Consider the following 223106-nt stretch of genomic DNA (forward strand, 5'->3'; position numbering starts at 1 on the left):
GATGAAAAGGACAGGACGCTTTCGGAGTTGATCCGCGCCGTCGCGGTTGCCGGGTTCGCGGCGGGCAATATCATGCTGCTTTCGGTCTCTGTCTGGTCCGGGGCCGAAGGGGCTACCCGCGACCTGTTTCACTGGGTCTCCGCATTGATCGCCATCCCAGCGCTCGCCTTCGCCGGCGGCATCTTCTTCCGCTCGGCCTGGAATGCACTGCGCCACGGCCGCATGAACATGGACGTGCCGATCGCGGTCGGAGTGTCGCTCGCTTACGCCATGAGCCTCTATGAGACGATCAACCATGGCGACCACGCCTATTTCGACGCGTCGGTTTCGCTGCTTTTTTTCCTTTTGATCGGCAGGACGCTGGATCACGTGATGCGCGAACGTGCCCGCACCGCGGTGAAAGGCCTGTCGCAGCTGGCCGCACGCGGCGCCATGGTGCTGCGCGGCGATGGCGCGCGCGACTATCTGCCGGTTGGCGAGATCGAACCGGGGATGCAGCTGCTGATCGCGGCCGGTGAAAGGATCCCCGTCGACGGCAAGATCATCCACGGAGCGTCTGATCTCGACTGCTCGCTGGCCTCAGGCGAAAGCGCGCCGAAAAACGTGGCGCCGGGCGAAGCCGTGCAGGCCGGCGTGCTCAATCTTACCGGCCCGCTGACGATCGAGGCGACCGCCGCCGCGAAGGATTCGTTCCTCGCCGAAATGGTTCGGCTGATGGAAGCCGCAGAGGGCGGTCGCGCGCACTATCGCCGCATCGCTGATCGCGTGTCGGCACTCTACGCGCCCGTGGTTCATCTCACCGCCTTCGTGACATTCCTGGGTTGGATGGCGGCGACGGGCGACTGGCACCGGGCGATGACGATCGCCATTGCCGTTCTGATCATCACCTGCCCGTGCGCGCTCGGCCTCGCCGTACCGATCGTTCAGGTGGTCGCCGCGCGGCGTCTGTTCGAGAACGGCATCATGGTCAAGGACGGTTCGGCCATGGAGCGCCTGGCGACGATTGATAACGCAGTGTTCGACAAGACCGGAACGCTCACGCTCGGACAACCCCGGCTCCTCAATGCATCGTCGATCGATCCGGCCATGCTGGCAATCGCGGCAGACATGGCCGCGCACTCGCGTCACCCGTTTTCAAAGGCCATAACCGGCTTTGCCGCTCCTGGCGGGCAACACAAATTCGATGCCGTCACAGAGCATCCGGGGTTCGGGATCGAAGCCACTGTCGCCGGAAGCATCTGGCGGCTGGGTCGACGCGGATGGGCTGGATGGAAGGCCCGGACCGGTGGTGAAGGCAACCATGGCTATGGCGGAACGGTGCTGACAAAAGACGGGTTCATTGTCGCGACCTTCGATTTCGAGGATGCGCTGCGCGCCGACGCGGCGGCGGCGATCAAGCGATTGAACGATACTGGGGTGTCGATGCAAATGCTGTCGGGCGATACCGCAGGTGCCTGCGGTGAAGTTGCAAGAATGCTGGGTGTCGAGGACTTCGTTCCGTGCCTGCTGCCGTCGGGCAAGGTCGAGCGCATCGAGACCCTGGCGAAAGACGGACACAAGGTTCTGATGGTTGGCGACGGCCTCAACGACACGCCGGCGCTGAGCGCGGCGCATGTCTCGATCGCTCCGGCCACCGCCGCCGACATTGGCCGCAATGCCGCCGACTTCGTATTCCTGCGCGAAAGCCTTCTGGCAGTGCCTCTCGCGCTGGACGTCTCGCGCAAGGCGGGACACCTGATCCGCCAGAACATCGCGATTGCGATCGTCTACAATGCCGTCGCCGTGCCGATCGCCATCCTGGGCCACGCCACGCCTTTGTTAGCGGCGATTGCCATGTCTGCCTCATCGGTGCTTGTTATTGGAAACGCATTGCGCTTGCACGGCTTCGGGGCGAATGCGACGCTGCAAGTTATTCAAAAAGTCGGACGCTCCGCAGTCAGCTATTCGGCATAATCCTCGTGACGACGTTGCTCTATCTCATACCAGTGGCCCTTTTTCTGGGTGCACTGGGTGTGTCCGGCTTCGTCTGGGCATTGCGAAGCGGTCAATACGAAGATCTCGACGGAGCCGCCGAGCGGATACTAATTGATCGGGACGACAAACCGGAACGCTGATTTCAATCCGCTGTGCATAAGATGCGCGGATCGCGCTCGTCAGTCGAGCCGGCTCGGTCGGGAACAAGCTGTCCATGCTCCATGCTCCATGCTCCATGCTCCATGCTCCATGACCATCTTGACCTAAGCTGCACACTACATTTGTGAAAAGCCTCTGTCGTGCGAAGGACTGCCTCCCATTGCACCCAGTATGAGGCGTGTGATGCCACGAGAGTACCTCGCGTGGCCGGACGAGAGCTTGGCAATGTGCGCACGGGTTCCAAAGTGGAACGTCACGGTCGATCACCTGACCGTGAACCGCCAGTGCCGATTGGTCATGTCTGGCTGATCCAGATCAGGGTCATACTCATCGGCGTGGTCTATTGACCAGTCTTCGACGGAGAAATGCATGACTTACGGAAAGATTGGTCGTCATTATCAGCACCTTCACGGTTCTGGGTTTTCTGTCGTGTGGTCGGCCATGCCTTGTGCTTACGGCGCAGCCATTAGCTGACCGGCGTCGTGTGTATCTCGCTTGCTGGCTGACCATCCGCGTGGCTGCGCGGACAGGGGGCCGATCAACAGCTTTCGCCTTTGATGGGTTGTGTGCGTCGTTGCCGATCCATCCCGATTCCCGGCCCGCGCCTTGAGGCTATGCGACGGTACCGGAACCCAGCGCACGTCACGCGGTTCCGCGCGCGTGGTGTCCGCTCGTCACGACGATGAACGAACAAGCGGCTGGAGTACCATGAACACCGTACACATCATCGACTGCCACAATGCAAATGACTACTTCGCCGACAGGCAAGAGGGACCGATCGTGCAGCACTTGTTAAAGGCTGTCAACATCCGCGCGGAGCTCCACATGGCGTTGAACCGAACGAAATTTGGTGAGGCTGTAGTACGAGCGATGGAGGCGGAGTGCGACGTGCTTCACATCGCCGGGCACGGCAATGGTGACGGGATCGCTTCGTCCAGTGGGCGAAGTGGCCTTCTTTGGGCTGACTTCGTAAAAATGTTCCAGGGCTCGCATCCAGCGCCGAAGATCCTCGTGATGTCAACGTGCTGCGGAGCATCATCGGGGTTGGGACGTGCGTTTTCGAAATCGATCAACCGTCCGAAGTTGATCATTGGTTCGAGTGACGCGCGCTATTTCGACGACTATGTCGCCGCGTGGGCTTTGCTCTATCGGCGACTGAATTGCAAGGACATCGACATCGAAGCCATGCAGCAGGTTCTTGATGAGATATGCGCGGTCGTGGATAAAAGTTTCCGCTACCTTGGCTGGGATGACGAGAGAGAGCGCTACGTTCGATACCCTCACCCTCGCAAGAGAGCCCGCTTCGACGTCGTGGAGCGTGAGTAGTATGCGCAAGGGTTCCAGGTGGAATGTGGCGATCGATGCGGCGCGGCCGTCGCTGACCAGCGTCGCGAGTGTCTCGCTTGCTGGCGGCGATCTGCGCGGCTGCGCGGCGAAAGGGCGGGATCGGTTAGCCGCATCCACCTCTGAGCGCTTTGAGTGCTTCGTTGCCGATCGATGCGAATCTCCCGGCCCAGCGCCTTTAGGCAATGCGGCGGGCACGGAGCTCATGTCACTCGGCTCAGTTCCACCGTTACACGAGGATAGGCGACCGGATGGCGGCACGCTGATGGGCTCTGACGATAATTTTGACATCGTTGTCGTTGGAGCCGGCCCGGTCGGCCTTTCGTTCGCTGCGTCGCTTGCCCAAAGCGAACTCAAGGTGGCAGTTGTTGAACAGAACACATTCGATAGTCTGGCGAATCCGGCTTTCGATGGTCGCGAAATCGCGCTGACCAACGCTTCGATCAGAACCCTTCGCGAGCTCGGCGCCTGGGATGTCATCCCGGCTTCGGACAAATCAGCACTTCAAGGCGCGCGCGTGCTCAACGGCTCGAGCGCATTCGCTCTTCGTTTCGATCCTCCCAGCAACTCTGGAGAACCGCTGGGGGTTTTGGTTCCAAATTGCCGGATCCGCGAGGCGCTGTTCAAAATCGTCCGCTTGCAGGATCGCGCCCGGCTGTTGTGCGGCCACTCGGTCGTCGATGCAACAAACAGCCAAGAAGGAGCAGTCGTAACGCTCTCTAATGGCGCGCGTTTAACTGCTCGGCTGGTTGTTGCCGCGGATTCGCGTTTGTCCGCCACGCGTGATCTGCTAGGCATCGGCGCCGATATCAACCGGCTTGGCCACTCGATGCTGATTTGCCGAGTGAGGCACGAGCGCGCCCACCACCAGATCGCCATCGAATGGTTCGATCACCATCAGACGATAGCGATATTGCCCCTCGCGGAGGGCATGTCGTCGCTGCTGCTCACATTGCGCTCAAACGAGGCCTATAGACTGCTTGCCTTCGATGATGATTTGTTCCTGTCGGAGTTGACGAAACGGTGTCGAGGGCGCCTTGGAAAAATGACCTTGGCAAGCAAGCGCCACACCTATCCGCTGGTCACGACCTGGGCGCACAAATTCCGGGCGCCGAGCGCCGCACTCATCGGCGACGCTGCCATCGGCATGCACCCGGTGACCGCTCACGGATTCAACATCGGTCTCAGCAGCCAGAAGCAACTCGCCCGTGGAATCATGACTGCGTGCCGCGACGGCCGCAATGTTGGCGACCCCGACATGCTGCATATATACGAAAGGCGGCTGCGCCTGTCGGCGGCGCCGCTCTACCATGCAACGAACATATTGGTTGGACTCTACTCCAGAGACCACCTGGCGGCACGGCTTGCAAGGCATCTGGGGCTTCGCTTTGCCCAACATGTTCCCCTTGTCCGGCATGGGATTTCGGCGGAGCTCCAGCGGTGATACTGCACCAGCAGTCGCATTTTTGCGCGTGCTGGGCGAGCGATGAGAGAGTGCATGATGCACCGGAGTAATCCTGCTCCCCGACGCTGATCTCCGATTGAAGAATTAACCCGTCCTTCAGGGGGGCTGCATAGGCTGCGGACAAGCAGGAGTAAGCAAGCTGACCCGTCCAGCCTTGGAAAAAGAAGATCCGCTGGAGGCGAGAATCCTTCAGGACCAGCTCGCTGATCTGAGGGCAGGCCTTTTCGTCTCAATGCCGATAAGCATTGTGCTGTCCGGGCTGATTTTGACCGTGCAGGCCCTTTCCGGGAACGGTCTTGCTGGCGCGGCCTGGTTTTCGGTCGTTAATGCGATAAATGCCGCCCGCCTTGCACTCGCCCGTCATCAGCTGAAGGAACCCGGAGTCCAGGATGATCTGACACGGGTTTGGCTGCGGCTTCGCTGGTTTGGCAGGCTTGCTCTTCTGGCGGGATTCACCTGGTCATTCCTTGCCGTCCTAACGGCTGGATACACGACGTCTCAAGCATCGCTGCATCTAATAATTCTGGCGGGCATTTCAGCTGGCGCGGTCACGTACGGCAGCTCATATGCTGCGGCAGCGATATGCTTCATCACACCGCCACTCCTCATTGCCGCCGCATGTTTGCTGACGAAGGGAGCCCCGGAAAACTACATTCTGGCTTTTGCCGTCCTGCTTTTCGAGGGCGGCCTGGTTCGATCCTCGTTCGTTGGACAAGCGCGCTTCCGTGACGCGAGCCGCCTGAGACATCAAGCCGAGCGGCTTGCCGCGGAAATGGAGCGCAATTCCAGGGAGGACCATCTTACCGCGCTCCTCAACAGGCGGGGCCTCGAACATGCAATCGATCAGTTTGAGAACACCGATGGACCCTTTGTGGCCATGCTGATTGATCTGGACGGGTTCAAATCTGTCAACGATACCTACGGTCACAGAACGGGTGACGAGCTGCTTGCCAGGATCGCCCGCCGAATAGAGGAAGAAGCACCGGAGGGCTCAACGCTCGCCCGCATCGGTGGGGATGAATTCGTGCTGGTTTTTTCTTCGCGAAAGAATTCTCCTTCTCCCACCAATCTCGCGTCCAATCTCATAGCCAAGCTTGCTCGCCCCTATCCTGGGATCGCATCAGTCCGCATTGGAGCGTCTATAGGAATCTACTTGGCTGAAAACCCCGGACTAACGGAAATGTTGTTGCGGGCCGACATCGCCCTTTACACAGCTAAGCGCCGCGGCAGGAATGAATTTTGTCTGTTCGATGCCGAGCTAGCCCGGGAGTTGCAACGCCGCCAGTCAATCGAACGCGATCTTCATTCGGCGATAACGATGAGAAGCTTGGTCGCTTGGTTTCAGCCAATCGTAAGACTCGAAACTGAAGCCGTCGTCAGTTTTGAAGCCTTGCTAAGATGGTCTCACCCGCTTCACGGTCCCATTTCTCCGCCCGAGATCATGACAGCGGCACGCGAAACTGGAATGCTTCAGCTGCTAACTCAAACGGTATTCGCCGACTGTTGCGCTCTTATCGAGGGCTTGGTCAAAGCTGACCGTCGTGATGTTCGTGTGGCGATGAATGTTTCACCGTGCGAGTTGGAAGCTGGCGATATTGACGAGATGATTCTTAATGGTCTGGCGGCAAAAGACCTCCCTGCAACGATGTTCGACATCGAGATTACCGAAGAAGCCCCAGTGGATCCGGACAGAGTGGATGAAAAGCTCGCCCGGCTTTCACATGCTGGCATTTCTATCGCGCTCGATGACTTCGGCACCGGTTTTTCGACGTTGGCATCGCTCAAGGACAGTCGGATCAGGAAGGTGAAAATAGATCAGGGCTTCGTTCGCGGCTTAGCCAAGTCCCGGGAGAATCGGCTGCTTGTCAAAGCGGTGATTGATCTTGGTAGGACGCTCGGGATCGAGGTCATGGCCGAGGGCGTTGAAACAGAGGCAGATCGGCAAACTCTGTACAAGCTTGGCTGCAGAACCGCGCAGGGCTTCCTGTTCTCTAAGGCAGTGCCTCTCCATTTGGCACTTGATTCGGTAGTAAAAGAGCACGCGAAGGAGTTGTGACCGGCCTCTCCGTCCGTGCTGCTCGCGGAACTTTCATGTGGGGTGGACCTGACGCGCGAAAGCCGTTTCGGACGGTAGAGTTATTACGGGGGCGAAACTGAGCACGTGGTTTGGATAGCAGCAATCCGGTCCACCGGCGCACATGCAGCGGCTTCATACAAGCGTTCAAGTTGCGAGATGAGCTTGAGTGAACGACGTCGGAGAATTGCGTCCTTTGGACGCTGGTTTCGCGGTTCCCGTAGGATTCGATTACGGGAAGCGTTCTTGGCTGCTTCTCGGCTCAGCGCTCATCGGGATGAACAACGTACCCGCGGTCAAGGTCTTCGCGACCTCAACCCAGTCACCATCCCGCAACAGCAGCGGTCGGGTCCTGATCAAGCGCTCAGCCTCAGCACAGGTGCTGGAGCAACGGTAGAGCGCGGAAAACGTGTATCGGAATGCGCTGGCTCACCATAGGAAGCTGCCACGGCATGTCGAATGTCCCCAGGGGGCGGACCGTTCCCTTGCATTTGTCTCGATGACGGGCTCTCAAAGCTAAAGCCAAGAGAGCTTTATAAAAATCGCACCCGATCGGCTGCGCAACGACGACCAGCTGAGGCCCGATCGGGTGCTAAGGTCGTGCCAAAAAAGGCGCGTCACTGTCGCATTTCTAGCCGGCTTGCGATCGGACGTCATCTCTTGGCGATCGCTGCCCCTTCTCTCAAATGCGCTTAGCGGCGCCGATGGCGAATAGCGCAAGCTTTTCCACCCGTTTCTACTCCACTACCGAGACTCGTCACCAACCTCCTTTTATTCGCTTCCATATGGCCCATCCTGTCTCCAATCGAGGAGGAGCGCGAACATGGGCCAAGCCGTAGAACGTCTCAGTCTCGGGAATTCTTCTGCTCGCCAAACTGCCGTTGTCGCCGGCACCATATTTGGCAGGGTGACAGTGCACGACAAGATATCAGGCGTTCTTGTCTGGGCTGAACTATGCTTGCAAGCCATAACCCAAAAATCGCCGATCCCTTTGAATTCGAGCCGGATGAATGGGTGTTTCAAAATTTTTGGCGGTTTTAGGCAGAACCCTCCGATGGCCCGCGTACCGGTCAAGCTTCGTGAGCACTTTAGGTTCGTCGATCAGGCATAGGTTTCTTTCCCATGCCACATGCTGGCCGTTTGCCTAGTTCGGAAGCCCTCGAGAGGCGTTGCTCGTCTTGGTATGGCGTCGCCCCTTTTTCCGATCCATCGGCCACGGAGCTAGAATGGTGTCTAGCTGTTGCCGCCTACTTGGTCATCCGGCATGGAGATGCCTATATACCGACCTTCGAAAGGCTGGAATACGAGGTCGAACAAATGCGGCGGAAGCTCGGAAATCGCGAGCGAGCGCAGCGCGTGCTGGCCACGCTCAACCTAAATGGCTCGGACAGCTGGAGCCGTGAGGTTGGTTCTCAAGGCCTGGATGGCGCCGCAATCACATTCGCCCGGGCGGGGTAAAAGCGATTTTTTGGAGCCACTCGCGCTTTTGCGCTAACGAAGGTCCCGCGCCGTATTTGGGCCGGATCCATTTGTGGCCCATCAGAGAAGCAATTACCTTCTCCGGCGCCTCAACTGCCGTCAGCCGGTCCTCGAAAGTGTGTCGCAGGCTATAAAGACTATGCTCGGAAGTCGGCAGAAGTTCCTTGCTGGCGAGCACCTTGTTGACGAGCGCTGAAAGTGACGCGGCCTTGTCGCGATAACGAGGAAAGCCGTCCGGATGGAGCTTGATGGCTGCAAGTGCGCCGCCAACCAAGGGAATGTCACGGGCTGAATGACCGGTCTTCAAGCGACGGCCATTGGGGCGCACCCGCACATGCGGGATTTCTCGATCGAGGTGGATTGTTTCGGTGGTGAGGTTTGCCGCTTCAGAAAGCCTGAGTCCGGTATCGGCAATCACATAGATTAGATGGCGGGCTTCGTCATTGAGTCCGTCGAGCGCGCCTTCAGCGAGTATCTTCTCCTGAATGAACTCCGCTGTGAACGCAGCGCGTTGCCCGGGGACGGCGCCGGAAAGACGCAGGTTTCGAAAAACCGGCTCCAGCTTGAGCTGGTGAGTCAGATCGACGACGCGCAGCATTTTCGAAACATGGCCGATGTCCTTGTTGGCCGTACCGATATCAAGTCCATCCTCAACGATCCGCTTTTGCCACCACTCGCGGAACGCGATTGCGTCGTCCCGAGTGAGGCTTGCGATCTCCTTGTCGCCAATGACTCCAACCAGATTGGCAACTGCGCGCTTTTTGGGGTTACGCCATTTCTTGATTTGGTTGGGCGACATGGTCAGCAAGTTCTGTTGCTCGATCGTCTCGAATTCCTTGATAAGACCGCTCAGGCGGACCGCTGGCCGCTTCTCCCCACCCATGACGGCCGAGACGTCCTGCGCGTCCTCGATCGATTTTTTGTCGAGGAGCAGCTTGATACGGGCCATGAGTTCGTCGAGCGGCCCCGCTGCTAGTTCCTCGTTAGTGCGATAGGCCAATCCAAATGACCGCGCGCGCTTCCTCGCGGCTTCGAAACGCAGCCCCGCCTCGGCGGATTGGCCTTCCCGCAGTCTACGCCAATACGCCTCCAGCCCCGCGCCGAGGCTTTGCACTGCATCTCGCGCCCGTACACCGCGGGGATCGTCAGCCACGGCGACGCCCGTGGAAATGCGTACTAGGCAGCGGCGATCAAACGCCGCGAATTCCTTCGGCACCCTGCGGACGAGATACCAGATGCCTTCACGTTTATGCGGCTTTGGCGCTGCGGAACGTCGCATTATCTTTCTCTAATGTTACACAGTTTGTTACACAGTCTAAGATATGTTTCGCTTCGTGCTGGTCAAGCGCAACAAGGAAGCTTTTGAAAGGAAAGGATTTTTATGGAAGCTAAATGGCGGAGAGGGAGGGATTCGAACCCCCGATGGGCTTGCACCCATGCCGCATTTCGAGTGCGGTGCATTCGACCACTCTGCCACCTCTCCGCGGTCATGGTCGGCCGTTGCCGGCGCGGCGCACTAGATAACGGCTGAACGGGCAGGTTACAAGGCCAATCCGTCAGTTATTTGGCTTGCCGGGCAAGCAGCGGATTCGCGACGGTTCAGCGGCGGCGAGGCCTGGGTAGGTTGGTAACCAGTCACGCGTGCTTGCCTCGATGACGGTCACGTCGTGCAGTCGTGCTGACACGCTCGATCCTTCGGCCGCCAACAACAGTCCCGACAACAGCTGTTTGCCTTGACTCGCACTCAACCTTCGGTTAGGGACAGCGCGCAATCGGCGTGGAGGGTTCTTCTGCGCCGCTTGTTTTTTGAACCCGCAGACTGACAAAAAGACGGCTGAACCGCCAGAGGCGGCTCATCAAGGCCGACCGAACAGCGAAAGGCAAAAAATGTTCGCAGTCATTAAAACGGGTGGCAAGCAGTATCGCGTTGCCGCCAACGATCTCCTGAAGATCGAAAAACTCGAAGCCGCTGTCGGCGATATGGTCGAGATCGGCCACGTCCTCGCACATGGCGAAGGCGAGAATGTCACGTTCGGCGCGCCGTTCGTCGACGGCGCGGTGGTCACCGCCGAAGTCGTCGAGCAGGGCAAGAACCGCACCGTCATCGCCTTCAAGAAGCGCCGCCGGCAGAATTCGCGCCGCAAGATCGGCCATCGCCAGCTTTTGACCACCGTGCGGATCTCCGAGATCCTGCTGGGTGGCGCCAAGCCGACGAAGACGGCAGCGGTCAAGGCGCCGAAGAAGGTGAAGGCCGAGGCCGCCACCGAGGTGCAGGCGGAAGCCGCGCCGAAGAAGGAGCCCAAGGCCAAGGCAGCCGAGACAAAGGCAGCCGAGACCGCGGCAGCGCCGCTGTTCAAGGCGCCCAAGGGTGAGCCGGACGATCTGACCGTGATCAAGGGCATCGGCCCGGTCGCGGCCAAGGATCTCAACGAGCAGGGCATCATCACCTTCGCGCAGCTCGCCAAGCTGACCGACAAGGATGTCGCCAAGATCGACGAGCACATGCCCTTCAGCGCCGACCAGATCAAGGACTGGCGCGAGCAGGCCAAGGAATTGGCGGCGAAGTAATTTTCTGGCGACCAGGTCGCCGGATCGGACTTGAAACGGAACGCGAACGCGTTCATAAGGCCTTTTAGGCGCCTTGCGGCGCAACGGAGTTAGTTAGATGGCACACAAGAAAGCTGGCGGCTCGTCGCGCAACGGTCGCGACTCGCATTCCAAGCGTCTGGGCGTGAAGAAGTTCGGCGGCGAAGCCGTCATCCCGGGCAACATCATCATTCGTCAACGCGGCACCACGTGGCATCCCGGCGTCAATGTCGGCATGGGCACGGACCATACGCTTTTTGCGCTCGAGACTGGCGCCGTGACGTTCAACAAAAAAGCCAACGGCCGAACCTACGTATCGGTCAACCCGATTGCCAAAGCCGCGGAGTAGCCGGTTCCGCACTAGAACACCGGCGCCCATCTCGGGAACCGGTGTCTGGCAAAGCCAGGAAAAGGATCAGGGGAGATGGGTTTCCATCTCCCCTTTTTCTTGTGCCTGGAGGACTTTCAAATGGTTGCCGAAGCGGAAGACTCAGAAGACGAAAGTTACGCGATAGACTGCCCGGTGCTGGTCACCGAGCGGCTGGTGATGCGGGCGCCACAGGAGGGCGATATCGCGCAACTGGTCGAGCTTGCCGACAACCGCCATGTCGCCGAAATGCTGGCACGCATGCCGCACCCCTATGGCGAGGCCGAGGCGCGCTCTTTCCTTGCCATGACCAAATCGCGCCGGGCCGGCATTGCTTATGCCCTGACGCTGGCCGGCACCGACACGTTCGTCGGTTGCGCCGGCCTCAACACCACCGATCGCGGGCTGGAGCTCGGTTACTGGATCGGCGAGCCGCACTGGAAGAAGGGCTATGCGACGGAAGCAGCGCACGCGCTGGTCGATCTCGCCTTCCAGAGGACGTCGATCCAGGTCCTGCATGCCTCGACGCGGGTCATCAATCCGGCCTCGCGCCGCGTCATCCACAAATGCGGGTTCCAGTATGCCGGCCAGGGCATGCTGAACTCGATCGTCGCCGGCCAGGTTCCCGTCGAGCGCTACCGGCTCGATCGCAAGACCTGGACCAGCCTGCGGAACTGGGTGCATTTCTGATGGATGACGGCGGTCAAGCCAATGGTCGACAGCAGCGATATTGAAACGGCCGCGATCGCGCCGATGACGCCTGGGGATATCGAAAGCTTTCATCGCGCGCTCGATGTCGTAGCGCGTGAGCGAAAGTACTTGTCCTTCCTTGAGGCGCCACCGCTGGATCAAGTCAGAAGTTTCGCAATGGACCGTATCGGGAGAGGCGATCCGGGGTTCGTGGCCGTTGTTCGTGGCGAGGTCGTCGGCTGGTGCGACATCTCACGCCATGATCGGCTCATCCATGCCCATCGCGGCTCCCTCGGGATGGGGATTGTTCCTCCCTATCGGGGGCGAGGGCTTGGACTGCGGCTCATCAATGCAACCTTGGCGCAAGCGCGCAGGGCCGGTTTCGTCCGCATCGAACTCTCCGTGCATTCCGACAATGCTCGCGCCATCTCTCTCTACGACAAGGTCGGGTTTGTCAGGGAGGGCGTGCAGAGCGATGCCGTCCATGTCGACGGGGAATACCGCGATACGATCATGATGGCGATCGTCGAACGCGAAAACGCCGCCAGATGAATGGCCATCAGCCCAGCTCGACCCACACCGGCAGATGGTCCGAGCCGACTGCCTTTCGGTCGACCCATAGACGCTGCAGGGATCTGGCAAGCGAAGCGCTGGTGAAGATATAATCGATGCGCTTGTGCCGGCTGGGATCGGTGGGTTGCTTGGGATCGACCCAACTGATGAGATCGTCGCCGGTGGCGTTCAGCCGCAAGGCGGCATCGACGGCGAAGTCGGCGGTCAGCGGCATGCCGAATTCATGGTCCGGCCGGCCGGCGAGTTCGACATATTCGGGTGAGCCGGCCAGCATGTTGAAATCGCCCATGCCGACAAAGGCTTCGGGATGCGGCAGTTCCGGCAGGCCGATCTCGGCGACGCCGGACAGTGCTCCGCCTTCGAGCGCATAGTTCAGCATGCGTTGGCGCAGGAACTGGATCTGGCTGGCGCGTTCGAGGGGGCTGCGGTGATCGAGATGGATGGAATAGAAGCGGATGAAACCAAGCGGCGTCTCGATCAGCGCTTCCAGCCCGCCGCGCTGGAAGTTCATCATCTCGAAGCTGCGGCTGCGCGGCAAAAGCAGGTTGCGCGACAGATGAATGGGCGTCCTAGACAGCACCATGTTGCCGAGCTGGAAGGTTTTCGTCACGGCACGGCCGTTGTCGATGTGCGAACCGATATTGGCCTCGAAATTGCTGCCATAGACGGCGAAATAGTCGGGCAGCGCCTCGCCGATCTCGGCGACCATGTCGCGGCCGCCATTCCGAGGATTGTTGCGGGTCACCTCCTGCAAAGCGATCACGTCGGCGCCGCGCACGGCATCGGCGATGCGCCCGACATCGTACTGCCCGTCGAGGCCGATGCCGTACTGGATGTTGTAGGTTACAAGCTTCATTCCGACGGCTCTCCGGCCAACCCCACATGGCCATTGTCACAAAACGGCCTCGCCCTTCGCCGCGCCTTGGTTTAGAGCAAGGGCCAAGGTTTAGAGCAATGCCGCAAAGCCACTAGTAGAAACTGTACAATCTCATGAAATTTCTCGATCAAGCCAAGGTATACATCCGCTCCGGTGACGGCGGCGCCGGTTCGGTGTCGTTCCGGCGTGAAAAATTCATCGAGTTCGGCGGGCCGGATGGCGGCGACGGCGGCCGCGGCGGCGATGTCTGGCTGGAGGCGGTCGACGGGCTGAACACGCTGATCGACTACCGGTATCAGCAGCATTTCAAGGCCAAGACCGGCGTCCACGGCATGGGGCGCAACATGACCGGAGCCAAGGGCGCCGACGTCACGCTGAAAGTGCCGGCCGGAACGCAGGTGTTCGAAGAAGACAACGAGACGCTGATCTGCGACCTGACCGTGGTCGGACAGCGCTTTCTGCTGGCCAAGGGCGGCAATGGCGGTTTCGGCAACCAGCATTTCAAGACCTCGACGAACCAGGCGCCGCGCCGCGCCAATCCCGGCTTGCCGGGGCAAGAGCTCAACATCTGGCTGCGGCTGAAGCTGATCGCCGATGCCGGGCTGGTCGGGCTGCCCAATGCCGGCAAGTCGACATTCCTGGCGGCGGTCACCGCAGCCAAGCCGAAGATCGCCGACTATCCGTTCACGACGCTGCATCCCGGCCTCGGCGTTGCCCGCATCGACGCGCGCGAATTCGTCATCGCCGACATTCCGGGCCTCATCGAAGGCGCGCATGAGGGCGTCGGCATCGGCGATCGCTTCCTTGGCCACGTCGAGCGCACGCGTGTGCTGCTGCATCTGGTTTCGGCGCAGGAGGAAAATCCGGGCAAGGCCTACAAGACCGTGCGAGCCGAGCTCGACGCCTATGGCCATGGCCTCACCGACAAGGTCGAGATCCTGGCGCTTTCCCAGGTCGACACGCTCGACGCCGATGCGCGCAAGAAGAAGGTCGCCTCGCTGAAACGCGCTGCCGGCCGCGCGCCGATGCTGTTGTCGGCGGTCACCGGCGAGGGCGTCGAGGCGGTGCAGCGGGCGCTGATGGCGGTGATTGCTGAGGCGCGCGCGCAGATCGCGGCGCCGGTCGAGACGCGCTGGGACAAATAGGGTCATGCAGTCGCTGAGAAAATATCGGCGCATCACCGTCAAGATCGGCTCGGCGCTGCTCGTCGACCGCGCGACGGGCCTGAAGCGCGACTGGCTGGCTTCGCTCGCCGACGACATTGCCGGGCTGGCCCAGGGCGGCGCTGAAATCCTCGTCGTCTCGTCCGGCGCTATCGCGCTTGGCCGCACCATCCTTGGCCTCGGCAAGCGAGCCCTGAAACTGGAGGAGAGCCAGGCGGCGGCCGCCGTGGGACAGATCGCGCTGGCCGGCGCCTGGTCGGACGCGCTCGGCAAGGGCAGCCTGAAATCGGGCCAGATCCTGCTGACGCTCGGCGACACCGAGGAGCGCCGCCGCTATCTCAACGCGCGGGCGACGATCTCGACACTCTTGAAGATGAAGGCAGTGCCGGTCATCAACGAGAACGACACGGTGGCGACTTCCGAAATCCGCTACGGCGACAATGACCGGCTGGCGGCCCGCGTCGCCACCATGATGGGCGCCGATCTTTTGGTGCTGCTTTCCGACATCGACGGGCTCTACACCGCGCCGCCGGCGCGCGACCCCAACGCCAAATTCATTCCGGTGGTCGACCGCATCACGCCTGATATCGAGGCGATGGCGGGTGCGGCCGCTTCCGAGCTGTCGCGCGGCGGCATGCGCACGAAGCTCGATGCCGGCAAGATCGCGACCGCTGCCGGCACCGCGATGATCATCACGTCGGGCACTCGGCTGTCGCCGCTGATGGCGATCGAACGCGGCGAGCGCGCTACTTTCTTTCGGCCGAGCAGCAACCCGGTCAAGGGCTACAAAACCTGGATCGCCGGCCAGCTCGAGCCGGCCGGCCGGCTTACGGTCGATGCCGGCGCCATCGGCGCGCTGCTGTCGGGCAAATCGTTGCTGCCGGCCGGCGTCAAGCTGGTCAGCGGCAATTTCTCGCGCGGCGACACGGTGGCGATCCTGTCGCCCGAGGGCCGCGAGATCGCGCGCGGGCTGGTTGCCTATGATGCCGCCGATGCCGTAAGGATCGCGGGCCTGAAGACGGCCGAGATCGAAACCGTGCTCGGCTACGAGGCGCGTTCGGCGATGATCCACCGCGACGACCTTGTGGTGAGCCATTCGGGTGACCAAGTACGGGCCGGCGACCAAAAAGGGGCCGGTGACCAAGTCACGGTTGGTGGCGATGTAAGCGGAGGATGAGCCATGCTGAAACTGCATGAAAAATCCGGGGATGACACTGTCGCGCTGATGGCCGATATCGGCCGGCGCGCCCGCGCTGCCGCCCGGCCGCTGGCCATTGCCACGACCGCCGCCAAGAACGCCGCACTGCTGGCCATGGCCGAGGCGATCGTGGCCCGTGAGCAGGACATTCTCGACGCCAATGCCATCGATGTTTCGAATGGTCATGAATCCGGGCTTTCCACCTCCTTCATGGACCGGCTGAAGCTCGATCCGGCGCGCATCCGCGCCATGGCCGACGGCATCCGCGAAATCGCCGCGCTGCGGGATCCGGTTGGCGACGTGATCGCGCAGTGGGACCGGCCGAACGGTTTGCATATCGAGCGCGTGCGCACGCCGCTCGGCGTCGTCGGCGTCATCTATGAGAGCCGCCCGAACGTCACCGCCGATGCCGGCGCGCTGTGCCTCAAAGCCGGCAATCCGGTGATCCTGCGCGGCGGTTCGGATTCGCTCAATTCTTCCGCCGCCATCCACGCCTGCCTGGTCGAAGGGCTGAAGCAAGCGGGCCTGCCGGAGGATGCCATCCAGCTGGTGCCGACCACCGACCGCGCCGCCGTCGGCGAGATGCTGAAGGGGTTGGGCGGCAACCTCGACGTCATTATCCCGCGCGGCGGCAAAAGCCTGGTCGGACGGGTGCAGGCCGAGGCGCGGGTCCCGGTCTTCGCGCATCTCGAAGGCATCTGCCATCTCTACATCGACCGTTCCGCCAAGCTCGATATGGCTGTCAGGATCGCCGTCAACGCCAAGATGCGACGCACCGGCGTCTGCGGTGCCGCAGAGACGCTGCTGGTCGACCGGGCGGTTGCCTCCACGCATCTGGTGCCGATCCTTGATGCACTTCGCGCCGCCGGCTGCGAAATCCATGCCGACGCCGAGGTGCTGAAAGTGTTTTTCGACGCCAAGCCGGCGACCGATGCCGATTGGGTGACAGAATATCTCGATGCCATCATCGCGGTAAAACTGGTCGACGGTATCGGTGGTGCGATCGAGCATATCGAGACGTTTTCCTCGCATCACACCGAGGCGATCGTCGCCGAGGATGCGCAAGCCGTCGAGCGGTTTTTCAACGAGATCGATTCGGCGATCCTGCTGCACAACGCATCGACGCAGTTCGCCGACGGCGGCGAATTCGGCATGGGCGCCGAGATCGGCATCGCCACCGGCAAGATGCATGCGCGCGGACCGGTGGGCGTCGAACAGCTGACGTCGTTCAAATACCGTGTGCGCGGCTCGGGACAGGTGAGACCTTGAGCGCTGGTCTTACCCTTCCCCTTGTGGGGAGGGTGGCGAGCATAGCGAGCCGGGTGGGGGGACGACGCTGAATTCCGCGATACCCCCACCCCGCTCCGCTTCGCGGATCGACCCTCCCCACAAGGGGGAGGGTAAGGAGGCTATCACCTCCCACTATTTCAAAATGCCGCACGCCGAGAAAGGCCTTGCCGTCGGCCTGTTCGGCGGTTCGTTCAATCCGCCGCATGCCGGCCATGCGCTGGTCGCCGAGATCGCGCTCAGACGCCTGGCGCTCGACCAGTTGTGGTGGATGGTGACGCCGGGCAATCCGCTGAAGAACACCAGGGAGTTGGCGCCGCTGGGCGAACGGCTGCAGCTGTCGGAACAGATCGCCAAGAACCCGAAGATCAAGGTCACCGCTTTCGAAGCCGCCCATCACGTCCGCTACACCGCCGATACGCTGGCGCTGGTCAAGGCGCGCAACCCCGGTGTCGATTTCGTCTGGATCATGGGTGCCGACAGCCTGCGCGATTTCCATCGCTGGCAGCGCTGGCGCGAGATCGTCATGACCTTCCCGATCGCCGTCATCGACCGCCCGGGCGCGACGCTGTCGTTCCTGTCCTCGGTCGTCGCCAAGACCTTCGACTATGCCCGCATCGACGAGGGCGATGCGCCGCGGCTTGCCCGCATGAAGGCGCCGGCCTGGACCTTCATTCACGGCCCGCGCTCGTCGCTGTCATCGAGCGCGATCCGCAAGCTGGCGAAGGGGTGAGCCCGGCCGCCCGGCCATGTCGCTTTTATCGCTTCCTTTGCCCGTTCCATGGGCAATCCTGAGCAGGCATGTCGATTCCCAGGAAAAACCGCAGCGAAGCCGAGCAGGGCGCCGAGCCCACGCCGCTGATCGCGATTGCCAGCGTCATCGTGTCGATGGCGCTGATTGCCGTCGGCAACGGGCTGATGTTTGCCTACATCCCGGTCCGGCTTGGCGCAGAAGGTTTCGATCCGACCTGGGCCGGGCTGATCATCACCGGGCTTTCGGCCGGCGGGCTCGCCGGCTGCATCTTGACCGGACCGCTGGTGCGAAGGGTCGGCCATGCCCGCGCCTTCATGGTGCTGTCGGCGCTGATCGCGCTGGCCAACGCCGCTGTCGGCGCCGGGGTCCTTCCGCTGCTGTGGATAGCCGCCCGCGCGCTCTACGGCTTTGCCATATGCGGCCTGTTCATCGTCGCGCAGAGCTGGCTGAACGATGCCGTTGCCAACGCCATCCGCGGCCGGGTGATGGCTTTCTTCTACGTTGCCTATGTCGCCGGGCTCGGCGTCGGCTACGCGACGCTAGCGCTGGTCGATATCAGGACAGCGGATGCGCCGCTGATCGGCATCGTCTTCACCGCGCTGTCGATCCTCCCTGTCGGGATGACCAAACTTGCCCAGCCGCCGGCGCCGCAGGCGGCCTCGGTGGCGCTGCGCCGTGCCTGGCGGGTTTCACCGGTCGGCGTCGCCGGCATGCTTGCCGTCGGCGGCCTGTCGATGTCCATTGCTGGCTTCGCACCGATCCACGCCACGGCCAAGGGCTACAGCCAGGCCGACGTGGCGCTGCTGCTTTCGGCGATGCCTCTCGGCACGCTGATCCTGCAGATCCCGCTTGGCTGGATTTCCGACCGAACCGACCGCCGCTATGTGCTGATCGCCGCATCCGCGCTCGCCATGGTCGCCGGCCTGTTTGCACTCGGGTTCGATGGCGGCGCGCTGGCCGCGTTGGTTGTGATCTACATCGTGTGGGACGGCGCTTCGGAATCGATCTATTCGCTGGCCAGCGCGCACGCCGCCGACCGCGCCGGCAAGGACGACATGGTGGCGCTGTCCAGTTCGCTTTTGTTTGCCTGGTCGCTGTCGGGCTTCGTCGTGCCCGGCATCGTGACGGCGCTGTCGGCCGTCTTCGGAACGCAGGCTTTCATCTATGTGGCTGTTCTCATCGCCGCAGCCTTCTGCCTGTTCGTGCTTTTGCGTGTGTTCACGACGCGTGCGGTCCCGGTCGGCGAAACCGGCAGTTTCGCACCGATGACGGCGCAGGCGCCGTTGCCGGTCGAACTCGCCTTCGCACCGGACGATGAGGGCCGGCACTGAGCCACCCGACTATTGTCGACGGGCTTCCGGCGACGGGGCTTCCGGTGGCGGCAGCGGGATCGATATGCCTTCGCTATCGAATTCCTGCTTGGCGCGCTTGGTGAGATCGGTCTGGGTGGCGAAGAAGTCCGCCGACGATGTCCAGTAGCGCAAGGCAATCGAAACGGTGCTATCGCCCAATGTCGCGACGAAAGCGATCGGTGCCGGCTCACGCTTGACCCGCCGTTCGGCGGCGGCAATGGCAAGCAATGTCTTTTGAGCGCGGTCGATGTCGTTCCAGGAGCCGATGCTCAGCGTGATGTCGCTGCGGCGCACCCCATTGCGCGAAAAGTTGCGCACCGGCTGGTTCCACAGCGTCGAGTTGGGCGCCAATATGTAGACCCCGTCGGCCGTCCTGAGCTTGGTTGCGAACAGGCCGATCTCCTCGATCGTACCGGCAATCGAACCGACCTCGACGGACTCGCCGATGCGAAACGGCCGCAGTGCCAGAAGCATGATGCCGGCCGCGATGTTCTGCAGCGTGCCTTGCAACGCCAGGCCGATGGCGAGGCCAATGGCACCGATCGCGGCAATGATCGAGGCCGTCTGCACGCCGAACTGGCCGAGCACCATGATGGTGACGAGGATCAGGATGGCATAGCGGACGATCTTCGAGAAGAAATGCCGCAACGTCGCGTCGAAACCATGGATATGGCCGAGACCGGCGAAGATCGAACGTTCGGCAAGGCCGGCGACGATATAACCGACGATCAAGAGGATAACGGCACCGATGGCCGAGAAGGAGTAGGAAACAATCAGCGTGCTCAGTTGGGCGAGGCCAGCCTGGACGCTGAGGAAGGCGTTTTGCGGGTCGATCGGCATGGGGGAAATCCGGTTGGTCGGTGAGCCGATAACCCATGCCGACGGCGAGGGTTCCGATCTTTTCCGGTGTGCGGCGGAACCACAGGAGCGACAATACGTTCGTGCGAGGCAGGGTCCCGTCTTGAAACTGTCAGGGAACTCTGCCTATCTAAGTGGTGTCACCTGCTTCAAGGGGTGATTTGGTTGTTCTTGCTGCGAAAGGAAATACACTGAGAACAGCACTGCGGAAGAAGGCCGATATCATGCCTTCGCCGGCCAGGATCAGCGTAGACGACGCCGTGTCCCGCGCCATCAAGACAGTCCTTGCCAGTCTGGAAGACTCCAAGGCCGAAAATATTGTCTCCATCGACATCCAGGGGAAATCGAGCCTCGGCGACTATATGGTCGTCGCTTCGGGCCGATCGCACCGTCATGTCGCGGCTGTCGCCGATCATCTTCTCAAAGCGATCAAGGATGCCGGTCTCGGCACCGCGCGCGTCGAGGGGCTGTCCGGCGCCGACTGGGTCCTGATCGATTCTGGCGACATCATCGTCCATGTCTTCCGCCCCGAAGTCCGCGAATTCTACAATCTCGAAAAGATGTGGCAGGCGCCGGACCTCGAGGAAGAAACGCTCCACTAAGTCGTTCGCGCGGCTTACAAGGCAAGGATGAAGATATCAGTTCATGCCGTGGGCCGGATGAAAGCCGGCCCCGAGAAGCTGCTGGCCGACCGCTATTTCGAGCGCTTCGCCAAGAGCGGCCCGGCGGTGGGGCTTGAATTTGGCGGCATTGCCGAAATAGCCGAGGGGCGCGGCCAGACTGCCAACGAGCGCCGGCGTGAGGAAGGCCAGAAACTGCAGACGCAGTTGCAGCCCGGCACCGCCCTGATCCTGCTCGACGAACGCGGCAAAAGCTTTTCCTCGGAAGATTTCGCCGGGCGCCTCGGCCTGTTGCGTGACGGTGGCCGCAAGGCGCTGATCATCGCCATCGGCGGCGCCGACGGCCACGATCAGTCGCTGCGCGACCAGGCCGAACTGGTGATGTCGTTCGGATTGCTGACATGGCCGCATCAACTGGTGCGCGTGATGCTGGGAGAGCAGCTTTATCGTGTGGCCACTATCCTTTCGGGACATCCCTACCATCGCTCGTAAGCCGGTGAATTGGTGCGACACACCCGGATTTCCGCCCCAATGCCAACGTAACATTGCATCGAGTGGGCGGTTTCGAACATGGTTGATTGTTCGTTAACGAAGCCACGCATAGAGTCGGGCTTCAATGTCTGAAGACAGAAAATCAAGAACGGGCTCATGGCGCGCGCGCTGCGGCATCGCGGCGGCGGTGCTTGTGCTGTCGCTGCATGCGGGGCGGGCGGAAAACACGCTCGACCTGGCTCCCGATCCGGACCAGAGCCGGGCCGAATATGAACGGGTCTCGAAGGAGATCACGCTGTCGTCCGAACGATTGGCCAAGCTCTCCGCCGACATCGCGACGATCAAGAAGGATCACGCCTCGATCACCGCCGCATTGATCCAGTCGGCGATGACCGAGCAGAAGCTCGGCCAGGACATCGAGGACATCGGCGCCAGGCTGGAAGGGTTGAAGGGCCAGGAACAGAAGATCCGCGCCTCGCTGATGGCGCGGCGCGACGTTCTGGCCGAAGTGCTGGGCGCGCTGCAGCGCATGGGCCTCAACCCGCCGCCGGCGATCCTGGTCAAGCCCGAGGACGCGCTGTCGTCGGTGCGCAGCGCCATCCTGCTCGGCGCGGTTGTGCCGGAACTGCGCCAGCAGACCGATAGCCTGCTTGCCGATCTCAAGGAACAGACCAGGATTACGGCGTCGATCGAGGCCGAACGGGCGCGGCTGACGGCGGCGGTCGGCGACCAGACGGCGGAAAAGAAGCGGCTCGGCATGCTGCTGGAGGCCAAGCAGAAGCTCGAAGCCGACACGCAAACGCAAATGGCCGCGGAAAAGCAGCGATCCGAGGCGCTGGCGGCCAAGGCCGGCAGCCTGAAAGAGTTGATCGCCTCGCTCGAAGCGCAGGCCGACAAGAGCCGCAAGGCCGCCGATGCCGCCAAGGCCGCTGAGCAGAAGACGGCGGATGGCGACAAGACATCCGCGCCGGCGGAACTGGCGTCGCTGCCCGTTCCGGAAAGCAACCAACTTGCCGCCGCGGTGCCCTTTTCGGCGCTGCAGGGACAGATCGCACTGCCGGTGACCGGCCGCATCAAGCGGCGATTCGGCGCCGACGACGGTAACGGCGCGGTGATGCTAGGCGACATGGTTGCGACACAATCGGGAGCCATCGTTACCGCGCCGGCGGATGGAAATGTGCTTTATGCGGGGCCGTTTCGCTCTTATGGTCAACTCTTGATCCTGAACGCAGGCGACGGCTATCATGTCGTTTTGGCGGGGATGAGCAGAATCAGCGTCGCGACCGGTCAATCAGTGCTTGCAGGAGAGCCGATCGGTGCGATGGGAGAGGCCCGGGTGGCGAGCACCTCGGTTTCGAAGAATGGAAATGCCACGCCGGAACTCTATGTCGAGTTCCGCAAGGATGGAAAACCCGTCGATCCGGCCCCATGGTGGGCGGACCGTTTTTCTGGAAGGACGTGAATAATGCGGAAACTGTCGCTTCTGTTTGCCGGTGCGCTGATGGGCGCGTCCGCCATGAGCCTGGTCTATGGCGCACCCGGCTCGGCGGCGAACGCTGCAGGGTCGGAGACCTACAAGCAACTGGCGATCTTCGGCGATATCTTCGAGCGCGTGCGGGCACAGTATGTGACGCCGCCCGACGACAAGTCGCTGGTCGAGAATGCCATCAACGGCATGCTGGCTTCGCTTGACCCGCACTCCTCCTACATGAATGCCGAGCAGGCGCAGGATATGCGCGTCCAGACCAAGGGCGAGTTCGGCGGCCTCGGCATCGAAGTCACCATGGAGAACGATCTGGTCAAGGTGATCACGCCGATCGACGACACGCCGGCCGCCAAGGCAGGCGTGCTGGCCGGCGACTACATCGCCAAGATCGACGGCGAAGAGGTTCGCGGCCTGACCCTCAACGATGCGGTCGACAAGATGCGCGGCCTGGTCAACACGCCGATCAAGCTGACCATCCTGCGCCAGGGCGCCGACAAGCCGATCGAACTGACGGTCGTGCGCGACATCATCAAGGTCAAGGCGGTCAAGTTCCGGGTCGAGAACGACATCGGCTACATGAAGATCACCTCCTTCACCGAAAAGACCTATGACGACCTCGAGAACGCCATCGACACCATCAAGAAGCAGATTCCCGACGACAAGCTGAAGGGCTACGTTCTGGATCTCCGCCTCAATCCGGGTGGCCTGCTCGACCAGGCGGTGAGCGTGTCCGATGCCTTCCTCAACCGCGGCGAGATCGTCTCGACGCGCGGCCGCGACCCCAAGGACGTCACCCGCTTCGACGCCAAACCCAAGCAAGTCGACGACATCAACGGCAAGCCGATGATCGTCCTGGTCAATGGCGGTTCGGCCAGTGCCTCGGAAATCGTCGCCGGCGCGCTGCAGGACCTGCGCCGCGTCACGGTGGTCGGCACGCAGTCCTTCGGCAAGGGTTCGGTGCAGACCATCATTCCGCTCGGCGAGAATGGTGCGCTCAGGCTGACGACGGCGCTCTATTACACGCCGTCCGGCAAGTCGATCCAGGGCAAGGGCATCACGCCCGACATCAAGGTCGAACAGCCACTGCCGCCGGAACTGCAGGGCAGGGATCTGACGCGTGGCGAATCCGATCTCAAGGGCCATATCAAGGGCGCCGACGAGAGCACGACGGGTTCGGGCTCTGCGGCCTATGTGCCACCGGATCCGAAGGACGATCTGCAGCTCATCTATGCCGAGCAGCTGCTGCGCGGCCAGAAGACCGATCCGTCCTTCCCGCCCAATCCGCAAAAGGCGGTTCTCAACCAGTAAGCATCTGGAGCGGCGCACGCGCCGCTCCATCTTTCTGTTTGAGCATGATGGAAGCAATGCGATGCTGCCGGGACCGAAAGGTTCCGGCAGTTTGATTCGGGGGCGAGGCAAAGCTCCCAAGGCATGGCGCGGGGGTGCGCCGGGATTGATGAATTCGCGCATGCCGTTTCGAAGTGGCTTCGCCTTCGGAGCCATGCGCCCGGGGATTACGCTTGACTGATATCGGCAAGGACATCGAACGCCCGCTCGGACAGGCAGTCCGGCCGCCGCGCGCCGCCGGCAAGCTCAGCGGCGGTGCGATCATGGCGACAGTGGCCGTGCTGGTGGTGGCAGGCATCTCCGGCGCGATCGCGCTCAGGGAAAAGCCGTTTCGTAAGCCGCAAGAGGTTGCCGTTTCAACGCCGAAAGTGACCGCGGCGGCCGAACCTGCCGCCGCGCCGCCTGCATTGGTCCCGGCGGCACCGAAGCCGGAGGCGACGGTCAAATCAGGTGGGCCGCAGATCATCCATGTGCAGACGGAGGAGGGCGATGGGCCGCCCAAGGCAGCGATCGTCATTCGCGACCCGTCGACCGTCGGCCAGAACCTGAAGATCGCGCATATTCCCGACAAGGCGCTGATCGAGGCCAGCGAGACCGGGCCTTTGCCGGTGCGCGCCGCCGATGGCAGGCGGCCGTTCGACGTCTATGCGCGGCCCTGGTCGGGCGGGCGCGGCGCACGGGTGGCGATCGTCATCGGCGGGCTTTCGGTTTCGCAGACCGGCACCCAGGCGGCCATCGCCAAGCTGCCGGCGGAAGTGACGCTGGCCTTCGCGCCGCAAGGCAACAGCATCGGCCGCTGGATGCAGGCAGCCAGGCAGAGCGGCCACGAGATCGTCATGCAGGTGCCGCTCGAACCGTTCGATTATCCCAAGGTCAATCCGGGACGCAACACGCTGACGGTGGCGGCGAGCGCGGACGAGAACCTGAAGAGCCTGCACTGGGCGCTGTCGCGGACGACCAACTATACCGGCGTCATGAACTATATGGGCGCCCGCTTTTCCGCTGACGCGGCGGCGATGGAGCCGTTCATCGCCGAGCTCGGCAAACGCGGCCTCGCCTATATCGATGACGGCTCGTCGGCGCGCAGTCTGGCGCCGGATCTGGCGCTGAAGGACGGCGTGCCCTTCGTCGCCGGCGACATGGCGATTGATGCCGTGCAGGATCGCGGCGAAATCCTGAAGAAGCTCGACAGCCTGGAGGCGACCGCGCGGGCCAAAGGCACTGCCGTCGGCATCGGTTCGGCCTTCGACCTGACGGTCGATACCGTGTCATCCTGGGTGGTCGAGGCCAAGAAGCGCGGCATCGAGATCGTGCCGATTTCAGCGGTGGCTATCGATCCGCAAAAAGGCTAGCCCTCGGAAGACGGCTGGAAAGAGTGACTGATGCCAAAGACGAACAAAATCGACCGCGAAACGCTGCCTTACCGACCCTGCGTCGGGCTGATGATCCTCAATGCCGAGGGCCTGGTCTGGGTCGGGCACCGCATTGCCGAACCGGACAGCGAATTTGCCGGCACGACGCAGCTCTGGCAGATGCCACAAGGCGGCATCGACGAGGGCGAGGAGCCCCTGCAGGCGGCCGAGCGCGAGCTCTATGAGGAGACCGGCATGCGCGGCGTCTCGCTACTGGCCGAGGCGCCGGACTGGATCAACTATGATTTGCCGGAGCATCTCGTCGGCATCGCCTTCAAGGGCCGGTATCGCGGCCAGACGCAGAAATGGTTCGCCTTTCGCTTCCACGGCGATGTCAGCGAGATCCAGATCAATCCGCCGCCGGGTGGCCACACCGCCGAGTTCGACAAATGGGCATGGCGGCCGATGCAGGATCTTCCTGACCTGATCGTGCCGTTCAAGCGCCATGTCTATGAGGATGTGGTGGCGGCGTTCCGGCATCTGGTGCGACAGTAGGGGAGTAGGGGAGTAGGGGAGTAGGGGAGTAGGGGAGTAGGGTTGAATGTTCTGTTGCGGTCCGCGCCAATTACTACTGACTACTGACTACTGATTAACCCATCCACCACAAGAACGGTCGCCATGAACGACGCCCTCCAAAAATCGCCGCCAGAAGAGGTCACCGCCACAAGCGAAGTGGCGGCTGGGGCCATCCTCACCATCGACCTCGGTGCAATCCGTGAAAACTACCGGCGGCTGAAGGCGCGGTTGGGCGATGTTGCCTGCGCTGGTGTGCTCAAGGCGGACGGCTACGGCCTTGGCGCCGGCCAGGTCGGGGCGGCACTGCTGCGCGAAGGCTGCGATATCTTCTTCGTTGCGCTTCTGGGCGAAGGCGTCGCCCTGCGCCGCTCGCTTGGGGCCGGCCCTGCCATTTTCGTGTTGAACGGCATTCCGCCCGGTGCCGAGACGGACGCCGTGGCAGCAAACCTTTGCGCTGTTATCAACAGCCCCGAGCAACTGGCAGCCTGGCGTGCTGCGGCCCGCCGCGCCGGCCGAAAACTGCCGGCCGCGATCCAGGTCGACAGCGGCATGTCGCGGCTCGGCATGGCGCCTCGGGATGTGGATCGCATCGCCGCCGATCCGCAGGCTTTCGACGGCATCGACATCCGTTACGTGATGAGCCATCTGGCCTGCGCCGACGAGCCGGAGCACCCGGCCAATGAGCTGCAGCGACTGGCATTCGAGCAGCTGCGCAAGATGCTGCCGGCGGCACCGGCCTCGCTGACCAATTCCTCCGGCATCTTTCTTGGGGAGCGCTTTCACTACGATCTCGCCCGCCCCGGTGCCGCGCTCTACGGCATCAATCCGACGCCGGCAAAGCCCAATCCGATGCTGCCGGTGGTGCGGTTGCAGGCAAAGGTGGCACAGACGCGAAGCGTCGAAAAAGGCGCCGGCGTCGGCTATGGCCACACCTATCATGCGCAAGGCCCGCTCAGGCTGGCGACGATTTCGTTCGGCTACGCTGATGGCTGGCAACGCCGCGCCGCGTCCGCCGCCTGGTTCGAGGGTGTGCGGCTACCTTTCGTCGGGCGGGTGTCGATGGATTCGATCATTCTCGACATTTCCGCCCTGCCGGGCGGCAGGCTGCGCGAGGGTGATCTGGTCGAACTGCTCGGTCCCTCGCAAAGTGTCGATGACGCTGCCGGCCATGCCGGCACCATCGGCTACGAGATCCTGACCAGCCTCGGCCCGCGCTTCCATCGGCGCTATGTCGGCGGTTGAGCGGTTTGGCCGCGCTTGACAAGCGGACGCCTGTCGGCAAGGCTCCATGCATGAGCAACCCAGCTTATATCAGAACCTTGTTCAGGGTCTGCCCGATCGCGGGATCGTAGCCCCGGCGCGTTCGCCTTTTGGCGTCCGTCCGAACCGGGGCATTTCTACCTGACATTATCATTCCCGAGCCAGACAGCTTCGCGGCTGCCGGTTTTTCATCAAGCCACCGTTTGCGCGGCGGCAGGCGCGCGTCTGTTCGATGCGCCAAGTCATGAGGTTTGCCATGCAACATGCAACAGGATTGCGTCCACCGAGCCGGCTTCTGGTAACCGATGCCGACCATCATAGGCTGACGGGCCTAGCGCGGGCGTCGCTCGACCGCGTGCCCGAGACGGCCGAAGAATTGCTTTCGGAGATGGACCGTGCCGTTGTCACGGCAGCGGCTTCCATGCCGGCCAATGTCGTGCGGATGGGTTCGGCGGTGACAATCCGCAACGATGGCGGCAACATCCAGCGCGTCACGCTGGTCTATCCCGGCGAAGCAGACATCAGTGAAAACAGGATCTCGGTGCTGACGCCGATGGGGACGGCGCTCATCGGCGCGACCGCTGGGCAGACGGTGTGCTGGAGCAGCCGTGGCGGCCGGGAACTGTCGGCGACCATCGAAGTGGTCGATACGCCGGCCTGCGGGCGGGAGGGGTCTTGATCATGGAGACGGCGATGACAGGCGCGAATTTCCAGCTGACGACAAAGGACTTCGCCGTCCTCGAAATCATGTTGGAGCGTCGGCGGGCTTTCGCGGATCCGATTGTTCCAATGCTTGAAGACAAGCTTTCCAAGGCCGAGGTCGTCGCGATCGATTCGGTCGGATCCGATATCGTGACGCTGAACAGCAGGCTGGTATTCCGTGTCGATGCCGGCCCCGCCCAGACCCGGACCCTGGTGCAGAACGAGGTGCGCGGCCCGGTCGGCTCCAGCCTGTCGATCATGACAAGGCGGGGGCTTTGCATGCTCGGCATGGCCGAGGGCCAGACTGCATGGATCGAACAGGCCGACGGCAGGCGGGAGTCGGTCCTGATCGCGACCGTGCTCTACCAGCCGGAGGCCGCGCGGCGTGCCGTTAGGGAGAAATCCCAGGCCGAGGCGCGACGGCCGCATGGGCTCACCCTCGTCTACAGCGCCGCAGCCGATTGGCGGCCCCTTGGCGAAAGGGCCGGAATGCGGCAGACAGGGGATGACGACCCCGGTCCTGCGGCGGCGTGAACAGGCAACACTGCATGATCTCGAAAATCGGCATCGATTTTCGCCGGGGATCATGCGCAAATCGGAATGCGCCGCGTCCAGGCGTCCTCAAGGGCGTGCGACGCGGCAAGGAGTAAACGATGAAGATCATGGTGCTGGGCGGCGGCGTCATCGGAGTGACCACGGCGTACTTTCTCGCCGAGGCCGGTCACGAGGTGACGGTTCTCGACCGCCAGAAAGGCCCGGCGCTGGAAACCAGCTTCGCCAATGCCGGCGAAATTTCGCCCGGCTACGCCTCGCCCTGGGCCGGACCCGGCATTCCGCTGAAGGCGATCAAATGGCTGCTGATGAAGCATGGCCCGCTGGTGGTGCGGCCGGCCTTCGATCCGCATATGTGGACATGGCTCATCAAGATGCTGCGCAACTGCACGGCCGAGCGCTATGCGATCAACAAGGCGCGCATGGTGCCGCTGGCCGAATACAGCCGCGATACGATCAAGGCGCTGCGCGAAGCGACCGGCATCGCCTATGACGAGCGGACCCAGGGCACGCTGCAGCTGTTCCGGACGCAAAAGCAGCTTGACGGCACCGGCGGCGATGTCGAGGTGCTGAAGAAGTATGGCGTGCCTTACGAGATCCTCGACCAGGACGGTTGCATCGCGGCTGAGCCTGGCCTTGCCGGGGTGCGCGAAAAGTTCGTCGGCGGCCTCAGGCTGCCGCACGACGAGACCGGCGACTGCAAGATGTTCACCGACAGGCTGGCCGAACTCTGTGTGGCCCGTGGCGTCAAGTTCGAGTACGACGTGACGATCTGGCGCGTCATCCGCAGCCGCAACCGCATTGCCAATCTCAGCACCAGCAAGGGCTGGAAGACCGCCGACGCCTATGTGATGGCGCTGGGCAGTTATTCGGCGGGTTTCATGCGCCGAGTGAAGCGGCCGATCCCGGTCTATCCGGTCAAGGGCTATTCGATCACCGTGCCGATCAAGGACGCGGCGGCGGCGCCGGTCTCGACGGTGATGGACGAGACCTACAAGGTGGCGATCACCCGGCTTGGCGACCGCATCCGGGTTGGCGGTACGGCCGAGATTTCCGGCTTCGACCTCAGGCTGCACGAATCGCGGCGGCGCACGCTGGAACACTCGGTCGGCGATCTCTTTCCCGGCGCCGGCGCCATGCGGGACGCGACGTTCTGGTGCGGGCTGCGGCCGATGACGCCGGATGGTCCGCCGCTGATCGGCCGCACCGAGCTCTCCAATCTCTATCTCAACACCGGCCACGGCACGCTCGGCTGGACCATGGCTTGCGGCTCGGGCAAGGTGCTGGCCGACATCATCTCTAGCCGGGTGCCTGACATCGACGTCCGCGACCTCGCGCAGGAGCGTTATCTGCGGTAGAGAGTCAGAACGCCTGCCGGACCCAGTCCTCGTCGAACAGCAGCCGGTAGGCCCACGGGATCGTCACATTGGTGGCGACCGGATTGGAGTGGGCGACATAGTCGTCATAGATCGGCTTCATCCTGGTGTAGAAGGCCGGATCGAGCACCATCATGCCGTTCTCACTGTCGTGGAAGAAGCTGCGGTTGTTGAGGTTGACCGACGAGATGGCGACCAGCCTTTCGTCGATCATCATGATCTTGGAATGCAGCACCACGTCAGGCGCCTTGAACTCGCGGATGTTGATGCGGTCGCCATATTTCTCGACGAACAGCTTGTTGAGCGCGGTGAGGAACTTGCCGCCGATATCGCCCTTGAGATCGATGCGGCCGACAATGTCGATCCTGACGCCGCGGGCGAGCGCCCGGTCAACAGCCTGGGCAAGCTTGGGCGTCAGGTTGAGGTAGGGATTAACGATCTGGATATGGTGCTGGGCGGCGTCGACCAACTCGACGAAATAGTCCTCCAGCGCATGGCCATCCTCGTAAGGCACCGAAATGAAGTGTCGTGCCGTCCCTGAAGGACGGGCGCCGTCGGACCGGACCGGAATGGAGAAGGGGCGCGCCAGATTGGTGTCGGCGTCGCGCAGCCACACTGTCGAAAGATGCGCGGCAAGGGTCTCGACCGTGGCCGGATCGGCGAACTCGATGTCGAAGTCGCTCCAGTTCGAATAGTAGTTCAGCGAGAACCCGTCGGTCTTGCCGTATTGCTCAAGGTCTGGATAGCGCGACAGATCGATCGGCTGGTGGAACAGGAAGCCGTCATGGATGTTGCGGCCGCCGATGATGGCGCGCGACCGCCGTGGATCGTCGGCAAGCGTCGCCAGCATCTTGACGTGATGGACCTTGTGCAATTGTGAAATCTGCTCGTCGATCGGCGCGCCCCGGTCCGCCCGCCAGCGATATTCCTGCAGCCCGACATTGGGGAATTCGGCCGCCAGCCGATGCAGCATGGCGTCGTCCTTGTCGCGCTCCAGCACGTCGGTGACCAGGATGCGCACCTTGGTGCCGAGGGCTGCATGATGACGGATCAGCCGTTCGATGATGCGGCCGGAGAAGTCGGCCTTGAACTCCAGGGATGACAGATAGATCAGCTTCAGTTTTGGGGCCCTGGAGAAGTCGAGCGGCAGCTCCGGGTCGCCCTTGTCGATGGCGCTGTCGGACAGCGGCGCTCCCATCAGCGCCTCGACCTTGGCGTTGAAGCCATCGCGCGATTTGCGCAGCAGGCGCGGCTTTCCGATCGGCAAGGCACAGGTCTGCGACAACCAACGGCTGGCATAGAAGGCGCGGCTGAGAGGATCGAGGCCGGTTGGGTCTGGCGTCGGGCAACGCTCGTAGCGACTGTCGAAAGCGGCAAGCGCCGGATCGGCGGTCTCTTCGCGTCGGATGGTGAGCGGCGCGCCGGCCGGAGCAAGGCTGGAGCGGATTCTTGTCGCGCAGCGGTTCAGGCCGTCACTTGGAAACAGGCTGACCGTATCGTCCTCGCCGGACAGGCGAAAGCGAAATGCCGTGCCGGTGGCGATGGTGCGTGAAGCGCCGCCGGCACGGATCGCCAGCGTGCCGTCGCATGTGCCCTCGATGGCGGCCGGTTGCTTGCCGGCCTGGCGCAGCACGATCTCGACGCCGCGCGCTTGCAGGCCGGAGAAATCGAAGGTCTTGGGCGCCGAAGGCCGCGCCGCTGCATCGATGTAGAGCGTCTGTCGCGACACCCGCCAGCGTCCGTCAAAATGACCCTCGCCGCTGTTGGCGTCGGCCGGCGGCAGATGCGTTTCGGCAACCGGCCCGGCCAGTTTTTGCAGCGTCCGGTAGGTCGCCTGGAAATCGCTGTTGGCGATCTCATGGCGGTCGTGGCCGAAAGGGCCGGTGCCGTTGGCGCGGTCCATGGCGCCAAGCTGATGGCGGGCGAGCAGCGCCAGGAAGCGTTTTTCGTAGTCGCTGGTGCCGGCGTCGCCGAAAAACTGCGCGGCGGCGATCCGCGGCCCAGCTGTCTCCGCGGAGAGCGCGGGTCGCGCGCAAGCGCTCTGGCCTTGCAGGAGATCGCAGGCATTGCGACCAGTACCGGCACAGCCGGCAAGGACAGCCAGCCCGAACAGAACGACGGCGATGAATGCGCGACCCTTCACCCGGCCGCTCCGGTCTTCAGGGCGCTCAATTGCGCCGGATCGCGCGGCGGCATGAAGCCCTGCGGGAAGACCTTGCAGACGGGAATGGCGAAGGTGGCGATCAGCAGTTCGGCCTCGCCGCGCATCTTGCGCGGCGTTGCGTTGTCGTCACGGATCGCTTTCGCCGAGGCGACCAGGGCGCCGTCGCAGTCGCAATGGTTGTGGCGGGCGATGTAGCAGGCATCATGCGTCTGGCAGGCCGCATCGAGGCGGTCGGCCGGCCGGGCCGATAGATCGCCGGTGCGGGTGCCGGGGCCGCAATAATTGCCGAAGACGAAAGGCGAAGGCCGCGCCATGGCGTAGCGGATCGGTTTGGGCAGTTCGGCCTCCGGAACCTTCGTCCACGGATTGGCGCAAGCGGAAACGAAAAGCAGCGGCAGGATGGCAAGAACGGCTCGCATGTCTATCCGCGCCAGCTTTCTGAAAGGTTCCCCACCCGGCGACCTGCCCGTGGCCGGCGACCGCACGCCTGATGCCACACTGGCCGTTTTTGTGGCAAGGAAAAGGCGGCACGGCCAAAGCGTATCGCGTTTGATCGGATTTATGCGATGCGCTTTAGCGTCTTAATTTATGCATGTCGTTCGCCCAAAACCGAGATCAGTTTTGGGCGACATGCCTCAGACGAACAGGTTCCGCTCCCGCTCCACCATCTTGGTGATGAAGCTGGCGACGATCTGAACGCGGCGCAGCGGCCTGACCGATTCGTGATAGACCAGCCAGTAGGCGCGGCGGATCGGCGCGACTACATCGACCGGCACCAATTCCGGCATCCAGCGGGCGACGAAGGTGTGCAGGATGCCGATGCCGGCGCCCGAGCGCACTGCTTCGGCCTGGCCGAGCGCCGAGGAGATGGCGAAACTGGTGCGCCAGTCCGCGCTGAATTCGGCCGCGTAGTCGAGCGAAGGGCTGACAATGAGATCCGGCACATAGCCGATAAGGGTGTGCTGGCCGAGTTCGGCCGCTGTTTTGGGCAGACCATTGGCATCGACATAAGCGCGCGAGGCAAACAGGCCGAGCGAATAGTCGACCAGCTTTCCCGCCACCAGCCGGCCTTCGGTCGGCCGCTCGACAGTGATGGCGATGTCCGCCTCGCGGCGCGACAGGGAGAAGGAGCGCGGCACCGGCACCAGCTGGATCGTCAGCTCGCGGTGCAGGGCGGTCAGCGCGCCAAGGCGCTTGGCCAGGAAGGCAACGCCAAAACCGTCCGGGGCGCCGATGCGCACCGTGCCGGAAACATCGTCGCCTTCGCCTGATATGGTCGAGCGCGCGGCGATCATGTCGCCCTCCATGCGCTCGGCAATGTCGAGGAAGCGCTCGCCGGCGGGAGTCAGCTCGCTGCCGGTGGTCAGCCGGCGAAACAGCTTTGTCCGCAGCGCATCCTCGAGTGCGGCGATGCGGCGTGAGACGGTGGCGTGGTTGAGCTCCAGCCGTTTGGCGGCGCCAAGGATCTGGCCGGCACGCGCCACGGCAAGGAAGATGCGGACGTCATCCCAGTTCATGGGGATGGTCCAGATGACAATCGCTGACGCCGCGTCCTGTGGTGGGAACTCAATCTCTCAATCCCTGCTGCTATCAGACGGGGTCTCCGCATTTGCGAGAATTGATGCTCGTCCGTCAACCGCTATCTACTTTCCGCACAACGGTTGCGTTCTCCGTCGCGTTGCCATCCGCCGGCCAAAGGCGGACAATGCAGCATCACAAACAAGGGAGAGAAATCATGATCGACTATGGTCATTTCATCGGCGGCAAGCATGTCGCCGGGACCAGCGGCCGCAAGCAGGATGTCATGCAGCCGATGGATGGCTCCGTGCGCGGCACGGTGGCGCTGGCATCACAGGCGGAACTGCGCGCTGCGGTGGAGAACGCCAAGGCTGCGCAGCCGAAATGGGCCGCAACCAACCCGCAGCGTCGCGTGCGCGTGCTGATGAAGTTTCTCGAACTGGTCGCCCGCGACTATGACGAACTGGCCGACATCCTGGCGCGCGAGCACGGCAAGACGATCGCCGACGCCAAGGGCGACATCCAGCGCGGCCTCGAAGTGGTCGAAGTCTGCATCGGCGCGCCGCACATGATGAAGGGTGAATTCACCGACGGCGCCGGCCCCGGCATCGACGTCTATTCGATGCGCCAGCCGCTCGGCGTCGTCGCCGGCATCACGCCGTTCAACTTCCCGGCAATGATCCCGCTGTGGAAGATCGCGCCGGCCATCGCCTGCGGCAACGCCTTCATCCTGAAGCCTTCGGAGCGCGATCCGGGCGTGCCGATGCGCATCGCCGAACTGTTCCTCGAAGCTGGCCTGCCGGCGGGCATCCTCAATGTCGTCAATGGCGACAAGGACGTGGTCGACGCCATCCTCGACGATCCCGACATCAAGGCCATCGGCTTTGTCGGCTCGACGCCGATCGCCCACTACATCTATTCGCGCGGCACGGCCGCCGGCAAGCGCGTGCAGTGCTTCGGCGGCGCCAAGAACCACATGATCATCATGCCCGATGCCGACATGGACCAGACGGTCGACGCGCTGATCGGCGCCGGCTACGGCTCGGCCGGCGAACGCTGCATGGCGATCTCGGTTGCCGTCCCGGTCGGCAACGACACCGCCAACCGGCTGATGGAAAAGCTGATCCCGCGCGTCGAAAGCCTGAAGGTCGGTCCTTCGACCGACTCTTCCGCCGATTTCGGTCCGCTGGTGACGCGCCAAGCCCTGGAGCGGGTCAAGGGCTATGTCGACACCGGCGTCAAGGAAGGCGCCAAGCTGGTCGTCGACGGCCGCGGCTTCTCCATGCAGGGCTATGAAGACGGCTACTATATGGGCGGCTGCCTGTTCGACAACGTCACCGCGGACATGCGCATCTACAAGGAAGAGATCTTTGGGCCGGTGCTGTCGGTTGTGCGCGCGCCGACCTATGAGAGCGCGATCAAGCTCGCCAACGACCACGAGATGGGCAATGGCGTCGCCATCTTCACCCGTGACGGCGATGCCGCGCGCGACTTCGCAAGCCGTGTCCAGGTCGGCATGGTCGGCATCAATGTGCCGATCCCGGTGCCGATCGCCTACTACACCTTCGGCGGTTGGAAGGCATCTTCCTTCGGCGACCTCAACCAGCACGGCCCGGACGCGTTCCGTTTCTACACCAAGACCAAGACGGTGACCTCGCGCTGGCCGTCCGGGATCAAGGACGGTGCCGAATTCGTCATCCCGACGATGAACTGACCGGACGATTTCCTGGTTGCGCGTCCTCGCCTTCGGCTGCGGTCGCGCGGGCAGGCATCAAGGACGGTGCCGAATTCGTCATCCCGACGATGAACTGACCGGACAACAGATTGATTTTGAATTTGAGGCCCGGGCGCTCGCGCCCGGGCTTTTTTGCAGGTCGGCGACGACCCTATCTGCGTGAACGCTAATGTGATGGAACCAAGTGGGCATCTGCCGTCTTGGTTTGCAGTCCTGCCGCAAGGAGGTACGGCAGATCAAGCAACGGCGCTGGCGACAGCTTCGGGGACATCGTCTGGCGCAAGGAGGTGTCAGATGACCCGTCTTGTGGCAACGCTATTTTTCGCGGCGGTTTCCGCGTTTGCCGCCGTCCCGGCGATGGCGGAGCAATGCGCAGCCCGTGCGGATATGATCAAAGCGCTCGGGGAAAAATTCCACGAAAGCGAGGCTGCGCGCGGCCTGGTCAACCCGAGCGTCATTCTTGAGATATTCGTCTCCGACCAGGGCACCTGGACGATCCTTGCCACCGACACGCATGGTCAGAGCTGCGTCATCACGGCGGGCGAAGGCTGGGACGGTTCGGTGATGGCGGCGGCTGCCTTGCCAGGGACCTGATCCGAGTTTCGAGGAAGCACCGGCGGCGAAAGCGCATCGGATTAAAAGACGTTCAGCGCGTCGCAGCCGTTTCGGCGTGGCCGCGCAGCAGCGCCATCAGGCGTTTGGCATCCTTGGCCGCGGCCTCCTCGTCGCCGGCAAGGATCGAGCGGATCAGCGCGACATGGTGCTCGGCGGATTCGGCAAGACCGGTCTCGGCCTTGTAGCGGAACCAGAAGCGGCGGCTGTGGGTCTGCAACGGGGCGGCCAAACGGACGGCGAAGGGATTGTCGGCAGCCAGCGCCAACGCTTCGTCAAGTGCCTTGTCGGCCTGAATGAAGGCAAGCACGTTGCCCGAGATCACCGCTTTCTGCATGGCAAGCGCTGCTTCGTGAAACAGGTCGGCGGCCTCGCGGGTGACGAAGCGGGCGGCCGAGCGGGCCAGCACCACCTCGACGCCGCGACGCGCGTCGAGCACGCGCAGCCAGTCGCCGGGATGCAGCGGGGCGATGGCGATGCCTGCGCGCGGCCTGATGTCGAGCAGCCCTTCCCAGGCCAGCCGCTGGATCGCCTCGCGCACCGGTGTCCTGCCAAGCCCGAGCCTGTCGATCAGGGCGCCCTCGGTGACGAAGCTTGCCGGGGCCAGTTCGAGCGTGACGATCATGTGCTCGAGCACATGGTAGGCCCTGGTCGCGGCCGGCTCCGCCGAGGTGCTTGCTGCCGTGGATATCAAATGCGCTCTCCTGATATATCTTGAATATATCATAACGGATTCCGCATTGACAGCGGGTTTGTTAATAGATATACCAGTGATATATCAGATGGAGAGATGATCATGTGGACCGGAGTTTTTCCTGCCGTCACGACCAAATTCACCGCGGATGATCGCCTCGATCATGCCGAGATGGAGCGCTGCTTCAACCTGCAGATGGAAGCTGGCTGCGACGGCATCATCGTTTGCGGATCGCTCGGCGAGGGGCCGATGCTGTCGCCCGATGAGAAGATCGAGGTGCTGAAGACCGCACAAAAGGTCGCCGGCAAGAAGCCGGTGCTGCTGACGGTCAACGAGGCCGGCACACGCGAGGCCGCCAGCATTGCCAAGCGCGCGAGCCGGGAAGGCGCCAACGGCCTGATGGTCGTGCCGAGCCCGATCTACCACACCAATGCGGAAGAGACGGTCGCGGCGCTGCGCGCGGTCGCGCAGGCTGGCGACCTGCCGGTCATGATCTACTCCAACCGGCTTGCCTACCGCGTCGACGTCAGCGTCGACCAGATGGAGGAGCTGGCGTCGGACGAGCGCTTTGTCGCGATCAAGGAATCCTCCGACGACATCCGTCGTTCGACCGAGATCATCAATCGCCTGGGCACTCGCTACGACCTGTTCACCGGCGTCGACAATCTGGCCTTCGAGGCGCTGTCGGTCGGCGCCATCGGTTGGGTGGCCGGACTGGTCACCGCCTTCCCGCGCGAGACGGTCGCCATCTACCAGCTGATGAAGCAGGGTCGCCGCGAAGAGGCGCTCGGCATCTACCGCTGGTTCCGGCCGCTGCTCGACCTCGACGTCTCGACCTATCTGGTCCAAAACATCAAGCTTGCCGAAGTGTTCGCGATCAACACAAATGACCGCGTTCGCATGCCGCGACAGCCGCTGTCTGGCGATCGCCGCAAGTCCGTCGAAAAGATCGTCAAGGATGCGCTCGCGGTGCGGCCGACACTGCCGCAGTTCTGAGGCTTCTTCTTCCTGTTCGCAGGGAGAAGATGGTGGCAGCCAGATAAGGGGCAGCGCCCACGTGCAAGGAAATTCCAGGTCGACAGAAGCGGGGCGCAGCCCCTCATCCGCCCTTCGGGCGCCTTCTCCCCGTGAACGGGGAGAAGGGTTGGACATAGCCATCGTCGGTGGCGGCATCATCGGTGTCTGTGCCGCTGCTTCTCTCGCTGAGGCGGGACGCAGGGTCACCGTCTTCGATCGCACAGGCATTTGCGAGGAGACGAGCTCCGGCAATGCCGCCGCCTTCGCCTTCTCCGACGTGCTGCCGCTGGCGCACAAGGGCATGATGCGGCAGCTGCCGAAATGGCTGGCCGATCCGCTCGGCCCGCTCAGCATCCCGCCCGCCTACCTGCCGACGCTTCTGCCCTGGCTGATCCGCTTCTGGCGCGCCGGTGCGCCGGGGAAATACGAGGCGAGCCTTGCCGCTCAAGCAGGCATGATGAAGCTTGCCGAGGCGGAGTGGATGGGCTTGCTCGATCGCTCCGGCACGCGGTCGATGCTGCGCGAGGATGGCTCGCTCGAGCTTTACGAAAGCGAAGCCGAATTTCAGGCCGGGCTGCCCGGCTGGGCAGCGCGTAAGCGTTTCGGCATCGGTTTCCGCCACGTCGAGGGCGAGGAACTGGCCGCCTTGCAGCCGGGCCTGTCGCCGCGCTTCATCAAAGGCACGTTCGTGCCGGGATGGAAGACGGTCGCCGACCCGAAACTGCTGGGCAAAGCGGTGTGGACCTATGCGCAGGCCAAGGGCGCTCGCTTTGAGCTGGTCCGGATCAGCCAAGTCGCGGCGGATCAGGATGGAGCGACGCTGACGTTGGCAGACGGCACGACCAGACAGGCCCGGCACCTCGTCGTCGCCGCCGGCGCCTGGTCGCATCTGCTGGCCAAGCAACTCGGCGATCGCATTCCGCTGGAGACCGAGCGCGGCTACAACACCACCTTGCCCACGAGTGCCTTCGACGTGAAGCGGATGCTGATCTTCTCCGGCCATGGTTTCGTCGTCACGCCGCTCGAAACGGGCCTGCGCGTCGGCGGCGCCGTCGAACTCGGCGGCATCGAGCGGCCGCCCAATTATGCCAGGTCGAAGGCGCTGCTGCAGAAGGCACAGAAATTCCTGCCGGGGCTCGATCCCTCGGGTGGGCGCGAATGGATGGGGTTCCGCCCCTCGCTGCCGGATTCAGTGCCCGTCATCGGCGGCGCGCCGGGAAAGCGGTCGGTGGTCTATGCCTTCGGCCATGGCCATCTCGGCCTGACCCAGGCGGCGGCCACCGGACGGTTGATCAGGGATCTTGTCCTGGGGCAGACTCCGCCGATCGATCTGGCCCCCTTCAGTCCGCAACGATTTTGATTTTTCGGGTTTTTGATTTTCGAGGAGCGTCATGGCCAAGAAATCCTTCTTCTGCATAGACGGCCACACCTGCGGCAATCCTGTGCGGCTGGTCGCCGGCGGCGGCCCGCTGTTGCAGGGCGCGACGATGATGGAGCGGCGTGCGCATTTTCTGGCCGAATATGACTGGATCCGCACCGGGTTGATGTTCGAGCCGCGCGGCCACGACGTGATGTCCGGTTCGATTCTCTATCCGCCGACGCGCGAGGATTGCGACATCGCCATCCTGTTCATCGAAACCTCCGGCTGCCTGCCGATGTGCGGCCATGGCACGATCGGTACGGTGACGATGGCCATCGAGCACGGACTGATCAAACCAAAGACGCCGGGCGTGCTCAGGCTCGACACGCCGGCCGGGCTGGTCGTCGCCGAATACAAGCAGGTCGGCGACTATGTCGAGGAGGTGCGCATCACCAATGTGCCATCCTTCCTCCATGCCGAGGGGCTGACGGTCGAATGCCCCGGGCTCGGTGAAATCACCGTCGACGTCGCCTATGGCGGCAACTTCTACGCCATCGTCGAACCGCAGGAGAACTATCGCGACATGGCCGATCATTCGGCGGGCGACTTCATCGCCTGGAGCCCGGTGGTGCGGCAGCGGCTCAACGAGAAATATTCCTTCGTGCATCCGGAAAATCCTGGCATCAACCGGCTGTCGCACATGCTGTGGACCGGTGCGCCGACGGTGGATGGGGCGGATGCCCGCAATGCCGTGTTCTACGGCGACAAGGCGATCGACCGCTCGCCCTGCGGCACCGGCACCTCGGCGCGCATGGCGCAGCTTCATGCCAAGGGCAAACTCAAGGCCGGAGACAGCTTCGTGCATGAATCGATCATCGGTTCGCTGTTCAAGGGCAAGGTCGAAAAGGATGTCAGCGTGGCCGGCAAGCCGGCCATCATTCCCTCGATCGGCGGCTGGGCGCGCATGACCGGACTGAACACCATCTTCATCGACGACCGCGACCCGTTCGCGCACGGGTTTGTTGTCAAGTGATGGGAATCCTGACCTTGCGGAAAGCAACGACCTGAAAAATGGATCGTGCCAAAAACGCAAGGATTCCTTTCATCACCTAATTTTGACGGCGATTTCTTCGAAACGGAGCGCATGATGCGGTCGAATCGTCAAAGACATTGCGTTATGCCAATGGTAGGGTCCGCGATAGTCCAGGGGTCGGATGATGGAAAACGGGCAATCGGACGGCGTGCTTCGAAAACACGCATGACGATTGAAAAATGACGTTGCAATCCGGGCTCGAAACTTTACGACTAGGGGAAATACGAAAAGGAATGCGTCTGCATGGGCGACATTCCAGGGGAGCCATGTACACATGCAGTACTTTGTCCAGCAGCTTATCAACGGGCTGACGCTGGGATCGATCTATGGGCTGATCGCGATCGGCTACACGATGGTCTACGGCATCATCGGTATGATCAATTTCGCCCATGGCGACATCTTCATGGTGGGTGCCTTCACGGCACTGATCGTCTTCCTCGCCCTTGGCGCGCTGTTCTATTCCGTGCCGGTTGTGCTGGCGCTGCTGATCATGATGATCGTGGCGATGCTGCTCACCAGCCTCTACAACTGGACGATCGAAAAGGTGGCCTACCGGCCGCTGCGCGGTTCGTTCCGACTGGCCCCGCTGATCACTGCCATCGGCATGTCGATCGCGCTGTCGAACTTCGTCCAGGTGACGCAGGGTCCCCGCAACAAGCCGATCCCGCCGATGGTCAGCCAGGTTTACAACATCAACGGCATCAGCGTGTCGCTGAAGCAGATCATCATCGTCGTCGTCACGGCGCTGCTGCTGGCGCTGTTCTGGTATCTGGTCAACAAGACCTCGCTTGGACGAGCGCAACGGGCCTGTGAGCAGGACCGCAAGATGGCGGCGCTGCTCGGCATCGATGTCGACCGTACCATCTCGATCACCTTCATCATGGGTGCGGCCCTTGCCGCGGTCGCCGGCACTTTGTTCCTGATGTATTACGGCGTCATTGCCTTCTCGGATGGTTTCACGCCGGGCGTGAAAGCCTTCACGGCGGCGGTGCTGGGCGGCATCGGTTCGCTGCCGGGCGCGGTGGTCGGCGGGCTGATGATCGGCTTCATCGAGAGCATGTGGTCGGCCTATTTCTCGATCGACTACAAGGATGTCGCGGCGTTCTCGATCCTGGCCATCGTGCTGATCTTCCTGCCTTCCGGCATATTGGGCCGGCCAGAAGTCGAAAAGGTCTGAGACTATGGCCGTCACCGTATCTCCGGAGCGCGACACCGTCGCCACCCCCATGCAGCGCGCATTGCGTGAGGCGCTCTATGCCGCTGCCATATCGTTTGGCCTGTTCGTGCTGTTCATCGGCCTGAAGACCGGCCAGAACATTTCCAATGAACTGGTCCTGACGACACGCTGGGGCCTGCTTGCCGCCGTGGTTATCGCCACGGCTGTCGGGCGCTTCCTCTATGTCGCCTATGGACAGCCCTTCCTGGCCAACCAGAAGATCACCGACGTCGCCACCGGCCTGCTGCCGGCCAGCGTGGCGTCACGCTTCTTCCAGTTGCCGGCCTTCATCGTGGCCTTGGTCGCGGCGGTGGTGTTGTTTGCGGTCAACAGCTCTCTCGTCGGATGGGTGGGAGCGGAGCCGGCGGGCTATCTGCAGTTCCTGCGCGCCTTGTCGGTCATCTATGTGCTGGCCTGCGTGATCTATTATTTCCGCGGCTTCATTCATGCCAACTTCACCAAACTCGGCATTGCAGCGCTGATCCTCTATCCGATCCTGGTGGTGGCGATCCTGTCGCTGATGTCCTGGTCGTTCGTCGGCGGACTGCAAGGCTCGCTGAAATGGGTCGACAATTTCGGCATCCAGATCCTGATCTATGTGATGCTGGCCTGGGGCCTGAACATTGTCGTTGGCCTCGCCGGCCTGCTCGACCTCGGTTATGTCGCCTTCTACGCGGTCGGCGCTTATGCCTATGCGCTGCTCGGCACGCAGTACGGCCTGTCGTTCTGGATCCTTTTGCCGGCCGCCGGCGCCATGGCCGCCTTCTGGGGCGTGCTGCTCGGTTTCCCGGTGCTGCGCCTGCGCGGCGATTACCTGGCGATCGTCACCTTGGCTTTCGGTGAGATCATCCGCCTGGTGCTGATCAACTGGCGGGAGGTCACCAACGGTTCAGCCGGTATTTCCGGCATCCCGAAGGTCACCTTCTTCGGCCTGATGACCTTCAACGTGTCGGACCCCAATTACGTCGCCAAGGTGCTGCATCTGGCGACATCGAGCGCCTACTACAAGATCTTCCTCTATTACCTGATCCTGGCGCTGGCGCTGCTGACAGCCTTCGTCACCATCCGGCTGCGGCGCATGCCGGTCGGCCGTGCCTGGGAAGCGTTGCGCGAGGACGAGATCGCCTGCCGCTCGCTCGGCATCAACACCACCACCACGAAGCTTACGGCCTTTGCCACGGGTGCGATGTTCGGCGGCTTCGCCGGCGCATTCTTCGCCGCACGGCAGGGCTTCGTCAGCCCGGAATCCTTCGTCTTCCTGGAATCGGCCATCATCCTGGCCATCGTGGTTCTCGGTGGCATGGGCTCGCTGGTCGGCATAGCGGTCGCCGCAATGGTGATGATCGGCGGCACCGAGGCGTTGCGCGAACTCGACTTCCTCAAGCAGGTCTTCGGACCGGACTTCACACCGGAACTCTACCGCATGCTGCTGTTCGGCATGGCCATGGTCATCGTCATGCTGTGGAAGCCGCGCGGCTTCGTCGGCAGTCGTGAACCAACCGCCTTCCTGAAGGAGCGAAAGGCCGTCTCAAGCTCCTTCACCAAGGAAGGACACGGCTGATGAATGCGAACCCTGTTCAGAAAGCCGCTTCGGGCATGAACGACGCTATCCTTCAGGTCGATCATCTGTCGATGAAGTTCGGTGGCCTGGTGGCCATCGGGGATCTGTCTTTCGCCGCCAAGCGCGGCGAGATCACCGCGCTGATCGGCCCCAACGGCGCCGGCAAGACCACGGTGTTCAATTGCATCACCGGCTTCTACAAGCCCTCGGAAGGCATGATCACGCTCAACCGGAACGATGGTTCGACCTTCCTGCTCGAGCGGCTGCCCAACCATGAAATCCCGGCGCGCGCCAAGGTGGCGCGCACCTTCCAGAACATCCGCCTGTTCTCCGGCATGACCCTGCTGGAGAACCTGCTGGTCGCCCAGCACAACAAACTGATGAAGGCATCGGGCTACACGGTGCTTGGCCTGTTCGGCTTCAGCGGCTATCGCAAGGCCTCGGCCGAATCGGTGGAGCTCGCCAAGCATTGGCTGGAAAAGGCCGATCTTGTCGACCGTGCCGACGACCCGGCCGGCGACCTGCCCTATGGCGCGCAGCGCCGTCTCGAGATCGCTCGCGCCATGTGCACGGGACCCGAGCTTCTGTGCCTCGACGAGCCGGCGGCCGGCCTCAATCCGAAGGAATCGGCGGCGCTCAACGAGCTGCTGATCGACATCAAGAACACATCCGGCGCCTCGATCCTGTTGATCGAGCACGACATGTCGGTGGTCATGCAGATCTCCGACCATGTCGTGGTGCTGGAGTATGGCCGCAAGATCTCCGACGGCAGTCCGCAGTCGGTGCGCACCGATCCGCGCGTCATCGCCGCCTATCTCGGCGTCGACGACGAGGAAGTCGAAGCGGTCCTTACCGAAGTCGGCGACGAAGATGTCATCGAACAGCTCGATACGGGGCCGGATGCCGCGCACGGTCCGGGAACATCGTCGTCCTATCTCGCCGGGCCGGTGACCGACACGGTCGGCCATAGTTCGGGCGAGCGGGTTACGGTGGCCAAGGGAGCGTCAAAGGCCGGTCAGGTCGACGCCAGGTCGCTCGCCGCGGCAAACAAGGCAGCCTCGCAGGCAGCCGTGCCGCCGGCGAAGGCAAAGCCTGCTCCGAAAGCGACGTCGAAGGCGGCAACCGGCACGGCGGCGAAGTCGACCGCATCCGCCAAGCCTGCGGCGAAGACTGGAGAGATCTCCAACCGGCTGGCTGCGCCTCGCGGCGGCAAGGCCGACAATTTGACCCGCATAAAGGGCATCGGTACGGTCAACGAGAAGAAGCTCAACGACCACGGCATCTTCCACTTCGACCAGATCGGCGCCTGGAAAAAGGCCGACGTCGAGGCCGCCGAAGCCTATCTTGCTTTTGACGGACGGATCGCGCGCGAGGAATGGGTCAAACAGGCCAGGCTGCTCGGCCAGGGCAGGGACACGGAATTTTCGCGCCGCGTCGATGCGGGCAAGGTGGCGACGAGCCATGCTTCCGCAAAGACTGCAAAGGCAGCCTCCGGAAAGACCGCGAGCAAGACCGCTGCCAAGCCCGTGGCGGGCAAGCGTGGAGGGGGCAAGTGATGGCCGCGACAACGCTGCTCGATATCAAGGGCGTGCAGACCTATTACGGCAACATCCGGGCGCTGAACGGCGTCGATGTCACCGTCAAGCAGGGTGAGATCGTGGCGCTGATCGGTGCCAATGGCGCCGGCAAGTCGACGCTGATGATGACTATTTTCGGTGCGCCGCGGGCTCGCGCCGGGACTATCACCTTTGCCGGCACCGACATAACCCAGATGCCGACGCACGTGATCGCGCGCATGCGCATTGCCCAATCGCCCGAGGGCCGGCGGATCTTTCCGCGCATGACGGTGATGGAAAACCTGCAGATGGGCGCCAGCCTCGACAACCTCAAGCACTATGACGAGGACGTCGAGAAGGTGTTCACGCTGTTCCCGCGTTTGAAGGAGCGCATCACCCAGCGCGGTGGCACGCTGTCGGGCGGTGAGCAGCAGATGCTGTCGATCGGACGCGCGCTGATGGCACGGCCGAAGCTGCTTTTGCTCGACGAGCCGTCGCTGGGTCTCGCGCCGCTGATCGTCAAGCAGATCTTCGACGCCATCCGCGAACTGAACCGCACCCAGGGGCTGACCGTGTTCCTGGTCGAGCAGAACGCCTTCGGCGCGCTCAAGCTCGCCACGCGCGGCTACGTCATGGTCAACGGCAATGTGACGATGAGCGGCACCGGCAAGGAACTGCTCGCCAATCCGGAAGTGCGCGCCGCCTATCTCGAGGGCGGACACCACTGAGTTCGAAGCGGAATGCGTGCACCGCTATTCCGCTCCAGATTGTTTGTTTGTCGCATGATCTTTGTCCGGAAAGTCCGCAACTTTCGGGATCATGCTAAGGAGACTTCACCATGCAGGGCATTCTTTACGAGGAACCCTCGATCTGGCAGTTCTTCTTCGTCACCTGTCTGCTCGGCGGCTGGGCGGCGTGGATGACGGGCAAGGCCAGTGCCCAGACGTGGCGCAGCTTCATCCAGCTGTTCGCCTATGTGCTGGGCCTCGGCATCGCGATCCGCTTCATCCATCACGCGCTGTTCGGTGGCACCATGTTCTCGCTGCATTATTATGTCGTCGACACCATCGTGCTGATGATCCTCGGCTTTGTCGGCTATCAATACACGCGCACCAACCAGATGGTGACACAGTATAATTGGCTCTACGAAAGAGCTTCACTCTTGAGCTGGAAACCGAAAGGTTGACGTTCATCATTAACGCCGCCTCGAAATTGAATCGGCGTGACAAGTGCCTGAAAATCGGCAAACTATGCTTTCTGCGATAAGGGTGGGCATCGCATGAAAGCTTCATCCACGCCCACTCCGTTAATGGGAGCGTTTAAATGAAAAAGTCACTTTTGTCCGCCGTCGCCCTGACCGCGCTTGTCGCGTTCGGCGGCAGCGCGTGGGCTGACGTAATGATGGGCGTCGCGGGCCCGATCACCGGTCCGAACGCCGCCTTCGGCGCGCAGCTGCAGAAGGGGGCGGAAGCTGCTGTCGCCGACATCAATGCCAAGGGCGGCATCAACGGCGAGCAGATCAAGCTCGAAGTCGGCGACGACGTCTCCGATCCGAAGCAGGGTATCTCGGTCGCCAACAAGTTCGTCGGCGACGGCGTCAAGTTCGTGGTCGGCCACTTCAACTCCGGCGTCTCTATCCCGGCATCTGAAGTCTATGCGGAAAACGGCATCGTCGAAGTGACGCCGGCCGCGACCAACCCGCAATTCACCGAGCGCGGTCTGTGGAACGTGTTCCGCACCTGCGGACGCGACGACCAGCAGGGCAGCATTGCCGGCGCGTATCTCGCCGCCAACTTCAAGGACGCCAAGATCGCTGTCGTTCACGACAAGACCACCTACGGTCAGGGCCTTGCCGACGAGACCAAGAAGGCGATGAACGCCAAGGGCGTGACGGAAGTCATGTATGAAGGCATCAATGTCGGCGACAAGGACTTCTCGGCGCTGATCGCCAAGATGAAGGAAGCCGGCGTTTCCATCATCTATTGGGGCGGCCTGCACACCGAAGCCGGCCTGATCATCCGTCAGGCGGCCGACCAGGGCCTCAAGGCGACGCTGGTTTCCGGCGATGGCATCGTGTCGAACGAACTGGCTTCGATCGCTGGCGACGCAGTTGCGGGCACGCTCAACACGTTCGGCCCGGATCCGCGCCTGATCCCCGCCAACAAGGAACTCGTCGAGAAGTTCCGCGCGCAGGGTTTCGAGCCGGAAGCCTACACGCTCTACTCCTACGCCGCCGTGCAGGCGATCGCGGAAGCAGCGACCGCTGCCAAGTCGAACGACCCGCAGGCAGTTGCCAAGGCGCTGCATGAAAACGGCCCCTTCAAGACCGTTCTCGGCGACCTGTCCTATGACGCCAAGGGCGACCCGACGCTGCCCGGCTACGTCATGTACGAATGGAAGAAGGGCGACGACGGCAAGTACACCTACGTCCAGAAGATGTAAGCTCGTCAGTCTCCTGACCATTTACGGATGCCCGGCGCCTCGCGCCGGGCATTTTCTTTTGCCATCGTCATGTTCAGGGGCGGCCGGTGGAGCCGATGCTTAGCCGGGCAATGATCGTGCATTAACCGGAAAGCCGGCTCTTTTTTGGCTGTTCGGAGGAATGGGGAGGGTCCTTGGCGCAATGATTCCATTTCAATCGGTTTAAATGCGCGTCAATTTCGTTTGCACTGCAGCATTTTCACGCTAATCATTGCGCCGATTTCTCTTCCTTCCGTCGCTGGAGCCCAGTCCTTGGCCATCACGAAGATCCTCGTCGCCAACCGGTCCGAAATCGCCATTCGCGTCTTCCGCGCGGCCAACGAACTCGGGCTCAAAACCGTGGCGATCTGGGCGGAGGAAGACAAATACTCCCTGCATCGCTTCAAGGCCGACGAGAGCTACCAGGTCGGACGCGGGCCGCATCTGACCAGGGACATGGGGCCGATCGAAAGCTATCTGTCGATCGAGGAGGTGATCCGCGTCGCCAGGCTGTCGGGCGCCGATGCTATCCATCCCGGCTACGGATTGTTGTCGGAAAGTCCCGAATTCGCCGACGCCTGTGCCGAAGCCGGCATTACCTTCATCGGGCCGAGGCCGGACACAATGCGGCGGCTCGGCAACAAGGTCGCGGCGCGCAATCTCGCCATCGAGGTCGGCGTGCCGGTGATCCCCGCCACCGATCCGTTGCCGGATGACATGGAGACGGTCAAGACACTGGCCAAGGAAATCGGCTATCCGGTGATGCTGAAGGCATCATGGGGCGGCGGCGGCCGCGGCATGCGGGCCATCCGCGCCGAAGCCGACCTTGCCCGTGAAGTCACCGAAGGCAAGCGCGAGGCGAAAGCCGCCTTCGGCAAGGACGAGGTCTATCTCGAAAAGCTGATCGAGCGCGCCCGCCATGTCGAGGTGCAGGTGCTGGGCGATACCCATGGCAATGCCGTGCACCTGTTCGAGCGCGACTGTTCGATCCAGCGCCGCAACCAGAAGGTCGTCGAGCGGGCGCCGGCGCCCTATCTCGAAATGTCGCAGCGCGAGGTGCTTTGCGGCCATGCGCTCAAGATCGCCCGCGAGACCAGCTATATCGGCGCCGGCACGGTCGAGTTCCTGCAGGACGCCGACACCGGCAAATTCTATTTCATCGAGGTCAACCCGCGCATCCAGGTCGAGCACACCGTCACCGAGCAGGTGACGGGCATCGATATCGTCAAGGCGCAGATCCATATCCTCGACGGCTTTGCAATCGGCACACCGGAATCAGGCGTGCCGGCGCAGAAGGACATAAGGCTGAACGGCCACGCGCTGCAGTGCCGTATCACCACGGAAGATCCCGAGCACAATTTCATCCCCGATTACGGCCGCATCACCGCCTATCGCGGCGCGACGGGCTTCGGCATCCGCCTCGACGGCGGCACCGCTTATTCGGGCGCGGTCATCACCCGCTTCTACGATCCGCTGCTGGAGAAGGTGACGGCGTGGGCGCCGACGCCGGCCGAGACGATCGCCCGCATGAATCGGGCGCTGCGCGAGTTCCGCATCCGCGGCGTCGCCACCAATTTGACCTTCCTCGAAGCGATCATCAACCATCCGAGCTTCGCCGACAATTCCTACACGACCAAGTTCATCGACACGACGCCGGAACTGTTCCAGCAGGTCAAGCGCCAGGACCGCGCCACCAAGCTCATCAACTATCTCGCCGACGTCAGCGTCAACGGCCATCCTGAGACGCGCGGCCGACCGCAGCCGAAGGCCGACGCCGCGGCACCCGTGGTGCCTTACCTCAACGGCAATGTGCCCGGCGGCAGCAAGCAGAAGCTGGATGTGCTGGGCCCGCAGAAGTTCGCGGCCTGGATGCGCGATCAGAAGGAGGTTCTGGTCACCGACACGACGATGCGTGATGGCCATCAATCGCTGCTGGCGACGCGCATGCGCACGCATGACATTGCCGGCATCGCCGGTACCTATGCGCGTGCCTTGCCGCAGCTTCTATCGCTGGAATGCTGGGGTGGCGCCACCTTCGACGTCGCCATGCGCTTCCTCACCGAGGATCCGTGGGAGCGGCTGTCGCTGGTGCGCGAGGCGGCGCCCAATCTGCTGTTGCAGATGCTGCTGCGCGGTGCCAATGGCGTCGGCTACACCAACTATCCCGACAATGTCGTGCAGCATTTCGTCAAGCAGGCAGCAAGCGGTGGCATCGACCTGTTCCGGGTCTTCGATTGCCTGAACTGGGTCGACAACATGCGCGTCGCCATGGATGCGGTCGGAGCCGAGGGCAAGCTGATCGAAGCGGCGATCTGCTACACCGGCGATATCCTCGATCCGGCGCGGGCGAAATACGACCTCAAATACTATGTCGGCCTAGCCAGGGAATTGCAGGCGGCCGGCGCCCACATCATCGCCGTCAAGGACATGGCCGGCCTGCTGAAGCCTTCCGCAGCACGCGTGCTGTTCAAGGCGCTGCGCGAGGCGACCGACCTGCCGATCCATTTCCACACCCACGACACGTCGGGCCTGTCGGCGGCGACGGTGCTGGCGGCGGTGGAAAGCGGCGTCGACGCCATAGACGCGGCGATGGATGCCTTCTCCGGCAACACCTCGCAGCCATGCCTTGGCTCACTCGTCGAGGCGCTGAAGGGCACCGAACGCGACCCCGGTCTCGACCCGCAATGGATCAGGAAGATCTCGTTCTACTGGGAAGCGGTGCGCAACCAGTACGCCGCATTCGAAAGCGACCTCAAGGGGCCGGCCTCGGAAGTCTATCTGCACGAGATGCCGGGCGGGCAGTTCACCAATCTGAAGGAACAGGCTCGCTCGCTCGGATTGGAGACGCGCTGGCACGAGGTGGCGCAGACCTATCACGACGTCAATCTGATGTTCGGCGACATCGTCAAGGTGACGCCGTCGTCCAAGGTCGTCGGCGACATGGCATTGATGATGGTCAGCCAGGACCTGACCGTTGCCGATGTCGAAAACCCGGATAGGGATATCGCCTTCCCGGATTCGGTCGTCTCGATGCTGCGCGGCGATCTCGGCCAGTCGCCAGGCGGGTGGCCGGCGGCGCTGCAGAGGAAGGCGCTCAAGGGCGACAAGCCGATCACGGTGCGGCCCGGCTCGCTGCTCAAGCCAGCCGACCTCAAGGCCAACCGCAAGGAAATCGAGGAGAAGCTCGAGCGCAAGCTGTCGGAGTTCGAATTCGCCTCGTGGCTGATGTATCCGAAGGTGTTTACGGATTTCGCCGGCGCGCAGGAAACCTATGGGCCGGTCAGCGTGCTGCCGACGCCGACGTATTTCTACGGCATGAAGCCGGAAGACGAGATTTTCGTCGACATCGAGAAGGGCAAGACGCTGGTGGTGCGGTGCCTTGCCATCGGCGATGTCGACGAGAAGGGCATGGTCACCGTGTTCTTCGAGCTCAACGGCCAGCCGCGCCGTGTCAAGGTGCCCGACCGGGCGCATGGCGCGTCCGCCGCCAAGGCCCGCCGCAAGGCCGAACCCGGCAACGAGGCGCATGTCGGCGCACCGATGCCGGGCGTCGTTTCTGCGCTTTCGGTGGCTGCCGGCCAGGCTGTGAAGGCCGGTGACGTGCTGCTTTCCATCGAAGCGATGAAGATGGAGACGGCGCTGCATGCCGAGCGCGACGGCACGGTCGCCGAGGTGCTGGTTAAGGCAGGCGACCAGATCGATGCCAAGGATCTGCTGATCGCTTTCAGCTAATTGATACCTTCCTGGGGGTCGCTGTCCGCATCGTGGCGGCAGCGTCAGTTCGATCATCGATAACAGCTTGACCCGCCGCCGCCGGTCGGGCATCGAGCCCGCTCAATTCGCCGCTGCATGCATCCCGAGTCGCGGCGCAGAAACGATGTGGAGAAAAATATGGCCGACGATATCACCGATACCAGCCAGACTGTTGCCGCCGGCCAGCTGCGTGCCTTCATCGAGCGCATAGAGCGGCTCGAGGAAGAGAAGAAGACCATTTCCGACGACATCAAGGAAGTGTTCGCCGAGGCCAAGGGCACAGGCTTCGACACCAAGGCGATGCGCACGATCATCCGGCTGCGCAAGAAGGACCAGGCCGAGCGTCAGGAAGAGGAAACCATCCTCGATCTGTATAAGGCCGCACTCGGCATGGTGTAGAGACCGTCTGGAAATTCTACTCCGGCGGCCATCTGGTGGCGTTTTCTGCGCTTCCCTAGTTCTACTGCAATGCAGTAGAACTGAGCTCACGTACTTTAAGTACGCTCCGCTCCGGTTCTCGAAACCACCACCATATGACTCGCCGGAGCGAATTTCGAAACAGTCTCCGGCCGAGCATGATGCCGGAGCGAGCATCGAGCCATGAGCGAATTCGACTTCGGCGCCCGCCGCGCCTCTGAATTCCGCCAGCGCGGCTTCTGGACGCTGTTCGCCGAGCGGCATCCGGAAGAAAGGGCTCTGATGGCGAGGCGCGGACCCTGGTTCTGGCAGCGCGGGCTGCCCGATTTCGCCTTGGTCCTTTCCATGTATGTCGCGCCGGCGCAGAGCCAGGTCGGCGTCTTCTTCGGCCGCAACGAGAAGTTCGGCGCCACGCAAGCGTGGTCGCGGTTGAAACCGTTCCAGCCTGATATCGAAGCCAGGCTGAAGCTCAGGCCGGAACAGAGTTGCGAGGATCTCGGCATCAATTCGATGTGGCGGGTGAACTGCTATGCCGAGGACAACTGGCCAGCCATGGCCGACTGGCTGGTGACCGAATGTTCGCGTTTCGAGCGCGCGGTAACCGAAGTCCTGAGGCAGGGATAGACATCCGGTGTTGCCAGAGGGTATCGGCTCCTTTTTCCGCTCACGCTGGCAAGGCCAGGTGCCGCTCGACCGGCTGTTCTGGCGCGACCTTGTTCTTGTCGGCACGGCGCTCAACGTAGCATCTCTGGTGGCCGCGATCGTCCTGCTCGGACTGAAGCTGCCGCTCGCGCTGGTTCTGGCGGCGCATTTCGCACCGGTGCCCTACAACCTCTTTCTGACCTTTTCCGTATGGCGAACCACGGAAAAGGCCGGCGCCAAGGCCTCACTGATGACGCTCGGCGCCACATTATGGCTGATCCTGACGGTCGTGGTCTGAGAGCGGACACGGGCGCCCACCGCGTTCGCCGGGTTCGGCCGGGGGGCAATGAAAAGGGCGGCCGCAGCCGCCCTTTTCATTCATTCAATCGAATTTCGGTTCAGGCCGCCGGCTCGAATTTCAGCGCCACGCCGTTGATGCAATAGCGCAGGCCGGTCGGCGGCGGGCCGTCCTCGAAAACATGGCCGAGATGGCTGCCGCAGCGGGCGCAATGGCATTCGGTGCGAACCATGCCGTAGCTGCGGTCGACGGTGTTTTCGACCGAACCCGGCACCGGATCGTTGAAGCTCGGCCAGCCGGTGCCGCTCTCGAACTTCAGCTTGGATTCAAACAAAGGCTGGTCGCAGCCGACGCAGGAAAAGGTGCCGGCGCGCTTCTCGTAGAGCAAAGCGCAACTTCCCGGCCGCTCGGTGCCGTGGCCGCGCATGACGGCATACTGCTCCGGCGTCAGCCGGGCGCGCCATTCGGCGTCGGTGCGGGTTACAGGGTAGGTGTGGGTGTCCATGTGATCTCCTCAGCCTTGCCGGCTCGCCACTACAGCGCCGCGCGCCCATCGGACGCGCAAAGGGACGCTGTAGTACTTTGGTTTTGCGCATAATCCTTTCCGAACCGGAGGTTCGGGATCATGCGCGGATTGCAACCTCATATTCGCACCAAGATAGGCATTTGTTACGCGATTTGCCCGCATTTTCGATCGGGATCTTTATGCGATCGCCCTGAGATAGCGATCGACCGAAGCAGCCAACGCCGCTTTTGCGCCCCCGATGACATTCTGGTTCCACCATGCACCATAGATATGGTCGAACGCGAATGGCTCCAGTGCCGCCGCGATGCGGCGCACGGCCGCTGCATTGAGCGGAATGTAGTTCGGATAGCTGTACATGAAGCTGACATGGCGGCGCGTCGGCGTCACCTGCAAGATATCGCCGGCCAGCAAGACGTCGCCGACATCGTGTTTCCAGTGCAGCACCTGACCGCCGGCAAAGTGGCCGCCGCAGCGGATGAGCGTCAGCGAAGGGTTTATGGCCAGCGTCTCGCCTTCCCAACTGACGATCGCCTTGTGCGGTCGCATGATCCATTGGCGGTCGTCGGCATGGAGATAAATCGGCACGCCGCCAAACGCCTCGCTCCAACTGGCCATCACCGAATAATAGTGGCAGTGCGAGATGGCGATCGCCGCCAGGCCACCGCGGCGGTTGATCTCGGCCACCGCCTCGTCGCTGACCATCGAAACGCAGTCCCACAGCACGTTGCCGTGCGGCGTCTGCGCCAGCAGCGCCCGTTGGCCGATGGCGAAGCGCGGCTCGATGCCGAAGGCGAGAACGCCGGCATCGTCCTTCATAACAAGCCGGTGTCCTTCGGCAAGTTCCTCCGGCGTGATCCACGCTTGGCCCTCCCAGCGCACATATTGGCGCTCGTCCTCGCAGATCGGGCAATGTTCTGGCGGCGTCTCTGTCGCCGCGAACTGGACGCCGCATTGCAGGCAGAGGAAGCAGGTCATCGGATCTCCTGTCGGTCTTTCAGTGCTTTCTTGAAAGCTGCTTGGTCGCGCCCTCAAGCCCGGCCAGCGTCAGCGGGAACATGCGGCCGCCGAAGATGTCGCGGATCATCGCAATCGAGTGGGTGTAGCCCCAGTTCTTGGGGTCTTCGGGGTTCAGCCATACCGCGTTCGGCCATTGCTGCAGCAGACGGCCGAGCCAGACGCTGCCCGCCTCCGGATTCCAGTGCTCGACCGAACCGCCGGGGTGAGCGATCTCGTAAGGGCTCATCGAGGCGTCGCCGACGACGATCACCTTGTAGTCCGGACCGTATTTGTGAAGCAGGTCGAAGGTCGGAATCACCTCGGCATGCCTGCGGCGATTGTCCTTCCACACGCCCTCATAGAGGCAGTTGTGGAAATAGAAATATTCGAGCTGGCGGAATTCGGCGCGGGCGGCAGAGAACAGCTCCTCGACGCTTTTGATGTGGTCGTCCATCGAGCCGCCGACATCGAAGAACATCAACAGCTTCACCGCGTTGCGCCGCTCTGGCCGCGTCTGCACGTCGAGATAGCCGTGTTCGGCCGTGGCGTGGATGGTTCCGGGCAGGTCGAACTCTTCCTCGGCGCCCTCACGCACCCAGCGACGCAGGCGTTTCAGCGCGATCTTGATGTTGCGGGTGCCGAGTTCGACGGCATCGTCGAAATTCCTGAACTCGCGTTTGTCCCAGACCTTCACCGCGCGGCGGCTGCGGCTTTCATGCTGGCCGATGCGCACGCCTTCGGGATTGTAGCCATAGGCGCCGAAAGGCGAGGTGCCGCCGGTGCCGATCCATTTCGAGCCGCCTTGGTGACGGCCTTTTTGCTCCTGCAGCCGCTGTTTCAATGTCTCCATCAGTTTCTCGAAACCGCCGAGCGCTTCGACCAGTTTTTTCTCCTCGTCGGTCAGGTGCTTTTCGGCGAGGCGGCGCAACCATTCCTCGGGGATGTTGGCGATATCGACTGCATCCGGCCCGCCCAGTGCTTCGATGCCCTTGAAGACATGCGCGAACACCTGGTCGAAGCGGTCGATATGGCGCTCGTCCTTCACCAGCGCCGCACGGGCGAGGTAGTAAAAACCTTCGACGTCGTAGTCGACCAGCCCGGCTTCCAGCCCTTCCAGCAGCGACAGATATTCCCTGAGCGAGACGGGAACGCGTGCAGCCTTCAGTTCAAGGAAGAAGGGGATGAACATGGCCGGTTACAGCAAATCATACTCGATGAAGCCCGTGCGGCGGGCGACGTGGTCGTAAAGCTTGCGCGCGGTGGCGTTGGTCTCGTGCGTCATCCAGTAGACATTCTTGACGCCGATCTTTGCCGCCTCTTCCTTCACTGCGTTGATAAGGGCGGCGCCGATCCCCTTGCCGCGCACATCCGGGTCGGCGAACAAATCCTGCAGATAGCAGTTGTTTTTCTCCGACCAGCCGGAGCGGTGGTACAGGTAGTGCGTGAGACCGACCGCCTTGCCGTCCAGTGTGGCGATGAAGCCTTTTGGCTCGAATTCGCCCGGAGTGAACAGCCGCTTCCAGGTGACGGCGTAGACCTCTTCCGGCAGCTTCGTCTCATAGAAGGTGAGATAGTCGGTCCACAGGCGCCGCCAATCGGCGTGGTCGGACTGCGCGAGCGGGCGGACGATTATCTCGGACATTTCGTTCCCTCTGAAGTCTGGAACCCGATCCATACCAATAGAATCGGGATCAGGAACACCCTTGCCTATTCGGCAGGCGAACTATATTCGCGAAAAGCGGTCGCGAGCATGTGCAGCGCCTCCCGCGCCCGCGGCGGCAGAGCGTGCGACTGCAAAACGATCTCGGACGGGGGAATTGGTGGCAGGCCGAGTTTGCGGCCCACCTCGATCAAGCCCGGGGGCACAACCCGGTAAGCGAGGGCGGAAAGGGCAAAGCCCGCCGATACCGCGATGTTGACGGCAGCGCCGCCGCCGCCGACGAAAGCCTCATTCCAGGCGATGCCTGCCCGGTCCAGCGCCTCGACCGCTCTCATACGGTCCGGGCAATTGCATCTGGTGCTTAAAAGAGCCAGGCGCAGGGGCGTGCCTTGTCGCCATTCGAAGCCAGGTGCCGCGAACCAGCCATAGTGGGTGCGCGACAAAGCTTCACCGCGTCGACTGTCATCTTCCTGGTGCACAATCACCGCATCGAGTTCGCCGCGATCGAAAGCTTCTTCCAGCATGGAGCTGGTATCGATCCGTATGTTGAGCGCGAGCGACGGATCGTGGGCATGAAGCTGGGCGATCAGCGTGGAAAGCTCAGGCCCCGCGACATGATCGACGAAGCCGAGCGCAAGCCGACATGGCGCCGCGGAAAATTCCGCGACGGCGCGTTCATGGGCGGCAAGGAATTCGCGGGCCACGGGCAGGAAGACAGCCCCCCTTTCCGACAGTGCCACGCGGCGCGGGGTTCGTTCGATCAAACGTGCGCCGAGCTTTTCCTCGAGCCGCCGCAACTTGACGCTGATCGTCGCCTGGGTGCTGCCAAGTGCTGCAGCCGCCCGGGTGAAGCTCTGCAGGTCGGCCACCATGACGAAAGTGCGCACGGCATCGACATCGAGACTGGCCATCTCCGGCATTCCATTTTGTTATCTCTGAAATAGAAATGCATAGTCTTTTTTCATGGTCAAGCCTCGTCTATGTAATCTCGACCGCAGTTTGAAGAGCCAGCCCGGTTCCAGAATGCTTCGACAGAAAGTGATTGACATGACGTTTCAAATCGACCGAAACACCGTTGCGCTTGCCGGGGCCTGCCTTGCCTCGCTGCTGTTCGGCCTCGAAATCTCCAGCGTCCCGGTGATCCTTCCGAAACTGGAAAGCGTGCTCGCCGCCGACTTCAAGGATCTGCAATGGATCATGAACGCCTACACCATTGCCTGCACCACGGTGCTGATGGCGACAGGAACGCTGGCCGACCGCTTCGGCCGCAAACGGGTGATGGTGATCGCCACCATCGCCTTCGGCCTGGCCTCACTGCTGTGCGGCCTCGCGCCGAGCGCTTCGCTCCTCATCATTGCACGCTTCCTGCAAGGCCTGGCGGGAGGGGCGATGTTCACTTGCAGCGTGGCCGTCTTGTCCCACCAGTTTCAGGACGGCAGCGAACGCGGCAAGGCTTTTGTGGCCTGGAGCGTCGTCTCGGGGATCGGGCTTGGCTTTGGTCCCGCCATCGGTGGATTGATCGTCGCGTTCTCGAGCTGGCAGTGGGTGTTCCTCATCCATGTGCCGCTTGCCATCCTTGCGCTGGTCTTCATCGGTGCCGGTGTCACCGAATCACGCGACCACAATGCCCAGAAGCTTGACCGTGCCGGTATCCTGACGCTCTCGTTCGCGGTGTTCGGCTTCTCCTATCTGATCACGCAAGGGGCCGATCTCGGCTCTGGCGCCCGCATCGGCGTAGCAAGTGCTGCCGTGCTGGCCTTCGCCGCGTTCCTCGTTGCCGAGAAGATCAGCCCCTACCCGATGTTCGATTTCTCGGTGTTCCGGATCCGTCAATTTTCGGGAGCGATCATGGGCGGCATCGGCATGAATTTCAGCTATTGGCCGTTCATCATCTATCTGCCGATCTATTTTTCGGGTGTGCTCGGCTACGACAGCACCACGACCGGCCTGCTGCTGCTCGTCTACACGCTTCCCTTGATGCTGATGTCCTCGACCGCCGAGCGCCTGCGCGCCCGCTATCAGGCGCGGGTGGCGATCCCGCTCGGGTTGCTGACATTGGGGGTCGGCTTTATCGCCATGAGGATAGGTTCGAGCCTTGAGGGAGCCAGCTGGCTGACCATGCTGCCCGGTACGCTGATCGCCGGTATCGGTATCGGCCTCACCAACTCACCGACCACCAACACCACGACGGGTTCGGTGTCGCCGGATCGCGCCGGCATGGCTTCGGGCATCGATATCAGCGCGCGGCTGATCACGCTCGCCATCAACATCGCGGTGCTGGGCCTGCTGTTGACGCAGGGAATTGCTTCCTATCTCAAAACCGCATTGGGCACGGCCCTTGACCCGGACGAATTGCGCGCGTTGGCGGAAAAGATCGCCACCGGAAATCTCGATGGCCTCTCGCAATATTCGCCCAGGCTGGCGACCCTCGACCCGTCCGGCGCGCTTGCGCATGCTGCCTTGGTCAACGGTTTTGGCTGGGTCATGCTCTATAGCGGGATCGGCGTTCTTGCCCTTGCCGTCATCAGCTTCGTCGTCTTCGGCCCCAGAAACGTCGCGCCGCAAGAGGCAAGGGACCGTCATCTTGCTCAGGGCGCAAGCGAAGCTCGATCGTAGCCAGTGCCCGGCGCCTCACCCTTGCCTGCGCGCCATGAAGGCAAGCCGCTCGAACAGATGGACATCCTGTTCGTTCTTCAGCAATGCGCCATGCAGCTTGGGCAACGCGTTCTTCGGGTCGGCGCGCAGATCCTCGGGCGCGATGTCGTCGGCGACCAGCAGCCTTATCCAGTCGAGCGCCTCGGAGGTCGACGGTTTTTTCTTCAGCCCCGGCACTTCGCGGATCTCGTAGAACTGGGTGAGGGCTGCCCGAACCAGGTTCTGCTTGATGCCGGGATAGTGGACGTCGACGATTCTGTGCAGCGTGTCGACGTCGGGAAAGCGGATGTAATGGAAGAAGCAGCGGCGCAGGAACGCGTCCGGCAACTCCTTCTCGTTGTTGGAGGTGATGATGACGATCGGCCTGACGGCGGCGCGGATGGTTTCGCCGGTCTCGTAGACGAAGAACTCCATCCGATCGAGTTCCTGCAGGAGATCGTTTGGGAATTCGATGTCGGCCTTGTCGATCTCGTCGATCAAGAGCACGACCTTCCTGCCGGCGGCGAAAGCCTCCCAGAGTTTGCCGCGCTTGATGTAATTCCTGATGTCGTTGAAGCGCTCGTCGCCCAACTGGCTGTCGCGCAGGCGCGAGACGGCATCATATTCGTACAGGCCCTGCTGCGCCCGCGTCGTCGACTTGACGTGCCATTCGATGAGGTCGAGGCCGAGTGCAGCCGCCACCTGGCGGGCCAGTTCCGTCTTGCCGGTGCCGGGCTCGCCCTTGACCAGCAAGGGCCGCTCCAGCGCGATCGCCGCATTGACGGCCACCATCAGATCCTTGTCGGCGACATAGGCCGCCGTGCCTTCGAAACGCATTCTTGCTCCTCGGTTGGTCATCGCGACCGTAAGGACGAGGCCGTGCCTGTGCAAGGGTGAGGTGTTGGCGGCGCGAGGGCCTGAACCCAACACGGAAAGAGTGCCCGTCTCACTGGCGCTTAGCCGGCCGGCAGCCTATATTGGGCGGGACGGTCTGTGCTTCCCGGCAGGAGAACATTTTCCCCGGGGCCTTAACGATCCTTAGGGAGCTGTCCCTGGGAAGACCCGTGGGTTTTCTCACACGGCGCCCACCTACTTTGTAGGTTCCCGGGATCGCTCTCTCCACCGGTTGTGTGGATCGTCACTTATTGCCACGCGTCCCGCATTTCGGTGGATGATTGCGGTGGAAAACGTCGCTCCCAACACTCCATCCAGATCTGACCTTTTCTACCCTGACTGCATGACCTCTCTCAAAGACCTCAAAAAGCAGCTTCGCCGCGAGGCCCTCGGACGCCGCGATGCGCTCGACGAATTCTGGCGGGTGGAGGTCGCGCTTGAAATGGCAGAGACGGCACGCGATCACCTCCACATTGAGCCGGGCCAGATCGTTTCCGGCTTCTGGCCGATGCGCTCGGAAGTCGACGTCAGGCCGCTGATGTTTGCCTTGCGCGAAAGGGGCGCGCGGCTTTGCCTGCCGGCCATTCTCGACAAAACCACGATCGTCTTTCGCGAACTGGTGCGCGGCGCGCCGATGGTCGAGATGGGTTTCGGCACGGTCGGCCCGCATGAAGAAGCAGAAGTGCTCGACCCCTCGGTGATGCTGGTGCCGCTCGCCGCCTTCGATGCGCGCGGCCATCGCATCGGCTATGGTGCCGGCTATTACGACCGCGCCATCGCCAAGCTGATCGACAAGGGACAGCCGCCGCGGCTGGTCGGCATCGCCTTCGACTGCCAGGAGGTGGCAGTGGTGCCGGATGAGGAACATGACGTCGTCATTCCGGAAATACTGACCGAGAGCGGGTTGCGCCGCTTCGCGTCAAAATTGTAGATAAAAGGACGCATGATCTTTCACAGACGTCATGCAGCTTTTGCTTCGCTGACCTTCGGTGCGGGATCATATGAGACTTCTCTTCCTCGGTGACATGGTTGGAAAGACGGGACGGACGGCGGTGTGGGAACAGCTGCCCGGCTTGATCTCCGACTTCAAACTCGATTTCGTCATCGTCAACGGTGAGAACGCCGCCGGCGGCTTCGGCATCACCGAAGATATCTTTCGCGAGACGATCGCGGCCGGTGCGGATGTCGTCACAACCGGCAACCATGTCTGGGACCAGCGCGACGCACTCGCCTTCGCGCCGCGCGAAGAGCGCTTCCTGCGCCCCTCGAACTTTCCCAAGGGCACGCCCGGGCGCGGCTCCGGCGTCTACATCGCCAGGAGCGGCGCGCGCGTGCTGGTCGCCAACATCATGGGCCGGGTGTTCATGCATCCCGAACTCGACGATCCCTTCCAGGCCGGCGAACGCGAGCTTGCCGCCTGTCCGCTCGGCGAGCAGGCGGATGCCGTGATCATCGACTTCCACGCCGAGGCGACCTCGGAAAAGATGTGCTTCGCGCATTTCGTCGACGGCCGTGCCAGCCTCGTCGTCGGCACCCATACCCACCAGCCGACCGGCGATCACCAGATCCTCAATGGCGGCACCGGTTATATGTCCGACGCCGGCATGTGCGGCGACTATGATTCCTCGCTCGGCATGGACAAGGAGGAGCCGCTCAATCGGTTCCTGTCGAAAGTGCCGAAAGGCCGCTTCGAAGCGGCGACCGGACCGGCGACATTGTGCGGCGTCGGCGTCGATATTTCCGACCGCACCGGGCTGACCGAGCGGATCGCGCCGTTTCGTCGCGGCCCGCGGCTGGAGGAAACCGCACCGTCCTTCTGGTCATGACATTGATATAGGCACGCTTAGTACCTAACTGCCGGCGACACTGCTCTAGATCGTTAAAAGAGGGGACGACCTCCATGCAGCTCATCGAATTCCTGGCGCCGCATTTTCAATTTGTGTCCGATCCAACCGCCTGGGTCGCGCTGCTGACGCTGATTGTGCTCGAGGTCGTGCTCGGCATCGACAATCTGATCTTCATCTCGATCCTGACCAACAAGCTGCCGGAAGCACAACGGGCCCGTGCCCGCCGGCTCGGCATCTCGGCGGCGCTGATCATGCGGCTGGTGCTGCTGGCCACCATTTCGATCATCGTCCAACTGACCACACCGGTGTTCACGGCCTTCGGCCACGGTTTTTCCTGGCGCGACCTGATCCTGATCGCCGGCGGCCTGTTCCTGGTCTGGAAGGCGACCAAGGAGATCCATCACACGGTCGATCCCGACGACCACAAGGATACGATGATGGGCGAGACGCTGCAGATCAGCCTCGCCGGCGCGATCTTCCAGATCCTGCTGCTCGACCTGGTCTTCTCGATCGATTCGATCATCACCGCCGTCGGCATGACCGACGAGATCGCCATCATGTACATCGCCGTGATAGTGGCGGTCAGCGTGATGATGCTGGCGGCCGGGCCGCTGGCCAACTTCATCGCCAAGAACCCGAGCATTGTCATGCTGGCGCTGGGCTTCCTTTTGATGATCGGCATGACACTGATCGCCGACGGCATGGGCTACCATGTGCCCAAGGGCTACATCTATGCGGCGATGGGCTTTTCGGCATTGGTCGAGGGGCTCAACATGCTGGCGCGGCGGCGCAAGAAGCCGGGCGGCGGGCATTGAGGCATGAGCAGCAGGGACCTTAGCCAGGATCAGCGCGATCAGTTGGCCAAGCTGGCTGAATTGCCTGACAGCGAGATCGATATCTTGGACATTCCGGAAGCTCCGGCCGAGAATTGGATTCAAGCTCGTCGTGAGCAGGAAAAGCGGCGATCCCAAGCCCGCCGGTTCAGTTAGCCGGCACGCCCTTCGGGTGACGGTCGCCGATCAGGCCGAGCGTCAGGCCTTGTTCCAGCCACGCCTTGGCACCGGCCAGCACCAGCGTGAAGCCGCCGGTTGAGCCGACGGCCTCTTTCACCTGCCCGTCGCCATCGCCGGCGAAGCCAAAATTGCGAACCTCGAGAAAAGTTGTCTCGCCAGGCATTTCGGTGAAAGTCCAGACCACGGTGGTCGGTGGATCGCTCCACTGCATGACGATCTTTTCGTTCGGAACGATCTCGCTGACGTCGACCGTCGTCGAGACGCCGTACATGCGCCATTCCCAGTGGATCTGCTCGCCGCTGTCCAGCCGGCCGCTGCTATGGGTAAACCAGAATTTTGTGGTGATGGCCGGGTCGACGAAGGCCTCGAACACTTCGGCGACAGGCCGCCGGATCAGCATGCCGGCTTCGGCGGTCGGTTTTTCGTGGATGTCCATGGAATGCTCCTAATGGTCAGATATTGGTCTCGTTGGCGGGTTCGCCTTTCATCTCGCTGCGGTAGTAACCGTCGCGCAAATTGATGCCGTACTCGACATAGGCCTTCATGCAGGCCAGCATCTGCGACCAGCCCTCGCAATTGAGGTAGGACTTCTTCAGGCCGACCGCGCCTTCCTGCCAGCCGCTCTCGGCGATGGTGACGAAGGTGCCGCCATCGTCCAGCGGTTCGAAGTTCATCTCGATGCGGGTTTTGTAGGCCGGCTTGCCGTCCTCATCGGTGGCATCCCAGCGCAGCACGATGCGGCGGTCCTTGACCACTTCGTCGACCTCAACCGGCACCTTGCCCCACCAGACGACGCCGGCGCCGGCTTCCAGCGGGGCGCTGGCGCCGCCGATCGTGGTGAAATAGCCGCTCAGTTTCTTCGGATTGACGACTGCGTCGAAGACGTCGGCGACCGGCTTGCCGATGCGTCCGGAAACACTGAATCCAAGTGACATATCCACAGCTCCTTCCCTTGATCGGTCCAAAGATATGTTATATAAACATAACATGTCAAGCAGATCGCAAGACGACAATGTTTTCAAGGCGCTGGCCCATCCGCGCCGGCGCGAAATGCTGGATCAGCTGAAGGACGCGCCGAAGACGACCGGCATGCTGTGCGAGGCCTTTCCCGATATCGATCGCTGCACGGTCATGCTGCATCTGAAGGTGCTGGAGGAGGCCGACCTAATCGTTGCGCGGCGCGACGGCCGCGAGCGCTGGAACCATCTCAACGCGCTGCCGATCAAGCAGATCCACGACCGCTGGATCAGCCAGTATGCCGGCCATGCGCTCAGCATCATCGACCGACTGAAGTCGGACCTCGAGGCGTGAGCGGCCGCAGCAGGTCACGTCTTGCGCCGCATGCGCGGTGCGGCTGGACGAATTGAGCCGATTTATCTATAAGCCGGCCATTCCGACAGAGAACGCCGTGCTTCCAAGAGGTGCACCTGGGACGCTCTGAAATTTTGAATTCGGGCATTGCGGAAGACGAGGTCAGATCACTTCGCTTCGCGATGCTCTAGCCGAGAAGACGACAGGGGTGCCATGGCTGGCCATTCACAGTTCAAGAACATCATGCACCGCAAGGGCCGCCAGGATGCGGTGCGGTCTAAAATGTTTTCCAAGCTGGCGCGCGAAATCACCGTCGCCGCTAAAAGCGGGACGCCCGATCCATCGATGAACCCGCGCTTGCGCCTGGCGATCCAGAACGCCAAGGCGGTGTCGATGCCGAAGGACAACATCCAGCGCGCCGTCAACAAGGCCTCGATGGGCGATGCCGAGAATTACGAAGCCGTGCGCTATGAGGGCTATGGCCCGGGCGGCGTCGCTGTCATTGTCGAGGCGCTGACCGACAACCGCAACCGCTCGGCGTCCAATGTGCGTGCTGCCTTCACCAAGGCCGGCGGCGCGATGGGCGAAACGGGCTCGGTTTCCTTCATGTGGGACCGCGTCGGCGAGATCTATTATCCGGCATCGGCCGGCAGCGCCGACAAGGTCATGGAAGCGGCAATCGAAGCCGGCGCCGACGACGTGGAAACCGACGAGGAAGGCCACACCATCTATTGCGCCTTCGAGAATCTCGGTGAGGTGTCGAAGGCTCTGGAAACCTCGCTCGGCGAGGCAGAATCGGTGAAGCTGATTTGGCGGCCTCAGAACAACGTTCCGGTCGACGAGGAGCGGGCACAGTCGCTGATGAAACTGGTCGCCACGCTCGAGGACGACGAAGACGTGCAGAGCGTCTACGCCAACTTCGAAGTCGACGACGAGACCATGGCCAAGCTCAGCGCGGCATGAGCGGAGCTCAGCCCGGCATGAGCGAGCAGATCCTCCCCGCCATCCGCATCACCTATTGCACGCAGTGCCAGTGGCTGCTGCGCGCCGGCTGGATGGCGCAGGAGCTGCTGTCGACCTTCGGCACGGACCTTGGCGAGGTGACGCTGGTGCCGGGCACCGGCGGCATCTTCACCATTTCCTGCAATGACGTGCTTGTCTGGGATCGCAAGCGCGACGGCGGTTTTCCGGACGCGGCCAAGCTGAAGCAACTGGTCCGCGATGTCATTGATCCGGACCGCGACCTCGGTCATTCCGATCGGAAGACAAAGGCGTAGAGGCCGCCGGCGCTGCCGTCACTTGCGTCGCCACGCTCCGAAGGCGGCGCCAATCGCAATACCCACGGCGACGCCCATCGGAAGGTCATCCAGAGCGGTGCCGACCGCGGCACCGACACCAACTCCGATTGCCATGCCGAAGGCCATATTCGAATATTGATCCTTCATCGGTGGCTCCACCCATCCTTTTCAACGCGCGGCGAACCAGAAGGATGCCAGCGCGGCTATGCCGCTGATGGTGCGGACATGGTTCCACATCACCCACTCGTTGAGGTAGCGCGACCACAGGCTTGCGCCATTGCTGCTGGCCGGATCGAGGGCGGCGAGCGCATCGTTGAGCGGGACGTTGAAGATCATCGTCACCACCACGATGCCGATGAGATAGAGCAGGCTGCCGGCAACCAGCCAGAGCGAGCCTGGCTGGTTCCAGCCGATCACCGCACCGATGGCGACAACGATGCAGACGAGAGCCGTGCCGAACAGTGCTGTCATGAACAGCGGCGTCACCGCTGTGACGTTGATGGAATTCATCGCGGCAATGCCGCTTGCGGCTGGCATGCGGGCGAGGCCCGGCATGACGAAGCTGGAGAAAGCAAAGAAGACGCCGCCGACGACGCCTGAGCCAAGTGCGGCAATGAAGATGAGAGTGGGAAGAAGTTTCGCGATCATGTCAGTTGCTCCAGATGCCCATTGTGCTTTCCTCCGCATAAACGTGATTAATCCTCATATTTGCAAAACGTGATAAACCCTCGTATTTTTCGAGTCAAATGATTTTGGCGGCATTTGGAGTCAGGTATGGAAGACGCGGCAACCCCCGTTTCCGCACAGCAGCAGGCTGCTTCACCGCGTCGGGCGCCGAGCCAGCAGCGCAGCCGCGAGCGGGTCGAGCGCATGCTGGCGGCTGCCTCGGCGCTGATCGCCGAGCAAGGCAGCGATGCCATGCGCATGGGTGAGGTGGCGGAGCGCGCTGGGGTGTCGATCGGGTCGCTCTATCAGTTCTTTCCGGACAAGCGGGCGATCATCTGGGCGCTGGCCGAGCGCTACACCGCCGAAAGCCAGTCCTGCATTTCGGCAGCACTGGCTGGCATCAGCGACGCCGAAGGCCTGCAGTCCGCGTTTTCAGAGTTGGTCGACATCTATTACCGGCTGTTCCTGGCCGAGCCGGTGATCCGCGACATCTGGTCGGGCACGCAGGCCGACAAGGCGCTGCGCCAGCTCGAACTCGCCGACAGCCGTGCCAACGCCGAATTCCTCAGCGCGGTGCTGAAACGGCTGCGGCCGGCAGCCGATCCGGCGACACTGGAAACCACGGCGTTTCTGGTCTGGCAGATGGGCGAGGCCGCCATGCGGCTGGCGATCTCGGTTGAGCGGCAGGAGGGCGACAGGCTGGTCGCCGCCTACAAGCGCATGGCGTTAAGGGAATTGCTGGCCGAGTAGGACCGCGCCGCAACAAAAAACCCGCCACAAGGGCGGGTTTTCGATCTGTGAAAGCTCGTTTGGCTTAAGTTCTTACTTGAGGCAAGTCGTTATCCCAAAACCGCTTCGCACTTTTGGGCGACATACAATTAGATGCCGAAACCTTCGAAACGCTTCTTGAACTTCGACAGGCGGCCGCCGCGGTCGAGCAGGGTCTGCTGGCCGCCGGTCCAGGCCGGGTGGGTGGTCGGGTCGATATCGAGGTTCATCGTATCGCCTTCCTTGCCCCAGGTCGAACGGGTCGTGTATTCGGTGCCGTCGGTCATGACGACCTTGATGGTGTGGTAATCGGGATGGATGTCGGTCTTCATGGTTCGGTTCCTGGCTTGCCGGCGCTGCCGACGGGCATAAGCCTGCGTCGATGCGCCCCTTTTTTAAACTCGAAGCCGCAGCTATTGAGGAGCCACGGCTTCTAAAACGGTCGGCGAGCCTATACATCAGCCGGAATTGAATCACAAGGCCGCGGCAAGCGCATATTGAGGCGCAGACCCCAAGGACGGCTGGAGGAAACATCGGGATGGCGCAAATCACCAGCGCAGACGAGCGCCGGCGTTCGCTCAAGCCGCTCAAGCGCCTGTTCCCCTACATCACGCACTACCGCACGCTGGTCGTCGGCGCCATTATCTCGCTGGTCATCGCGGCGGCAACCACGCTGGCGCTGCCGCTGGCGGTGCGACGCATGATCGATCATGGCTTCTCGTCGTCCAGCACGACCTTCATTGCCGAATATTTCGCAGCGCTGGTGGCTATGGCCGCCCTGCTGGCGGCGGCATCGGCCGGCCGCTACTATTTCGTCATCACGCTGGGCGAGCGCGTCGTCGCCGATATCAGGCGCGATGTGTTTGCCCATGTGACGACGCTGTCGCCTGCCTTCTTCGACACCGCCCAGTCGGGCGAGATCGTGTCGCGGCTTGCCGCCGACACGACGCAGGTCAAGTCGGCGGTCGGAGCGACGGCCTCGGTGGCGCTGCGCAATGTCATCCTCGGCCTTGGCGCGGTGGGGATGATGGTCATCACCAGCCCGAAACTGTCCGGCCTGGTCATCGCGGCAATACCCGTGATCGTCCTGCCGCTGGTCGCCTTCGGCCGTTCGGTGCGGCGCAAATCACGCCAGGCGCAGGATACGCTGGCCGATGCCACCGCCTATGCCAGCGAGCAGATCGGCGCGGTGCGCACGCTGCAGGCCTTCACCAATGAGAAGCTGGTCACCGGGCATTTCTCGGCTGCGGTGGAAGCTGCTTTCGAGGCCGCACGCTCCTCGATCTTCGCGCGCTCCTTCTTAACCTTCTTCGCCATTTTCACCATCTTCTCGTCCGTCGTGGCGGTGCTGTGGTTCGGCTCGCGCGACGTGCTCGAAGGCTCGATATCGCCAGGCACGCTCGGCCAGTTCCTGCTCTATTCGGTGTTCGCCGCCGGCGCGCTGGGCGCGCTGTCGGAAGTGTGGGGCGAACTTGCGCAAGCGGCGGGTGCTGCCGAACGGCTGACCGAGATCCTGGCCGAGAAGCCGGCGATCCAGGCTCCCGCCGATCCGAAGCCGCTGCCGGCCGTCGCCAAGGGCGCGATCGTCTTCGACAATATCTCCTTCTCCTACCCGGCAAGGCCCGACCGCGCCGCCGTGCACGGCTTAAGCTTTCAGGTCATGCCGGGCGAGACGGTGGCGATCGTCGGGCCGTCAGGGGCCGGCAAGAGCACGGTGTTTTCGCTGATCCTGCGTTTTTACGATCCCGAAACAGGCAAGATCCTGATCGACGGCGTCGATGTGCGCGAGGCCGATCCCGTTTCGGTCCGCCAGCGCATCGCCATCGTGCCGCAGGACGTCACCATTTTCGCGGCAAGCGCGCGTGACAATATCGGTTTCGGTCGGCCGGGAGCCAGCAAGGCCGAAATCGAGACGGCGGCGAAGGATGCACTTGCCGATGAATTCATCCTCAAGCTGGAAAAAGGCTATGACAGCCAAGTCGGCGAGCGCGGCGTGACGCTGTCAGGCGGTCAGCGCCAGCGGGTTGCGATCGCCCGTGCCATCTTGCGCGACGCGCCGATCCTGTTGCTCGACGAGGCCACCTCGGCACTCGACGCCGAAAGCGAAACGCTGGTGCAGACGGCATTGGAACGGCTGATGCAGGGCCGCACCACGATCGTCATCGCCCACCGCCTGGCAACGGTGCTGAAGGCCGACAGGATCCTGGTCATGGATGGCGGCTCGATCGTCGAGGAAGGCACGCATCAAAGCCTTGTCGCCAAGGGCGGCATCTATGCACGGCTGGCCAAGCTGCAGTTCGAAACCGGCGCCAGTGCTTTCAGGGGCGCGGCGGAGTAGGCAGATCTGCCGCTGTGGCGACAGCCGCTATGCGGCTCCATAGCGCTGCTTCAGATGGTTCACGAAATAGGTAGCATTGAGCTTTTCGCCGGTGGCGCGTTCGAGCAGGTCCGGCGTCGACCAGCGTGACCCCTGTGACCAGATTTTTTGGCGGCGCCAGTCGTTGATCGCCTCGAAATTGCCTTTGGCGAGATCCTCGTCGGCGGCAGGATGCTCCCGCGTCAGCGCCGCCCATTGCTGTGCCGCCATCATCGCGCCCAGCGTGTAGGAGGGGAAGTAGCCGAAAGCTGCCCCTGGCCAATGCACGTCCTGCATTGGCCCGTCGGCTGGGTTGTCGATGGTGGAAAGGCCGAGGTAGTCGCGCATCTTGGCGTCCCAGGCTTCGGGCAGATCGGCTACCTCCAGCCGGCCCGAGACGAGTTCCTGTTCCAGTTCGTAGCGCAGGATGACATGCAGGGGATAGGTCACCTCGTCGGCATCGACCCGGATCAGGCCGCGTCCGACGCGATGCACGTGCGGCAGGATGTCGTCGAGCGACCAGGCTTCGCCGAGATGCTTTTCAACCACTGGCAGCGCCCAGCGCCAGAAGGCCGGGTTGCGGCCTAGCTGCTTCTCGACGAACAGGCTCTGGCTTTCATGCACGGCCATGCCGCGCGCTTTGCCGAGCGGCCAGTGCGACCATGCCTTGGGCAGGTTCTGTTCGTAGAGCGCATGGCCGGTCTCGTGCAGCACGCCCATCAGCGCCGACAGGAAGTCGGACGTCTTGTAGCGGGTGGTGATACGCACGTCGCTCGGCACGCCGCCGCAGAAAGGGTGGTGCGACACCGACAGCGACCCATGCGTCAGGTCGAAGCCGACTGCCGACATCATGGCAAGGCCGAGCTCGCGCTGCCGATCGATCGCATAGGTGCCCGAAAGCGGCTTCAGCGGGCGCTTGCGCTGCCGTGCATCCTGGATCGCCAGCGCCTCCGGCACGAAACTTTTCAGAAAAGCCTTCAGGTCGGTGAACACAGGCGTGATGTCGGCGGTGCGGTTGCCGGGGTCGTACTGCTCCATCAGCGCGTCATAGGGGGCCAGGCCGAGCACATCGGCACGCAGCGCCGCCTCCTCGCGCACCAGCGCCACGACGCCCTCCAGCGCCGGCTGGAAGCCTGCCCAGTCGTTCTTGGCGCGCAGGCCGCGCCACAGCTGCTCGCAACGCATGCGCGCGGTCGTCTGGCGTTCGACGAATTCGACCGGCAGGCAGGTCAGGTTGGTGTATTGCCGCCGCAGTTCCGAGACGGCGGCGCGCTGCTCCTCGCCCAGCGCTTCCTGTTCGGCCGCTGCGATCCAGTCTGCTATCTCCGGCGCCGTTGCCCTGGTGTGATACATGCCGGCCAGTGCCGACATCGCCTCGGCACGCTTCTCGCCGCCGCCGACGGCCATGTGCGTGGCCTCATCGGCACCGAGGATGGCCAGCGCATGCTCGAGCGCTTCGAGCTTGTGACCGAGGTCGTCGAGTTTCTGAAAGGACATGGCGACTTCCGTGATTGGGACGGCGCGAAAAGACACCAACGCAAAAGCGTTGGCAACCCTCGGATGCCGTCCGGCAAATGCACCTTGCGCAGGCAAGGCCGCGCATGAAATGCTGCCGGCAACACATCAAGGGGGGAAAAATGATCGGCAACATCCTGGTCGGGCTGGTGGCCTTGATCCATGCCTACATCGTCTATCTGGAGATGGTGCTGTGGGACACGCCGCGCGGGCACAAGGCTTTCAACCTGACCCCGGAATTCGCCAGTGCCTCGAAAGTGCTCGCGGCCAATCAGGGACTCTATAACGGGTTCCTCGCCGCCGGGCTGATCTGGGGGCTATACCTTGGTGCGGCCGGTTTCCAGGTCAAGGTCTTCTTTCTGGCTTGCGTGGCCATTGCCGGCCTCTATGGCGCGGCAACGGTCGGGCGCAAGATCCTGTTCATCCAGACCGTGCCGGCGGTGATCGCCCTGATCGCGGTGTGGCTCGGCTGGTAAAAAAGGGCGCCCGCGGGATCGCTTTCGAAGGCGCCAGGCAGTTCCTTCCTCTTGGACCGTTTCGGGCGCTATGGCCTCAGCCGTTCGGGTAATTGCCGCCGTCGGCGCCGTCGCCGATCATGAAGCCGCTGCCGGTGTCGATCATCAGCCGCTGGTCGACATTGTCGAGACGGCGCAGCAGATCATGGTATTGCGCGGCCGGTATCCTGCCGTGATCGGAGGCGGCGACTTTCTCGGCCGCCTGACTGATGTGGGCCGTGCGCATTTCCAGGCGTTCCGCCACAGCCGGGGTGATGTTGTTGGCCTGTCTTGCGTCCACGATGCCCTGCCGGACGCCCTGCACCTGTTGGATAAGCGCCTCGACACGCGGGCCAGTCATATCGGTTGGATCGGTCGCGTCGAGAGCGCCCTTGTGATGGCCCGCGGCACAGGCGCCGGCAAGCGGAACGGCGATGAGGAGCGCCGTGAGTGTTGCAGTTCTAAGCGAGGTCTTGGGAGTGAAAGAGCGCATCACGCGTCTCCTCTTGTAGAGGGAGGCGGCGGTTGTCCGCCTGCCTTCCAGCCTTGGGCCGTCCGGTTCCGTCGCGTCGCGATGAGGGGGGATTCATCGCCGGCGGTTCTCGGCCCGGGCGGCAGGCTAGGACCGCCCTGCGACAATGTGTAATTAAAAAAAGATAATCTTTTCAGGCCTTGCCGGCCGCCATCTGCGCCCTAGGGTTGAACCGGCGAACAAGTTCGCGTGATTTTGGATCAACGTTCGGTGAGCTTCAGTTCAATACGGCGGTTCTTGTTGCGCGCCTCTTCGGTGTCGGCGGGATCGAGGGGCTGGAACTCACCGAAGCCTGCCGCGACCAGGCGGTTGGCCGGCACGCCGTTCTCGATCAGAAATTTCACCACCGAGGTCGAACGCGCCGTCGACAGTTCCCAATTGTCGCGGTAGCGGCCGGTGCCGGAGAGCGGCTTGTTGTCGGTATGGCCGTCGACGCGCAGCACCCAATTGATCTCGGGCGGGATTTCCTTCTGCAACTCGATGATGGCGTCGGCGAGTTTCTTCATCTCGACCTTGCCGGCATCGTTGATCACCTCAGAGCCGGTCGGGAACAGCACTTCCGACTGGAAGACGAAGCGGTCGCCGACGATGCGGATGTTCTCGCGGTCGGCGAGGATTTCGCGCAAACGGCCGAAGAAGTCGGAGCGGTAGCGGTTCAACTCCTGCACGCGCTGCGCCAGCGCGACGTTGAGGCGGCGGCCGAGATCGGCGATCTTGGTGTTGGAATCGCGGTCGCGGATTTCGGAGACGTTGAGCGCATCCTCAAGCGCGCCGATCTGCTTGCGCAGCGCCGCGATCTGCTGGTTGAGGATCTCGACCTGGCTCAGCGCCTGCTGGCTGATCTGGCGCTGGCTGTCGAGTTCGCCGCCGAGCGCCGCTGCACGCTGATTGGCGGCGTCGCCGGCACCGGCACCTTGCGCCAGCAACTGTTCGAGCCGGCTCTTTTCCGCTTGCGCGGCCGACAGCGACGCCTGCAGATTGGCCAGTGAATCATCCTTGTCCTGCGCCGTCGAGCGCTCCAGCGCCAGCAGTTGGGTCAGTTCGTTGATCTGCGAGTTGAGGCGCGAGAGCGCCGTATCCTTGCCGGAGATTTCGCGTCCCAGCAGGAACTGCGCCAGCACGAAGACCGTGAGCAGGAACATGATCGCCAAAAGCAGCGTCGACAGCGCGTCGACGAAGCCCGGCCAGTAGTCGATGCGGCGATCGGTGCGCCGGCCCCTGGCGAGTGCCACGTCAGTGCACTCCGGGCTTCTTCAGGGCATCGGCGATCTTTTCCAGCGTGTTGCGCATCGCCTTCTGCTCGTCGGACTGGGCCTCGACCCAGTCGCGCATGATCTGCTGTTCCGAGCGCATATTCTTGACCAGGCCGGAAATGCCGTCGGCGAGATTGGCCATGGCGGTGGCGACGCGCGGGTTGGAGCCGCCGCCATTCTCCTGCATCGAGCGCAGCCGTTCCGACAGCACCCGGATCTCGTCGGAGGATTCGGTTTTGGCCGGGTCGGCGACGACGATGTCCGACGACAGGTCGGTGACCGAGGAAAGCCAGTTTTCCAGTTCGGTGTAGAAGCGCGTCTGGGCGCGGCCGGCCTGCAGGTCGAGGAAGCCGAGCACCAGCGAGCCGGAGAGGCCGAACAGCGAGGACGAGAAGGCGGTGCCCATGCCGGCCAGCGGCGCCGAAAGCCCCTGCTTCAGGGAATCGAGCACCGCGGCGGCGTCACCGGTGCCGGGATCGAGCGATTCGATGGTTTCGCGGATCGAGCCGATGGTGTTCAACAGTCCCCAGAAGGTGCCGAGCAGGCCGAGGAACACCAGCAGGCCGACGAGATAGCGCGAGGTGTCGCGGCTTTCGTCGAGGCGCGTGGCGATGGAATCGAGCATGGTGCGCATCGAACTGGTCGAGAAGGCCATCGCCGAGGAACGGCCGATCATCGCCTTCATCGGCGCCAGCAGCACCGGTTCGGTCGTCTCCGAGCCGGCACGGAAGGAGTTGACCCAGCGCACTTCGCGAAACAGTCGCCCGACCTGGGCGAAGGCCAAAAGGATGCCGACCACCAGCACGCCGACGATCAGGCCATTGAGGCCGGGATTGCTGCCAAAAGCGGTTGAGATCTGTCGGGTGAGGATGGCGGCGATGAAGGCGACGATGACCAGGAAGATCACCATGGTCAGCAGAAAGACCTGCGGGCTCGATAATTTATGCGGGTCGTAGATCAGGACATCAGAACGTCTGCCCATGCCGAAGGATCTGAGAAAAGCCATCCGTGCCCCGTTTCCGATGCCGCCGCCGATCACGTAAACCGCGACTCTAAACGGAATTGTGACCAAATTGAATGGCGCTTGGCAATATTGCCGCGTCGATAGTGTCAGAGGCGATTGATGACCAGACAGTCGACCATGGCGGCCAGATGCAGGCTGGCGCCGGTGACGACGAAACCGTGCCACAGCGCATTGTGGAAGCGCAGCCCCTTCCAGGCGAAGAAGATGACGCCGCAGGAGTAGACGATGCCGCCGGCAACGATCAGCGCTATCGATGTCGTCGGTAGCGTCTGGACAAGCGGCTTGACCAGGATGATGCCGCTCCAGCCAATGGCGAGATAGAAGCCGATCGCCAGCCGGTCGAAACGGCCGGGAAAGAACACCTTGATGGCAATGCCCAGCGCTGCCGCGGTCCAGACCAGCACGATCATCCAGCGCGCCAGCGGCGAGCCTTCGAGCTGCGCCAGGAAAGGCGTATAGGTCGCGGCGATCAGCAGATAGATCGCGGCGTGGTCGAAACGCCGCAACACCCATTTTGCCGGCGACGAGACCGGCCACAGATTGTAGGTCATCGACACCGAGAGCACGGTGAGCAGCGAAACCACGTAGAAGGCGGCGGCGATGTATTCGCCGGGTCCGACACGAAACGCCGCCAGCGCCAGCAGCGCGGAACCGGCCGATATCGCCAGCACGATGCCGACCGCGTGGACGATACCGTCAGCGATCATCTCGGCACGCGAATAGTGCCAGCGTCCGATGAACGGGATATCGGGGTAGGGTTCGTTGTCTCTCACTAAGCCGGGTTCCTGCGCCGCGCCCTCCAATCTGGGCGCATGCCGGCCAGTATTTCAAGCTTCCGTTGCGGTTTTGCGACTGCGGCGCATCAGCGCGGCGGTTTGTCGGCGCGGCTTGCCTGTCAACGAGAGGAGAGCGGCTTCTTCACGACCTTGAGCAAAGCGCGCTGGATGATCTCGTTGCCGGCGACGACCGAACCGTTGTCGAGCATGTCCTGGCCGCCATCCATGTCGGAGACGAAGCCGCCCGCCTCGCGGATCAAAAGCAGCCCGGCGGCGATGTCCCAGGCAGACAGGCCGGTTTCCCAGAAGCCATCCATGCGGCCGGCAGCGACATAGGCGAGATCGAGCGATGCGGAGCCGAGGCGGCGGACGCCGGAAACCTCGGCCATGACGTTGCGCAGCTCGACGAGGAAATTGCCGTGGTGGCCGCGGCCGAGATGCGGCATGCCGCAGCCGATGACCGTGTCGACCAGCTTGATGCGGCCGGCGACGCGCAAGCGGCGGTCGTTCATGAAGGCGCCGCCGCCGCGTTCGCAGGTGTAGAGTTCGTCCATCGCCGGATTGTAGATGACGCCGGCGACGATCTGGCCCTGGCGCTCCAGCGCGATCGAAACGGCAAAGAGCGGAATGCCGTGCAGGAAATTGGTGGTGCCGTCGAGCGGGTCGATGATCCAGCGATGCTGGCCGTCGTCGCCTTCGACCACGCCGCGCTCCTCCATCAGGAAGGAATAGCCGGGCCGTGCCTTGGACAGTTCGGCGAAGACGATGTCCTCGGCCTTGCGGTCGGCCTGGCTGACATAGTCGCCGGGGCCCTTCATCGAGACCTGCAGGTTCTGCACTTCGCCGAAGTCGCGCGACAGCGAGCGGCCGGCCTTCATTGCGGCCTGGACCATGACGTTGAGAAGGGCTGAGCGTGCCATAGTGCTTTTTCCCGGTGCTGCGCTTTAAATTCTGCCTCGATGCATGTCGGTGACCCGGAACCGGGCCACTTTTGGGCGACATGCGTCAGTCGGCGCGGCGCACGTAAGTGATTTCGTTGGTGTCGACGATGATGCGTTCGCCGGCGCCGATGAAGGGCGGCACCAGGACGCGGATGCCGTTCTCCAGGATCGCCGGCTTGTAGGACGATGCCGCCGTCTGGCCCTTCACCACCGGGTCGGCCTCGGTGATGGTCAGCGTCACATAGTCGGGCAGCGAAATGCCGATCGGCCGCTCTTCATAGAGCTGGACCGTTACCATCATGCCGTCCTGCAGGAAGGCGGCGCGATCGCCGACGAAGTCCTTGTTCAATTCGAGCTGCTCGTAGCTCTGGGTGTCCATGAACACCAGGGCGTCTTCCTGCGCGTAGAGGAAGGAAAAATCCTTCAGGTCGAGCCGGATCTGTTCGACCGTCTCGGCCGAGCGGAAGCGCTCGTTGAGCTTGGTGCCGTTGATGAGGTTCTTCAGTTCGACCTGATTGTAGGCGCCGCCCTTGCCAGGCTTGACGGTGTTGGTCCTGACCGCCACCCAAAGGCCGCCATCATGCTCGATGACATAGCCGGGACGGATTTCGTTGCCATTGATCTTGGCCATGATGAGATGATCCGGAATGATGCCTACGGCCACGCCGTCGGTATGGGATGTTCGCTGGGAAAGCGATTTCGGGCTCCCAAGACCACAAATCGCCAGAAGAGGCAAGGGAGCGGGCAGGTTGGTGCCAGGCGAGGGGAGCCGAGGTGACACTCGCAATGACCGCGCGGGCCGCCGTCAAGGCAGCCGGTTGGCCTTCTGCAGCGCCTGCTTGGTCTGGTCGTCGTCCAGCCCCTGCAGGAAGTCGTCCATCTGCGGATCGATGAGGCCGGCGCGGCGGGCAATGATGTACCAGGCACCGGCAAGGACCAGGTCCGGATCGGTGCCGATGCCTTGCATATAGAGCTTGGCCAGGCGGTTCTGGGCGGCAACATTGCCGCCCTCCGCCGCCTGCTTCATCCAGCCGAAGGCGGATTTCAGGTCGCGCGCACCGCCGCGGCCTTCGATCATCCAGGCGGCGAGATCGATTTGCGCGGTGTCGTAGTTCTGCCTTGCGGCCTGCGCCAGCAGGCGCCTTGCCTGGGCATCGTCGCGTGGCTTGCCGCCGACACCGTTGGCGTAGATCTGCGACATTGCATATTGCGCGTCCGCGAGGCCGGTCGCAGCGGCGCGTTCATAGTAGGAGACCGCCTTGGCCATACCGGCGTCGCCGGGGTCCTGCTGGACCAGCATCTGCGCGAAATTGAATTGCGCCAGCCGGTTGCCGGCTTCGGCTGCGGCCTGCATCAGGGCGTAGGCCTCTTTTCCATCCTTTTTGACATAGCGGCCGTCGAGCAGCATCAGCGCATACTGGAACTGCGATTCCGGCACACCCTGTTCGGCGGCCAAGGCGTACCATTTCGCCGCCTGCGCCGAATTGACCGGTACACCGAGACCTCGCGACAGGATCTCGGCCACCAGGGTCTGCGCCGCCGGGTCGCCGTTTTGCGCCCGGACCAATGCCAGATTGTAAGCTGTCTTGTAGAGGCCGCGCTGGAAGGCGCCATAGGCCGCGTCGGCGGGTTTTGCGCCGAAGCGGTCGGGATTGACGGCGTCGGCCGACGGCAGCGGCGCAGGCTCGGCCGTGGTGGCGGGCTGCGGCAACGGCTTGTCGATCGGCTTATCGGTGTGGACGCCGATTTCCGGCTTGGGCTGCGGCAAGGGGATGGTCTCCGCGGCCGCCGCCTGGACCATCAGCACCGCAAGCAGAGCCTGGAGGGGAAGCGTCGCCGATGACATTTCAGTCCTCGAAACGCGGCGCAGTCTCGTCGAGCAGCGCGTTGGCGGTGGCGACCGCTGTCCTGGGGTCGGTGCCGTCGGCGAACACGGCGCTCGACAGCGCCACGAATTCAGCGCCGGTGGCGCCCACGGCTTCGACCGAGGCGATGTCGGATCCGGCCATGACGATGCAAGGGATCTGGATCATGTCCGCCCACCATGCGCCGAGCGACAGGTTGCGCGGGTGCGGTTCGGGCTTGTTGTCGTAGCCGAAGCGGCCGAAGAAAATGTAGTCTGGCCGCGTCTCGCCAAGCTCGAGCGCGTCGTCACGCGTCTTGGCGCCTCCGGTGCCGACCATCATCTTTGCCTGGAAATGCTCGATTGTCTCGGCGAGTTCGGCCTTGGAGACTTCGACATGGATGCCGTCGGCCTGGACGCGGCCGGCTATGCGGGTGTCGCCGGCGATGATGACAGCAACGCCGGCGGCTTGCGCTGCCGGCACGATCCGTTCGGCGAAAGCCTGGAACGAGGCTTCATCCATGCCGTTCTCGGGCAGGATCAGCGAAGCGACATCGCCACCATCGAATGCCGTGACAATACGGGCCGCCGGCACGCCGGGCGGCGCGATCAGCACGATGCGACAGCGATTGGGGGGCGTTGCTTCATTCATGGTTCTTCGGGTCCCGCGTTTCGCCTATGCCGGGCGAAGATGGTTGGATTGCGGCATAGAGCAAAGTGCCCGCCTTGAACAGGCGGGCAGTCGGGATCGCGATGTTTGATCCGCCGGGCAGCCGGCGGGCCGCTTCACTTGATCGGGTGCGGGCTCGCGACGGGCGGTTTGCCCTTCCTCAGCGTCCAGCCGAGATTCATGCCGGCGGCGGCGATCAGGATGGCGGTGGCGCCGACGACCTGGCTCAGATGCAGCCGATGGCCGAAGGCGACGACGTCGACCAGGATGGCGACGACGGGATAGATGAACGACAGCGATCCCTGCAGATGCGTCGGCAGCTTCTGGATGGCGCCGTACATCAGTATGTACATCAGGCCGGTGTGGACGATGCCGAGCGTCGCCAGCATGGTCCAGCTCCAGGCATCGGCTGGAAGCCGGGATAGATTGGCGAACGGCGCCAGCATGACGACGCCGACGCAGACCTGTATCAGCGCAATCAGATGCGGTGGCGTGCCCTTGAGCTTCTTGGTGACGATGGCGGCGACGGCCCAGAAGAAGGCCGCGCCCAATGCCATGACGATGCCGGTGAAATAATCCGTGCCGGCCATGCCGGCATTGGGGCCGGCATCGGGAGCCGACTGCACGATCAGCACCATGCCGGCGAAGGCGATGGTCAGCCAGGTCAGCTTGGTCAGGCTCAGCCGCTCGGCGAAGAAGAGCGCGCCGAAGCCGCCCGCATGAAGGGCTGCGTGTTGTAGACGGCGGTGGCGATCGAGATCGACGCGCGCGAGAAAGCGCTGAACAGCAAAAGCCAGTTGACGACGATGGCGACGCCGCCGAGCGCGGCGATGCCGATGATGCGCAGCGACAGCCTGTTGCGCAGCAACCCCAGCCCGGCGCAGATGATGAGCAGCGTCAGCGCGCCGAAAGCGCAACGCCAAAACACCACATCCATGATCGGCTGGCCGGACAGGACGACGAACCATCCGATCGTTCCCAGGATGGCCATTGCGGCGGACATTTCGACCGTGCCGCGTACTGTCTCGTTCACAACAAACCTCCTTATCGGTTGAGCCGCCATAATCTCATGCGGTCGCGAAGCTTTCCATCAGATTGGAAAGGGTGTATGGCCTATTGGCCTAATTATATTAGGAGAAAGCTCCAAGCTGTCGGGAAAAGGAAAAAGATGCTGGACGATCTCGACCGAAATCTCCTTGAAATCCTGGTCAAGGATGCGCGGACCTCGCTGAAGGAGCTGGCCGCCCAGGTCGGGCTGTCGTCGCCAAGCGTTTCGGAGCGGCTGCGACGACTCGAGGAGCGCGGCGTCATCCGGGCGTTCACCGTCGAGATCGATCCGCTCGCGCTCGGCTATACCTTGCAGGCGATCGTGCGCATCCGGCCTCTGCCGGGCAAGCTGCACATCGTTCAGAAGCTGATCGAGGACATCCCCGAATTCGGCGAATGCGACAAGGTGACGGGCGATGACTGCTTCGTCGCCCGGCTGTTCGTACGCTCGATCGGCGATCTCGACGGGATTCTCGACCGTATCGCCGACAAGGCGGAGACAAGCACCGCCATCATCAAGGCGCAGCCGATCCGGCGGCGGCCGCCACCGCTCGACGCGGCTGCTTCTCGGGATAGGGCAAAGGTCTTGCATGCCTCCTGATCGAGCCGGGTGGAAAGCCGGTGGCCGCTTGGTTAGTGTGCCGACCAAATGAGACCGAGACTGTCATGGCGCAGAACATATACGACCGTGAGGATTTCTTCGCAGGCTACAGCCAACTCGGCCGTTCGGTCGAAGGGCTGGAGGGTGCCGCCGAGTGGCCGGCAATGCGCGCGATGCTGCCCGATGTCGGCGGCTTGAGGGTCGTCGATCTCGGCTGCGGCTTCGGCTGGTTCTGCCGATGGGCACGCGAGCATGGGGCGGCGCAGGTGCTTGGCCTGGACCTGTCGGAGAAGATGCTTGCCCGAGCAAGGGCCGCCGGCCCGGATGCAGGGATAAGCTATGAGACGGCCGATCTCGATCGGCTCAGCCTGCCGGAAGCCAGCTTCGATCTCGTCTACAGTTCGCTCGCCTTGCACTATGTCGAGGATGTGTCGCGTCTGTTCGGGACCGTGTATCGGGCCCTGGCGCCTGGCGGGCATTTCGTCTTTTCCACGGAACATCCGATCTTCATGGCGCCGACCAAACCCGGCTGGGTGATCGATAGCGAAGGCCGAAAGACGTGGCCTGTCGACCAGTATCTGGTGGAAGGACCGCGCAGCACGGACTGGCTGGCGAAGGGCGTCGTGAAACATCACCGCACGATCGGCACCACGCTCAACGCTCTCCTGCAGGCCGGCTTCACCATCGCGCATGTCGAGGAGTTCCGTCCGACATCAGAGCAGATCGCGGCCAAACCCGAACTGGCGGAAGAGCTCGAGCGGCCGATGTTCCTGCTGGTCTCGGCGCGTCGGTAGGCACAGGCCTGCGTCGGCCCGCATGTGCGGCCGCCACGCTCATATTTGCTGTCGCTCCGCCCGACATTCTGGGCTATTCAAGCGTCGACACGCTTTCCCTCCGGACCAGTCCCCTCCCATGTCAGGCCTGCTTCTCGATCCGTGGTTCTATGCGGCCGCCATTCCGGCGGTCATTCTGGTCGGCCTGTCGAAGGGCGGCTTTGGCGGTGCCGTCGGTTTCGTCGGCGTGCCGCTGATGGCGCTGACCATGCCGCCGGTGCAGGCGGCGGCCATCCTGCTGCCGATCCTGTGCCTGATGGACATCGTCTCGGTGTGGACGTGGTGGGGCGTTTACGACCGCAAGATGCTGGTCGACATGATGCCGGGCGCCGTCATCGGCATCGGCCTTGGCTGGCTTACGGCGGCACTGGTGACCGAAGAGGCGGTGCGGCTGATCGTTGGCGCCGTCGCCATCATCTTCGTCCTGCGCTGGCTCTATCTGCAGTTCCGCCACGGCGCCGATCACGCGGCCGCGCCCAACCGCGTGGCCGCCGCCGTCTGGGGCACGGTCGCCGGCTTCACCAGCTTCGTTGCCCATGTCGGCGGTCCGCCCTTCCAGGTCTATGCCTTGCCCATCCGTCTCGATCCGAAAGTTCTGTCGGGCACCGCAGCGATCTTCTTTGCCGCCACCAACGCGCTGAAGCTGGTGCCCTATTTCGCGCTCGGCCAGTTCGACACCGCCAATCTGACGGCATCGGCGGTGCTGATGCCGCTGGCGCCGCTGTCGACCATCGCCGGAGCGTGGCTGGTGCGCCGCATGCGGCCGGAAACCTTCTATCCCTTTACCTACGCAACCGTCGCGGTCGTGGCGCTGAAGCTGCTGTGGGATGGCATTGTCGGCCTGATGTAGAAAGGCCGCCGCGCAGCCGCCCGTCATTAGGGGTCAGGCGGCGCTTGGCACCAGACGACGGTTGCCGCCAAAAGCCAGTGTCGCGCCGAACATAACGACCAGCACCATGCCGGCAAGGATGCCGATGTCATGCACGGTCGGTTTGAGCACCATGTCCGCAATGATCACCAGCATCACCGCATAGTCGAAACGTGCCGCGCTCATCATGCGCTGGCCGATGGCAAGAACCTCTGGCGTGACGCCCTCCTTGGCGATCATTGCGCCCATGCGCTCCCCGGTCGGCTTGAAGATGAACATGCCGATCGAAAAGGTCGTGGCGTATCCCGCCAGGCCGATGAGTACCCACAAATCGGAGAAGCCGACCCAGAACCAGCACATGATGAGGCCGAAGATCAGCGTCAGCATCGACATCGGCGCAAAGAACCTGCCGCCCAGCTGACCGCTGGCGCGCATTGCCTGCAGCTTTTCCTCGATGTTGCCCGCGCGCTCGGCAAGCATGCCCAGCAGGAACAGTACGAAGCCACCGCCGACCCACAGAATGGCGGTAGTGACGTGGAGGAATTTGACGATCGAGTACCAGTCCATGGGTTGCTCCTGCAGTGTCCGGTCAGGTTTGCGGCGGCGCCGATTTGCGCCGGCCGTCAGAGGAGCGGGCGTTTAGCGTGGCGCCTGTTTCGGAACGATGTCGCGAAAAATCCGGCTCTGTTTCAGCTTACGGCCAACGCGCGAGGTCGCAGATTGTGAACGCATTATCTGATTTTCTGCTAATGTACGAATCGTCGGGAGGGGGTTGGCGCGACATCGTCTGGATACGCTGCCGATATTAGTGCGCCAATGCCGGGAGCCCGATGGCGACAACAATCGCCTGACGATCAACCCATTCCCGCAAGCGGGAAAAGGCAATTCGGGGGACCATTATGCAAGGGATAGCACGGAATTTCTTCACGCTGGCCATCATCTATTCGCTGTGCGGCATGGCGCTCGGCCTGTACATGGCGATCAGCCAGGATCACGACCAGATGCCGACCCACGCCCACACGATGGTGGCCGGATGGCTGATGTCGGCGGTCTTCGCCTTCTTCTACCATTTGTTTCCGGCAATCGGGCAGAAGACGCTCGCCACAGTTCATTTCTGGCTGACGGCGGTCAGCGGCATCGGCCTGCTGATCGGCCTCTATTTCCTGCTTGCCGGCAATGCCGCGATCGAACCGCTGGTGGCGGCCTCCTCGATGGGCTTCTACGCAGCCATGCTGCTGTTCGCCTTCATCGCCTTGCCGGCGGTCTGGAAGACCGCTTGAGCCGAGCCTAAGGGAAGGTGAGGCTGTGCCGGCGGTCTGGAAGACCGCTTGAGCCGAGCTGACGCAGGAGGTGCTGTGCTGTTACGGCACAGTATGGCGGTGTTCGGTCAAAAAACATCCGCACCGTTAAGGCTTCATTAAGCTTTACAGGTGTTTACTATGTTCATCCAGTGATCTGGATTCTTACCGAGTGGTTGGAGCCACTTTGTTTGACGCCTCCCTGTTAAACTCCTGAGAGCCGCCTTATCCGCGGCTCTTTTTTTGTCTCGATTTCTCTTTTTTTGTCCGCACCCCAGCGGGGCCGCCCGACAGGGGTGCCGTTAACCTTCTGTTAAACATGTGCTTGCCTTCACCGGTGACGAAGCGCATTTTCAAGCTTCAGTCAGATAGGGTTCCGGGTGTATCGGCAGGGAGCCGAATCGGCCGGTTGCAAGTGCAGGGGCGTATCAATGAACGAGCCTTCGAAGGGCAGTGCGAAAACCGTCAAGCTGGCGGAACGCCGGGTTTTCTCGCAATCCTTCAAGCCGCTTTACCAGGAAGGCATGGGTCTGGTCGAACAGGCCGCCGAATATCTCGACGGCAAGGGCCGGGCCGAGGCGAAGAAGCTGTCGCGGCTGGCCGCCACGCTCTACGCCGCCGAATCGATGCGGCTGACCACCAGGCTGATGCAGGTTGCCTCCTGGCTGCTTCTGCAGCGCGCCGCCAATTCCGGAGAGATGACCCGCGACCAGGTGGCATCGGAAAAGTCCAAGGTGCGCCTCGACACCGCTTCCGCCCATGACGAAGCCGCCGGTTGGGCCGAACTGCCCGAGGATTTCCTCGACCTCGTCACCCGCTCGCTGCGCCTGCAAGCGTTGGTGCGCCGCATGGACGACGAGATCTATGGCTCGGGCGCCGTGGTCGACATGCAACCGATGGCTCGCCGCCCCAACCCGGTTTCCGACCAGATCAGCCTGCTCAACACGGCTTTCGCTCGGGGTTAGACCGCGGTCCGCCTTCTGTTTCCGGTTTGTTCACATTTCGCTGGCATCGCTGTCCGCCGGAGGTAAACTCGGCAAATGGCGGAAGCGATTCGCATCATCGGTATCGATCCCGGGCTTCGGCGCACCGGCTGGGGCATCGTCGAAAGCCTCGGCAATTCGCTGCGCTTCATTGCTTCCGGCACTGTGAAATCAGACGATAAGGCCGCGCTGGCAACGCGGCTGTGCCAGCTGCATGACGGGCTTGCCGAAGTCCTGCATGCCGCCATGCCGCACGAAGCGGCGGTCGAACAGACCTTCGTCAACAAGGACGCGGTGGCAACGCTGAAGCTCGGTCAGGCACGCGGCATCGCCATGCTGGTGCCGGCGCGTGCCGGCCTCGTCGTTGCCGAATATGCGCCCAACGCCGTCAAGAAAGCGGTGATCGGCGTCGGGCATGGCGACAAGAAGCAGATCCACATGATGGTGAAGGTGCTGTTGCCGAAAGCCGTCTTCGATACCGAACATGCCGCCGACGCGCTTGCCATCGCCATTTGCCACGCGCATCACCGGCAAAGCGTGGCTTACCGGATGGCGCTCGCTGGTTAGCGATGTTCTTGACTTGTTCGTCGGGTTGGAATAATCCTTACTTGTAAGAAAGGGGTGTTTCATGCGTGTGACGAGCAAAGGCCAAGTGACAATCCCACGGGATCTGCGGGAGACATTTGGGATTGGCGCCAACAGCGAAGTCATCTTCGGCATCGAGGGCGGCAAGATCACGATCACGCCGAAGCATGACAAGGGGCGGTTGGCCGACCGCGAAAGACTCGATCGTTTTCTTGCTGCGCTCGATCGGCTTGAGGGCAGCGGCGATCAGACAATGAATGCCGATGCCGTCATGGCTTTGACCCGGGATCGCTAATCTTGGCGACGCTTGTCGACACCAACGTGCTTGTCGATATCGCCGTTCGCGATCCCGTCTGGTCAAAGTGGTCGTGGTCCAAAATGGTGTCTGCCCTCGAGCAAGGCAGCCTGGTCATCAATCAGATTATCTACGCCGAGTTTTCGATGCGCTATGAGGCGATAGACGATGTCGATGATGCCTTGCCTGAAGACGAGTTCCGGCGCGAAAGTCTCCCGTTCGAGGCGGCCTTTGCTGCGTCGAGAGCGTTCTCGGTCTATCGGCGGTTGGGCGGACCTCGAGAGAAGGTGATGCCCGACTTCTTGATTGGGGCTCACGCTGCCATCCGAGGCTATCCCATTCTTACTCGCGATCCCGCAGGTTTCAGAAAGTACTTTCCAGATGTCGAGCTCATCACGCCCGATACTCATCCCTAACGGGGATTGCGTCCAATGATCGGCAAGCTCAAGGGCACGCTGGATGAGATCGACGAGGATCATTGCCTCGTCGATATCCATGGCGTCGGCTACGTCGCCTATTGTTCAGCGCGCACGCTGGCCGCGTTGCCTTCGCCCGGCGAAGCGGTGGTGCTGTTCATCGAGACCTATGTCCGCGAGGACATGCTGCGGCTCTACGGCTTCCAGTCAGTGCTGGAACGCGAGTGGTTCCGGCTGCTGATGAACAATGTTCCGGGCGTCGGCGCCAAGGTGGCGCTGGCCATCCTGTCGACGCTGGCGCCGGCCGACCTCGCCAATGCGATTGCGCTGCGCGACATCGCCATGGTTTCTCGCGCACCCGGCGTCGGCAAGAAGGTGGCCGAGCGCATCGTCACCGAACTGAAGAACAAGGCGCCGGCCTATGCCGGAACCGCTTCGGGCACCATCGGCCTGAAACAGGAGCTCGGCGACGGCGTGGCATCCGCGCCGATCACCGACGCGGTCTCGGCGCTGGTCAATCTCGGCTATTCGCGCGACACGGCCGCCAATGCGGTGGCGGCGGCGCTGAAGACGGCGGGCGAGGATGCCGATGCGCCGAAGCTGATTCGCTTCGGGCTGAAGGAACTTGCGCGGTGAGCCGCCGCTTGTTCAGCCCCTTGCCGTGTGCAAGGAAGGCGGCATGAGCCTGTCGCCCCGCTTGATTGCACCGGAAAAACGCGGCGAGGATGCCGAGCAGACCTTGCGGCCGCAGACGCTCGACGATTTCGTCGGCCAGGCGGCGGCGCGGGCCAATCTCAAAGTGTTCATCGAGGCCGCCAAGAGCCGCAGCGAGGCGCTCGACCATGTGCTGTTCGTCGGGCCGCCTGGTCTCGGCAAGACGACGCTGGCGCAGATCATGGCGCGCGAGCTCGGCGTCAATTTCCGCTCGACCTCGGGTCCGGTCATCGCCAAGGCCGGCGATCTTGCTGCGCTGCTGACCAATCTCGAGGAAGGCGACGTGCTGTTCATCGACGAGATCCATCGGCTGAGCCCGGCGGTGGAGGAGATCCTTTATCCGGCGATGGAGGATTTTCAGCTCGACCTGATCATCGGCGAAGGCCCGGCGGCGCGCTCGGTCAAGATCGACCTCGCCCGCTTCACCCTCGTCGCCGCCACCACGCGGCTTGGCCTGCTCACCAATCCGTTGCGCGACCGTTTCGGCATTCCGGTACGGCTCAATTTCTACACGGTCGAGGAGCTGGAGCAGATCGTGCGGCGTGGCGCGCGTATCCTGCAAATGCCGCTCGGCAACGACGGCGCGCTGGAGATCGCGCGGCGCGCGCGGGGCACGCCACGCATCGCCGGCCGGTTGTTGCGCCGTGTGCGCGATTTCGCCTCGGTGGCCGGCGATGGCCATGTCGACCGCAAGATCGCCGACGAAGCGTTGACCCGGCTGGAAGTCGACGCGCTCGGCCTCGACGCGCTCGACCGCCGGTACCTCAGCATGATCGCGCGCAATTTCGGCGGCGGGCCGGTCGGCATCGAGACGATCGCCGCCGGCCTGTCAGAGCCGCGCGACGCCATCGAGGACATCATCGAGCCTTATCTGATCCAGCAGGGTTTCATCCAGCGCACGCCGCGCGGCCGGATGCTGACGGCCAATGCCTGGCGCCATCTCGGCCTCGACGCTCCGAAGGATCTGGCGCAACAGCAGATCAACCTGTTCCAGGAAGAATAGCGCTCAGGGCGATCAGGCGCAGGTTCCGGGCCGACAAAGAATCTGTGAGCGGCCTGCGCAAAATATCCTCGGCTTCGTCGGTTTGCCGGCGCATTCGTCGGCTCTGGTGGCGGTGCCATCCCGGGGCAATCTCGCTCCGATGGTTTGCCGGAGCCACGCAATGATCACCAGACGCGGATTCCTGCGCTTCATCGGCGGGTCGGTTCTGTCGGTTGCCGCGTTCAGCGCCTATGCGGCCGGCATAGAGCCGATGCTGCTGACGCATGTGAAACGCTATGCGCTAACGCCGCCGCATTGGCCTGATGGCCTGAAGCTGCGCATCGTCGCGCTTGCCGATATCCATGCCTGCCGGCCATGGATGACGCCGGAGCGGATCGCCTCACTTGTCGAAGACGCGAGTGCCCTGCAGCCGGACGTGATCGTCCTGCTCGGCGATTATATCGCCGGCATGCCCTTGGTGACCGGCCCGGTGACGCCGTCGCAATGGGCCTCCGCCCTCTCGGACCTCAAGGCACCGCTCGGCGTGCTCTCGATTCTCGGCAACCATGACTGGTGGGCAGATGGCTTCGCGCAGCGCGCCGGGGCCGGCCCGACCGTAGCGCGCAAGGCCCTGGAGAAAGTCGGCATTCCGGTGCTGGAGAACGATGTCGTGCGCCTGGAAAAGGATGGGCATGGTGTCTGGATTGCCGGGCTCGCCGACCAGCTCGCTCTGCTGCCGACCAGGGACCGCGCCGGCTTCACGGGGCTGGACGATCTCGACGGCACGCTGGCCAAGGTCAGCGACACCTCGCCCATCATCCTGCTTGCGCACGAGCCGGATATTTTTCCGAAAGTGCCGTGGCGCGTCTCGCTGACCCTGTCCGGCCACACCCACGGCGGACAAATTCGGCTGTTCGGCTATTCGCCGGTCGTGCCATCGCGTTTCGGCAACCGCTACGCCTATGGCCACGTCGTCGAGAACGATCGCAATCTGATCGTCTCCGGCGGGCTCGGTTTCAGCATATTGCCGGTGCGTTTCGGGATGCGGCCGGGAATCCTGTCGATCGACCTTGGCTAAATCCAGATCGCCTCAGTGAAGCGATTTGATCGCGTCCATCACATCCGGCTCGGCCTTGTCGCCGTTGAAGGCATCGACGATGCCGAAGGCGCCGCCATAGCTCCACACCGACCATGAGAAGCCATGTGCTTCGGCACGCGCGATCATGTCCCTGACATAGGCGGCCCGATACCCGGCGGGCATCACATAGGAATTGCCGTATTCCTGACGGATCATGCCGAACTCGCCCAGCGTGATGTTTCCAGGCTTGACGCCGTTGGCCCTCGCCCACGCCTCGACCTTTTCGAACGGCGCATCCACCAAGCCGAGCAGTCTGTCGGGGCTGTCCATGCTGGCGACCTGTTCGTCAAGATAGGCAAGCAGGCCGCTTTGCCGCGTCCATGGCGCCTCGGCCTTGATCCTGGCGCGGATGGTGTCGAGCGTCACGTCGAGCTGTGCCTTGGGCACCGCACTCAGCGGATAGGGCAGGCCGGTCACGTAAGGAATGAAGTCTCCGGCCCAGGTTGCGCCCTGATGGGTGAGCAGAAACGGATCGTAGGAATGGAAGGTCCAGATGACGTTGTCGTCCGGAATCGTCTTCGGGTCGATCTTTTCCAACGAACTCGCGGCGGAATAGCAGGCGCCGGTCAGCACCAGGGTCAGTTTCGTAGCCGAGGATCGCGCCGCCGCGAACAGTTTGCGCTGGCGGTCCGGCCACAGGCTCGTGCCGTCGCTGTCGCAGTCCACGATCGGTTCGTTCATGGGCTCGAAGGCGACCTGGGCGGGATCTTCGCTGGCCAGCGTGCGGGCCATCTTGCGGACCATCTCGACATAGGCGTCGAAGGTCCGTGGGTCGCCCATCACTTCAGCCATTCCGATCTTGCGGCTGCCGCCGGCCGGGATCAGGTGCATGTCGACGATCACCTTGATCCCGGCGCGGTTGATCATGCGCACCGAGTCCCGCACGCTGGCATAGAGATCGTCACGCAAGGCCACGGTCTGGTCGGACAGAAAGGGCGATGGATCGACCGGCATGCGCAGGAAATCGAAGCCGGCATCCTTCAACGCCTTGAGGTCGTCCTCCCCAAGGAATTTCCGCCACTCCGGATACGGCAGGATGGCCTTGGCGTCGCCCCACTGGTCCTCGCCGGGCCAGGTGACCCACTGGTCGAGATTGAGGCCGCGCTTCATCGAGAATGTCGCGGTCTGGCCAGGCAGCGCCAAAGCCACCAACACGAACAGCGCCGCCGTCAAACTCTTGATCATCGCCGTCAACAGTGCCATCCGATGTTATGTTCCGCGGGAAACTGGTGCCTCGCTGGGACTAAAAAAGGAAGCGCAATGGACGATCATGGTGAATCGGCGACGCTGCTGGCCGGGCTTTCCGGTGCGCTGACGGCGTTCGGCCACCGGCTGATGGCGCGAGTCTACTATGCCGACACCGATTTCTCCGGCGTCGTCTACCATGCACGCTATCTCGAGTTCTTCGAACGCGGCCGCTCCGACTATCTCAGGCTGACCGGCGTGCACCACACAGAGCTTGCCGACGGCAAGCATGGCGAAAGAATAGTCTGGGTGGTGCGTCGCATGGAGATCGACTTTCGCGGCCCCGCTCGTATCGATGACATCCTGACCGTCGACACCCGCACCGAGGAGATTTCCGGCGCGCGCATCTTCATGGCGCAGCAGCTCAAGCGCGGCGACGAGGTGCTGGTCGAGGCCAAGGTCGAGGCGGCGATCATCGGCGAGAATGGCCGCCCAAGGCGCTTTCCCAAGGAATGGGTGGCGGCATTCATGCCCCGGATGGGATGATATTCAGGTGATGCCGGCCTGCAAACGGTGATTCCCTGCGCTTCCGGTGCTCGGGTACTTCAAGTACCCTCCGCTCCGGTTCTCGGAAACCACCGCTTTCGGCTCGGCCTGACCTGAATCTCAACCCATCCTGACTTCGCGCTTGGATGATGGCGTTACAACTGTGCGGGCGTGGCAATGCGCCGCGCCTTATATACTAACCCATCCTTAACCATAACGGTTCATGAAGAGATTGGTGAAGATTGGCGTTATCGAACGCCTTCCTTTCACCAATATTTGCCCTGAAAAGGCCGACAACGGCACAGTTTGGGGTTGTTCCGGTAGCTTCGTGCGAACCGACCACAAGGGATGCCAGGGGCCAGCCGCCAGCTTCGCCCGGAAAATCTTAAGGACGTAACGATGGAAAATATCGCACTCGCCGATCCGGGCGCGCAATTGTCGGTTTGGTCGCTGTTCGTTTCGGCCAGCTGGGTGGTCAAGCTGGTCATGATCGGCCTGCTCTGCGCCTCGGTCTGGACCTGGGCGATCATCGTCGACAAGCTGGTTTCCTATGCCCGCATGCGGCTGGCGCTCAACCGGTTCGAGCAGGTGTTCTGGTCGGGGCAGTCGCTGGAGGAGCTTTACCGCACGCTCGCCGATCGCAAGACCACCGGCATGGGCGCCATTTTCGTGGCGGCCATGCGCGAGTGGAAGAAGAGTTTCGAGAAGGGCGCCAAGTCGCCGCTCGGCCTGCAAACCCGCATCGACAAGGCGATGGACCTGGCGCTGACCCGCGAGATGGAAAAGCTGGAAGGCCGCCTCGGCTTCCTTGCCACCACCGGCTCGGCGGCACCCTTCATCGGCCTGTTCGGCACCGTCATCGGCATCATGACGTCGTTTCAGGCGATCGCCGGCTCCAAGAATACCAGTCTCGCCGTGGTTGCGCCGGGCATCGCCGAAGCGCTGTTGGCGACGGCCATCGGCCTGCTCGCCGCCATTCCCGCCGTCATCGCCTACAACAAGCTGTCGTCCGATGCGAGCAAGATAGCCGTGCGCATGGAAGGATTCTCCGACGAGTTCTCCGCCATACTCTCGCGCCAAATCGATGAAAAAGTGGCCCCCAAGGCCTGAGGAGTAGCAGATGGGTATGTCCATGGGCATGGCAGGACGCGGCGGGCGCGGCCACAGGCGGCGCGGCCGTCACCATGCACTGATGTCCGAGATCAACGTCACGCCGATGGTCGACGTGATGCTGGTGCTGCTGATCATCTTCATGGTCGCGGCACCAATGCTGACGGTCGGCGTGCCGATCGACCTGCCGGATACGCAGGCTAAGGCGATGAATGCCGACACGCAGCCGATCACCGTCTCGATCAACGCCGCCGGCCAGATTTACCTGCAGGAAACCGAAATCCCGATCGAGGAACTGGTAGCCAAGCTGCAGGCAATTTCCAAGACCGGCTATGAGGAGCGCATCTTCATCCGCGGCGACAAGTCCACCGACTATGGTACGGCGATGAAGGTGATGGCCCGCATTTCGGCCGCCGGCTACAAGAACATCGGCCTGGTTTCACTGCAGGAACAGGACCAGTAGACGCGCGATGAAGACCGGCCTCACCACCTCGGTGATCTTGCATACGGCGGCGCTGACCTTCGGCCTGTTCACGCTGACGGCGCCGGCGGCACTTCCGTCGTCCGACGTCGAGTCGGTCGCGGTCGACATCGTGCCGATGGAAGCCATTGCGCAGACGTTGCAGGGCGACAAAAAGGCCGTGATGCATGAAAAGCCGGCGCCTGTGCCGACGCAGCGCCCGGACATCGTTCCGGATGCGCAGAAGGTCGGCGAGAACAGCGTCGACACCGACAAGCCGATAACGCCGGAAGCCAAGCCGAAGCCCGTCGACATGACCTCGGCTCCGCCGCCCGCGCCGACCCCGATCGAAAAGCCGAAGCCCGAGGACGTGCCAAAGCCGCAGGAGAAGCCCAAGCCCACCCCGGCAACGGAAGTGGCGCCGGCGCCGACGCCCAAGGAAGAGGTCAAGCCCGAGCCGGTCAAGCAGGCCGATCCCAAGCCGACACCGGCCAAGCCGGCGCCGACCCCGCCGCCGCAGGACAAGACCGCTGCCATCGATCCGACGCCCGAGGTCAAGCCCGACGCCGTCGCTGAAGCCATAGCGCAGGAGCCGCCCGCCGAGGCGACGCAGCTGCCGGATTCCGCTCCCGCGCCGGAAGCGCGGCCGAAGCCGCAGCCGGCGCAGGCCGAAAGCGCCAAGGCGCCGGAGCGCAAGGACGCCGACAAGCCGGTCAAGGAAGCGTCGTCGAAGCCGAAATCCGATGACAAGCAATTCAACGCCGACGAGATCTCCGCGCTCCTCGACAAGCAGAAACCATCCGGCGGCGGCGCCAAGCGCTCGACCCAGCAGGCGTCGCTCGGCGGCGACAAGGACCAAGGTCAGAAGCTTTCCAGGTCCGAAATGGGTGCCCTGGAAAGCCAGCTCGGCGGCTGCTGGACCCTTCCTGTCGGCCTTGAAGGTTCCGAGAACTTCCTCGTCGTGGTGCGGTTCAACCTGGATGCATCCGGTAAGCTGGACGGGCGCCCGGCGGTCGAAAAGTCGAGCGGAAATCGCCAGTTCGACGAAAGTGCCGTTCGTGCGGTGCAAAAATGCGATGTCACCGGCCTGCAAGTTCCCGCCGGCAAGCAGGACATCTGGGCCGACGTCCGCGTCACCTTCGATCCAAGGGAGATGCTCGGCCTCTAAGGCCCTGTCATCCGAAAATCAGTACGAGAAGCGAGAAGACATGAAATCAATCCTCAAGCCGCTCCTGATGGTCGCAGCAATGGCGATGGGCATGACCGCGGCAGGCACGTTGCCGGCGCTGGCGCTCGTCGAGCTCAACGTCAACAAGGGCAACGTCGAGCCGCTGCCGATCGCCATCACGGATTTCCAGGGCGGCGACGCGCTTGGGGCGCAGATTTCGCAGATCGTCACCGCCGATTTGAAGCGTTCGGGTCTGTTCGCTCCGATCGACAAGAGCGCCTTTATCGAGAAAATCACCAACCCCGATGCAGCACCGCGCTTCGACGACTGGAAGGTGATCAACGCGCAGGCGCTGGTCACGGGCAGCGTCAGCAAGGAAGCCGACGGCCGCATCCGCGCCCAGTACCGGTTGTGGGATACCTTTGCCGGCCAGCAGATGGCTGGCGAGCAGTTCTTCGCCAACGATGCCAATCAGCGGCGTGTCGCCCATATCATCGCCGACGCCATCTATGAGCGGCTGACCGGCGAAAAAGGCTATTTCGACACCCGCGTCGTCTTCATCGACGAATCCGGAGCCAAGAATGCGCGCAAGAAGCGCCTCGCGATCATGGACCAGGACGGCGCCAACGTCCGCTATCTTTCGGACGGCAGGTCGATCGTGCTGACGCCGCGTTTCTCGCCGAACCGGCAGGAAATCACCTACATGTCCTATGAAAGCGGCCAGCCGCGGGTGTACCTGCTGCAGATCGAGACCGGCCAACGCGAACTGGTCGGCAATTTCCCAGGCATGACCTTTGCGCCGCGCTTTTCGCCCGATGGCCAGAAGGTGATCATGAGCCTGCTGCGCGACGACGGCAATTCCAACATCTTCGCCATGGACCTGCGCAGCCGCTCGACGACGCGGCTGACCAACTCGACCGCCATCGACACCTCGCCATCCTATTCGCCCGACGGCAGCAAGGTGGTGTTCACCTCCGACCGTGGCGGCCGCGCGCAGATCTACGTGATGGGCGCCGACGGCTCGGGCCAGACCCGTATCTCCTTTGGCGATGGCGTCTATTCGACACCGGTATGGTCGCCGCGCGGCGACCTGATTGCCTTCACCAAGCAGACCGGCGGCGAATTCCAGATCGGGGTCATGAAGACCGATGGATCGGGCGAGCGCATCCTCTCCTCCGGCTTCCAGCAGGAGGGACCGACCTGGGCGCCGAATGGCCGCGTGCTGATGTTCTTCCGCGATTCCGCCGGTGGCCCCAAACTGGTTTCGGTCGATCTGACCGGACGCAACGAGCAATCGATCCCGACGGCGAACTTCGCTTCGGACCCTGCCTGGTCGCCGCTGCTGGAGTAAGAGACGAACTGAGGAACTGGGGAATTGAAGAACTGAAGAATGGAGAAGGCGGGCGGCCACATCAAGCGTGCGAAGGATCTAGAGGTTTATAAGCGCGCTTATGTGGTCTCTCTTGACGTGCATAAAGCTACGCTCGCCTTCCCGAAAATGGAGCAATACGCACTGGCTGATCAGTTGCGTCGCTCCAGCAAGGGAATCTGCGCCAATTTGGCTGAGGGATTTGCCAAGCAGACTCACTCCAAACCCGAATTCGCGCGGTTCATTTCAATGGCAATGGGGTCATGCAGCGAAGTGGAGACGTGGATTTCCTACGCGTTCGACCTTGGATACATCAGCCAGGCACAACACGACGATTGGCTGCGATCCTATGCCCATATCTACGGCATGCTGATCAATCTGAGAGAAAAGCTGAAGTGAATTCTCTCTTCAGTTCCTCAATTCCCCAACTCTTCAATTCCTCTTTTCCATCTCTTTGTCGCGTTTTGGCCGTATTTCCGCCTAGGGTCCGCGCCAACTGTGGCTCATGGCCAATGGCTGCGGACGGGCAGCTTAAACCAAAATTTAACCGTGTTTCTTGAATGCCGGTTAACCCAAACGTGGTTACTGGGTGATCAACGAAATCACTCAAATTAGACCACTCGAATTACGAAGGAGAGGCGGCATGGGCCGTATTGCAGCACTTACCAGAAACCCGGTCATGATCGCGCTGGTGGCGATGCTCGCCATCGCCGGTTGCGCCTCGAAAAAGACGCCGAACAACGCGGCCGATCTTGGCCTTAACGGCGCCGGCGCCGCAACACCCGGATCGGCGCAGGACTTCACCGTCAACATTGGCGACCGCATCTTCTTCGATACGGACTCGACCTCGATCCGTGCCGATGCGCAGACGACGCTCTCGCGCCAGGCACAGTGGCTGAACCAGTACAAGCAGTATGCCATCGTCGTCGAAGGCCATGCCGACGAACGCGGAACGCGCGAATACAATCTGGCGCTCGGCGCCCGCCGCGCAGCCGCTACCCGTGACTTCCTTGTCGCCAAGGGCGTCTCGGCCAGCCGTCTCAAGACCATTTCCTACGGCAAGGAACGTCCGGTCGCGGTTTGCGACGACATCTCTTGCTGGTCGCAGAATCGCCGCGCGGTCACTACGCTTAGCGGCGCTGGCTCCTGAGGCATCATGGACCGGCGCGTCAAAGGACGCGTGGCCGTCTAGCGGTAAAAATGCAACATACTTGTGCGAAAGGCGGCCTTGGGGCCGCCTTTTTCATATCCGGATGCCCGAAACAAAATTTGGCCGAAGTCTCGGCTCCTGCTATGAGCCGAGGGCGCTTGGCTGGTCCCATTCTGATTGGAAGGCGCGAACAAGCTAACGAAATCACTGCGAGAGGCACATGCATTTGAGATCGGTTCTGAGCGGCACGCTTGCGCTGCTGCTCCTATCAGGCGTCACCGCCCTGGCTAGCGGCACCGGGGCGAGCGGCACAGGGCAATCAACCGACAGCGGCTTTACCTTCCATCTTCCCAGTATCGAATTGCCCGGTTTTTTTGGTCAAAAGAAGAAACCGGACCAGGTTCAGCTGGTGCAGTCCGATCCTACCGCTGTCACCAGCTTGGAAGAGCAGCTGCGGCAGATGAACGGCAAGATCGAGGAACTCAATTTCCAGGTCCTGCAAATGCAGGAGCAGATCCGCAAGCAGCAGGAAGATAATGAATTCCGCTTCCAGCAGCTGGAAGGTGGCGGCACGCAAGGCGGACAGCCGCCGGCGCAGAAGAAATCGGACGCCACCACCGGCACCGACAACAACGTGGCGGCGGCCCCGGCAACACGGGCGCCGGCCGATGCCGGCGCCGAGCCCGCCAACGATCAATCGGCAGTCGGCAAGACGGTCGAGGACGTCATCGTCGAATCTCCGGATGGCGACCCCGGCAAGGTTATTCCCGGTACGGGAGCGCCGGAAAAGACCTTCGGCAGCATCACCGTCGACAAGAACGGCAATGTCATCGATGCCGGCGGCAACACACAATCGACCGCGCCGGCGCAGGATACCGCGCCAGTCGCCGGGGCGGCGCCCAAGGCCGGCAAATCCGATACGGTGGTCGCGGCGTTGCCCGCCACCAACAATCCGGAAGAGCTCTACCGCAACTCATACCAGTTCATCCTCTCGGGCGACTACGGCACCGCCGAGCAGGGTTTTCGCGACCACATCGCCCGCTTCCCCAAGGATGCGAAGGCCGCGGACGCGCATTACTGGCTGGGCGAGTCATTGCTCGGCCAGCAGAAATACCGCGATGCGGCCGAGACGTTCCTTGCCGCCAGCAAGGACTACCCCAAGGCCAAGAAAGCTCCCGACATGTTGCTGAAGCTCGGCGTGTCGCTGGTCGGCCTCAAGCAGCATGACGTTGCCTGCGCCACTTTCATCGAGGTCGGCAAGCGCTACCCCGATATTTCCAGCGCGCTCAAGGAACGCGTCAAGCAGGAGAAGGCTCTGGCTGCCTGCTGATCCTTGTCATACATGTCGTTGTCCTGAAACCGGGATCACTTTTGGGCGACATGCATCATGCTCGACACCGAGCCGGACCTTTCGACTAACCCTTTTTCGCATATCGATTTTACCAGCGGCGCTGTTGCGGCCGTGTCCGGCGGCAGCGACTCGACCGCCCTGCTCCTTCTTCTCAAACACCATCTCGAACGTAGGGCGCCGGCAACCAGGCTGCTGGCGGTGACGATCGACCACGGTTTGCGGTCCGGTTCGGCTGCGGAAGCGCAAACAGTGGCGAAGCTGTGCGCCAGGCTCGGAATTTCACACCGCATCCTGACATGGTCGGGTCCAAAGCCATCGACCGGTCTGCCCGCCGCCGCTCGCGAGGCGCGCTACCGGCTGCTAGCCGAGGCGGCACAAGCGGAAGGCATCGGCATGATCCTCACCGGCCATACCGCCGACGACCAGGCGGAAACGGTGCTGATGCGGCACGCGCGGGACGAGGGCCAAGGCCATGCCGGAATGGCCGGCCGGGGACTTGCCGGCATGGCACCGGCCACCCTCTATGACTGGCGCATCTGGATCGTGCGGCCGCTCCTCGGCGTGCGGCGCGCGGTATTGCGCGACGTCCTGCGCCGTCAAAATGTCGGCTGGGCTGACGATCCGACCAATGTCGACGCGGCTTTCGAGCGGCCGCGTGTGCGGGCCGCACTTGCCGGCGAGAGTGTCGAGCATGTGAAGGGCATGTTGATGCTCGCGGGCCAGGCCGCCCTCGAGCGCAGGCAGCTTGGCGCCAGCGCAGCCGGTTTGATCGATGGCTTCGCCAGCCAGCCAGCCATCGGCCTCATCCGCCTCGACCCGTGCCTGCTCTCCTCCGGTGACGAGCAGGCGGCCATCTATGCGTTGCGCATCCTTCTGGCCACGACCGGCGGGATTGCCTTCGTGCCGGATGAGGCCCGCAGCGAGGCTCTGTTCGGTCGGCTGAGGGCTGGATTTCTTTGCGCCACATTGTCGCGGACGGTTGTCGATTCCCGGCGCTCCGGCATATTCCTGCGCCGCGAGGCGCGCGGACTGCCCGCCGCCGCTGCCGCCACCGGCAGCACCCTGTGGGACGGCCGCCGGCACATCACATTGAACGACAGCAGCAGCGCATTGTTGATTGCCCCGTTAGGCACGGCAGCGGCGAAACGGCTGGCGACGGGTGAAGGAAAAACCCCGTCGAGCCTGATGCGCGCCGCGCTCGCGGTCGAACCGGCGGTGTGGCAGGCCGGTGAATGCCTTGGTTTGCCTGGATATGGACTGAAGTCCGCGACGGTGGAAGCGCGGCCGGTCGTTGCCCCCTTCGGCCGCTTCCTGCCATCCTTCGACCTAGCGCCGGCGCGGGCCGTCGCCGGGCTGATTGGCGCGGCCCCGGTCCCGCCCTTGCCTTTCAGCGGCCACAGTGCCGGCTGATGGTTGCGCGAAAGCTTAACCCAGACGTGCTGTTCTGCTTGGCAAGGGGGGACGCTCTCCCTATGTTAGGCGCAAGTTTCCTCTCATGACGCGTGTCCGCCTCGCGGACGCCAACGGGACAATTGATGAATCCGAACTATCGCAACCTCGCGCTCTGGGCGATCATAGCGGTCCTGCTCATAGCCCTGTTCAATCTGTTCCAGACGCCGCAGACGCGAGGGGCTTCCAGCGATGTGCCTTATTCGCAGTTCCTGCAGGATGTCGCGGCGGGGCGGGTCAAGACGGTGACCATTGCTGGCGCTCGTATCAGCGGCACCTACACCGACAATTCCAGCGGTTTCCAGACCTATTCGCCCGGCGATCCTTCGCTGGTCTCGCGGCTGCAGGACAAGAACGTCACCATCAATGCACGGCCTGAAACGGACGGTTCCAATTCGCTGTTCGGCTATTTGATCTCCTGGCTGCCGATGATCCTCATCCTCGGCGTCTGGATATTCTTCATGCGCCAGATGCAGTCCGGCTCCGGCCGCGCGATGGGCTTCGGCAAATCGAAGGCCAAGCTGCTCACCGAAGCGCATGGCCGCGTCACTTTCCAGGACGTTGCCGGCGTCGACGAAGCCAAGGAAGATCTGGAAGAGATCGTCGAGTTCCTGCGCGATCCGCAGAAGTTCCAGCGGCTCGGCGGCAAGATTCCGCGCGGCGTGCTGCTCGTCGGCCCTCCGGGAACCGGCAAGACGCTGCTCGCGCGCTCGGTTGCCGGCGAAGCCAATGTGCCGTTCTTCACCATTTCCGGTTCTGACTTCGTCGAGATGTTCGTCGGCGTCGGTGCAAGCCGCGTCCGCGACATGTTCGACCAGGCCAAGAAGAACGCGCCCTGCATCATCTTCATCGACGAAATCGACGCAGTCGGCCGTCATCGCGGCGCCGGCCTCGGCGGCGGCAATGACGAACGCGAGCAGACGCTGAACCAGCTGCTGGTCGAGATGGACGGTTTCGAATCCAACGAAAGCATCATCCTGATCGCTGCCACCAACCGGCCCGACGTGCTCGATCCGGCGCTGCTCCGGCCAGGCCGCTTCGACCGCCAGGTCGTGGTGCCGAACCCTGACATCGTCGGCCGCGAGAAGATCCTCAAGGTGCATGTGCGCAACGTGCCGCTGGCGCCCAATGTCGACCTCAAGGTGATCGCGCGCGGTACGCCTGGCTTCTCCGGCGCCGACCTGATGAACCTCGTCAACGAATCCGCGCTGATGGCGGCGCGACGCAACAAGCGCCTCGTCACCATGGCTGAATTCGAGGACGCTAAGGACAAGATCATGATGGGCGCCGAGCGCCGCTCGTCGGCCATGACGCAGGCCGAGAAGGAACTGACCGCCTACCATGAGGCCGGCCACGCCATTCTCGCGCTCAACGTGCCGTCGGCCGATCCGCTGCACAAGGCCACCATCATCCCGCGCGGCCGTGCGCTCGGCATGGTCATGCAGTTGCCCGAAGGCGACCGCTATTCGATGAGCTACAAATACATGATCTCGCGGCTCGCCATCATGATGGGCGGCCGTGTCGCCGAGGAGTTCAAGTTCGGCAAGGAGAACATCACCTCCGGAGCTTCTTCGGATATCGAGCAGGCGACCAAGCTGGCGCGTGCCATGGTCACGCGCTGGGGCTTTTCCGACAAGCTCGGCCATGTCGCCTATGGCGACAACCAGGAAGAAGTATTCCTTGGCCATTCGGTGGCGCGCACGCAGAACGTCTCGGAAGAAACGGCGCAGATCATCGACGCCGAAGTGCGCCGCCTGATCGATGAGGCCTATTCGTCGGCGAAGTCCATCCTGACCAAGAAGAAGAAGGAATGGATCGCGCTGGCGCAGGGCCTGCTGGAATACGAGACGCTGTCCGGCGAGGAGATCAAGCAGTTGATCGCCGGCCACAAGCCCGCACGCGACCTCGGCGACGATACGCCGCCAAGTCGAGGCTCGGCCGTGCCGAAGTCCGGCGGCCGCCGCAAGAAGGGTCCTGAGCCCGAAGGCGGTATGGAACCACAGCCGTCGAGCTGAGTTCGGCCACCGATTTCATCGAACGCCGCGGCTTGCTCCGCGGCGTTTTTTGTTTTTGGCGTTGGGGAGGAGTTGTCCGCGACCTCGCATCTGCGACGGTGACGATTGGCGAAAGCCTAGGTGATAGCCAATCTCCCCCACAAGGGGGAGATTGGCAACGTCGCCGCTGGCGTGCCCTCGAAGGCAACAAAAAGGCCCGCGAACCCTGCGGTTCGCAGGCCTTCTCTTCTTCAGATGTCTTGTCGCTCAGCTCTTCAGCTTGGCATTGCACAGGCTGTAATAACCGCCGCCCTTCTGGATCCAGCGAAGGCCGTTCAACGTGCCCGCGTCCTTGTTGCCATGGTAGCCCTGGAGACAGGTCTTCATGCGCGCCTTCGCGGGCTTTTCGGTCTTGAACTCGGCGGCCAGCGTGGTCGGAAATGCCACGCCCGCGGGCGCTACAGTGGGGGCGACCGCCGCGCTGGTTTCTTTTTTCGTCTGCGGCTCGGTTTTGACCGTATCCTCGCTGACACTGTCCGCTGCTGATGTCGCGCACTTCTCCTTGCGAAAAGCCGTCCAGTCCATGCCGTTCAGAGTGCCGCCTTCCTTGGCTGTTCGATAGGTCTCGCCGCATTCCTTCATCGTCAGTGCGCTTGCGGGGGCGACGCTCCAAGCGACAAATGCGGTCGCAGCCAATACCGCCAATTTCAAACCGTGCATAAGACCCTCCTGGTTGATAATAAGTTTGACGTCTATTTGTATATGGTTTGTTCTCTATATGTTCAACCAGAATCTTTACGGACTACCGATGAGCTTGGCGGTGGGCAGTGTAGGCGAATTGATGATGCCGGCAGCCGGCGACATGCAGATGCGAGCAAGGCAGTGTGCGTCTTCGCGCAACAAAAAAGGCCCGCGCATCTTGCGATGCGCGGGCCTTTGTTTGGAGACTATGGCTAAGCGATCAGCCCTTCAGCTTGGCATTGCACAGGCTGTAGAAGCCGCCGCCCTTCTGGATCCACTTCAGGCCGCCGAGCGCGTTGGCGTCCTTGAGGACATAGTACTGGTCGAGGCAGGTGTGCATGCGGCCCTTTCCGGGGGTCTCGCTGGTATATTTCGGCGAGATCGCGGACGGGAAGGTGACGCCCTTGGGCGCAGCCGTCGTCGGCTTCGCCGGCTCCTTGGTGTAGCTCGCCTCGTCGGCGGCCGGCACGGTGTCGTCATCCGAGGCGGCTGCGCCGCACTCGGTCTTGCGGAAGTCGTTCCACTTCATGCCGTTCAGCGTGTTGGCCGTCTTGGCGGCCTGATACTTGGTGCTGCATTCGGCCATGCTCAGGCCCTTGCCGCCATTGTCTGCGGGAGCGGCGGGAGCCGCGGCGGCCTTGGTGGTCGCCGGCTTGGCGGCGGCAGCGGCGGATGCACCGGCGGCGCATTCGGATTTGCGGAAGTCGTTCCACTTCATGCCGTTCAGCGTGCCGGCAGCCTTCGCCGCCTGATACTTGGTGCTGCATTCCTTCGCCGTCAGGCCCTTGGCCGTGCTGTCGTCGGCCGCGGCAGCCTTCGTGGTGTTGGTCGCTTTCTTGGCATCGGCCGGCTTGGCGTCGGTCGTCGCTGCGGCGTCGGTGCCGCACTGAGCCTTGCGGAACTGGTTCCAGGTCGCTCCGGCCAGTGTCCCCGCATCCTTGGCGGCGTTATACTTCGTGCTGCACTCGGCCATCGTCAGTGCGTTGGCTGGCGCGGCCAGGAACAAGGTCGCGACGGCGAGGCCGGTCAAAGTGGCAAGTCGGTGGATGAGCATAGCGTTTCTCCGTTGCAGCAGCCCATGATACGTCCCTGCAAATCAATAACGCTCAACGGTCGGTTGCGCCAGATGCTAAGTGGCGTATATATCGCCGAAAATCGGCTTCTCCCGATAAGGTGATGAAATCGTTGTCCGTTGCCTGGTTCAGAGCAAGATTTTCCTGGTGCATCCGCGCTGAAAGGCTCGAATGACTTGTATATTGCAGCATGGCAGTCTGGGCATGTCAGGTTGCGGCCACGTTGTGTGCAGTGCACAACAATGGTTTTCTAAGGATTGGTAACGTATAATCGCACAATGTGATCATAGCGCCCTGGCCACTTGTGGCATGACGTGCCGGGGAAGAAACGTCGAGGAAGCTGACTGGCATGGCAGGGAATTATTTCGGCACGGACGGCATTCGCGGACGCGCCAACAAGTTTCCGATGACCGCTGAAATCGCGATGCGGGTCGGCATGGCCGCCGGCCTTTCCTTCCAGCGCGGCAGCCATCGACATCGTGTCGTGCTCGGCAAGGACACCAGGCTTTCCGGTTATATGATCGAGAATGCCATGGTCGCCGGTCTTTGTGCCGCCGGCATGGACGTGTTCCTGCTCGGCCCGATCCCGACGCCGGCTGTCGCCATGCTGGTGCGTTCGCTGCGCGCCGATATCGGCGTCATGATCTCGGCCTCGCACAACCCCTATTACGACAACGGCATCAAGCTGTTCGGACCCGACGGCTACAAGCTCTCCGACGAGATCGAGGAGCGCATCGAGAGCATGCTCGACAAGGATATCGAACTGGCGCTCGCCGATTCCGACGGGCTTGGCCGCGCCAAGCGCGTCGACGGCGTGCATGACCGCTACATCGAATTCGCCAAGCGCACCTTGCCGCGCTCGATGTCGCTCGCGGGCTTGAGGATCGTCGTCGATTGCGCCAATGGCGCGGCCTACAAGGTGGCGCCCGAGGCGCTGTGGGAACTGGGCGCCGAAGTCGTCGCCATCAATGTCGAGCCCAACGGCTTCAACATCAACAAGGAATGCGGCTCGACCCACCCGGCCGGCCTGCAAAAGAAGGTGCACGAAGTGCGCGCCGATATCGGCATCGCGCTCGACGGCGACGCCGATCGCGTCGTCATCGTCGATGAAAACGGCGCGATCGTCGATGGTGACCAGATCATGGCGCTGATCGCCGAATCCTGGCACCAGAGCGGGCGGCTTGCCGGCGGCGGTGTCGTCTCAACCGTCATGTCCAATCTGGGCCTCGAACGCTTCCTCGGCGACATGAAGCTGCAATTGCACCGCACCAAGGTCGGCGACCGTTATGTCGTCGAGCATATGCGCGCGCACGGGCTGAATGTCGGCGGCGAACAGTCGGGCCATATCGTGCTGTCCGACTTTTCGACCACCGGCGACGGCCTGGTTTCGGCGCTGCAGGTGCTGGCCTGCATCAAGCGGCAGGGCCGGCCGGTCAGCGAACTGTCGAAGAAATTCGAACCCGTGCCGCAACTCCTGAAGAACGTTCACATTTCCGGCGGCAAGCCGCTCGAGGAGGCGCCGGTCAAGGCCGCCATCGAAGACGCGCGTAACCGGCTCGGCAAGACCGGACGGCTGGTTATCCGGCCATCCGGGACAGAGCCGCTGATCCGCGTGATGGCCGAGGGCGACGACCCGCAACTGGTCGAGTCCGTGGTGAATGGCATCGTGGACATCATCTCGGAAACGCGCAGCGCCGCCTGAGCCCCACAGCGCCCGGCAGGACGTCGTCGCCTGAACCTGTCCAAGGCGCGCCTTTCGGCGGGCTTTTTCTTGTCGGCTCCCAGTCTGTTCGCTGTTCGGAAATCTCGCACCGGTTCCCAGAAGTTTCGAGATTCGTGGTTAAGCAACAGGGTTAAACGCCTTTTAACCTTTGCAATTCATTATCCACGACTGAAAGCCAATCGCATTTCGGGCGGGTTCGCCGTTCCGAGCTTCTCAGGGGTGACAAGCATGTTCAAGACAGCAAGAAAGGCCCTGCTCGCCTTACTGTTCGCAGGCCTGGCGGGGCCGTTGTTCGCGGCCGACCTGCCGGAACCGATCGTCGAAGAGGCTCCGCCTCAGGCCGTCTACGAGCAGCCGGTAGAAGTCGGCGGCTGGTATATCCGCGGCGACATCGACTATCACAAGTCGACCGTGCGCGGCATCGACTATATGACCTACACCATCGATCAATGTAATTGTACGGTCACGCCCGGCACCAGAAGCTTCGATTTCGGCAAGCTCAAGGGCGGGTTCTCGCTCGGCGCCGGCGTCGGCTACAAGATCAACGATCACTTCCGGACCGACCTGACCGCCGACTATTGGTTCAAGTCGAACTTCAACGGCGGCACCTCGGACATCAACGGTACTTCGACCGAAGTATCGAAGATGAGCGCCCTGCTGCTGCTGGCCAATGCCTATGTCGATCTCGGCACCTATCACGGCATCACGCCTTACGTTGGCGCCGGCATCGGCGGCGCCCGCGTCAAGTGGGATGATGTCTACGACCCGAACACCACCGAGTTCAATCCCGGCAGATCAAGCTGGCGTTTCGCCTACGGTCTGATGGCCGGCGCTTCGTACTGCCTGACCGACAAGATCATTCTTGATGCCGGCTACCGCTTCTCCCATATCCAGGGCGGCCGCATGTTCGACTGGAACATCACCAGCTCCGGTCCCGGCTTCGATCGTGGCATCAACACACACGAAGTGCGCGGTGGCCTGCGTTACCAGTTCGGTGGCAACAACGGTTGCGCCGCGCCGGTCGTTGCCTACCAGCCCGAACCCGAGCCGATCTACACCAAGTAACAGCATCTACATTACTTGAATTCTTCACAAACCGCCCGGCCTCAGTCGGGCGGTTTTTCGTTGGCCGCCTGGAATCGACAGGGGAAATGAATTCGCTAACGCTCTGTTAGCCTTAACCGGCACTTAACCACTATGGTTAACAATGCTTCTTGAAACGATGGCTGCCGCTGCGATTGCGGGCTGCGCCAAATTCGGGAGTCGGGGACCATGAAACTTACATCGCGTATGGCGCTGGCGCTCGGTGCACTAGCCCTCCTGCCGCTGACGCCGGTGCACGCGGCCGACTACGATCCGCCGATCTATGTCGACCAGGCGCCCGACTACGTCCCGGTCGAGGTCGGCTCCGGCTGGTATCTGCGCGGCGATCTCGGCTATGCCTTCAACAAGCCCTATGAATTTTCGGAAACTCCGGCCGGTCTGGTTACGGACACCAGCCCGCTGTCTGGTTCGATAGGTATGGGCTATCATTTCAACGATTACTTCCGCGGTGAATTGAATTTCGGTCTGCTGCCGACAAGCAAATTCGCCAGCAAATTCGACAGTACTTGCGATGGAACGCAGACGGTGACTGTCACCAGCGGTGGCAGCACAAGCGCGTTCGCCGGCCCAAGCACCCGTGGATGCGAAGGCTCCAACGACGGCAACAACAAGGCCTACGATGTGATGGCCAGCGCCTTTGTCGACCTGGGCACTTATGTCGGCTTCACGCCCTATGTCGGAGGCGGTGTCGGCATAGCGTACAGCACCTACAAGTACGCTCAAGGCGCTCGCAACTGTCAGAATTCATCGACAACATCAGGTACAACCACGACCATCTTTGAATGCGACGATCCAAACGGCTATGATGGGACGACGCAGTCGGAGAAGCAGTTCAGCTTCGCCTATACGCTCGGCGCCGGCTTTGCTTATCAGGTCAGCAAGAATGTTGCAGTCGATGTCGGCTATCAATACACGGCTCTGCCTTCCGCGAAATACGTGACAGCAGACGCTGTCGGCAACCCTGAGTTCAAAAAGGGCCTCGATTATCATCAGGTCAAGGTCGGGCTGCGCTACGATCTCTGGTAGGCGCGGCGAGTACGAGGACCAGCACGGCGGATCATGGGGTCCGTCGTTTGCGTTTGAAGTCACGACATCCTGATCGGGGATCGCCGGTATCCCGGCAACGACAAAAACTTTCCTCTTGACGCCTGAAGCCCGAACGAATATCGCCGTCCGTGGGCCACCCCTCCCCAACGAGGGGCCACTATCTGGAAGGATAGACCACGATGACGACGCATACGAAGCCCGGACTCCGTCCGGCAAACCCCAATTTCTCCTCAGGTCCCTGCGCAAAGCGCCCCGGCTGGTCGGTCGAGGCGCTAAGAAATGCTGCGCTCGGCCGTTCCCACCGCGCCAAGATCGGCAAGACCAAGCTCGAACAGGCGATCGAGCTGACGCGCGAGATTCTCCAGGTCCCGGCGGGTTACCGCATCGGCATCGTGCCGGCGTCGGACACCGGTGCGGTCGAGATGGCGCTGTGGTCGCTGCTCGGCGAGCGCGGCGTCGACATGGTTGCCTGGGAGAGCTTTGGTTCCGGCTGGGTCACCGACGTGGTCAAGCAATTGAAGCTCGCCGACGTGCGCAAGATCGAAGCCGGCTACGGCGAGCTGCCTGATCTCACCAAGATCGATTTCGACCGCGATGTGGTGTTCACCTGGAACGGCACCACGTCGGGCGTTCGCGTGCCGAACGGCGATTTCATTCCCGCGGACCGCAAGGGCCTGACCGTCTGCGATGCGACTTCCGCCGCATTCGCGCAGAGGCTCGACTTCGAAAAACTCGATGTCGTCACTTTCTCCTGGCAGAAGGTGCTGGGCGGCGAGGGCGCTCACGGCATGCTGATCCTGTCGCCTCGCGCCGTCGAGCGGCTGGAAACCTACAAGCCCTCATGGCCGCTGCCGAAAATTTTCCGCCTGACCTCAGGCGGCAAGCTGATCGAAGGTATCTTCAAGGGCGAGACCATCAACACGCCCTCGATGCTGTGCGTCGAGGATTACCTCGATGCGCTCAATTGGGCGAAGTCGACCGGCGGCCTCGACGCGCTGATCGCCAGGGCGGATGCCAATGCGGCCGTCCTCGATCGCTTTGTCGGCAAGTCCTCCTGGCTCGGTCATCTCGCCGTCCAGCCGGCGACACGGTCGAACACGTCCGTCTGCCTGTCCTTCACCGATCCGGACGTGTCCGCACTCGATGCCGACGGGCAGGCGGCCTTCGCCAAGGGGCTGGTGTCGGTGCTCGACAAGGAAGGCGTCGCCTATGATATCGGTGCCTATCGCGACGCACCGCCCGGCCTGCGCATCTGGTGCGGCGCGACGGTCGAGACGTCGGATCTCGAAGCGTTGCTGCCCTGGCTCGACTGGGCATTCGCCGCACAGAAGGCGTCGCTCAAAGCGGCGGCCTGAGATCGTTCGCGGCGGCCTTCGGGCCGCCCACTCCCATCAGGATCAAATCCATTTCAAGGAGGCCGCCATGGCGCCCCGCGTTCTCGTCTCAGACAAACTCTCCCCCACCGCCGTGCAAATCTTCAAGGATCGTGGCGTCGAGGTCGACTATCTGCCCGATCTCGGCAAGGACAAGGATAAGCTCGCCGAAGTGATCGGCCAGTATGATGGCCTCGCCATCCGCTCGGCGACCAAGGTCACCGAAAAGCTGATCAACGCCGCTACCAATCTCAAAGTTATCGGCCGCGCCGGCATCGGCGTCGACAATGTCGATATCCCGGCGGCAAGCCGCAAGGGCATCATCGTGATGAACACGCCCTTCGGCAACTCGATCACCACAGCCGAACATGCGGTGGCGATGATCTTTGCGCTGGCGCGCCAGATCCCTGAAGCCAACGCCTCGACCCATGCCGGCAAATGGGAAAAGAACCGCTTCATGGGCGTCGAGATAACCGGCAAGACGCTGGGCGTCATCGGTTGCGGCAACATCGGTTCGATCGTCGCGACGCGCGGCGTTGGCCTCAAGATGCACGTCATCGCCTTCGATCCGTTCCTGTCGGACAGCCGTGCCGAGGAGCTTGGCGTCGACAAGGTCGAGCTCGACGAGCTGTTCGCCCGCGCCGATTTCATCACCCTGCACACGCCGCTGACCGACAAGACGCGCAACATCATCGATGCCGCGGCGATCGCCAAGATGAAGAAGGGCGTGCGCATCATCAATTGCGCGCGCGGCGGTCTGATCGTCGAGGCCGATCTGGTCGCAGCGCTGAAGAGTGGCAAGGTGGCCGGCGCTGGCGTCGACGTCTTCGAGGTCGAACCGGCCGAGAACAACGAACTGTTCGGCATGGAGAATGTGGTGGCGACGCCGCATCTCGGCGCCTCGACGACGGAGGCCCAGGAGAATGTCGCGCTGCAAGTTGCCGAGCAGATGGCCGACTATCTGATCAAGGGCGCCGTCTCCAACGCCATCAACATGCCGTCGATCACCGCCGAGGAGGCGCCGCGGCTGAAGCCGTTCGTCAAGCTCGCCGAGGTGCTCGGCGCCTTTGTCGGCCAGGTCACCGAGGATCCGATCAAGGAGGTGGAGATACTGTTCGACGGCTCGACCGCGACGATGAACACGCGCGCGCTGATCAGTGCAGCACTCGCCGGGCTGATCCGGCCTCAGGTCTCGGACGTCAACATGGTGTCGGCGCCGATCATGGTGAAGGAGCGCGGCATCATCGTGGCCGAGGTCAAGCGCGACAAGTCGGGCGTGTTCGACGGCTATATCAAGCTGACGGTGAAGACCGAGCACATGACGCGCTCGATCGCCGGCACATGCTTCTCGGATGGCAAGCCACGCTTCATCCAGATCAAGGGCATCAACCTCGATGCCGAGGTCGGCCAGCACATGCTCTACACCACCAATGCGGACGCGCCGGGCATCATCGGCCTGCTCGGCACCGTCTGCGGCGAGAATGGCGTCAACATCGCCAACTTCCAGCTCGGCCGCAACCGGCCGGGCGGCGATGCCATAGCGCTGCTCTATCTCGACGCGCCGTTCCCGGAAGCCGTGCTGGAAAAGGTCAAGGCGCACAAGTCGATCGACTCGGCCAAGCGGCTGCAGTTCGACGTCAACGCGATGTGATTGAGGACAGGCGGTCTCCGACCCACCTCGTTGGCGCCGGCCGCCGCGGCGGCCGGTTCATGTCAACTCGTCCGAGCCATCGGAGACACCCACGCGATGTCGGTAGACCAGTTCCCAGCCCTTCCAGCCCGTAAACAGCAGGATGAGAACCACGATCAGCGATAGGACGATGCCGGTTGGCATCACGGCCGCCGCTCCGCCGGCATACCGCGAGTACCAGTTGTAAAGCTCGATCAACACGACGAGTACATTGCCGCCGGCATGGAGCCATGCCGTCGTGAGATTGCGGACCTGAACATCGCCGAGAACGTCCGTCAAGCCAGCAAGCGCGGCCAGGGCAGCCATGATCAGGCCTGCGCCGAGAAGCCAAAGCGACCCGGTGAACCATCCGGGATCGGCTGTTCGCCAGAAGATAAGGTCGCAAACGAAGGTGCCGACAAAAAAGGCAATCGGAAACGGAATCAGCATCGGGTGGATAGGGTGACCAGCAATGCTTGCCGTGCTGCGAGGGTTGTGGCTCATCATGTCGCCTCCCTGGCGTTCAAACTCCGCTGGAGGTGAAATGTTCCAAGTAGGGGACGCGGCAGGATTCATGCCGCTGTTTCCGCGCCATTGGCGAAGTCCAGGCCGTTCGCGTGATTACCGCGACGGCGGAGGGCGTCAGCCGCCAAATGTCATCCGCGGTGGTCCGCCACCGCCATCTTGCGCCCGCTGTATTCGGCAAGCCCGATGCCGCCCAGCACGAGCACCAAGGCCAGCGCCTGATAGAGCTGGAACGTCTCGCCGACGATCAGCACCGACAGCAGCGTGCCGAAGATCGGCACCAGATTGATGAACAGGCCGGCGCGGTTGGCGCCGATCAGCTCGTTGCCCCTGATGTAGAAGATCTGCGAAACGACCGATGCGCCGATCGCCGTATAGACGATGACGGTCCAGCCGCGCGCGTCGGGCATGATGACCTTGCCGGCGAGGACCTCCCACAGGAAGAACGGCAACGAGGTGACGAGTGCCGAAACCGACAGGGCCAGCATCAGGCTCTGCCAGTGCATCACCGGCTTCAGCCGCAACCCGACCGAATAGCCGCTGTAGAGAAAGACGGCGACCAGCATGATGGCGTCACCGAAATTGAGTTCCAGCGTCAACAGCCGGCGCGGGTCGCCATGGCAGGCGGTGAGGATCACGCCGGCGATGGTCAGCACGACGCCGACAATCTGCGCCCAGTTCACGCGCAGGCGGAAGAAGACGAAATTGGCAGTCATGATCAGGATCGGCATCGCTGCCTGTTCGATCGAGACATTGATCGCTGTCGTGTAGTTGAGCGCCGTGTAGAAGATGGTGTTGAACAGGGTGAAGCCGCTGGCGCCGAGGGCGACCAGCACGAACCAGTGCTTGCGGACTACCGGCCAGTCCTTCTGGATGGTCTTCCAGCCGATGGGCAGCATGATCGCCACGGCCAGCACCCAGCGCAGGAAGACCAGCGTCATCGGCGAGACGTGATCGACCGCCAGCTTGCCGGCCACCGAATTTCCACCCCAAAGCAAGGTGGTGAGCAGCAGGAATATGTAGGCGCTTCGATGCATCGTGGGATTCCAGTCGCCGGAGCTGCGGTGTTTGCCGGCCTATTGCCCTCGCTCGCCCAAGTAAATGATGTCAAAGCCGAAAATTGTTGTGCCTCAGGGCATTTTCGACGGCAAAGAAAGGTCGCGCTCGTGAGGTCTTGACGTTATAGAGGCCTGTCGTTTCGAACCATATTCAAGCCGCTTGGCGGCGTCTCAAGGGAAAAGAAACATGGCCAATGTGGTGGTCGTCGGCTCGCAGTGGGGTGACGAAGGCAAGGGCAAGATCGTCGACTGGCTGTCGGAGCGCGCCGATGTCGTGGTGCGTTTCCAGGGCGGCCACAATGCCGGCCATACGCTGGTCGTCGACGGCAAGGTCTACAAGCTGTCGTTGCTTCCGTCGGGCGTCGTGCGCCAGGGCAAGCTGTCCATCATCGGCAATGGCGTCGTGTTCGACCCGCACGCTTTCGTCGCCGAGGTGGCAAAACTCAAGGCGCAAGGTGTCGAAGTAGCGCCGGATCGCCTGAAAATAGCCGAAAACACAGCGCTTATCCTGTCCCTGCATCGAGAGCTGGACGGGTTTCGTGAGGACGCCGCATCCAATTCCGGGACGAAGATTGGCACGACCCGTCGCGGCATCGGCCCCGCCTATGAGGACAAGGTGGGCCGGCGCGCGGTCAGGGTGATGGATTTGGCGGATTTGGAAACACTGCCCTTGAAAGTCGACAGGCTGCTGACGCACCACAATGCGCTGCGTCGCGGGCTTGGTCATGCGGAAGTCACGCATGACGCGATCATGCAGGAACTAACCTCGGTCGCCGACGACATCCTGCCCTATATGGACCGGGTCTGGAAGATCCTCGACGACAAGCGCCGGGCTGGCGAGCGCATCCTGTTCGAGGGCGCGCAGGGCACACTGCTCGATATCGACCACGGCACCTATCCGTTCGTGACCTCGTCGAACACGGTTGCCGGACAGGCTGCCGCCGGCTCCGGCGTTGGCCCGGGCGCCATCGGCTATGTGCTCGGCATCACCAAGGCCTATACGACACGCGTCGGCGAGGGTCCGTTCCCGACCGAGCAGAAGAACGAGGTCGGCGAATTCCTCGGCACGCGCGGCCATGAATTCGGCGTCGTCACCGGTCGCAAGCGCCGCTGCGGCTGGTTCGACGCGGTGCTGGTGCGCCAGGCCGTCGCGGTCAACGGCATCAAGGGCATCGCGCTGACCAAGCTCGACGTGCTTGACGGGCTGGACGAGATCAAGGTCTGCACCGGTTACCGTCTCGACGGCGAGATGATCGATTATCTGCCGGCCAGCCAGGGCGCGCAGGCACGTGTCGAACCGGTCTACGAGACGCTCGAGGGCTGGAAAGGCACCACTGCCGGCGCGCGCAGCTGGAATGATCTGCCGGCCCAGGCGGTCAAGTATGTCCGCTACATCGAGGAGCTCATCGGCGCACCGGTCGCGCTCCTTTCCACCAGCCCGGAACGCGACGACACGATACTTGTGACCGATCCGTTTCAAGACTAGTTTCTGAAGCCTTTCCGGGCATCGCGGCTGATTTGTGGGGGCCGGCGCGGAAGCAAAATACAGGTCGACTGAAGCATGGCAGATTTCGTTGCTATTCTGAAAAACGCGCTCGACAAGCATGGCGACGAGACGCCGGAAAAGCGTACGCGCATCTATGCCAGCGTTCGCACCATGCTGGCGAAGAAGCTTGGTGAACGTTCGCCGCCGTGGGCTCCCGAAGCCATAGCCACGCAGATGCGTTCGCTGGAAGACGCCATTACAAGCGTCGAGCGCGATTATGCCAGGAGCGTGCCGGAGACCGACCCGCTCGCGGAGCTGGAACACATCTTTTCGTCGATCGATCGCAACAAGAACCAGCCAAGCCATACGAGGCAGCCGGCGAAGGCGGAATCGGCCTGGCCGGCACCGCCCGTCGCCAAGCCCGAGCTCTATCAACCCGCGCCGCCGCCTGCCGCCAAGGTCGAGCCAAGCTGGCAAAGATCGACGCCGGCGCCTGCCCAGCCGGCTCGCGCCGACACGCCTCTTCCAGGCATGAACGCCGAGGAGGCGGACGACGAGGCCGATGTCTTTTCCAGCAACGAAGACAATGAAGAGCCGGTACAGGACACCTTCCAGCGCCTGCGTCCCGCCGAGCGCAAGCGCAGCTATGGCGGGCTGATCGCGGCTGTCGTCGCACTGCTGGTCGTTGCCGGCGGCGGCTATGGCATCTGGCTGAACAAGGACGCCTTCGGCAAGATGCTGGGGCTTGGCGGCAATCAGGTAGCGAAAACCGAACCCGTGAAGCCGGCGCCGGCCAAGCCGGCAACCGATGCCGCGGCAGCGCCGCCGGCGCCCGCGGCTGGCGGCACGGAAGCCGAAAGCACGAAATACACCCAGCGGCTGACACCGCAGGGTGGTGAAGTCGACCCGGGTCCGGCCGGTGGCCAAAGCGGCATCGGCGAAGGCGAATCGGTCGCGGCGCTGACCACTCCGCCCTCGGCCACGAACGCACCGGCGATTTCCGCACCGGCCGCCGGTACGCCTGCCGCGACTACGCCTCCGGCGACAGATGCCGCCCCCGCAACGCCGCCTGCCAACGGAGCAGCGCCTGCAGCGCCGGCCGGTGCTGCCGGCACGCCGCCAGCACCGGCAGGTGCCGCGCCGCCCGCCCCGGCGGCTGCGCCTGCGGAAGCCGCCCTGCCTGTCGGCCAGAAGGCGATCTTCTATGAGGAGCGCACCAGCACCGCCCAGGGCTCCGCCGAGCCCGGCAACATCGTCTGGTCGCTGGTGCAGGAATCGCCCGGTGGCGACCTGCCGCCGGAGCCGGCGATCCGCGCCGAGGCGACCATTCCCGGCAAGGACATCCAGTTGCGCATGACCATCCGCCGCAACACCGACCAGACGCTGCCGGCCAGCCATATCATCGAGATGATCTTCCTGACGCCCGACGGCTTCGAGGGCGGCGGTGTCGACAACATCCTGCGCGTTGCCATGAAGGCTTCGGAGCAGGATGCCGGCAGCCCGCTGATCGGCATTCCGGCCAAGATCGCCGACGGCTTCTTCCTCGTCGCGCTCAACGACACCAAGGCCGACGAAGACGCCAACATGACCTTGTTGCGCGGCCAGGACTGGATCGACGTGCCGGTGGTCTACAAGACCGGACGGCGGGCGTTGCTGACCATGGAAAAGGGCATTCCCGGAGAGAAGGTGTTCGACGAGGCAATCAAGGCCTGGCAGGCCAAGACGGCAGGCTGAGAACGCTGTAGCCGCCGTTCAGAAGCCCTGGAACAGCATGTCGAGCGCAGCGACGATGTCGTCGTGGTGCTTCATCAGGTTCAGCCGACTTTCGCCTAATTCGCTGGCCGAAACGGTGGCAACCAGGTGTGTTGCCATAACGAGCTTTCGACCGTTGATCTCAAAAATCGGATGAAGCTTTCGCATCGGCGGTGGCACCATTGCGACCGGCAGAAGCGGCACGACCACCCGCGTCTTGAAATTGCCGAGAAGCTCTGACTGAACGTCGAGCACATAGCTGCCTTCGATGCGACCGGCGAAGACATCATAGCGGGGCATCAGAACTGCCGGTACTCTTCCAGCGGGATGCCATGTTTCTCGATATAGTCGTTCCACGCGTCCATCGTGGCGCGGTTCTCAAGCTTCCACAGCCGCGTTTTTTCGGCAGCTACCGCCTCCGCGATGCCGGCCTCCGCAGCGCGCGAGACATTCACGTCAAGTCCCTTGGCTTCCCTCATGAGGTTCGAATCGATCGACAGATTTGCTGGCTGACGGGTCGCACTCAAGGCAATTTTGCGCATAACAGCCTCCGCAACATGCGCATAATATATGCGCATTTCTGTATGGAGGCAATCAGGCGGTTCTAGCTGCAGGTAGGGGCGCTCGGCCCCTTTCGCTATGGCTCCGGGCGTTCGTCGCTTCAATCGACAAATCGTCGTCGATTGATCGGCCTACGGCCGAAACACTCCTCACCCCTCCATCTCCTCGCGCAACATCTCCAGTTCCAGCCATTCTTCCTCGAGCGCGGCCAGCGTGGCGCGCTCCTTGTCGAGGGCGGCGATGGTTTTCTGGAACGAGGCCGGATCGCGCTCGTAATAGGCCGGATCGGCGATGTTGTTCTCCAGCCGCGAGATAGAGGCCATCACAGCTTCGATTTTCTTCGGCAGGGATTCCAGTGCGAATTTCTGCTTGAACGACAGTTTCTTCGCCGGCACTTTTGGCGCGGCGGCTTCGCTCTTGCCTGACGCGGGCGCCTCGCCATTTTCGGCTCTCGCCCGCGCCTTGCGGTCGTCCAGCTTCGTGCCGCCGCGCTGCGCCAACATGTCGGAGTAGCCGCCGGCATATTCGATCCAGCGGCCTTCACCATCCGGCGCGATCAGGCTGGTCACGGTGCGGTCGAGGAAATCGCGGTCGTGGCTGACCAGGATGACGGTGCCGGCGAAACCGGCGACCAGTTCCTGCAGCAGTTCAAGCGTCTCCATGTCGAGATCGTTGGTCGGCTCATCGAGCACCAGAAGGTTTGCGGGCCGCGCCAGCACGCGCGCCAGCAGGAGCCGCGCCCGCTCGCCGCCGGACAACTCGCGCACCGGCGTGCGCGCCTGCTCCGGCTTGAACAGGAAATCCTTCATGTAGGAGACCACGTGGCGCTGCTCGCCATTGATGACGAGGTTTTCGCCGCGCCCATCGGTGAGATATTGTGCCAGCGTCTCCTGCGGGTCGACCGCCTCACGCTTCTGGTCGAGCGTTGCGATCTCCAGATTGGTGCCGAGCCGCACCGAACCGGCGTCCGGCTTCATCTCGCCGGTAAGCATTTTCAAGAGCGTGGTCTTGCCGGCGCCGTTCGGCCCGACCAGGCCAACGCGATCGCCGCGCTGGATGCGGGTCGAAAACGCCTTGACCACGGTGAGATCGCCAAAGCTCTTTTCGATGTTTTTCGCCTCGATCACCAGCTTGCCGGACTCGGTGGCGTCGCTCGCCACCATGGTCGCCGACCCTTCGGCCCCGCGATGACCGCGAAAACGCTGACGCATGGTCTGCAACTCGCCAAGCCGGCGCATGTTGCGCTTGCGCCGCGCCGTCACGCCGTAGCGCAGCCAATGCTCTTCGCGAACGATCTGGCGACCGAGCTTGTGCTGCTCGCGTTCTTCTTCCTCCAGAACCAGGTCGCGCCATTCCTCGAAATGGCCGAAGCCCTTGTCCAGCCTGCGGGTCTGGCCGCGATCGAGCCAGACCGTGGCGCGCGACACGCGTTCGAGGAAGCGGCGGTCGTGCGAGATGACGATCAGCGCCGAGGAGGTGCGGATGAGTTCTTCTTCCAGCCATTCGATGACCGAGAGGTCGAGATGGTTGGTCGGCTCATCGAGCAGCAGGATATCGGGCTCCGGCGCCATGACGCGGGCAAGGGCGGCGCGCCTCGCCTCGCCGCCCGACAGGTCGTTCGGACGTTCCTCACCCGACAGGCCGAGATGCTCCATCAGATAGCTGGCGCGGTAGGGATCGTCGGCGGGGCCAAGCCCGGCCTCGACATAGGCGCGGACAGTGGCAAAACCTTCCATGTCGGGCATCTGCGGCAAATAGCGGACGGTCGCCGAAGGCTGGCGAAACACTTCGCCGTCCTGCGGCTCGATCAGGCCGGCGGCGATCTTCAGCAGGGTCGACTTGCCGGACCCGTTGCGGCCGACCAGTGCGATCTTGTCGCCGGCCGAAGCCGTCAAGGCGGCGCCATCGAGCAGCGGCGTGCCGCCGAAGGTCAGTTTTATCCCGTCGAGGTTGAGAAGGGGCGGGGCCATGTCAGCTTTCAGGTAAGGGATAGGGATGAGCGAGCAGCATCGCGCGGCCATGGCCGAGCGCGATTTCGAGGCGGCCCCCGGTCTTGTCGGACTTGACCTCGTTGGAAATGGTCAGCGACGAACCGAACGCCACCTTGACGTGAGCGAGCGGCCATTTGGCGCCGGTGACGGTCAGGCCGTCGAGCTCGGAAAAGCCGAGCACCGAGAACAGCGTGCCGTCGGCATAGTCGAAGCCGGCCGTTCCGCGCAGCAGGGGGATGCCTTCCTGAGCGCCGCTGGTCAAAAGCACGTCCGTTCCCGCCTCCGCCAGCCGCAGGGCGAGCGACAGATGCAGAAAAGCGTGGTCGGCGCGCTTGCCGCCAAAGGCGCCGGCCAGCACCAGGCGGGTCGCGCCGCGCTCCAGTGCCGCGGCGACGGCAAGTTCGCCATCGGTCTGGTCCTTTTCCGCCGGGAAGGTCCGGCGCGGCACGGAAGCGAGATCGTCCGGCAGGTTGGCCGGCACCGAATCGAAATCACCCACCCACAGCTCCGGCACGAGACCCAGCAACCGCGCATGACCGATGCCGGCGTCGGCGGCGATGACGCGGGAGCCTTTGACCTGACGGTCGAGCCGTGGCGTACGGATGAGATCGCCGCCAAGCAGGATGGTGAATGTGCTCATATCGTGTGGCCCTTACCAGCCCGGCACGGGAAACGGAAGGCGGCAAACTCCCGCTTGCATGGCGGATCGGCCCGGCCTATGTGTCGAAACGCTCTAACGGGGTGCCGGACGCGATCTTCGCGGACCGGCTGAGAGGCAGTCTCGCCAACCCGCTGAACCTGATCCGGTTTGTACCGGCGGAGGGATTAGACGTTTCGGACAGTCCGACGCCTCAATTCCTTTCAATTCAAACGAAGGAGGCGCCGATGCGCACGCTTTTATACGCTCTTGTTTCAGCAACGGTCGTGGCCTTGTCCGGGCCCGCCTTGGCCAAGGACAAGCTCACCGTCTACACCTATGAGAGTTTCACCGCCGACTGGGGTCCGGGTCCCGTGGTGAAGAAGGAGTTCGAGGCCGAATGCGGCTGCGACGTCGACTTCGTCTCGGTCGCCGATGGCGTCGCGCTGCTCAACCGCGTCAGATTGGAAGGCGCATCGACCAAGGCCGATATCGTGCTTGGCCTGGATACCAATCTCACCGCCGATGCCAAGGCGTCAGGCTTGTTCGCGCCGCATGGCGCGGTGACGGATGTCAATGTGCCGGGCGGCTGGAGCGACGACACTTTTGTCCCCTTCGACTACGGCTATTTCGCTGTCGTCTACGACACGCAGAAGATGAAGACGCCGCCGAAGAGCCTGAAGGAGCTGATCGAAGGCAGTGCCAACGACAAGATCGTCATCCAGGATCCGCGCACCTCGACGCCAGGCCTCGGCCTGCTTCTTTGGGTCAAGTCGGTCTATGGCGACAAGGCACCCGAGGCCTGGGCCAAGCTCAAGGCCAAGGTGCTGACCGTGACGCCGGGCTGGAGCGAGGCCTATGGGCTGTTCACCAAGGGCGAGGCGCCGATGGTGCTGTCCTACACGACGTCGCCAGCCTACCACATGGTCGCCGAGAACACGGAGCGCTACCAGGCGGCCTCCTTCGAGGAGGGCGAGTATCTGCAGATCGAGGTGGCGGGTATCACCACGACAGGAGCCAAGAATCCGCTGGCGGCCAAGTTCATGGCCTTCATGACCGGGCCGAAATTCCAGGATGCCATCCCCGAGACCAACTGGATGTTCCCGGCAGGCAAGACCGACAAGCCGCTCAATTCGGCCTTCGACAAACTGGTCAAGCCAACGAAGACCTTGCTGTTCAGCCCGCAAGAGGTCTCTGCCAACCGCAAGGCCTGGGTCGATGAATGGCTGGCGGCGATGAGCAAGTAGGCAGCGCGATGGCGCCGGCGCATTCCACGGATTCCCGCGTCAGTGCCGGCATTGTAGCGCTCGCTGCAATCGCGCTGCTGATCGGCGGCGCGTTTGCCGGCCTGCTTTTCGAGGGCGCCCATGATTTCTCGGGCGCCTGGGCAGCCTTCGATCCCTATCTGCTTCGCGTCATTCGCTTCACGCTCTGGCAAGCGGTCCTGTCGACGCTGCTTTCGGTCATCCCGGGGCTGTTTGTGGCGCGCGCTCTGTCGCGGCATCCACGTTTCTTCGGCCGCGCCTTCATCCTGCAGATCTTCGCCGTGCCGTTGGCGCTGCCGGCCATCGTTGCAGCGCTCGGCATCCTGGCGCTTTATGGCCGTGCCGGCTACTTCGCCGGCGTGCTTGCCGTTATCGGCGGCGGAAGCTGGCCGGGCATCTATGGCCTGTCCGGCATTCTCGTCGCCCATGTCTTCTTCAACCTGCCGCTGGCGACGCGGCTGTTCCTCGAGGCGCTGCAGACCATACCGGCCGACCAATGGCGGCTGGCGAGCCAGCTCGGCATGGCGGCGCGGCCGGCGTTCCGGCTGATCGAATGGCCAACGCTGCGCGCCGCACTGCCCGGCGTCGCCGGGCTTGTGTTCATGCTCTGCATCACATCCTTCACGATCGTGCTGACGCTCGGCGGCGGGCCGGCCGCGACAACGCTTGAGGTCGGCATCTACCAGGCGCTGCGCTTCGATTTCGATCCCGCACGGGCCGTTGCACTGACGCTGCTGCAGATCGCCTTGACCTTTATCGTGGTGCTGGCACTGACGCGGCTAGGCGCCAATGTGGTCGGCGACACCAATTTGCCGGTCGCGCAACGCCGCTATCTCTCGGTCAATCGGAGCGAGACCTGGTTGAACGCGCTACTCATCGTCCTGGCGCTGCTGTTCGTTGTCGGGCCGATGGCGGCAACCGTGATGGCCGGATTGAGTGCCGATCTCGCCCGCTTGGCCGGCGAGGCCACTGTCCGGCAGGCAACGCTGACCAGCGCGGCGCTCGCCTTCCTGTCGGCGCTGCTTTCGGTGATGCTGTCGCTGGCGCTGACCATGGCGCGGCGGGCACTGGCGCTGAACAGCCGGACTGGCCGCAAGACACTGCTCGAACATGCCGCCGATACCGGCGCCGGCTTTGTCCTGGTCGTGCCGCCGATCGTCGTCGGCGCCGGCTGGTTCCTGTTGTTGCGCCATGTCGGCGATGTCTTCGCCCTCGCCCCGGTCATGGTCGTCACCGTCAACGCGGTGATGGCGATGCCGTTTGCGCTCCGCGCCGTGCGTCCCGCCTATGATGCAGCGAGCGAGCGTCACGAACGGCTCTGTGCACAGCTCGGCATTGCGGGCTGGAACCGGCTGATGCTGGTCGACTGGCCGTCGCTGCGGCGACCGCTCGCCACGGCCTTCGCTTTCGCCATGGCGCTGTCGCTCGGCGATCTCGGTGTCATTGCCTTGTTCGGCGGTGATTCCGTGCAGACATTGCCCTACCTTCTTCTGGCTCGGATGGGCAGCTACCGCACCGAGGATGCCGCCGGCCTCGCACTGCTGCTCGGCCTCGTCTGTCTCGCGTTGATCGTGGCGGCGCACTGGCTGGGAAGGGAGGAGGTCCGTGATGCGTGAAAAGGCGGCCAACGGGCTCGCGAAGGGCGCGCCGGTGCGGCTGGACAAAGTGTCGTTCAGCTATGGCAGCTATGGCGAGGCGCCGCTTGTTTTCGATGTCGAGTTTGCCGCGGCGACGATCACCGCCATCATGGGGCCGAGCGGTTCGGGCAAGTCGACGCTGCTCAATCTGGTCGCCGGCTTCGAGACCCCACGGTCGGGCCGCGTGCTGATCGGCGGTGTCGATGTCAGCGCCGAGCCGGCCTCGGCGCGGCCAGTGTCGATGGTGTTCCAGGAGAACAATCTCTTCGCGCATCTTTCCGTCGAGCAGAATGTCGGGCTCGGCCGCTCGCCATCCCTGCGGCTGACCGAGGCGGACCGCGCCGCGGTCGCCGAGGCGCTTGCGCGCACCGGTCTTGCGGGCAAGGAGAAACGCCTGCCGCGCGAGCTCTCGGGGGGCGAACGCCAGCGCGTCGCCCTGGCCCGCGTGCTGGTGCGCGACCGACCGGTGTTGCTGCTCGACGAGCCCTTCGCTTCGCTCGGACCGGCTTTGCGCGACGAGATGCTGGATCTGGTTGCCGCCGTTCATGCCGAACGCGCCATGACAGTGCTGTTCGTCACCCACCAGCCGGAGGATGCACGCCGCATCGGCGAGCATATGGTGTTTGTCGACAATGGGTTGGTCGCTGCGACCGGCAAGGCTGATGATTTCTTTGCCGGGGCTGGTCCGGAGGCGTTCCGGCGCTATATCGGCGCGGGTGCCGGATATTCCACATCACGCGATGTTGCCCGGAAGCGGACATAATTTACGGTCAAACCGGCTCCAGGCGATGTGGCGTTTGCTTGCCATGACCGGGGGAGTGTGGCTAGGTCCGCCCTACCGGTCCGGCACAGGCCGTGATTTGCCTGCAGTATCCGGCGCCCGCCCCTGGGACGGGCCGCGGATGCTGCAGCAGTTTGAGATATGGCACGTGAGCATTCTGAAGATCGTCCCCGATTTTCAATGTCATGTGCCGGGACCCGAAAGGAAGCCGTTCTGGCGATCGGCGCTAACACATTGGGAATGAAACCGCTGGCGCGCTTCCTCGCGCTGGCCGGCTTTGCCGTGGCGTTGGCAAGCTGCCAGATGTTCACGCCGCCGGAAGTTCAGGAATCCGGCTTCCAGCCTTCCGACAAGCCGATCACGGTGGACAATGTCGGCGCCAACAACAAGCTCGCCGAATTGGCCAGGGCGCAGCATCCGCGCATCCTGGCGACCTATGGCGGCGAATATTCCGATCCCAAGCTCGAGCGCATGGTCGCCAAGGTGGTCGGTAGTTTGACGGTGGTGTCCGCCAACCCGACACAGACCTATCGCATCACCATTTTGAATTCGCCCAATGTCAATGCCTTCGCGCTGCCGGGCGGCTATCTCTACATCACGCGCGGCCTCCTGGCGCTGGCCAATGATTCGGCCGAGCTTGCCGCTGTCATCGCGCATGAGATGGGCCACGTCACCGCCAATCACGGCTTGCAGCGCCAGCAACTCGAGGCAGAGGAAGGCCTGGCGACCAAGGTGGTTTCCGATGTGCTCGGCGACAGCCCGACCGCCAAGGCGGCGTTGATCCGCGGCAAGCTGAGGCTCGCGCAATTCTCGCGCAACCAGGAGCTGGAAGCCGACGCCATCGGCATCAAGTCGATCGGCGAGGCCGGCTATGATCCTTTCGCCGCCGGCCGCTTCCTGCAATCGATGTCGGCCTACACGGATTTCCGCTCGATCAGCGGCGCCACCGACGCCAGCCTCGATTTCCTGGCCACGCACCCCAATACGCCGCAGCGCATCGATCTGGCGCAGCGCCATGCCCGCCAGTTCGGCGCGCCGGGCGTCGGCACGCGCGACCGCGATTCCTTCCTCGCCGGCATAGACGGCCTGCTCTATGGCGACACGCCGGAAGAAGGCTATGTGCGCGGCGAAACCTTCCTGCATCCGGGCCTTGGCGTTTCGTTCACGGTACCGGACGGCTTCATCATCGACAATTCGGCGGCAGCGGTGACGGCCACCGGCCCCGGCGACATAGCGATCCGTTTTGATGGCGTGTCGATCGACAAGAACCGGGCGCTGACGGACTATATCCGCAGCGGCTGGGTGGCTGGTCTCGTCGACAGCAGCGTCAGGCAGGAAACCATCAACGGCAACGAGGCAGCGACCGCGCATGCCGGCGCCGAAGGCTGGCAGTTCGACATTGCGGTGATCCGCGCCGGCGGCCAGGTTTATCGGCTGCTGACCGCGGCCCCTTCGGCCAGCACGTCGCTGGACACAATCGCCCGCTCGGTCAGCGGCTCGTTCCGGATCTTGAGTGCCGCCGAAAAGGCGGCGCTGAAGCCGCTGCGCATCCGCGTCGTCACTGTCCAGCCTGGGCAGACGATGGGTTCGCTTTCGGCGCAGATGGTCGGCGTCGACCGTAAGCTCGACCTGTTCCGCGTCCTCAACGCGCTGTCGCCTGGTGCCGCGGTTTCGGCCGGCGACAAGGTCAAGATCGTCACGGACAAGTAGGCACCTGCGGACGCCTGCCGCCGTTCAGGCGGCAGTCGCCATGAACTCCGGATTCTGCTTCACCAACGCGACCTTCAGCTTTTCCATGGCGCGGGCCTCGATCTGGCGGACGCGTTCCTTGGAGATGCCGAGGGTTTCGCCGAGCGCTTCCAGCGTCGCGCCCTCGTCGTTAAGCCGGCGTTCCTCGATGATCCTCAACTCCCGTGCGTTGAGCGCGCGAAGCGCCTCCCTCAGCCAGAGCGAGCGGCGCGCGACATCGATCTTGTCGCCGACGATCTCGTCGGGCAGCGGATCGTCCGAGACCAGGAAGTCCATGCGCTCGGTCGAACCCGCATCGTCGGCAACCGGCATGTTGAGTGAGGAGTCGGGAGCCGACAGCCGCGAATCCATCATCGCCACGTCGGCTTCGGAGACGCCGAGTGCTTCCGATACTTCGCGATAGAGCGTTGCGTTTGATAGTGGCTCGGCGCCATTCGCCAGCCGCGCGCGCAGGCGTCGCAGGTTGAAGAACAGCGCCTTCTGCGCCGAGCTGGTGCCGCCACGCACGATCGACCAGTTGCGCAGGATGTAGTCCTGCATCGAGGCCCGGATCCACCATGTCGCATAGGTCGAGAACCGCACCTCGCGCTCCGGCTCGAAGCGGGCGGCGGCCTCGAGCAGTCCGACATGACCTTCCTGGACCAGGTCGCCGAGCGGCAGGCCGTAATGGCGGAATTTGGAGGCCATGGAAATGACCAGCCGCATATGCGCGACGGTGATGCTGTGCAGCGCGTTCTGGTCGTTGTCCTCTTTCCAGAGCAATGCAAGCCGATGCTCTTCGTCACGTTCGAGGTAGGGAGCCTTCATTGCCGCGCGGACCATGATCCGTCCTGCCGTGTCTTCCATCATGAGGCGCTCCCTGGGTGGTGCGGATGACTTTGCAAACTTGGCTGGCGCCTGGGTTGAAATGGCGGCGTCGTGCCCTAGAACAGCCAGAACTGCCATGCGCGGGAAAGGTTCCGCGACCGTGGCTGCGGGATTGTGTTGCCCGACGGGCTCCGGGGATGATCCGCGACAGTTCTGGTGTCGGCTGGAAAGCGCCAGTTTGAGTATCCGATTTCAGAAACCGGTTGTTTTTGGAATTCTGTTCCTTATTTTTTCGGCTTGCATCTGTCAGTTTCCAGCGCTCACAATATGCCGGTCGGCCGGCCAAGAACGGGATCACAGAAAAATGAAATGGCTCAAGTCGCTCATCATCGCCGGAACGCTGCAGGCCTTGGCTGTCACCGCAGGCCATGCCGGCGCCAATCTCGACCAGATCAAGCAGGCCGGGGTCATCAAGGTCGGCACGGAAGGCACTTATGCGCCATTCACCTATCATGACACTTCGGGCGCGCTGGTCGGTTTCGACGTCGAAATCGCCAAGGCGATCGCCGACAAGCTCGGCGTCAAGGTCGAATTCCTCGAAGGCAAGTGGGACGGGCTGATCGCCGGCCTCGACGCCAATCGCTATGACGCCGTCATCAACGAGGTCGGCATCACCGATGCCCGCAAGGCCAAGTACGACTTCTCCGATCCTTACATCGCCTCCAAGGCGGTGCTGATCGTGCGCGGCGACAACACAGACATCAAGACCTTTGCCGATCTCAAGGGCAAGAAGTCGGCGCAGTCGCTGACCTCGAATTTCGGCAAGCTGGCCGAAACGAACGGCGCCGAGCTGGTCGGCACCGATGGCTTCGACCAATCGATCCAGCTGCTTCTGACAGGCCGTGCCGACGCCACGATCAATGACAGCCTGTCGTTCCTCGACTTCAAGAAGCACAAGCCCGACGCCAATGTGAAGATCGCCGCGCAAGAGGAAAACGCCGACTATTCCGGCGTCATCGTGCGCAAGGGCGATCCGGAGCTGGTCGCGGCGATCAACAAGGCGCTGGCCGACATCAAGGCCGACGGCACCTATAAGAAAATCTCCGACACCTATTTCGGCCAGGACGTTTCGAAGTAATCTATAGGCGGGCCGCTCCGCGGCCCACAGGACATATCGAGCGGCGAGCCGTCTTTGACGGTCCGCCGCTTTTGTCGTGATATGTCGCGCCTCGACGAAGCCTCGACTTATTTGGAGGATGTTACGTGCCGCACTGGCTGCAACTGATGCTGGAGTCGCTGCCTTCGCTGTTGTGGGCGGCGCTGATCTTCACCGTGCCGCTGACGCTGTTGTCCTTCGTCCTTGGGCTGACCGTTGGGTTGGGTGCGGCGCTTGCCCGGCTGTTTGGTCCGAAACCGCTGGTCGCGCTGGTGCGCTTCTATGTCTGGATCTTCCGCGGCACGCCGCTGCTGGTGCAGCTGTTCCTTATCTTCTACGGCCTGCCGTCGGTCGGTATCCTGCTCGACGCCTTCACGGCGGCGTTGATCGGCTTCACGCTCAACATCGGCGCCTACACGTCGGAAATTATCCGCGCGGCCATAGGCTCGGTGCCGAAGGGCCAGTGGGAAGCGGCCTATTCGATCGGCATGACCTGGAGCCAGGCGATGCGGCGCACCATCCTGCCGCAAGCCGGCCGGGTCGCGGTGCCTCCGCTTTCCAACACCTTTATCTCATTGGTCAAGGATACGTCGCTGGCCGCCGCCATCACCGTGCCGGAGATGTTCCAGGCGGCGCAGCGCATCGTCGCCACCACCTATGAGCCGCTGATCCTCTATGTCGAGGCGGCGATCCTCTATCTGGCGCTGAGTTCGGTGCTGTCGGCCTTGCAGACGCGGCTGGAGACCCGGCTCAACCGCTATGGCGGCTTCCTGGAGGCACGCTCATGATCGGCCTCAGCAACATCGAAAAGCGCTTTGGCGACAATCTCGTGTTGAAGGGCGTGACGGTCACCATTGCCGAAGGCAGCGTCACGGCGCTGGTCGGCCCGTCGGGCGGGGGAAAGAGCACCCTGCTGCGCTGCATCAACCTCCTGGAGATCCCGACCTCGGGCACGGTGCGCATCGGCGACGAGACGCTCGAATTCCATCCTGGTGGCAGGGTTCCGGCCAGGGATATCCAGCGCCTGCGGCTGCAGACCGGCATGGTGTTCCAGAACTTCCAGCTGTTTCCGCATCGCACCGCGATCGAGAACGTCATGGAAGGGCTGGTGACGGTGCTGAAATGGGCGCCTGAGAGGGCACGCGAGCGGGCGCTGGCTCTGCTGGAGAAGGTGGGGATGGCGCACAAGGCCGACGCCTGGCCGGCGACGCTGTCGGGCGGCCAGCAGCAGCGCGTGGCGATCGCCCGCGCCTTGGCGCCGTCGCCGAAAGTGCTGCTCTGCGACGAGCCGACCTCGGCACTCGACCCGGAACTGGCGCAAGAGGTGGTCGACGTGCTTGGCAAGCTCGCCAGTGAAGGCACGACCATGGTGATGGCGACGCATGATCTGCGCCTCGCCTCCAAGATTGCCAAGGAAGTGGTGTTCCTCGATGCCGGCGTCGTCGTCGAGAAGGGACCGGCCGCGGTGCTGTTCAACAATCCGGAGCAGCAACGGACGAAGCGGTTCATTGCGACGCTGAAGCAGGAGGCTGAGAAGGAAGGCGGCGGCGGGTAGGCGCGGCCTAGGGTCTGTAGAATTCGGGCGATGGCCCCGAAGGCGCTCCGGTTCCGGTATATCTTGCCGGATGCGCGAGCAGGCCGTCAGCCATCCTTCGGCATATCGGGCCTTGCCGCCAGCAGCCGCTGAAATTTCACCGTCAGATCTCCCTCGAAATCGCAGCTCTTCATTTGCAGGTTCAGATATGATGGCTGACGAGCGCCACGCCAAGTCCGATGAGGATCGAGCCGCATGTCTTGGGGATCACCCATCCGGCGCCAGTGAACCGGCCAACGGCGAGCGAGGCGATGCCGACCGCCGCAAGGTCGGCCATCGAGAAGATGAGATTGACGATGATGCCGAGGATGAGGAACTGCAACCCGACGGCCATGCCGGCTGACGGATCCACGAACTGCGGCAGGAAGGTCAGGAAGAACAGTGCCGTCTTGGGATTGAGGATCTCGACGACCATGCTGTCGCGAAATGTATTCGGGGCCGGCCTGGCACCATCCTCACCCATCCGGTTCCAGCCCAGGAACATGGCAAGGCCCAGCGAAATGAGATATGCGGCGCCCGCCCATCGGATCACCAAGAAAGCGACCGGCGCGTGTTCCATCAGTGCGGCGAGCCCGACCGCCGCGGCCAGGATGTGCACGTAACAACCAAGATGGACACCCAGCGCCGCCATCAATCCCGCCTGACGGCCATGGGCCAGCGTCTGCGCTGTCATGTAGAGAATCGCCGGTCCTGGCATGCAGGCGAAGGCGAGCGTTGCGAGGGCGAACGGAATCCAGAGATCCAGCGATGGCATGACAGCTCCTCCCATGATCAAACCGTGGGAGGAGTAGGCCGGGGGGCAGGCCGAAAACATACGACGGATGCCGTATTTGGATGATGATCGGGTTTGGCTAATCTGCCGATGGTTAAGGGGACGTTGCCGGGTCGCCCATTGTAGCGGCTGCGATATCAGCCGGTGGGCAATCCCAGACGAACCGCGTAGGCGGTCAGTTCGGCGGTGTTGTGGAGACTGAGCTTGCCCATCAGATTTTCGCGATGTTTGCGAGCGGTCGGCAGGCTGATGCCCAGTCGTTCGGCGATGTCGCGCGTGATCATGCCTTGCGCCACCAGTTGAAGGATCTGCCGTTCGCGCCGCGTCAGCGGTACCGGGGACAGGATTTCCTGCGCGGCCATCGGCTCGCTGTCCCTGCCTATATCGCTGACCGCGAAGCGAACGGTTTTCGCCAGATAGGTGCCTCCGTTCTTGACCGCTTCGATGGCAGCGCCGAGTTCCTCGGGATCGCCATCCTTGGTCAGGTAGGCGTTGGCGCCGGCGCTGAGCGCGGCGCGTACTGTCCTCGGCTCGACATTGGCCGTCAGCACCACGATCCGCAGGCGTGGCGCCAAGGTCCTGATGGTGGCGATAAACTGCATCCCGGCCACACCCGGCATGCCGAGGTCGAGGATCAAAAGGTCGGCGCGCGTGCTTCGCAGCTGGCCAAGCAGCGCCTCGCCATCCGCAGCCTCGGCGACGACCGAGACATTGTCCATAGCCGAGATAAGCAGCTTCAGCCCCTCGCGCACGATGGCATGGTCGTCGGCGAGTATGGCGGTGAGCGAGCGGTTCATCGGGGCACCATCCAGGGCTGCAGCGGCGTATATGGATCGATCGCCAACTTATGCGAAACAGGTTGCCGGTAGATCAACGGTACAGGGAAGACCGGCCGGAGAATTACTTGGGACAATTGGAGGGATTCGATGCAGGAAGACAAGATACGCCAGGCCCTGGTCGAACTCCTGTATCGCAATTCCTACGGCGTGGTCATCTCCAACATCGTGATCTCGATGGCGGCGGTCTATGTTCTGAGAACGGCCGTTTCCGCCAATTGGCTGACCGGCTGGCTGGCGGCGCTGTATCTGCTGACGGCTGTCCGGGTGCTGGCGTCGCGCCGTTTTTCCAGCCGCTCAAGGGATCGCGGCTCGATCTTGCGCTGGGCATGGCTGGCCACGGCGTTTTCCTGTATGTCGGGCCTTCTGTGGGGGGTGCTTGGCTGGGTCGGCTTTATGCCCGAGGCGCCGATCGTGCTGTCCTTCACGGTCATCGTCCTGACTGGTCTCGTCTGCGGTACGGTGCCGTCGCTGTCGGCCTTTCCGCCGGCGCTGGTCGGTTCCATCCTGGCCACGGTGGTGCCGGTCGCCTTGCGCTGCTTGACCACCCAAAGCGATATTTCCGGCGCCTTCCTGTTCCTGCTCGCATCGCTGGTGGCGATCAATTTCTACTACTGCCGTATCACCTACCGCATGCTGCGCGAAACCGTCAGCCTGCGACTGGAGAACGAAACGCTGGTCGAGCACCTGCAAGAGGAACGCGACAGGGCGCAGACCGCCGACCGTGCCAAGACGCGTTTTCTGGCGTCTCGACGCTTGCCATATTGGGGCAGCGCGGCGACGTACCCTCCGGCGAGGCGCGCGATCTGGCCAGCCGGGCGAAATCGGTTGTCAGCAACTTCAGTGGGCTGCTCAACGCTTTGCTCGATATCTCGCGGCTCGATGCGGGCATCGTCACGGTCACGAGCGAGGCGGTGCCGCTGCGCGACCTCTTTGGTGATCTTCGCAATGAATTCGCCGCCGAGGCAAAACAACGCGGACTTACGTGGCGCGTGGTAGACAGCAGTCTCTACGTCGACAGCGACCCGATGATGTTGAAGCGCATCCTCAACAACCTGGTCTCGAATGCCCTTCGCTACACCAAGCAAGGTGGTGTCCTGCTGGGCTGTCGCCGGCGCGGCGCATGTGTGGAGATACAGGTCCTCGACAGCGGCCCCGGCATCCCCGCCGATCAGCAGGGGATGGTCTTCGAGGAGTTCGTGCAGTTGCAGAACCCGGCGCGGGACCGCACGCAAGGCTTGGGACTCGGGCTCGCCATCGTTCGCCGCACCGCCGAGCTGTTGGGGCACCCCCTGAAATTGGCTTCGACGTCCGGGCGCGGTTCCCTGTTTTCCATCACCGTCGCGAAGGCCGGCGCGGTGCAAGCTCGCTTGGAGGTAGACACGACATCGCCGGCCAGCAGTGCCGCCGGCATCATGGTGGTCGAGGACGAGGGCGACGTTCTCGATGCCATGGTGCGCTTGCTCAGCCTGGAGGGACATCGTGTCTATCCCGGCCGCTCCGCCGCAGAGGCGCAGGAGGCCCATACGGCGGCGCTGGCTGCCGGCGATGCGCCGGTCGACCTGATCATCGCAGACTACCGTCTCGAGAATGACACCACCGGCACCGACGCGATCCGTGCGCTTCACGCCCATATCGGCCGGCTTGTCCCGACCATCATCATTACTGGCGATACGTCGCCGGCGCGCCTCAAGGAGATCAGCGCCAGCGGCAGCCGCATCCTGCACAAGCCGATCGCCGACGAGGAATTGCGCGAGACCATTGCCGCGGTCTGCTTTGGCGGCAAGGCGATAAGTGGCGACACACGTTAAAACGAAAACGCGCGCTCGACGGCTCGGTGCGCCGGCAAGCCGCGATGCAGCACGCTGATGCGCAAGGCCTACCAACATCGAAGCTGCCGCCCGAAAGCAAAAGAGGCCCCGGTCAAACCGGAGCCTCCAATCGTTTCACGCAGGATTTCTCGAAAGGTGAGAAAGATCAGGCAGCTTCTTCCTGCTCGGCCTCTTCATTGTCGGCCTTGGCGCCACGCTTAGGGCCCTTGTTGAGGTTGACCTCGATCAGGCGCACGGCTTCGGTTTCCGACATGCGGTTGACGGCCGCGATCTCGCGGGCCATGCGGTCGAGCGCCGCCTCGTAGAGCTGACGCTCGGAATAGGACTGCTCCGGCTGGTTGTCGGCGCGGTAGAGGTCACGCACGACTTCCGAGATCGAGATCAGGTCGCCCGAATTGATCTTCGCATCATATTCCTGGGCGCGGCGCGACCACATGGTGCGCTTGACGCGGGCGCGGCCCTGCACGACCTTCAGCGCGCGCTCGACATAATCCTCTTCCGACAGCTTGCGCATGCCGATGGAGGTCGCCTTGGCGACCGGCACCTTCAGGCGCATCTTGTCCTTCGAGAAGTCGATGACGAACAGTTCCAGCTTGTGTCCAGCAACTTCCTGCTCGTCGATCGAGACGATCTGGCCGACGCCATGCGCCGGGTAGACGATGTACTCGCCGGTCTTGAAACCGTGACGCGCAGCGGTGGACTTCTTCTGCGGGGTGATCGTTGCCATTGCGCACTGAACTCCTTGTTGTGGTACCGGCGTCCTGCCGGCCCGAACTCGCGCGATCGGAGAAACCGACCGTTAGCCGCACAACAGATGAACCCATCGGAAAAGCCGGACCGGCAAACCGCAACATCGCGACCGCCTGGCCCAGATCGCTCTGGTCCGAATGGGATTTTCACCTTTCAGTGATTTGGGGCGTCTGCGCCATAAATCGACGTTGTGTCACCGGCATGTTTCGCTGATGTAACACAAAAAGTCGGAAGAATCAAGGTTTTGCTGCATACGCGAAGGCCACAACCCGGCGCCGGCTGTCAAGCCGGTTAATGTGACGTGCCTCTTACCCTGCGTAATACCGGCCTTTGCGGCCGTATTGTCAATCGCCTTCGCCGGGCTCGGCGGAGAAGTATTTCTCGAACTTGCCGGCCTCGCCGTCGAAGGATTTCGCGTCTGCCGGCGGTTCCTTCTTGGCGGTGATGTTGGGCCATTTCTCGGCGTATTCAGTGTTGACCTGCAGCCATTTGTCGAGGCCGGGCTCGGTGTCGGGCTTGATCGCGTCGGCCGGGCATTCCGGCTCGCAAACACCGCAGTCGATGCACTCGTCGGGATGGATGACGAGCATGTTCTCGCCTTCGTAGAAACAATCGACCGGACAGACCTCGATGCAGTCCATGTATTTGCATTTGATGCAATTGTCGGTCACGACATAGGTCATCGGTCGGCTCCGGGACGTCCCATTTTGTTGGGCTTTTTCCGTCAGGTAACGCCTTTGGCCGCTGCTTGCAAGGGCAGCCATTCCTGTCGGCATCAGCGTTTCGAAATGGAATTCCAGGCAGCCGGCGCCCCAGAGGCCGGCGACCTCATGCAGGGCTTCCTGTTTGCCGGGTTCAGTTTTGCTTCAAACACGTCGTTATCCTGGCAAGCGCCGCCTGTTTTTGGACGCCAGGCATCAATCTTCGCCGAGCAATCGGTCGGTCTGGCGACGTTCCTTCTTGGTCGGGCGGCCGCTGCCGGCCTCGCGCAGCCCCGGAATTGCATCGGGAGGGGCTTCGCCCTTCGGTGCGGGCGGTGGCGACATATCCTCGTAGAGCGTACGGGCTTCCTCGGCCGGGCCGCGTCGCGCACCCGCGCCGAGGACCTTCCAGATGAAGATGCGCCGCTCGAGCGTGATGGTCAGGACGTCGCCCGGCTTGACCTGATCTGAGGCCTGCGCTGCTTTGTCGCGATTGATGCGGACCCGGCCGGCGACGACCAGTTTTGCCGCCAGCGAGCGCGATTTCACGACGCGGGAGAAGAACAGCCATTTGTCGATGCGCTGGCGGCCTTCGGCAACCATCGAAGCGAGCCGGGTTCTACTTCTTCAACTGGTCGCGCAGAGCGGCGAGCTTGGCGAAGGGCGAATCCGGATCGAAACGCACCGGGCGCTCCTCGCGCGGCTTTGGCTGGAAGGCGGGCTTGCCGCCTTGCGGACCACCCTTGCCATCCGGCCTGCCACCCTTCCAGTCGGGACGGCCTTCGCGGCGGTCGGGACGCTCGCCCTGCGGCCTGTCACGTCGCTGTTCGCCTTCGGCCTGCGGCTTGGGTTTGAACTTCGAGCGGTCGAAGCGCGGCTTGCCGGCTCCATCGCGCCGTCCTTCATGGGCCGGACGCTCTCCGGGTGCAGCGGCGGCCGGTGCGCCGGCGTTCGCAGGCGCATCGCTTCGGCCGCGCATTTGTCCGTTGCGTGGGCGATTGTTCCTGCGGTTGTCGTCGCGGTTGCGCGGGCGCTGTTCGAAACGACCCTGACGCCACAACAGGATGGGTTTTGGCGCTTCGGCTTCCGGAGCGGATTCCCCGGTGGCTGCTTCAGTCACCGTCACGGGTTCGTCCGGCGCGGCGTCCGTTGCCGGCGCGGCATTTGACACCAGCTCGGCCGGTGCAACTTCTTCTGCCGCTGCGGCTTCAGTCTCGGCAGCTTCAGCCTCTGCCTGCGGTTCAACCGGTTCCGGTTCAGCAGCAGCCTCGGCAACAGGCGCTTCGTCTTGCACGGTTTCGACCGGAGCGTCCGCCTGTTCTTCCACGGCAGGCGCAGCAGGTTCCGCCGCGGCGTCGGAGGTCATTTCGGTCGCCGTTTCCGAAACGGCCACTGCGTCCGATGCCGGCTCCGACCCTTCGACTGCTGCCTCTGCTGCGGCGTCCGCCGCCTTGGTCTGCTCGGCTCGTGCAGCCTCTTCCGCCGCAAGCTTCGCCATCGCTGCTTCGCGCGCGGCATTGTCCTGTGCTTCGAGCCGCGCCTTGACCTCGACGGCCGGCTTCGGCTCGGCACGGTAGCCGAGACCTTTGAGGATCTCTTCCATGTCGTCCGCGGTGGCGCCGAGGATCGACATCATCGGCGGCGTCACCATGAAGGACTGGCCGTCATAGGCGCCGTCCGGGCGCTGGCCGAGGCCGGGCTTCCAGTTGGTCGCCGGACGGATCAGATCCGCCAGCCGTTCCAGGATGTCGATGCGCACGGCGCGACGGCCGAGATTGCGGTAGCCGGCAAGCTTGTAGAAGGTCTTGTCGAAGGCGGGGTCGATGACCACCGAGGTGCGACCCGAGGCGAGCGCATGGACCACGTCGCCAAAACCTGGCTTGTCCTTGCCGTCGTTCTTCAGCGCCCACAGCAGCGTCACCAGCCCGGCAGGCGCCGGCTTGATCAGCGCCGGCACGAAGACATGGTAGGCGCCGAAGCGCACGCCAAGCCGGCGAAGGGCTGCGCGGCCTTCCTGGTCGAGCGACTTCATCTCCTCGGCGATGTCGCGGCGGTTGATGAGGCCGAAATTCTCGACCAGCTGGAAGGCGATGCCACGGCCGATGCCGGAAATCTGGTCGGCATTTTTCAAGTCGACCAGCGGCTTCAGCAGCGACTCGATCTGGAAATTGACGAAACGCTCGGCACGCGCGGCGACCTTGTCGCGCGCCGGGCCGGTCAGCTGTTCGTCGGCCAGCAGCACCAGCCGCGGCTTCAGCGCGTCTTCGCCTGATACAAGCGTGCCGATCGGCGCACCGATCCAGCGCAGCGTGCCATCCGACCCGAGCGCGATATCGCCATTGGCCGAGGCGCCGAAGCGTTCGGCGCGCGCCTCGAACTCGGCGGCCAGCGCCTTCTGGGCAGCGGTGCGCACCGCCTTGGCGTCTTCGCCGCCGGCGGTCTGGTCGGCGGTGAAGCGGAACCCTTGCAGCTCGCCGACATGGTGGCCTTCGACAAGGACGGTTCCGGTAGAACTAATTTCGGCTTCAGGCATGGTATTTTCTCTAAGGCGCCGCATGAGGACGGAAGTCCTGCGGTCTACGAAGCGTTTCGTCAACCGCTCATGCAGCGCATCCGACAATCTGTCTTCGATTTCGCGCGTCTTTTCCTGCCAGTGTGCCTGATCGGCCAGCCAGCCGGGCCGGTTCGACACGAATGTCCAGGTGCGGATCTGGGCAATGCGATGCGAGAGCGTATCAATGTCGCCCTCTGTTGTGTCGGCGCGGCGCACCTGCTCGGCCATGTAATTCTCGTCGACATGGCCGTGGCGTGCGAGGTCCGTGTAGATCGAGGCAATGAGGTCGGCATGTTGGGCCGGCGCGATCCTGCGGTAGTCGGGCAGCGCGCAGGCTTCCCACAGCAGCGCCACGCGCTTGGCATTGGTGGTGAGTGCGCGGATGTCCTCGTCGCGCGACAGATGCTCGAGCGCCTGTGCATCGACGGCAGGCAATGCCCGTGTCAGTCCCTCGACCGGGGCGTTGGTTTCGATCGAGCGCTTCAGCGCGTCGAGGCTGGCAAAGTCGAAATGTGCGGTGCGCCATTGCAGCACCTTCACCGGGTCGAAGTCGTGGCCTTCGATCTTCTTGATCAGATCCTCGTCCAGCGGGTCGACCTGGCCGGTGACACCGAACGTGCCGTCGCGCAGATGCCGGCCGGCGCGGCCGGCGATCTGGCCAAGCTCGGCCGCCGTCAGATTGCGGTACTGGAAGCCGTCGAACTTGCGATTCTGGGCGAAGGCGACGTGGTCGAGATCGAGGTTGAGACCCATGCCGATGGCATCGGTGGCGATGAGGTAGTCGACATCGCCGGACTGGAACAGCGCCACCTGGGCGTTGCGGGTGCGCGGCGAGAGCGCGCCGAGCACGACGGCGGCACCGCCCTGCTGGCGGCGGATCAACTCGGCGATGGCGTAAACCTCGTCGGCGGAAAAGGCGACGATCGCCGTGCGCCGCGGCAGGCGGGTCAGCTTCTTGGAGCCGGCGTAGGCAAGATGCGACAGCCTCGGCCGCGTCACCACCGAGACACCCCTCAGCAGGCGCTGCAGGATACTTTGCATGGTGGCGGCGCCCAGCAGCAGCGTTTCCTGGCGGCCGCGCAGGTGCAGGATGCGATCGGTGAAGATGTGGCCGCGCTCGAGGTCGCCGGCGAGCTGCACCTCGTCGATGGCGACGAAGGCGGCGTCGGTCTCGCGCGGCATGGCCTCGACGGTGCAGACCGAATATTTGGCGCCCGGTGGCTGGATCTTTTCCTCGCCGGTAATCAGCGCAACCTTGTGGGCGCCGACCTTTTCGCAGACGCGGGCGTAGACCTCGCGCGCCAGAAGCCTGAGCGGCAGGCCGATGATTCCACTCTCATGCGCCACCATGCGCTCGATGGCGAGATGGGTCTTGCCGGTGTTGGTCGGCCCGAGCACGGCGGTCACGTCGCGGCCCGACAGGATCAGCGGCTCAGTGTGTTTGGGCTGGATGTTCATCAACCTAGAATAAGGCTTCCGGGACCTGGAGATAAGGCTTCTGGCCTCTGGTTGTCGGGAGCGTGCCTCAAATGGGCGCGTATGACAGGCGACACATAGGGATTTCGGGCGCGAAGCGAAAGCGGAATGTTCCGTCGGCGGCCAGAAGGTGGTTCTGTCAAGCTCTCAATCAGATGCGGATTAACGGATAGAACGAGTCTGGAACGAATCGGCGACGAATCAGTGACTCCTGCAGATTCAGCTTTTGTTCACGGCTATATGTGGATTTCGCGACCACGACACGCACCACATGCTGAATCGCTGAACTGGCCCGTTTCGTGCTAAGAGGGCATTGCCATTAACCTTTGCCGATAAACGATCACAATGGCTTGGCGTGCCTCGACCAAGGTTATGAAATTGTTGATCTTTCTTAATCTGCGTTAAGCAATTGGCAGGGGATTCCGGCTGTCGTCGTTAACGTTCAGCTCAAAGCCGGAACGAATCGGCGACGAATCAGTGATGGCGGAATTTTCCCGTTTTGTTCACCCCAATATCTTGTGTTGTGAACAGCTTATCCACCGAGAATCCACAGGCTTGGAAGCAGGTTTCGCACAGGCCGGCCGGGCCGCTGTTAACCTCTGCGTGCCGGATTGGGTCAGCAGCCGTGCTGTCACTTCGAAGGACCATGGCGCCAACGAAAAACGGGCCGGCGCGCCGGCCCGCCGATCTCTGCGCCTACATCGCCGTCGTCAGGCGAAATACTGGCCGCCATTGGCCGTGATGGTCGAGCCGGTGATGAAGCCGGCATCTTCGGATGCGAGGAAGACGACGCAGCGCGCGATTTCCTCGGGCTCACCGAGGCGGCCGACAGGAATCTGGGGAATGATGCGCTCGTTGAGCACCTTCTCGTCGATCGCCTTGACCATCTCGGTGGCGATATAGCCGGGACAGATGACGTTGACCGTGATGCCGGCGCGCGCCCCCTCTTGGGCGAGAGCCTTGCTGAAACCGATATCGCCGGCCTTGGCGGCGGAATAGTTGACCTGGCCGGCCTGGCCCTTCTGGCCGTTGATCGAGGAGATGGTGATGATGCGGCCGAACTTGCGGTCGCGCATCCCGCTCCACAGCGGATGCGTCATGTTGAAGACGCCGGACAGGTTGGTGTCGATGACCTCTTTCCACTGCTCGCGCGTGATCTTGTGGAACATGGCGTCGCGGGTGATGCCGGCATTGTTGACCAGCACCGAGACCGGGCCGAGATCGGCCTCGACCTGCTTGATGCCGGCGGCGCAGGCATCATAGTCGGCGACCGACCATTTGTAGACCGGAATGCCGGTCTCAGCCTTGAATTTCGCCGCTGCGGCGTCATTGCCGGCATAGTTCGCCGCAACCGAATAGCCGACGGTCTTCAATGCGATCGAGATCGCCGCGCCGATGCCGCGCGATCCGCCTGTGACGATTGCTACCTTGGTCATGCATTTCCCCTTTTTTGATATCGCCCTGTTGTCGGGCTTGGCAGGCACTGGATACAGAACGGGCGGCTAAAGCGCGTCGCGCTGAGGTAGATTCAGGCGATGCGCTTCAGATGTTTGGTTTTATGCATGTCGGTGTTCCCAAAACCGCTGCGCGCTTTTGGGCGACATGCATGCACGCCGCCCTTTTAGTGACTTTCTTCAGAGTGCTTCGACACACATGGCGACGCCCATGCCGCCGCCGATGCACAGGGTAGCGAGACCCTTCTTGGCGCCGCGCCGGCGCATTTCGAAGACCAGCGTGTTGAAGACGCGAGCGCCGGACGCACCGATCGGATGGCCGATGGCGATGGCGCCGCCATTGACGTTGACGATCGAGGGATCCCAGCCCATGTCCTTGTTGACGGCGCAGGCCTGCGCCGCAAAGGCTTCGTTGGCCTCGACCAGGTCGAGATCGCCGACCGACCAGCCGGCCTTCTCCAAGGCCTTGCGCGAGGCGGGAATGGGTCCGGTGCCCATGATCTGCGGATCGACGCCGGCGGTTGCCCAGGACACGATGCGCGCCAGCGGGGTGATGCCGCGCCTCACCGCTTCCGCTTCGCTCATCAGCAGCGCGCCGGCGGCGCCGTCATTGATGCCGGAGGCGTTGGCGGCGGTTACCGTGCCGTCCTTGTCGAAAGCCGGTTTCAGCTTGGTCATGGCGTCGATCGTGGCGCCGTGGCGGATGTATTCGTCCTGGTCGACGATGGTGTCGCCCTTCTTGCCCTTGATGGTGACGGCGACGATCTCGTCCTTGAACTTGCCGGCCTTCTGCGCGGCCTCGGCCTTGTTTTGCGAGGCGAGCGCGAACTGGTCCTGGTCTTCGCGGGTGATCTGGAACTGACGCGCGACGTTTTCGGCTGTGTTGCCCATGTGGTAACCGTTGAAGGCGTCCCACAGCCCGTCCTTGATCATGGTGTCGATCAGCTTGAAGTCGCCCATCTTGACGCCGGCGCGCAGGTGCTGGGCATGCGTCGAAAGCGACATCGATTCCTGGCCTCCGGCGACGATCACCTTGGCATCGCCGATGGCGATCTGCTGCATGCCGAGCGCGATGGCGCGCAGGCCCGAGCCGCAAACCTGATTGAGGCCCCAGGCGGTGGTTTCCTTGGGCAGGCCGGCATTGATCGATGCCTGGCGGGCCGGGTTCTGGCCTTGCGCGGCGGTCAGCACCTGGCCGAGGATGACCTCGTCGACCTCGCCTGGTTCGACGCCGGCACGCGACAGCAATTCCGTGATGACGACGGCGCCGAGCTCATGCGCCGGGGTGGCGGCGAAAGCGCCGTTGAAGGAGCCGACCGGCGTGCGCGCCGCACTGGCAATGACGATGGAAGCGGACATTTTCTTCTCCAGACTTCAAGGGTGTTGCTCTGTCGTTGGGGACTTTTCTTGCCCTTTCCCAACCCCAAGTCAAACCGGAAATGGGCATGGCGCCCATGCGCCGCAAGCAGGCCATGCCTTGCCATGGCGGCCATTCGTCCATTGCTGCGCAGCATATTTTGCCTGCCATGCAGCATTTAGTGATCCCGCACTGCACAAACTGCTTGGAATTGTGAGGCTTTTGCGCATATCCTCAAAAAAGGCACAATCGTTATCGGCGGCTTACTCAGAGGCGCGCCGGTGTCCCCGGGAGGATGTAGATGGCCGCTAAAGACGATCCGATCATCATCAAGAAATACGCCAATCGCCGCCTCTACAACACCGGCACCAGCACCTATGTGACGCTCGAGGACCTCGCCGAGATGGTCAAGAAGGGCGAGGAGTTCACCGTCCAGGACGCCAAGACCGGCGACGACATCACGCATCCGGTGTTGACCCAGATCATCTTCGAACTGGAGAACAAGGACGGGCAGAACATGCTGCCGATCCCGTTCCTGCGCCAGCTCATCGCTTATTACGGTGACCAGATGCAGATGATCGTCCCGAGCTTCCTCGAACAGTCGATGCTTGCCTTTTCCAAGGAGCAGGAGCGTTTTCGCGAGCAGATGAAGGGGGCGCTCGGCAAGTCGCCGCTCGACATGATGAAGATCACCACGCCGATCAAGGCGCTGGAGGAACAGACACGCCGCAACATGGAAATGTTCCAGAATGCGATGCGGCTGTTCACGCCGTTCCCGCCTGCGGGGTCCACGCCAGCCGCTGCGACGTCGCCCGAGCCGGCCAGGAAGGAAACGCCTGACAAGCCCGACGATCTTCAGGAACTGAAGGACCAGATCGCGGCCATGCAGCGCAAGCTCGACACGATGTCCTGAGCGCCTGGCGTTCTTGCGACCTTACACCAGCACGCCCTCATAGCGGCCGCGCGGCCGGATGACACTTCCGCTTGTTATCTGTTCGACCGTGTGCGCGGCCCAGCCGACGCTGCGTGCGAGCGCGAACAGGCGGAACGGTGCATCGCGCGGCAAGCCTAGGCTGCGCGTCAGCGCGGCCAGCCCAAAGTCGATGTTGGGAAGCGCGCCGGTCGCCGCAAAGGCAGCGTCGCGCAGCGACGATAGTGTGCCGTCAACCTCGATCACCGACAGCAGCGCCGCCCCGCGGGGGTCGCCGTCAGGATAGAGCTGATGACCGAACCCCGGCAGCGGCCGGTCATGGCTGAGCCAGCGCCGGATCGTCGCATCGGCGCCATGCCGCGCCGCATCCTCCGCCAGTTGCATCACCGCCTCGCCGGCGCCGCCATGGCGTGGGCCTGACAGCGTCGCGAGCCCTGCCAGCAGGCAAGCGGCCAGCGGCGCGCCGGTCGAGGCTGCGACGCGCGCGGCGAAGGTCGACGCATTCAGTTCATGATCGGCAAGCAGGACAAGCGCACGGCGGATCGCATCGGCGCGGCCGGCATCCACCGACCAGTCCTGCGCAAGCCGCTGATGGACGGGATTTGACCCCACCGGTGCGCCCAGCGCGGCGGCCAGCACGCCGACCGCGTGCGCGGCATCGGCATGCAGCGAGGCGGCGCTGCGCCCGAGCGACGGGCGCCCCTGGCCGGCCAGCACGGCAAGTTGCGCAAAGGCCGAGGCTCGGCCAGCTTGATGGGGTGCGTCCGGCGATGGTGCTTCGAAAGCCACCGGTTTCGGCAGAGCCCACAGAACGGCGGCGGCTTCTTCCAGTGTGGCGTGCCCGGAGAGCACTGCGGCGTCCTGCCCGCGATAGATGAGCCGACCGTGCGAGACGGTCGAAATCGCCGTTACGATCGAGGGCTCGCCCCAGGCGATGGCGCTTTCGGCGATGACTGACGGGCTGCGGCCGCGCGCCCGGCGGGTCGCCAGTGCGGCGATATCGTCGGCGCGGTACTGGCTGCGGCGCGGATCGGCGCGGTCGGGCCGCATGCCGATGCGCCCACGGCTGACATAGGCGTACAGCGTCTGCGCCCGCACCTTGAGTCTCTCCAGCGCCTCTTCCCGGGACAACCACTCGGACATATCGAGCCCTGATATTGATTCTATTGATCAAGATTGATGGAAACGTTGCCCATCTCTATCTCCGATCCGGAAATGCTTCAAGGAGACAGGCTATGGCGAATGGGCTCGATGATGTGGTGGCGGCGGAAACCGTGCTTTCCGATGTGGATGGTCTTGGCGGCCGTCTGACGATCCGAGGTCATTCGCTGCCGGAGTTGGCCGGCCGCTGGAACTATGCGCAGGTGATGCGGCTGCTGCTCGACGGCTTCTTCAACGACCTTCCCGATGATGCGCAACTGACGCGGACGCTGGGACAGGCGCGTGCGGACGTGTTCGAACGGCTCTTGCCCTCGCTGCCTTCGCTGGCGCCGCTCGATGTCTACAGCGCCATGCGCGCCGGCATGGCGCAGCTGCCGGATGGCGAGACCTTGACCGACGCCTTGCTGCTGATCGCGGCGCCCGCCGTGCTGACGCCGGCGCTGCTGCGCCTGCGGCGCGGCGAGGCGCCGATCGCGCCGGACAGCCGCACCGATCATGCCGCCGACATGCTGAGGATGCTGGGCGGCCGCGTCGCCTCGCCGGCGCTCACAAAAGCGCTCGACACCTATCTGGTGACCGTCTGCGACCACGGCCTCAACGCATCGACCTTTGCGACGCGCGTGGTCGCCTCCACGCAGGCCGGCCTGACATCCTCTGTGCTGGCCGGGCTTGGCGCGCTCAAAGGGCCGCTGCATGGTGGCGCGCCTGGCCCCGTCATCGAGATGCTGGATGCGATCCAGGCGCATGGCGATGCCGCCGGCTGGCTGCGCAACGAGATCGCGCAGGGCAGGCGCATCATGGGGTTCGGCCATCGCATCTACCGTGTGCGCGATCCGCGCGCCGATGTGCTGAAGGCCGTCGTGCGGCAACTCGGCGGCGAGGGCGAAACCGGTCGCCGGCTGGCCTTTGCGGAGACCGTCGAGCAAACGGCGCTCGAGGTGCTTAGGATCGCCAAGCCGCAGCGTTCGCTGCAGACCAATGTCGAGTTCTACACCGCGCTGGTGCTGCAAGCGGCGGGCTTTCCGCCGCAAGCTTTCAGCAATGTCTTTGCCGCCGGGCGCGTGGCCGGCTGGATCGCGCATGCGCGTGAACAGCAGACGACTGGACGGCTGATCCGACCGCAGTCGCGCTATGTCGGGCCGGTGCCGGACCTGGTCGCCTGAGGTTCTTTCGGCGCCTGGCGAGCGACACCGATCCGATCAGGATCCTCCTGGTGAGCGGCCGTGTGGCCGCTCATGACGAAAATTTCATCTCATCGAAAAATTCTGGCCGCTGTTATTGCGTCGCATTGAGCATATATGCTGCACTGCAACATAAGATCGCTCTTGCCGCAACCAGAGGATTTCGACCTTGGCCGCCAGAAAAACCGCAGTCATCACCGGCTCCACATCGGGCATTGGCCTGGCCATCGCCGAGGCGTTGGCGGCCGAAGGCCATAATGTCGTCGTCAACTCCTTCTCCGACACGGCTGCCGACCACGCCATCGCTGACGCGATCGCCAGACAGCACAAGGTGAAGACGGCCTATATCAAGGCCGACATGTCGAAGCCGGCCGAATGCCGGGCGCTGATCGCCAAGGCGGCCGAGACATTCGGTTCGGTCGATATTCTCGTCAACAATGCAGGCATCCAGCATGTCGCGCCGGTGGAAGAGTTCCCGATCGAGAAATGGGACGCCATCATTGCCATCAACCTGTCGTCGGCGTTCCACACCATCGCGGCCGCCATCCCGCTGATGAAAAAGGCCGGCGGCGGCCGGATCGTCAACATCGCCTCGGCGCATGGCCTGGTCGCGTCGCCGTTCAAATCGGCCTATGTCTCGGCCAAGCACGGCATCATGGGATTGACCAAAACCGTTGCGCTCGAACTGGCGCGCGAAAAAATCACCTGCAACGCCATCTGCCCCGGCTATGTGCTGACGCCGCTGGTCGAGGCGCAGATCCCCGACCAGATGAAAGCCCATCAGATGGACCGCGAGACCGTCATCCGTGAGGTCATGCTGGACAAGCAGCCGACCAAGGAATTCGTCACGGTGGAGCAGATCGCGGCAGCGGCGGTGTTCCTGTGCTCGGACGCGGCGGCGCAGGTCAACGGCACGCATCTCTCGGTCGACGGCGGCTGGACCGCCGCGTGAGGCGCAAAACTCTCTCATCCACCCAAAGGGATAGATCAAGGACGACGCCATGACCAAGAACGGCAAGGCGGAGGAGACGAAGAAGATCAACGTAGCGCTTCAGGGCGGCGGCTCGCACGGGGCCTTTTCCTGGGGTGTGCTCGACCGGCTGCTGGAGGACGGACGGCTGGAGATATCAGCAGTGTCCGGCACCAGCGCCGGCGCCATGAACGCGGTGGCGCTGGCCGATGGATATGTGCGCGGCGGTGTCGAAGGGGCGCGGCAAAAACTTGACGATTTCTGGCGCGCGGTGGCGGCCAAGGGGCGGTTCAGCCCGGTGCAGCGCATGCCGTGGGACGTCGCCTGGGGCAACTGGTCGATCGAGAACACGCCCGGCTATCTCTTCTTCGATACCATGTCGCGGGTGTTCTCGCCCTATGTCGCCAACCCACTCGGCCTCAATCCGCTGCGCGACGTGGTGCAGCAGGAGATCGATTTCGAGAACGTCCGCGCCTGCAAGTCGATGGAACTGTTCATCTCGGCGACCAATGTCGAGACCGGACAGTTGCGCGTCTTTTCCGACGGGGAGATCGACCTCGATACGGTGATGGCCTCGGCCTGCCTGCCGCAATTGTTCCGCGCCGTCGAGATCAAGGGCGTGCCCTATTGGGATGGCGGCTATGGCGGCAATCCGGCGCTTTATCCGTTCTTCAAGACGGCTGCGACCGAGGACGTGCTTCTGGTGCAGATCAATCCGGTGGTGCGCGAGGGAACACCAAGAAGCGCCAACGAGATCCAGAACCGCATCGACGAGATCACCTTCAACGCCGGGCTGCTGCGCGAATTCCGCTCGATTGCCTTCGTCAAGGAGCTGATCGCCGCCGACCGTCTGCCGCATGGCGAGTATCGCGACATCCGCATGCACCGCATCGATGCCGACGAGGCGTTCAAGGACCTGTCGGCGTCCTCGAAGGTCAATGCCGAATGGGCGTTCCTGACCTATCTCAGAGATCTCGGCCGCACCGCCGCCAGCGACTGGCTGGAAGAGAATTACGACGCCGTCGGCAAGCGACCGACGCTCGATCTCTCCGGCGAACTGGATGACGGCTTCAAGCCGGTACGCGGTCCGGCACCCGGCCGGCGGGTCAAGGAATTTCTTGCGGCCCGCAAGAACCCGGAGGCAGAGCGCCGGCGCGCCTGAGCGACCAATCGATGTGCATCGATTGGTCCGCAATCATGCTTTCAAGGTCAGGTCGATCACCCTGATCAGGGCAGCGGCTGCCTGCCGCTGCCCCTCCGGATCTCTGATCCGCGCCTTCATGCCTTCCAGCCCGTCGAGCAGCATGTCGGCAAGCAGTTGCGCCGACAGGCCCCTGGCCGCCAGATCGACGCCGTTCCTGGCTGCCTCGCCCTCTATCGCGGCGCCGATGTGTTGGCCAAGCCCGCCGCGCCAGCAGCCCACCAGATCGCCAAGGCTCGATTTCATGTCCAGCAATTCGGCGCCGTGCGGCGAAGCAACGACCGCGCTCATCATCGAGATAAAGGCCTCATCGATGGCTCGCATCATGCGCTCGTTGAAAGGGCCATCGCCGGCTAGGGCAAATCTTGCCGCCTCGACCGAGCGCGACAGGATCATCATGGCGATGGCGCGGAAAATGTCGGTCTTGTTCTTGAACAGGAGATAGAGCGCCGGGCGCGACATGTCGGCGGCACGGGCGATGTCGTCCATGGTGGTGCGCGAGAAGCCATAGGCCAAAAACACCTTCATCGCGCCATCCAGAATACGGGCGCGTTTGGGATCGGCGGTGGCGATGTCTTCGATCTGGTTCATCGAGCAATTCTATCCTGCAAAATCCTAATTGACAAAATGACGAAATTTGTCAATCTGTATCGGAGCGAAACGGCCGGGAGGCCGCTTCGCCCTTGGCAGTGGACGACAACAAAGGGTATCCCCATGCGCCTCACCGTCGACGGTCAGTCATTCGATATCGACGCCGATCCGGACATGCCGCTGCTGTGGGCACTGCGCGATCTCATTGGCAAGACCGGGCCAAAGTTTGGCTGCGGCATCGCCGCCTGCGGCGCCTGCACTGTGCATGTCGACGGTCAGCCGGTGCGTTCCTGTTCGTTTCCCGTCGGCGAGGTCGGCGGCGCCGTCACCACCATTGAAGGCATCGGCACGGCAGGCGGACTGCATCCGGTGCAGCAGGCATGGCTGGAGGAACAGGTCGCGCAATGCGGCTACTGCCAGGCCGGCCAGATCATGAGCGCGGTGGCGCTGCTCGATGAAGTCGCCGACCCAAGCGATGCCGACATCGACAACGCCATGGGCGGCAATCTCTGCCGCTGCGGCACCTATCCCAAAATCCGCTCGGCCATCAAGAAGGCCGCGGCGCTCAAGACGGCGGGGCTCTGACCATGGCCAGGGTCGGAAAGATCGCCCGCCGCACGTTTCTGATTGGCGCTGCCGCTGTCGCTGGCGGCGTTGCCGTCGGCTACTACTATTATCGCAAGCCGTTCCCGAACCCGCTCGAGGCCGAGCTTGGCAAGGGCGAGGCGACGTTCAACCCTTATGTGAAAATCGGCGCCGACAACACCATCACCATCGTCGCGCCGCGCGCCGAGATGGGGCAAGGCATCTCGACGACGCTTGCGGCCATGGTCGCAGAGGAACTCGACGTCGGGCTCGACCGGGTCATGGTCGAGCATGGACCGGCATCCCATGCCTATTACAACGCCGCGATCCTCGAGGAGGGCGGTCCGTTCGCCTTCTTCGATGAAAGCCTGACCGCGCAGGCGGTGCGTTCCGGTCTCGGTGTGGTCGGCAAATTCCTTGCCCTGCAGGGCACCGGCGGTTCGGCTTCGACACGCGACGGTTTTGACAAGATGCGGCAAGCGGGTGCCGCTGCCCGGCAGATGCTGGTCGCAGCGGCAGCGCAAAAACTGGGTGTCGCGGCGGCCGATCTGGAAACGGCCGACGGTTCGATCCTGTACAAGGCGTCCGGCAAATCGCTGACCTACGGCGCGGTCGCCGCGGCTGCCGCCGCGATGGCGCCGCCGGCCGAAGTCAGGCTCAAGGACCGGGCCGACTGGAAGCTGCTGGGAAAGCCGCAGAAGCGCATCGACATGCTGGCAAAGCTCACCGGGGCGCCGATCTTCGGCATCGATGTCCGGCTGCCGGAGATGGTCTACGGCACGGTCAAGATGAGCCCGCGCTTCTGGTCGAAGCCGGTCAAGGCGGACCTCTCCAAAGCCGAGAAAATGCCTGGGGTGATCAAGATCGTGCCGCTCGAGACGAATTACGGCCATGGCTTCGGTATCATCGCGAATAATACATGGGCAGCATTCAAGGCGGCCGAGGCGATCGACGCCCAGTGGTCCGATCCTGAATATCCGCTCAGCAGCGCCGCCATTTCAGATGTGCTGAAGCAGGCGCTTGCCACCAAGGGGTCGGTGATGCGCGACAATGGCGATGTCGAAACCGCCTTTGCCGACGCGCCGCGCGAAAGCATCATCGAGGCAGACTATGCCGTGCCCTATCTGGCGCATGCGACGATGGAGCCGATGAACGCCACGGCACAGTTCAGGGACGGTGCGCTCGACATCTGGTGCGGCAACCAGGCGCCGACCCTGGTGCGGCAGCTTTGCGCCAACGCGGTCGGCATCGAGCAGGACAAGATCAATGTGCACACCACCTTCATGGGCGGCGGTTTCGGCCGGCGCGTCGAGATGGACTACGCGCTGTGTGCCGCGCTGATGGCGAAGGAGACGGGCGGACGCCCGATCAAGGTGACGTGGACGCGTGAAGAAGACATGCGGCACGACGCCTATCGGCCGGCTGCTATCGGCAAGTTCCAGGCGCGGCTCGGTGACGATGGCATGCCGATCGCGGTCGACATGAAGATGGCCTCGCCATCGGTGATTGCCGGTACGCTGCGCCGGCTGTTCCCCTCGGTATCGCCGCTCGGTCCCGACAAGACCATTGTCGATGGCGCCTATGACCAGCCCTACACGATCCCGAATTATCGGGTCAGGGGTATCGCGGCGCCGGTCTCCATCCCTGTCGGCTCCTGGCGTTCGGTCGGCAGTTCGGTCAACGGCTTCTTCCATGAGGGCTTCATGGACGAGATCGCGGTCGCCGGAAAAATCGATCCGGTCGAGATGCGCAAGAGACTGATGGCCGCCTATCCCTCGGCGGTGAAGGTGGTCGAGAAAGTCGCCGCGATGGCGAAATGGGGCGAGGCGCTGCCCGCCGGCAAGGCCAAGGGCATGGCCTTCACGCTGTCCTTCGGCAGTTGGGTCGGCGAGATCGTTCAGGTGGCGGACACGCCGGCCGGCATCCGCATCGAGAAGGTGTGGATCGCCGCCGATGTCGGCACCGCGCTCGATCCCGGCATCATCGAGGCGCAGTTGATTTCCGCCGCCATCTACGGCCTTTCGGCGGCGATGGGTCAGGAAATCACCTTCGCCGACGGCATGGTCGAACAGTCGAACTTCCACGATTTCGATGCCATGCGGATCTTCCAGTGCCCGGTCTTCGAAGTCGCCATCCTGGAAAATTTCCACAAGATGGGCGGCGTCGGCGAGATCGGCACACCGCCGGCGGCTCCAGCACTCGCCAACGCCATCTTCGCGCTCACCGGAAAGCGCATCCGCACGCTGCCGCTGTCGAAAACGGTGGCCTTCGCATGAAGAAGCTCCTCATCATGCTGACGCCTGCTGCCATGCTCGTGCTCGCAGCGCCGTTTGCGATTGCGCAAGAGAGCCAGACGCCGGCGCCGGCGACCGTCGACGCGGCGAAAGGCCTGCCCGAATGGGACAAGGTCTATGCGGTGTTCTCGCATCCGCGCTGCGCCGACTGTCATGTCGCGGACGACCGGCCGCGATGGTCGGGTGCGCACTATCGCGGTACGCGCGTTCACGCCTTCAATGTCCAGCGCGGTGCTGACGGGTCGGGCTTCGGCAATCCGGGCCTGCGCTGCACGACTTGCCATTTCTCCAGCAATTCCAAGGCATTGCACGGGCCGCCCGGGGCCGAGAACTGGCATTTGGCGCCGGCCGAGATGGCCTGGTTCGGCAAATCCTCGGCCGAAATCTGCGCCCAGATCAGGGATCCCCTGCGCAATGGCAACCGCAGCTTGAAGGACATCGCGCTGCATGTTCGCGACGACAGATTGGTCGCCTGGGGCTGGGCGCCGGGGCCGGATCGTGAACCGGCTCCGGGCTCTGCCGAAGCGACCTATCAAGCGATCGAAGACTGGGCCGCGGCGGGCGCATCTTGTCCGCCGGGGCAATGATCTTGCAACTTTCAGACTATATTGCGGTGCAACTTTGATGTAGAAGCGCGCTTCGCCGATCACGGCAAATTGAACACGGCTTGGCGCGCACCCATATCGGCGACGCGCCCGCGTTATGAGGACGCTGGCCGAACCCGCAGTGGAAAACAACGACGATGCCGAGAATCAGGTTTCACAAGCTTGCAGCCATTGTTGTGCTCATTGGTTTCGCGGCGTGGATGGCGACAGGCGAGTTTTCGTCGGTCGGCAGCGTAGCCGCCAACAAAGCCAAGGCAGCCGGAGCCGAACAGGCCAAGGCGCCGGACGCGGCCAAGCCGAAGACGGCTGAAGCCGAGCCGAAGGCACCGCTGCGCACCGTTGCGGTGGTGACGCCGCCACGCAAGACCTATGCACGCGCCATCCGCATTTCCGGGCTGACCGAAGCCGACAAGCGGGCGGTGCTGGCGACGCGCGTCGCCGGTGTCATCGACAAGCTGCCTGTCAAGCAAGGCGATCACGTCAAGACGGGGGATCTGGTACTGATGCTTGCGGCGGAAGAAAAGATCTCGATGGTCGACAATGCAAAGCAGTTGGTGGTGCAGCGCCAGGCCGAGTTGGACGCAGCCTTGCGGCTGATGAAGACCGGCAATCTGCCGAAGCTGCAGCTCGACACCGCGCGCTCGAACCTGACCTCGGCGCAGTCGCAACTGGAAACGGCACAGGCCGAACTCGACCGCAACGAGGTGAAGGCGCCCTTCGACGGCGTTATCGACCGGGTGCCGGTGGAACTTGGCAGTTCCATCATGCAGGGCGGCGAGGTGGCAACCATCCTCAAGCTCGATCCGGTGATTGCCCGCGGCGAAGTCAGCGAGCGCGATCTCGGCTACCTGAAACTCGGGGACAAGGCCACCATACGGCTGGTCAGCGGCCAGACTGTCGAAGGCACCGTGCGCTACATCAGCCGCGACGCCTCTTCGGCGACCCGCACCTTCCGCGTCGAGGTTGCCGTCCCCAATGCCGACGGCTCCGTGCCGGCCGGCATGACGGCGGAAATCGCACTCAGCGCGTTGCCGACCGATGCGGTGCTGCTGCCGCGCTCGGTGGTGACGCTCGGCGACAAGGGCGACCTCGGCATCCGTGCCGTCGGCAAGGACAACAAGGTTGCGTTCTTCCCCATCGACCTCGTCGACGACACGCCGACCGGCCTGGTGCTTGGCGGCATCCCTGCCGATGCGCGCATCATCGTTGCCGGCCAGGAACTGGTGAAGGAAGGCGATGAGGTCAAGCCGGTCGAAGCCGACCAGGCAACCATCCAGAAACTGCTGGGCGAAGCGACCGCCGGCACGCAGTAGCATGGGATACGGCGGACAGACCCCGGGCGGGGACACTTGGCTGCGACGCAGCTCGTGAAATTCAAGAACAGGCGTTAGCCATGGATATCGTCAGACTCGCAATCAACAATGCCCGCCTGACCATCTCGGTGCTGGTCTTCCTGCTGCTCGCCGGCTGGGTCGCCTATCAGTCGACGCCGAAGGAAGCCGAGCCCGACGTTCCGATTCCGATGATGTATATCAGCCTGATCTATCAGGGCATTTCGCCGGAGGATTCGGAGCGCCTTCTGCTGCGGCCGATGGAAAGCAAGCTGAAGAGCCTGAAAGGCCTCAAGGAAATGCGCTCGGCCGCCTTCCAGGGCGGCGGCTATGTGCTGGTCGAGTTCCAGCCGCAGACAAATCTGGCGACGGCCTTGCAGGACACGCGCTCCAAGGTCCAGGACGGCAAGGCCGACCTGCCGCAGGCGGCCGAAGAGCCGGTCGTTACCGAAGTCAACATCTCCGAATTCCCCGTCCTCGTCGTCACCCTGTCGGGCGAATTGCCCGAACGCGTGCTGACCGCCGCCGCGCGCGAACTGCGCGACCGTATCGAGGAAGTGCCAGGCGTCCTGGAGGGCTCGTTGCAGGGTTCGCGAGACGATCTTGTCGAAGTCGTCATCGATCCGATGAAACTGTCGTCCTACGGGTTGCAACTCGATCAGCTGATCGGCGCTGTCGGGGCCTCCAACAGTCTGGTCGCCGCCGGCAATATCGAAGGCTCGGAAGGCAAATACGCCGTCAAGGTGCCGTCACTGATCGAGACGCCCGAGGACGTGGCGGCCTTGCCCGTGGTCGCCGGCCCCAATGCCGTGGTGCAGGCCAAGGACATCGCGACGATCCGCTCGACCTTCGCCGATGCCACGACGATTACGCGCCTCAACGGCAAGCCGGCCATCGCCATCGAAGTCAAGAAGCGCATCGGCGCCAATCTGATCGACACGCTCGCCAAGGTGAGGGAGGTGTCCGACGCCTACGTCAAGACGATGCCGCAAGGCATGAACGTCACCTACACCCAGGACAAGTCGGTCTTCGTCAACCAGTTGCTCGGCGATCTGCAGAACCACGTCATGATCGCCGTCATCCTGGTGTTCATCGTCATCCTCTACGCGCTGTCGGGTCGTGCCTCGCTGCTGATCGGCCTGGCCATTCCGTCGTCTTTCCTGATCGGCATCCTGCTGCTGGCGATGATGGGCTACACGATCAACATGATCGTGCTGTTCAGCCTGATCCTGGCTGTCGGCATGCTGGTCGACGATGCCATCATCGTCACCGAGTTCGCCGAACGGCGGATGAGCGAAGGCATGCCGAAGGCGGAAGCCTTCGCATTGGCCGCCAAGCGCATGGCCGGTCCGGTCATTGCCGCGACGATGACGCGCATAGCCGCCTTCTCGCCACTGCTGTTCTGGCCGGGCATCATCGGCGACTTCATGAAGTACATGCCGATCACCCTGATCGTCACGCTATCGGCCTCGATGCTCTATGCGCTGGTGTTCGCGCCGACGCTGGGGGCGATCTTCGCCAAGGCGCCGGAGCATCATGAGGATGACAATCGCGACGGCTGGTACATGGCGATCGTCAAGCAGGCGGTGCGGTTTCCGATTACGGTGGTTTTGCTGACGGTCGCTCTGCTGTTCGGCGTCGGCTTTGCCTATTCGAAATATGGCGCCGGTGTCGAATTCTTCCCCAGTGTCGAGCCCGACTACGGCCTGCTCTACGTGCACGCGCGCGGCAACCTTTCGCTGGCCGAAATGGATACGGCGACCAAGATTGCCGAAAACAGGATGCTCGGCTGGCCCGGCATCAAGTCGGTCTACACCCGCGTCGGCAAGACACAAGGCGGCGGCCAGGATGTCCCTGAAGACGTCGTCGGCGTCATCCAGTACGAATTCATAGATTGGCGCGAGCGCAAGTCGGCGAACCAGATCCTGAACGATTTGCGCGGCGTCATGGCCGGCATTCCCGGCGTCGATGTCGAGGTGCGCGTGCCGGAGGCCGGTCCGCCGACCGGCAAGCCGATCCAGATCAGGCTTTCGGCCGTCGACCCCAAGGGGCTCGACGACAAAGCGCGCGCGGTTGCGGCACGCATCGGCAAGGTGCCTGGCGTCATCGACATTTCCGACGGCCTCCCGCCGCCCGGCGTCGACTGGGCGCTCGAGGTCGACCGTGCCAAGGCAGCGCAATATGGCATCAGCCCAACCGCTGTCGGCACAGTGGTGCAACTGGTGACCAACGGGCTGAAGCTTTCGGAATACCGGCCTGCCGGCGCCGACGACGCCGTCGACATCAGGCTGCGTCTGCCGGAAGACCGGCGCACGCTGTCGACGCTCGACGAGCTCAGGGTGCAGACCTCGCAAGGCTCGGTGCCGATCTCGAATTTCGTCGTGCGCAAGCCGGAGCCGACGGTTGGTATCCTCAACCGTATCGACGGCGCGCGCACGGTGGTCGTCCAGGCAAACGTTGCCGCAGGCGCCCAGGTCGCGGCCGTGCAGGCGGAGGTCACCAAGGCTGTCTCCGGGATGGATCTCGGCAGCGGCATACGTTGGAAGCTGGCCGGCTCGAACGAAGACAGCGCCGAGGCCAGCGCCTTCCTTGGCAAGGCCTTCGGGGCGGCGATCTTCCTGATCTTCCTGGTGCTGCTGATGCAGTTCAACAAATTCACCAGCGTGCTGATGGTGCTGTCCTGCGTGGTCATGGCGACGGTTGGCGTGTTCCTGGGGCTGCTGATCACAGGCGAGACCTTCGGCATCGTCATGTCGGGCATTGGCGTCATCGCTCTGGCCGGCGTGGTGGTGAACAACAACATCGTGCTGATCGACACCTATGACCGGCTGCGCGAAGAAGGCTGGGACAAGATGGACGCGGTGCTGCAGACCTGCCGCGAGCGCGCCCGGCCGGTGGTGCTGACGGCCGTGTCGGCGATCCTCGGCGTGTTGCCGATCGCCTTCGGCCTTGGGCTGGAAATCTTCCATCACGAGACGACGATCAACGCGCCGTCGACGCAATGGTGGATTTCGCTGTCCTCGGCGATCGTCTTCGGCCTGTCCTTCGCCACCTTGCTGACGCTGGTGGTGACGCCGTCGATGCTGATGATTTTCACGCGCAGCAAGAACAGCCGCTTCTATGCGTTTTTCCGCCGGCTGTTCCGGCGCGGCAAGGGAACGGTTTCGCCGACCGACAGGCTTGGCCAGGAAGCAGGCGACGAACCGGAAATCGCCTTTCCGAAAGCCGCCGAATAGACCCCATCGCCGATTTGACCGGCAGAGGCCGCCCGGAACAACCGGGCGGCCTCTGCATTGTCTCTGAGCGAAACGTCGAAGCGAGGGCTTCTCATGCCGATCACCACCATCGTCATCATCGTCCTGATCCTTGTCCTCATCGGCGCGGTGCCGGCCTGGCCGCATTCGCGCTCCTGGGGTTATGGGCCGTCGGGTATTGTCGGCGTCGTGCTGGTGGTGCTCATGGTGTTGCTGTTGATGGGACGGCTCTGAGGCGCCCTCTCGTGGATTGTTCAGTGTGCAGAGGGGCGGCGCCCGTGATCGCGGGAGTCAGGCAGCTTTCGCAACGCCATCCACGGTGGCAATGCCGATATCGCCAAGAGCTTCAGCAACCGCCTGATCCAACGGCGTGTGCGGGATCTCGCCGACGATGCCTTCCAGCCGTATCGAAGCCACCTGATGCGGCTCGAAGCGCAGGTAGGACATGGAGACGATCTCGCGCCACATCGCCACGAACGGGCTGCCAGCGCGCAGCACCCACCAGGGCATCGAAGTCATCTTGAGCGGACGACCAATAGCCTTCTCGGCAGCGGCCTTGATCTGCAGATCGGTGACCGCGTGGCCCGGAAAGTTCAGCGCTTCATAGAAGCCGAGCTTGTCCAGATTGCGCGCCAGCGCGACGAAACCCACAGCGAAGTCAGGCAGATAGGCCCATTCATGCACGAGCTCGACCGGGCCAGGCGCGGTGTAGATACCTTTGTTGATCTTGGCGGCAACGATCAGGTCGAACCATGATCCGCTGCCGGTGCCGCCGAAGAAATCGCCGGCCCGCAGAAGAATGGTGCGGACGCGGCTCGCGTCGGCCTCGCGACGAAACAACTCCTCCATGGCGCAGCGGATGCGGCCCTTTTGCGTGCTCGGGTGGAAGGGTGTGTCTTCCGATATCACCGCCGGCATCGGCGAGCCGTAATTGTAAACGGTGCCGGGGAAGAGGTGCAGTGCGCCGTTCGCGTGGCAGGCGGCCATGACATTCTGCGCCATCGGCAGGCACTTGCCCCAGTCGGTGTAGATCGGGTTGAGGCCGTTGAAGACGATATCGACACCTTGCGTGGCGCGGATGAGGGCCTCGCGGTCGAGAGCGTCACCGGCAACGGCCGTGGCGCCCTTGAGTTCGGCCGGTACCTTGCCGTTGCGGGTGACGGTGCGGACCTCGTAGCCCGCGTCGATGAAGGCCTTGGCGACCACGCGGCCGAGCCGGCCACCGGCACCGAGAATTGCGATCTTGGTCATTGGAAGCACTCCTGGTTGGGATTTAGGTGGTCGGTCGGGCGATCGGTACCAGCGACAGCGCGATCGGGATCAGCGGCAAGCGCGATCGGGATCAGCGACAAGCGCGATCGGGATCAGCGGCTGCCGAAGAGGTCGCGGTTGCTGCCCTGTGTGACCGGCTTCCGGATGGCCGCATCGGGGTTGTGAATCGAAGCGGTGGTCGTGTCGTCGGTGCTGGTGGCGGCCGGCTGGCTGGCGTCGTTCGAACCAAACTTGTCGCTGCCGGCAAAAGCGGCGCTGACGGAAATGAGGATGGCGGCGGTGGTGAGAGCGATCTTGGTCATCTGAGTTCTCCTGGTTGGTGTTTGCAGTCCGTGTTGGTGTCTGCAGCTGGAATATGGGCGCTTCGAATACGAATGGAAATTGACTAAAGGTGGCGTTCTGATATTCATAAATGAATGGCAGAAATCGACTGGAACCTGATCAAGAGCTTTGTCACCGTGGCGGAATCCGGCAGCCTGTCGGCTGCCGCGCGAAAGCTTTCGGCCAGCCAGCCGACGCTTGGCCGTCACATCGGCGAGTTGGAACAGGCGCTGGGCGTCACGCTGTTCCGTCGAGGACGGCACGGCTACGAACTGACGGAGGCCGGCAGCACGCTGTTGGAACGCGGCAAGGCGGTCAGCGAGCAGGCAAGCGCCTTCTCACTCCTGGCACTGGGTTCGGTCGAGGCTATCGAAGGCACGGTGCGTATCGCCGCCAGCGAGGTCGTGGCGGCCTATGTCCTGCCTGAGATGACGATGCGGCTGGGGATCGAGGAGCCCGGCATCGAGGTCGAGATCGTCGCTTCCAATCAGGTTGAGAACCTGCTGCGTCGAGATGCCGACATCGCCATCCGCATGGTCAAGCCGGCGCAGAACGAGCTGATGGCACGCAAGGTCTGCGACATCGAGCTCTGCGCCTGCGCGGCCAAATCCTATCTCGACAGGCGCGGCCGTCCGCTGAAGCCTGCCGATCTTGTCGGCCACGATCTGGTCGGCTTCGACCGCGGCGACGAGATCATCAGGGGTTTTACCCAGCACGGCATCCCCGTCACCCGGAGCAGCTTCCGCTTCAGGACCGACAACCAGATGGTTTTGTGGGAAGCGGTGCGGGCGGGAAACGGCATTGGTCTTGGCCAGGAGCCGCTGGCCGACAGGGATCCTTTGATTGAGAAGGTGCTGCCTGACCTGCCGCTGCCAGTTCTGCCGGTGTGGCTGGCGATGCATCGCGACGTGCGTACCAGCGTGCGCATCCGCCGTGTGGTGGATTTCCTTCACGAGGAGCTGAAACGCTATTCTGCGGGTGCTGGCGCGAATTCGGCGCGGTGAGCGAGCCCGGCCATCAGCAACACGATGATCAGCAGTCCCGACATGGTGATGAAGATCGGGCCGAAGCTGGAATGCTCGGCAACGAAGCCGATCGCCGACGGCGCCACCAGTATGCCGCAGTATCCGATCGTTGTGACCACGCTCATGCCGGTGCCGGAAGACATGCCTTCCTGGTTGCCGCCGGCCGAAAAGATGATCGGCACCATATTGGCGATGCCGAAGCCGCAAAAGGCAAAGGCTGCAATGGCGAGCCAGGGCGAGGGCGCCAGGCCAGCCACCAGCATGCCGACCGCGGCTACGAGGGCCGACGCGCGTAGCGTCGTCACCGCGCCGAAGCGATTGCGTATGCCGTCGCCGAAGAACCGCGTAACCGCCATGACGCCTGAAAATCCGGCGTAGGCGAGGCCGGCGACGGCGAGATCGGCGCCGAGCTCCTGGCGCAGATACAGGGCTGCCCAGTCGAGCACCGCGCCCTCGGAGATCATCGCCAGTAACGCCATCAGCCCGATCAGATAAACCAGCGGGTTTGCCGGCAGTGCGAATTTGTGGTGCTCGGCCGCCTGCGGTCTGTCTTCGGCGAGGAGATAGCGAACGGCCACCGCGATCACCGCGAAGGCAAACGCCGTTACTGCCGCCGCGTGGACGAGGTGGCCGTAATGCTGGATGGCAAAGCCGCCGAGGCCGCCACCGGCAAAACCACCGAGACTCCAGAAGCCGTGCGAAGACGACATGACGGCGCGGGAGAGCCGCCGTTCGACCACCACGGCGTTGGCATTCATGGCAACGTCCATGCCACCGATCGAGCCGCCGAAGATGATCATGGCCGCGGCCGCCAAGGGTACGTCGGGCGCCAGCGCCACGACCATGAGACCGAGGCTGCCGCACAGCGCGAACCAACGCAGTACGGTGCGCGAACCATGTCTGGAGATCAAATGGCCACACCAGGTCATCGCGACGACGGCGCCGACCCCAAACAAGAGAATCAGCAGACCGAGCGTGAACTTCGAAATCTCCAGCCGGGTCAGGAACACCGGAATCTGCGGCGCCCAGCTGCCCGTCAGGAAGCCGTTGGCGAGGAAAATGGCCGCGAGCGCCCATCGTCCGCGAATGGCAGTCAGCTTGGCAGTTGACGCGTTCATGAGGCGAATCCCGCAAGAAATGGCTTCGCGCGGCAAATTAGATCGATTCAATTTTCAGTCAAGGCTCTTTCGGGAAGCATTTTTTGAGCCAAACACAGCCTTGAGTGATCGCTGGCCTTAATGGTCCTTGGGGCGCCTTGCCTCGAATTCGGCCTTCTTGGCGTCGGAGGCCTCGGTCTGGTTGAGCGCCTGCCATTGCGCATAGGGCATGCCGTAGACGATCTCGCGCGACTGATCCTTGGTGAGATCGACGCCCTCGGCATTGGCCGCCTCGCGATACCAGTTCGACAGGCAGTTGCGGCAGAAGCCGGCGAGGTTCATCAGGTCGATGTTCTGCACGTCGTTGCGTTCGCGCAGATGCTCGACCAGCCGGCGGAAGGCGGCCGCCTCGAAATCGCGTTGCTGCTCGTCGCTGAGTTCGGTCATCGAAACCTCCGTCATAGCGGCCCGGTGCGCGAGCCGAACATCTTCACCACATGTATATCGGGACGGCGGTCGATGGCGTCAACGATCGGCGCCAGCCGTTCGGCCCAGGCGAGCGCGCCGTTCTGGTCCGATATCAAATCCTGTCGGATCTCGATCAGCGCATGGGCGAAGCCGTTGACGATGGCGTGCTTGTACATGGTGTCGCCGCGCAGCGCGCCGTCATAGGGTTCGTTGTCGCCGACGACGAGGTTCCTGTCCTGCGCCAGCATGTCTATCAACGGCCGCGCCACGCGGTCGTCGAGGTCCCACAGGATGCCGACGTGCCAAGGACGCTGGATTCCTTGCATGGCCGGGGTGAAGGAATGCACCGAGAAGATGAAGGGCGCCTGGGCGGAAGCCTGTGCGACCGAGGCGATCATGGCGCTGACGGCGTCGTGATAGGGCCGGTAGAACCCGTCGAGCCGCCTCTCGCGCTCCTCGGCAGCGATGGGGTAGTTCCCAGGTACGACAGTGCCGTCATAAAGCTGGCGAATGAGCGTCGGGTCGTCTTCGCCGCGATTGGGATCGATCAGCAGCCGCGAAAAATTGGCGAGCACCGCTGGCACGCCGAGCAGGGCAGCCAGTTCGCGCGTCACGCCCTCGACGCCGATGTCATAGGCGATGTGGCGGTCGAACTCCGCTGAGGGCAGGCCGAGGCTGCCATAGTCGTCGGGCAGGTCGCGACGGGCATGATCGCCCAACAGCACGATGCCTCGCTTGCGGTCGCCCTCGATGATGTCGAAAGGCGCGAAAACTGTGGATCGGGTCATTGGCGGGAAATGGTCTGTTCGCTGGCTTCCGGGGAGGATGCTATCGTCATTCCACGAAGACGACGCTTGCGCAATGCCGTTGTTTGGCCAAGGTTTCCCGGGAAATCTGGCACAAGTCGGCGAATTGTGCGCCGGAGCCTTTCTAAATCGATTGGAATTGGACAAAACGGTGCGTTGACATGCGCCCGGACTTTTCCGAAAAGGGGCGCAGAGAGATGCTGATGTGGTTTTTGAGGGGTTTTCGGATGAGTTCCGCCGGCGGGCAGCGCATGCGCTCTGCCTTTGCCATGCCGCTCCTCACTCTTGCCATCGGCCTGTCGGCCATGGTCGTGGCTTCGCCGGCGCGTGCCGATTTCCGCGTCTGCAACGCCACGCAGAACCTGGTTGGCGTCGGCATTGGCTATCGCGCCAAGGCCGGCTGGATCACCGAAGGCTGGTGGCACATCGAGGGATCGAGTTGCAAGACGCTGATCGAAGGGCCGCTGTCATCAAGGTTTTACTATCTTTATGCAGAAGACGCCGAACGCGGTGGACGCTGGGACGGCCCGATCAACATGTGCGTGGCTGAAAAAGAGTTCAAGATCGCAGGCGTAACCGACTGCGTCGCCCGGGGCTTTCAGCGCGCCGGATTCCAGGAATATGACACGGGCGAACAGGCAAGCTGGATGGTCCAGCTGACCGATGAGTCCACAACGGGAGGCGCTCCAGCCACCCCGGGAACAAACAGTCAATGAGACGTAGCCGCAAGGTCAAGATCCTAGCCACCATCGGTCCTGCCTCCTCCTCGGAGGAGATGCTGAAGAAACTGTTCGAAGCGGGCGCCGATGTGTTCCGCATCAATATGAGCCATACCGACCATGAACTGATGCGCACGCTGGTCGGACGCATCCGCGCTGTCGAGGAAGCCGTTGGCAGGCCGATCGGCATCCTCGCCGATCTGCAAGGGCCAAAGCTGCGCGTCGGCAAGTTCGCCAACGGCAAGGAAGTGCTGACGCAAGGCCAGACCTTCACGCTCGACGACAATCCCGAGCCCGGCACTTCGACCAGGGTCTATCTGCCGCATCCGGAAATCCTGAGCTCGGTCGAAGCCGGCCATCGCCTGCTGATCGACGATGGCAAGCTCGAGCTGAAGGCGGTGAAGAGCGACGGCAAGTCGATCGTCTGCACCGTCGTCGCCGGCACCACGATTTCCGACAAGAAGGGCGTCAGCCTGCCTGACACCGACCTGCCGGTCGGCGCGTTGACCGAGAAGGACCGCAAGGACCTCGATGCCGTGCTGGCCACAGGCGTCGACTGGGTGGCGCTGTCCTTCGTGCAACGGCCGGAGGATCTGGCCGAAGCGCGCAAGATCGCACGCGGCCGGGCGCTGATCATGGCCAAGATCGAGAAGCCGCAGGCTGTCGCCCGGCTGGCCGAAATCATCGAACTGTCCGACGCGCTGATGGTCGCCCGCGGCGATCTCGGCGTCGAGATGCCGCTCGAGGCGGTGCCCGGTATCCAGAAGCAGATCACGCGCGCCGCACGCCGCGCCGGCAAGCCGGTGGTGGTTGCAACGCAGATGCTGGAATCGATGATCACGGCACCGGTGCCGACCCGCGCCGAGGTGTCCGATGTTTCGATCGCCGTCTTCGAAGGCGCCGATGCCATCATGCTGTCGGCGGAATCGGCGGCGGGTGCCTATCCCGTCGAGGCCGTGGCAATGATGAACCGTATCGCCACCAAGGTCGAGACCGATCCGACCTATGCCGGCATCATCAACGCCCAGCGCTCCGAGCCGGAAGCGACCGGCGCCGACGCCATTTCGCTGGCCGCGCGCGAGATCGCCGAAACGCTGAAGCTGTCGGCGATCATCACCTACACCGCATCAGGCACCACGGGCCTGCGCGCCGCCCGCGAGCGGCCGCAAGTGCCTGTTATCGCGCTGTCGCCGATCCTCAACACGGCGCGGCGGCTGTCGCTTTTGTGGGGCACGCATTGCGTTGTCTCGCCCGACGCCGTCGACCTCGACGACATGGTCAACCGCGCCTGCCGCATCGCCTTCGACGAAGGCTTCGGCAAGCCGGGCGACCGCGTCATCATCACCGCGGGCGTACCGCTGCGGACACCGGGTTCGACCAACATGCTGCGCATCGCCTATATCGGGTCGGACACACAAGTCAGCCGCTAGATTCCTAAAGCGTGTCGGCTCTGAACGGTTCGGGCGACCCGCTTTAGGTCGGCGCGAGTTCGGCCTGCGGTACCTTGATATCGGCGCATCTGCCGGCGCCGTAGGCGTCGCCGGCGATGCGCGCCTCCACGGTCCTGGCCATCGCCTGCAGGTCTATATTCTTGCCGGCGACCTTCTCGATGGCGCCGACGGTCAGGTCGGGCGCGATCCAGTCTGGCTTGTGACCGAGATTGTGCACCCAGACGAGTTCGGCACCGGCTATGTCGCGCGCCAGACCGACCGAATGGATATGTGCATAGACCACCTTGTCGCGATCGCCTGAAATGACCACGGTTGGCGCCTTGATCTCGTTGTAGCGCGGTGCGGCGTCGAGGGCATAGCGATAGAGCCCGGCGACATCGGTGGCGTTGGCGCGAAAGGCTTTTGGTCGCAGCACCAGCGGGATAGAGGCCATTCCGAGATAATTGTCCGGCACCTTGTTGGGCGAGAAAACGCAGGTGGTGGCGTCGGCCATCTGCAGTGTACCGGCCGGATAGGTCAGCGTTTCGGAAAACAGCCAGCCGAGCACGGGAATGGTGGTCAGATCGTAGTACCAGGCGGTTGCGCCGCCCGGCCATGGATGGGTCGCCGGTGCGAGGAAGACCAGTCCAAGTGTCTTGTCTGGATGCTCGCGGCCAAAGGCCGATGTCACCACGCCGCCGAAGGAATGGCCGACGATGACAGCCTTCCTGATGCCGAGATGGTCCATCAGTGCGGCAATGGTGTTGGCCTGCGCCGACGGGTTCTCGTTGTTGGTGCCGCGACCCGACCAGCCATGGCCTGGCCGGTCGAAGAACAGCATTTCGGCGCGGCCTTCGAGCAAGGGACGCAGCGGCATCATCTGGTCCCTGAGATTGGCGCTGGCGCCGTGGATGAAGACGATCGGCGGCAGCTCGGCGTTGGCGGGTGCCGGAACATGGACATAGTGGATGCGGGCGCCGTCGATGTCGGCGAATTCGCCGAACGGCGGATCGCGGTGCTCGATCAGCCATGAGCCGACGCGGGTGATGCCGACAAAGCCGAAGACAAGCGCCATCAGGAAGGCAAGGGCGGCGTAGATCAGGTTCATGGGGGGAGATACGGAGGTGGAGGAGGATAAGTTGTAGGGGAGTAGGGGAGTAGGGGAGTAGGGGAGTAGGGGGGTAGGGGGGTAGGGGGGTAGGGGGGTAGGGGGGTAGGGGTGTGTTCCGCGGGTGCAATCTGCCCCTACGGTCTTACTGCCCTATTCCCTTACTCCCCTAGAGCAATCAAATGCCTTCACCGGCAAGTTCCTCCGAAATCGTGCCGACCTGGTCCTGGGCGCTGCGCATCATCGGATAGATGGCCAGGACCTTTTGCCAAGCCTCGAGCGCCGATTGCTTGTGGCCGGTCAGCGCCATGATCTGCGCCAGGCCGGACAGCGCACCGAAATGGCGCGGCTCGAGCTGCAGCGTATGGTCGATGTCGGACATCGACTTGCCGTAGTTCTTCATCATGAAATGGACGGTGGCACGTCGGTTCCAGCCTTCGGCATAAGTCGGCTGCAAAGTCACCACCTGGTCGAGGAAATCGAGCGCGACGTCGAACTTCTGGCCCTCGACGGCTTTTTGCGACCATTGCATCATCAGGTCGATCGAGGCGCTGCCGGATTGCGACCACTCGCTCCAGATGTTGCCGGCGATGCGCTCAGCCGCCTTTTCGTTGCGTTCGCGTTTCAAGTCGCTGAACAGCTGATCGAGGCGGGCTTGTTTCGTCGTTGCGGCGGGCGGCGCATCCTGAGTGGACGGCGGCGCGACAGCACCATCCGCCCATGCCGGGCCATAAATGACGCCGGAAACAAGCAGGGATGTCAAAAATGCAAAAGGAATCCGCATCGCCGGACTCTAGTCCCGGGCGAGAGAACGTCAAACTGAATTTGGCGTGAAAAGGCCGGCAGACGGCGACAAGCATCAAATGGGCGGAGGCGACAGCCTCCTGCCCGAAAACTCAGCCCTGACGTGCCTTGTAGCGCGGGGCGGTCTTGTTGATGATGTAGATGCGGCCCTTGCGGCGAACCAGCTGGTTGTCGCGGTGACGCGCCTTCAGCGCCTTGAGCGAATTCTTGATCTTCATGGTCTTGCCTGTCGGTGTGGACCCGGTTGGGTCGAAATTTTAAGGCGCGCCAGAAGACGCGCCTTTGAACTGTGGGTGGCTCATAAACGAGGAGCCTTGTCCCTGTCAACCGCAAGCGTGCTCCATAGCGGCTGTGAATCATCCCTGTCATCAATTATCCGCCATGTCTGCCTTGCGGCATTGCGCGGCCCTGGGCCGGCTGGGATGATGCGGTTCGCCGTGAAATGATTTGGAGACGACTATGCGCCGGATGTTCCTGGCCGCCTGCCTTGTCCTGCTGGCGGCAGCTTCGGTTGCGCGCGCGCAGGAATGCGACCGCAGCGACGACAGCCAGCAAATGATGAACATCTGTGCCGGCGAGGACTACCAGGCGGCCGACGCCAGGCTCAACACGGCCTATCAGAACCTCATCAGCTCGGACGATGCCAACGGCAAGAGATTGCTGCAGGTGGCGCAACGCGCCTGGATCACTTTTCGCGATGCCGAGTGCGCGCATTCCACCGCCGCCAGCGAAGGCGGATCGATCCATTCGATGGAAGTTTCGCAATGCCTGACCAGATTGACCAATGACCGCGTCAAGCAGCTTGCTGCCGCGGCCAATTGCGAGGAAGGCGATGGGAGTTGCGCCAATACAGGGCAGGACGAGAGCGACGACGCGCAGTAGGCAACCTTATTAGGCGCGACGTCTGATCCGAGTGAAATGACCCATCTTGCGGCCGGGCCGCGCTTCGGCCTTGCCGTAGAGATGCAGCATCAGATCGGGCTCGGCGAGAAGCTCCGGGACGCGCAGCACATCGTCGCCGATCAGGTTTTCCATCACGCAGTCGGAATGGCGGTCCGGGCCGCCGAGCGGCAGGCCGGCGATGGCGCGGATATGCTGCTCGAATTGCGAAACGACACAGGCGGCTTCCGTCCAATGGCCGGAATTGTGCACGCGCGGCGCGATCTCGTTGGCCAGCAGCGAGCCATCGGCCAGCACGAAGAACTCGACGCCGATGACACCGACATAGTCGAGCGCCGCAAGGATCTTCGATGCGGCCGTTCGGGCTGCTTGCGCCGTCTCCGGCATAATGGCGGCCGGCAAGGTCGATGTGTGGAGAATGCCGTTGCGATGGATATTCTCGGCTGGATCGTAGGCGACAACCGCACCGTCCAGCCCACGCGCCGCGATCACCGATATCTCGCACTCGAACGGCACGAAGGACTCCAGAATCAGCGGCACATTGCCCATCGCCTCGCATGTGCCGGCAAAACCGCCGGCTTCCATGTTGCGGAAGACGCGCTGGCCCTTGCCGTCATATCCCATGCGCCGGGTCTTCAGGATGCCGCTGCCGTCGGATGCTTTCAGCGCCGCCGCCAGCTCGTCATCATTGTCGACGGCGTGGAAATCGGCGGTGGCAATGCCGATGCCGTTGAGGAATGTTTTTTCGTCCACCCGGTCCTGCGCCACTTCCAGCGCACGCGCCGGCGGATAGACCGGAACCTTGGCCGCCAGCGCGCTGGCCGCCGCGACCGGGACGTTCTCGAACTCGTAGGTGATGACGGAACTCGACGCTGCCAGTTCGGCAAGGGCGGCCGGGTCGCCATAGGCGGCTGTTATCTGCCGGTTGGCGACCTGTGCGGCCGGGCAATCCGCTTGCGGCTCCAGCACCACGGTGCGGTAGCCGAGACGGGCGGCAGCAACAGCCAGCATGCGGCCGAGCTGGCCGCCGCCAATGATACCGATGGTCGATCCGGCGGGCAGGCTCACGGCGTATCCGTCGGTTCAGCCGCGACCTTGGCAGTCTGCGCGGCGCGCCAGGCATCCAGACGGACGGCAAGGCTGTCATCGTTCAGGGCCAGCACGGCGGCGGCCAAAAGGGCTGCGTTGGCGGCTCCAGCCTTGCCTATGGCCAGCGTTCCAACGGGAATGCCGGCTGGCATCTGGACGATGGACAGCAGCGAATCCTGCCCGGAAAGCGCTTTCGATTCCACCGGCACGCCGAACACCGGCAATGGCGTCATCGCCGCCGTCATGCCGGGCAGGTGTGCTGCACCGCCGGCGCCGGCGATGATAACCTGGTAACCGGCCGCCTTGGCGCCCTTGGCGAAATCATAGAGCCGGTCCGGTGTACGATGCGCTGAGATGATCAGCCGCTTGTGCGGGATGCCAAGTGCTTCCAGCGTTTCGGCGGCATGGCGCATCGTCGCCCAGTCGGACTGGCTGCCCATGATGATGGCGACGTCGGCGCGTTGATCGTCCAAGTCCGTGTTCCCCGGCGACAAAGGCGCGCCTTAGCGGAATTCGCGCGAGGCCGCAAGGATAGGCGGCCGCTGCTGCGGTCTGGCAAGACGGAAACCAGCCGGTCAGATGCCGTCGCGCTCGGCCTCTGGCGTCGAGACCAGCAAGGCCGAAGCCGCGTTGGCGGCGGTGATGGCCGCCCGCATGGTCTGCCCACGGGCAAGTCCCGCGGCCAGCGCGCCAACGAATTCATCGCCGGCGCCATGCGTGCTGGCGACCTTGACCGGGATGGCGGACAGCGCAAAGGCCTCGCCGCTCCGACCGCAACAGGCGACGCCCTCGCCGCCCGCCGTGACGATTGCCATCGGATAGAGATCGGCCAATAGCCGTGCGGCTTGCGCGGCCCCGTCGAGTGTCTCGACCACTGCTGTGCCAGCCAGGAATTCCGCCTCGATCGCGTTGACCACCAATATGTCGACCAGGGCGATCAACGCCTCGGAGAGTTTGCGCGCGGGGGCCGCGTTGAGCACGACGCGGCCGCCCCGTGCCTTGACTGCGCGTGCGGCGGCAATGTTGGCGGCTTCCGGCACTTCGTTCTGCAGCAGGAGCACCGCCGTCTGTCCCACCACATCGGAAGCAGAGGCGCTGTCGGCATGGCCCAGTGTCAGATTGCTGCCTGAGACGATCACCGCGCCATAGTCGCCGCCTTGGTCGAAGATCGCCACGCTCATGCCGGAGCCGGCGCCAGCGGCCACCCGCACGAAGCGGCGGTCGACCTTGGCGCGATCGAGATTGGCCAGCAACGCCCGCCCGAAATCATCGTCGCCGACGGCGCCGATCATCGCCGCATACACACCGGCCCGCGCCGCCGAGACGGCCTGGTTGCCGCCCTTGCCACCGCATTTGGGGTGCCAGGCATGGCCGGTCACCGTCTCGCCCTTGCGCGGGCGGTCGGGCGCGTCGACCATAATGTCGTAATGCAGGCTGCCGAACACGGTCACCAGCGGCGTTGTCGTCATGAGCCCCGGTCTTTTCGTTTCGATGTCACCGCCGACATGGTGCGGCCGAGATTGCGCTCCGCCGCCTGATAGTCGCGCTGCGCCACCGCGACGAACAACGCGTCGAGAATGTTGAGCTGGGCAATGCGGGCCGCTGCGTTCTCGCCCATCAGCGGCGAACCCTGCGCGGTCGAGCACAGAACGATATCGGCGACGGCGGCCAGGGGCGAGTTGTCGTAATTGGTGATGGCCAGCGTGCGGGCACCGTTCTTGCGGGCCAACTGGATGGCGTCGATGACGGCCGACGTGTTGCCCGAATGCGAGAAGCCGACGGCGATGTCGTCGCCGCCGAGCAGCGAGGCCGACATCAGCATCATGTGCGAATCGTCGTAGACGGATGCGCGGATGCCGATGCGCAGGAATTTGTGCGAAACGTCGCGCGCGATCTGCGCCGAGCCGCCGACGCCATAGAAATCCCGGTTCTTGGCACGGAAGAGCAGCTCGGCGGCGCGGTCGAAATCCTCGATGTCGAGGATCGCCAGCGTCTCCTCCAGCGCCTGGATGGAGGTGCGGAACACTTTTTGTACGATCTCGGCCGAACTGTCGTCGGATGACAGTTCCTGGTGCATCTCGGCGGTCGGCAGGCGACTGTATTCATAGACGGCGGTGCGGAAGTCGCGATAGCCGGAAAAGCCGAGCTTCTTGGCGATCTTGACCACCATCGCCTCGGACACGCCGGATTCCTCGGCGATCTGCTTCAGCGGAATGCTCTCGTCGAAGCCGCGCCGGCCGAAGACGGTTTCCACCACCTTCGCCTCCAGCGGAGTGAGATGCGGCATCATCATGCGGATGCGCGGTCCTACCGCTTTCAGGTCCAGCCCGCTCAAGGTCATCCACGCCCCCTCGTCACGCGATCGATAAGCATCGCGGCGAGGATTATAAGACCAGTTGCCAGAAGCTGATAGAAGGACTGGACGTTCATCAGCGTCAAACCGTTGCGCATGGCGCCGAGGATGACGGCGCCCAGGATGGTGCCGACGACGCTGCCCTTGCCGCCCATCAGCGAGGCGCCGCCGATGGCGGCAGCCGCGATGGCGTCGAGCTCCCAGAGATTGCCGAGGATGGGTTCGGCGGCGCCCAACCGGCCGATCAGGATCTGCGCGGCAAGCGCCGCCAGCAGGCCTGAGATCATGTAGGCGGCGATCTTGGTGCGGGCAATCGGCACGCCGGCGATGTAGGCCGCCTCCTCGTTGCCGCCGACGGCGAGCAGATATTCGCCGAAGGGCGTCTTCTTCAGAACGACCCAGGCGACGACAGCCACGCAGGCGACGATGACGACCGCCAGAGGCAGTCCGAACAGCGAACCGTTGAAGACGGCGCGAAAGCCTGGGGGCAGGCCGAGGACCGGATTGCCGCCGGTGTAGATCAGCGCCAGTGCCCGATAGGTGCTGAGCGTTCCCAACGTGACGATGAAGGGCTGCAGCCCAACATGGGCGACGAGCACGCCGTTGACGAGGCCGCAGGCAAGACCAATGGCGAAGCCGGCGGCGATGGCCAGCGGAAACGGCACGCCGGCGACCATCATAGAGGCCGAGATGACGGCCGAGAGTGCCGCCGTCGGCCCGACCGACAGGTCGATGCCGCCGGAGATGATGACCAGCGTCATGCCCAGCGCCAGACAGGCATTGATGCTCGACTGCTGCAGGATGTTGATCAGGTTGCGCTCGGCGAAGAAGCCGGGCACCAGCGCGCCGAACACGGCCAGGATCACGACAAGCCCGATCAGCGTGCCGGCGTCGCGCATGGAAACACCGCGCAGGAATTCGGCCTGGGGCCGCACCAGAGTGGCATCCGACATATCCGTCACCTACTGCCTTGCCGGCTGTGCGGCCGGCGTTTGCGTTTGCGGGATGGCGTGCGCCGCGATCGCCTGTTCTGAGAGATTTGCCCTATCGAGTTCGGCGGCGATGGTGCCGTCGCGCATGACCAACACGCGGTCGGCAAGCCGGATCACCTCGGGCAGTTCGGAGGAGACGACGACCACCGCATGGCCCTCGGCGGAGAGTTCCTCGATCAGATGATAGATCTCCGCCTTGGCGCCGACATCGATGCCGCGCGTCGGCTCGTCGAACAAGAGGATGCGTGTTCCCGCCGCCAGCCAGCGGCCGATGATCGCCTTCTGCTGGTTGCCGCCGCTGAACAGGCGGATCGGCCGGTCGAGCAGGAATGGGCGCAGATTGACGCGGCTCATCTTCTCGGCCGCCACCTGCTTCAACCTGGCGTGATCGATGAGGCCGCGCGGCGCGAACACGGCCATCGAGGCCAGCGCCATATTGCTGGTGATCGAGCGCAGCGGCACGATGCCTTCGCGTTTGCGCTCCTCCGGCACCAGTCCGACGCCGGCGGCAATCGCGTCACGCGGGCTGAAGAACCGTGCCGCCTTGCCGTCGATTGCAATCGTCCCGGCCGTGGCGCGATCGGCGCCGGCCAAGAGCCGCAGCAGTTCAGTGCGGCCGGAACCGACCAGGCCGGCAATGCCCAGCACCTCGCCGCGATGCAGATCGAACGACACGTTGCGCACCTTCGTCGCCGAGGAGAGGCCACGCGCGCTCAGCATGACCTTGTTCGTGGCATGGGAATTATGCTGCTCCTGCGCCAGTTCGCGGCCGACCATCATCGCCACGACCGCTTTCTCCGACAGGTCGTTCAGATCGACGGAATCGACGACGACGCCATCGCGCATGATGGTGGCGCGCCGGCAGATGCCGAACACCTCGTCCAGCTTGTGCGAGACATAGACGACGGCGACGCCGTCGCGGGCGAGGCCGGTGATGACTTGCGCCAGCCGTTCGAATTCGCTCGGCGTCAGGCTCGATGTCGGCTCGTCCATGGCGACGATGCGGGCGCGATCGAGCAGCGCGCGGGCGATCTCGACAATCTGCCGCTGCGCCACCTTCAGGGTACCGAGGGGTGCAGCCGGATCGATGGAGGGATCGATGGCCGCAAGAGCCTCCGCAGCACGGCGCTCCTGTTCGCGCCGGGCGACGAAGATGGCGCCGCGCGTCAGCGGATGGCCTAGGAACATGTTCTGGGCGACGCTAAGGCGTGGTACCTGCTGCAATTCCTGATGGATCATGGCGATGCCCGCAGCGCGTGCGGCGACCGGGTTGGCGAGTGTAACCGGCTTGCCGTCGATGAGGACGCTTCCCGCTGTCGGCGTGTGGACGCCAGACAGGATGCGCAGCAGCGTCGACTTGCCGGCGCCATTTTCGCCGAGCAGGCCGTGGATTTCACCGGCACCTACCGAGAACGACACGCCGTCAAGCGCCCGCACGGCCGGAAACAGCTTGGAAATGCCCTGGAATTGCAGCCGGGGTGACATTGGGTTCTATCTCCGGGCAACGGTGCCGGCGGGAGCGAATTGCTCTGGCCGGCACTCGCCGATTGGCCTTACTGGCCCGCAGCCGCGTCCTCGAGCAGTGCCTTGCGCGCGCCGGCGCCGGAATAGCGGTCGGCATTGTCCTTGGTGATCAGTGCCTGGGGCGTGGCGACGACGCGGGGCAGCTTCTGTCCCGCGACGAGACGCAGAGCAGTTTCCAACGCCACTTCGCCGGTCAGCACCGGGAAACTGTCGACCGTGCCGGTCAGTTCGCCGGCCCGTATGGAGGCATAGGCGTCGGAAATGCCGTCGGTGCCGAAGACCGCAACCTTGTCCTGCAGGCCGGCGGCCTTGACTGCCTCGACGATGCCGAGCGCCATGCCGTCATTGTTGGCATAAAAGCCGATCAGGTCGGGGTGCTGCTGCAGGATGTTGGTGGCCGCATCATAGGAGGTCTGGCGGTCCCAGTTGCCGGGAACGCTGGCGACGACCTCGAACTTGCCTGCCTCGGTGATGGTCGACTTGAAGCCGTCGGTGCGCTGCACGGCGGCATAGACGCCAGCCTGGCCTTCGACGATGGCGACCTTGCCGCCATCCGGACGGTTCTTGATGAACCATTTGGCGACGCGCACGCCATTGTCGCGCTGGACATTGCCGACATAATGTTCGGCCTGCGGGATCACGGCGTCATTGACGTTGACCACCGGCACGTTGGCGGCCTTGGCTTGCTCCATGATCGGCTGCAGATTGGCATCCGTCTGCGGCGAGACGAGCAGCACGTTGTAGCCCTGCGTCACCAGGCCTTCGGCGATGGTGAGCTGGCCGAGCTGGTCGCCCTCGCTTTGCGCTGCCTGATAGACGACGGGAACGCCGACCTTGGCGCCGAATGCCGTGTAGCCCTCGCCCAGCGAGCGCCAGTATTCATTGGTCAGCGTCTTGGAGACGGCGCCTGCCTTGGTGCCTTCGGGCAGCTTGGGGAACGCGCCGAATTTGGCCTCGACCTGCGACCAGTCGATGCGGTCCTTTTCCGTGTCGGAATTGAGCGGCGCGAGGTCGGCCGAAAAGGCAGAGCCGATCGACAGCGCCATCAGTGCGGCGGTAGCAGTGGCAAGCAGAAGTTTCATTGTATTCCTCCCTTGTTGAAAACGATAATGGTGCGGATGCCTCAGCTATCCGGCCCGAGCATGATTTCCTGGATGATGGCCTGCGACGTCACCGCATCCTGGCTGTCCATGGCGGCGGACAGGCGATTGTCCTGCTCCAGCCGGTCGACGACGCGCAGCATGCGCTTGACGGTGGCGATGTTGACTTCGCACTCGCGCACCGGATCGAGCCCGGTCATGTCGGGGAACGTGTCGAAATAGATGGCGCCGGCGTAACCGTCGCGGCGAATCTGCCTGAGCAGCTCGATGGTCTGCAGCGTGTGCACCGCGCCGACCATCAGGCCGTCGTCGCGCTTGGCGTAGCCGTCGTTCAGATGCACGCCGAGCAGCTTGCTGTGGCGCGCCACCAGGGCCGCGGCAAAGGCCGGCTGTTCGTCGGCATAGAGCACATGGGCGAAATCGAGGGTGACGCCCAGATTGGGCAGGCCGACATCGCGGATCGCCAGCAAGGTCGTCGCCGCATCCGGCATCAGGCTGTAGGAGCGTGGTTCGTTCGGTTTGTACTCAAGGCTGATCTGACAGTCGGGATCATGCGCGGCTACTTCACGAATCCCATCGATTTCGTGTTGCCAAAGCGTCACATAGTCGGCCTGGAAGGCGTAGTCGAAGCCATCCTGGCCGAGCCACAGCGTCATCAGGCTGGCGCCGGCCTCACGCACGGCATCGATGCCGGCTTTGGTCAGGTCGATGGCCTCGCGGCGCACCGCCGGATCCGGATTGGTGAAGGCGCCGAGCTTGAAGGCGGGGTTGGAGTAGTAGCGCATGGCAAAGCCATTGATAGAAAGCCCGAGATCGCTCAGTTTGAGGGCGATTTCCGCAGGCTTTTCACTGACATGGTCGGGAAAGTTGAGGTCGAGATCGGTAAGCCCGCCGACCTTGGCGGCGCGCGCCGCCATCTGCAGCAGCGACGGCTTGCCGGTAAGATCAGGCCATTCGGCCTGCGGCCGCGAGGCAAAGGAATTCAGGCGCGTGGCGAAACGAGTGGCTGTCATAGTCGATCCTTCAATCGTCATGACTTCACATAAATACAAATATTTGTAAAGTTATTATTTTGGGGGCGGGCGGTGAGCTGTGTCGACGGCCGGGCTGAGCCGCGCGAAGGCGCAGGTTTCCCAGCGGCGTCGCCGGACAATCCGTCAGAACGGTGGTATCAGTGACCGGGGAGGACCGTCCTCAGCCGCCGTTTTGCGGAAGCGTGCGACGAAGCCGTCGAGTTCGAGGCGCTCCATGTGCGAGATCGCCCGGCAGGACGCGCCGTCGCGGCTAGTGCACCGGCGAAAAAGAGCCCAACGATTGACCGGCCAAAGGCACCGTCACACGACCGCGCAGGGAGATGCAGATCGCCGCTGCCTGGCGCTCGAGCGGGATCAGCACATCACATCGTTCACGCAATGATGTCGGGAATGATCTTGTCTTCCAGCGCCATCAGCCGGTCCTTGAGGAACAGCTTCTTCTTCTTCATGCGCTGGATCTGCAGCGGATCGCAGGCCATGGCGATCATCGCGTTGATGGCTGCATCGAAATCGGCGTGTTCCTGCTTCAGGCGGGAAAATTCGAGGCGAATATCGGCCTGTTCCTGATCGGACATTCTCTACCGTCTGCACGTCTGCGGCGCCCAAAGCTGGGCCTGATTGGGCGGGGCCGGGTGTTTTGTCACCGGCGTGCAGCCCATATCACATTTCACAGTGTCGTGGAATGCTACCACGGATCATTCGACATCGCCCGCGGAAGGTGACACACTGTCACCGTGCCGTCACAGAAGCGAACCTGCGGTGGACGCGCCGTGACGGTTGCAATCGAGGAAAACCATGAAAGGGAGAACCAATCATGTCTCTTGCATCCCATCTTGATGAGTTGCAGCGGAAACACGGCGACATCGAACGTGAAATCGATGACGCGATGAATCATCCATCGGTCGACGACCTCGAAATCGTGAATCTTAAGCGACGCAAGCTGGCACTCAAGGACGAGATTGAAAAACTAAGAGGAAAACCGACCACGCATTGATGCCCTCCTGACATAGCCGCCCGGTATCCGCGGCCTCTTTTCCCGGCGGCTCCCCGCCGCCGGCGTGGAGGGTTTTGATTTCCCAGCACCGGTCTGTCAGCCGAAGCTGGACTTGCACCGGCTTAATATCCGCTTCGGCCGTCGCCTGTTTCGCCAGATCATCGATTGTTTTTGGTCGTTGGCGGCGTGCCGATTCCGGCCAGTGGCGACCTGTCGCCATTGACAAGCCATCTTTGCTCCTCCACCTCATGCCCGGACCTCAGCGCATCGGCCCGGGGCGTCGTTGTGCGCCCATGCAGGACACAAGATGCTCCAGAGACAAAAGGCTGCCGGCATGACCGGATATTTTTCCTCTCCTTTCCCCCGCCGCACCTCGGTCGGCGTCGATGTCGGCGGCGTGGTCGTCGGCGGCGGCGCGCCCGTTGTCGTCCAATCGATGACCAACACCGACACGGCCGATATCGACCAGACCGTCGCGCAGGTCGCAGCACTGCACCGGGCCGGCTCCGAGATCGTGCGCATCACCGTCGATCGCGACGAGAGTGCCGCCGCCGTACCGCGCATTCATGAGCGGCTTCAGCGGCTTGGCATCAACGTGCCGCTGGTCGGCGACTTCCACTATATCGGCCACAAGCTCTTGGCCGATCACCCGGCCTGCGCCGAGGCGCTGGCCAAATATCGCATCAACCCCGGCAATGTCGGCTTCAAGGACAAGAAGGACCGGCAGTTCGCCGATATCGTCGAGATGGCGATCAGGCATGACAAGCCGGTGCGCATCGGTGTCAACTGGGGCTCGCTCGACCAGGAGCTTTTGACCCGGCTGATGGACGACAACCAGGACAAGGGTTTTCCGCTGACGGCGCAAGAGGTGATGCGCGAGGCGATCGTGCAGTCGGCCATTCTCTCGGCCGAGATGGCGGAAGAGATCGGCCTTGGCCGCGAGAAAATCATCCTGTCGGCCAAGGTCAGCGGCGTGCAGGACCTGATTGCCGTCTATGCCGAGCTCGCCACCCGCTCCAACCATGCGCTGCATCTCGGCCTGACCGAAGCCGGCATGGGCTCGAAAGGCATCGTCGCTTCGTCGGCGGCCATGGGCATCCTGCTGCAGCAAGGCATCGGCGACACCATCCGCATCTCGCTGACGCCGGAGCCGAATGGCGACCGCACGCGCGAGGTGCAGGTTTCGCAGGAATTGCTGCAGACGATGGGGTTCAGGCAGTTCGTGCCGATCGTCGCCGCGTGTCCCGGCTGCGGCCGCACGACCTCGACCGTGTTCCAGGAGCTCGCTCAGAACATCCAGGCAGATCTCAGGAAGAACATGCCGGTGTGGCGCGACAAATATCCCGGCGTCGAGAACCTCAAGGTCGCGGTGATGGGTTGCATCGTCAATGGCCCGGGCGAGTCCAAGCATGCCGATATCGGCATTTCGCTGCCCGGCACCGGCGAGACGCCGACGGCGCCTGTCTTCGTCGACGGCAAGAAGGCGGCGACGCTGCGCGGACCGTCGATCGCGGCGGATTTCGAGAAAATGGTCGCCGACTATATCGAACAGCGGTTCGGTCGCGGCGGCAAGGCCGCGGCAGAGTAGGTCAAATGCAGCGTTTCCTGTGGGCGACGCTGGTCCTGCTGTGTGGGCTAGTCTGGTCGACACTGGCTCAGGCCGATCCGCCGCAATCCGCCAAGCAACGGCTTATCGACAAGGTCTGCAACCTGATCCAGGCGCATGCCGACCAGAATGGTTTGCCCAGGGATTTCTTCGCCCGGCTGATCTGGAAGGAGAGCCGTTTCGATCCCAACGCAGTCAGTCCCGTCGGCGCCGAAGGCATTGCCCAGTTTATGCCGGGAACCGCCAAGATGCGCGGGCTTGCCAATTCCTTCGACATCAATCAGGCGATCCCGGCTTCGGCGAAATATCTCGCCGAAATGAAAACCGGCTACGGCAATCTCGGCCTGGCGGCCGCCGCCTACAATGCCGGCGAGAGCCGGGTGTCGCGCTGGCTCAGTTCCGGCGGTTTCCTGCCGATGGAAACCGAAAGCTATGTCTTCGACATCATGGGCGAACCAGCCGACAAGTTCACCGACCGAGCCTATGCCGGAAGGGTCGAACCGCTCGACGCTAAGGCGGATTTTGCCGTCGCTTGCCGAAAACTGCCGGTGATCATGTCGCGGACCGTGGCGATGGCCTCGATCAACGTAAAGCCATGGGGCATCCAGGTGGCCGGCAATTTCCGCCGCAGTGCCGCGATCAACCAGTGGCTCAGGGTAAGGAGCCGGTTCCCGGCCCTGCTCAACGGGCACGATCCCGTGGTCAGCCGGGTGCGCACGCCAATCGGCCGGCGGGGTATCTATGCGGTCAGGATCGGTGTCGACCACCGCGCCGATGCAAACGTCATCTGCCAGAAATTGCAAAGCATCGGTGGGGCATGCGTGGTGGTGCGCAACCGGTGATTTGACCCCTGCCGGCAGGGTGTTTTGTCTGAGAGAGGCATTTAAAAAAGCGACAGCCGTGACGTCGCATCCAGCAAGGATTTCAGCTATGGCGGCGGCCATCTTACCAGGAGCGACAGCCCCCACACCGAGGACCGGAAGCACGCTGCTGTGCAAGCTTCTGGCATCCACCAAGACGGCCGGCGATCCACACTCATTCTATCGGCGCCAGGACGTGGTGGAGTGGGCCGAAGAGTGGAAGCTGCCCGATCGCGCCGCGATGAGCGAGCTCGAATTCGATGCCGCGTATCTCGATGCCGCGATCGCCGCCGGTAAGGGTGGGACCGGCCTCTTCGGCCTCCGCTTGATGCGCGAAAACCTGGATGAGCTTTCGGCGATCCTCGACCGGATTTTCCCAAAACGGCCATCCGACAGAGCACGGTTCGAAAGAGCATTCGGCAATGTTCTCTACATACACCTCTCGCGGGAAGACAAGCTTGCGCAGGCTGTCTCCCTGATCAAGGCAGAGCAGACCGGTCTTTGGCATATCGCTCCCGACGGTACCGAGATCGAAAGGGTCGCACCGCCGAAAGAGCCCCAATATGATTTCGAGCGGATCAGGCGTGAGGTCGCGGAACTCGAGACCTATGATGCGGCCTGGAACATCTGGTTCGCAGCACAAGGCATATCCCCGCATCGGGTTGGCTACGAGCGCCTTTCGAGCAATCCGGCGGCGACGTTGCTAGGCATCTGCGAAGTCTTGGGCGTTCAAGCGCCGAATGCCGATGACGTGAGGCCCGGCGTTGCAAAGCTCTCCGACGACACGAGCCTCGACTGGATGCGCCGCTATCGTCTGGACGCAGCCGCCTGACGCATTGATGGGCTGCAGCTGGAAATTGGAGTATGGGCAGAGACTATGACCGACCCTATCTACAGCGATCCCGACTTCGTCCAGTTCTATGATATCGAGAACCAAAGCGGCCGTGCCGATTTTGATTACTGTATCGGTCTTGCCGTAAATCGCGGCTCGGTCCTCGATCTCGGCTGTGGCACTGGCCAACTGGCTGCCGAACTTGCCGATGGGCATAATGTCACTGGCGTTGACCCGGCATCGGCGATGCTCGACGTGGCGCGGCGCAGGGCCGGCGGCGACAGGGTCGACTGGGTCGAGGCCGACGCGCGAACTGTTCGGCTCGGGCGGCGTTTCGACCTGGTCCTGCTCACCGGGCATGCGTTCCAGGTTTTCCTGACAGGCGAGGATCAGATGGCCGTGCTGGGCACCATCGCCGAGCATCTCGCTCCCGGCGGGCTCTTCATTTTCGACACACGAAATCCCGCCGAGGAGGAATGGCTGGAATGGACACCGCAGCGCTCCGAACGGGCAGTTACGCATCCCGACCTCGGCACGGTCAAAGCCTGGTATGATGCCGAACACGATGCCGCTACCGGCATCGTCACCTACTCGACCTTCTATGACATTCCGGGCGGTAGACCTGTTCTGGGCGCCGAATCCAAGATCGCGTTCCCCAAGAAGGAAGATCTTGCGGGGATGCTGGACGAGACTGGCCTGTTGGTCGAGCAGTGGCTGGGTGACTGGCAGGGCACACCTTATGGTGTGACCTCGCCGGAAATCATCCCGATCGGCCGGTTGCGCTGATCCGGCCTGACCAATAGGGCCGGCTTTTACGCCGTCTTGGCCACCACGGTCTCGCTGAGCCAGGTGCCGATCTTGGTGCCCAGTCGGTCGGGCGAAACGGGCTTCGGCAGATAGTCGTCCATGCCCGATTCGATGCACTTGTCGCGATCGCCCTTCAGCGCATGCGCGGTGACGCCGATGATCGGAATGTGGGTGCCCGTCGAGGTCTCCATGGCCCGGATCGCGCGGGTCGCTTCGTAGCCATTCATCTCCGGCATCGAGACGTCCATCAGGATCAGCTTGGGGCGCAGCGCCCGGTACATCTCGACCGCCGTGCGGCCGTTGCCGGCGATGCGGTAGCTCAAGCCCAAGCCATTGAGGATCTGGCCGAAGACCAGCTGGTTCACGTCGTTGTCCTCGGCAATCAGGATGTCGATCGGTCCGTTCGGCGTGGTTGTCGATTCCGGTGCTGCCGCGACTGGCAGCGCCGGGCCGCGGATGACGGTAAAGGCGGGCGGCGCTGCCGGGGGAGCCTGGACGATCGGTTCGCGGACAAACTGCGCCTTGCCGACCTGCGAACGGGCCTTCTGCACGACCGAAATAACGGTGCCGAGCAGGACCGCGGAGCGCGCCGGCTTCGTCAAATGCGCGGCAATGCCGAAGTCGATGATCATCTTGCCGAAATCGACCTGGTCGACCGAGGTCAGCAACACCACCGGGATGGAGGACAGCCGGCTGTCGGAAGCAATTGCCCTGGCGACGTCGGCGCCGTTCATGCCGGGCATCTGGTAGTCGAGGATGATGCAGTCGACGGCGGCGCCCAACTGAAAGGCGCGATCGAGGAAGGCCAGGCCGACGGCGCCGCTTTCGGCGGCGGCACAGTCGAAGCTCCAGCTTCTGAGCTGCTCGAGCAGGATTTCGCGGTTGACCGGATTGTCATCGATGACCAGCACGCGCGCGCCGGTGACGTCGACCGGCACGATCTCGTCGCGCGCCGCGGCCTGATGCGCGGGCAGCGGCACCGCGAACCAGAACACCGAGCCGCGGCCGATCTCGCTCTCGACGCCGATCTTGCCTGCCATCAGGTCGACGAGGCGTGCTGCGATGGCCAAGCCCAGCCCCGTGCCCTCGTGACGGCGGGTGGACGAGCCGTCGACCTGCGCGAATTTTTCGAACACGTTCTGCAGTTTCTCGGCCGGTATGCCGATGCCGGTGTCCTCGACGCGGATCTTGAGCTGGACCACGTCGTTGACGATCTCGCCGCCGACGTCGATCAGCACGTGACCCTTCTCGGTGAACTTCACTGCGTTGCCGAGCAGGTTGGTGATGATCTGCCGGAACCGGCCGGCGTCGCCGACGACATGGGCCGGCAGGCGCGGATCGACGCGCACGATCAGTTCGAGGTTCTTTTCGGCGACGCGCGCCGAGACCAGCGTCGCCACGTCCTCGACCGCTTCGGAAAGGCGGAAGGGAGCAGGGTCGAGGGTGAGCTGGCCAGCATTGATCTTGGAGAAGTCGAGGATGTCGTTGATGATGGTGAGCAGCGCGTTGCCGGACTTCACGATAACGTCGGTGAAGGTCTTTTGGCGTGGGGTCAGATCGGTCTTGGCCAGCAGTTCGGCCATACCGAGCACACCGTTCATCGGCGTGCGGATTTCGTGGCTCATATTGGCCAGGAATTCCGATTTGGCGCGGTCGGCGGCCTCGGCCTTGAACAGGGATTCGGCGGATTCGGCAAAGGCGCGGCGGATCGCCACTTCCATCGGGCGGAAGATCCAGAAGGCGACGATGGCAAGGGCCGCGAACAGGATGCCGCTGGCCCACAACAACAGCCTGTCGCTGGAGGCATCGGCCAGATGGCGCTCATCATCCATGGCGGTGCGGACGCGAACCAGCATGGGTTGGGCGAACAGGTCATTCTGGTTGCGGATTTCGCGATAGCTCCACTCATCGACCTTCTGCGCCACCGACATCAGGTTGAAATTGCGCACCATGTCGCGCGGCGACCAGAACAGATCGCCGTTAACTGAAGCGGATTGGAGTTCGTCGACGGTCTTGATCGACAGCCGCGGCTTGATCGCCGCAAGCTGGGCGGTCAGCGTCTCGATCTCGCCGGTCAGGCGCTCCGAATGGCCGCGCGCCGATGTGGTCAGGGCATCGCGTGTCTCCGCCCGCCAGGCGGTGCCGGTCGTCTCGGCAAAGCTGGTCGCGTTGCGCAGGTCTCGGGTGAAGATGACGAGATTGCTGCTCAGCGCATCGATGTCGCGGCGAAAGGAATTGACGCGATCAAGCGCAATCACGATGCCGGCGGAAGCCAGCGCGAAGATCAGCAACCCTGAAATATAGCGGATCCGGACCGACCGGATGAAGGACGAATATTCAGGCATGCGCAACCCCAACACATACGCACCATTTTAATGGCCGGGATTACGCTTCATTTACATTAAAATTTCGTTCGTTCGGGCAGGCGAGCCGTGCGAGCCGCCGGATGGACAGCGCGCCTAGGCCGCGTCCACGACGAGGGCGCGGATGCGGCCACTCACCGGGCCTTCCCCGAACCGTTTCCCAAGGGCATTCGCCACGTATCGCGTCACCTCCTCCAGCGAGCCACCGCGCGCCTCGATCTCGGCCCGCAGGGGCGTGCCCTGGCAATAGGCCGTGGCCGCCTCATATGGCGAGGAAGTGGCGCTGACGGCATCCAGCGGCTCTATGGTGATGTTACGGAAGCCGACGGCATGCAGGTCAGCGCGGATGACGTCCGCATCGTGATAGCCATGCGGTGTCCTTGCCATGAAGCGAGGCGGATCGGCCGGGAAAAAATGGCCGAGCGCACGCGTCACCTCATCGGCAAACTCGTTCTCTTCGATGGCACCCCAGACGTTGAACAGGAAGTGTCCGCCCAGCCGCATCACGCGCCGAACTTGCCCGTAGGCGCCCACCCGATCGGGGAAGAACATCGCGCCAAACTGGCAGGCCACGGTGTCGAACTGTGCGTCCTCGAAGGGCAGCGCCTGAGCATCGGCCTGCTGCCAGGTGATGCGAGGATCGTCCACCATCCGCGTGCGTGCGTGGTCGAGCATGGGCTGGTTGAGGTCGGTGACCACGATGCGCGCTTGCGCCGGCAGCTTTGCTGCGAGCGCACGTGTCACCACACCGGTGCCCGCCGCCACTTCGAGCACCGATTGCGGCCCGAGCTTCGACACCCGCTCCGCCAGATCCCGCGCATATGGCTCGAAGATCAGCGGCACCATCGCCCGGTCGTAGATCTCGGGAATGGAACCGCTGAACAGCTTGTCGGTGGTCGACATGGCATCCTCCAACTCTTATCCGCACCGCGTGCTTGCCGTGCGGATGTCAATCCTCTGCCTCGGCAGGCTTCCGCTCAAGTTCTATTTCAGAACCGGCCGGCGGGGACGTGCGTGCAATCAGCTCGATGTTCCGGCTGGCACCAACCTTAGCTGTTACGCGCCGCCACGAATGTCGCCGCTTCTTTCAGCAACTGGGCATCGTCGCCATAGGGCTCAAGCAGCGCATGCGCCTGTTGGACGAGGCCGTGCAGCTGGCCGCGTGCCCAATTTGCACCATGCAAGGCCACCAGCGTCGCCTTGCCGGCGGCGGCGTCCTTGCCGGTCGCCTTGCCCATCTGGCTGGCGTCGGCGGTCAAATCGAGCAGGTCGTCGGCAAGCTGGAAGGCAAGACCGATCGCCGAGCCGAATTCGGCCAGCCGCTCGCGGTCATCGGCCGGGGCGCCGGCGATGAGGGCGCCTGCCTCGCAGGCGAAACGGATCAGCGCGCCGGTCTTCATCGCCTGCAGCCGGATGATGCCGGCCTCGTCCGGCGGCGTCTGTTCGGCTTCGAGATCGAGCTTCTGGCCGCCGACCATGCCGCCTGCTCCGGCGGCGCGGGCAAGCGCCAGCACCAGGGCTGCCCGCCGCTCCGCCGGCAGCGCGGTCGACTCGCCGGCAATGATGTCGAAGGCCAGCGTCAGCAGGGCGTCGCCGGCCAGGATCGCGGTTGCCTCGTCGAAGGCCTTGTGCACGGTCGGCTGGCCGCGACGCAGGTCGTCGTCGTCCATGGCGGGCAGATCGTCGTGGATCAGCGAATAGCAATGCACGCATTCAAGTGCGGCGGCGACACGCAGTGCCGCCTCGCCGTCGGCGGAAAAAAGGGCGGCACTTTCCATGACCAGGAAGGGCCGCAGGCGCTTGCCGCCGTTCAGCACGCCATGGCGCATCGCCGCCATCAGCCGGTCCGGCCGGGCGATCTCGCCCGAAAGCGCGCGGTCGTCGAGCAGTCGCCGCAGCAGCACCTCGACGGCGGCTGCCCGCCTGATCAGCGCCATTTCGAACGCCATTTGGTCGTCATTCGTCATGGCCGGGACCGGTAGCCGACACTCAGACGTTGCGCAAGAAGGCAAGCGCCATTATGCCGGAGCAGTATGAGCCCGTTCGGAAACTCTACTCCTGCGGTCATCTGAGGGCGTTTTCTGCGCTTCCGGTGCTTGCGTACTCTAATGTACGCTCCGCTCCGGTTCTCGAAAACACCGTCACATGACTCACAGGAGCGCGTTTCAAAACGAGCTCTCTGGCACGGGTTGGGCGGCTTGGCGGAACCGATCGTCGATCATGAAACCGAAAAGCTGGACATGGCGACGAGATCGCGGGGCGTAAACCGCCGTGGTCTCAAGCGCTGGGTCCGGCGCGGCATCGTCGTGGCCGCGGTGCTGGCCTTGATTCCGGTCGTGCTGACATTTCTGTACCTGCCGTTCTTCGTGCATCCTGTCTCGACGCTGATGCTGAAGGACCTGGCGACCTTCTCCGGTTACGACCGCCGCTGGGTGTCGATCGATGACGTGTCGCCGGTGCTGGCCAATTCCGTCATCATGTCGGAGGACGGGCAGTTCTGCTTTCATCGTGGCGTCGATCTCGGCGAGCTGAGAGGCGTCGTCGACGATGCGCTGGCCGGCGAAGCGACGCGCGGCGCCTCGACCATCACCATGCAGACGGTCAAGAACCTGTATCTCTGGTCGCGGCCGCTGGGCTCGGTGCGCAAGGTGGTCGAATTGCCGCTGGCCGTCTATTTCGATGCGGTGATGTCGAAACGGCGCATCATGGAAATCTATCTCAACATCGCCGAGTGGGGGCCGGGCATCTACGGCATCGAGGCCGCGGCACAGCACCATTTCGGCGTCTCGGCAAAACAGCTGTCGCGACGGCAGGCCGCCCTGCTTGCGGTCTCTTTGCCAAATCCGATCGCCCGCAATCCGGCCAAGCCCGGGCCTGGCCTGAGGCGGCTTGCCAATCTGATCGAGCGGCGAGCCGGCCGCTCGGGCGCCTATGTCGGTTGTCTCCGCTAGCCGATCCAAAAAAATTCGCGCCAGTGCTGGCCAAAACGGCACAGGGCGTGTATAGGCACCCGACTTTCTCAGATTTAGGCCCCGACATGGCCCTTTCACGAGGGCGGGCGGGGCTTTTGACCATGTAGTGGAGCATATCCATGGCCGTTCCGAAACGTAAAACATCTCCGTCCAAGCGCGGCATGCGCCGCTCGGCCGACGCCCTCAAGGCCCCGACCTATGTCGAGGACAAGAATTCCGGCGAAATGCGCCGTCCGCACCATATCGACCTGAAGACCGGCATGTATCGCGGTCGCCAGGTGTTGACGCCCAAGGAAAGCTGAGACCAGCCTTCCAAAGGTTTGAATTCCAAAAGGACCGGCCAGTGGCCGGTCCTTTTGCGTTTGGGGGGCGGGGTAGCGCGCATCTCGACGGGTGGGCGGCAATCGTTGCAGGCAACCGGCTGACATTGTTGTTGCGTGCGGTCTTCGACCGTGTTCAACGCTGCCATCGAAACATCTTGACGGCGTGCCTGTGGCGCATTCTACAAAGGATTGCCCCCACATGGAGACGCCAGATGTTCGGTGCCATTCCGCTGCTGATCGTGCCTTTCGTGCTCTACAATCTCGGACTGCTGGGAATATTCGGCAGCGGTGACGATCCGTGGGCAAGCGAGGTCTTCTCATTCAGCATGATGTCGGGTGGCGTGTTCTCGATGACGCTTGGCGATCTGATGGTGCTGATCGGGCTGATCTTTCTGTTCCTCGAAATGGCGAAGTCGGTGCGCACCACCAATGCCTCGATCATGGACCATCTTCTGTCGACGCTGGTCTTCGTGGCCTTCCTGGTCGAGTTCCTGCTGGTGAAGGGTGCGGCCCATTCCGTCTTCTTCACGCTGATGGTCATCGCGCTGTTCGACGTGCTGGCCGGATTCGCGGTGTCGATGCGGTCGGCCAGCCGGGACATCAATTTGAATTAGGTCCCCCGGCGCGGAGGGCGGAAGTTTGACGGGCGCTTGCGCTGACAGTTGGCGCAAACGCCCATACGTCGTCATCCCAGGGCGTAGCAAGGAGCGTAGCGACGCGGCGCAGACCCCAGGGTCCAAGCCGCGACACGTGAGCGTTTCAGCGGTCCAGAATTCTGCTCCGCTGCACTCTACGGCTGATGTTACGGAATGGATCCTCGGGTCTGCGCGACGGAGCCTCGCTCCTGCTCCGCCCGTGGATGACGAAGTTCCCGACCTCACCCCGGATCGGCGGTGAAACCGGCGGCCTCGATGCCGGCGATTGCCGCGGCTTCGTCATTGTCCGACGTGTCGCCTGAAATGCCGACGGCGCCGATGATGGCACCGGCCTTGTCGCGGATCAGCACGCCGCCGACGACCGGCAGCACGCGCCCGCCCGAGACGTCCGAGATGCCGGCGACGAGATGCGGGCGCTCCTTGGCGAAGGCCTCGACTTTGCGCGAGCCCATGCCGATGGCGAGCGCACCATAGGCCTTGCCGGCCGACATTTGCGGACGCAGGAACGAGGCGCCGTCCTGGCGCTGGAAGGCGACCAGATGCCCGCCGGCGTCGAGCACCGAGACGCCGAGCGGCTTGAGCTTGAGATCGGAGCCCTTGGCAAAGGCGGTTTCGATGATTTGCCTGGCTTTTTCGAGCGGCAGTGCGGTCATGGCGGTCTCCTGTTTGAAACGCGTCGATCATCGATCGTCGGCGGGCGAGATAACATCCCCGTTCCGGTTGAAATTGCTTCGCGTGAAAAGGCAGGATGGAAAGCAGCCTTCGCCCGCTCATCCGGATAAGCGTTGCCGCTTGTATGGCTCCAGACGTGGCTGGGCTACTTCTTCTTGGCGCGGGCCGGTTTCTTGGCGGGTTCCGCCGGCGCGTTGGCGAGGTCTTCCGCTTCCTTGGCGAGACGCAGTGCCCGCAGCTTGTTGGTCTTGGCCTGGCGAGCATCGCTCTCGGCGGCGTATTCGGCCATCGCCTTCTGGCGGACGGTTGCCGCCTCTTCCTGCTTCTTGAAGCGCAGGTCGGCGCGTGCGCGGGCAGCATCCCGAGAGTTCTCAACCAAGACCTTATCCAATCCCGTGAATTGTGATTTTCCGCTTCTTCTAGCAGAGCCGGCCCCAAAACGGGAAAATAAGTTGGTTACGCGGCCGGGCTGGCGGCGAGGGCCTTGCTGGCAACCACCGCCTCGTAGGCGGCCTGCAAGGTCGCGCGGACAGAAAGGCCAGACATTGTATCGAGCGGCATGCCGAGATGCTCGTGCCGCAACTCGTCCATGAATTTGTCCCACATAGGCTGTCCGCCCTTTTCCAGCAGTTCGGCGCGGATCGACAATTCGTCGCTGACCGGCAGCCAGACGCGGCCCCAGGCGCCGAGATGGGCCAGGATCGGAACCAGCGTGATCGCCATCTCGGTCAGGCTGTAAATCGCCTTCTGCTTGTGCGAGGGATCGTTGGCCTTGGTCAGCATGCCCAACTCCATCAGGCGCTTCAGCCGGTCGGCGAGGATGTTTGAGGCGATGCCTTCCATCGATCCGTTGAGCAGCTCGCGAAAATGGCGCCTGCCGCCGAAGATCATGTCGCGAAGGATGATCAGGCTCCAGCGGTCGCCGAAGACTTCCAGCGACAGATTGATCGGGCACCCGGACCGGCGATCCATGCTCATGAGATTTTCTCCAAAACCGGTTGCATTATTGTAGCAGTTTTATTATCGTGCAACAGATTGCAAAATGCAATCAGTTTTGCAGAGAGGAGACTGCGTGATGAGGACCACCGAACGCCCTGAGATTATATCCGAAGTCTTTGGCGATCCGGCGAACCCGCCGCTGTTGCTGATCATGGGAGCGATGGCCTCGATGCTGTGGTGGCCGGAGGCGTTCTGCCGGAAACTGGCCGGTGCCGGCCTGTTCGTGATCCGCTACGACAATCGCGATACCGGCCGTTCGACGAAATACAAGCCGGGAGAGCCGCCCTACACGTTCGATGATATGGCCGACGATGCAATGCATGTTCTGGACGATCACGGCATCGGCAAGGCGCATGTCGTCGGGATGTCGATGGGCGGCATGATCGCGCAGCTTGTGGCGTTGAAACATCCCTCGCGTGTCGTATCTCTGACTGTGATCAGCAGTTCGCCGGTGGGAATCGACACATCCGGCCTTCCCGGGACGACCGAAGCCTACATGGAACACTCGGCCGAGGGCGCCAAAGTCGATTGGTCGGACCGTGGTCAAGTGGTCGATTTCATCGTCAGGGATGCGCGGGCGATCGCCAGCACCACGCATCCATTCGATGCGGCGGGGATACGGGCCTTTGTCGAGCAGGACTACGACCGCTCCGGCGGCTTCCTGAGCGCGACCAACCATTTCATGCTCAAGGGCGGCGACGCCTGGAAGGGCCGCCTGCACGAGATCGCGGCGCCGCTGCTGATCATTCACGGCACGGCGGATCCGATCTTTCCGGTCGAACACGGCGAGGCGCTGGCCGAGACGGTCACCGGCGCAAGACTCATTCGCATCGAAGGTGGCGGCCACGAACTGCATCCCGACGACTGGGCCGAGATGTCCGCAGCGATCATCGCGCATGTCCAAGCCGGTTGAAGCAGCATAGGCTGGTTTGACGGACAAGGCTAACCGCAACAGGCGTGCCGCATGGTAGCGGCCACCGACAATCCACGAAACAGACGAGCAAAAAATGTCTCTGACGCTTCATTTCCATCCGCTGGCCTCCTTCTGCTGGAAGCCGTTGATCGCCCTGTATGAGAACGCCACGCCGTTCACGCCTGTCATCGTCGATCTTGGCGATGCTGAATCGCGCGCGGCCTTCCTGAAGATTTCGCCGACCGGCAAGATGCCGGCGCTGCGCGATGACGCGCGTGGCCGCACGGTGCTGGAATCGAGCATCCTCGTCGAATATCTGGCCGCGCACTATCCGGGGCCGGTCGACCTCGTTCCCGCCGAGATCGACATGGCGTTGGCCGTCCGCCAAGCTGACCGTTTCTATGATTTCTATGTGCAGGAGCCGATGCAGAAGATTGTCGGCGACCGGTTGCGTCCCGGCGACAAGACCGACCCGTTCGGCGTCGAGCAGGCTCGCGACCAGTTGCGCAATTCCTACGCCATCATCGAACAGGACATGCAGTCGAAGATCTGGGCGATGGGCGACAGCTTCACCATGTCCGATTGCGCAGCCTCCCCCGCGCTGTTCTATGCCAACAAGGTCGAGCCGTTGGGCGACAGGTACCCGGCTGTGAAGCGCTATCACGACCGCCTGCTGCAGCGCCCCGCCTTCGCTCGGGTGATCGGGGAGGCGCAGCCCTACTTCAAGTTCTTCCCCTACAACAACGGTTGATCGGGGTTAGGCTTCCCAGAACTGGTCGAGCCAGATGTTGAGTTTGAGGAAACCAGTGCCGCTCACCGTATAGACGCGCCTTGTTCCTTCCGGCTTGGCGTGGACCAGGCCGGCATCGAGCAGCACTTTCAGATGTTGCGACACGGCTGGGCGCGAGACCGGCAAGCCGGCGGCCAGTTCGGTGACGGTTTTCGGGCCGCGGCGAAGTTCTTCCAAAAGATGGCGCCGGTTGGGATCGGCAATCGCCATGAAGGCGTCGGAAAACATCATGCCTGTATTAGTGAGGCAAAGCCTTTCGAATCTCAACCGTCTGCTTCTGCTTTTCTTCTGGGATCAAGCCGCAATGCTTCCGGGGTGACCGAGCGGTCGGCCGGCTGCGTCTTGAAGGCGTCACGATCCCCGATCGGCACCGGCGCGCGGCGGCTGATGCGCAGCAGCGTGTAGCCCGCCAGGCAGAGATGCGCGAAGGCGGTCGCCAGGAACAGACCTTCCGGGCGCATCCAGCCCATCAGGGCAGCCGCAAGCAAAGGTCCGATCATCGTGCCGAAGCCATAGAGCAGCAACAGCCCGCCAGATACCTTGACGAAATCCTCCGAGCGCGCGTGGTCGTTGGCATGCGCCACGGCGATGGAATAGAGCGTATAGGCGAAGGCGCCATAGGCGGCGGTGAAGACGATGACGAAGACGCCGGAGCGTGGCTCGAACAGGAAGATCATGAGCGCGAAGAAGGCCCCGCCGAAAGCCGCCCCCGCCAGCACGAAGCGCCGGTCGGTCTTGTCGGACAGGCGCCCGGCCGGAAGCTGCATGGCGGCACCGGCAACGACCACAAGACTCATCATCAGGGCGATCTCGGCCGTGGAAATGCCGATGCGTGCACCATAGACCGCGCCAAGCGTGCCCCAGGCGCCGTTGGCGATGCCGATCAACACGCAAGCGACCGCCGACACCGGCGAATTGGCATAAAGGCCCCTGACATCAAGTGAGACATCCTGCAGCGGCTTGGGGTGGGAGGCGGTCGAGACCGCCGTCGGAATGAGCGACAGGCAAAACAGGATGCCGGTGATCATGAACAGCGACGCGGACTTCACGTCGCCGCCGGCGACGATCATCTGCCCGCCCATGATCGAGGCATAAGTCACCATCATGTAGAGGCCGAAGACGGTGCCACGGTTCTCGTTGGTGGCCTTCTCGTTCAACCAGCTTTCGATGACCATGAAGGCGCCGGCCATGGTGAAGCCGGTGAAGGCGCGCAGCAGGATCCAGACATACTCGTCGATAATCAGCCCAGTGAGCAGCGCCACGATGGCGCCGGATGCGGCAAAGGCGCCAAAGGCGCGCACGTGGCCGGCGCGGCGCACGATGCGCGGTGCGAAGAAGCAGCCGGTGACGAAGCCGCCGGCCCAGGCCGTGCCCATCAAGCCGAGCGATGCGGTCGAGAAGCCTTCCAGCTGACCGCGCAGGGGCAGAAGCAGCCCATGCAAACCAGATGCCGCGAGCAGGAAAGCGGTGCCGCGAAGCAGCGAGAGGATCGGTCGGTAGGTTGCGAACATTGGTTGATCCGGCTCAGGTTTGGCGGGGACGCTGGGTCTGAAGACAGTCGCATTCGGGCTTTTCGGCGGCGGGCTTTACGCCCGAGCGCCTATCCGCGGCGGAACAGTGCTTCGGCCGCCGATTTGGTGGTGTCCTTGGCCTTGAGCTCGGCTTCCAGGCGGGCGATTTCGTCGCGCAGGATGCCGATCCGCTCAGTCAAGTCGCTGACGGAAAGCAATGACAGGTCCTGCCCGATCTCGTGCGGGCGCGCCTTCTTCTTGGGTTCGTCGTCGAAGATCGCCATCGTCGCTCCTCCTCCGCCAAGACCAGATTGGCCATTTGCCTGATTTGGCAATCAGCATACATAGGGCAGGGGCGTCGATGCAAACAGCCGGTCGGATAACGGCGAGGAAAGACGGGAAATCTCATGGCGAGCGGACAGAAAATTCCGGCAAGAATGACGGCCATCGCGATCTCGGAGCCAGGTGGCCCTCGGGTGCTGAAGCCGGAAACACGCGACGTGCCGCAGCCCGGCCCCGGCGAGATCCTGATCAAGGTGCATGCCGCCGGCGTCAACCGGCCCGACGTCCAGCAGCGCAAAGGCGCCTATCCGCCACCGCCCGGCGCATCCGACCTGCCGGGCCTCGAAGCATCGGGTGAAGTGGCGGCCCTTGGCGACGACATATCACGCTGGCGCATTGGCGACCGCGTCTGTGCGCTGACGCCCGGCGGCGGCTATGCCGAATATGTCAAGGTCCATGCAGGGAGCGTGCTGCCGTTGCCCGCCGGCTTCACCCACACCGAAGCCGCGGCGGTGCCGGAGAATTACTTCACCGTCTGGCACAATGTGTTCGAGCGTGGCGGCCTCAAGAAAGGCGAGACGCTGCTCGTCCATGGCGGCTCGTCCGGCATCGGCACGACAGCAATCCAGCTTGCCTCCGCCTTCGGCGCCTATGTCATCACCACTGCCGGCAGCAAGGAGAAATGCGACGCCTGCCTGAAGCTCGGCGCCGACCGGGCGATCAATTATCGCGAGGCGGATTTCGTCGCCGCGGTGAAGGAGGCAACGGGTGGCAAAGGCGCCAATGTCATCCTCGACATGGTCGGCGGCGACTATGTGGCGCGCAACTACGAAGCCGCGGCGGTCGAAGGCCGCATCGTCCAGATCGCCGTTCAGGCCGGCGCTGTCGCAAGCGCGGACTTTTCGAAGATCATGGTCAAGCGGCTTACCCACACAGGTTCGACGCTGAGGCCGCGAACCGTCGAGTTCAAGGCGGCGATCGCGGCGGCGCTGGAAGCGCAGGTGTGGCCGCTGCTCGGCACGCGCAAGGTTGCCCCTGTGATGGACATGATCTTCCCGCTCAGCGAAGCCTGGCGGGCGCATGAGCGCATGGAAGAGGGTGAGCATATCGGCAAGATCGTGCTCGACATAGGCTGACAGCGCGCGAGGTCAGCGCCTCGCTGCCCACAAGATGAACAGAAGCTTAATGCTGCAATGCAGCATTTGCATCATTGCTATGCAAAATCAGCCATTCAAGTCCTCATCGATGACGCCTATTTGAGCATCATCGAAACGAACATCATTCTGGAGGGACTACCATGAACCCGATCCGCGCTTTCCGTAACTGGCGTATGTACACCGAGACCGTCCGCGAACTGAACCGTCTCAACGCACGTCAGCTCAGCGATCTCGGCATCAACCGCGCCGACATCGAAAAGATCGCCCGCAGGGCTATCTAAAGCCACGTCCTGGTCCGCTCCGGCGGACCCAAGCCGTGGAAGCCAGAGCCGCACCAGACCAACTTTGTCGCGGTTCCGAGCCCGCTGGACCCAGTCCGGCGGGTTTTGTCGTTTTGGGCGGGAGATCAACGACCGTCCCAACCGATACCGGCCATCGAGCAGGGTTGACCTCAGTTTCCTGCATGGCATCTTGGCTCGGCGCTTTCACAAGGGCGAACCCTGATGGAAGCAGCGGCTCCGGCATGACCGGGTGCCCTACCTCAACCGATCTTTGCCAAGACCGGAACTCGCCAGCGAAGCCAGCTTGTCGTTCTGTTCAAGAGCGCGGAACGTTTTCGGTAAGTACCCACGGCTTCCGGTCTTTGCTCCAAAAACGTTGCGAAACGCCCCGAGAGCGGTTATACAGACCGCGAATTTCCCATTTTGGTGGCTCTAAACCACCGCCCGCGCGGGAACGCGGGCGAACGAGAAGGATTTGTAAAAATGGCCAATACGCTGCTGATGCCCAAGGCGACCGCCGTCTGGCTGGTCGACAATACCGCACTTTCCTTCGAGCAGATCGCACAGTTCTGCGGGCTGCATCCGCTCGAGGTCAAGGCAATCGCCGATGGCGAAGCGGCGCAAGGCATCAAGGGCATGGACCCGATCATGACCGGACAGCTGACCCGCGACGAGATCGCCCGTGCCGAGAAGGATCCGAACCAGCGCCTGAAGCTTTCAGACCCCAAGGTGCGGGTGCCCGAATCCAAGCGCAAGGGTCCGCGCTACACGCCGCTGTCGAAGCGCCAGGACCGGCCGAACGCAATTCTGTGGCTGGTGCGCAACCATCCCGAGCTCAAGGACGCGCAGATCTCGCGCCTCGTCGGCACCACCAAGTCGACGATCGAACAGATCCGCGAGCGCAAGCACTGGAACTCAGCCAATCTGCAGCCGATGGACCCGGTGACGCTGGGTCTCGCCTCGCAGATCGACCTCGACATGGAAGTCAACCGCGCCTCGCGCGGCCGCGAACAGGCGCAGCCGGTGGGCGACACGCTGCTGCCGGCGGCCCTGACCGAGCGGCTGGTGCCGGCTCCCGAGAAGCCGAAGGACGAGGACGCCGAACTCGACGCCAACGCCGTGTTCGCCAAGCTTTCGGCCTTGAAGTCGAAGAACACGGACAATGACGACGACGAGTGAGGTTGTCTGATATTCCAAGAAAAAGCCCGCTTCGAGCGGGCTTTTTTGTAGCTGCGCCAGGTCTCAGCTGCGCGCGGCGCGATCCGGCGCCATGCCATAGTCCTCGCTGCGCTCCACTGCGCGGTAGAAGTCGGCAAGTTGCTTGCCGCGCTCCGGTTTGAAGATGCGGCCGGCGATGACCACCGAGGCGATGCGATCGATGCGGAAGGCGCGGAAATCGTCGCGCATCTCGCACCAGGCGACCAGCGTCCACACCTTGCCCCAGAACCACAGGCCGAGCGGGCGGATATCGCGGGCGGTGCCGCGGCCGGCCTCGTCGGAATAGTCGATGGTCAGCACCTGGCGCTTTTCGACCGCGCGCTCGATCAGGTCGATGGCCTCGCGGGCAGCGTCGCTGACCACCCACATCGGCGTGTGGATCTCGGTGCGGGCGATGCGGTCTTTCTCCGCATCGGGCAATACGGCGCCGATCTTGACCAGCGCTTCGTCGGCGGCCCGCGCCATGGCGGCACCGCCAAAGGCACGCACCATGCGGGCGCCGGCGACCAGCGCGACGATCTCGTCACGCGTGAACATCAGCGGCGGAAGGTCGAAACCCTCCCTCATCATGTAGCCAACGCCGGCCTCGCCGTCGATCGGCACTCCGGTCGACTGCAAATCGGCAATGTCGCGATAGATGGTTCGCTCGGAAACTTCGAGCCATGTGCCGAGCTTCTGGGCGGTGACCAATCGGCCACCGCGCAGATGCTGCACGATCTGGAAGAGCCTGTCGGCGCGGCGCATCGTATGGTCCCTCGGCGTTGTCTCTATGCATGCCGCCCGAAACCGGTCCACCTCTGGGTGGCATGCATCGTGTTTTCGCGCATGCCGTTATCCCAAAACCGCAGAACACTTTTGGGCGGCATGCCTCATGGTTTCAGCCCTTCGCGCTTGCGCTGCGCGGCGACGAACTCCGCGCCGAAGGACAATTTCTTTCGCATCGAGCACGCGCCAGAACGGTGCCACGTCACTCGGCGTCATGCCGCGCTGGAGGTCCTCGTTGGCGGCTTCGGCAACAGTGCGCAGATGATAGCCTATGGTGACCGGGCATGTCACTTCGGCGCCATGCTCGACGGCAAGTGCTGTACGCAGCGCACGCACATCCATCTCGACGCCTTCGGGAATCGAGCGGATGAAATCATCGACCTGGCGCGCTGTCGGCACCAGCATAGGCTGGCCTTCGACGACATCGGCCATCGTGCGCGGCGTCGGCTTGACGCCGTTGATGCCTGGTGTGCTCAGTCTGTCGTTCCAACTCTTCATCGATCGTCCTTTCGACCGCCGATGCACGGGTGCCCGAAGCTGGCACCATTGCACGGCCCTCCTGACAGCATACTGTCAGGAGGCTTCAGCATACTCCTTGGCAAACAGCGTTCGCATCCGAGCGAGATCGCTGCCTCTTTCGGGGTAGAGCGTCTTCAGAAAGGCGAGCGCGAAGGTGCCCGGCGCCGAGCCTGGCGCGGAAACAATTTTGCCGTCGGCCATGGCATGCGGCACATCCTGATAGAGGTTGTCGCCGGCATAGCCGGCCTCATGACCATTGATCCAGTCGCGGCCATTGCTCGTATGCCTGGCCTTCTCGAACAGGCCGGCGCGGGCTAGCGCCAGCGTGCCGGCGCAGATGCCGCCGAGCACGCCGCCGCGCGATGCAACAGCATTGAGCAGATCAGCAACTTCCGGCGGTGCCTTGCCGGCCCACTCATCGGAGCCGATGACGGCGATGGCGTCGAGATCGTCATTCTTATCCGCCCCGGCCGATCGATCGGGCGTCAGCCGAAAGCCGCTGATCCCGGCCACTGGGTTGCCATCAGGCGTCAGCGACACGGCACGGGCGCCGAACCATTCGACCGCCGAGGCCGCCAGCAGCCCATACTCCCAGTCGGCAAAACCTTCGATGAAAAGGAAACCGATCGTCTTCTGTTCGGGCATAAGCTCGCTCCCATTCCTCACGCACCGGACCTGTTATCTGGGCGTTGACGCGCCCACATCCAATCGCTGGGTCGAAAAATTGGCTTCAATTGCCGCGAGGGCCACGGTCCGCATACATGTCCGGCCAGCCGATATCCTTGCGAATATCCGCCGGCAGCGAGTTCATGAACCGCTGGGTGCGGATCTCGTTGCGCATCGTGCGGATCTTGCCGACATAGTGCTGCATGCCGCGCAGAATGGTGTAACCGTTCATGGCCAGTCTCCTCTCTCTGTATGGAGGTACTATCGCATACCCCTCCTGACAGCAGTCTGTCAGGAGGATGTCAGGCGCGAGACGATAGTTGCGGCCGGTGCGCGCGCCGCAGGCAAGGCATCGCTTTTCGCCGCATAGAACGGTGCCGAAGGCAGGTTCGCGACTTCCGATTGTTCATAGCGACGACGTGCTCTGGGCGCCGCTGTTCAGTTTCCGGCGACGGACTGTCGGAATACGAGGCCTTCAGCGGGGTGACCGCAGTTCTGATATGGAGGGAGAAAATTGTTCCCCAACTGCAGGGAGACGACGATGAGCTTGCAACTGACAGGTATCCACCATCTGACCGCCATCACCGCCAATGCGCCTGGCAATCTTCATTTTTATACGAAGGTGCTGGGTCTGCGGCTGGTCAAGAAGACCGTAAACCAGGACGACACCTCGGCCTACCACCTCTTCTATGCCGACGGCGAAGCGACACCGGGCACCGACCTTACCTTCTTCGACTGGCCGGTCGGCCGCGAGCGGCGCGGCACGCACAGCATCGTGCGGACCAGCCTCAGGGTCGGCAGCCAGGAGAGCCTTGCCTGGTGGAAGCAACACTTGACCGACGAAGGCCTGGCAACAGGAGAGATCGGCGACATCGGCGGTTATGCGTCACTGGACTTCGAAGATCCCGAGGGCCAGCGTCTGCGCCTGGTCAGCGATGGCGGCAAGGGCGGCAGCCATCCCTGGGCGCAAAGCCCGGTACCGGCCGAGCACCAGATCCGCGGGCTCGGGCCGATCGTCATCAGCGTTCCCGACATCACCAACACCGAGGCGGTGGTGACCACGGTGATGAACATGCGCAAGGCGCGCGACTATGCCTCGCCGGAGGGCCAGGTTCACGTCTTCGAAATGGGCGAGGGCGGGCCGGCGGCGGAGCTGCATGTCCTGGTGCAGCCGGGACTGGCGCCGGCACGGCAAGGTGCCGGTGCGGTTCACCATGTTGCCTTCAGGGCGCCGGACCAGGAAACGCTGCATCAATGGACGGCGCGGCTGGCCGAGTTCCGGCTGCCGTCGAGCGGCGAGGTCGAGCGCTATTATTTCCGTTCGCTCTACTTCCGCGAGCCGAACGGCATCCTGTTCGAGATCGCAACCGACGGTCCGGGGTTCACCGCCGACGAGCCGCTGGAAACGCTGGGGGAAAGCCTCGCCCTGCCGCCATTCCTCGAACCGAAGCGCGCTTCGATCGAGGCCGGCCTCAAGCCGCTGAAGTAGATCGTTTGCCGGTCAAAGGGCGCCGCGTTCCGGTTCGGGATCTCGGCGTCCGTTCTTTCTCAGGCAATGAACGACGTGCTTTGACAGCCGGGCGCGTTGCTGGTCAAAGGCGGCATGACGAAATTCCTCGCCCTTGTCATCGTCGGTTTCATGGTCATTCAACTGATCAAGCCGCTTGGCTGGCCAGGCCTCAAGCGACGCGGTGATTTCTGGAAGCTGGCACTGCTCGCCATGGCCGCGATTTCACTGGCGGCCGTCCTCGGGCATTTGACGTAGGACGGCACTTGTCGTCGCTGCTCAATTGCCAAGCACCGGGCCGACCAGATGCTCGGCCCAGGCCCGGTAGCCTGCTTCCGAGGCGTGAAAGCCGTCCGAGGCAAAGCCGGCTTCCGGATTGGTGATCGGCAGGCGCGGCGCCGGCACCGCGCCGCGCTCCAGGCAAAGGCGTTCGCCCATCCGGTTCATGTCGGTGGCGCGGATCTCAAGGATCTTTCCGAGCAGCGGCGGCATGGCTGGCGCCCGCGTGAACTCCAGCACCGGCGACCACACCACGCGCGCTTCCGGCCATTTGGCGCGCAGGCCGTAGAGCAGGCCACCGAACTCCTTCTTGAAGCGCGGCACGGAGTGGAAATTCTTGGTGTCGTTGGTGCCGATGGCCAGCACGATATGCGTCCACGGATCGGCCGACAGATTGGGCAGCACATGGTCGCGGATCTGGCCGGACGTTGCCGAATTGAAGCCGGCCGCCCGCCAGCGCACGGCGCGGCCGGTGCTTTGTGAAATCAGCACGGCGAGTTGCGCGGCAAGCCCGTCTTCCGAATTGCCGATGCCGACCGAAGCGGCGGAGGAATCGCCCAGCACCAGAAGCGAGATTGCCGGTGCTGCGCCTGATATTTCGTGCATGACCGGCCCTTGCGCCGGCAGCATGCGCGTGGTGCGGCGTCGCACGGCGAGGCCTTGCCAGATATAGACCGGGAAGGCGAGCCAGGTGAGTAGGGCCGGGAAGCGCATGGCAGTACCGTTAAACGATCAGCGGCAGCCTTAGCGCATGTTTTGGCCGACGGGAACGATCTTCAATCGCAGCAACTCGCCTGCCCCGCCTGCTTGCCCTGATATTCATCGTGCAGCCGCACCCAATCCATCAGGCCGTGATAGGGGCCGTTCTCGTTGCGGCCCTTCGGCGTCATGTCGAGATAGTCGTAGGCGCCGATCTGCGCCTCGCCGCCGCGGGCGCGCGACATGAAGGTGAGGAAGATGTCACCGGCCTCGTCCCGGTAGAAGACGCTGGTGCCGGGAAGCTCCTTCGATGTCCGTGGACGGGTCTCGAAATTGTAGGTGGTGCAGCCGTCGGCGATCTGCTTGTCGGTGAAGGAGACCTGCATGTCGAAGTTGAAATCCGAGGCATAGGACGACACCCAGTCGAACTTCCAGCCCATGCGCTGCTTGTAAGGCAGAAGTTCCGCCAGTGGAGCGCGCGAAACCACGACCAGCGACACGTCGTGATGCCGCAGATGCTGATTGGCGCCGTCGATATGGTCGGCAAGGAATGAGCAGCCCTCGCAATGATGGGTGCAGCCCGGCCCGAACATGAAGTGATAGACGATCAGCTGGCTGTTAGTGCCAAACAGGTCGGTCAGTCTGTTTGGCCCTTGTTCGGTCTCGAAGACATAGTCTTTCCTGATCTTCAGCCAAGGCAGTTCACGCCGTTCCGCGGCGATCCGCTCGCGAAACCGCGTCAGTTCCTTCTCGCGCGCCAGATGTGCCTTGTGCGCCTGGAACCAGTCTTCGCGCGAAACGATCTTGTTGCGATGCATGAACCTCTCCCTGAATGTCATCCCAAGGACGTTGGGGATGGGCGCAACCCGACATCGCCGGAGAGGAAATAAGGACGGAGAGGCTCCGCCCCAAGCCCTGCAAGTCACAAACAAAAAACCCGGGCGCATCGGCCCGGGTTCGAAGGAGGAAGAAAGGACTGTGATCAGGCGGCCTGTTCCAGGCTCGCCTTCCATTTTCCGAGCGCTGCCAGATGGTTCATGTGGGCGCGATGGGTGAAGGCGGCCTGGCCGGCGGCAACGTTCGAGGCTTTGCCGCTCCAGGCTTTCTGTGGCGCGGCCTGCAGCGCGCGACCATAGGAGAAGGTCAGCTTCCACGGGTGCGGCCCGATGGCGTTGATGGCGTTGAGATTGGCGGTCGCCTCTTCGTCTTCCTGGCCGCCGGAAAGGAAGGCGATGCCCGGCACCGCTGCCGGCACTGTCTCGCGGAACAGTTTTATGGTTTTTTCGGCGACTTCTTCGGGGCTGCTCACCTTGCCCGATTTCCTGCCGGCCAGCACCATGTTGGGCTTCAGGATGGTGCCTTCCAGCACGACGCGCGCCGCATGGAGCTCGTCATAGAGCTTGATCAGCGTTGCCTTCGAAATGTCGTAACAAGTATCGATGTCGTGGGCGCCGTCCATCAGCACCTCCGGTTCGACGATCGGCACGATGCCGGCTTCCTGGCAGAGGGCGGCATAGCGGGCGAGCGCATGAGCGTTGGAGCCGATCGAGGTCGCCGAAGGGACGCCCTTGGCGATATCGATGTCGATCACCGCGCGCCATTTGGCGAAGCGGGCGCCGAGCTTGTAGTAGTCGGCAAGCCGTTCGCGCAGGCCGTCGAGGCCTTCGGTGATGGTATCGCCGGGAAAGCCTGCCAGCGGCTTGGCGCCGGCATCGACCTTGATGCCGGGGATGGCGCCGGCCGCCTTGATGATGTCGACCAGCGGCGTGCCGTCGGCGGCCTTCTGGCGGATCGTCTCGTCATAGAGGATGACGCCGGAGATGTAGCGGGTCATCGCGTCCCTGGTGCGGAACATCATCTCGCGGTAGTCGCGGCGGCTGTCGGCGGTCGATTCGACGCCGATGACGTCGAAGCGCTTCTTGATGGTGCCGGAACTTTCGTCGGCGGCCAGCAGGCCCTTGCCATCGGCGACGATCGCAGCGGCAATGTCTTCGAGACGTTCGCTCATTGTTGCTTCTCCTGAAACGGTTATTCCGCGCTTAACGGAAGTCTACCGCCAAAGGAATGGCATCGGAAAGCTCGAATCGATTGAAGCCTCGGGCGGCCTTGTTCGCTCTCCGAGTGTTGATCGCCTCGGAGCCTCAGCGCTTCAACACATCGACGCCGGGCAGCGGCTTGCCTTCCATCCACTCCAGGAAGGCGCCGCCGGCGGTCGAGACATAGGTGAAGTCGTCGGCGACGCCGGCGTGGTTGAGCGCCGCCACCGTATCGCCACCGCCTGCGACCGAGACCAGCTTGCCTTCCTTGGTGCGCGACGCCGCATGCTTGGCCGCCGCCACCGTCGCATGGTCGAAGGGCGCGATCTCGAAGGCGCCGAGCGGCCCGTTCCACACCAGTGTCGCGGCGCGGTCGATCCATTCGCCGATGGTCGTCACGGTTTTGGCGCCGACATCGAGGATCATGCCGTCGGCCGGCACATCGGAGATGGCGACGGTCTCGCAGGCCGCGCCCGCCTTGAACTCCCTGGCGACGACGCCGTCGACCGGCAGGATGATGGCGCAGCCGGCCTCGGCCGCCTCGATCATGATCTGCTTGGCGGTTGAGGCGAGATCATGTTCGCACAGCGATTTCCCGACATCGGTGCCGCGCGCGGCGAGGAAGGTGTTGGCCATGCCGCCGCCGATGACCAGCGCGTCGACCTTCTTCACCAGGTTCATCAACAGATCGATCTTGGTCGAGACCTTGGCGCCGCCGACAATGGCGACGACCGGACGGACCGGTTTTCCCAGACCTTTCTCCAGCGCCTCAAGCTCGGCTTGCATGGTGCGGCCGGCAAAAGCAGGCAACAGATGCGCCAGTCCCTCGGTCGAAGAATGCGCGCGGTGCGCGGCCGAGAAGGCGTCGTTGACGAAGATATCGCCATTGGCGGCGAGTTTTTCGGTGAAGGCCGGGTCATTCTTTTCTTCGGCCTTGTAGAAGCGAGTGTTTTCGAGCAGCAGCACGTCGCCCTTGTTCATGGCGGCGACAGCGCTTCCGGCCGTGTCGCCGACGCAATCCGAGGCGAAACCGACGGGGCGGCCGAGCACTTCTGCCGTGGCTTTGGCGATCGGCTCCAGCGAGAATTCGGGCGAAGGCCCATCCTTGGGTCGGCCGAAATGGGCGAGCAGGATGACCTTGGCGCCCTTGGCCGATAGCTCGGCGATGGTCGGTGCGATGCGTTCGATGCGGGTGGCGTCGGTGACTTTGCCCTCAGTGACAGGCACGTTGAGGTCGACGCGCACCAGCACGCGCTTGCCGCTGATGTTGCCGATATCGTCGAGTGTCTTGAAGGCGGCCATGCGGGTTCCTTTCGCGAAAAACCGGGGGACCATACCCCGCATCGGCGACGATGCAAGGCTTAGGGCGCGCTCGAACCGAAATTTTGAAGTGGGCACGATCTTGCACTGGCGGGCGGATGAATGGCAGCGCTCAATAGCGGGTTTGTCAGCTTTCGGTTGCTGCCTTTTCCGGCGCTGGCTCCGGGGCCGGTTTCTCGTCCGCCCGCGCCTCGTCCGCCTGCGCCTCGGTCGGCTTGCGCCAATTGCGGATGAAGGCGGAAAGACGGTCGCCGATTTCTCCGGCGCTGAGGAAGACCGGCACCCGCGCCACCGGCGCGGTCGGCTCGAACGCCAGGCCGAGGCCTATGATCTTCCCCTTGTCGTCGACGTCGCGGACGATCAGTTCTATCGGGCCGAGCAGCACGCGGTCGGCATATTCGGCATGGCCGCCGAGCCGCGCCGTGACCAGCGCGCCAACGGTGAGCTTTTGCTCCGCTTCGGTTAGACCTGGCGTATAGGCTGCTTCCAGTTCGGCGGCGGGGCGCGCTGGATCGACGGCGAAGGCGCCGAAGAAATCGGCATCTTCGGGATCGACCACGGCACGGCTGGCGAACAGCTTGTCGAGCAGGCGCGGATAGCGATCCGGGACGAAAATGTAGACCTGGTCGCCGGCGGCGAGCCGGCCCATGTCCTGGAAGCGCATCGAACGGCCGTCACGCAGCACCAGCGAGGGTCGCGCCCAGCGTGGGATGCGCTCGCCGCGCGCCACCGGGCTGCCGGGTGCGACGCGATAGGCGAGAAGCTCGTGATGGGCCGAACCCGGCAATTCCAGCTCGACCTTGTCCAGCGGTCCGAGCCGCGCCGGCACGATCAAACCGAGGCGGCGCGCCAGCGGTCCGACCGTCCAGCCCTGGATGACCAGCGAAACCAGAACGATGATGAAGGCGGTGTTGAAGATGACACGGCCATTTTCCAGCCCGCCGAGCAGCGGGGTGATGGCAAGCAGGATCGACACCGCGCCGCGCAGGCCGACCCACGAGACAAAGGCGACTTCGGGGCGCGGCATGCGGAACGGGATCAGGCAGAGCCAGACGGCGACCGGCCGCGCCACGAACATCAGGAACAGGCCGAGCAGCACCGCCGGCACCATGATCGCCGGGAATTGCGAGGGCGTCGCGAACAGGCCGAGGATGAGGAACATGATGATCTGTGCCAGCCATGACATGCCGTCCTGGAAGCGCTTGAGGATGGTGACGGCGCGGATATCGGAATTGCCCGAGATGAGGCCGGCGATATAGACCGCCAGGAAGCCCGAGCCGCCAATGGCGCCGGCGGCGGCAAAGACCATCAACGACAAGGTCAGCACGAAGATCGGCAGCAGGCCATGGTCGAGATTGAGCCGGTCGACGAGACGCACGATGGCGAGGCCGCCGAGCACGCCGACGACAGCGCCAAGGCCCATGTTGAGGAGGAAGCCGAGGAAAAGGCTGGTGACCAGGACGTTGGTCTCGGGATTGGCATGAGCGGCGATGATCTCGACCAGCGTGATGGTCAGGAAGATGGCGATGGGGTCATTGGTGCCGGATTCCACCTCGAGCGTCGAGCGCACGCGTTCGCGCAGATTGATTTCGCCGGCACGCAGCAGGAAGAACACGGCGGCCGCATCCGTGGAGGCGACGGCGGCGCCGAGCAGGAAGGATTCCAGCCAGGTGAGGTCGAGCAGATAGTGGGCGGCGGCGCCGAACAGGCCGGTGGTCAGAATTACGCCGAAGGTCGCCAGCGACAACGCCGGGCCGGCTGCCTGCCGCAAGGCGTTGAGCGGCGTGCCGAAGCCGGAATCGAACAGGATGACGGCCAGCGCCAGTGAGCCGGCAAAATAGGCGATGCGGGCATTGTCGAACTGGATGCCGAGACCGTCGGTGCCGGTGGCGAGGCCAATGCAGAGGAACAGGAGCAGAAGAGGGGCGCCGAAGCGGAAGGCGATCAGGCTCGAAAACGCCGCGGCGACGACAAGCGCTGTGCCGACCAGCGTGACGAGATAGATCGCATGCTCCATCCTGAAATCAGCCCCTCAAATTCGTCTGTCTCCTGCTTTGCGAGAGAGTGGGGCGAAGACGTGACCAGTGCAAGGCGGCAGGGTGGCTTTTTGGCCTATGCCGCTGATTTTCGGATGTTTTGGCGCCCGGGACACGATTCGGGAAGGCGCAAGCTGCGCTCATGAAAAACGCCCGGGCAAAGCCGGGCGTTCCAAGTCTCGAAAAGAGGGCTTTGTGATCAGGCGATGGTCTTGCCGAAGGCGACCGATGTGTCGCCCATGCGGTTGGAGAAACCCCATTCATTGTCGTACCAGGAGAGCACCGATACGAAATTGCCGTCCATCACCTTGGTCTGGTCGAGCGCCATGATCGAGGAGCGCGGATCGTGGTTGAAGTCGATCGACACGTTCGGGTGATGAGTGACGCCGAGAATGCCCTTGAGCTTGCCGTTGGAGGCGGCGATCACCGCTTCGTTGATCTCCTGCACCGTGGTCGACCGCTTGGCGATGAACTTGAAATCGACGACCGAGACGTTCGGGGTCGGCACGCGGATCGAGATGCCGTCGAGCTTGCCCTTGAGGTCGGGCAGCACCAAGCCGATCGCCTTGGCGGCACCGGTCGAGGTCGGGATCTGCGACAGCGCAGCGGCGCGGGCGCGGTAGAGATCCTTGTGCATGGTGTCCAGCGTCGGCTGGTCGCCGGTGTAGGAGTGGATCGTCGTCATCATGCCTTTTTCGATGCCGACCGTTTCGTGCAGCACGGCTGCCAGCGGCGCCAGGCAGTTGGTGGTGCACGAGGCATTCGAGATGACGATATGATCCTTGGTCAACTGGTCGTGGTTGATGCCGTAGACCACGGTGAGGTCGGCGCCTTCGGCAGGGGCCGAAACGACGACGCGCTTGGCGCCGGCGGTCAGGTGTGCCGCTGCCTTGTCGCGGGCGGTGAAGATGCCGGTGCATTCGAGCGCGATGTCGATGCCGAGTTCCTTCCACGGCAACTGCGTCGGATCCTTGATCGCGGTGACCTTGAACGTCTCCTTGCCGACGGTGATCTGGTCGCCGGATACCGAGACTTCATGCGGGAAGCGGCCGTGCACGCTGTCATAGCGCAAGAGGTGCGCATTGGTCTCGACTGGGCCGAGGTCGTTGACGGCGACGACGTCGATGTCCTTGCGGCCGGATTCATGGATAGCGCGCAGGATGTTGCGGCCGATGCGGCCAAATCCGTTGATGGCAACTCTGACGGTCATAATTCTCTCCCTGGGAGTTGGAGGGCGGACAAGGGGTCTGCAGTTTCATAGCGGCGGAAGCAGAAAGAATCCAGCCGCACTGGCGTGGATTTAAATCGATTAAGTTGAGCCAGCCCGGCGAAGCCGTTTTCGCGGTTTCGCCGAACTGGCCCAGAATCTTACTTGGCGTGCAGGCGGGCTTCCGCCGCCTTGGCCGCGGCCTCGGCGGTAATGCCGAAATGCGGATAGAGTTGCTCGATCGTGCCCGACGCGCCGAAGCCGGTCATGCCGACGAAGATGCCGTCTGAGCCGATCAGATGATCCCATCCCTGGCGGATGCCGGCTTCGATCGCCATCTTGATCGGCGCATTGCCGATCGTCTTCTTGCGGTAGTCGTCGCTCTGCTGGTCGAACAGTTCGAAGCAGGGAACCGAGACGACGCGGGTCGGATGGCCGTGCTTTTCCAACAGCTCGCGCGCGCCAAGTGCGATCTCGACCTCGGAGCCGGTGGCGAAGATCGTTATCGCCGCCTCGCCGCTGGCGGCGGCCAGCTCATAGGCTCCCTGGCTGCTGAGGTTCTTGGCCGTGAATTCGGTGCGCACCGTCGGCAGGTTCTGGCGGGTCAGCGCCAAGGTCGACGGCGTCTTTTCCGACTCCAGGGCGATCTGCCAGCATTCCGCGGTTTCGACCGCGTCGGCCGGGCGTAAGACATTGTGGTTGGGGATCGCGCGCAATGCCGCCAGATGCTCGACCGGCTGGTGGGTCGGGCCGTCTTCGCCCAGACCGATGGAATCATGGGTCATGACGAAGATCGAGCGGATGCCCATCAGCGAAGCAAGACGCATTGACGGGCGGGCATAGTCGGAGAAGCACAGGAAGGTGCCGCCATAGGCGATGAGGCCGCCATGCAGCGTCAAGCCATTGATGGCGGCCGCCATGCCATGTTCGCGAATGCCGTAGTGGACATAACGCTGGCCGTAATCGTCGGGCGTAATGTTCTTGGTCTGGCTGGTCTTGGTGTTGTTGGAGCCGGTCAGGTCGGCGGAGCCGCTTATGGTTTCCGGCACGGCGCCGTTGATGACCTCCAGCGCCATTTCCGAGGATTTGCGGGTGGCGACCTTCGGCTTGTCGGCCGACAGCTTCTTCTTGTAGTCGGCGATGACGGCGTCGAAATTCGACGGCAGCTTGCCGGCGAGGCGGCGTTCGAACTCGGCCTTCAACTTGGGCTCGGCCTTGGCCAGACGTCCCTCCCAGTCGGTGCGCGGCTTGGCGCCGGTTTTACCGGCGGCGCGCCATGCGTCAAGGATGTCGGCCGGAATCTCGAAGGGCGGCGAGTCCCAGTTGAAGAATTTGCGCGCACCGGCGATCTCGTCGGCGCCGAGCGGCGAACCGTGCGCCTTGTTGGTGCCGGCCTTGGTTGGAGCGCCGAAGCCGATGGTCGTCTTGCAGGCGATCATCGTCGGCTTGTCGGAGTGACGAGCGGCTTCGATGGCATAGGCGATGGCTTCCGGATCGGTGCCGTCGATGTGGCTGGCGTTCCAGCCCGAGGCCTGGAAGCGGGCGACCTGGTCGGTGTTGTCGGCAAGCGAGACCGGGCCGTCGATCGAGATGTTGTTGTTGTCCCAGAAGACGATCAGCTTGTTGAGCTTGAGATGGCCGGCAAGCGCGATGGCTTCCTGGGAAACACCTTCCATCAGGCAGCCGTCACCGGCCAGTACGTAGGTGTAATGGTCGACGAGGTCGTTGCCGAAGGCTGCGTTCATGATGCGCTCGCCGAGCGCGAAGCCGACCGAATTGGCGAGACCCTGGCCGAGCGGGCCGGTGGTCGTCTCTATGCCGGTGGCATGGCCGTATTCGGGATGGCCGGCGGTCTTCGAGCCCAACTGGCGGAAATGCTTGATCTGGTCGATCGTCATGTCCTCGTAGCCGGTCAGGTGCAGCAGCGAATAGAGCAGCATCGAACCGTGGCCGGCCGACAGGATGAAGCGATCCCGGTCAGGCCAATGGGGGGCCTTCGGATCATATTTCAGGAACTTCGTGAACAGCACCGTGGCGATGTCGGCGCAGCCCATGGGCAGGCCGGGATGGCCGGAGTTTGCCTTCTCGACGGCGTCCATGGAGAGAAAGCGGATCGCATTGGCCATCCGGTCATGTTGTTCACGCGACGTCATGGTTCCTCCAGAAGTGGGGGTTTGGGGGCTTGGGAGAGCCCTTGAAAAGGGTGCGCGACACATAGCAGGCGCGGGCTTTTAGTCAACAAATCGGGTGCACATTTGCCGGTCTTGTGATGCCGGCGGCGGACCTACATTAGCGTTAGCGGGGGACAGTCGCGAGAGCTTTGTTGACGTTGCCTTCACCCGGTGCCTAATGTTTCAGGGATAACGCGTTCTGAACGTGAACGATTCGGTGATGGGCAGGGCACAGGACGAAGGCCATGACCGGGGAAGCCACACTCAAGGAAGTCATCGCGAGGCTGGGCAAGGCCATCGAGGGGCTGGAAAACGCCGTCGCGGCCAAGCTCGAGCATGAACGCGACTACTCCGAAGCCGAGGCCGAGGTGCAGCGGATGAATGCCGATCGCTCGCGGCTGGCGCAGGAACTCGACAATTCCGAAGCGCGCGCCGAACGGCTGGAAGATGCCAACAAGGAAGTCTCGCGACGTTTGGTGACCGCCATGGAAACCATCCGCGCCGTGTTGGACAGATAGGAGCTGGCCCGATGGCACAGGTCACGGTTTCAATCGACGGCAAGCAGTATCGCATGGCCTGCGACGAGGGCCAGGAAGAGCATCTGATCGATCTTGCCGAACGTTTCGACCGCTATGTTTCGCACCTGAAGGACTCGTTCGGCGAGATTGGCGATCAGCGGCTGACCGTGATGGCTGGCATCATGGTGATGGATGAACTCTCGGAGTTGCAGAAACGCGTCAAGGGCATGGAAAGCGAAGTGCTGACCTTGCGCAAGACCCGCGACGAGGCTCTGACCAAGGCCGACAAGAGCGATAGCGTGCTGACCAACGCGCTCAGCGCGCTGGCACAGCGCATGGAAGACCTGACTGTGACAATGGCGGTCAACAAGAGCTGAGGCAGGATCTCTCCTGTCCAGCTCAACAGGCTCTCATCCGCGTGCCGAGCATTCGGCAGCATAAAAATGCTCGCCTGCCGCCGACAAGAGTTTCATATTGTCTTGCAGTCACAATTTTTGCGCTAAGATGCAACGATGCCCGGGCGGGGCAGCTCGATGGCGGCATGGGTTGCCGCTTGTCGTTCCTCGCTGCCGACGGGTTCCGTTTACAGGGGAGATGTACCATGAGCCTTCGTATCAACGACATTGCGCCGGATTTTACCGCCGAGACCACGCAAGGGACGATCAAATTCCATGACTGGATCGGGGACGGATGGGCGATCCTGTTCAGTCATCCCAAGAATTTCACGCCGGTCTGCACGACCGAGCTTGGCACGATGGCGGGGCTCGAAGGCGAATTCAAGAAGCGCAACGTCAAGATCATCGGCATTTCGGTCGATCCGGTCGAAAGCCACGGCAAGTGGCAGGACGACATCAAGACGGCGACCGGCCATTCGGTGAACTACCCGCTGATCGGCGACAAGGACCTCAAGGTCGCCAAGCTCTACGACATGCTGCCGGGCGGTGCCGGCGAGACGTCGGAAGGCCGCACGCCGGCCGACAATGCCACGGTGCGCTCGGTCTATGTCATCGGACCGGACAAGAAGATCAAGCTGGTGCTGACCTACCCGATGACCACGGGCCGCAACTTCGATGAGATCCTGCGTGCGGTCGATTCCATGCAGCTGACCGCCAAGCATCAGGTGGCGACGCCGGCAAACTGGAAGCAGGGCGAGGACGTCATCATCACCGCTGCCGTCTCCAACGAGGACGCGATCAACCGCTTCGGCGCTTATGAGACCATCCTGCCGTATCTGCGGAAGACCAAGCAGCCCTCTGCCTGACCGCTCCTCGGAACAGTTTTTGGCTTTCCTGTCGCCGCGAGCGAAATGATGCTTGACTGGCTCACCCGAGCGGACAACCATGCTCCTCTCGGGTGTCGTTAGAGAAAATCATTCCTGACGACCGAGAGTTGGGGAAGCCAGAATTGGACGTAGCTTTGGCCAGGCCGCAGGTCAGCGGCTTCTACGACAAGCCGACCGGGGCCATCCAGTATGTCGTCGCCGACCAGGCGACGAAACGCTGCGCCATCATCGATCCGATCCTCGATTTCGACGAGAAATCCGGTGCTACGGCAACGACGAATGCCGATATCCTGCTCGACTTCGTCAGCGAGCAGGGGCTGAGGGTCGAATGGATCCTCGACACCCATCCGCACGCCGATCATTTCTCGGCGGCGCACTATCTGAGGGAGAAGACCGGAGCGCCGACAGCGATCGGCGACAGGGTCGTCGACGTCCAGAATTTGTGGAAGGCGATCTACAACTGGCCGGATTTTCCCGCCGACGGTTCGCAGTGGGACAGGCTGTTTGGTGAAGGCGAAACCTTCACGGTCGGCACGCTTCCGGTCAAGGTGCTGTTCTCGCCCGGCCATACGCTGGCGTCGATCACCTATGTGATCGGCGATGCCGCCTTCGTCCACGACACGCTGTTCATGCCCGACAGCGGCACAGCGAGGACGGACTTTCCCGGCGGCAGTGCCGCGCGGCTCTGGCGCTCGATCCAGGACATACTGGCGTTGCCGGACGAGATGCGGCTGTTCGTCGGTCATGACTATCAGGCCGGCGGCCGCGAACCCTTGTGGGAAAGCACGGTCGCCATACAGAAGGCGACCAACACCCATCTTGCCGCCGTCCGCAGCGAGGCCGAGTTCGTCGCCCTGCGCGAAGCGCGCGACAGGACGCTGCCGATGCCGAGGCTGATCCTGCATGCGCTGCAGGTCAACATGAATGGCGGGAGGCTGCCCGAACCCGAAGCGAATGGCCGGCGGTATCTGAAGTTTCCGCTGGATGGGCTTTGAGAGATCGCTGCCGGCGAAGCTGCAATCTTCCCCTTGCGGGGAGGTCGGATGTCGTCTCCGCTTTCGCCAACCACACAAGAAAAAAAGCGGCGCCAGTTTCCTGGCGCCGCCTTTAGATCTTGTTGCCTTTAGCCGGCTTTAGGCTGCGGGCTGCGCCTCAATGGTGCGCAGCGCCTGGGTCTGGCGCTTGGCGGCGGCCTTGACCGCATCCTGTACCTTCTCGAAGGCGCGCACCTCGATCTGGCGCACGCGCTCGCGGCTGATGTCGAATTCGGACGAAAGCTCTTCCAGCGTCAGCGGCTCCTCGGCGAGGCGACGGGCCTCGAAGATGCGCCGCTCGCGCTCGTTGAGCACGGCAAGAGCGCCCGACAGCATGCCGCGCCGGTTTTCCAGCTCGTCCTGCTCGATCAGCATCTCTTCCTGGCTTTCGTGGTCGTCGACCAGCCAGTCCTGCCACTCGCCGGACTCACCTTCGCTCGCCCGGATCGGGGCATTGAGCGAGGCATCGCCCGACAGGCGGCGGTTCATCGACACCACTTCGGCTTCGGAAACGTTCAGCCTGGTGGCGATCTCGGCGATCTGGTCGGGCTTCAAGTCGCCGTCGTCGAGCGCCTGGATCTTGCCCTTCACCTTGCGCAGGTTGAAGAACAGGCGCTTCTGGTTGGCGGTCGTGCCCATCTTGACCAGGCTCCACGAGCGCAGGATGTACTCCTGGATCGAGGCCTTGATCCACCACATGGCATAGGTCGCGAGGCGGAAGCCGCGCTCGGGTTCGAATTTCTTGACGGCCTGCATCAGGCCGACATTGCCTTCCGAGATCACTTCGCCGATCGGCAGGCCATAGCCGCGATAGCCCATGGCGATCTTGGCGACGAGCCTGAGGTGGCTGGTGACGAGCTTGTGCGCAGCGGAGGTGTCTTCATGCTCGGCATAACGCTTGGCGAGCATGTACTCTTCCTGCGGCTGCAGCATGGGAAAGCGGCGGATTTCTTCCAGGTAGCGGCTGAGGCCGCCTTCGCCGGAAACGATACTGGGTAGTGACTGGGCCATGATAGCGCCCCCTCTCTATTGGAGTGATGCCCCCGAAACGCGGCGGGCATGTGACGCGAGCACCAAAAGGCTCGCCCGCGACATCGGATCTTATACAGGAACAAAACCAGAAAAGACAGGCATTTGTTCAACACGAAACAGTGTGTCACGGTGAAGTGAACAATGTCAGTCAGGTTTTTTGATGGCTTGTCGGTGACGGGTTCAGAGTTTGCGGAAGCCGCCGACGAGTTCCTCCATGTCCCTCGGTAACGGCGCCTCGAACCTCATCGTTAGATGGGTAGTGGGGTGGCGAAATGCAAGGAGCCAAGCATGCAAAGCTTGCCGGGGAAATGCCTTGACCTGGCTTTTCAGCGGTTCCGGCAGCCGGTTGGCCTTGGTGCGGAAGGCCTGGCCATAATCGGGGTCGCCGATCACCGGATGACCGATATGCGCCATGTGGACACGGATCTGGTGGGTGCGGCCGGTCTCCAGCCGGCATTCGACCATGCTGGCGGTGGCGAACTCCTGTTGGCTCTCGCCGAAGCGCTCCTGCACAGCAAAGTGGGTGACCGCATGGCGGGCGTCGTCGCGTCCTTCCGGCACCACGGCACGGCGCACGCGGTCGGCCGCGCGGCCGAGAGGCGCGTCGACCCTTCCGGTCGGCCTCTGCGGTATGCCCCAGACCAGCGCCAGATAGGCACGTTCGAGATCGCCGGTGAGGCCGTGATCGGCGAAAGCCTCGGAGAGTGACTTGTGGGCGCGGTCAGTCTTGGCGACCACCATGACGCCGCTGGTCTCCTTGTCGAGGCGGTGAACGATGCCTGGCCGCCGCACGCCGCCAATGCCGGAAAGGCTGTCGCCGCAATGATGGATCAGCGCGTTGACCAGCGTACCGGTCCAGTTGCCCGCTCCGGGGTGCACGACAAGCCCGGCCGGCTTGTTGATGACAATCAGCTCGTCGTCCTCATAAAGCACATCGAGTGCGATGTTCTCGCCCTGCGGCTCCGCCGGCTCCGGTTCCGGCATGGTAACCGACACGCTTTCGCCCGGCGCCATCTTGCGCTTGGTCTCATCGACAGGCTTGCCGTCGACCGAGACCGCGCCCTGCCTGATCAGCATCTGCACGCGGCTGCGTGACATGTCCGGACCAAGCCTTGCCGCCAGCCACTGGTCGAGGCGCTGACCGGCCGCGTCCGCATCCGCCACCAGCACGGTCGGTACCGCCTCTATCAATTCAGGGGCCTCTTCGTTATGAGCGCTCATTGAAAAACCGTTCCGGAACTGTTTGCCATGGCCACCCCGATCGCCGAAGAAGACCAGGATAAGCCGCTCGACCCCGAGGTCGAAAAGGTGCGCAGGAAACTCGTCCGCTTCGTCGGGATCAATCTCGGCCTGCTGTTCCTCGCCCTTATGGTGGTGATCGGCGCCCTTGTCTACAAAGCGCGCAATGCACCGCCGGCGAACCCGCCGCTGGCCGGGGATATCCAGACACCCGCCGGCGAACCGGTCAGCGGCGACATCGTGCTGCCGGTCGGGGCCAAGGTGGTCAGCCAGTCGCTGTCCGGCAACCGTGTCTCGATCGACGCCGAGCTTGCCGACGGCAGCCGCACGATCTTCGTCTACGACATCACTGAGCGACGCCTGATCGGCCGCTTTGCGATCCGCAACAAGTGACCGAGCCGCAACGATGAACGGCAGCAGGCCCATGAGCAAGCCTCGGGGATGAGCGGGTTCGCCGAACATCGTCGCGTCGCCACGGTCGCCCTGGTCGTCGCCAATTATGACGAGGCGATTGCCTGGTATGTCGAGAGGCTGGGTTTCCTGCTCGTCGAAAATGTCGATCTCGGCGGCGGCAAGCGCTGGGTCACAGTGGCGCCGGCCAACGGGCAGGGCGCCAGGCTGCTGCTGGCCGAGGCTTCCGACGAGGCGCAAAGCAAAAGTATCGGCAATCAGACCGGCGGGCGTGTCTTCCTGTTCCTGGAAACCGACGACTTTGCCCGCGACCACGCGGCGATGCTGGAGAAAGGCGTCGAATTCCGCGAAGCACCGCGCTTCGAGCCCTACGGCACGGTGGCGGTTTTCGCCGATCTGCATGGCAATCTCTGGGATCTGATCGAACCGAAACGATAGGCTGACGGCCGGCTTTTCCTCGACCGGGGAAAGCGGCCAAACCCCAGTTGCTTTTTCCCAGCGCTCAGCCTATATCGCCGGTTCTTGAACGCGCCCATCGTCTAGCGGTCAGGACACCGCCCTCTCACGGCGGGAACAGGGGTTCGATTCCCCTTGGGCGTACCAAGTTTTTCGACAAATTTGCAGGATGCCGTCGATTTCGTTTCTGAAGTCGCGGAGCCTCGATACTGTGGCGTCCGGGAAACCCGCTCTGCACAGGTAGCCGCAGCCTTAAAAACTCCCAGTGGCACCAACCAACCCGGCCATTATTTCATTCGTCTGGCAAATGTTAACGGACGCGAAACCGAGAACCTTAACGTCCCCGCAACTCACGGCGAATATTAGTTTTCGCTTTAGTATCTGTAGGAGGTTGAAATGCAGAAAATAGCTTGTCGTTTCGCTTGGGACGAGTCTGGCGCGACCGCGATCGAGTATGGCTTGATCGCAGCTCTCATCGCGCTCGCGATCATCACCGGCGCCGGGGCGGTTGGCAATTCGCTCAACGGGATCTTCACGACCGTCGGCACTACGGTCAACAGCAGCGGCTCGTAAGTCGGTACATCAATTCGGTCGGCTATCGGCCGGATTCGCCGATCTCAGCCTCCAAAGCGCAGCGCGTACGTGCTTCCGATGCCGGGCATCGGAAGTGCGGACGGCGCACTTTCCATCAGTCGGCTTTATCCGTTGCGTCACCGCGTTCGTCGCTTCTGGCGCCGCGGAGCTGTTTGCATTAGCATCACATCATGGATCCTGGGTGCGGCTCCAGCGGCGCGCAGAACGCCGCGCTGTCCGTAAGGCCAGTTGATCCATGGGGGAGGAAGGCCAATGCAGAAGCTGCAATCGCAGGGCGTCCATCACATCACGCTGGTCGGCGCCGGGCGCCAGACCTCTATCGATTTCTGGGAAGGCGTGCTCGGCATGCCGTTCATCTTCGAACAGCCCAATCTCGACAAGCCGAGGGAAAGCCACCTCTATTTCGATCCCGGCGACGGCCGGCTGATCACTATCTTCACCGACGAGAGCCGGACGCCGGAGAAGCGGCGCACGCCGACCGATCCGGGCTGTGTTCACCACATCGCCTTTTCGGTGTCGCGCGTCACCTTCCTGCAGGCGGTCTCCCGGCTTGACGAGCGCGGCATCAAGCACAGCGGCGTCAAGGATCGCGGTTTCATGGATTCGATCTATTTCGAGGATCCGCTCGGCTTGCTGATCGAGTTGGCGTCCTACCGCTTCGAACCGCCGGCGGGCTTCACCCATGCGGATGTGCTGATGGAAGCGCACAGGTTGCGGGTCGGGCGCGGCGACTACAACATCGCCGAAGTGCATCTCGCCGATGCGATCCAGACGCTCGTAGAGCGTTCCCGTGCCACCCTGTCGGACGATCGGGCGCCGAAGAACCCATACTGAGCAGACCAGAGGGAGGAACAAGATGGCCAAGACAGCGACGAAGACTGCCGGGAAATCCGCGGCCAAAGCTGCCGCCAAGCCGGCGGCGAAAGCTGCGGCAAAGCCAAAAGCCAAGGCGGCCGCCAAGCCTGCCGTGAAGGCGACGGCAAATGCCGCGCCCAGGGCCAAGGCCAAGCCGGCCAAGAAGCCGGCGCTGAAGCTCAGCATGCTGAAGCCCAGCGTCAACAACATGACCGTGCGGGTGTTTGCGCGCGCGGCGGGTTTCGACCACGCCGAGACCGATGCCTGGGGCCACACCCGTTCGCCGGAGTTCATGGCGCGAAATCCCGCGCATTTGACACCGATGATCGAGGACAAGGGCCTGCCCAGAGGCGTGCTGTGGGAAAGCTGCGCCATCATGCAATATCTCGCCAACAAGCACGGGCTGGAGAAATTCTATCCGAAGGCGCCGGCCAAGCGGGCGATGGTCGACAGTGCGATGTTCTACCTGATCGGCACGCTCTACCCCTATGTGGCGCGCGCCACCTATCCGGCGCTCGGCTTCCCGCACTATGCCGGCGAGGTCGGCCACAGCGACGCCCATCCCGACAAGAAGTCCGAAGCCCAGAAGGCGGCGATGGCTGCGATTGCCGAGCCGCTGGAGGTCTTCCACTCGTTCTTCAGGGACGGCAAGCCGTTCATCGGCGGCAAGCATCCGTCGATCGCCGATATCCGGCTGGCGGCGACGCTCGAATTTCTGGCTGTCATCGACTATGCCTTGCCCACATGGGCGAAGGACTATGTGGCGGCGATCGAGAAGAAGCTCGGCAAGGCCTATAGCGAGCCGGCCGGCGACGTGCGCGGTTATATCGCCCATGTGAAGTCCCAGGCCAAGGCCTGAGCTTAAGGGTTCGTTAACCAAAGCCCTGTCTACTGCAGGCAATTCGCTTTCGGCCCGCGACCACGGATGTACTGGCGCAGAACGTCGCAGCGATAGGAAAGGTCGGCGCAATGCCGGCCTTTTGCTTTTCGCACGCTTCGTTCGACGCAATTCCCAAGGGAAAAGCGTTATGCGCCTTTCCGGGAAAACCGTTTCACACTTAACCGGCATTGCTTTATCGCCAGGCGCGATCGAGCAGCGATCAGACCGCGCAAGCCCAGTCAGGTGTCGCTTTTTCGGCGTCAAGTTTGCCGAGAGATATTGCCATTGCCGACGTTGGCCCTACCATCCATTGAGCGTCCCAGATGGACCGTGGTCAGGCGTGAGGGCTGGCGATGAAAAGCGTTGCGATGGATTGCGGTTGCGGGCGTGATGCTGGCGGGCACTGTTCATGCGTCAAGTGCAGCTGAACTCAACACGATGGACGATGTCGGGGCCGCGATCCAGGCTTGCTGGACACCGCCGGCGGGAGCGGGAACCGCCAGCGTCACCTTGAGCTTCAGCTTCAAGCGGGACGGCACGCTGATCGGCCCACCGAGGCCGACAGCCATCAAGGTGGAAGGCGATGCCAAGGCGAAGAAGTCCTTTGTCGACGCCGCAACGACCGCCTTGCAGAATTGTCTGCCCCTGACCTTCTCAGCGAAACTGGCGCAAGGCATCGCCGGCAACGTGTTCACGTTGCAATTCGCCTCTCCCAAGTAGGCACCCGCCGCCGGCTCAATGGTGACTGCGCCTTGCCGCGGCATGCCGGGCAAGATCGGGCGTTTCGAAGACGTAGTCGTTCCAGGCCGATTCCGGAACCTGACCGGCCAGATAGCATTCCAGCAACAGGCTTTGTTCGGGATTGAGAGGCCTTGGCGCGCGCTGATCCAGCCCCAGCGAGTGAAACAGGTTTCTTGTCAGGTCCGAGACGGTGAAGTGGATCGACATCTGCGTTCTCCCTTTGGTCCTTCAACGCGGAAGACCGGGCAAAGGTTTCGAACGCCTGGCGATAATGGCGGTCCGTTTCGTTGCAGGTCCGCGGCGAGGGTCGGGCTTGCGCTTTCCTTCGAGGTTCGTCTCAATCTTGAAATAAAAATGTAATATCGAATTTACACGAGATGACATAATACAATAGACAAAAGCTTATTCGAGCTGAAGTTCTTGAGATAATTAGAGTTTACTCATATAGCTGAAGCTTGTGTAAGTTATGGACTGTAATTCCGGGTTCTCCGCAAAAAGGACCGAGTTGTCCGATGATCCGTTTCTGGCCTTCCATGATGCTCGCATTGATTTCGCTGGCGGCGGTTTTGTTCGGGACGCTTTCGTCCTACGCGGACAGCTGCGGCGCGATCAGAAGCCAGTTGCTTTCGGGTGGCCGCAGCAACGGGGCGAACCCGGAGCTTGCTCAACTGCGCCGGCAACTTGCAGCCATCCAGACTATCGAGAGACAGCGCCAGTGCACGGCGAAAAGTTCGCTTGGTGGTCTCTTCAACGCTTGCGCCGATCTCGCCAGGAGCCGCTCGGATGTGCAGCGCCGGATCGCTGCCGCCGGGAATTCAGGCCGCGACACGGCGGGTCTGCAAGCGCGCCTCGTGGCGCTTGGCTGCGCGCCTTCGGCAAAGCAACGGTCTGCGCGCGCCGCGCCCGGCACCCAATCGGCGAGCACCACGTTCGGCGGCAATGCGATGCTGTTTTGCGTGCGTCTGTCGGACGGGTATTTCTTCCCGGCGCCAAAGTCGCAATTCGCCGCCAGCGGTGATCTGAAGGAGACGGCCGATCAATGCCGTTACATCTGCGATGACCCCAGCGTCGACCTCTACACGTTGAGCGATGCCAGCCTCGAAACCGACCAGATGGTCGCGCTCGACACGCGCAAGCCTTATACCGAACTGCCGGCAGCCTTCAGATATCGCGATGATGCGAATTTCAAGGCATGCGACGTCAAGCGATACTACCAGCGGGTCACCGAACTGCGAGCCAGGACTGTGACGCCCGCCAACATGCGCAATGCCATTATTCCGCTGCCGACGGCGAAGCCGGATCTCGGCACGGTTGCGGCCGTCCCTGGAATCGATGCCGAAGCGCCAGGTGCCGCCCAGCACCTTTCGATCGAGGCCGGCAAGCGGTCGGTGCGCGTGGTCGGCCCGGCGTTTTTCCCGGCCGAATGATCGCCGGCTTCCCCAATTGGCGATCACCGGCTGCGGCGTGCCTGCTGCGATGCGGTTGCCTGATCCGGCTGGAACAGAGAGGCGCTCACGGCGTTGTGATCGACATCAGCCGGGAGAAACGCCGTGGCTACGTTCCGGGAAATGCGGGTGCTGGAGATCGTCGAAGATGACTCGCTGACCACCGAACAGAAAATCGCCGAACTGCGCGAGATCGAATCCGAGGCGCGTGGGCTGCAGCGGGCTGCCTCGGAGGGTCCGATGGACGACGATGACGGCTGGCAGGAAGATCTGCGTCAGGTTCGTCTTGCACTCGACAAGCTCGGTGCGAAGGAGCCGAAAAAGGGCGCTGCTTCACTGTGAGGCCGGGTCACCGAAGCTATCCGCGGATCGCGTCTTGATCGCATCCCATCCGAAAACCGGGTCCCGCTTTTAGGGACCCGCTCCGATCTAATCGCAGACCATGCGAGCTCTCTTGCCAGGCTCGCTGACGTTCCTGCAGGTCAGCGGTTTCGCTGGCGCCGATAGGGAAGCGGACGCAGGCAACCTCGTCTGGTGCCGTCTCGGTGCGGCATGGCTGACCTTGCGCTCGGAAAAACGCCGGTCCGGCTGCGGCGCCACAGGAAAAGCGCCGTTCTCGACCTCGGATTGCCCATAGTCGACATTCGGTGGCGGCCGATCCCAGAATCGCCGGACATCAAGCGGTCTCGGGATGACGACCGTGCCGTCATAACTGCGCGAGCAACCGCCGCCGAAAAGCAGCGCCAGCCCCATGAAAAAAGGCACAATCCGTCCAAGCATCAGCAATACCCCTGCCGTTGCTTATATAGCGGGTTCGACCCCGCCGACAACCGGGCGGAATGAAGCAGACCGCGCCGCGCAATCCTGTCCAACCGACCGTTAAGGTTAGCGGATCCTTAATGCTTCTCGGGCAGATTCCGCCGACGAACCGCGGAGGAGGGTTCGGCCTTGGTTTTCGGGGTGGGGACGGCATGGCGGAAGCGGACGAAACAATCGGCGCGCGCGGCAAGCGCGGGCCTCGCAGATCCACAGTGCATGGCGACGATGCCTCATCGTCCGCCTCTTGCATGGATTCGAACGATGCGCTTCGCCAACTCGTTGAAGCCGGTTCGGACTGGGTCTGGGAAACGGACGCCGAACTGCGCTTCTCCTGGCTTTCGCAAAATTACCAGGCCGCCACCGGCATCGATCCGGCAAACGTGCTTGGCCGGTTCCGCTTCGACTTCCTCAACCAGGTCCTGAACGGCGATCGCAGTGGCGCGGCGCATCTGGAGGATCTGCAGGCGCACCGGCCTTTTCGCGACTTCGTCTATGAGCTCAAGGCTGGCAGCGCCGACTGTCGCTGGGTTTTGACGTCAGGCTTTCCAAAGTTCGACGACGAAGGAAGATTTGCCGGCTATCGCGGCATCGGCCGCAACGTCACGGCTCTGGCCGGCGCCTTCAAAAATCTGGGGCAGGAATCATCGGGTGATGGCGAGCCCGACCAGCATCTGGCCGACCTCGAGCGGACGATGGACGCCATGCAAATGGGCGTCGTGCTTCTCGATGCCAGGCTCGACACGCTGATCGTCAACAAGGCCTATCGCGACCTCTCGAGGATTCCGGACGGTGCTGTTGCCGTCGGCGCTCCGTTCAGCCTGTTGATGGAGCTCAACCGCAGCAGCGGCATCTATGGCGACATCGACGAACAGCAATGGCAGCGCTACCTCGCTACTCGCCTCGACGAGATTCGCGCCGGATCCGTCGCGCCTCGCGAATTTGTCCATGCCAACGGCAGGACGATGATGTTTTCGGTGACGGCGTTGTCCGGGGGCAAGCGGCTGCTGACCTACTATGAGGTCACCGAGATCAAGCAGCGCGATGCGGAGATCAAAAACGCCAATGCCAGGAATGCCGAGACCTTCGCCAGTCTCCGCACAATGGTCGACCAGATGCCGATCGGTGTCCTCGTGCTCGACGCCGATATGCGCGCCGAGATCATCAACCGTGCTTTCTATGATTTCTGGCAGATCGACGCGCGGCGCGCCGAGATCGGCTGCAGCTTCCGCGATCTGATGGACGCCAGCCGCGACATCGATCCGTTTGGCTCCGACGACGCGTCATGGCAGCGGCATATCGCTGAGCGCGAGGCGGAAATCAGGGCCGGTACCGCCGGATCGCGGCAGTTCCCACGCAATGACGGCCGCACGCTGATATCGTCGATGGCGCCGCTGGCCGGCGGGAAGCGGCTGATCTCCTATGTCGACGTCACCGACATGAAGGACCGGGAGGCCGAACTTGCCGACGCGCTGGAGAAAGCGCGGCTGGCGGAAGCGGTGATCAACGCCGTCAAGGATCCGATCTTCGTCAAGGACGACCATCTGCGTTTCGTCTTCGTCAACGAGGCGTTCGCCGCTCTGTTTGGCCAGACGCCGCAAGCCATGCTCGGCAAGCCCGGCGGCGATTTCCTCCCAACGAACGCTGTCGCGCTTTTCGAGCAGAGCGAACGTGACGTCCTTGCCACCGGGCGGCCGTACGAAGTGGAAGAGAATTTCGAGGTCGACGGCGCCAGCCGCTCGCGCATCGTCCGGAAGAGCCGCGTCGGCATGGCCAGCGGCCGCAACTACGTTGCCGGCTTCCTGTTCGACATTTCCGACATGAAGCGCCGCGAGACGGAGGCGCAGGACGCACGCAAGCATCTCGCCAGCGTGCTGGAATCCTTGCCGGCCGCCGTGATCATCTACGATCGCGACGACAGGTTCGTTTTCGCCAACCGCAAGATCCAGGATACGCTGCCGGCCTTGAAGCCGGCGTGGCAGCCCGGCTGTACATTCCGCGAAGCACTCGTGCTGGGTCATGCGAACGGCTATTTCCGCAGCAGCGGCGATCCGCAAATCGACCAGCTCTACGACAGCGATCATGACCGCTGGCTGGACGCGATCCTCGCCCGCTACCGCTTGCCCAGTTCCTCCTACGAGCGTCACAATCCCGATGGCCGCTGGTATCAGGTCTACGACATGCGGACCGACGACGGCACCTTCATCGGCGTTCGCGTCGACATCTCCGAGATCAAGAGTCGCGAGGCGGCATTGCGCGATTCCATGCGCCAGATCGACCTGTTCCGGCATGTGATGGACGAGTTGCCGGTGGCCGCCTTCATCAAGGCGCAGGACCTGAGCATCGAATTCGTCAACAAGGCCTGGTGCGCGATCACCGGCTTGGCCAAGGAGGATGTCATCGGCCGCACCGACCGGCAGTTGTTCGGCGCGCAGGACGCGGATGGCTACAGCCATGACGACACGCAAGTCGCCGTGACGGGCGTCGTCAAGGAGGTCGAGGAACCCGTCACCCATCGCGACGGCACGGTTCGGCAGTTGATGACCCGCAAGAGCCGCCTGGTGGCGCTGGACGGGTCGGTGCATCTGGTCGGCTCGAGCACCGACATCACCGACGTCAAGGCACGCGAGCGTGCGCTGGAAGAAAGCATGCGCGAGAACGAGGTGTTCCGCAGCCTGATCGACAATGTACCGGTATCGATCTACGCCAAGCGCTCCGATCTCCGGCAGTTCTATGTCAACAAGGGTTGGTGCGATCTGACGGGCTTCAGCAAGGAAGAGGCCATCGGCAAGACCGACATCGAGATTTTCGGGCCGGATGGCGAGGCCTTTGTCAATGGCGACCTCGCCGTGCTGCGCACCGGCGAAACTCAGGAGGTCGAAGAGACGGTGACGCTGGCCGACGGCAGCGTCAGGCATCAATTCGCCCGCAAGGGCGCGATGATCGCCTCCGACGGTTCGCTCTACCTGATCGGCTCGACCACCGACATCACCGAGCTGAAGATGCGGGAGGCCGAACTGCGCGAGGCGCGTCAGCGCGCCGTGCTCGCCGACCGCGCCAAGTCGGAATTCCTCGCCAATATGAGCCATGAGATACGTACGCCGATGAACGGCGTGCTCGGCATGGCCGAACTGCTGGCCAAATCGGACCTCGACCCGAAGCAGAAGACGTTTACCGACATCATCGTGAAGTCGGGCAATGCGCTGCTCACCATCATCAACGACATACTGGACTTCTCCAAGATCGATGCCGGTCAGCTGGTGCTCGATCCGGCGCCGTTCAATCTTGCCGAAGCGATCGAGGACGTGGCGACGCTGGTGTCGACGCGCGCCAAGGAGAAGGACCTCGAGCTGATCGTACGTGTCGAGCCTCGGCTCGAGAGCCTGTTCATCGGCGATGTCGGCCGCATCAGGCAGATCGTCACCAACCTGCTCGGCAATGCGGTGAAATTCACCGATGAGGGCCATGTGCTGGTCGACGTCACCGGCGAGAGGGTTCCAACCGGAACGAAGCTCACCATTTCGGTCACCGATACGGGCATCGGTATCCCCGAGGAAAAACTGAAACTGGTGTTCGAGAAATTCAGCCAGGTCGACACTTCATCGACGCGGCGGCACGAGGGGACCGGCCTCGGCCTCGCCATCACCTCGCGGCTCGTCGAGCTGATGGGCGGCGACATCGGGGTCGAAAGCGCCGAAGGCAAGGGTTCGACGTTCTGGTTTTCGGTGACGCTGCCGAGGGCCGGACAGCAGAACGGACAACGCATCATGCCGATCGACGTGACCGGCGCGCGCGTGCTGATCGTCGACGACAATGCCGTCAACAGGGCGATCCTGACCGAGCAGATGACATCATGGACGTTCGATTCCTGCGCGGCCGAAAGCGGCGCCGAAGGCCTCAAGGTGCTGATCGCCGCTGCCGCCTATGGCGTGCCGGTCGATTGCGTCGTGCTCGACTACCAGATGCCTGAAATGAGCGGCGCCGAAATGGCGCGGATCGTGCGCAACACCGCTGGCCTTGCCGGAACGCCGATCATCATGCTGACCTCGGTCGACCAGTCGCTCGCCAACACCAGCTATCGCGATCTCGGCATCGATGCCCAGCTGATCAAGCCGGCGCGCTCTTCGGTGCTGCTGGAAACGCTGGTCGCCACCATCCAGCGGCATCGCCACAACACTGGCGGCAGCGACCCGCAGCCGCTCGCGGCCGACGTCGCTGCGAGCAATGTGACGCGGCCGCAGCCCTCGGCACCGTCCGAACAGCGGGCGCTGCTGCAGCCGCCTTCGATTCGCCCCCGGCCACCGGTGGCGGCTGGTGGCGACAGGCTGGACATACTGGTGGCCGAGGACAATGAGGTGAACCAGATGGTGTTCACCCAGATCCTCGGCGAGACCGGTTATGGTTTCGAGATCGTCGGCAATGGCCGCAAGGCGCTCGACGCCTTCGGGCGGCTCAACCCGTGCATGATCCTGATGGATGTCTCCATGCCGGAGATGAACGGTCTCGAAGCGACCGCCGCCATTCGCCGGCTGGAGGAAGAAACCGGCACGCATGTGCCGATCGTCGGCGTCACCGCGCATGCGCTGAAGGGCGACCGCGAGCGCTGCCTGGAGGCAGGCATGGACGACTATCTGCCCAAGCCGATCAGTCCCCGGGCGCTGCTCGAGAAGGTCGAGCGCTGGGTCGGCGCCAGCCGGCAGGCTCAGCGCAACGCCGGGTAGGGCCGGTCCTGCCTGTCCGAGTGCCGGAAATACGGCGAAGATTCGCGCCCTGCCAGCGGCCAAGACTATGGTGCGATCGCACCATATCAAAGGTTGTATCCAGTCGAGACAATGGCGGCGTTCGATTCCTCCCTTTCCAGTTACGGGCGGGAGCAGCGACCGCCGGCATGAGACAGCGTCAACCTACCCCAACGGACCTGTTTTCGGCGATGGCCCGGCCATGACACCGTCTGGCTGAGAGCAACGCGCTCCCGTCCGGCTTTTTTTCGTAAAGGCCGGCTAACCCCAAATCGCCGGCCAATCTCGGCCCCAAGCGGAGCAAGTCTCTGATTCCGGGGACAAAGCCGGGCTGCGTGGTCAGTGCCGGCCAGGCGGCGTTTTGCTCATCGCGATGACGCGTTACCGGGGTGACATCAAACTGTCATGCGACTGTTATAATCGAAGGCTATTGGCCTCAGCGGGCGCCGACTGACGAGCGCCGAGAGACCATCTTCCGAACAGGAGCAGGCCACATGAAGAAATTCCTCTATACGGCGTCGGCCGCTGCGCTTGCGCTCGCCGCGTCGTCCGGCTTCGCCGCCGCGCGCGACCAGATCCAGGTCGCCGGATCATCGACCGTGTTACCTTATGCCAAGATCGTTGCCGAGCAGTTCGGCGAAACGTTCACCAACTTCAAGACCCCGGTCGTCGAATCCGGCGGCAGCGGCGCCGGCATCAAGGAATTCTGCAAGGGCGTCGGCGAAGACACGATCGACATCGCCAACTCGTCGCGTCCGATCAAGGCGGACGAACTCAAGTCCTGCGCCGCCGCCGGCGTGAAGGAAGTCCAGGAAGTCCGGATCGGCTATGACGGCATCGTCTTCGCCACCGACATCAAGGGCCCGGACTGGGCGCTGGTTCCCGCCGACATCTACAAGGCGCTCGCGGCCAAGCTGGTCGTCGACGGCAAGCTCGTCGACAATCCGAACACCAAGTGGAGCCAGGTCAATCCGAAGCTGCCCGACTGGGACATCGCCGCCTACATTCCGGGCGAAAAGCACGGCACGCGCGAAGTGTTCGAGACCAAGCTTCTCGATGCCGGCTGTGACAAGGCTGCTCTCAAGGCCGCCGGCATTGCCGACGACAAGGAAATCGGCAAAACCTGCATTGCCATCCGCAAGGACGGCAAGGCCGTCGACATCGATGGCGACTATACCGAGACGCTCGCCCGCATCGACTCCAACAAGACCGGCGTCGGCGTGTTCGGCCTCGCCTTCTATGAGAACAATGCCGACAAGCTGAAGGTCGCCACCGTGGAAGGTATCGTGCCTTCGACCGAGACGATTGCCAGCGGCAAGTATCCCGTCTCGCGCCCGCTGTTCTTCTACGTCAAGAAGGCGCATCTGGGCGTCGTTCCCGGCCTCAAGGAATATGTCGAGTTCTTCCTCGACGACCAGATGGTTGGCCCGGAAAGCCCGCTCGCCGAATACGGCCTCGTTGCTGCTCCGGATGCCGAGCGTCAGGCCCAGCGTGACGCTTTCGCCGCCGGAAAGTCGATGTAATCAAGCTGCCGAACCGGGGTGCGGGTCAAATCCGCGCCCCGGTTTCACCGCAGGCCGCAATGGCGGCTGCGTTAGAATTTCCCTTGGGGTGGGTCCATGTCGTCCTTGCTCGTACTGGCCATCGTCGTTGCCGTCGGCCTGGTTGCCTTTTTCATCGGCCGGCAGCGTGCCGCGGCCCAGGACAATGGCAAGGTCAAGCCGCATTCGCGTGCCCACTATCACGGCTGGTGGGCCTTCCTGCTCGCCGTCCTGCCTGCTCTTTTGCTGCTTGCCGTCTGGGCCGTCGGTTCTTCGGTCTATCTTGACCGGCACATCCACGCTGCCTTGCCCGAGCGTACCGTCGACAGCAAGGTTGCCAGCGAGGCACTGGATGTCAGCCTGGTAAAGAGCCTCGCCAGGGGCCTGCGCAAACTCGATGCTGGCACACTGGCCGCAATGCCTGCCAGCTTTGCCGAGTTGCAGCCGCTGCTCGCCGCCAAGGGCGTGGCACTGGCGAGCGACACACAGGATTACATGATCCCGATCGCTGTCGAGGCGAACAAGGTCCAGGACCGGCTCGGCCTGTTCGGTGCCATTGTCATTCTCGCTTCCTCGATCGCCGGCGCCTTCTATGCGCTCAGGCAGATCGAGCCGCGCGCCAGGGCGCGCAACAATGTCGAGCGGCTGATGCTGTGGGGGCTGCTTGCCGCCTCCACCATCGCCATCCTGACCACCGTCGGCATCGTGCTTTCGATGCTGTTCCAGACGATCACCTTCTTCGAGAGCGTCTCGCCGATGAGTTTCTTCTTCGGCACGGTCTGGGATCCGCGTTTTGCCGCTGCCGGTTCGGGCGGCAGCCAGGGCCAGTTCGGCCTGATCCCGCTTCTTGCCGGCACGCTCTATATCGCCGCCGTCGCGCTGCTGGTTGCGGTGCCGGTCGGGCTGATGTCGGCTGTCTACATGGCCGAATACGCAACGCCCAGGGTGCGCTCGGTGGTCAAGCCGGCGCTTGAACTGCTGGCCGGCATACCGACCATCGTCTACGGCATCTTCGCCGTCGTCACGCTTGGGCCGTTCCTGCGCGACCTGTCCGCGGCGCTGACCGGCGGCTCGCCGTTCATCCAGGGCCAGAGCATCTTCACCGCTGGCCTGGTCATGGGCGTCATGCTGATCCCGGTCGTCTCCTCTCTCTCAGACGACATCATAACCGCGGTACCGCGCGCCATGCGCGACGGGTCGCTCGGCCTCGGCGCGACCCGCTCCGAGACGATCAAGCGGGTGATCCTGCCGGCTGCACTGCCCGGCATCGTCGGCGCCATCCTGCTGACTGCCTCGCGCGCCATCGGCGAAACGATGATTGTCGTGCTGGCGGCGGGCGTCGCCGCCAACCTCACCATCAACCCGTTCGAGGCGATGACGACCATCACCGTCAAGATCGTCAACCAGCTCACCGGCGACCTCGAGTTCAATTCGCCGCAGACGCTGGTCGCCTTCGCGCTCGGGCTGACGCTGTTCACGCTGACGCTGGTGATGAACATCGTCGCGCTCTACATCGTGCGCAAATATCGGGAGCAGTACGAATGACCGACATTCCCATGGATACGATGGTCAGGCCGGCGGCCCATCCGCGCCGCGACATCGGCCTGAAGGCCCGTTACGCCGCCGAACGCCGTTTCCGCATCTATGGCGTCGTGGCGATTTCCGTAGGCCTGGCGTTCCTGGCAATCATGCTGATCACCATCGTCTCGAAAGGCTACACCGCCTTCTGGCAGACGACGGTATCGCTGCCGATCACGTTCGACGAGAAGGTGATCGATCCTTCCGGCAAGCGCGCAACCGATCCGAGCGTTCTGATCAAGGCGAATTATCCCAAGCTCGCAGAAAACGCGCTGGTGGCCAAGCTCGGCATTTCTCCTGATGACAAGCCGATGATCCAGAAGCTCAAGGGCTTCCTTTCGGAAGGCGCCCGCGTCCAGTTGCGCGACATCGTTGCCGCCGATCCCTCGGTGATCGGCACGACACGCGACGTCAACATCCTCGCCGCCGCCAATCTCGACTCGGCTTTCAAGGGCCAGATCGACCTCAGTGTCGAGGAAGCGCGACGCAAGGTCTCGGACCAGCAGATCACCTGGATGAACAAGCTCAAGGCCGAGGGCGCGATGGCCGAGCACTTCAACAGCGGCCTGTTCACCTACGGCGCCTCCAGCCGCCCGGAAACCTCGGGCATGGGCGTGGCGATCATCGGCTCGTTTTATATGATGGTGATCGTGCTGCTGCTCGCGCTGCCGATCGGCGTCGCCGCCTCCATCTATCTGGAGGAATTCGCCAAGAAGAACCGTTTCACCGACCTTATCGAGGTCAACATCAACAATCTGGCCGCAGTGCCGTCAATCGTCTTCGGCTTGCTCGGCCTCGCGGTGTTTATCAATTTCCTGGGCATGCCGCGCTCCGCCGCTTTCGTCGGTGGCCTGGTGCTGACGCTGATGACGCTGCCGACGATCATCATCGCGACGCGCGCCGCGCTTGCCGCGGTGCCGCCGTCGATCCGCTCGGCAGCTCTCGGTCTTGGCGCCTCCAAGATGCAGATGGTGTTCCAGCACATCCTGCCGCTTGCCGCGCCCGGCATCCTCACCGGCACCATCATCGGTCTTGCGCGCGCGCTCGGCGAAACCGCGCCGCTGCTGTTGATCGGCATGGTCGCCTTCGTCGCCGATCCACCGACGACGCCTTTCGATCCGGCTACCGCGCTGCCGGTGCAGATCTATATGTGGGCGAACGAGGCCGAACGCGCCTTCGTCGAGCGCATGTCCGGCGCCATCATCATCCTGCTCGTCTTCCTCATGGCCATGAACATCACCGCGATCGTGCTTCGGCGTCGGTTCGAGCGGCGCTGGTAGAAAAAAGGCATTTTGGTATGAACATCATGACCGAACAGTCCCTTGAAAACGCAGTGGGCGACAAGATGAAGTCGAACGAAGTGATCAAAATGCGCGGCGACAAGGTCGGCGTGTTCTACGGCGAGAAGCAGGCGCTGTTCGACGTCGATCTCGACGTCCGCCTGAACCAGGTGACGGCGCTGATCGGCCCCTCCGGCTGCGGCAAGTCCACCTTCCTGCGCTGCCTCAATCGCATGAACGACACCATCGATTCAGCACGGGTAACCGGCAAGATCACGCTCGACGAAGAGGACATCTACGACAAGAACATCGATGTCGTCGAACTCAGGGCGCGCGTCGGCATGGTGTTCCAGAAACCCAATCCGTTCCCAAAGTCGATCTACGAGAACGTCGCCTATGGGCCGCGCATCCACGGATTGGCCAAGCGCAAGGCCGACATGGATCAGATCGTCGAGTCCAGCCTGAAGAAGGCGGCGATCTGGAACGAGGTCAAGGACCGTTTGCAGGAACCTGGCACGGGTCTTTCCGGTGGCCAGCAGCAGCGCCTGTGCATTGCACGCGCCATCGCCGTGTCGCCCGAGGTGATCCTGATGGACGAACCGTGTTCGGCGCTCGACCCGATCGCCACCGCTCGCGTCGAGGAACTGATCGACGAACTGCGTCAGAACTATACGATCGTCATCGTCACCCATTCGATGCAGCAGGCAGCGCGCGTGTCGCAGCGCACCGCGATGTTCCATCTTGGCTATCTGGTCGAGGAGGGCGCCACCGACAAGATGTTCACCACCCCCGACGACAAACGCACCCAGGACTACATCACCGGCCGGTTCGGCTGATCTCTGGCATATGAGGGACGAAGATCATGGGTGAACATACCGTCGCATCTTTCGATGAGGATCTGGAGCAGATCAGCCAGCTGATCCGCGACATGGGCGATCTCGCCCGCTCGATGGTCGGTGGCTCGACCAGGGCTTTGCTCAATTCGGACAATGCGCTGGCGCAGCGGGTGGTTTCCGACGACGCCATCATGGATGCACGCCAGCGCGAGCTGGACGATCGTGCCATCACGCTGATCGCCAAGCGCCAGCCGATGGCCAACGATCTGCGTGCGGTGGTCGGTTCGATCCGCATGGCCGGCGACCTCGAGCGCATCGGTGACCTTGCCAAGAACATCGCCAAGCGCGTCGGCACTGTCGGGCTGAGCGTCACGCCGCACGACCTTTCGCATTCGATCGACGCAATGGCGCAGCTGGTGCTGATCCAGGTGCAGGGGGTCGTCGACGAGTATGCCGCCGCTGACGCGGCAGCGCTTGCCACGCTCAGAAACAATGATGAACGCATCGACGTCAAATACACATCGGTGTTCCGCGAACTTCTGACCTACATGATGGAAGATCCGCGCAACATCACGGCGTGCACGCACCTGTTGTTTTGCGCCAAGAACCTCGAGCGGATCGGCGACCACGTGACCAACATCGCCGAAAATGCCTATTATGTTTTGACCGGCACGCAGTTGCCAGCCAACCGTCCGAAGCAGGACGAGACGGCAATGTCCGCGCCAGCGGCATGACAGGGGTGACCAGCCGATGATCGCGCCACGCATCATGGTGGTGGAGGATGAGGAGCCGCTAGGCGTGCTGCTCCGCTACAATCTCGAATCCGAAGGTTACCAGGTCGAGGTGGTGACGCGCGGCGACGAGGCCGAAATCCGGCTGCAGGAGAACGTTCCAGACCTTCTGGTGCTCGACTGGATGGTGCCTGCGGTTTCCGGTATCGAACTCTGCCGCCGGCTAAGGATGCGTCCCGAGACCGAGCGGCTGCCGATCATCATGCTGACCGCGCGAGGCGAGGAAAGCGACCGCGTGCGCGGCCTCTCGACCGGTGCCGACGACTATCTGGTCAAGCCTTTCTCGACGCCGGAGTTCATGGCCAGGGTCAAGGCGCTGCTGCGCCGGGCCAAGCCGGAAGTGCTGTCCAGCGTGCTCAAGGTCGGCGATAT

At 63.0% G+C, this 223106-nt stretch carries 224 protein-coding genes, 2 tRNA genes, 1 other RNA gene, 1 pseudogene and 1 riboswitch (2 of these 229 running past the window's edge); of the genes and pseudogenes, 138 read left to right on the forward strand and 90 right to left on the reverse strand.

Translation table 11 applies throughout. The features are described from left to right. From RPF88_RS26170 to RPF88_RS26190, 5 genes are all read left to right on the forward strand, one after another. On the forward strand, positions 1–1953 hold the 3' portion of the coding sequence (locus RPF88_RS26170; RefSeq protein WP_063169220.1) for a cation-translocating P-type ATPase. It extends 327 nt beyond the left edge of the window; only the last 1953 of its 2280 coding nucleotides appear in the window; the start codon falls outside the window, past its left edge; the stop codon is at positions 1951–1953. 5 nt (positions 1954–1958) lie between these two features. Continuing rightward, complete coding sequence (gene ccoS, locus RPF88_RS26175; RefSeq protein WP_081714250.1) at positions 1959–2114, forward strand: cbb3-type cytochrome oxidase assembly protein CcoS; 156 nt, start codon at positions 1959–1961, stop codon at positions 2112–2114. A 727-nt stretch (positions 2115–2841) separates the two neighbouring features. Beyond that, on the forward strand, positions 2842–3459 hold the full coding sequence (locus RPF88_RS26180) for a hypothetical protein (RefSeq protein WP_127247245.1): 618 nt from the start codon (positions 2842–2844) through the stop codon (positions 3457–3459). A gap of 283 nt (positions 3460–3742) precedes the next feature. Then, positions 3743–4921, forward strand: a complete 1179-nt coding sequence (gene ubiM, locus RPF88_RS26185; RefSeq protein ID WP_032899078.1) for a 5-demethoxyubiquinol-8 5-hydroxylase UbiM — start codon at positions 3743–3745, stop codon at positions 4919–4921. A gap of 175 nt (positions 4922–5096) precedes the next feature. Beyond that, on the forward strand, positions 5097–6998 hold the full coding sequence (locus RPF88_RS26190) for a putative bifunctional diguanylate cyclase/phosphodiesterase (RefSeq protein WP_082826564.1): 1902 nt from the start codon (positions 5097–5099) through the stop codon (positions 6996–6998). 1453 nt (positions 6999–8451) lie between these two features. Here the strand turns inward: RPF88_RS26190 and RPF88_RS26195 are convergent. Together RPF88_RS26195 and RPF88_RS26200 are read right to left on the reverse strand one after the other, a co-directional pair. Further along, positions 8452–9774 (reverse strand): tyrosine-type recombinase/integrase, encoded by a 1323-nt coding sequence (locus RPF88_RS26195; RefSeq protein WP_063169217.1) that lies wholly within the window; start codon positions 9772–9774, stop codon positions 8452–8454. Between the two features lie 114 nt (positions 9775–9888). Then, positions 9889–9978 (reverse strand) — tRNA-Ser (locus tag RPF88_RS26200). A gap of 404 nt (positions 9979–10382) precedes the next feature. Here RPF88_RS26200 and RPF88_RS26205 point away from each other — a divergent pair. The 4 genes from RPF88_RS26205 (at position 10383) to RPF88_RS26220 (ending at position 12690) form a co-directional block, all read left to right on the forward strand. Further along, on the forward strand, positions 10383–11063 hold the full coding sequence (locus RPF88_RS26205) for a 50S ribosomal protein L21 (RefSeq protein WP_013529062.1): 681 nt from the start codon (positions 10383–10385) through the stop codon (positions 11061–11063). A gap of 97 nt (positions 11064–11160) precedes the next feature. Then, positions 11161–11430 (forward strand): 50S ribosomal protein L27, encoded by a 270-nt coding sequence (gene rpmA, locus RPF88_RS26210; RefSeq protein WP_013529063.1) that lies wholly within the window; start codon positions 11161–11163, stop codon positions 11428–11430. 120 nt (positions 11431–11550) lie between these two features. Next, positions 11551–12138, forward strand: coding sequence for a GNAT family N-acetyltransferase (locus RPF88_RS26215; RefSeq protein WP_337123458.1), 588 nt, complete (start codon positions 11551–11553; stop codon positions 12136–12138). Between the two features lie 21 nt (positions 12139–12159). Continuing rightward, positions 12160–12690 (forward strand): GNAT family N-acetyltransferase, encoded by a 531-nt coding sequence (locus tag RPF88_RS26220; RefSeq protein ID WP_127368022.1) that lies wholly within the window; start codon positions 12160–12162, stop codon positions 12688–12690. Between the two features lie 7 nt (positions 12691–12697). Here the strand turns inward: RPF88_RS26220 and RPF88_RS26225 are convergent, their stop codons facing one another. Beyond that, on the reverse strand, positions 12698–13567 hold the full coding sequence (locus RPF88_RS26225) for an endonuclease/exonuclease/phosphatase family protein (RefSeq protein WP_337123459.1): 870 nt from the start codon (positions 13565–13567) through the stop codon (positions 12698–12700). Positions 13568–13701: 134 nt separating this feature from the next. Between RPF88_RS26225 and obgE the strand changes: the two genes are divergently transcribed. The 5 genes from obgE (at position 13702) to RPF88_RS26250 (ending at position 19321) form a co-directional block, all read left to right on the forward strand. Next, on the forward strand, positions 13702–14733 hold the full coding sequence (gene obgE / locus RPF88_RS26230; RefSeq protein WP_013529067.1) for a GTPase ObgE: 1032 nt from the start codon (positions 13702–13704) through the stop codon (positions 14731–14733). A 4-nt stretch (positions 14734–14737) separates the two neighbouring features. Continuing rightward, on the forward strand, positions 14738–15928 hold the full coding sequence (gene proB / locus RPF88_RS26235) for a glutamate 5-kinase (protein ID WP_337123460.1): 1191 nt from the start codon (positions 14738–14740) through the stop codon (positions 15926–15928). A gap of 3 nt (positions 15929–15931) precedes the next feature. Further along, positions 15932–17218, forward strand: coding sequence for a glutamate-5-semialdehyde dehydrogenase (locus RPF88_RS26240; RefSeq protein WP_013529069.1), 1287 nt, complete (start codon positions 15932–15934; stop codon positions 17216–17218). Between the two features lie 163 nt (positions 17219–17381). Further along, complete coding sequence (locus tag RPF88_RS26245; protein WP_013529070.1) at positions 17382–17969, forward strand: nicotinate-nucleotide adenylyltransferase; 588 nt, start codon at positions 17382–17384, stop codon at positions 17967–17969. Between the two features lie 68 nt (positions 17970–18037). Then, on the forward strand, positions 18038–19321 hold the full coding sequence (locus tag RPF88_RS26250) for an MFS transporter (RefSeq protein WP_013529071.1): 1284 nt from the start codon (positions 18038–18040) through the stop codon (positions 19319–19321). 9 nt (positions 19322–19330) lie between these two features. Here RPF88_RS26250 and RPF88_RS26255 read toward each other — a convergent pair whose 3' ends face one another. Beyond that, the gene (locus RPF88_RS26255) at positions 19331–20182 is read right to left on the reverse strand and encodes a mechanosensitive ion channel family protein (RefSeq protein WP_013529072.1); all 852 of its coding nucleotides are present in this window, start codon (positions 20180–20182) and stop codon (positions 19331–19333) included. Positions 20183–20424: 242 nt separating this feature from the next. On the opposite strand from RPF88_RS26255, the gene rsfS reads away from it, so the two are divergent. From rsfS to RPF88_RS26305, 10 genes are all read left to right on the forward strand, one after another. Continuing rightward, positions 20425–20802, forward strand: coding sequence for a ribosome silencing factor (rsfS, locus tag RPF88_RS26260; protein ID WP_013529073.1), 378 nt, complete (start codon positions 20425–20427; stop codon positions 20800–20802). A 27-nt stretch (positions 20803–20829) separates the two neighbouring features. Further along, on the forward strand, positions 20830–21312 hold the full coding sequence (rlmH, locus tag RPF88_RS26265; protein ID WP_013529074.1) for a 23S rRNA (pseudouridine(1915)-N(3))-methyltransferase RlmH: 483 nt from the start codon (positions 20830–20832) through the stop codon (positions 21310–21312). 124 nt (positions 21313–21436) lie between these two features. Beyond that, the gene (locus tag RPF88_RS26270; RefSeq protein ID WP_024502880.1) at positions 21437–22774 is read left to right on the forward strand and encodes a murein hydrolase activator EnvC family protein; all 1338 of its coding nucleotides are present in this window, start codon (positions 21437–21439) and stop codon (positions 22772–22774) included. After that, complete coding sequence (locus tag RPF88_RS26275) at positions 22775–24106, forward strand: S41 family peptidase (RefSeq protein WP_024502881.1); 1332 nt, start codon at positions 22775–22777, stop codon at positions 24104–24106. It abuts the gene before it with no gap. Between the two features lie 212 nt (positions 24107–24318). After that, on the forward strand, positions 24319–25497 hold the full coding sequence (locus RPF88_RS26280; RefSeq protein WP_337123461.1) for a divergent polysaccharide deacetylase family protein: 1179 nt from the start codon (positions 24319–24321) through the stop codon (positions 25495–25497). Between the two features lie 30 nt (positions 25498–25527). Continuing rightward, positions 25528–26052 carry an RNA pyrophosphohydrolase gene (locus tag RPF88_RS26285; protein WP_337123462.1) on the forward strand — a complete coding sequence of 175 codons (525 nt, stop codon included), beginning with the start codon at positions 25528–25530 and terminating at the stop codon, positions 26050–26052. A 123-nt stretch (positions 26053–26175) separates the two neighbouring features. Continuing rightward, entirely contained in the window at positions 26176–27315 is a 1140-nt protein-coding gene (alr, locus tag RPF88_RS26290) for an alanine racemase (protein ID WP_337123463.1), read from the forward strand. A 274-nt stretch (positions 27316–27589) separates the two neighbouring features. Further along, complete coding sequence (rnk, locus tag RPF88_RS26295) at positions 27590–28012, forward strand: nucleoside diphosphate kinase regulator (protein WP_024502884.1); 423 nt, start codon at positions 27590–27592, stop codon at positions 28010–28012. Positions 28013–28014: 2 nt separating this feature from the next. Beyond that, positions 28015–28569, forward strand: a complete 555-nt coding sequence (locus RPF88_RS26300) for a nucleoside-diphosphate kinase (RefSeq protein WP_081714251.1) — start codon at positions 28015–28017, stop codon at positions 28567–28569. A gap of 119 nt (positions 28570–28688) precedes the next feature. Beyond that, on the forward strand, positions 28689–29945 hold the full coding sequence (locus RPF88_RS26305; RefSeq protein WP_337123464.1) for a D-amino acid dehydrogenase: 1257 nt from the start codon (positions 28689–28691) through the stop codon (positions 29943–29945). Positions 29946–29949: 4 nt separating this feature from the next. Here the strand turns inward: RPF88_RS26305 and RPF88_RS26310 are convergent, their stop codons facing one another. The 3 genes from RPF88_RS26310 to RPF88_RS26320 form a co-directional block, all read right to left on the reverse strand. Further along, a complete protein-coding gene (locus tag RPF88_RS26310) occupies positions 29950–32106 on the reverse strand; it encodes a phospholipase D-like domain-containing protein (RefSeq protein ID WP_337123465.1) in 2157 nt (718 codons plus the stop codon). Then, complete coding sequence (locus tag RPF88_RS26315) at positions 32103–32546, reverse strand: hypothetical protein (RefSeq protein ID WP_013529084.1); 444 nt, start codon at positions 32544–32546, stop codon at positions 32103–32105. The genes RPF88_RS26310 and RPF88_RS26315 overlap by 4 nt, the downstream gene beginning before the upstream one ends. A gap of 216 nt (positions 32547–32762) precedes the next feature. Then, positions 32763–33644, reverse strand: a complete 882-nt coding sequence (locus RPF88_RS26320; RefSeq protein ID WP_337123466.1) for a LysR family transcriptional regulator — start codon at positions 33642–33644, stop codon at positions 32763–32765. 218 nt (positions 33645–33862) lie between these two features. On the opposite strand from RPF88_RS26320, the gene RPF88_RS26325 reads away from it, so the two are divergent. Together RPF88_RS26325 and RPF88_RS26330 are read left to right on the forward strand one after the other, a co-directional pair. Continuing rightward, entirely contained in the window at positions 33863–35359 is a 1497-nt protein-coding gene (locus tag RPF88_RS26325) for a CoA-acylating methylmalonate-semialdehyde dehydrogenase (protein WP_013529086.1), read from the forward strand. Positions 35360–35674: 315 nt separating this feature from the next. Then, entirely contained in the window at positions 35675–35974 is a 300-nt protein-coding gene (locus tag RPF88_RS26330) for a hypothetical protein (protein WP_224618775.1), read from the forward strand. A 52-nt stretch (positions 35975–36026) separates the two neighbouring features. Here the strand turns inward: RPF88_RS26330 and RPF88_RS26335 are convergent, their stop codons facing one another. Further along, the gene (locus tag RPF88_RS26335) at positions 36027–36719 is read right to left on the reverse strand and encodes a GntR family transcriptional regulator (RefSeq protein ID WP_224618773.1); all 693 of its coding nucleotides are present in this window, start codon (positions 36717–36719) and stop codon (positions 36027–36029) included. A gap of 69 nt (positions 36720–36788) precedes the next feature. On the opposite strand from RPF88_RS26335, the gene RPF88_RS26340 reads away from it, so the two are divergent. From RPF88_RS26340 to RPF88_RS26400, 13 genes are all read left to right on the forward strand, one after another. Further along, positions 36789–37682 (forward strand): dihydrodipicolinate synthase family protein, encoded by an 894-nt coding sequence (locus RPF88_RS26340; RefSeq protein ID WP_024502892.1) that lies wholly within the window; start codon positions 36789–36791, stop codon positions 37680–37682. Positions 37683–37743: 61 nt separating this feature from the next. Beyond that, a complete protein-coding gene (locus RPF88_RS26345; RefSeq protein ID WP_442921287.1) occupies positions 37744–39063 on the forward strand; it encodes an NAD(P)/FAD-dependent oxidoreductase in 1320 nt (439 codons plus the stop codon). 31 nt (positions 39064–39094) lie between these two features. Next, complete coding sequence (locus tag RPF88_RS26350; RefSeq protein ID WP_013529091.1) at positions 39095–40096, forward strand: 4-hydroxyproline epimerase; 1002 nt, start codon at positions 39095–39097, stop codon at positions 40094–40096. A gap of 334 nt (positions 40097–40430) precedes the next feature. Continuing rightward, the gene (locus RPF88_RS26355) at positions 40431–41333 is read left to right on the forward strand and encodes a branched-chain amino acid ABC transporter permease (RefSeq protein ID WP_013529092.1); all 903 of its coding nucleotides are present in this window, start codon (positions 40431–40433) and stop codon (positions 41331–41333) included. Between the two features lie 4 nt (positions 41334–41337). Next, complete coding sequence (gene livM, locus RPF88_RS26360) at positions 41338–42933, forward strand: high-affinity branched-chain amino acid ABC transporter permease LivM (RefSeq protein ID WP_013529093.1); 1596 nt, start codon at positions 41338–41340, stop codon at positions 42931–42933. After that, a complete protein-coding gene (locus RPF88_RS26365) occupies positions 42933–44489 on the forward strand; it encodes an ATP-binding cassette domain-containing protein (RefSeq protein ID WP_013529094.1) in 1557 nt (518 codons plus the stop codon). Before livM ends, RPF88_RS26365 begins: the two co-directional genes overlap by 1 nt. Then, positions 44489–45217, forward strand: coding sequence for an ABC transporter ATP-binding protein (locus RPF88_RS26370; RefSeq protein WP_337123468.1), 729 nt, complete (start codon positions 44489–44491; stop codon positions 45215–45217). Before RPF88_RS26365 ends, RPF88_RS26370 begins: the two co-directional genes overlap by 1 nt. A gap of 110 nt (positions 45218–45327) precedes the next feature. Then, positions 45328–45675, forward strand: coding sequence for a DUF6867 family protein (locus tag RPF88_RS26375; protein ID WP_013529096.1), 348 nt, complete (start codon positions 45328–45330; stop codon positions 45673–45675). Positions 45676–45812: 137 nt separating this feature from the next. Continuing rightward, on the forward strand, positions 45813–46931 hold the full coding sequence (locus RPF88_RS26380) for a branched-chain amino acid ABC transporter substrate-binding protein (RefSeq protein ID WP_013529097.1): 1119 nt from the start codon (positions 45813–45815) through the stop codon (positions 46929–46931). Positions 46932–47222: 291 nt separating this feature from the next. Continuing rightward, entirely contained in the window at positions 47223–50681 is a 3459-nt protein-coding gene (pyc, locus tag RPF88_RS26385) for a pyruvate carboxylase (RefSeq protein ID WP_224618769.1), read from the forward strand. Between the two features lie 159 nt (positions 50682–50840). Beyond that, positions 50841–51101 carry a DUF2312 domain-containing protein gene (locus RPF88_RS26390; protein ID WP_013529099.1) on the forward strand — a complete coding sequence of 87 codons (261 nt, stop codon included), beginning with the start codon at positions 50841–50843 and terminating at the stop codon, positions 51099–51101. 201 nt (positions 51102–51302) lie between these two features. Beyond that, entirely contained in the window at positions 51303–51743 is a 441-nt protein-coding gene (locus RPF88_RS26395) for a hypothetical protein (protein ID WP_013529100.1), read from the forward strand. 7 nt (positions 51744–51750) lie between these two features. Beyond that, positions 51751–52059 carry a hypothetical protein gene (locus RPF88_RS26400; RefSeq protein ID WP_224618766.1) on the forward strand — a complete coding sequence of 103 codons (309 nt, stop codon included), beginning with the start codon at positions 51751–51753 and terminating at the stop codon, positions 52057–52059. Positions 52060–52159: 100 nt separating this feature from the next. Here RPF88_RS26400 and msrB read toward each other — a convergent pair whose 3' ends face one another. From msrB to RPF88_RS26425, 5 genes are all read right to left on the reverse strand, one after another. Next, the gene (gene msrB, locus RPF88_RS26405) at positions 52160–52564 is read right to left on the reverse strand and encodes a peptide-methionine (R)-S-oxide reductase MsrB (RefSeq protein ID WP_013529102.1); all 405 of its coding nucleotides are present in this window, start codon (positions 52562–52564) and stop codon (positions 52160–52162) included. Between the two features lie 198 nt (positions 52565–52762). After that, the gene (locus RPF88_RS26410) at positions 52763–53560 is read right to left on the reverse strand and encodes an MBL fold metallo-hydrolase (protein ID WP_127366066.1); all 798 of its coding nucleotides are present in this window, start codon (positions 53558–53560) and stop codon (positions 52763–52765) included. Positions 53561–53579: 19 nt separating this feature from the next. Beyond that, the gene (locus RPF88_RS26415) at positions 53580–54770 is read right to left on the reverse strand and encodes a vWA domain-containing protein (RefSeq protein WP_063173259.1); all 1191 of its coding nucleotides are present in this window, start codon (positions 54768–54770) and stop codon (positions 53580–53582) included. 6 nt (positions 54771–54776) lie between these two features. Next, positions 54777–55223 (reverse strand): GNAT family N-acetyltransferase, encoded by a 447-nt coding sequence (locus RPF88_RS26420; RefSeq protein ID WP_013529104.1) that lies wholly within the window; start codon positions 55221–55223, stop codon positions 54777–54779. A 65-nt stretch (positions 55224–55288) separates the two neighbouring features. Then, entirely contained in the window at positions 55289–56152 is an 864-nt protein-coding gene (locus RPF88_RS26425; protein WP_337123469.1) for a LysR family transcriptional regulator, read from the reverse strand. Between the two features lie 136 nt (positions 56153–56288). Between RPF88_RS26425 and RPF88_RS26430 the strand changes: the two genes are divergently transcribed. Then, positions 56289–57857, forward strand: coding sequence for an MFS transporter (locus RPF88_RS26430; protein WP_337123470.1), 1569 nt, complete (start codon positions 56289–56291; stop codon positions 57855–57857). A 15-nt stretch (positions 57858–57872) separates the two neighbouring features. Here the strand turns inward: RPF88_RS26430 and RPF88_RS26435 are convergent, their stop codons facing one another. Beyond that, on the reverse strand, positions 57873–58712 hold the full coding sequence (locus tag RPF88_RS26435; RefSeq protein WP_013529106.1) for an AAA family ATPase: 840 nt from the start codon (positions 58710–58712) through the stop codon (positions 57873–57875). 148 nt (positions 58713–58860) lie between these two features. Between RPF88_RS26435 and ssrS the strand changes: the two genes are divergently transcribed. From ssrS to RPF88_RS26460, 5 genes are all read left to right on the forward strand, one after another. Next, a non-coding RNA gene (gene ssrS / locus RPF88_RS26440) (6S RNA) lies at positions 58861–59016 on the forward strand. 96 nt (positions 59017–59112) lie between these two features. Then, the gene (locus RPF88_RS26445) at positions 59113–59700 is read left to right on the forward strand and encodes a 5-formyltetrahydrofolate cyclo-ligase (protein ID WP_337123471.1); all 588 of its coding nucleotides are present in this window, start codon (positions 59113–59115) and stop codon (positions 59698–59700) included. Between the two features lie 70 nt (positions 59701–59770). Beyond that, positions 59771–60595 carry a TIGR00282 family metallophosphoesterase gene (locus RPF88_RS26450; RefSeq protein ID WP_024502904.1) on the forward strand — a complete coding sequence of 275 codons (825 nt, stop codon included), beginning with the start codon at positions 59771–59773 and terminating at the stop codon, positions 60593–60595. A gap of 74 nt (positions 60596–60669) precedes the next feature. Further along, positions 60670–61431, forward strand: coding sequence for a TerC family protein (locus tag RPF88_RS26455; protein ID WP_013529109.1), 762 nt, complete (start codon positions 60670–60672; stop codon positions 61429–61431). A 3-nt stretch (positions 61432–61434) separates the two neighbouring features. Continuing rightward, positions 61435–61605, forward strand: coding sequence for a hypothetical protein (locus RPF88_RS26460; RefSeq protein WP_337123472.1), 171 nt, complete (start codon positions 61435–61437; stop codon positions 61603–61605). Here the strand turns inward: RPF88_RS26460 and RPF88_RS26465 are convergent. Then, the gene (locus tag RPF88_RS26465) at positions 61598–62065 is read right to left on the reverse strand and encodes an SRPBCC family protein (RefSeq protein WP_127369214.1); all 468 of its coding nucleotides are present in this window, start codon (positions 62063–62065) and stop codon (positions 61598–61600) included. The genes RPF88_RS26460 and RPF88_RS26465 overlap by 8 nt on opposite strands. Positions 62066–62081: 16 nt before the next feature. Next, positions 62082–62564 (reverse strand): SRPBCC domain-containing protein, encoded by a 483-nt coding sequence (locus RPF88_RS26470; RefSeq protein WP_013529111.1) that lies wholly within the window; start codon positions 62562–62564, stop codon positions 62082–62084. A 52-nt stretch (positions 62565–62616) separates the two neighbouring features. Here RPF88_RS26470 and RPF88_RS26475 point away from each other — a divergent pair, with 52 nt between their 5' ends. The 3 genes from RPF88_RS26475 to RPF88_RS26485 all read left to right on the forward strand — a co-directional run bounded on the left by RPF88_RS26475 (position 62617) and on the right by RPF88_RS26485 (position 64217). Beyond that, positions 62617–62940: an ArsR/SmtB family transcription factor gene (locus tag RPF88_RS26475; protein ID WP_024502907.1), complete on the forward strand. Its 324-nt coding sequence runs from the start codon at positions 62617–62619 to the stop codon at positions 62938–62940. A gap of 213 nt (positions 62941–63153) precedes the next feature. Next, positions 63154–63903 carry a YebC/PmpR family DNA-binding transcriptional regulator gene (locus RPF88_RS26480; RefSeq protein ID WP_337123473.1) on the forward strand — a complete coding sequence of 250 codons (750 nt, stop codon included), beginning with the start codon at positions 63154–63156 and terminating at the stop codon, positions 63901–63903. Positions 63904–63920: 17 nt separating this feature from the next. Further along, positions 63921–64217 carry a SelT/SelW/SelH family protein gene (locus tag RPF88_RS26485; RefSeq protein WP_127218697.1) on the forward strand — a complete coding sequence of 99 codons (297 nt, stop codon included), beginning with the start codon at positions 63921–63923 and terminating at the stop codon, positions 64215–64217. An 18-nt stretch (positions 64218–64235) separates the two neighbouring features. Here the strand turns inward: RPF88_RS26485 and RPF88_RS26490 are convergent, their stop codons facing one another. Then, on the reverse strand, positions 64236–64385 hold the full coding sequence (locus RPF88_RS26490) for a hypothetical protein (protein ID WP_013529115.1): 150 nt from the start codon (positions 64383–64385) through the stop codon (positions 64236–64238). Positions 64386–64406: 21 nt separating this feature from the next. Beyond that, a complete protein-coding gene (locus tag RPF88_RS26495; RefSeq protein WP_013529116.1) occupies positions 64407–64886 on the reverse strand; it encodes an anthrone oxygenase family protein in 480 nt (159 codons plus the stop codon). Positions 64887–65012: 126 nt separating this feature from the next. Here RPF88_RS26495 and RPF88_RS26500 point away from each other — a divergent pair, with 126 nt between their 5' ends. Next, positions 65013–65654, forward strand: a complete 642-nt coding sequence (locus RPF88_RS26500) for a TetR/AcrR family transcriptional regulator (protein WP_224674599.1) — start codon at positions 65013–65015, stop codon at positions 65652–65654. Between the two features lie 128 nt (positions 65655–65782). On the opposite strand, the gene rpmE is transcribed toward RPF88_RS26500, so the two are convergent. Continuing rightward, the gene (gene rpmE, locus RPF88_RS26505) at positions 65783–66004 is read right to left on the reverse strand and encodes a 50S ribosomal protein L31 (RefSeq protein WP_013529118.1); all 222 of its coding nucleotides are present in this window, start codon (positions 66002–66004) and stop codon (positions 65783–65785) included. 206 nt (positions 66005–66210) lie between these two features. Between rpmE and RPF88_RS26510 the strand changes: the two genes are divergently transcribed. After that, complete coding sequence (locus RPF88_RS26510) at positions 66211–68010, forward strand: ABC transporter transmembrane domain-containing protein (protein WP_224674598.1); 1800 nt, start codon at positions 66211–66213, stop codon at positions 68008–68010. 27 nt (positions 68011–68037) lie between these two features. On the opposite strand, the gene RPF88_RS26515 is transcribed toward RPF88_RS26510, so the two are convergent. Then, positions 68038–69525 carry a carboxypeptidase M32 gene (locus RPF88_RS26515; protein WP_337123474.1) on the reverse strand — a complete coding sequence of 496 codons (1488 nt, stop codon included), beginning with the start codon at positions 69523–69525 and terminating at the stop codon, positions 68038–68040. 140 nt (positions 69526–69665) lie between these two features. Here RPF88_RS26515 and RPF88_RS26520 point away from each other — a divergent pair, with 140 nt between their 5' ends. Further along, a complete protein-coding gene (locus RPF88_RS26520; RefSeq protein WP_013529121.1) occupies positions 69666–70019 on the forward strand; it encodes a DUF1304 domain-containing protein in 354 nt (117 codons plus the stop codon). A 76-nt stretch (positions 70020–70095) separates the two neighbouring features. Here the strand turns inward: RPF88_RS26520 and RPF88_RS26525 are convergent, their stop codons facing one another. From RPF88_RS26525 to RPF88_RS26565, 9 genes and pseudogenes are all read right to left on the reverse strand, one after another. Then, entirely contained in the window at positions 70096–70530 is a 435-nt protein-coding gene (locus RPF88_RS26525; RefSeq protein ID WP_337123475.1) for a hypothetical protein, read from the reverse strand. 239 nt (positions 70531–70769) lie between these two features. After that, positions 70770–71801: a peptidoglycan -binding protein gene (locus RPF88_RS26530; protein WP_063173252.1), complete on the reverse strand. Its 1032-nt coding sequence runs from the start codon at positions 71799–71801 to the stop codon at positions 70770–70772. 1 nt (position 71802) lies between these two features. Next, positions 71803–72828: a MotA/TolQ/ExbB proton channel family protein gene (locus tag RPF88_RS26535; RefSeq protein WP_013529124.1), complete on the reverse strand. Its 1026-nt coding sequence runs from the start codon at positions 72826–72828 to the stop codon at positions 71803–71805. 104 nt (positions 72829–72932) lie between these two features. After that, a complete protein-coding gene (trhA, locus tag RPF88_RS26540) occupies positions 72933–73619 on the reverse strand; it encodes a PAQR family membrane homeostasis protein TrhA (protein ID WP_027162532.1) in 687 nt (228 codons plus the stop codon). A 122-nt stretch (positions 73620–73741) separates the two neighbouring features. Beyond that, positions 73742–74542, reverse strand: coding sequence for an inositol monophosphatase family protein (locus RPF88_RS26545; RefSeq protein WP_224674595.1), 801 nt, complete (start codon positions 74540–74542; stop codon positions 73742–73744). An 85-nt stretch (positions 74543–74627) separates the two neighbouring features. Continuing rightward, the gene (gene efp, locus RPF88_RS26550; protein WP_013529127.1) at positions 74628–75194 is read right to left on the reverse strand and encodes an elongation factor P; all 567 of its coding nucleotides are present in this window, start codon (positions 75192–75194) and stop codon (positions 74628–74630) included. 174 nt (positions 75195–75368) lie between these two features. Then, positions 75369–76409, reverse strand: a complete 1041-nt coding sequence (locus RPF88_RS26555) for a tetratricopeptide repeat protein (protein ID WP_013529128.1) — start codon at positions 76407–76409, stop codon at positions 75369–75371. A 1-nt stretch (position 76410) separates the two neighbouring features. Then, entirely contained in the window at positions 76411–77058 is a 648-nt protein-coding gene (locus RPF88_RS26560; RefSeq protein ID WP_013529129.1) for a thiamine phosphate synthase, read from the reverse strand. Between the two features lie 134 nt (positions 77059–77192). Then, positions 77193–78109, reverse strand: a pseudogene (locus RPF88_RS26565) (DMT family transporter). A gap of 135 nt (positions 78110–78244) precedes the next feature. On the opposite strand from RPF88_RS26565, the gene RPF88_RS26570 reads away from it, so the two are divergent. The 3 genes from RPF88_RS26570 (at position 78245) to RPF88_RS26580 (ending at position 80407) form a co-directional block, all read left to right on the forward strand. Beyond that, positions 78245–78724 (forward strand): Lrp/AsnC family transcriptional regulator, encoded by a 480-nt coding sequence (locus tag RPF88_RS26570; RefSeq protein ID WP_013529131.1) that lies wholly within the window; start codon positions 78245–78247, stop codon positions 78722–78724. 65 nt (positions 78725–78789) lie between these two features. After that, the gene (locus RPF88_RS26575) at positions 78790–79518 is read left to right on the forward strand and encodes a class I SAM-dependent methyltransferase (protein ID WP_337123476.1); all 729 of its coding nucleotides are present in this window, start codon (positions 78790–78792) and stop codon (positions 79516–79518) included. A 118-nt stretch (positions 79519–79636) separates the two neighbouring features. Further along, on the forward strand, positions 79637–80407 hold the full coding sequence (locus RPF88_RS26580) for a sulfite exporter TauE/SafE family protein (RefSeq protein ID WP_013529133.1): 771 nt from the start codon (positions 79637–79639) through the stop codon (positions 80405–80407). A gap of 33 nt (positions 80408–80440) precedes the next feature. Here RPF88_RS26580 and RPF88_RS26585 read toward each other — a convergent pair whose 3' ends face one another. After that, complete coding sequence (locus RPF88_RS26585; protein ID WP_064995913.1) at positions 80441–80992, reverse strand: DUF2269 family protein; 552 nt, start codon at positions 80990–80992, stop codon at positions 80441–80443. 332 nt (positions 80993–81324) lie between these two features. Here RPF88_RS26585 and RPF88_RS26590 point away from each other — a divergent pair, with 332 nt between their 5' ends. The 8 genes from RPF88_RS26590 to RPF88_RS26625 all read left to right on the forward strand — a co-directional run bounded on the left by RPF88_RS26590 (position 81325) and on the right by RPF88_RS26625 (position 86776). After that, positions 81325–81705 carry a hypothetical protein gene (locus tag RPF88_RS26590; RefSeq protein ID WP_337123477.1) on the forward strand — a complete coding sequence of 127 codons (381 nt, stop codon included), beginning with the start codon at positions 81325–81327 and terminating at the stop codon, positions 81703–81705. A 449-nt stretch (positions 81706–82154) separates the two neighbouring features. Next, the gene (gene rcdA / locus RPF88_RS26595; protein ID WP_127384606.1) at positions 82155–82688 is read left to right on the forward strand and encodes a protease adaptor protein RcdA; all 534 of its coding nucleotides are present in this window, start codon (positions 82155–82157) and stop codon (positions 82686–82688) included. 75 nt (positions 82689–82763) lie between these two features. Beyond that, positions 82764–83273, forward strand: a complete 510-nt coding sequence (gene ruvC, locus RPF88_RS26600) for a crossover junction endodeoxyribonuclease RuvC (RefSeq protein ID WP_013529137.1) — start codon at positions 82764–82766, stop codon at positions 83271–83273. Positions 83274–83334: 61 nt separating this feature from the next. Then, positions 83335–83586 carry an AbrB/MazE/SpoVT family DNA-binding domain-containing protein gene (locus tag RPF88_RS26605; RefSeq protein WP_013529138.1) on the forward strand — a complete coding sequence of 84 codons (252 nt, stop codon included), beginning with the start codon at positions 83335–83337 and terminating at the stop codon, positions 83584–83586. A gap of 2 nt (positions 83587–83588) precedes the next feature. Next, complete coding sequence (locus RPF88_RS26610) at positions 83589–84002, forward strand: type II toxin-antitoxin system VapC family toxin (RefSeq protein WP_013529139.1); 414 nt, start codon at positions 83589–83591, stop codon at positions 84000–84002. 15 nt (positions 84003–84017) lie between these two features. Next, on the forward strand, positions 84018–84638 hold the full coding sequence (ruvA, locus tag RPF88_RS26615; RefSeq protein ID WP_127261672.1) for a Holliday junction branch migration protein RuvA: 621 nt from the start codon (positions 84018–84020) through the stop codon (positions 84636–84638). Between the two features lie 43 nt (positions 84639–84681). Further along, the gene (ruvB, locus tag RPF88_RS26620; RefSeq protein WP_013529141.1) at positions 84682–85719 is read left to right on the forward strand and encodes a Holliday junction branch migration DNA helicase RuvB; all 1038 of its coding nucleotides are present in this window, start codon (positions 84682–84684) and stop codon (positions 85717–85719) included. A 160-nt stretch (positions 85720–85879) separates the two neighbouring features. Then, complete coding sequence (locus tag RPF88_RS26625) at positions 85880–86776, forward strand: metallophosphoesterase (protein WP_337123478.1); 897 nt, start codon at positions 85880–85882, stop codon at positions 86774–86776. Between the two features lie 12 nt (positions 86777–86788). On the opposite strand, the gene RPF88_RS26630 is transcribed toward RPF88_RS26625, so the two are convergent. Beyond that, complete coding sequence (locus RPF88_RS26630) at positions 86789–88039, reverse strand: glycoside hydrolase family 5 protein (RefSeq protein ID WP_337123479.1); 1251 nt, start codon at positions 88037–88039, stop codon at positions 86789–86791. 57 nt (positions 88040–88096) lie between these two features. Here RPF88_RS26630 and ybgC point away from each other — a divergent pair, with 57 nt between their 5' ends. The 10 genes from ybgC to ftsH all read left to right on the forward strand — a co-directional run bounded on the left by ybgC (position 88097) and on the right by ftsH (position 98639). Next, entirely contained in the window at positions 88097–88567 is a 471-nt protein-coding gene (ybgC, locus tag RPF88_RS26635) for a tol-pal system-associated acyl-CoA thioesterase (protein WP_337123480.1), read from the forward strand. Positions 88568–88966: 399 nt separating this feature from the next. Continuing rightward, positions 88967–89677: a protein TolQ gene (gene tolQ / locus RPF88_RS26640; protein WP_013529145.1), complete on the forward strand. Its 711-nt coding sequence runs from the start codon at positions 88967–88969 to the stop codon at positions 89675–89677. 10 nt (positions 89678–89687) lie between these two features. Next, complete coding sequence (tolR, locus tag RPF88_RS26645) at positions 89688–90140, forward strand: protein TolR (protein WP_013529146.1); 453 nt, start codon at positions 89688–89690, stop codon at positions 90138–90140. 7 nt (positions 90141–90147) lie between these two features. Next, on the forward strand, positions 90148–91305 hold the full coding sequence (locus tag RPF88_RS26650; RefSeq protein ID WP_013529147.1) for a TonB family protein: 1158 nt from the start codon (positions 90148–90150) through the stop codon (positions 91303–91305). A gap of 40 nt (positions 91306–91345) precedes the next feature. Continuing rightward, positions 91346–92656 (forward strand): Tol-Pal system beta propeller repeat protein TolB, encoded by a 1311-nt coding sequence (gene tolB, locus RPF88_RS26655; RefSeq protein ID WP_013529148.1) that lies wholly within the window; start codon positions 91346–91348, stop codon positions 92654–92656. Between the two features lie 39 nt (positions 92657–92695). After that, entirely contained in the window at positions 92696–93073 is a 378-nt protein-coding gene (locus tag RPF88_RS26660) for a four helix bundle protein (protein WP_337123481.1), read from the forward strand. A 244-nt stretch (positions 93074–93317) separates the two neighbouring features. After that, complete coding sequence (pal, locus tag RPF88_RS26665; RefSeq protein WP_013529149.1) at positions 93318–93824, forward strand: peptidoglycan-associated lipoprotein Pal; 507 nt, start codon at positions 93318–93320, stop codon at positions 93822–93824. A 220-nt stretch (positions 93825–94044) separates the two neighbouring features. Then, positions 94045–95154 (forward strand): tol-pal system protein YbgF, encoded by a 1110-nt coding sequence (gene ybgF / locus RPF88_RS26670; RefSeq protein WP_337123482.1) that lies wholly within the window; start codon positions 94045–94047, stop codon positions 95152–95154. Between the two features lie 57 nt (positions 95155–95211). Beyond that, positions 95212–96585 (forward strand): tRNA lysidine(34) synthetase TilS, encoded by a 1374-nt coding sequence (gene tilS / locus RPF88_RS26675; protein ID WP_337123483.1) that lies wholly within the window; start codon positions 95212–95214, stop codon positions 96583–96585. A 125-nt stretch (positions 96586–96710) separates the two neighbouring features. Beyond that, positions 96711–98639 (forward strand): ATP-dependent zinc metalloprotease FtsH, encoded by a 1929-nt coding sequence (gene ftsH, locus RPF88_RS26680; protein WP_013529152.1) that lies wholly within the window; start codon positions 96711–96713, stop codon positions 98637–98639. A 246-nt stretch (positions 98640–98885) separates the two neighbouring features. Here ftsH and RPF88_RS26685 read toward each other — a convergent pair whose 3' ends face one another. Together RPF88_RS26685 and RPF88_RS26690 are read right to left on the reverse strand one after the other, a co-directional pair. Beyond that, positions 98886–99338, reverse strand: coding sequence for a hypothetical protein (locus tag RPF88_RS26685; protein ID WP_337123484.1), 453 nt, complete (start codon positions 99336–99338; stop codon positions 98886–98888). Positions 99339–99579: 241 nt separating this feature from the next. Then, positions 99580–100413: a hypothetical protein gene (locus RPF88_RS26690; protein WP_337123485.1), complete on the reverse strand. Its 834-nt coding sequence runs from the start codon at positions 100411–100413 to the stop codon at positions 99580–99582. Positions 100414–100781: 368 nt separating this feature from the next. On the opposite strand from RPF88_RS26690, the gene glmM reads away from it, so the two are divergent. The 5 genes from glmM (at position 100782) to serA (ending at position 107330) form a co-directional block, all read left to right on the forward strand. Then, positions 100782–102134: a phosphoglucosamine mutase gene (glmM, locus tag RPF88_RS26695; protein ID WP_127267139.1), complete on the forward strand. Its 1353-nt coding sequence runs from the start codon at positions 100782–100784 to the stop codon at positions 102132–102134. 249 nt (positions 102135–102383) lie between these two features. Then, a complete protein-coding gene (locus RPF88_RS26700; RefSeq protein ID WP_027162513.1) occupies positions 102384–103220 on the forward strand; it encodes an outer membrane protein in 837 nt (278 codons plus the stop codon). A gap of 207 nt (positions 103221–103427) precedes the next feature. Beyond that, entirely contained in the window at positions 103428–104285 is an 858-nt protein-coding gene (locus RPF88_RS26705) for an outer membrane protein (RefSeq protein WP_013529157.1), read from the forward strand. Between the two features lie 200 nt (positions 104286–104485). Beyond that, positions 104486–105661 (forward strand): phosphoserine transaminase, encoded by a 1176-nt coding sequence (locus RPF88_RS26710; RefSeq protein ID WP_013529158.1) that lies wholly within the window; start codon positions 104486–104488, stop codon positions 105659–105661. A gap of 67 nt (positions 105662–105728) precedes the next feature. After that, complete coding sequence (serA, locus tag RPF88_RS26715; RefSeq protein ID WP_024502929.1) at positions 105729–107330, forward strand: phosphoglycerate dehydrogenase; 1602 nt, start codon at positions 105729–105731, stop codon at positions 107328–107330. A gap of 57 nt (positions 107331–107387) precedes the next feature. Here serA and RPF88_RS26720 read toward each other — a convergent pair whose 3' ends face one another. Then, positions 107388–107852 (reverse strand): DUF2231 domain-containing protein, encoded by a 465-nt coding sequence (locus tag RPF88_RS26720; RefSeq protein ID WP_127366078.1) that lies wholly within the window; start codon positions 107850–107852, stop codon positions 107388–107390. Between the two features lie 152 nt (positions 107853–108004). After that, positions 108005–108910: a DMT family transporter gene (locus tag RPF88_RS26725; protein ID WP_127369780.1), complete on the reverse strand. Its 906-nt coding sequence runs from the start codon at positions 108908–108910 to the stop codon at positions 108005–108007. Positions 108911–109118: 208 nt separating this feature from the next. On the opposite strand from RPF88_RS26725, the gene RPF88_RS26730 reads away from it, so the two are divergent. Both RPF88_RS26730 and RPF88_RS26735 read left to right on the forward strand, forming a co-directional pair. After that, on the forward strand, positions 109119–110417 hold the full coding sequence (locus RPF88_RS26730) for an adenylosuccinate synthase (protein ID WP_024502931.1): 1299 nt from the start codon (positions 109119–109121) through the stop codon (positions 110415–110417). A gap of 75 nt (positions 110418–110492) precedes the next feature. Then, positions 110493–112151 (forward strand): hypothetical protein, encoded by a 1659-nt coding sequence (locus tag RPF88_RS26735; RefSeq protein ID WP_337123486.1) that lies wholly within the window; start codon positions 110493–110495, stop codon positions 112149–112151. An 18-nt stretch (positions 112152–112169) separates the two neighbouring features. On the opposite strand, the gene RPF88_RS26740 is transcribed toward RPF88_RS26735, so the two are convergent. From RPF88_RS26740 to RPF88_RS26755, 4 genes are all read right to left on the reverse strand, one after another. Then, on the reverse strand, positions 112170–112469 hold the full coding sequence (locus RPF88_RS26740) for a CcdB family protein (RefSeq protein WP_337123487.1): 300 nt from the start codon (positions 112467–112469) through the stop codon (positions 112170–112172). After that, positions 112469–112711 (reverse strand): type II toxin-antitoxin system CcdA family antitoxin, encoded by a 243-nt coding sequence (locus RPF88_RS26745; protein ID WP_063170355.1) that lies wholly within the window; start codon positions 112709–112711, stop codon positions 112469–112471. Before RPF88_RS26745 ends, RPF88_RS26740 begins: the two co-directional genes overlap by 1 nt. 168 nt (positions 112712–112879) lie before the next feature. Next, entirely contained in the window at positions 112880–114700 is a 1821-nt protein-coding gene (locus RPF88_RS26750) for an ABC-F family ATP-binding cassette domain-containing protein (protein WP_013529166.1), read from the reverse strand. Position 114701: 1 nt separating this feature from the next. Then, positions 114702–115361, reverse strand: a complete 660-nt coding sequence (locus RPF88_RS26755) for a thiamine diphosphokinase (RefSeq protein ID WP_027162509.1) — start codon at positions 115359–115361, stop codon at positions 114702–114704. Positions 115362–115448: 87 nt separating this feature from the next. Beyond that, a riboswitch (TPP riboswitch) is annotated at positions 115449–115563 on the forward strand. Between the two features lie 43 nt (positions 115564–115606). On the opposite strand from RPF88_RS26755, the gene thiB reads away from it, so the two are divergent. The 4 genes from thiB to RPF88_RS26775 all read left to right on the forward strand — a co-directional run bounded on the left by thiB (position 115607) and on the right by RPF88_RS26775 (position 120751). Next, a complete protein-coding gene (gene thiB, locus RPF88_RS26760) occupies positions 115607–116605 on the forward strand; it encodes a thiamine ABC transporter substrate binding subunit (RefSeq protein WP_337123488.1) in 999 nt (332 codons plus the stop codon). Positions 116606–116613: 8 nt separating this feature from the next. Then, positions 116614–118239, forward strand: coding sequence for a thiamine/thiamine pyrophosphate ABC transporter permease (gene thiP / locus RPF88_RS26765; RefSeq protein WP_337123913.1), 1626 nt, complete (start codon positions 116614–116616; stop codon positions 118237–118239). Further along, positions 118232–119023 carry a thiamine ABC transporter ATP-binding protein gene (gene thiQ, locus RPF88_RS26770; RefSeq protein ID WP_027162507.1) on the forward strand — a complete coding sequence of 264 codons (792 nt, stop codon included), beginning with the start codon at positions 118232–118234 and terminating at the stop codon, positions 119021–119023. The genes thiP and thiQ overlap by 8 nt, the downstream gene beginning before the upstream one ends. A 258-nt stretch (positions 119024–119281) precedes the next feature. Continuing rightward, the gene (locus tag RPF88_RS26775) at positions 119282–120751 is read left to right on the forward strand and encodes a M48 family metalloprotease (RefSeq protein WP_024502938.1); all 1470 of its coding nucleotides are present in this window, start codon (positions 119282–119284) and stop codon (positions 120749–120751) included. 24 nt (positions 120752–120775) lie between these two features. On the opposite strand, the gene RPF88_RS26780 is transcribed toward RPF88_RS26775, so the two are convergent. Beyond that, a complete protein-coding gene (locus RPF88_RS26780) occupies positions 120776–121639 on the reverse strand; it encodes an RNA polymerase factor sigma-32 (protein WP_027162506.1) in 864 nt (287 codons plus the stop codon). Positions 121640–121961: 322 nt separating this feature from the next. On the opposite strand from RPF88_RS26780, the gene RPF88_RS26785 reads away from it, so the two are divergent. From RPF88_RS26785 to RPF88_RS26795, 3 genes are all read left to right on the forward strand, one after another. After that, entirely contained in the window at positions 121962–122735 is a 774-nt protein-coding gene (locus RPF88_RS26785; protein ID WP_013529173.1) for an amino acid ABC transporter substrate-binding protein, read from the forward strand. Between the two features lie 125 nt (positions 122736–122860). After that, positions 122861–123541 carry an amino acid ABC transporter permease gene (locus RPF88_RS26790; RefSeq protein WP_013529174.1) on the forward strand — a complete coding sequence of 227 codons (681 nt, stop codon included), beginning with the start codon at positions 122861–122863 and terminating at the stop codon, positions 123539–123541. Then, on the forward strand, positions 123538–124308 hold the full coding sequence (locus RPF88_RS26795) for an amino acid ABC transporter ATP-binding protein (protein ID WP_013529175.1): 771 nt from the start codon (positions 123538–123540) through the stop codon (positions 124306–124308). Before RPF88_RS26790 ends, RPF88_RS26795 begins: the two co-directional genes overlap by 4 nt. Positions 124309–124489: 181 nt before the next feature. On the opposite strand, the gene RPF88_RS26800 is transcribed toward RPF88_RS26795, so the two are convergent. Then, on the reverse strand, positions 124490–125101 hold the full coding sequence (locus RPF88_RS26800; protein ID WP_024502939.1) for a LysE family translocator: 612 nt from the start codon (positions 125099–125101) through the stop codon (positions 124490–124492). A 155-nt stretch (positions 125102–125256) separates the two neighbouring features. Further along, positions 125257–125916: a response regulator transcription factor gene (locus RPF88_RS26805; RefSeq protein ID WP_337123489.1), complete on the reverse strand. Its 660-nt coding sequence runs from the start codon at positions 125914–125916 to the stop codon at positions 125257–125259. A 129-nt stretch (positions 125917–126045) separates the two neighbouring features. On the opposite strand from RPF88_RS26805, the gene RPF88_RS26810 reads away from it, so the two are divergent. Both RPF88_RS26810 and RPF88_RS26815 read left to right on the forward strand, forming a co-directional pair. Beyond that, positions 126046–126954, forward strand: coding sequence for a hypothetical protein (locus RPF88_RS26810; protein ID WP_337123490.1), 909 nt, complete (start codon positions 126046–126048; stop codon positions 126952–126954). 32 nt (positions 126955–126986) lie between these two features. After that, positions 126987–127766 carry a hybrid sensor histidine kinase/response regulator gene (locus RPF88_RS26815; protein ID WP_337123914.1) on the forward strand — a complete coding sequence of 260 codons (780 nt, stop codon included), beginning with the start codon at positions 126987–126989 and terminating at the stop codon, positions 127764–127766. 166 nt (positions 127767–127932) lie between these two features. Here RPF88_RS26815 and RPF88_RS26820 read toward each other — a convergent pair whose 3' ends face one another. From RPF88_RS26820 to RPF88_RS26845, 6 genes are all read right to left on the reverse strand, one after another. After that, the gene (locus RPF88_RS26820; RefSeq protein ID WP_013529179.1) at positions 127933–128514 is read right to left on the reverse strand and encodes a CarD family transcriptional regulator; all 582 of its coding nucleotides are present in this window, start codon (positions 128512–128514) and stop codon (positions 127933–127935) included. A gap of 367 nt (positions 128515–128881) precedes the next feature. After that, complete coding sequence (fdxA, locus tag RPF88_RS26825) at positions 128882–129220, reverse strand: ferredoxin FdxA (protein WP_013529180.1); 339 nt, start codon at positions 129218–129220, stop codon at positions 128882–128884. Between the two features lie 234 nt (positions 129221–129454). After that, positions 129455–129841, reverse strand: coding sequence for an RNA-binding S4 domain-containing protein (locus tag RPF88_RS26830; protein ID WP_013529181.1), 387 nt, complete (start codon positions 129839–129841; stop codon positions 129455–129457). 16 nt (positions 129842–129857) lie between these two features. After that, complete coding sequence (locus tag RPF88_RS26835; protein ID WP_337123491.1) at positions 129858–133250, reverse strand: helicase-related protein; 3393 nt, start codon at positions 133248–133250, stop codon at positions 129858–129860. 728 nt (positions 133251–133978) lie between these two features. Beyond that, positions 133979–134704, reverse strand: a complete 726-nt coding sequence (gene phbB / locus RPF88_RS26840) for an acetoacetyl-CoA reductase (RefSeq protein WP_013529183.1) — start codon at positions 134702–134704, stop codon at positions 133979–133981. Positions 134705–134902: 198 nt separating this feature from the next. Next, the gene (locus tag RPF88_RS26845) at positions 134903–136081 is read right to left on the reverse strand and encodes an acetyl-CoA C-acetyltransferase (protein ID WP_024502944.1); all 1179 of its coding nucleotides are present in this window, start codon (positions 136079–136081) and stop codon (positions 134903–134905) included. An 86-nt stretch (positions 136082–136167) separates the two neighbouring features. On the opposite strand from RPF88_RS26845, the gene RPF88_RS26850 reads away from it, so the two are divergent. Then, entirely contained in the window at positions 136168–136296 is a 129-nt protein-coding gene (locus RPF88_RS26850) for a hypothetical protein (protein WP_255337222.1), read from the forward strand. Between the two features lie 84 nt (positions 136297–136380). Then, the gene (gene phaR, locus RPF88_RS26855) at positions 136381–136992 is read left to right on the forward strand and encodes a polyhydroxyalkanoate synthesis repressor PhaR (protein ID WP_013529185.1); all 612 of its coding nucleotides are present in this window, start codon (positions 136381–136383) and stop codon (positions 136990–136992) included. Positions 136993–137013: 21 nt separating this feature from the next. Here phaR and RPF88_RS26860 read toward each other — a convergent pair whose 3' ends face one another. After that, the gene (locus tag RPF88_RS26860; RefSeq protein ID WP_337123492.1) at positions 137014–138153 is read right to left on the reverse strand and encodes a citrate synthase; all 1140 of its coding nucleotides are present in this window, start codon (positions 138151–138153) and stop codon (positions 137014–137016) included. Positions 138154–138245: 92 nt separating this feature from the next. On the opposite strand from RPF88_RS26860, the gene RPF88_RS26865 reads away from it, so the two are divergent. The 3 genes from RPF88_RS26865 (at position 138246) to RPF88_RS26875 (ending at position 141484) form a co-directional block, all read left to right on the forward strand. Then, positions 138246–139334 carry a citrate synthase/methylcitrate synthase gene (locus tag RPF88_RS26865; protein WP_337123493.1) on the forward strand — a complete coding sequence of 363 codons (1089 nt, stop codon included), beginning with the start codon at positions 138246–138248 and terminating at the stop codon, positions 139332–139334. Between the two features lie 187 nt (positions 139335–139521). Continuing rightward, positions 139522–140304, forward strand: a complete 783-nt coding sequence (locus RPF88_RS26870; RefSeq protein WP_442921288.1) for a 3-hydroxybutyrate dehydrogenase — start codon at positions 139522–139524, stop codon at positions 140302–140304. A 49-nt stretch (positions 140305–140353) separates the two neighbouring features. Next, a complete protein-coding gene (locus RPF88_RS26875) occupies positions 140354–141484 on the forward strand; it encodes a patatin-like phospholipase family protein (protein ID WP_337123494.1) in 1131 nt (376 codons plus the stop codon). Between the two features lie 33 nt (positions 141485–141517). Here the strand turns inward: RPF88_RS26875 and RPF88_RS26880 are convergent, their stop codons facing one another. Then, complete coding sequence (locus RPF88_RS26880) at positions 141518–142114, reverse strand: TetR/AcrR family transcriptional regulator (RefSeq protein WP_027162498.1); 597 nt, start codon at positions 142112–142114, stop codon at positions 141518–141520. A gap of 123 nt (positions 142115–142237) precedes the next feature. On the opposite strand from RPF88_RS26880, the gene RPF88_RS26885 reads away from it, so the two are divergent. The 6 genes from RPF88_RS26885 to RPF88_RS26910 all read left to right on the forward strand — a co-directional run bounded on the left by RPF88_RS26885 (position 142238) and on the right by RPF88_RS26910 (position 150417). Next, positions 142238–142699, forward strand: coding sequence for a (2Fe-2S)-binding protein (locus RPF88_RS26885; RefSeq protein ID WP_063169182.1), 462 nt, complete (start codon positions 142238–142240; stop codon positions 142697–142699). Between the two features lie 2 nt (positions 142700–142701). Beyond that, on the forward strand, positions 142702–144975 hold the full coding sequence (locus tag RPF88_RS26890; RefSeq protein WP_337123495.1) for a xanthine dehydrogenase family protein molybdopterin-binding subunit: 2274 nt from the start codon (positions 142702–142704) through the stop codon (positions 144973–144975). Continuing rightward, a complete protein-coding gene (locus RPF88_RS26895) occupies positions 144972–145580 on the forward strand; it encodes a hypothetical protein (protein ID WP_063169180.1) in 609 nt (202 codons plus the stop codon). Before RPF88_RS26890 ends, RPF88_RS26895 begins: the two co-directional genes overlap by 4 nt. A gap of 155 nt (positions 145581–145735) precedes the next feature. Continuing rightward, complete coding sequence (locus RPF88_RS26900; protein ID WP_013529194.1) at positions 145736–146911, forward strand: efflux RND transporter periplasmic adaptor subunit; 1176 nt, start codon at positions 145736–145738, stop codon at positions 146909–146911. Between the two features lie 80 nt (positions 146912–146991). Next, positions 146992–150165, forward strand: a complete 3174-nt coding sequence (locus RPF88_RS26905) for an efflux RND transporter permease subunit (protein WP_127366518.1) — start codon at positions 146992–146994, stop codon at positions 150163–150165. 93 nt (positions 150166–150258) lie between these two features. After that, positions 150259–150417: a DUF3309 family protein gene (locus tag RPF88_RS26910; protein ID WP_013529196.1), complete on the forward strand. Its 159-nt coding sequence runs from the start codon at positions 150259–150261 to the stop codon at positions 150415–150417. Between the two features lie 57 nt (positions 150418–150474). On the opposite strand, the gene RPF88_RS26915 is transcribed toward RPF88_RS26910, so the two are convergent. Together RPF88_RS26915 and RPF88_RS26920 are read right to left on the reverse strand one after the other, a co-directional pair. Continuing rightward, a complete protein-coding gene (locus RPF88_RS26915) occupies positions 150475–151434 on the reverse strand; it encodes an SDR family oxidoreductase (protein ID WP_337123496.1) in 960 nt (319 codons plus the stop codon). A 113-nt stretch (positions 151435–151547) separates the two neighbouring features. Next, the gene (locus RPF88_RS26920; protein WP_063169177.1) at positions 151548–151757 is read right to left on the reverse strand and encodes a DUF680 domain-containing protein; all 210 of its coding nucleotides are present in this window, start codon (positions 151755–151757) and stop codon (positions 151548–151550) included. Between the two features lie 114 nt (positions 151758–151871). On the opposite strand from RPF88_RS26920, the gene RPF88_RS26925 reads away from it, so the two are divergent. Further along, entirely contained in the window at positions 151872–152780 is a 909-nt protein-coding gene (locus tag RPF88_RS26925) for a LysR family transcriptional regulator (RefSeq protein ID WP_063169176.1), read from the forward strand. Here the strand turns inward: RPF88_RS26925 and RPF88_RS26930 are convergent. The 3 genes from RPF88_RS26930 to RPF88_RS26940 form a co-directional block, all read right to left on the reverse strand. Beyond that, the gene (locus RPF88_RS26930) at positions 152744–153919 is read right to left on the reverse strand and encodes an MFS transporter (RefSeq protein WP_127371326.1); all 1176 of its coding nucleotides are present in this window, start codon (positions 153917–153919) and stop codon (positions 152744–152746) included. The two genes, RPF88_RS26925 and RPF88_RS26930, sit on opposite strands and share 37 nt — an antisense overlap. Before the next feature lie 117 nt (positions 153920–154036). Next, a complete protein-coding gene (locus RPF88_RS26935) occupies positions 154037–154345 on the reverse strand; it encodes a DUF1244 domain-containing protein (RefSeq protein ID WP_013529201.1) in 309 nt (102 codons plus the stop codon). 11 nt (positions 154346–154356) lie between these two features. Further along, positions 154357–155154, reverse strand: a complete 798-nt coding sequence (locus RPF88_RS26940; RefSeq protein WP_337123497.1) for an N-formylglutamate amidohydrolase — start codon at positions 155152–155154, stop codon at positions 154357–154359. Between the two features lie 245 nt (positions 155155–155399). On the opposite strand from RPF88_RS26940, the gene RPF88_RS26945 reads away from it, so the two are divergent. Together RPF88_RS26945 and pyk are read left to right on the forward strand one after the other, a co-directional pair. Then, entirely contained in the window at positions 155400–155888 is a 489-nt protein-coding gene (locus RPF88_RS26945) for a DUF1036 domain-containing protein (protein ID WP_013529203.1), read from the forward strand. Then, entirely contained in the window at positions 155885–157321 is a 1437-nt protein-coding gene (gene pyk / locus RPF88_RS26950; protein WP_013529204.1) for a pyruvate kinase, read from the forward strand. Before RPF88_RS26945 ends, pyk begins: the two co-directional genes overlap by 4 nt. A 43-nt stretch (positions 157322–157364) precedes the next feature. Here the strand turns inward: pyk and RPF88_RS26955 are convergent, their stop codons facing one another. The 3 genes from RPF88_RS26955 to ykgO form a co-directional block, all read right to left on the reverse strand. Then, positions 157365–158429, reverse strand: coding sequence for an alpha/beta fold hydrolase (locus RPF88_RS26955; RefSeq protein ID WP_337123498.1), 1065 nt, complete (start codon positions 158427–158429; stop codon positions 157365–157367). A 178-nt stretch (positions 158430–158607) separates the two neighbouring features. After that, positions 158608–159213: a tetratricopeptide repeat protein gene (locus RPF88_RS26960; RefSeq protein WP_024502959.1), complete on the reverse strand. Its 606-nt coding sequence runs from the start codon at positions 159211–159213 to the stop codon at positions 158608–158610. Between the two features lie 112 nt (positions 159214–159325). Further along, positions 159326–159451 carry a type B 50S ribosomal protein L36 gene (gene ykgO / locus RPF88_RS26965; RefSeq protein WP_006203764.1) on the reverse strand — a complete coding sequence of 42 codons (126 nt, stop codon included), beginning with the start codon at positions 159449–159451 and terminating at the stop codon, positions 159326–159328. A 241-nt stretch (positions 159452–159692) separates the two neighbouring features. Between ykgO and RPF88_RS26970 the strand changes: the two genes are divergently transcribed. After that, complete coding sequence (locus tag RPF88_RS26970) at positions 159693–160115, forward strand: lysozyme inhibitor LprI family protein (RefSeq protein WP_013529207.1); 423 nt, start codon at positions 159693–159695, stop codon at positions 160113–160115. Positions 160116–160124: 9 nt separating this feature from the next. Here the strand turns inward: RPF88_RS26970 and RPF88_RS26975 are convergent, their stop codons facing one another. The 9 genes from RPF88_RS26975 to RPF88_RS27015 form a co-directional block, all read right to left on the reverse strand. Beyond that, positions 160125–161201 carry a 5-(carboxyamino)imidazole ribonucleotide synthase gene (locus tag RPF88_RS26975; RefSeq protein WP_337123499.1) on the reverse strand — a complete coding sequence of 359 codons (1077 nt, stop codon included), beginning with the start codon at positions 161199–161201 and terminating at the stop codon, positions 160125–160127. After that, a complete protein-coding gene (gene purE, locus RPF88_RS26980) occupies positions 161198–161695 on the reverse strand; it encodes a 5-(carboxyamino)imidazole ribonucleotide mutase (RefSeq protein ID WP_063169171.1) in 498 nt (165 codons plus the stop codon). Before purE ends, RPF88_RS26975 begins: the two co-directional genes overlap by 4 nt. Positions 161696–161797: 102 nt before the next feature. After that, positions 161798–162691 (reverse strand): ribokinase, encoded by an 894-nt coding sequence (locus RPF88_RS26985; RefSeq protein ID WP_275954363.1) that lies wholly within the window; start codon positions 162689–162691, stop codon positions 161798–161800. After that, on the reverse strand, positions 162688–163563 hold the full coding sequence (locus RPF88_RS26990) for a MurR/RpiR family transcriptional regulator (protein WP_013529211.1): 876 nt from the start codon (positions 163561–163563) through the stop codon (positions 162688–162690). Before RPF88_RS26990 ends, RPF88_RS26985 begins: the two co-directional genes overlap by 4 nt. Beyond that, complete coding sequence (locus tag RPF88_RS26995) at positions 163560–164528, reverse strand: ABC transporter permease (protein ID WP_013529212.1); 969 nt, start codon at positions 164526–164528, stop codon at positions 163560–163562. Before RPF88_RS26995 ends, RPF88_RS26990 begins: the two co-directional genes overlap by 4 nt. A 9-nt stretch (positions 164529–164537) precedes the next feature. Then, positions 164538–166052 (reverse strand): sugar ABC transporter ATP-binding protein, encoded by a 1515-nt coding sequence (locus RPF88_RS27000; protein WP_337123500.1) that lies wholly within the window; start codon positions 166050–166052, stop codon positions 164538–164540. Positions 166053–166120: 68 nt separating this feature from the next. Then, positions 166121–167173 (reverse strand): sugar ABC transporter substrate-binding protein, encoded by a 1053-nt coding sequence (locus RPF88_RS27005; protein WP_024502965.1) that lies wholly within the window; start codon positions 167171–167173, stop codon positions 166121–166123. Between the two features lie 41 nt (positions 167174–167214). Next, a complete protein-coding gene (locus RPF88_RS27010; RefSeq protein ID WP_337123501.1) occupies positions 167215–168204 on the reverse strand; it encodes a TIM barrel protein in 990 nt (329 codons plus the stop codon). Positions 168205–168596: 392 nt separating this feature from the next. Then, positions 168597–168800: a YdcH family protein gene (locus RPF88_RS27015; protein WP_013529216.1), complete on the reverse strand. Its 204-nt coding sequence runs from the start codon at positions 168798–168800 to the stop codon at positions 168597–168599. Positions 168801–169039: 239 nt separating this feature from the next. On the opposite strand from RPF88_RS27015, the gene RPF88_RS27020 reads away from it, so the two are divergent. The 5 genes from RPF88_RS27020 to RPF88_RS27040 all read left to right on the forward strand — a co-directional run bounded on the left by RPF88_RS27020 (position 169040) and on the right by RPF88_RS27040 (position 173303). Beyond that, entirely contained in the window at positions 169040–169219 is a 180-nt protein-coding gene (locus RPF88_RS27020) for a YdcH family protein (protein WP_013529217.1), read from the forward strand. 334 nt (positions 169220–169553) lie between these two features. Continuing rightward, a complete protein-coding gene (ispG, locus tag RPF88_RS27025; protein WP_024502967.1) occupies positions 169554–170807 on the forward strand; it encodes a flavodoxin-dependent (E)-4-hydroxy-3-methylbut-2-enyl-diphosphate synthase in 1254 nt (417 codons plus the stop codon). A 5-nt stretch (positions 170808–170812) separates the two neighbouring features. Then, the gene (locus RPF88_RS27030; protein WP_013529219.1) at positions 170813–171667 is read left to right on the forward strand and encodes a lytic transglycosylase domain-containing protein; all 855 of its coding nucleotides are present in this window, start codon (positions 170813–170815) and stop codon (positions 171665–171667) included. Between the two features lies 1 nt (position 171668). Continuing rightward, positions 171669–172517 (forward strand): Stf0 family sulfotransferase, encoded by an 849-nt coding sequence (locus RPF88_RS27035; protein ID WP_337123502.1) that lies wholly within the window; start codon positions 171669–171671, stop codon positions 172515–172517. Positions 172518–172562: 45 nt separating this feature from the next. Then, complete coding sequence (locus RPF88_RS27040; RefSeq protein ID WP_337123503.1) at positions 172563–173303, forward strand: class I SAM-dependent methyltransferase; 741 nt, start codon at positions 172563–172565, stop codon at positions 173301–173303. Positions 173304–173329: 26 nt separating this feature from the next. Here the strand turns inward: RPF88_RS27040 and RPF88_RS27045 are convergent, their stop codons facing one another. The 3 genes from RPF88_RS27045 to RPF88_RS27055 form a co-directional block, all read right to left on the reverse strand. Then, positions 173330–175669 (reverse strand): response regulator, encoded by a 2340-nt coding sequence (locus RPF88_RS27045; RefSeq protein ID WP_013529222.1) that lies wholly within the window; start codon positions 175667–175669, stop codon positions 173330–173332. A gap of 114 nt (positions 175670–175783) precedes the next feature. Next, positions 175784–176590: a class I SAM-dependent methyltransferase gene (locus tag RPF88_RS27050; RefSeq protein WP_337123504.1), complete on the reverse strand. Its 807-nt coding sequence runs from the start codon at positions 176588–176590 to the stop codon at positions 175784–175786. 146 nt (positions 176591–176736) lie between these two features. Then, entirely contained in the window at positions 176737–177654 is a 918-nt protein-coding gene (locus tag RPF88_RS27055) for a polyprenyl synthetase family protein (RefSeq protein ID WP_024502973.1), read from the reverse strand. Positions 177655–177876: 222 nt separating this feature from the next. Between RPF88_RS27055 and RPF88_RS27060 the strand changes: the two genes are divergently transcribed. The 3 genes from RPF88_RS27060 (at position 177877) to RPF88_RS27070 (ending at position 179596) form a co-directional block, all read left to right on the forward strand. Next, positions 177877–178638 carry a transglycosylase domain-containing protein gene (locus RPF88_RS27060; protein WP_013529225.1) on the forward strand — a complete coding sequence of 254 codons (762 nt, stop codon included), beginning with the start codon at positions 177877–177879 and terminating at the stop codon, positions 178636–178638. Positions 178639–178778: 140 nt separating this feature from the next. After that, entirely contained in the window at positions 178779–178961 is a 183-nt protein-coding gene (rpmF, locus tag RPF88_RS27065; RefSeq protein ID WP_008834724.1) for a 50S ribosomal protein L32, read from the forward strand. A gap of 233 nt (positions 178962–179194) precedes the next feature. After that, on the forward strand, positions 179195–179596 hold the full coding sequence (locus tag RPF88_RS27070) for a hypothetical protein (protein ID WP_013529226.1): 402 nt from the start codon (positions 179195–179197) through the stop codon (positions 179594–179596). Between the two features lie 263 nt (positions 179597–179859). On the opposite strand, the gene RPF88_RS27075 is transcribed toward RPF88_RS27070, so the two are convergent. From RPF88_RS27075 to RPF88_RS27085, 3 genes are all read right to left on the reverse strand, one after another. Continuing rightward, positions 179860–180291 (reverse strand): GlcG/HbpS family heme-binding protein, encoded by a 432-nt coding sequence (locus tag RPF88_RS27075; RefSeq protein WP_013529227.1) that lies wholly within the window; start codon positions 180289–180291, stop codon positions 179860–179862. Positions 180292–180455: 164 nt separating this feature from the next. Then, entirely contained in the window at positions 180456–180689 is a 234-nt protein-coding gene (locus RPF88_RS27080) for a hypothetical protein (protein WP_013529228.1), read from the reverse strand. Between the two features lie 77 nt (positions 180690–180766). Continuing rightward, on the reverse strand, positions 180767–181288 hold the full coding sequence (locus RPF88_RS27085; protein WP_127385308.1) for a winged helix-turn-helix transcriptional regulator: 522 nt from the start codon (positions 181286–181288) through the stop codon (positions 180767–180769). A gap of 97 nt (positions 181289–181385) precedes the next feature. Between RPF88_RS27085 and RPF88_RS27090 the strand changes: the two genes are divergently transcribed. Beyond that, the gene (locus tag RPF88_RS27090) at positions 181386–182222 is read left to right on the forward strand and encodes an alpha/beta fold hydrolase (protein ID WP_337123505.1); all 837 of its coding nucleotides are present in this window, start codon (positions 181386–181388) and stop codon (positions 182220–182222) included. Between the two features lie 94 nt (positions 182223–182316). After that, positions 182317–182973, forward strand: a complete 657-nt coding sequence (locus RPF88_RS27095; RefSeq protein WP_337123506.1) for a glutathione S-transferase family protein — start codon at positions 182317–182319, stop codon at positions 182971–182973. A gap of 6 nt (positions 182974–182979) precedes the next feature. Here the strand turns inward: RPF88_RS27095 and RPF88_RS27100 are convergent, their stop codons facing one another. From RPF88_RS27100 to RPF88_RS27110, 3 genes are all read right to left on the reverse strand, one after another. Beyond that, positions 182980–183243, reverse strand: a complete 264-nt coding sequence (locus RPF88_RS27100; RefSeq protein WP_013529232.1) for an ArsR/SmtB family transcription factor — start codon at positions 183241–183243, stop codon at positions 182980–182982. 32 nt (positions 183244–183275) lie between these two features. Continuing rightward, positions 183276–184523, reverse strand: a complete 1248-nt coding sequence (locus RPF88_RS27105) for an MFS transporter (protein WP_024502978.1) — start codon at positions 184521–184523, stop codon at positions 183276–183278. A gap of 89 nt (positions 184524–184612) precedes the next feature. Continuing rightward, the gene (locus tag RPF88_RS27110) at positions 184613–184807 is read right to left on the reverse strand and encodes a DUF1192 domain-containing protein (RefSeq protein ID WP_023810953.1); all 195 of its coding nucleotides are present in this window, start codon (positions 184805–184807) and stop codon (positions 184613–184615) included. Positions 184808–184930: 123 nt separating this feature from the next. On the opposite strand from RPF88_RS27110, the gene RPF88_RS27115 reads away from it, so the two are divergent. From RPF88_RS27115 to RPF88_RS27125, 3 genes are all read left to right on the forward strand, one after another. Beyond that, a complete protein-coding gene (locus RPF88_RS27115; protein WP_032808842.1) occupies positions 184931–185941 on the forward strand; it encodes an NAD(P)H-quinone oxidoreductase in 1011 nt (336 codons plus the stop codon). A gap of 161 nt (positions 185942–186102) precedes the next feature. Then, complete coding sequence (locus tag RPF88_RS27120; protein ID WP_013529236.1) at positions 186103–186243, forward strand: DUF1127 domain-containing protein; 141 nt, start codon at positions 186103–186105, stop codon at positions 186241–186243. Between the two features lie 483 nt (positions 186244–186726). Further along, positions 186727–187422: a DUF1013 domain-containing protein gene (locus RPF88_RS27125; protein WP_013529237.1), complete on the forward strand. Its 696-nt coding sequence runs from the start codon at positions 186727–186729 to the stop codon at positions 187420–187422. A 63-nt stretch (positions 187423–187485) separates the two neighbouring features. Here the strand turns inward: RPF88_RS27125 and RPF88_RS27130 are convergent, their stop codons facing one another. The 4 genes from RPF88_RS27130 to RPF88_RS27145 all read right to left on the reverse strand — a co-directional run bounded on the left by RPF88_RS27130 (position 187486) and on the right by RPF88_RS27145 (position 189643). After that, positions 187486–188205, reverse strand: a complete 720-nt coding sequence (locus tag RPF88_RS27130) for a helix-turn-helix transcriptional regulator (protein ID WP_013529238.1) — start codon at positions 188203–188205, stop codon at positions 187486–187488. 87 nt (positions 188206–188292) lie between these two features. Further along, complete coding sequence (locus RPF88_RS27135; RefSeq protein WP_337123507.1) at positions 188293–188724, reverse strand: hypothetical protein; 432 nt, start codon at positions 188722–188724, stop codon at positions 188293–188295. A 75-nt stretch (positions 188725–188799) separates the two neighbouring features. Further along, on the reverse strand, positions 188800–189390 hold the full coding sequence (locus RPF88_RS27140; RefSeq protein WP_337123508.1) for a DJ-1/PfpI family protein: 591 nt from the start codon (positions 189388–189390) through the stop codon (positions 188800–188802). Positions 189391–189475: 85 nt separating this feature from the next. After that, complete coding sequence (locus RPF88_RS27145) at positions 189476–189643, reverse strand: hypothetical protein (protein ID WP_013529241.1); 168 nt, start codon at positions 189641–189643, stop codon at positions 189476–189478. Between the two features lie 309 nt (positions 189644–189952). Between RPF88_RS27145 and RPF88_RS27150 the strand changes: the two genes are divergently transcribed. Together RPF88_RS27150 and RPF88_RS27155 are read left to right on the forward strand one after the other, a co-directional pair. Then, on the forward strand, positions 189953–190900 hold the full coding sequence (locus RPF88_RS27150; RefSeq protein WP_024502993.1) for a ring-cleaving dioxygenase: 948 nt from the start codon (positions 189953–189955) through the stop codon (positions 190898–190900). A 114-nt stretch (positions 190901–191014) separates the two neighbouring features. Then, the gene (locus RPF88_RS27155) at positions 191015–191176 is read left to right on the forward strand and encodes a hypothetical protein (RefSeq protein WP_023810961.1); all 162 of its coding nucleotides are present in this window, start codon (positions 191015–191017) and stop codon (positions 191174–191176) included. Positions 191177–191197: 21 nt separating this feature from the next. Here RPF88_RS27155 and RPF88_RS27160 read toward each other — a convergent pair whose 3' ends face one another. The 7 genes from RPF88_RS27160 to tkt all read right to left on the reverse strand — a co-directional run bounded on the left by RPF88_RS27160 (position 191198) and on the right by tkt (position 200648). After that, complete coding sequence (locus tag RPF88_RS27160; RefSeq protein WP_337123509.1) at positions 191198–191911, reverse strand: SGNH/GDSL hydrolase family protein; 714 nt, start codon at positions 191909–191911, stop codon at positions 191198–191200. A 62-nt stretch (positions 191912–191973) separates the two neighbouring features. Then, positions 191974–192714, reverse strand: a complete 741-nt coding sequence (locus RPF88_RS27165) for a DUF899 domain-containing protein (protein ID WP_063173208.1) — start codon at positions 192712–192714, stop codon at positions 191974–191976. 164 nt (positions 192715–192878) lie between these two features. After that, a complete protein-coding gene (locus RPF88_RS27170) occupies positions 192879–193904 on the reverse strand; it encodes a class I fructose-bisphosphate aldolase (protein WP_337123510.1) in 1026 nt (341 codons plus the stop codon). A 133-nt stretch (positions 193905–194037) separates the two neighbouring features. Then, positions 194038–195234, reverse strand: coding sequence for a phosphoglycerate kinase (locus RPF88_RS27175; RefSeq protein WP_013529247.1), 1197 nt, complete (start codon positions 195232–195234; stop codon positions 194038–194040). A gap of 145 nt (positions 195235–195379) precedes the next feature. Beyond that, positions 195380–197269 carry a potassium/proton antiporter gene (locus RPF88_RS27180; RefSeq protein WP_337123511.1) on the reverse strand — a complete coding sequence of 630 codons (1890 nt, stop codon included), beginning with the start codon at positions 197267–197269 and terminating at the stop codon, positions 195380–195382. Positions 197270–197487: 218 nt separating this feature from the next. Next, positions 197488–198498 (reverse strand): type I glyceraldehyde-3-phosphate dehydrogenase, encoded by a 1011-nt coding sequence (gap, locus tag RPF88_RS27185; protein WP_063173206.1) that lies wholly within the window; start codon positions 198496–198498, stop codon positions 197488–197490. Between the two features lie 158 nt (positions 198499–198656). Beyond that, on the reverse strand, positions 198657–200648 hold the full coding sequence (gene tkt, locus RPF88_RS27190) for a transketolase (protein ID WP_064993256.1): 1992 nt from the start codon (positions 200646–200648) through the stop codon (positions 198657–198659). Positions 200649–200911: 263 nt separating this feature from the next. Between tkt and RPF88_RS27195 the strand changes: the two genes are divergently transcribed. From RPF88_RS27195 to RPF88_RS27210, 4 genes are all read left to right on the forward strand, one after another. Next, a complete protein-coding gene (locus RPF88_RS27195; RefSeq protein ID WP_013529251.1) occupies positions 200912–201184 on the forward strand; it encodes a DUF4164 domain-containing protein in 273 nt (90 codons plus the stop codon). 11 nt (positions 201185–201195) lie between these two features. Then, the gene (locus tag RPF88_RS27200; RefSeq protein ID WP_013529252.1) at positions 201196–201561 is read left to right on the forward strand and encodes a cell division protein ZapA; all 366 of its coding nucleotides are present in this window, start codon (positions 201196–201198) and stop codon (positions 201559–201561) included. Between the two features lie 224 nt (positions 201562–201785). Beyond that, on the forward strand, positions 201786–202445 hold the full coding sequence (locus RPF88_RS27205) for a peroxiredoxin (RefSeq protein ID WP_063173204.1): 660 nt from the start codon (positions 201786–201788) through the stop codon (positions 202443–202445). A 143-nt stretch (positions 202446–202588) separates the two neighbouring features. Continuing rightward, positions 202589–203461: an MBL fold metallo-hydrolase gene (locus RPF88_RS27210; protein WP_337123512.1), complete on the forward strand. Its 873-nt coding sequence runs from the start codon at positions 202589–202591 to the stop codon at positions 203459–203461. 138 nt (positions 203462–203599) lie between these two features. Here RPF88_RS27210 and rpoH read toward each other — a convergent pair whose 3' ends face one another. Further along, on the reverse strand, positions 203600–204511 hold the full coding sequence (gene rpoH / locus RPF88_RS27215) for an RNA polymerase sigma factor RpoH (protein ID WP_013529255.1): 912 nt from the start codon (positions 204509–204511) through the stop codon (positions 203600–203602). A 201-nt stretch (positions 204512–204712) separates the two neighbouring features. Continuing rightward, positions 204713–205753, reverse strand: a complete 1041-nt coding sequence (locus tag RPF88_RS27220) for an RluA family pseudouridine synthase (protein ID WP_064993253.1) — start codon at positions 205751–205753, stop codon at positions 204713–204715. 27 nt (positions 205754–205780) lie between these two features. Here RPF88_RS27220 and RPF88_RS27225 point away from each other — a divergent pair, with 27 nt between their 5' ends. The 7 genes from RPF88_RS27225 to RPF88_RS27255 all read left to right on the forward strand — a co-directional run bounded on the left by RPF88_RS27225 (position 205781) and on the right by RPF88_RS27255 (position 209687). Next, positions 205781–206164 (forward strand): fimbrial protein, encoded by a 384-nt coding sequence (locus RPF88_RS27225; RefSeq protein WP_337123513.1) that lies wholly within the window; start codon positions 205781–205783, stop codon positions 206162–206164. Between the two features lie 48 nt (positions 206165–206212). Continuing rightward, a complete protein-coding gene (locus RPF88_RS27230; protein ID WP_023810974.1) occupies positions 206213–206620 on the forward strand; it encodes a VOC family protein in 408 nt (135 codons plus the stop codon). Positions 206621–206710: 90 nt separating this feature from the next. Further along, a tRNA-Glu gene (locus tag RPF88_RS27235) sits at positions 206711–206785 on the forward strand. A 249-nt stretch (positions 206786–207034) separates the two neighbouring features. Further along, complete coding sequence (locus tag RPF88_RS27240) at positions 207035–207211, forward strand: Flp family type IVb pilin (protein WP_013529259.1); 177 nt, start codon at positions 207035–207037, stop codon at positions 207209–207211. A gap of 273 nt (positions 207212–207484) precedes the next feature. Further along, a complete protein-coding gene (locus RPF88_RS27245; protein WP_013529260.1) occupies positions 207485–208066 on the forward strand; it encodes a VOC family protein in 582 nt (193 codons plus the stop codon). 22 nt (positions 208067–208088) lie between these two features. Then, positions 208089–208946: a glutathione S-transferase family protein gene (locus RPF88_RS27250; protein WP_337123514.1), complete on the forward strand. Its 858-nt coding sequence runs from the start codon at positions 208089–208091 to the stop codon at positions 208944–208946. 411 nt (positions 208947–209357) lie between these two features. Further along, positions 209358–209687, forward strand: a complete 330-nt coding sequence (locus RPF88_RS27255) for a hypothetical protein (protein WP_337123916.1) — start codon at positions 209358–209360, stop codon at positions 209685–209687. A gap of 15 nt (positions 209688–209702) precedes the next feature. Here the strand turns inward: RPF88_RS27255 and RPF88_RS27260 are convergent, their stop codons facing one another. Then, complete coding sequence (locus tag RPF88_RS27260) at positions 209703–209915, reverse strand: hypothetical protein (RefSeq protein WP_013529263.1); 213 nt, start codon at positions 209913–209915, stop codon at positions 209703–209705. Between the two features lie 305 nt (positions 209916–210220). On the opposite strand from RPF88_RS27260, the gene RPF88_RS27265 reads away from it, so the two are divergent. From RPF88_RS27265 to phoB, 9 genes are all read left to right on the forward strand, one after another. Continuing rightward, positions 210221–211135 (forward strand): DUF2865 domain-containing protein, encoded by a 915-nt coding sequence (locus tag RPF88_RS27265; protein WP_127367512.1) that lies wholly within the window; start codon positions 210221–210223, stop codon positions 211133–211135. Between the two features lie 123 nt (positions 211136–211258). After that, on the forward strand, positions 211259–211495 hold the full coding sequence (locus tag RPF88_RS27270; protein WP_013529265.1) for a hypothetical protein: 237 nt from the start codon (positions 211259–211261) through the stop codon (positions 211493–211495). A gap of 629 nt (positions 211496–212124) precedes the next feature. Beyond that, positions 212125–216690, forward strand: coding sequence for a PAS domain-containing protein (locus tag RPF88_RS27275; protein ID WP_337123515.1), 4566 nt, complete (start codon positions 212125–212127; stop codon positions 216688–216690). A 512-nt stretch (positions 216691–217202) separates the two neighbouring features. Beyond that, positions 217203–218231 (forward strand): PstS family phosphate ABC transporter substrate-binding protein, encoded by a 1029-nt coding sequence (locus RPF88_RS27280; protein WP_027163159.1) that lies wholly within the window; start codon positions 217203–217205, stop codon positions 218229–218231. A 96-nt stretch (positions 218232–218327) separates the two neighbouring features. Further along, positions 218328–219794, forward strand: coding sequence for a phosphate ABC transporter permease subunit PstC (gene pstC / locus RPF88_RS27285; protein ID WP_063169148.1), 1467 nt, complete (start codon positions 218328–218330; stop codon positions 219792–219794). Continuing rightward, entirely contained in the window at positions 219791–221107 is a 1317-nt protein-coding gene (gene pstA, locus RPF88_RS27290; protein WP_013529270.1) for a phosphate ABC transporter permease PstA, read from the forward strand. Before pstC ends, pstA begins: the two co-directional genes overlap by 4 nt. A gap of 17 nt (positions 221108–221124) precedes the next feature. Beyond that, positions 221125–221943 carry a phosphate ABC transporter ATP-binding protein PstB gene (pstB, locus tag RPF88_RS27295; protein WP_013529271.1) on the forward strand — a complete coding sequence of 273 codons (819 nt, stop codon included), beginning with the start codon at positions 221125–221127 and terminating at the stop codon, positions 221941–221943. A 26-nt stretch (positions 221944–221969) separates the two neighbouring features. After that, positions 221970–222677 carry a phosphate signaling complex protein PhoU gene (gene phoU / locus RPF88_RS27300; protein WP_013529272.1) on the forward strand — a complete coding sequence of 236 codons (708 nt, stop codon included), beginning with the start codon at positions 221970–221972 and terminating at the stop codon, positions 222675–222677. A gap of 16 nt (positions 222678–222693) precedes the next feature. Next, positions 222694–223106 carry the 5' portion of a phosphate regulon transcriptional regulator PhoB gene (gene phoB, locus RPF88_RS27305; RefSeq protein WP_010911896.1) on the forward strand. Its footprint extends 277 nt past the window's final position, so the window shows 413 of its 690 coding nt (coding positions 1–413); its start codon is at positions 222694–222696; its stop codon lies beyond the right edge, outside the window.

The sequence above is a fragment of the Mesorhizobium sp. ISC11 genome (assembly GCF_037162595.1).
Classification (GTDB): Bacteria; Pseudomonadota; Alphaproteobacteria; order Rhizobiales; family Rhizobiaceae; genus Mesorhizobium; species Mesorhizobium ciceri.

Excerpts from the sequence above, each read along its gene's own strand:
- ybgC (WP_337123480.1), top strand. The coding sequence starts at position 88,097 with ATGGACGATCATGGTGAATCGGCGACGCTGCTGGCCGGGCTTTCCGGT.
- RPF88_RS26320 (WP_337123466.1), bottom strand. The coding sequence starts at position 33,644 with ATGAACTGGGATGACGTCCGCATCTTCCTTGCCGTGGCGCGTGCCGGC.
- RPF88_RS26865 (WP_337123493.1), top strand. The coding sequence starts at position 138,246 with ATGGCGAATGGGCTCGATGATGTGGTGGCGGCGGAAACCGTGCTTTCC.
- RPF88_RS26195 (WP_063169217.1), bottom strand. The coding sequence starts at position 9,774 with ATGCGACGTTCCGCAGCGCCAAAGCCGCATAAACGTGAAGGCATCTGG.
- RPF88_RS27105 (WP_024502978.1), bottom strand. The coding sequence starts at position 184,523 with ATGTTCGCAACCTACCGACCGATCCTCTCGCTGCTTCGCGGCACCGCT.
- RPF88_RS26755 (WP_027162509.1), bottom strand. The coding sequence starts at position 115,361 with ATGAGCACATTCACCATCCTGCTTGGCGGCGATCTCATCCGTACGCCA.
- RPF88_RS27245 (WP_013529260.1), top strand. The coding sequence starts at position 207,485 with ATGCAGAAGCTGCAATCGCAGGGCGTCCATCACATCACGCTGGTCGGC.
- RPF88_RS26315 (WP_013529084.1), bottom strand. The coding sequence starts at position 32,546 with ATGCGAGCCGTTCTTGCCATCCTGCCGCTGCTTTTCGTTTCCGCTTGC.
- RPF88_RS26775 (WP_024502938.1), top strand. The coding sequence starts at position 119,282 with ATGAAACCGCTGGCGCGCTTCCTCGCGCTGGCCGGCTTTGCCGTGGCG.
- RPF88_RS26830 (WP_013529181.1), bottom strand. The coding sequence starts at position 129,841 with ATGGTTGCCGAAGGCCGCCAGCGCATCGACAAATGGCTGTTCTTCTCC.
- msrB (WP_013529102.1), bottom strand. The coding sequence starts at position 52,564 with ATGGACACCCACACCTACCCTGTAACCCGCACCGACGCCGAATGGCGC.
- efp (WP_013529127.1), bottom strand. The coding sequence starts at position 75,194 with ATGGCCAAGATCAATGGCAACGAAATCCGTCCCGGCTATGTCATCGAG.
- ruvC (WP_013529137.1), top strand. The coding sequence starts at position 82,764 with ATGGCGGAAGCGATTCGCATCATCGGTATCGATCCCGGGCTTCGGCGC.
- RPF88_RS26880 (WP_027162498.1), bottom strand. The coding sequence starts at position 142,114 with ATGAACCAGATCGAAGACATCGCCACCGCCGATCCCAAACGCGCCCGT.
- RPF88_RS27255 (WP_337123916.1), top strand. The coding sequence starts at position 209,358 with ATGCTGGCGGGCACTGTTCATGCGTCAAGTGCAGCTGAACTCAACACG.
- RPF88_RS26340 (WP_024502892.1), top strand. The coding sequence starts at position 36,789 with ATGTGGACCGGAGTTTTTCCTGCCGTCACGACCAAATTCACCGCGGAT.
- RPF88_RS26205 (WP_013529062.1), top strand. The coding sequence starts at position 10,383 with ATGTTCGCAGTCATTAAAACGGGTGGCAAGCAGTATCGCGTTGCCGCC.
- RPF88_RS26630 (WP_337123479.1), bottom strand. The coding sequence starts at position 88,039 with ATGGCACTGTTGACGGCGATGATCAAGAGTTTGACGGCGGCGCTGTTC.
- RPF88_RS26330 (WP_224618775.1), top strand. The coding sequence starts at position 35,675 with ATGACCCGTCTTGTGGCAACGCTATTTTTCGCGGCGGTTTCCGCGTTT.
- RPF88_RS26720 (WP_127366078.1), bottom strand. The coding sequence starts at position 107,852 with ATGAGCCACAACCCTCGCAGCACGGCAAGCATTGCTGGTCACCCTATC.
- RPF88_RS27150 (WP_024502993.1), top strand. The coding sequence starts at position 189,953 with ATGAGCTTGCAACTGACAGGTATCCACCATCTGACCGCCATCACCGCC.
- RPF88_RS26520 (WP_013529121.1), top strand. The coding sequence starts at position 69,666 with ATGATCGGCAACATCCTGGTCGGGCTGGTGGCCTTGATCCATGCCTAC.
- thiQ (WP_027162507.1), top strand. The coding sequence starts at position 118,232 with ATGCGTGAAAAGGCGGCCAACGGGCTCGCGAAGGGCGCGCCGGTGCGG.
- RPF88_RS27135 (WP_337123507.1), bottom strand. The coding sequence starts at position 188,724 with ATGAAGAGTTGGAACGACAGACTGAGCACACCAGGCATCAACGGCGTC.
- tkt (WP_064993256.1), bottom strand. The coding sequence starts at position 200,648 with ATGACGTCGCGTGAACAACATGACCGGATGGCCAATGCGATCCGCTTT.
- ruvA (WP_127261672.1), top strand. The coding sequence starts at position 84,018 with ATGATCGGCAAGCTCAAGGGCACGCTGGATGAGATCGACGAGGATCAT.
- obgE (WP_013529067.1), top strand. The coding sequence starts at position 13,702 with ATGAAATTTCTCGATCAAGCCAAGGTATACATCCGCTCCGGTGACGGC.
- RPF88_RS26910 (WP_013529196.1), top strand. The coding sequence starts at position 150,259 with ATGCCGATCACCACCATCGTCATCATCGTCCTGATCCTTGTCCTCATC.
- RPF88_RS26435 (WP_013529106.1), bottom strand. The coding sequence starts at position 58,712 with ATGCGTTTCGAAGGCACGGCGGCCTATGTCGCCGACAAGGATCTGATG.
- RPF88_RS26750 (WP_013529166.1), bottom strand. The coding sequence starts at position 114,700 with ATGGCCCCGCCCCTTCTCAACCTCGACGGGATAAAACTGACCTTCGGC.
- RPF88_RS27090 (WP_337123505.1), top strand. The coding sequence starts at position 181,386 with ATGAGGACCACCGAACGCCCTGAGATTATATCCGAAGTCTTTGGCGAT.
- RPF88_RS26835 (WP_337123491.1), bottom strand. The coding sequence starts at position 133,250 with ATGAACATCCAGCCCAAACACACTGAGCCGCTGATCCTGTCGGGCCGC.
- RPF88_RS26935 (WP_013529201.1), bottom strand. The coding sequence starts at position 154,345 with ATGACCGAACTCAGCGACGAGCAGCAACGCGATTTCGAGGCGGCCGCC.
- RPF88_RS27115 (WP_032808842.1), top strand. The coding sequence starts at position 184,931 with ATGGCGAGCGGACAGAAAATTCCGGCAAGAATGACGGCCATCGCGATC.
- RPF88_RS26460 (WP_337123472.1), top strand. The coding sequence starts at position 61,435 with ATGAGCAGCAGGGACCTTAGCCAGGATCAGCGCGATCAGTTGGCCAAG.
- phbB (WP_013529183.1), bottom strand. The coding sequence starts at position 134,704 with ATGACCAAGGTAGCAATCGTCACAGGCGGATCGCGCGGCATCGGCGCG.
- RPF88_RS26585 (WP_064995913.1), bottom strand. The coding sequence starts at position 80,992 with ATGGACTGGTACTCGATCGTCAAATTCCTCCACGTCACTACCGCCATT.
- RPF88_RS26730 (WP_024502931.1), top strand. The coding sequence starts at position 109,119 with ATGGCCAATGTGGTGGTCGTCGGCTCGCAGTGGGGTGACGAAGGCAAG.
- RPF88_RS26945 (WP_013529203.1), top strand. The coding sequence starts at position 155,400 with ATGAGTTCCGCCGGCGGGCAGCGCATGCGCTCTGCCTTTGCCATGCCG.
- RPF88_RS26180 (WP_127247245.1), top strand. The coding sequence starts at position 2,842 with ATGAACACCGTACACATCATCGACTGCCACAATGCAAATGACTACTTC.
- RPF88_RS26380 (WP_013529097.1), top strand. The coding sequence starts at position 45,813 with ATGAAAAAGTCACTTTTGTCCGCCGTCGCCCTGACCGCGCTTGTCGCG.
- RPF88_RS26605 (WP_013529138.1), top strand. The coding sequence starts at position 83,335 with ATGCGTGTGACGAGCAAAGGCCAAGTGACAATCCCACGGGATCTGCGG.
- RPF88_RS26325 (WP_013529086.1), top strand. The coding sequence starts at position 33,863 with ATGATCGACTATGGTCATTTCATCGGCGGCAAGCATGTCGCCGGGACC.
- RPF88_RS27070 (WP_013529226.1), top strand. The coding sequence starts at position 179,195 with ATGTTCGGTGCCATTCCGCTGCTGATCGTGCCTTTCGTGCTCTACAAT.
- ybgF (WP_337123482.1), top strand. The coding sequence starts at position 94,045 with ATGCATTTGAGATCGGTTCTGAGCGGCACGCTTGCGCTGCTGCTCCTA.
- RPF88_RS27000 (WP_337123500.1), bottom strand. The coding sequence starts at position 166,052 with ATGTCACCCCGGCTGCAATTCCAGGGCATTTCCAAGCTGTTTCCGGCC.
- RPF88_RS26940 (WP_337123497.1), bottom strand. The coding sequence starts at position 155,154 with ATGACCCGATCCACAGTTTTCGCGCCTTTCGACATCATCGAGGGCGAC.
- RPF88_RS26395 (WP_013529100.1), top strand. The coding sequence starts at position 51,303 with ATGAGCGAATTCGACTTCGGCGCCCGCCGCGCCTCTGAATTCCGCCAG.
- RPF88_RS26525 (WP_337123475.1), bottom strand. The coding sequence starts at position 70,530 with ATGCGCTCTTTCACTCCCAAGACCTCGCTTAGAACTGCAACACTCACG.
- RPF88_RS26285 (WP_337123462.1), top strand. The coding sequence starts at position 25,528 with ATGCCAAAGACGAACAAAATCGACCGCGAAACGCTGCCTTACCGACCC.
- RPF88_RS27230 (WP_023810974.1), top strand. The coding sequence starts at position 206,213 with ATGAGCGGGTTCGCCGAACATCGTCGCGTCGCCACGGTCGCCCTGGTC.
- rpmE (WP_013529118.1), bottom strand. The coding sequence starts at position 66,004 with ATGAAGACCGACATCCATCCCGATTACCACACCATCAAGGTCGTCATG.
- RPF88_RS26930 (WP_127371326.1), bottom strand. The coding sequence starts at position 153,919 with ATGAACGCGTCAACTGCCAAGCTGACTGCCATTCGCGGACGATGGGCG.
- ispG (WP_024502967.1), top strand. The coding sequence starts at position 169,554 with ATGACCGGATATTTTTCCTCTCCTTTCCCCCGCCGCACCTCGGTCGGC.
- RPF88_RS26490 (WP_013529115.1), bottom strand. The coding sequence starts at position 64,385 with ATGAAGGATCAATATTCGAATATGGCCTTCGGCATGGCAATCGGAGTT.
- pyk (WP_013529204.1), top strand. The coding sequence starts at position 155,885 with ATGAGACGTAGCCGCAAGGTCAAGATCCTAGCCACCATCGGTCCTGCC.
- phaR (WP_013529185.1), top strand. The coding sequence starts at position 136,381 with ATGGCCGCTAAAGACGATCCGATCATCATCAAGAAATACGCCAATCGC.
- RPF88_RS26480 (WP_337123473.1), top strand. The coding sequence starts at position 63,154 with ATGGCTGGCCATTCACAGTTCAAGAACATCATGCACCGCAAGGGCCGC.
- ubiM (WP_032899078.1), top strand. The coding sequence starts at position 3,743 with ATGGGCTCTGACGATAATTTTGACATCGTTGTCGTTGGAGCCGGCCCG.
- RPF88_RS26495 (WP_013529116.1), bottom strand. The coding sequence starts at position 64,886 with ATGATCGCGAAACTTCTTCCCACTCTCATCTTCATTGCCGCACTTGGC.
- RPF88_RS27030 (WP_013529219.1), top strand. The coding sequence starts at position 170,813 with ATGCAGCGTTTCCTGTGGGCGACGCTGGTCCTGCTGTGTGGGCTAGTC.
- RPF88_RS27220 (WP_064993253.1), bottom strand. The coding sequence starts at position 205,753 with ATGAGCGCTCATAACGAAGAGGCCCCTGAATTGATAGAGGCGGTACCG.
- serA (WP_024502929.1), top strand. The coding sequence starts at position 105,729 with ATGGCGCCCCGCGTTCTCGTCTCAGACAAACTCTCCCCCACCGCCGTG.
- RPF88_RS26850 (WP_255337222.1), top strand. The coding sequence starts at position 136,168 with ATGGCGCCCATGCGCCGCAAGCAGGCCATGCCTTGCCATGGCGGCCAT.
- RPF88_RS26860 (WP_337123492.1), bottom strand. The coding sequence starts at position 138,153 with ATGTCCGAGTGGTTGTCCCGGGAAGAGGCGCTGGAGAGACTCAAGGTG.
- RPF88_RS26705 (WP_013529157.1), top strand. The coding sequence starts at position 103,428 with ATGAAACTTACATCGCGTATGGCGCTGGCGCTCGGTGCACTAGCCCTC.
- RPF88_RS26300 (WP_081714251.1), top strand. The coding sequence starts at position 28,015 with ATGGAGACGGCGATGACAGGCGCGAATTTCCAGCTGACGACAAAGGAC.
- RPF88_RS27280 (WP_027163159.1), top strand. The coding sequence starts at position 217,203 with ATGAAGAAATTCCTCTATACGGCGTCGGCCGCTGCGCTTGCGCTCGCC.
- RPF88_RS26805 (WP_337123489.1), bottom strand. The coding sequence starts at position 125,916 with ATGAACCGCTCGCTCACCGCCATACTCGCCGACGACCATGCCATCGTG.
- RPF88_RS26660 (WP_337123481.1), top strand. The coding sequence starts at position 92,696 with ATGGAGAAGGCGGGCGGCCACATCAAGCGTGCGAAGGATCTAGAGGTT.
- RPF88_RS26955 (WP_337123498.1), bottom strand. The coding sequence starts at position 158,429 with ATGAACCTGATCTACGCCGCCCTTGCCTTCCTGATGGCGCTTGTCTTC.
- RPF88_RS26445 (WP_337123471.1), top strand. The coding sequence starts at position 59,113 with ATGACCTCTCTCAAAGACCTCAAAAAGCAGCTTCGCCGCGAGGCCCTC.
- pal (WP_013529149.1), top strand. The coding sequence starts at position 93,318 with ATGGGCCGTATTGCAGCACTTACCAGAAACCCGGTCATGATCGCGCTG.
- tolQ (WP_013529145.1), top strand. The coding sequence starts at position 88,967 with ATGGAAAATATCGCACTCGCCGATCCGGGCGCGCAATTGTCGGTTTGG.
- gap (WP_063173206.1), bottom strand. The coding sequence starts at position 198,498 with ATGACCGTCAGAGTTGCCATCAACGGATTTGGCCGCATCGGCCGCAAC.
- RPF88_RS26250 (WP_013529071.1), top strand. The coding sequence starts at position 18,038 with ATGTCGATTCCCAGGAAAAACCGCAGCGAAGCCGAGCAGGGCGCCGAG.
- RPF88_RS26700 (WP_027162513.1), top strand. The coding sequence starts at position 102,384 with ATGTTCAAGACAGCAAGAAAGGCCCTGCTCGCCTTACTGTTCGCAGGC.
- RPF88_RS26270 (WP_024502880.1), top strand. The coding sequence starts at position 21,437 with ATGTCTGAAGACAGAAAATCAAGAACGGGCTCATGGCGCGCGCGCTGC.
- RPF88_RS26875 (WP_337123494.1), top strand. The coding sequence starts at position 140,354 with ATGACCAAGAACGGCAAGGCGGAGGAGACGAAGAAGATCAACGTAGCG.
- RPF88_RS27125 (WP_013529237.1), top strand. The coding sequence starts at position 186,727 with ATGGCCAATACGCTGCTGATGCCCAAGGCGACCGCCGTCTGGCTGGTC.
- tolB (WP_013529148.1), top strand. The coding sequence starts at position 91,346 with ATGAAATCAATCCTCAAGCCGCTCCTGATGGTCGCAGCAATGGCGATG.
- RPF88_RS26390 (WP_013529099.1), top strand. The coding sequence starts at position 50,841 with ATGGCCGACGATATCACCGATACCAGCCAGACTGTTGCCGCCGGCCAG.
- RPF88_RS26915 (WP_337123496.1), bottom strand. The coding sequence starts at position 151,434 with ATGACCAAGATCGCAATTCTCGGTGCCGGTGGCCGGCTCGGCCGCGTG.
- RPF88_RS26485 (WP_127218697.1), top strand. The coding sequence starts at position 63,921 with ATGAGCGAGCAGATCCTCCCCGCCATCCGCATCACCTATTGCACGCAG.
- glmM (WP_127267139.1), top strand. The coding sequence starts at position 100,782 with ATGGCAGGGAATTATTTCGGCACGGACGGCATTCGCGGACGCGCCAAC.
- RPF88_RS26780 (WP_027162506.1), bottom strand. The coding sequence starts at position 121,639 with ATGATGGAAGACACGGCAGGACGGATCATGGTCCGCGCGGCAATGAAG.
- RPF88_RS26335 (WP_224618773.1), bottom strand. The coding sequence starts at position 36,719 with ATGATATATTCAAGATATATCAGGAGAGCGCATTTGATATCCACGGCA.
- RPF88_RS26650 (WP_013529147.1), top strand. The coding sequence starts at position 90,148 with ATGAAGACCGGCCTCACCACCTCGGTGATCTTGCATACGGCGGCGCTG.
- RPF88_RS26415 (WP_063173259.1), bottom strand. The coding sequence starts at position 54,770 with ATGTTCATCCCCTTCTTCCTTGAACTGAAGGCTGCACGCGTTCCCGTC.
- RPF88_RS26510 (WP_224674598.1), top strand. The coding sequence starts at position 66,211 with ATGGCGCAAATCACCAGCGCAGACGAGCGCCGGCGTTCGCTCAAGCCG.
- RPF88_RS26820 (WP_013529179.1), bottom strand. The coding sequence starts at position 128,514 with ATGGCAACGATCACCCCGCAGAAGAAGTCCACCGCTGCGCGTCACGGT.
- RPF88_RS27205 (WP_063173204.1), top strand. The coding sequence starts at position 201,786 with ATGAGCCTTCGTATCAACGACATTGCGCCGGATTTTACCGCCGAGACC.
- RPF88_RS26570 (WP_013529131.1), top strand. The coding sequence starts at position 78,245 with ATGCTGGACGATCTCGACCGAAATCTCCTTGAAATCCTGGTCAAGGAT.
- RPF88_RS26355 (WP_013529092.1), top strand. The coding sequence starts at position 40,431 with ATGCAGTACTTTGTCCAGCAGCTTATCAACGGGCTGACGCTGGGATCG.
- RPF88_RS27275 (WP_337123515.1), top strand. The coding sequence starts at position 212,125 with ATGGCGGAAGCGGACGAAACAATCGGCGCGCGCGGCAAGCGCGGGCCT.
- rlmH (WP_013529074.1), top strand. The coding sequence starts at position 20,830 with ATGAAGATATCAGTTCATGCCGTGGGCCGGATGAAAGCCGGCCCCGAG.
- RPF88_RS26470 (WP_013529111.1), bottom strand. The coding sequence starts at position 62,564 with ATGTCACTTGGATTCAGTGTTTCCGGACGCATCGGCAAGCCGGTCGCC.
- RPF88_RS26885 (WP_063169182.1), top strand. The coding sequence starts at position 142,238 with ATGCGCCTCACCGTCGACGGTCAGTCATTCGATATCGACGCCGATCCG.
- livM (WP_013529093.1), top strand. The coding sequence starts at position 41,338 with ATGGCCGTCACCGTATCTCCGGAGCGCGACACCGTCGCCACCCCCATG.
- RPF88_RS27015 (WP_013529216.1), bottom strand. The coding sequence starts at position 168,800 with ATGTCCGATCAGGAACAGGCCGATATTCGCCTCGAATTTTCCCGCCTG.
- RPF88_RS27165 (WP_063173208.1), bottom strand. The coding sequence starts at position 192,714 with ATGCATCGCAACAAGATCGTTTCGCGCGAAGACTGGTTCCAGGCGCAC.
- pstC (WP_063169148.1), top strand. The coding sequence starts at position 218,328 with ATGTCGTCCTTGCTCGTACTGGCCATCGTCGTTGCCGTCGGCCTGGTT.
- RPF88_RS27265 (WP_127367512.1), top strand. The coding sequence starts at position 210,221 with ATGATCCGTTTCTGGCCTTCCATGATGCTCGCATTGATTTCGCTGGCG.
- RPF88_RS27055 (WP_024502973.1), bottom strand. The coding sequence starts at position 177,654 with ATGACGAATGACGACCAAATGGCGTTCGAAATGGCGCTGATCAGGCGG.
- RPF88_RS26580 (WP_013529133.1), top strand. The coding sequence starts at position 79,637 with ATGTCAGGCCTGCTTCTCGATCCGTGGTTCTATGCGGCCGCCATTCCG.
- RPF88_RS26430 (WP_337123470.1), top strand. The coding sequence starts at position 56,289 with ATGACGTTTCAAATCGACCGAAACACCGTTGCGCTTGCCGGGGCCTGC.
- RPF88_RS27005 (WP_024502965.1), bottom strand. The coding sequence starts at position 167,173 with ATGAAACTTCTGCTTGCCACTGCTACCGCCGCACTGATGGCGCTGTCG.
- RPF88_RS26240 (WP_013529069.1), top strand. The coding sequence starts at position 15,932 with ATGCTGAAACTGCATGAAAAATCCGGGGATGACACTGTCGCGCTGATG.
- RPF88_RS27050 (WP_337123504.1), bottom strand. The coding sequence starts at position 176,590 with ATGTCGACCACCGACAAGCTGTTCAGCGGTTCCATTCCCGAGATCTAC.
- RPF88_RS27100 (WP_013529232.1), bottom strand. The coding sequence starts at position 183,243 with ATGATGTTTTCCGACGCCTTCATGGCGATTGCCGATCCCAACCGGCGC.
- RPF88_RS26685 (WP_337123484.1), bottom strand. The coding sequence starts at position 99,338 with ATGCACGGTTTGAAATTGGCGGTATTGGCTGCGACCGCATTTGTCGCT.
- RPF88_RS26905 (WP_127366518.1), top strand. The coding sequence starts at position 146,992 with ATGGATATCGTCAGACTCGCAATCAACAATGCCCGCCTGACCATCTCG.
- RPF88_RS27095 (WP_337123506.1), top strand. The coding sequence starts at position 182,317 with ATGTCTCTGACGCTTCATTTCCATCCGCTGGCCTCCTTCTGCTGGAAG.
- RPF88_RS27260 (WP_013529263.1), bottom strand. The coding sequence starts at position 209,915 with ATGTCGATCCACTTCACCGTCTCGGACCTGACAAGAAACCTGTTTCAC.
- RPF88_RS27200 (WP_013529252.1), top strand. The coding sequence starts at position 201,196 with ATGGCACAGGTCACGGTTTCAATCGACGGCAAGCAGTATCGCATGGCC.
- ftsH (WP_013529152.1), top strand. The coding sequence starts at position 96,711 with ATGAATCCGAACTATCGCAACCTCGCGCTCTGGGCGATCATAGCGGTC.
- RPF88_RS26420 (WP_013529104.1), bottom strand. The coding sequence starts at position 55,223 with ATGTCCGAGATAATCGTCCGCCCGCTCGCGCAGTCCGACCACGCCGAT.
- RPF88_RS27175 (WP_013529247.1), bottom strand. The coding sequence starts at position 195,234 with ATGGCCGCCTTCAAGACACTCGACGATATCGGCAACATCAGCGGCAAG.
- RPF88_RS27020 (WP_013529217.1), top strand. The coding sequence starts at position 169,040 with ATGTCTCTTGCATCCCATCTTGATGAGTTGCAGCGGAAACACGGCGAC.
- rsfS (WP_013529073.1), top strand. The coding sequence starts at position 20,425 with ATGCCTTCGCCGGCCAGGATCAGCGTAGACGACGCCGTGTCCCGCGCC.
- RPF88_RS26890 (WP_337123495.1), top strand. The coding sequence starts at position 142,702 with ATGGCCAGGGTCGGAAAGATCGCCCGCCGCACGTTTCTGATTGGCGCT.
- rpoH (WP_013529255.1), bottom strand. The coding sequence starts at position 204,511 with ATGGCCCAGTCACTACCCAGTATCGTTTCCGGCGAAGGCGGCCTCAGC.
- RPF88_RS26215 (WP_337123458.1), top strand. The coding sequence starts at position 11,551 with ATGGTTGCCGAAGCGGAAGACTCAGAAGACGAAAGTTACGCGATAGAC.
- rcdA (WP_127384606.1), top strand. The coding sequence starts at position 82,155 with ATGAACGAGCCTTCGAAGGGCAGTGCGAAAACCGTCAAGCTGGCGGAA.
- RPF88_RS27155 (WP_023810961.1), top strand. The coding sequence starts at position 191,015 with ATGACGAAATTCCTCGCCCTTGTCATCGTCGGTTTCATGGTCATTCAA.
- RPF88_RS27170 (WP_337123510.1), bottom strand. The coding sequence starts at position 193,904 with ATGAGCGAACGTCTCGAAGACATTGCCGCTGCGATCGTCGCCGATGGC.
- alr (WP_337123463.1), top strand. The coding sequence starts at position 26,176 with ATGAACGACGCCCTCCAAAAATCGCCGCCAGAAGAGGTCACCGCCACA.
- rpmF (WP_008834724.1), top strand. The coding sequence starts at position 178,779 with ATGGCCGTTCCGAAACGTAAAACATCTCCGTCCAAGCGCGGCATGCGC.
- RPF88_RS27120 (WP_013529236.1), top strand. The coding sequence starts at position 186,103 with ATGAACCCGATCCGCGCTTTCCGTAACTGGCGTATGTACACCGAGACC.
- RPF88_RS26985 (WP_275954363.1), bottom strand. The coding sequence starts at position 162,691 with ATGACGACAACGCCGCTGGTGACCGTGTTCGGCAGCCTGCATTACGAC.
- RPF88_RS27110 (WP_023810953.1), bottom strand. The coding sequence starts at position 184,807 with ATGGCGATCTTCGACGACGAACCCAAGAAGAAGGCGCGCCCGCACGAG.
- RPF88_RS26895 (WP_063169180.1), top strand. The coding sequence starts at position 144,972 with ATGAAGAAGCTCCTCATCATGCTGACGCCTGCTGCCATGCTCGTGCTC.
- rnk (WP_024502884.1), top strand. The coding sequence starts at position 27,590 with ATGCAACATGCAACAGGATTGCGTCCACCGAGCCGGCTTCTGGTAACC.
- RPF88_RS27010 (WP_337123501.1), bottom strand. The coding sequence starts at position 168,204 with ATGACAGCCACTCGTTTCGCCACGCGCCTGAATTCCTTTGCCTCGCGG.
- RPF88_RS27085 (WP_127385308.1), bottom strand. The coding sequence starts at position 181,288 with ATGAGCATGGATCGCCGGTCCGGGTGCCCGATCAATCTGTCGCTGGAA.
- RPF88_RS26800 (WP_024502939.1), bottom strand. The coding sequence starts at position 125,101 with ATGCCATCGCTGGATCTCTGGATTCCGTTCGCCCTCGCAACGCTCGCC.
- thiB (WP_337123488.1), top strand. The coding sequence starts at position 115,607 with ATGCGCACGCTTTTATACGCTCTTGTTTCAGCAACGGTCGTGGCCTTG.
- RPF88_RS26365 (WP_013529094.1), top strand. The coding sequence starts at position 42,933 with ATGAATGCGAACCCTGTTCAGAAAGCCGCTTCGGGCATGAACGACGCT.
- RPF88_RS26350 (WP_013529091.1), top strand. The coding sequence starts at position 39,095 with ATGGCCAAGAAATCCTTCTTCTGCATAGACGGCCACACCTGCGGCAAT.
- RPF88_RS26970 (WP_013529207.1), top strand. The coding sequence starts at position 159,693 with ATGCGCCGGATGTTCCTGGCCGCCTGCCTTGTCCTGCTGGCGGCAGCT.
- RPF88_RS27250 (WP_337123514.1), top strand. The coding sequence starts at position 208,089 with ATGGCCAAGACAGCGACGAAGACTGCCGGGAAATCCGCGGCCAAAGCT.
- rpmA (WP_013529063.1), top strand. The coding sequence starts at position 11,161 with ATGGCACACAAGAAAGCTGGCGGCTCGTCGCGCAACGGTCGCGACTCG.
- RPF88_RS26625 (WP_337123478.1), top strand. The coding sequence starts at position 85,880 with ATGATCACCAGACGCGGATTCCTGCGCTTCATCGGCGGGTCGGTTCTG.
- pstA (WP_013529270.1), top strand. The coding sequence starts at position 219,791 with ATGACCGACATTCCCATGGATACGATGGTCAGGCCGGCGGCCCATCCG.
- phoU (WP_013529272.1), top strand. The coding sequence starts at position 221,970 with ATGGGTGAACATACCGTCGCATCTTTCGATGAGGATCTGGAGCAGATC.
- RPF88_RS26575 (WP_337123476.1), top strand. The coding sequence starts at position 78,790 with ATGGCGCAGAACATATACGACCGTGAGGATTTCTTCGCAGGCTACAGC.
- pstB (WP_013529271.1), top strand. The coding sequence starts at position 221,125 with ATGAACATCATGACCGAACAGTCCCTTGAAAACGCAGTGGGCGACAAG.
- RPF88_RS27040 (WP_337123503.1), top strand. The coding sequence starts at position 172,563 with ATGACCGACCCTATCTACAGCGATCCCGACTTCGTCCAGTTCTATGAT.
- RPF88_RS26450 (WP_024502904.1), top strand. The coding sequence starts at position 59,771 with ATGAGACTTCTCTTCCTCGGTGACATGGTTGGAAAGACGGGACGGACG.
- RPF88_RS26900 (WP_013529194.1), top strand. The coding sequence starts at position 145,736 with ATGCCGAGAATCAGGTTTCACAAGCTTGCAGCCATTGTTGTGCTCATT.
- RPF88_RS26515 (WP_337123474.1), bottom strand. The coding sequence starts at position 69,525 with ATGTCCTTTCAGAAACTCGACGACCTCGGTCACAAGCTCGAAGCGCTC.
- RPF88_RS26455 (WP_013529109.1), top strand. The coding sequence starts at position 60,670 with ATGCAGCTCATCGAATTCCTGGCGCCGCATTTTCAATTTGTGTCCGAT.
- RPF88_RS26960 (WP_024502959.1), bottom strand. The coding sequence starts at position 159,213 with ATGCGGATTCCTTTTGCATTTTTGACATCCCTGCTTGTTTCCGGCGTC.
- RPF88_RS26465 (WP_127369214.1), bottom strand. The coding sequence starts at position 62,065 with ATGGACATCCACGAAAAACCGACCGCCGAAGCCGGCATGCTGATCCGG.
- RPF88_RS27225 (WP_337123513.1), top strand. The coding sequence starts at position 205,781 with ATGGCCACCCCGATCGCCGAAGAAGACCAGGATAAGCCGCTCGACCCC.
- RPF88_RS26500 (WP_224674599.1), top strand. The coding sequence starts at position 65,013 with ATGGAAGACGCGGCAACCCCCGTTTCCGCACAGCAGCAGGCTGCTTCA.
- RPF88_RS26590 (WP_337123477.1), top strand. The coding sequence starts at position 81,325 with ATGCAAGGGATAGCACGGAATTTCTTCACGCTGGCCATCATCTATTCG.
- ruvB (WP_013529141.1), top strand. The coding sequence starts at position 84,682 with ATGAGCCTGTCGCCCCGCTTGATTGCACCGGAAAAACGCGGCGAGGAT.
- RPF88_RS26735 (WP_337123486.1), top strand. The coding sequence starts at position 110,493 with ATGGCAGATTTCGTTGCTATTCTGAAAAACGCGCTCGACAAGCATGGC.
- RPF88_RS26990 (WP_013529211.1), bottom strand. The coding sequence starts at position 163,563 with ATGACCTTGAGCGGGCTGGACCTGAAAGCGGTAGGACCGCGCATCCGC.
- RPF88_RS27195 (WP_013529251.1), top strand. The coding sequence starts at position 200,912 with ATGACCGGGGAAGCCACACTCAAGGAAGTCATCGCGAGGCTGGGCAAG.
- proB (WP_337123460.1), top strand. The coding sequence starts at position 14,738 with ATGCAGTCGCTGAGAAAATATCGGCGCATCACCGTCAAGATCGGCTCG.
- RPF88_RS26795 (WP_013529175.1), top strand. The coding sequence starts at position 123,538 with ATGATCGGCCTCAGCAACATCGAAAAGCGCTTTGGCGACAATCTCGTG.
- RPF88_RS27075 (WP_013529227.1), bottom strand. The coding sequence starts at position 180,291 with ATGACCGCACTGCCGCTCGAAAAAGCCAGGCAAATCATCGAAACCGCC.
- RPF88_RS26710 (WP_013529158.1), top strand. The coding sequence starts at position 104,486 with ATGACGACGCATACGAAGCCCGGACTCCGTCCGGCAAACCCCAATTTC.
- RPF88_RS26560 (WP_013529129.1), bottom strand. The coding sequence starts at position 77,058 with ATGAATGAAGCAACGCCCCCCAATCGCTGTCGCATCGTGCTGATCGCG.
- RPF88_RS26745 (WP_063170355.1), bottom strand. The coding sequence starts at position 112,711 with ATGCGCAAAATTGCCTTGAGTGCGACCCGTCAGCCAGCAAATCTGTCG.
- RPF88_RS27240 (WP_013529259.1), top strand. The coding sequence starts at position 207,035 with ATGCAGAAAATAGCTTGTCGTTTCGCTTGGGACGAGTCTGGCGCGACC.
- RPF88_RS26740 (WP_337123487.1), bottom strand. The coding sequence starts at position 112,469 with ATGCCCCGCTATGATGTCTTCGCCGGTCGCATCGAAGGCAGCTATGTG.
- RPF88_RS26555 (WP_013529128.1), bottom strand. The coding sequence starts at position 76,409 with ATGTCATCGGCGACGCTTCCCCTCCAGGCTCTGCTTGCGGTGCTGATG.
- RPF88_RS26475 (WP_024502907.1), top strand. The coding sequence starts at position 62,617 with ATGTCAAGCAGATCGCAAGACGACAATGTTTTCAAGGCGCTGGCCCAT.
- RPF88_RS26425 (WP_337123469.1), bottom strand. The coding sequence starts at position 56,152 with ATGGCCAGTCTCGATGTCGATGCCGTGCGCACTTTCGTCATGGTGGCC.
- tilS (WP_337123483.1), top strand. The coding sequence starts at position 95,212 with ATGCTCGACACCGAGCCGGACCTTTCGACTAACCCTTTTTCGCATATC.
- RPF88_RS26815 (WP_337123914.1), top strand. The coding sequence starts at position 126,987 with ATGTTGAAGCGCATCCTCAACAACCTGGTCTCGAATGCCCTTCGCTAC.
- RPF88_RS26375 (WP_013529096.1), top strand. The coding sequence starts at position 45,328 with ATGCAGGGCATTCTTTACGAGGAACCCTCGATCTGGCAGTTCTTCTTC.
- RPF88_RS27145 (WP_013529241.1), bottom strand. The coding sequence starts at position 189,643 with ATGAACGGTTACACCATTCTGCGCGGCATGCAGCACTATGTCGGCAAG.
- RPF88_RS27140 (WP_337123508.1), bottom strand. The coding sequence starts at position 189,390 with ATGCCCGAACAGAAGACGATCGGTTTCCTTTTCATCGAAGGTTTTGCC.
- RPF88_RS26410 (WP_127366066.1), bottom strand. The coding sequence starts at position 53,560 with ATGACCTGCTTCCTCTGCCTGCAATGCGGCGTCCAGTTCGCGGCGACA.
- tolR (WP_013529146.1), top strand. The coding sequence starts at position 89,688 with ATGGGTATGTCCATGGGCATGGCAGGACGCGGCGGGCGCGGCCACAGG.
- RPF88_RS26725 (WP_127369780.1), bottom strand. The coding sequence starts at position 108,910 with ATGCATCGAAGCGCCTACATATTCCTGCTGCTCACCACCTTGCTTTGG.
- thiP (WP_337123913.1), top strand. The coding sequence starts at position 116,614 with ATGGCGCCGGCGCATTCCACGGATTCCCGCGTCAGTGCCGGCATTGTA.
- RPF88_RS26785 (WP_013529173.1), top strand. The coding sequence starts at position 121,962 with ATGAAATGGCTCAAGTCGCTCATCATCGCCGGAACGCTGCAGGCCTTG.
- RPF88_RS26920 (WP_063169177.1), bottom strand. The coding sequence starts at position 151,757 with ATGACCAAGATCGCTCTCACCACCGCCGCCATCCTCATTTCCGTCAGC.
- RPF88_RS27160 (WP_337123509.1), bottom strand. The coding sequence starts at position 191,911 with ATGCGCTTCCCGGCCCTACTCACCTGGCTCGCCTTCCCGGTCTATATC.
- RPF88_RS26995 (WP_013529212.1), bottom strand. The coding sequence starts at position 164,528 with ATGTCGGATGCCACTCTGGTGCGGCCCCAGGCCGAATTCCTGCGCGGT.
- RPF88_RS26370 (WP_337123468.1), top strand. The coding sequence starts at position 44,489 with ATGGCCGCGACAACGCTGCTCGATATCAAGGGCGTGCAGACCTATTAC.
- RPF88_RS27130 (WP_013529238.1), bottom strand. The coding sequence starts at position 188,205 with ATGCGCCGCGCCGACAGGCTCTTCCAGATCGTGCAGCATCTGCGCGGT.
- ykgO (WP_006203764.1), bottom strand. The coding sequence starts at position 159,451 with ATGAAGATCAAGAATTCGCTCAAGGCGCTGAAGGCGCGTCACCGCGAC.
- RPF88_RS26810 (WP_337123490.1), top strand. The coding sequence starts at position 126,046 with ATGCAGGAAGACAAGATACGCCAGGCCCTGGTCGAACTCCTGTATCGC.
- RPF88_RS26545 (WP_224674595.1), bottom strand. The coding sequence starts at position 74,542 with ATGGCACGCTCAGCCCTTCTCAACGTCATGGTCCAGGCCGCAATGAAG.
- RPF88_RS26845 (WP_024502944.1), bottom strand. The coding sequence starts at position 136,081 with ATGTCCGCTTCCATCGTCATTGCCAGTGCGGCGCGCACGCCGGTCGGC.
- RPF88_RS26305 (WP_337123464.1), top strand. The coding sequence starts at position 28,689 with ATGAAGATCATGGTGCTGGGCGGCGGCGTCATCGGAGTGACCACGGCG.
- RPF88_RS26690 (WP_337123485.1), bottom strand. The coding sequence starts at position 100,413 with ATGCTCATCCACCGACTTGCCACTTTGACCGGCCTCGCCGTCGCGACC.
- fdxA (WP_013529180.1), bottom strand. The coding sequence starts at position 129,220 with ATGACCTATGTCGTGACCGACAATTGCATCAAATGCAAATACATGGAC.
- RPF88_RS26255 (WP_013529072.1), bottom strand. The coding sequence starts at position 20,182 with ATGCCGATCGACCCGCAAAACGCCTTCCTCAGCGTCCAGGCTGGCCTC.
- RPF88_RS26535 (WP_013529124.1), bottom strand. The coding sequence starts at position 72,828 with ATGGCTTTTCTCAGATCCTTCGGCATGGGCAGACGTTCTGATGTCCTG.
- RPF88_RS26225 (WP_337123459.1), bottom strand. The coding sequence starts at position 13,567 with ATGAAGCTTGTAACCTACAACATCCAGTACGGCATCGGCCTCGACGGG.
- RPF88_RS26245 (WP_013529070.1), top strand. The coding sequence starts at position 17,382 with ATGCCGCACGCCGAGAAAGGCCTTGCCGTCGGCCTGTTCGGCGGTTCG.
- RPF88_RS27045 (WP_013529222.1), bottom strand. The coding sequence starts at position 175,669 with ATGCCTGAATATTCGTCCTTCATCCGGTCGGTCCGGATCCGCTATATT.
- RPF88_RS26925 (WP_063169176.1), top strand. The coding sequence starts at position 151,872 with ATGGCAGAAATCGACTGGAACCTGATCAAGAGCTTTGTCACCGTGGCG.
- RPF88_RS26220 (WP_127368022.1), top strand. The coding sequence starts at position 12,160 with ATGGTCGACAGCAGCGATATTGAAACGGCCGCGATCGCGCCGATGACG.
- RPF88_RS27180 (WP_337123511.1), bottom strand. The coding sequence starts at position 197,269 with ATGGAGCATGCGATCTATCTCGTCACGCTGGTCGGCACAGCGCTTGTC.